Source organism: Corynebacterium sp. S7 (assembly GCF_054401105.1).
Map to the genome: position 1 here is coordinate 1 of NZ_CM136760.1, position 226,313 is coordinate 226,313.

Sequence of the window (226,313 nt, forward strand, 5' to 3'; positions counted from 1 at the left end):
CGATCGGCCAGAACACTGATCCACAGCCAGGATCGGTCGGAAAAGCCCGATCGGCATAAGTAGTAATTAATTTTTGTTTTAGACAGACTCGAGGTCTTAAGTGGCGGATCAGTATCAGCAAGTCGACGTGCTTTGGCGCTCAGTCGTCGACGAATTGTTGGAGTTATCAGAACGGCCAAATTCTGATGTTCCAACGTTCACTCATCAAGAACGGGCATATCTTCAACTTGTTCGTCCAGTGATGATTGTTGATGGTTACGCGATTTTGAGCGCACCGCACACCGCCGCAAAGGCAGTGATCGAAGAAACTTTAGGCGAACACATCACTGCTTCTTTGTCGCGGCATTTGGGGCATCCCACCACCATTGCGGTGTCGGTCCAGCAACATCAACCAGAGGTACCCCCTGTCCAAACTGCACCACAGGCACCACAGGCCCAACCTCCAGTCCAGTCTCAGGTACAACCTCAGGTACAACCTCAGGTTCCGCACACCCCGCAGCAATACCAGCAAGCACCACAGCAGGCGCCCCAACACGATGAGTGGACCGCAACCTACAGCGATACTCAGTATCCCGAGGTCGGCAATCAGTACTCCTTTGGCATCGAGCAGCTTTCACGCGCTCACACTGAACCTGCGAAGCAGCCCATCGCCGATCACCGCTCGCACCCGATCGTTGAGCAGCCGCAACGCCTGCCCCGCGAGAAGCCGGCCCACGACCCGGACCGGGAAACCAGCCTGAATCCGAAGTACACTTTCGAGAACTTCGTCATTGGTTCGTCAAACCGCTTCGCGAACGGCGCAGCGGTGGCGGTGGCGGAAAATCCCGCCCGCGCCTACAACCCACTTTTCATCTGGGGTGGTTCCGGTCTGGGCAAGACGCACCTTTTGCATGCGGCGGGCAATTACGCGCAGCTTTTGCAGCCTGGACTGCGCATTAAGTACGTCTCCAGTGAGGAATTCACCAACGACTACATCAACTCAGTGCGAGACGACCGCCAGGAATCCTTTAAGCGTCGCTACCGCAATCTGGATATTTTGATGGTCGACGATATCCAGTTCCTTGAGGGCAAGGAAGGTACTCAGGAAGAGTTCTTCCACACCTTCAATTCGCTGCATCAGTCGAATAAACAGATCATTTTGTCCTCAGACCGTCCTCCAAAACAGCTAACTACCTTGGAGGATCGTCTGCGCACACGTTTCGAGGGAGGTTTGATCACCGATGTTCAGCCACCAGATCTTGAAACTCGCATTGCGATTTTGATGAAGAAGGCCGCAGCCGACGGGACACACGTCGATCACGCTGTTTTGGAACTGATTGCTTCGAAGTTCGAATCGTCGATACGCGAGCTTGAAGGCGCCCTGATCAGGGTTTCGGCCTACTCTTCGCTGATCAACGAGCCGATCACGATGGACGTTGCTCAAATTGCGCTGCGCGACATTCTGCCCGAGGGCGGGACTGTGGAGATCAACGCCAGCACGATCAAAGAGGCGGCCGCGGAGTATTTCGATGTTTCGGTAAGTACGTTGACCGGTGCGGGCAAGACTCGTGCGGTGGCGCATGCGCGCCAGATTGCGATGTATTTGTGCCGTGAGCTCACTGAATTGTCCCTGCCGAAGATCGGCGACGAATTCGGCGGCAAGGATCATACGACCGTGATGTACGCCGATCGGAAAATCCGCAAGGAAATGACCGAAAAGCGCGACACTTATGACGAGATCCAGGAACTCACGCAGATCATTAAGAATCGCGGTCGCGTGTAGTTAGGATTTTTCGCTTCGCGACGATTTCTTCTCCCATAACCCCCAATTTCTCCTGTAATTAGTACCTTGAACAGGAGAGATGGGGGTTTTCCACACTTTCCACAGAGTTATCCACATCCGTGTAATTACAGACTTGTAATTTAATGACTTTGCACACAATGTAGTCTGAGTCACATCGCACTCTTGCCTGTGGATAACTCCGTTTTACCTGTTAAACAATGGTGGATGAATCCATTAATCCTGTGGAGAATCACTTTGACTCGAAATCTATCCACAGAGGGACCGATTTATCCACAAGTTATCCACAGGCAAAATCACACGCCGAAACGCCGAGATAAGCTTGCGAAACAGGGTCTCATCCACAGATCGCACAGGACTTACTGTAGTTACCAAATTTTCTACTAATAATTAACTTGTAGAAGAAGGGGATGGGGACAACTTCGCGGTGAGGCTTCGAATTACAAGAAATCGCCAGAGTGACAAACTTTCACCTTCCGACATAGAGTGGTGATCAATATTTGTTATTTCTGGGTGCTTGGCATGCCAAAAATCCCGCAGCATGAATCAGATTTCAAGGAGTTCGAAGCAAACTATGGACGGCAACAACGTGTCATTCCGTGTTCACAAAGATGATTTGTCGGATGCGGTGGCTTGGGTTGCCCGTGCGCTTCCAACGAAGAACACCCAGCCAGTTCTTCGCGCAGTTGTAATTACCGCAGACGATGCAGGTTTGGAATTCGCGGGATTCGACTATGAGGTTTCTTCCCGCGTTCGCATCGCGGCCGAGGTGGATCAACCAGGGCGTATCGCAGTGGCCGGCAAATTGATGGCAGACATCGTGGCAAACATGCCCGCAAAACCAGTCGAGGTGAAGGTTGTCGGTGGATCGAAGCTTTTGCTCCAGGGTGGATCGGCACGCTTCGAACTGCCTTTGATGCCATTGGATGATTACCCTCAGCTGCCAACTCTGCCGGAAACCACGGGCCGGATCAGCCCTTCGCTTTTCGTCAGCGCTGTCACTCAGGTGGCATCTGCAGCGGGTAAGGATGACACACTTCCCATGCTCACCGGCGTTCACATGGAAGTTAACGGCTCCCATGTTCAGCTGGCTGCAACTGACCGTTTCCGCCTGGCGCTGCGCACCCTCGAGTGGGAGCCAGTCTCACCGGATGTGAAGGCAGACCTGCTCATCCCTGCAAAAACTCTGCTGGATAATGCTCGTACTTTGGATACTCACCTTGATGAGCCAATTGAGATCGCTGTGGGCACCGGCGACAATATCGGCGCCGAGGGTCTGTTCGGCCTGCATTCTGCGAATCGCGAAACCACCACCCGTATGCTCGATGCGGACTTCCCGAATATTCAGCCACTTTTGCCAAAGACGCACACCTCGATGGCAAGTATCGAAATTACGCCGCTGCTCGAGGCCATCCGCCGCGTCAGTTTGGTGGCTGACCGCAACGCCCAGCTGCGCATGGAATTTCGCCCAGGCGAGCTGAGCCTCTTTGCCTCTGGGGCAGAATCTGGCGAGGCCAGCGAAACCATTCCTTGCGCTTTCACCGGTGCAGATGAGCTGGTCATCGCATTCAATTCCGGCTACCTGAAGGACGGGTTGAACGTCATTGACACCGACCGCGCGGTATTCGGCTTCACCGAGCCTTCGCGTCCAGCAATTATGATCCCGGAGCCAGAAAACATGCCCGAAGCCGAAGCTGATGGCACGTTCCTCACTCCGAAAACAGACTTCACCTACCTGCTTATGCCGGTACGCCTACCAGGCTAAAGCAGCGTAGATTCAGCGTGTATTTACGGCATCTTGACTTGCGCGATTTTCGCTCCTGGCAAGAACTTTCACTGGATCTGACCCCGGGAGTAACAGTTTTTTCGGGGCGCAATGGCTTCGGCAAAACAAATATCGTCGAGGCCATTGGCTACATGGCTCATTTGTCCAGCCACCGTGTGCCCTCCGATCAGCCGCTGATTCGCAGCGGCGCCGACAACGCCAGGATCTCCACTACCACGGTCAACGACGGCCGCGAGTTGACTTCCCATCTACTGATCAAGGCTCAGGGTGCCAACCAGGCGCAGATCAATCGCACGCGCCTGAAGTCACCGCGCGAGTTGCTTGGCGTTTTGCACACCGTGCTTTTTGCACCCGAGGATCTGGCGCTGGTCAAGGGCGAGCCCGCCGAGCGGCGCCGATTCATGGACGATCTCATTGCTATTCGCACGCCTCGCTTGGCCGGAGTGAAGGCCGATTATGACAAGATCATGCGCCAGCGCAATGCGCTTTTGAAGAATTCGGGCTTTGACCTGCGTCGCGGCTACGATCACCCCGACGGCGCGAGCGCGCTGACCACGTTGGATGTCTGGGACGCACAGTTGGCAAGTCACGGTTCGCAGGTCATCGCCGCACGACTTTCGCTTATCGACGAGCTTGCGCCACTCATCCACGATGCTTATTCAGCAATCGCTCCTGAATCCCGGCCGGCGTCGGTGTATTACTCCTCGACAGTTGACGATGCTGTGCGCCACATGGCCGGTGAATCCACGCGGGATCCGCAGGTCATCGAGGCCGCGATGCTCAGTGAGCTCGGCCGACGTCGCCGCAACGAGATCGACCGCGGCCTAACCCTTGTGGGGCCACACCGCGACGACCTGCATCTGATCTTGGGCGATCAACCCGCTAAGGGTTTCGCAAGCCACGGGGAATCCTGGTCATTCGCATTGTCGTTGCATCTTGCGGAGTTTCAGCTGTTGGCCTCGCATGGCTCAGACCCGGTGTTAATTCTCGACGACGTGTTCGCCGAACTCGACACTAAGCGCCGCCAACGCTTGGTGCACGTTGCTGAGCAGGCCGAACAAGTTTTAATCACGGCTGCGGTGGGCGATGATCTGCCGGAAAACTTGGCCGACGCAGTTTCCGCGCGATACAAGATCGACATGGTTGATCTGCCCGCGTCGCAGGACTCAGAAGGTTCAGTGCCACAGCGCATTTCTCGGATCGAGGAAGCCTAATGGCCGAAGAAAATGACCTAGTCTCCGAGACTTTTGAAAATCTGCGAAAAACTGCAAAGAAGCGAAACGGCAAGGTTCCTGATTTGCATCGGCAGGGCAGAAACGTCGTCCCCAAGCGCGCACTCGGCCGTCTCACCGAGGAATCTGCAGATGAAGGAATCCGGGTGCCGGGCATCGATCTGGAGAAACCCGGTGCGCAAAAGAAGAGCCGCTACTACGGGCCAGGGCGACCCAGTGGCCCGGATGGTCGAGCTCCGCGCCGCAGCTACCAGGTAAAAGGCTTCAGTGACGTGCTCAAACAAGAGGTGCGCAACCGAGATTGGGCAAAGCCACTCGCTCTTGGTTGGGTGATGGGTCGCTGGGACGAATTGGTGGGGGAGAAGATCGCACAGCACACCACCGTAGAGATGGTGAAAGAGTCGACCTTATTCATTTCTACTGATACGACCGCCTGGGCCTCACAGCTGAAAATGATGAAACCTCAGATCCTGCGCAACATTGCCGAGAAAATTGGTGCTGGTGTGATTACTGACCTGCATGTTTACCCGCCGAAGACGAAAAGTTGGCGTTATGGGCCACTACACGTCAAGGGTCGTGGTCCGCGCGATACTTATGGCTAAAATCTGACCTGGGAAAACGCCGAATCCGGCGCAGTAATGGCCCTGAAACGCACTAGACCCCTGCCACCATAGGTGCCCCTTAGAGTGTAAGATCGATAAGGTTAGAAGTCCATAGCGCGACAGGAGTACTAGGTTTCACGTGGCTAACAACGAATCACACTATGATGCCTCATCGATCACCATCCTTGAGGGTCTCGAAGCCGTGCGCAAGCGCCCAGGCATGTACATCGGTTCGACCGGACCACGAGGTCTGCACCACCTGATCTGGGAGGTCGTAGATAACTCCGTCGATGAAGCAATGGCTGGTTACGCGGATCGCGTAGATGTCACACTTCTCGCCGACGGTGGTGTCCAGGTCGTTGACAATGGTCGTGGCATTCCGGTGGAAATGCACCCTACAGGTGCCCCAACGGTTCAGGTTGTTATGACCCAGCTGCATGCTGGCGGTAAGTTCGACTCGGATTCCTACGCTGTCTCCGGCGGTCTGCACGGTGTGGGTATCTCCGTGGTAAATGCTCTTTCCACGCGCCTTGAGGCTGATATCAAGCGCGATGGAAAGCACTGGATCCAGAACATGAACAATTCGGTTCCAGATCCACTGATCGAGGGCGGCAACGCTCGCGGTACCGGCACCACTATCCGCTTCTGGCCGGACCCGGAGATTTTTGAGACAACTGAATTCGACTATGACACGATTTCGCGTCGCCTCCAGGAAATGGCGTTCCTGAACAAGGGCCTGACCATTACGCTCAAAGACGAGCGGGTTAGCGACGAAGAGCTGGAACTCGAAGCACTCGCGGAAGCAGGAGATACAGCCGAGGCCATCGACGGTGATTCTTTCGATGATGCCGCGGTAGAAGAAACTGTGGCTGATGAGGCAGGAGCAGAAATTGCTCCTAAGAAGCTGAAGAAGCGTGAGAAGAAGGTCACCTATCACTACCCAGACGGTCTGGTGGATTACGTAAAGTTCTTGAATAAGAACAAAACGGTTATTCACCCTTCCATCGTTGGTTTTGAGGCCAAGGGCGACGACCACGAGGTCGAAATCGCGATGCAGTGGAACACCGGGTTTTCGGAGTCCGTGCACACCTTCGCCAACACGATCAACACCCATGAGGGCGGTACCCACGAAGAGGGTTTCCGTTCCGCATTGACTTCGTTGATGAACAGGTACGCGCGCGAGCACAAGCTGATCAAGGACAAGGATCCCAACCTCACCGGTGAGGATTGCCGTGAGGGTCTAGCCGCTGTCGTGTCCGCACGTATTGGTGATCCGCAGTTTGAAGGTCAGACGAAGACGAAGCTGGGCAACACCGAGATCAAGAGCTTCGTGCAGAAGGCCGTCAATGAGCACCTGGCGTTCTGGTTCGATGCCAACCCTGCCGAGGCAAAGGCAATCGTCAATAAGGCGGTATCGTCCTCGCACGCTCGTCAGGCTGCGCGTAAGGCTCGTGACCTGGTTCGTCGTAAGTCCGCTACGGACATGGGCGGCCTGCCCGGCAAGCTCGCTGATTGCCGTTCCAAGGATCCGGTGAAGTCCGAGCTGTTCATCGTGGAGGGCGACTCCGCAGGTGGTTCCGCAAAGCAGGGCCGTGACTCGATGTACCAGGCAATCCTTCCGCTGCGTGGCAAGATCCTCAACGTGGAAAAGGCCCGCATGGACCGCATTTTGAAGAATGCCGAGGTCCAGGCGATCATTACCGCGTTGGGTACTGGTATTAATGAAGAGTTTGACATTAAGAAGCTGCGCTACCACAAGATTGTGCTGATGGCTGACGCTGACGTCGACGGCCAGCACATTGCAACGCTGCTTTTGACCTTGCTCTTCCGCTTCATGCCGGAGCTGATCGAGGAAGGCCACGTCTACCTGGCAAACCCACCTCTATACAAGCTGAAGTGGCAAAAGGGTGAACCTGGTTATGCCTACTCCGATGCCGAGCGCGATCAAGAGCTCGAGGAAGGCTTGGCTGCGGGTCGCAAGATCAACACCGACGATGGCATCCAACGCTACAAGGGTCTCGGCGAGATGAATCCGAACGAGCTGTGGGAGACTACGCTCGATCCCGAGCATCGCATTCTGCGCCGCGTGGACGTTGAGGACGCACAGCGTGCCGACGAGTTGTTCTCGGTTCTGATGGGCGATGATGTTGCGGCTCGCCGCTCCTTCATTACTCGTAAGGCGAAGGACGTCCGCTTCCTGGATGTATAGGGATGTCTAGGGACGTCTAAGCAGAGCGAAATTTCAAGGCGATGGCATACAAGCCATCGCCTTGTGGCATTTCTGAAGGTTTGATTCAGCGTGGCTCAATTCGTTGTCCGTGCGCACTAGTAGATCGTACGGTATTCCATTACCAGACTAAGTAGTCTAGAAATGGAGTATCAATGGCTAATAACCGCCACATTCTTTTCAATGCATTCGATATGAATTGCGTTGCCCATCAGTCGCCCGGCTTGTGGAAGCACCCACAAGACCACGCCCGCGACTACAACACGATCGACTACTGGGTCAATCTTGCGAAGACCTTGGAAAAGGGCCTTTTCGACGGGCTCTTCATCGCAGACGTGCTGGGAACCTACGACGTGTATGGCTCCAGTAACGAAGCGACCTTGCGTGCCGGCACCCAAGTCCCCGTCAATGACCCAATCCTGCTGGTCTCGGCGATGGCTCATGCCACCCAGAACCTAGGATTCGGCATCACAGCGGGTACTGCCTATGAACATCCCTACCCATTCGCGCGCAGGCTCGCTACCATCGACCACTTAAGTGAGGGGCGTGTGGGCTGGAATGTTGTCACCGGCTACCTTCCCTCAGCTGCGCAAAACATGGGAGAGACTGATCAGCTTCCCCACGACCAGCGCTACGACCGTGCCGACGAATACCTCGAGGTCATCTACAAGCTCCTCGAGGGATCATGGGAAGACGATGCCGTGCAGTACAACAAGGAAACCGGCGTCTTCACTGATCCGAAAAAGGTGCACGCTATCAACCATCATGGCGAGCATTTCGACGTGCCAGGAATTGCGATCACAGAGCCGAGCATTCAGCGCACCCCAGTGATTTATCAGGCGGGCGCATCGCCGCGTGGCCTTCGCTTCGCTGGTGAAAACGCGGAAGCAGTGTTCATTAATTCCAATACCGTTGAAACGATGAAGGAAACCGTAGCCAAGATTCGTGCTTCGGCAGTTGAGGCGGGACGCGACCCATATTCCATCCGAGTCTTTGCAATGGAAACCATTATTACGGGTGCGACGGAGCAGGACGCCTTGGACAAACTTGCTGAATACAAGCAGTACATCGACCCCGTTGGCGGTTTAACCCTCATGTCCGGATGGACCGGTGCTGATCTGTCGCTCTACGACCTGGACGAGCCAATCACCAACATCGAATCCAACGCAATCCAGTCCACAGCAGCAACCATCAGCAATGGCACAGGTGAAGGCGCATGGACCGTGCGCAAGCTGGGAGAATCAACCGGTATCGGCGGATTCGGACCGGTACTTGTTGGTTCGGGCGCCCAGGTTGCCTCTGAACTTGCCCGCATCCAGGACGAAACGGACCTGGATGGTTTCAACTTCGCCTACGCCATTACTCCAGGGTCTTTCGAAGACATCGTGGAATATGTAGTTCCTGAGCTGCAAAAACTTGGGCGTTATAAAACTAAGTACACGCCAGGCTCATTGCGCAACAAGCTCTTTGGTGCAGGTGATCGCCTTCCTGACAATCACCGCGGGGCAAGCTACCGCATCGGTCGAGAAAATTCGACGGCTGCAGCGAACCGAGAGGCAGTGGAGGTAAACGCATGAGTACCGTACAGAATGTAATTGAGCAGCTCACACCTGTTTTCGAAGAGATTGCGAGCAGTGCCGCCGAACGAGAGACAGAAAGGAACTTCAGTCGGGAGCTCGTCGTAAAGCTAAAAGCCGGAGGATTCACGCGCCTCCGTGTGCCCACTGAATATGGAGGTCTAGGGCTGTCTTTGCCCGAGGCTTTCGAAGTGCTCGTCGAGTTGGCCGCGGCTGATTCGAACCTAGCGCAAGGGCTGCGCCCGCATTTCTTGGCGGTGGAATCGCTCCTGGTTGCGCCCGAATCTGAGTACCGACGGAGGTGGTTAGCCAAAGTAGGATCCGGGGAGATCGCCATCGGCAACGCGTTAACCGAGGTGGGCAATACTGCCGGCGAGCTAAACACCACGATTCGTCGCGAAGGCGATGAGCTGCTTGTTTCCGGAACCAAGTTCTACAGCACGGGTAGTTTGTATGCCGATTGGATCCAGGTGCATGCCCTCGATGAGGAGGGGCGGGACGCGTTCGTGTTCATCAATCGTGATGCGCCAGGAGTTTCACTTTTCGACGATTGGGACGGCTTCGGACAGCAATTGTCGGCATCCGGAACCAGCATTTTTGAGAATGTGGTTGTCGATCCACGTGATGTTGGCTATCGCGAATACTCGGCACCTGGCTCCTTCCAAGCAACGGCGCAGGCACACCATTTGTCTACGCTGACGGGGATTTCACGCTCGGTGGTCCGCGACTTTGTGGAGTACGTGAGGGGACGCACGAGGATTTTTAGCCACGGTAGTGGCGACCTGCCGAGACATGATCCTCAGGTGCAACAAGTAGTTGGCGAGGTGAAGGCTGCATCCTACGGGGTGGACAAGGTTTTCGAAGGTTTTGTGCGCGAGCTCGACGAGGTATCTGAAAAGGCGCAGGCGGGAACCGCAACCGATGCTGACTATTCGGCCATTGACCTTGCTGCCTACCAGGCCCAACTCACCATCGCTCCCGCCGTTCTTACTCAGTCGACGAAAGCCTTCGAGGTCGGGGGTGCTTCCGCAACGTCGAAGAAACTTGGCCTTGATCGGCATTGGCGCAACGCGCGCGTGCTGGCGAATCACAACCCCATCATTTACCGGGCCCGCCTGATCGGAGCCGATGCCCTAAACGGCGGCCATGTAGCCGCGCAATACACGATTGGATCTCACGCATGACAACAACATTTGAGCAGCTCATCGACCGTTTTGGTCCTACCTTGGACAAGATCCGCGCAGGTGCAGCAGAGCGCGAATTGAACCGAAGGCTGCCGGAGGACGAAGTCAAGCAGCTCCGTTTGCTGGGCATCACGGGATTGCGGGTTCCGCAAGAATATGGCGGAGAAGGCGCACCACTTGAAGCAGTGGTTGAGCTCTACATCGAGATCGCCTCGGCCGATTCCAATATTGCTCAGGCGTTGCGCGGCCACTTTGCTTTCACTGAGCAGCTTCTTGAATCACCCGAGAGCGAATTCAAGCATCACTGGCTCACCGAAATCGCGAGCGGAAAGCTCTTCGGAAATGCAGAAAGTGAGCGTCGCGGAGTTTACGGTGATCCACACACATTCATCGACGAAATTCCAACCGACGATGGCGCCAAACACGTTCTTCATGGAACGAAGTTCTACACCACGGGGACGTATTTCGCTGACTACACCTGGACAACAGCTTTGTGGCGCAGGGCAAATGGCGACGAACACCTGGTCAGCCTGCCTGTCAATGTTCGCGCACCTGGCGTTGAGATTATCGACGATTGGGCAGGCTTCGGCCAGCGCCTGACAGCTTCGGGAACCACCACTTTCAACGATGTCGAGGTGGATCCTCGCTGGATAGTCATCCGCGAAACGCACTCCTCGTTGGTATGGTCCTACCTGCAGATCAACCTCCTCACAGTGCTTGTAGGTAGTGCCGACGCTGTAGTTCGAGAGGTCGCGGAGCAGGCGCGATCGTCGTCACGCAATGCCTGGAATCCAGGTGTTGAGCACCGCAGTGACCCCGCAGCGACGGCGGCGCTGGGAGACGCGCGCAGCCGTGTCACGCTAATCCGCGGGGCACTGATAGACGCTTCACGACGAGTCGCCCGGGCAGCTGCAATTGCTACGCCTGAGGCGTTCAACGAGGCAGATGCAGTCATCGCAGCACTATGGTCCGTAGTCTCTGAACAGGCACTTTATGTCACATCGCATGCTTTTGACGCAGTGGGAGCATCGGCGACTCTGAAGGACCGCGCCATCGATCGGCACTGGCGTAATGTGCGCACGGTGTCCTCGAACAATCCAGTCTCGTTGGCGCAAAATGCGGTGGGTGAATACGAACTCAACGGCACACCGGTAGGCACCAATATCGGTAAGGCACTGGAGCGTCCAGCTGCAGTTTCTGTTTAAACAAAATCCAGGGGCTCCTGCCACAGCGGCTGGAGCGCAACCTGGCGGGCGGCATCGATCAACACGTTGCCGCCCGCTTTGCGCAGCCGCATGCTGCTTGGGGCGCCGCCAAGCTCACGCAGATCCTGGACTACTACTTTGAGTCCCTGTGGGTCGGCGGTAAAGGCTTCACCGGCAAGTACTAGTTTTTCCGGGTCCACGATATCTACTGCGACGGTAACGGCGCGGGCAATGCGGTGGGCGCGGGCATCCAAGACTTCACGGGCGCGAGGATCGTTGGAGGCAATGAGCTCGGCAAGGGTGCTTTGATTAAGGCCGCGGGAGCGTGCGTCGTCAAGCGTAAATCTTGTGCTCAGTGGGTGAGCTCCGTGTGTGGAGACGCTGCCATCGGCGAGCGTGCGCAAGGCGACGGTGGGTGTGCCGGAGTGCGCGCGGTGCACGGCGCCGTTGAAGATCCAGGCGTGTCCGACCATTTCGCGGACATAGAAGTAAAGTGTGGAATCCATGCCAACGGTGCTGAGATCGTTGGAGGCCAGTTCGTAGCCGGCCATCGCGGTCACACCGGTGGAGTAATAGACGTGTGCACCGAAGCGCCTGGACATTTCGTCTCCGATGGCTACGTTTTCCCAGCCGAATTCGGCGCTGGTCACGGTGCCAGCGTGGTCGATGTGGGCACTTGTGGCAATACCGATTGTGCTGGGCCCCGGGTGGGTGGCGCCGAGTGCTTTGAGGCGATGCGCGATGAGATCGAGGGAATCTTCCACGGGATTGTCCGGGATGGATAAGGCGAGCGTGGCGTGCTCGAGGAGCCTGCCAGCACCGTCTGCAATGATGATTTCGGTGGAGCGCAAACCCACGTGGATGCCCCAGACGCGCAGGTGAGAGGCATCGATGCGCAAGCCCAGGGAGGGGCGACCTGCGCGGCCGTCAATTTGGGTGGCGGCTACCTCGGTGACGAAGGATTCGCAGATCAGCGAGGACACTGTTCGCGCGACGGTGGGCTGCGACATCTCTAACTGGTCGCGCAATTCCGAGCGCGTGACGCCTGGTTGATTGCGGATCTGGTGGAGAATCCGTGCGCTTCCGGAAGTGGGCACGGCGAATTGCACGGGCGTGCTCAGTTGCGTGGCGATGCTCATAGAAGGAAATAATAGACCAATTTGTCTATGAATCTTCTGAAGGTTAGTTAAATGCGAATTAATATGTTGTGAACTGCATATTTAGCATGAAATTAAAGAGTACGATGCGGGGGATTAATTCACGGCGAATCAAACTCTCGCGAAAAATATGGACAGCATGGTCTACTACTCGTCATGACTAACACGATCTCATTGCATTGGTTCCTACCCACCTACGGTGACTCCCGCGGCATCACAGCTGGCGGGCACGGCGCTGGATTTCATACGGGTTCGCGAACTGCAGATTTGGACTATCTCACACAAATTTCGCTCGCTGCCGAGAAGGGTGGCTTCCAGTCGGTCCTAGTTCCCACTGGCCTGTGGTGCGAGGACGCCTGGATCACCACCGCGGCATTGATCGCGCGCACCAGCAAATTGAAGTTCCTCGTGGCGGTGCGCCCGGGGTTGGTAAGTCCGTTGATCATCGCTCAACAAGCGTTGGCGTTCCAAAAACTTTCGGGCAACCGGCTCAACATCAACGTTGTGGTCGGTGGGGAAGACCACGAGCAGCGCGCATACGGTGATTACTCCACGAAGGAGGACCGCTACCGCAATGCCGACGAAACTCTTGAAATCCTTGACCACCTCTTCCACAACCCAGAGCCATTGGATTACCAGGGCGACTACCAAAAAACTGAAGGCGCGGTCCTGCGGGATCGACCGGAAGTGGCACCTCAAGTCTTCTTCGGTGGCTCCTCCCAGCTGGGCATCGAGGTGGCAGGTCGGCGCTCCGATGTCTACCTCACCTGGGGTGAACCGACTGAGGCAGTAGTGAAAAAGATTGAGCGGGTCCGCGAGCAGGGTGCCAAGAATGGTCGCGAACTTGAGTACGGTATTCGCCTGCATGTGATTGCCCGCGAAACCGAAGAAGAGGCTTGGGATCAGGCACAAGAGTTGCTCGATCAGGTTGACCCGGAGGAGGTAGCGCGAATCCAACAAGGCCTGGCCAAGTCCCAGTCGGAGGGCCAACGTCGCATGAGCGAACTCCACAATAAGGGAGGTGGTTTTAAGGCTGGCACCGATGCGCGCGAGCTCGAGATCTCGCCAAACCTGTGGGCCGGCATTGGCCTGGTCCGCGGCGGAGCCGGCACCGCGCTGGTGGGCTCCTACGAGCAGGTGGCCCAGCGCATTGCAGAGTACCAGCAGATCGGTCTGACCCACTTCGTGCTGTCTGGGTACCCGCACCTCGAAGAGAGCTACCACGTCTCCGAAGGTGTCGTTCCAGAGCTGATTCAGCTGGGCGTGGATGTTGCAGGCCATGAAGCTGGCGCTGCTGAAGCATCTGTCACTACAACCCCATTCGCAGCACGATGACCGCAATAACAGAGACGACAGCAGCTGCAGCACCGGCGAAAGAGCCGGACAACAATTCCGCTGTACAAAAGAAGATTCCGCAGAAGAAACAACGCTGGGTTGCCCACGTTGGCCTCTTCGTTGCCATCATCGCCGTGTGGTGGGCAGCAACGAAGATTTTCTCCATCAACCCCGTGGTTCTTCCTGGACCACAGCTAGTACTCAAAGAAATCATCGATGCCTCTCGCTGCGTCCCCGTTGGCGAGGGCAGTGCCCGACTCACCTGTGGCGAGCAAGGATATTTTCTCTGGCAACATCTCGCGGCCACCTTACAGCGCATCGCCGTAGGCCTCGGAGCAGGCATTATCGTCGGAGTGTTGCTGGGCTGGGCACTCAGTTCCGCACCTCGGGTGCGCTCCCTTGTCGAGCCGTACATCACGTTCATCCGCGCCCTGCCACCTATGGGCTACATCGGCCTGCTCATCGTCTGGTTCGGCATCGGCGACGGTTCCAAGATTATTCTCCTGTTCCTTGCCACATTCCCAATTGTCACAGTGGGCACTCTCGGCGGCTTTCTCGGAGTGCGCGAGGATTGGGTCCGGGCAGCGCGCACTCTCGGCGCGAAACCCATAGACGTGTTCCGCACAGTGAAAATCCCTGGTGCAGCTCCCGAGATTCTTTCGTCGATACGCCTTGCCTCCTCGGCCGCGTGGGCGTCGATCGTTGCCGCAGAAATCAACGACGGAATTCCCGGCATTGGTGGCCTAGCCTACGTATCGGGCACTTCGCTGAACACCGCGATGTCCATCGGCGCGATTCTGATTATTGGTGTGATCGCGCTGCTTATGGACCAGTTCATCGTGTGGATCGACCGCCGCGTGAATCCGTGGCGCGGAAAGTAACAAGAATGAAAAGATACTTATCGACGACAGCCCTCGTGGCACTTGCCGGACTCGCATTAGCGGGGTGCGTAGGCGCCCCGGCAAGCTCATACGAAATTTCGCAAGACGTGACATGCCCAGTGGCACCTGCAGAAACAACAGGTAAACTGCGCATTGGCTACCAGGTAATTGCGGGATCGACGCTGTACCTGCGAGACCAAGGCCTAGTCGAGGCCTGCTATCCCAATGCCGAAGTGAAGTGGGTGCGTTTCCCCACGGGCCAAGATGTCGTGCAGGGTTTTGCATCTGAGTCCATCGACTTTGGTGTGCTGGGATCGCCACCGGCGGCCAACGGACTGAGCCAGCCCATTGATGTACAGGGCAAAATCATCCGCACGAATAATGTCACCGGCTCTGGCGAGGCACTCGTCGCCCGCAACGACACCGGGATTACCTCCATCCAGGAGCTGCGGGGCAAGCGCATCGCCACAGGTGCGAATTCCACGGTGCATTACTCGCTGCTCAAGGCATTGGAGGCCGAGGGAATTGACCCGGCATCCGAGGTAGAGATCGTTCCGATGTCGCCCGACGTACTACCGGGCGCATGGAGTTCGGGAGACGTCGACGCGGCGTATATTTGGGGCCCGGCACTTGTGGAAATCCAAAAGACTGGCACCACGTTGATCGATTCTGGACAGGTGGCTCAGGAGGGTGCACCGACATTCCAGTTCACCATGGGCACCGACAAAATCATCGAGTCCAACCCCGACTACATAGATGTTTGGAGCAAGCTCGAAGACTATGCCGTGGGCATCTACCGCACCGACCCCGAGCCGTTCATCCTGGCCAACTCTGTGCAGACCGGTTTGTCTACCGAGGACACCGACCGGCAACTAAAAGGTGCCGAGCAACTCATTGCGCCGGAAGCAGCTGCGATCCATAACGAGATCACCGATGCCCTATTTAATACTGCGGAGTTCTTGGATCAACAAGGTATTGCCACTGCAGTCGAACGCAGCCATTACGAAGATGCCGTGTTGGTACCCGACACCTCGAGCTAATCCCAGCAGAGCCATTTAACTTCTAAGCTCAACTACCAAGAAAGCCCCCTCATGCTCACCATCTCGCAACTTCAACACACCTATTTCACCGAAGCGGGCGATACTGTTAACGCGCTCGACGGGGTAAACCTCACGGTTGGCAACGGCGAATTCGTTTGCCTGGTCGGGCCCTCGGGCTGTGGAAAATCAACGCTTCTGCGCCTCATTGCAGGATTTGAGAAACCCACCTCGGGCTACATCGCCACAGCAAGTTCTGAAGGATTAACCGAGGTCACAGGACCTGGAACCGATCGGGGAGTGGTGTTTCAACAACCCAACCTCTTTCCCTGGTTAAGTGTCCGCGACAACATTCACCTTGCCGCCAAGTACCAATCCGACCCGGAGATTGCCGACCAGGCCGACGCGCTCATTGACATCGTGGGCCTCGCTGACGCCGCCGAGCGTCTGCCCCACGAACTCTCCGGTGGCATGCAGCAGCGCGCCCAAATTGCACGCGTTCTTGCAGCGCAGCCCGAAACCGTACTGATGGATGAGCCTTTCGGCGCGCTAGACCCCTTTACCCGTGAGGTGTTGCAGGCGGAATTATTAGGGATCTGGAGGCGTTACAGCCCAACAGTAGTCTTTGTTACGCACTCGGTAGAGGAGGCGATTTTGCTTGGGCAGAGGGTCGTGGTCATGGGTGCTCATCCAGGGCACATTATCGACGAGATTGCGGTGCCGAAGCAGCTGCACCCACACTCAGTCGACGAATTTGCCGAGGTAAAAGCCTCACCCGAGTTTGTTCAGTTACGCCACAACGTGACTATGGCAGTGCACGCAGCGCACCGTTAGTTTTTAGTTTTTCTCACCACGATTCGAACTATTGTTTAGGAAACAGACCGCATGGTCTACTGATGCACATGAGCAACCAGACACAAATTTTGAACTCCACCGCGATTCGTTCCGTATTTACCCACATTCCTACTCCGCTTGTCGTTGTCGCAGCTGACATCAATGGTGAGGCGACCGGCCTGACCGTCGGTTCCTTCGTTGGCCAGTCCCTCGAGCCAGCCCTGGTCAGCGTGAGCATCCAGGACACCTCTACTACCTGGCCTCGCCTGCGCTGCGCCGACCATATCGGCATCTCGGTGCTTAGCGAGGATCACGCACACCTCGTGCGTCAGTTCGCCGGGCCTTCCTCCGAACGCTTTAAGGACGTCAACCTGGAAGAAGACGGCTCCGCGCTCCTGCTCGCCGAAGCAGGCGCCCAGCTGACCTGCCGGCTCGTCGACGAGATCCGCATCGGCGACCACATTCAGGCCATCCTCGAGGTCATTCGCGTAGTAGAGCGCCCTGGCGCAGGCCCCTTGGTGTACCAGGGCCGCAAAATCAGCAACGCCCGCGCCATCGACCTCTAGAATAAACTCCATGCAATTGAGCCGACCATCCACCGACTTCCACCGCAGCTTCCTGGAAGTCTGGCAGGGCGAAGATGTCGGCGAGGGCCACGGCATGAGCCTCGAGCTCGCAGAGGGCCTAAATCTCAATCAGGCGAGAGATTTCGCCACGTGGGTGCACAAGCTTATCGACGAAGAGCGCTCACCCCAGCCCGGCCGAGTTCCTTCCACAAACCTCTGGATGACAGAAGGCTCCACCTATCTCGGCAGTATTCAGCTGCGCCACGAACTGGGAACAGAGTACCTGCGCGCGCGGGGCGGTCACGTGGGATACACGGTGCGATCGTCGTCACGCGGAAAAGGCCTAGCCACTGCCGCCTTGCTGCAACTGCTGCCTGTGGCCCGCGAACGTGGGCTGGAAAAACTCCTAGTGACCTGCCTCGATGCCAACCCGGCCTCCGCGCGCGTGATTGAGAAAGCGGGAGGCGTCTACGAAATGACTACCGATCGGCTGCGCCGTTATTGGGTGGAACTCTAACTATCGAAATGCTGATTCGCCGGTGAGCTTCTGACCGATAATCAAGGTGTGAACCTCGTCGGTTCCCTCGTAAGTGCGCACAGATTCCAGGTTGTTTGCGTGCCGTAGTGGCGAATAGTCAAGAGTGATGCCATTGCCTCCCAAGATGGTGCGCGCTTGACGGCAAATCTCAATTGCGGAGCGACAATTGGTCAACTTTGCTACCGAGATCTGGTGATTCTCCAGCGTGCCATTGTCGTGAGCGCGCCCGATGTGAAGTGCTAGAAGCTGGCCACGGTTGAGCTCCACAGTCATGTTGGTGAGCTTTTCTTGGGTGAGTTGGTACGCGCTGAGGGGCTTATCAAATTGGATGCGGTTGTTGGCATAATCCAAAGCAACTTCGATGGAATCACGGGCTGCGCCCATGGCACCCCAGGCAATACCGAAACGAGCCTCGTTCAGGCAGAGGAAAGGTCCCTTGAGACCCGGGTTCTTTGGCAAGATGGCATCGGTGGGGAGATGGACCTGCTCGAGTGAAATGTCGCACTGGATTGATGCGCGCATCGACAATTTCTGCTTAATCGGTTCGGCCTTGAATCCTGCAGTCTCAGTAGGAACGATGAATCCGCGGATAGTTTCACCTTGTTTGTTACCGTCCCCCTCGAGCACACCGGCGGCCCGGGCATCGTCATCACTGACCTTTGCCCAGATAATGGCAACCTGTGCGTTGTTGGCCAACCCGATCCACCTTTTTGCGCCATTGAGCACCCATTCGCCTCCTTCGAATGAAGCGCGCGTAGCCATCGATGAGGGGTCAGATCCAGCGGTTGGTTCCGTCAATCCAAAGCAGCCAATGACTTCACCTGTAGCCATCTTCGGCAACCATTCTTGTTTTTGTTCCTCGGAGCCATTTTTGTAGATCGCCGTCATTGCCAATGAACCCTGAACTGAAACCACGGTGCGAATTCCCGAGTCGCCGGCTTCAAGCTCTTGCATGGCAATGCCATATTCCGTTGCGCTTCGCCCGCCGCAGCCATAACCCTCAATGTGCATTCCGAAAAGGCCTTCAGCAGCCATATCTGGAATGAGATCTAGCGGTAGAGTTGCCTGATCAAACCACTCGGCAATATTTGGGCGGATTCGACGATCCACGAAGTCAGCGATCCTATCGCGGGTGGCCAACTCCTCCTGAGACAGGAGAGCTTCCAGATTGATCAGGTCAGTTGCGTGCTTGGGCATGAAAGGCTCCTTGATTATGAGAGTGAAACCAAAACTAGCGGGAGTACTGAGAGACCCGGTGAGGAATAGCTCAAAGATTCAAACTAGGTTTAGTGGTTTGCGACACAATAACACCGTGAAAGTGTGCTGAATCCCAAATTATGCAGTGGATGAACTGCCATTCATGCCTTGACCTGGATTATTGCTTATCTGGCCATAAAGTAGACATAGATGGTCAATTTTCGCTGTTCTACCTCCCGTGATCAACGGTCTGAAGGCTTGGAACCTGCATCTTCTCTCAGCGTATTCAGTGACTCGATAACTTTGGCGACCGATGGGTTTGGGTTCCTTTTTGCCCAGGCCAATCCAATCCGCATTGGCGCGGTTTCGAGGTTGGTTATTGGGCGGTACACCACATCGCGCATTGACATCATCATCGTCGATTCGACTACCAAGGCAACCCCGACACCCGCACCGACCATGGCCAAGAGGCTGTACGGGTCAGTCGCTTCGTAAATTCTGGACGGGCTTGCTGAAGCCTCGGCAAGTAACGACATGCCCTGGGCGCGAACAGAGGAACCATGACCAGCGGGGTAGCTGACCAGCGGTTCGCCATCTAGATCGGGAAGTTCAATTGATGGGGATGATGCCAAGGGATGGCTGGCGGGCAGCGCTACAACAATGTTTTCATCTCGCACCGAAATTGCTTGAATCGAACGACCGACGGGAAGTGCGACAACTCCGAAGTCTATTTCACCGGTTTCGATCAGTTCTCGAGCATGTTCAGAATAAACCTGTGGCCTGGGTTCCAGTCGAATCCCCGGGAATGCCGTACCCACAGTGCGGACCAAATGCGACAGGGCTCGATAACCAGAAGCACCCCCGAATCCAATGCTTACCACCCCCGTTTCACCTCCGGCTGCGGACCGGGCAACCTCTTTGCATTTTTGCACTTCCGCTAGCACTATCCGGGCGTGTGGAACCATCGCTTCTCCTGCTATGGAAAGCGTAACTTGCCTGGTAGTGCGGTCAAACAGCTGGACGCCAAGCTCGCTTTCGAGTGCACGAATAGAGCGGCTGAGTGGAGATTGTGCGACGTGTAAACGCTCGGCTGCTCGCCCGAAATGCAGTTCCTCCGCTACGACGAGAAAGGCTTCCAGCTGTCGAAATTCCACTTTTACTCCTAAAAGTACTTCACGACCTCGATTCATTCCTCTGAGGTCTTAATTGATTCCTTTTTGGTAATTGCACGGCAAGGTTTTGGGGTTGATAGTAGGTTACACCGCAATGAGACCTAGGTAACACTTCAAATAAATGGAGACTTACATGACATACACACAGAATCCCGTAGCACCGGCCTCCGAGCCGGAGAGCTCTGAGGACAACAACAGCACACCTTTTTACAACTCAAAGCAAGCACGGAAAGCTGGAATCAGTGCGTTCGTTGGCACCACCATCGAGTGGTACGACTTTTATATTTACGGTACCGCCTCGGCACTTGTCCTGGGCAAATTGTTCTTCCCTGACGTTTCGCCAGCAATGGGCACACTAGCGGCATTCGCTACATTCGCCGTCGGATTTATTGCCCGGCCGCTGGGCGGAATTGTCTTCGGCCATTTCGGGGATCTGTTCGGTCGCAAGAATGCCGTTGTTATTACGCTGATCCTGATGGGCGTAGGTACCGTCGGCGTCGGTCTCCTGCCCACCTACGACATGATTGGCATTTGGGCCCCTATTCTGTTGGTCCTTTTGAGGCTGATCCAAGGCATTGCCATGGGTGGTGAATGGGGTGGTGCGGTTCTTATTGCCACGGAATCTGCGCCAAAGGACAAGAAGATTCTCTACGGTGCCTTCGCTCAACAAGGCTCCCCGGTTGGAAACTTGTTGGCTACCGCAACGTTCCTGCTTTTGACCTTTATGTCTGATCAAGTCTTCGAATCATGGGGTTGGCGTATTCCGTTCGTTGCCTCCATCGTCCTAGTGGCTGTGTCCCTTTACATCCGTCTCAAAGTCACCGAGACACCTGAAATGCAGCAGTTGGCCAAGAACAACGAGAAGCAAAAAACACCGATCGTTGAAGTCTTCCGTAACCACTGGGGAGTTGTTCTCCTCGGTATCGGATCAGTCGTTGCTGGTGTTGCTCTGACATACATCAAGACAACATTTGCGCTGTCGTGGGCTACAGCTGATCTGAACTATGACCGCTCAACCTTCCTCACTGTCATCACTTTCGCGCTGATTGTGCAGTGTCTTGTCCAGCCGTTCGGCGCAATCCTTGCCAGCAAGATTGATATTCGCAAAGCAATGGTCTGGATGCTGCTTCCAGAAGTAATCTTCCTGCCTCTGATGTTCTTGTTGATCAACACAGGTCAGCCAATACTCGCTGCTTTGGGCATGGCACTGGCTACTGTTCCACACTCCATGTACTACGCAGCCCTTGCTGGCACCCTTGCACAAGTTTTCCCAACAGCGATCCGATACACAGGAATCTCCGTTGCTTACCAGGGCGCAACTGCGATCTTTGCAGGCACAGCACCATATCTCTCGCAGTACCTACTCATGCGATTTGATTCGATCATGCCAGTCGTTGTCCTCGGTGTTTTCTACTCAGTTCTCTCGCTCGTTTGCATGCAGATCCTGCTTTCCCGATCGAGCGCTTTCCAATCCACCACTCAGAAAGAAGCAGCCTAATGACCACCTCCGTTTCTCCTCTCTCCAACGCGATCACCGCAGATACCGCAGGCCTTAGCGAACTGTCTTCTACTAACTGGGCACAGCGCGATCCCGCATTAGCAGCCGTGGTGAATCGCTGGATCGGACCAGAAATTCGTTCAACCACCGAGGATTACCTGACGCACTTGGGCGAAGACGCAGTACGACGATTAGCACCGCTTGCAACAACGGCCGACAAAAACCCTCCGGTTCTTCGACAATTTGATCGTGAAGGGGAGCGTATCGACGAAGTCATCTGTCACCCTTCCTATCTCGAGCTCAACACAGCTGCTTACGAAGAATACGGACTTGCTGGTTTGTCGCATCGTCCTGTGGCGGGCTTTGAATCTGCACCTCCCCACATCGTGAAGTACCTCGCCTCCTATCTCTTTGTGCAGGCTGAATTCGGCCTAGCCTGTCCGGTCTCGATGACCGATGCCGCGGCCAGGACACTGCGAATGTTCGGTGATCCGGAGGTCTTTGGCCCGTATATCGACGGACTGACCTCGACGGAAACCGGCAGGCTTACCGGTGCGATGTTTATGACCGAGCCTCAAGCGGGAACAGACATCGCCCAGACCGACACTCGAGCGCAGCTCTGCGAAGACGATGTGTCATTCGGCTACGAAGGAGCCGGCCAGGGTTGGCTGCTGACTGGCCGCAAATGGTTCGCCTCAAATCCTGATGCCGACGTCATCATCACGCTGGCTAAGTACCCAGGTGGCCCGGAGAACTCCACCCGCGGCGTGGGCATGTTTATGATTCCGAAGACTTTGCCGAACGGGAAGCGGAACAACCACCGCATCAACAAGCTGAAGGACAAGTTGGGCACCCGTTCCATGCCGTCGGGTGACGTGACGCTGGAAGGAACGTGGGCCATCCAGGTTGGCGAGCTCGATCGAGGCTTCCGACAGATGGCTGAAATGCTGAATACTTCCCGCCTTTCTAATGCGATGCGTGCTTCTGCATTGATGCGTCGTTCGATTCGCGACGCAGCGGATCACACCCGCAATCGCGTGGTATTCGGTAAAGCTCTCTTCGATCAGCCTTTGATGCGCGCCACACTGTTGCCACTCTTCCTCGAGGCGGAAGGATCTCTAGCACTCATCGGATATGCAGCAGATACACTGCGGCGCTCCGACGAAGGCGACGAGGCCGCAACTCCAATCATTCGCCTTCTTACCCCAATGGCTAAGCATTACGTGTGCAAGCGCGCACGCTCGGTCACGGGCGAGGCGATGGAGATTCGTGGAGGTAACGGCTACATCGAAGACTGGGACTTTGCACGCCTGCTGCGCGATTCCCACCTCGGTTCCATCTGGGAGGGTTCCTCCAATGTCATCGCCCTTGACGTGTTGCGCTGCATGAACAAGATGGATTCACACAGGCACTTAGCGGCAGCCATGCACGCGACATTGAGCTCGCTTAGCGACGAATGCGCGCCAACAGCCCAGGCGTTGATCTCACGGTGGGAGAACTTGGAAGCACGGGGAGTCGAGCTTCTGGCCATGGACAACGATGTTGCCCAGATGCTTATCGGACGCTACACCGACGAACTCGCTCGAGCCGTTATCGCAGTCCAGCTCCTTGATTTGGCCGACAACGAGATCCGCACCAACGGAAACTACCGATCACTCCTTGTTGCCCAGGCGTACCTGGATGACATCGAAGGCGAGTTCCACGCTGGGGCACTTGAGAATCTGGATTCCATCGTTGAAGGAACCCCACTTTCGGCAGATGAGATCAACACTAAATCGCGCTAGAGGAAGTAGAAAGAACATGTTTAATCCGAATGCTCAAGGTCCCAAGCCACTGGCTGGAATCAAGGTACTCGATTTGTCGAAGATCCTGGCGGGGCCATATCTCACAATGATGTTGGCCGACCTCGGAGCTGAGGTAATCAAGGTAGAGCACCCCGACGCAGGCGACCCAACGCGGATGTGGGGCCCACCGTTTATTGGAGACGACGCTACTTATTACCTCGCGATCAATCGCGGCAAAAAGTCCGTCACCATTGACTTGAAGTCTGACGAGGGCCAGGACGCAATTCATAGCATGCTGGAAGAATGCGACGTCGTCGTGGAAAACTTCCGCCCAGGAAGCGGTCTGCAGAAAACTTTCGATTATAAGTTGCTCTCTGAGCAATACCCGCACCTGGTGGTTTTGCACATCTCGGCCTTCGGCGAGGAAGGACCGCTTCGCGACGAGCCCGGCTACGACATTGTCGCTCAAGCCGCAGGGGGCTTGATGTCATTGACGGGCGAGCCAGACGGCGCTCCCATGAAGGCCGGCTGGGCAATGGGCGACCTAGGCGCTGGAATGTTCGGGGCGATCTCCTTGCTTGCAGCGCTGTACGAACGTACTCAAACTGGGCGCGGCCAATACGTCACCACCTCTTTGTATGAGGGCCAACTGGCCATGCACGTCAATTGGGCCACGAACTATTTTGCCAACGGACAGCGCCCGCATGCCCTGGGTTCGGCCCACGCGAACTTGGCTCCTTATCAAGCCTTTCCTTCCTCTGATGATTACTTCGTCGTGGCAGTAGGCAACGATGCTCAATGGGTGAAGCTGTGCCACAGTATTAATCGATCGGACCTAGCCGAGCGAAAAGAATTCGCTTACAACCGAGGCCGTCTGACCAATCTTGGAAGTTTGCAGGAGGAGCTTTCCCGGACCGTCAAAACTAATACTGCGCAGCATTGGATTGAAACATTAAAAGCAGCGGGCGTACCAGTTACTCCGATTAAGCATCTCGACGAGGTGTATGCCGATCCGCAGACCGAAGCTATTGGCATGATCCAAACGGTTGACCACCACATGGGGCCGTTGAAGCAGGTGGCATTCCCGGCCTCTTTCAACGGGAAGCGTCCGCAGATGACTACGCCACCGCCTATGCATGGTGAACACACCGATGAGGTGCTCAACCGGTTTCGACGACCCATCCGACTAGCTCGATAAAGGAGATTCCATGACCGTTACCCAACCACGCGTGGCCATTGTCACTGGTGGAGCCCAAGGAATTGGCGCAGCAATCGCATCCAAATTAGCTAAAGCGGGTCACACCATTGCCATCGTTGATCTCAATGAAGAAGCCTGCGCAGAAATGGCAGAAAAAATCAGCAACGAGGGCGGTACAGCAGCGGCATTTCCGGCGGACATCACTGATGAGGATTCGGTGACCAATGTTGTACAGGAAATCGTCGTAAAGCTTGGTGCACCAACAATCCTGATCAATAATGCTGGCATCACTCGTGACAACCTCATCTTTAAAATGCCCGCTTCGGACTGGGATTCCGTGATGAATGTGCACCTGCGTGGAGCTTTTTTGATGACTCGTGCCGTGCAGTCTCACATGGTCAGTGAAGGATGGGGTCGCATCGTCAACATGTCAAGCACGGGTGCGCTGGGCAAACGTGGGCAAACGAACTATTCCACGGCGAAAGCTGGAATCCAGGGTTTTACTAAGGCACTCGCCTTTGAGCTTGGGAAGTTTGGCATTACAGCAAATGCCATTGCACCTGGATTCATTGAGACGGCCATGACGGCGAAAACTGCAGATCGCCTTGGTGTGAGCTTTGAAGAACACAAGGCGAATGCAGCAGCGAACATCCCAGTTGGCAGGGTAGGCACTCCGGAGGATATCGCTGCGGCGGCAGCTTTCTTCACCAGTGAAGATGCAGGATTCGTTTCCGGTCAGGTGCTTTACGTTGCTGGTGGGCCGAAGGGGTAGGGCATGAGTCAGCCAGTGATTTTTTCGACGATGAATGAAATTGAATCTGCTCTTGGAACCACGATCGGACCGGGAGAATGGGTCACTATTGATCAAGAGCGCATTGATGCGTTTGCCGATTGCACTGAAGATCACCAGTGGATCCATGTGGATCAAAAGCGTGCTGGGACCGGCCCTTATGGTGCACCGATAGCGCACGGATACCTGACGATGTCGCTTATTCCTAAGCTGGTGGGTGAACTCTATCGCATCGACGTTGGTTCGGCTCGCATTAATTATGGGAATGATCGGGTGCGTTTTCCGGCTCCAGTGCGCGCAGGGTCTCGGGTCCGTGCTCGCGTGATACCCGAAGCTCTGGATCAAAACGGCGCTCATACAAAGCTGTGCGCAACGGTGACTATCGAAGCCGAAGGGGAAGAACGTCCTGCTCTGACGGCCGAAGTGCTCACACTTATTGTTGAATAACTGCCGGGTGCCACCTCGTCCTAGAATAGCTCCATGGTTCATATCGCAGCATTCGCAGATCTTCACCTTGGCGCCGCCTATAGTCCGGGTAGCCAGTGGGTGAAGGACGAGTTGCAGGCGCGTCAGGCCGAGGTTGTCGTGTTTGCCGGCGATCTTTTTGACCGTCACACCGCCACCGAAACCAACGAGCACGAAGGTGCCGAGCTCATGCGGTGGATTACGCAAACTTTGCAAACCCCGGTGGTGATGATCTGGGGTAATCACGACGTGGCCAAGGGATTCGAATTCCACACGCGCTTCCCGCGCATCGACGGCGTCTACCGCCCCGCAAGCTTCGACGTCGAAGAGCTTCGCGTCCCAGGCATTCCGCTGGCTTTTCATGCGGTCAATGTGAAGAAGAAGCGCGATGAGCGATTGCTTATCGACGATTTCCCCACCGCCACAGGCCCCGGCCATGTTGGAGTGTTCCACACCGGGCTCGACGGCAGCTATACAAACAACAACTGCCTGCCGGCCACTGAATCAGAACTGCGCGAGAAAAACTACGCCACCTGGATCATGGGACACGTGCACAAACCCACGACATTGTCCCGGGAGCCCTATATTGGCTGGCCAGGTGTGGGCGTCATGGAAGATCTTCACATCGCCCCACTGGCCTAATTAGCGTATGTGACCAGCTACTTCATGTTCTTTTCAATGGCATCCCCAAATTCAGGGAGTGCCGGTGCCACGATCTTGGAGGCCTTGCCCCGCAGCGTGTTGTAAACCTTACCCAGCACGTTAGGGGCCTTTTCTGCGTTGCGGTCGGCGACGCTGAGGAAGGAATCTACGACCTTTTCGTCGTTCTGTGCGAGGTAGGCGCCGAAGCTGCTTGCCCCTGAATCGGCCCCTGAATTGGCCTCGTAGGCGGTCCAATATGGCTGAAGCTCGCCGAGAAGGTCGGGCAGCACGCGGTTGACGATCTTTTCCATCAAGTCGGAATCAATCTTCTTGGCGGCACTCACGCCACCCTTCAAGGTGACGCCGATGACGCCGGACTGAGCAGCAATTGCGTTTTCAGCGACCTGAGCTAGATCGGTGACAACGTGTGGGCGCTTTTCTTCGTTGAGAAGCGCGGACAATTCGGGCATGAGGTTATACCTTCCATAGTTGAAATTCAGCCTTTACTGTAGCGCGAAAAAGCGATTGCTACGGGGTATCGCACCCGTAGCAATCGCTTTTGTTGTTGCAGTTCTTCCGCCACAGCATTTCTTCTAGTCACCTTGGCATCTAGAATCCCTCAAACCCCTCAAGTCACTGCAACCACAACGATCACAAATTTAACAGATTGGGTCCGGTTCTGGCCACTTAACGAGCAAGAAATTTTTCTGTGCCGAGTTCTTGCAGGTAACTATCGTTTGCCCACCTGCGATAGATCTCCCCGGTCGCGGTGGCGAACTCGTCATTGCGCGAGGTCAACGGGTGCAGCTTTCGGATTGCGGCCTCTAGGCTGCGCGCCGCTGCCTCAACGCTTGCATGTACGGCGATCCCGTGGAAGCTGGCTCCAGGTATGGCAGCGATGGCTGCCAGGGCGGAGAAATCACGCACAGCCACGCGCGCGTGGGCGCAAAACTCGTCGGCCACGATCAAGAGTTGTTCGGAGCTTAAGGCTTTCATGATCAATCCTCGAAGGAAATTGAGGTCCGGGCCTGGTTGACGCGGGCTTCTAAGGCTGCGTGACCTGGGATGATGTCGCGGGCAAGGGTGGCGAGTTGTTCGTCGTCAAGCAAACGCGTTGCGGTGGTGACCACCGCACGCCTGGCCGCCTCCTGCTTGCTGCAGCCCCACGCGGTGGCGAGCAGGACGAGCGCGCGATCTTCCTCTGTGCTTAATCTGAGCGTCATAGCCATGGAAATACGGTATCACTTTGATACCAGTTTGAAAGGGTGAAATTGGCAGGTAAGGGGTAAAATGGGCGTGTCTTAGAACTCGAAGAAAGGTCCTAAATGAGCGACGACACCACCAATGGTGGCGACAGCGGCGACAGCGGATACGACCGGATTCACCCCATTGACATCAATGAGGAGATGCAAACTTCCTACATTGACTACGCAATGAGCGTGATCGTGGGCCGTGCTCTTCCTGAGGTCCGCGATGGTATGAAGCCGGTGCACCGCCGCATCATCTACGCAATGTATGACTCGGGCTACCGCCCAGAGCGTGGCTACGTGAAGTCTGCCCGTCCGGTTTCGGACACGATGGGCCAGTTCCACCCTCACGGTGACTCGGCGATTTATGACACCTTGGTGCGCCTCGCGCAGCCATGGGTAATGCGCTACCCGCTGATCGATGGGCAGGGTAACTTCGGCTCCCGTGGCTACGACGGCCCGGCTGCCATGCGTTATACCGAGTGTCGCCTGACGCCGCTGGCCATGGAAATGGTCCGTGACATCCGCGAAAACGCCGTGGATTTCTCCCCGAACTACGACGGCAAGACCCAGGAACCGGACGTCCTGCCATCGCGCGTGCCGAACCTGTTGATGAATGGTTCTTCCGGCATCGCCGTGGGTATGGCCACCAACATTCCTCCGCACAACTTGAATGAGTTGGCTGAGGCAATTTTCTGGATTCTGGACAACCACGAGGCCGACGACAAGACCACGCTCGACGCCGTGATGGAGCGCGTGAAGGGCCCAGACTTCCCAACGGCTGCGATGATTGTCGGCGACCAGGGCATCAAGGATGCGTACACCACCGGTCGCGGTTCAATCCGTATGCGTGGTGTGACCGAGATCGAAGAGATCGGCAATCGCCAGGTCATCACCATTACCGAGCTGCCGTACAGCGTGAACCCGGATGCGTTTATCGCGAACATCGCGGACCAGGTCACCAATGGCAAGCTGGCTGGTATTTCCAAGATCGAGGATGAGACCTCGGACCGTGTGGGTATGCGCATCGTCGTCACGCTCAAGCGCGACGCCGTGCCACGTGTGGTGCTGAACAACCTGTACAAGCACTCCCAGTTGGAGTCGAACTTCTCGGCGAACATGCTCTCCATCGTCGACGGTGTGCCACGCACCCTGCGCCTGGATCAGATGCTGCGCTACTACGTGAAGCACCAGATCGAAGTCATTGTGCGCCGCACCCAGTACCGCCTCGACGAGGCCGAGAAACGCGCCCACATTCTGCGCGGCCTGGTCAAGGCCCTGGACATGCTCGACGAGGTTATCGCCCTGATCCGTCGCAGCCCAACTGTCGACGAGGCCCGCACCGGCCTGATGGACCTGCTCACCGTAGATCAGGTGCAGGCAGATGCCATCTTGGCTATGCAGCTGCGTCGCCTGGCAGCCCTTGAGCGCCAAAAGATTATCGACGAGTTGGCGTCCATCGAAGAAGAGATCGAGGAATACAAGGACATCCTGGCTCGTCCTGAGCGTCAGCGTCAGATCGTGCACGACGAACTCGAAGAGATCGTGGAAAAGTACGGCGACGAGCGCCTCACCCGCATCGTGGCAGCAACCGGCGATGTGTCCGAGGAAGACCTCATCGCGCGCGAGAACGTGGTAGTGACCATCACTGCCACGGGATACGCGAAGCGCACCAAGGTCGATGCCTACAAGTCGCAGAAGCGCGGCGGCAAGGGCGTGCGTGGCGCCGAGTTGAAGCAAGACGACGTTGTGAAGAACTTCTTCATCTGCTCCACCCACGACTGGATTTTGTTCTTCACCAACTTCGGCCGCGTTTACCGCCTCAAGGCCTTCGAGTTGCCGGAAGCAGGCCGTACCGCACGCGGCCAGCATGTAGCTAACCTGCTGGAATTCCAGCCGGAAGAGCGCATCGCGCAGGTCATCCAGATCCAGTCCTACGAAGATGCCCCTTACCTCGTCCTGGCTACCCAGCAGGGCCGCGTGAAGAAGTCGCGCTTGACCGATTACGAGTCCGCCCGCTCCGCAGGTTTGATTGCCATCAACCTGTCTGAGGGCGACTCTCTGATCGGCGCCTCCCTGGTTAACCAAGACGACGACATCCTGCTTGTCTCCGAGCAGGGCCAGGCCATCCGCTTTACGGCCGATGACGATCAGCTGCGCCCCATGGGCCGCGCCACCGCCGGCGTGAAGGGCATGCGCTTTAAGGGCGATGACCAGCTGCTTTCAATGACTGTGGTGCACGATGGCGAGTACCTGCTGGTGGCCACCTCGGGTGGTTATGGCAAGCGCACCGCAATCGAGGAGTACAACCCACAGGGTCGCGGTGGCATGGGCGTAATGACGTTCAAGTACACCCCGAAGCGTGGAAAGCTCATCGGTGCCCTCGCCGTGGAAGAGGAAGACCAGATCTTCGCCATCACCTCAGCTGGCGGGGTTATCCGCACTGAGGTAAACCAGATTCGTCCGTCCTCTCGTGCCACTATGGGGGTACGCTTGGTAGACCTCGACGACGATGTCGAGCTTCTGGCAATTGATAAGAACGTCGAAGACGAAGGCGAAGAGGTTGCAACGGCTGTAGCGAAGGGTGAAAAGACCCCGGAGGAAGCAATGGATTCCACCGGAGCCCCAACCGCTAAGTCTGATTCTTCGGTGGACTCTTCCACAGATTCTGACAAGGAGTAGACATGGCAGCTCGAGAAGTTGAGCTTCGACGGATCGCGCCAGCCTCCGCCTTCAAGGTGGGGTTGATCCTCGGTCTCATCGGGATGGTGATCTGGCTGATCGCCGTCACCATCTTGTACGTAGGCATGGACGCAGCCGGCATCATCGGACAGGTGAACTCCCTGATCGGTGGAGTTGGCGGCGGGCAAGGTGTTACTTTCGGCCTCGCCTTCATGTCCTCGTTGCTGGCGGGTGCCATCGGTACCGTGCTCCTGGCCGTGCTCGCGCCACTGACAGCCGTGATCTACAACCTTGTCGCCGACTTGCTGGGTGGCCTTCGCGTGACCCTTAGCGACAAGTAAGGCTGCTTTAGCTCCCTTGCTTTCGGCACTGCGCCCGTACCCCCGAATGTGGTTCATTCGGGTGGTGCGGGCGAAACTTTTTTCAAGCTATGTTGGTGCATTATGCGTTGCTAAATACATGCCTTGACCAGGCGATTTGTTTTGTTTTCAAATCGTGGGTAATGTTCTATTTCGTTCCCAGCGCCCGTAGCTCAGTCGGTTAGAGCGCATCGCTGATAACGATGAGGTCGCAAGTTCGATTCTTGCCGGGCGCACCACGGAACAATGGGGCATTAGCTCAGTTGGTAGAGCACCTGCTTTGCAAGCAGGATGTCAGGAGTTCGATTCTCCTATGCTCCACAGAATATACCGCCTCCCACATTGTGTGGGAGGCGGTTTTTTGTTGCTACTTAGCCCGCATTATCGACCAACCGAGAATTTTTGCTGATATGGCCACAAATGACCTGGGGAAACACCGCCCAGAAAATTGCGGAATTTCGGTTGGTCGATAATGACGAGCGCAGACCCCAAATCACCCCAGGCTATAAGGCAAAATTTGTGTACTTTAGGAACCAAAGGAACCAAGTCCCAGAACTGGGGCGGTTTTCAAGTAGCAACGCAGAAAGTGGTGTGAAATGGGCATCTTTGACAAGGCAAAAGACCTCCTCGGCGACGAGGGCCAGACCGATGCTGTACTAGATAAGGCTCAACAGCTCGCTACTGAGAAGCTCGGCGCTGACAAGGCTGAGCAGGTCAGGCAGGTGCGTGAGGAAATTGATAAGCGCGTCGGTAACGGAGAAACCCCAGCACAGGACACCCCACAGCCCTAAGCCAGCTTGTGCGCCCCGGGGCCCGTCAGCAGGTCCGGACGGATTACCCGGCCAGAAACCGCCAGCAAGAGGTCAATGGCGCGTCCGCTGACATCTTCACCTTGGCCCCAGGAGGTGCCGTTCTCGGAATCTATGAGGTGTAGCCCCTCGGCGCGCTCGCGGCCTCCGTCGAAAGATGTGGAGGTGCGTAGCTGATACACCAGCGCCTCGTGGATTGGCTGGTCGGGGTATTCAGCGTGGATAGATAAGGGTCTGCGGATGTCTTCGGCGTGGACGATCATCTCCACGAGGCGTGTCGAGGGGTGCGCGGGCGGGAGCTTCGTCGTAAAGCGAGCCTCTAGAAAGTCGTGCAGCGTTTCGCGCGGGTCTTCGTGTTTCCAGCGCTTAATGCCATTTTCGTTGGCGAGGTGAAAATTTCCCCGGGCCCGCCACATTTTGCCCGCGAATTCAAGCTTGCCGGTGTGGGCTGTATCTACGAGGTGGGCAAGTACGTCGTGCACGCTCCAACCTGGGCAAAGAGAGGGCGTTTCCCACTGTTTCCCTCGTAGGTTGCACAGGTCTCCGGCAAGGTCGATTCGTTCTGCGTGGATATAGTCCCACATCTCGGGCATGGTCATCTTCAAAGGTGGTCGCCGCCTTGGTCGGATGAAGCTACAAAAAAGTACTCATCAAGCCTGAGAGTACGCAAGAGCTGCGACTAATATCACTGAATCTACAAAGTATTCTTATGCGTGGTCAGCGGCCGCAGCACAAGCGCCACCAGCACGCCGGCCACAGCAGCACCAATGGCCACACGCGCTGCGGTGAATGGCATCGCTACCAGCCCAATCAGGGAGGCAGCCGGGGTCATACACAGCACCACGGCGGTCAAGATCGCAGCAATCGCCCATGCCGGGAACCATGGGTTCGCCTTCCACGACAGGCCAGGTTCCGCGCGCAAGGTCCAGGCAATCAGCGCGTGCGAGGCCAGCCAGGCAAAGAGGGCGGCACTGCGCGCGATCAACTCGTCGCTAGAGTGCGTATGCACAATCAAATACGCTGGCAGCGCCGCAACCAGAAGCGCCAGGCCACTGCCCACAAGGGCAGTTACAAGAGGCTTATCGACGAAATGCGCCGCCGGATCCCTCGGTGGTTGGTGCATGGAACGCTCGGAGGCAGGCTCGTAGACAAAGGCAATGGAGGCGCCGATATCCATGAACAGTTCAATCAGCACGATCTGTGCCGGGCTGAATGGCGCCGGGTATCCCATCAGCAGCGCAATCAGAGTGATCAGTACCAGAGCCACCTTGGCGCCTAAGTAAAACGCGATTGCTCGGCGCAGCTGCGTGCCCACGTTGCGACCGGACTTGATAGCTTCCACGATCGTGGCAAAGGAGTCGTTGGTCAGCACCACATCAGCGGTCTGGCGCGCCAGGTCGGTGCCTTTCTCGCCCATCGCGATGCCAACGTCGGCGGCAGCCAGCGCGGGAGCATCGTTGACACCGTCGCCGGTTACGGCCACGCGGTAGCCCTGTGCTTGGAGCCTGCGCACGATGGTGAGCTTGTCGGCAGGGGTGGAGCGACCAACCACGGTGCCGTTGACAAGCTGGTTATCGCCCACCTCAGCAAGGTGGCCGCCAGTCAGTGTGGGGCCTTCAGGGATGCTTGCCGACGACGCAATGGCCCGGCCCGTGACGGGGTTGTCGCCTGTGACCACAAGGGTGGAGATCCCCGCCGAACGCAGACTTGCCACGGCATCGGGGACCTCTTCGCGCAGCGGATCCTCGAACCCGACGAGACCGAAGACGGTGGCACCGGTCTCGAGATCTTCAACGACCAGCTCTCCTGAAAGCTCTTCTTTGCTCAATGGACGAGAGGCGACTGCCAGAACTCGGTAGCCCTTAGCGCCCAGATCGGCTGCCTCCGATTGCCAGTGGCCGCCCTCGCTATCAAGCGCGATAACTGCTTCCGGCGCTCCCATAATGGTGATGTTTGCGGCCCCTGAGGAGTCGGTGAAAACGCGGGCGACACGGCGACGCTCTGAGGTAAAAGGCCATTCGGCAACCGTGTGACCTGCTGCGATATTCTCCAAAACGGTCTCGGGGACCACCTTGCGGGCATGTTCGGCGACAGCGTGGTCCATCGGCTCTGACGAGGTGGGATCCTCGCCTCCTTGGGCGATGAGGGCGGTGGCCAGGACGGTGGCTTCGTCGCCACGCACTTCGCGAACGTCCATCTTGTTGTGAGTGAGTGTGCCGGTCTTGTCGGTGACAAGGTGGGTAATGGAGCCGAGCGTTTCGCCGGCACCCAGGCGACGCAGCAGCGCGCCCTTGCGCGAGAGCATCATGCCGCCGATGGCCAGCAGCACGGTGACCAGGATGGGCAGTTCTTCGGGGATGGTGGCAAATGCCAGCGTCAGGCCTGTCAGGACCATTTGCTGCCACGGTTGACCCATGAGTAGGCCGATAATCGGTACCGCCACGGAGACAATGATTGCCAGGATCAGAACGTATTTTGCCAGGTCACGAGTAGTTTTTTGCAGGGGAGTGGCGGGTGGCTTCTCGTTGGAGACCATCGTGCCCAGCTGGCCGACCTCGGTGTTTTTGCCGGTGGCTACAACCACTGCGCGCCCGGTGCCCGAGGCGACCGAGGTGCCGGAGTAGACCATGCTGGAGCGCTCCGCTAGGGCGGTGTCCCCGGCCACTGATTCGGCGCCCTTGACGCTGGTGGCGGGCTCGCCGGTCAGCGTCGATTCGTTGATGCGTAGGCCGGTCGCCTCGAGCACACGCGCATCGGCGGCGATAATGTCGCCGGCCTCAAGCACAAGAATGTCGCCGGGAACGACTTCGGTGGCGGGAATTTCCACGGGGGAATCGTCGCGAAGCACATGCGCTCGCGCCGCCGTGAGGGTGGCGAGCGCATTGATGGCTTTGTGCGAGCGCATTTCGGAGAGCGTTTCGACGAGCACGCTTAGGATGATCACCACCAAAATCGCAATGCCGTCGATCATTTCGCCGAAAATGAACGACAAAATGGCCACCACAATGAGCAGCAATTGGAGCGGTTCGGTGAATTCTTCTAGAAGTTCGTGCCAGAAGGACTTCTTTTTCGGTGGTTTGAGTTGGTTCGGTCCCGCCTTCTCGAGGGCGGCGGTGGCCTCTTGGGTGGTTAGGCCTGTGGCGCGGGAGCCCAGTCCGGCGAGCGCTTCGTCGGCGTCGACTCCGTGCCACGTGCTGATGGTTTCGGCCATCTCAATCTCCCTAGTTACGTGGTTTTGTTACAAGCGTAACATTGGGGTGCAACGTTGGCGAGGCTCAGTGACGAAGTAGGCTCAAGGCATGAGTGAACCACGGGAATGGCTATTGATTGCGATCTCCACGGCAGGCGCGCCAGCCTCCCTGCGCGTGACGGTGTGGCGCAAACTCAAAGCGCTCGGCGCCCTATATATCCAGCAATCCACCTGCCTGATCCCGGCGACGCAGAAAACCACTCGCGGGATCCGCACGCTCGCGGCCAAGGTCCAAGACGAAGGCGGCAGCGCCCGGGTGCTGTCCTTCCGCTTCACCGAGCCCGGCGAGGAGGCCGAGGTTGTGGCCGAGCTACAAGCAGCGCGTGCCGACGAATACCAGGAACTACTTACTCGCATTCAAGGCTTCTTCGCCGAACTCGACGAGGAGCTGGAACAGGGCAGAGCCACCTATGAAGAGGTAGAGGAGTCGGAGGCTGACCTGGCGCGCTACCAGTCCTGGTTTGAGAAGATTGCGGCCCGCGACTACGACCCGCCTGCCGAGCAAGAAACCGCGCGCGCCGAACTCGAGCGAGCCGAGCAGGCCCTCGACGACTTCACGAAGGTGGCCATGAAGGGCCTGCACGAGGAGTAGTTCGTGCTGGTTGTGGGGCGATTTTTCTCTTGGCAGGGTGTGGGAGTAATGTGAATTCCTGCACGGGGCATTAGCTCAGTTGGTAGAGCACCTGCTTTGCAAGCAGGATGTCAGGAGTTCGATTCTCCTATGCTCCACAGTATGAACCGCCTTCCACATTGCGTGGGAGGCGGTTTCTTTGTTCTTTCTCTGGATTACACTGGCCGCCATGAAAACCGTCCCCCTTGGAACCACCGGCACCCAGGTGCCCAACATCGTCGCAGGAATGATGCGCATCGCAGATAAGACCGACGACGAAATCCGCGAGCTCTACCAAGTAGCCCGGGAGTCCGGCATCACCTTCTTCGACCACGCCGACCTGTACGGGTTCAATCATCCAGGTGGAAGGCACTGGTGTGAGCGCAGATTCGCCGAAGCCCTGCACTTGAGCTCCAGCGAACGCGAGCAGATCACTCTACAGACCAAGACCGGCATCGTGCTAGATCCCTGGAGTTACGACCACTCATATGAGCACATCATCGCTTCCGTCGACGTGTCCCTGCAGGCCTTGAACACCGATTACATCGACGTGTTGTTGCTGCACCGCCCCGATGCCCTCGTTGAACCCGAAGAGGTCGCCCGCGCCTTCGACGAGCTAGAGTCCGCCGGCAAGGTCCGCGCATTCGGCGTGTCCAATCACACCCCGCGCCAAATCGACCTGCTGAAAACAGCAGTCACACAGCCGATCGTGGCCAACCAAGTGCAGCTATCCATCACGCACTCCACGTTGATTGCGCAGGGTCTCGCCTCGAATATTGCGGGTGTCGACGATTCCATCACCCGCGACGGTGGCGGACTCATCGACTACTGCCGGATCAACAAGATTACCGTGCAGGCCTGGTCGCCGTTCCAGGCGGGCGACCACACAGGCGTGTTTTTCGATTCTCCCGAATATCCCGAGCTCAACGCCGAGCTGAACCGCCTGGCAGAAAAGTACGATGTCACTCCGATGGCGATTGCCGTTGCCTGGATTACGCGGCACCCAGCAGGAATTCAGGTTGTTTTGGGAACTACAACCCCACACCGCGTCGTTGATTCAGTGGCAGGCTCGGACATCCCGCTGACCCGTGGCGAGTGGTACGGGTTGGTGAAGGCCGCAGGTCACCACCTGCCTTGAAGCCGCGAAAGGAAAGCTCATTTCAGCCAAACGCACAACATTAGCCGCGATACTTACAACCAGCCTCGTGCTTGCTAGTTGCTCCTCCAAGGAGCCTGACTACGTCAAGCAGGGCTACCCAACAGCACCTGAGCAAAGCCAGGCAGAACCGGCCGCCGACACCAATGCACAAACGCCGATTGCGCAGCTCGCTGATCCTGAGTGGTTGGCCGAGACCTCGTCGACAAGCGGAATCCCCGAGCGCGCCCTTGCAGCGTACGCGGGCGCGGCCTTGCGCATCGCCGATGAGCAGCCGAAATGCGGGATCGGCTGGAATACGCTCGCCGGTATCGGCCAGGTGGAATCGATTCATGGTTCTTTCGGCGGAGCAAGTATCGACGAGCGCGGGCAGGTCAGCCCCGCGATTATTGGTGTGCCCCTCGACGGGAGTGAGGGCGTTGCGGAAATTGCCGATACCGACGGTGGCGTGCTCGACGGCGATAAGGAATACGACCGCGCTGTGGGCCCCATGCAATTCATCCCGAGTACGTGGCAGCTCGAGGGGCGCGACGGCAACCTCGACGGGGTGACGGACCCGCAAAATATCGACGACGCGGTACTCACCGCGGCTTCCTACCTCTGCGGCGAGGAGCGCGATGTAACTTCCGACAATGGGTGGAATGCCGCTGTGACCACCTATAACCAGTCGCGAACTTACGCGATCAATGTCGCTGAGTACGCCGGCCAGGTGCTCGTGGTTTAGCGATCTCACTGTGCCGATACGCGAGTATCCTGGTTGAATCCGGCGAGCACAGTAGTGCCTGCGGGAACGAACTTGAAAGGAAGCTCACTCATGCCAGAACTTGATTCGAACCGTTTGCTTGTCATCGGTGCCGGCCCCGGTCTCGGAGCGTCTATAGCCAAGCGCTTCGCTCGAGAGGGTTTCGCCGTCACTCTCGCGGCACGCACACCGAAGAACCTGGATCCTATTGTTGCCGAGCTCACCGATATGGGCGCAGACGGTGACACTCTGCAAGTTGATGCCGCCAACATCTCGGGCTTCGAGGCCGAGCTGCAACGCTATGCGCAACACCGCGCACCAGGAGTGGTGGTGTACAACGTAGCAAAATTCGTGCCCAACCGGATCCTAGAAACTCCGCTGGCAGAGCAGGCAGCTGCTTACAACACGGACGTCCTCGGTGCCATCGCCGCAGCTCAAGTGCTCTCGCCGGCAATGGTTGAGGCGGGGCGCGGCACCTTCATCATCACCGGTGGCGGTTTCGGGCACCATCCGAGCCCCGAGTATGCAACCCTGTCCATTGGTAAGGCTGGCGTGCTTGCGACGTCGGCCATTTTGCACGCCGAGCTTGCTCCGCACAACGTGCACGCCACGAGTGTGACCGTGCACGGTGCGATTGCGCCAGGCACCGCGTTCGACCCAGACACCATCGCCGAGACCTACTGGCAGTTGCACACCCAGCCAGCAGAAGAATGGACTGCGGAGACTCTCTTTTCTGGGGAGTAGTGGTTTAGTGGCGCTACCTCGGCGGATCGCTCGATTACTTCCCCATTGCTCGACGCAATCCAGCCTCGTTGGTATTCACCAAGCAGCCCGGATTGCCCCACTCGAAGATCCGACCCGATTCAAGATCACCCGTGGTTACAGGTGCGCAGCCAGCGTCGCGCACTAGCTTTTCGACGAGTGCTACCGCCTCTTTATCGTCACCAGCGACGGGGACACCAAGCGGCTGGGCATCATTGCGACTCGACACCACGTTCCACGCGTTAATTGAACTAAAAGCGCGCACCACACGAGCCTCTGGCAGGTAGCGCTGGGTGGTCACTCCCATACCGTCGCGCCGAGAAGTTTCTGAGAGATCGTCGTAGTCGGAAGGGTTGGGGTTTGTTGCATCGATGATCACCTTGCCAGTGATGTACGGATTGAGTGTGCGTGCCACGCTTGGCAGCGCGCGGTACGGGGTGGACAACAAAAGCACATCGGCCTGCTCAGCTGCTTCCTCGACGGTGGCCACGCGGATTCCCGCGAGTGGGCGCAGACGGGCAGGGTGTCTGGAGGAGAAGATCACCTCGTGGCCGCCCTCCGAAAGAGCGCGTCCGACCGAACTGCCTAGGGAACCTGCACCGATGACTCCGATAATCATAAGTGTGTCTCCTTCAAGGGTGGATTACATGAAGGCGCCATTATCGACGGTGAGCACGCGGCCAGTTATACCGCGGCTCATGTCGCTGGCTAGGAAGAGAATGGCATTCGCTTGGTCCTCAGGCTGGGTCGATGCCACCTCAGTATTTGTATAGATGTCAGAGTACTTCAGCATCTTGTCACCACCGGCGAGTTCGCCAGCGGCCCAAGCCTGGGACATTGGAGTATCGGTGATACCAGGTGCAACTGCATTACAGCGGATGTCGGTGCCAGAGAAACGGATGGCGATATTTTTCGTCATCGTGTTCACTGCACCTTTAGTTGAGGTGTAGGCAACACCGCAGATGGGTAGCTCGCCATTGACGGATGACACGTTTACAATAGTGCCTTTGCCACGCGGTATGAAGTGCTGGACTGCCTCGCGACAGTAGCGGAACACACCCGCAAAGTTGATCTGATTGACCATTTCAAAGTGGTCATCGGTGGTCTCCTCAATGGAAAACATGTCGCCGTAGCCTGCGTTGTTTACCATGATGTCCACCTGGCCGAATTTCTCGATCGCCTTGGCAAAGACCTCTTTCGGGGCCTTTGGATCGGCGGAGTCCGCGACCACACCAATAGCCTTACCGCCAGCAGCCGTGATGGCTTCAACGACGGCATCCAGGTCCTCTTGGTGGCGGGCGGTGAGGACGACGTTTGCACCCTCGCGGGCGAATAGTTCTGCCGTAGCCTTACCGATTCCTTTGCTTGCACCGGTGATGACTGCGGTTTGGCCTTCAACTAGTTTTTCCATCTTCTTGCTCCTGCTGATTGTTTTGTGCTGATTGTTTTGTCTTATGCGAAAGTGATAACGATTTTGCCCACGGCCTCATTGGATCGCAGACGCTCGGTAGCCTGGTCGAGGTCGTTGATAGCGAATGTCGAATCGATGATGGGAGCTATTTTCCCTTCAGCTACGGCTGGCATTACCTCTCCATTTAGCGCTTCGAGGATGGGGACGGTTTCCCAATCGCGGGAGAAACCGAAGGACACGCCGTGAATTGTGAGGTGGCGGAAAGATAGTGCGTCCAGATCGATGGTCGAAGCGGGACCTGCCACGCGCCCGATGTTGACTACATGTCCGTCGATGGCCGTTGCCGGGAGACAAGCAGCGAAGGTGTTGCCAGCGACGTGGTCGAGGACGAGCTCGACGCCTTTATCATCGGTGATATCAAGTACGGCCTGGGTGAGGTCATTGTTTTCGTCGGTGACAATGACCGTGTCAGCGCCGAGCTTGGTCAGCAGCTCTTTCTTCTCTACGCTGCGGGTTGTTGCGATGATCTGCGAAGCACCGAGAGTCTTCAGGATCTGCAAGCCAATCATGCCGATACTCGTCGACCCACCAGTGGACAATACGGTTTGACCTTTCTTGAACCCGCCAATACGCAGAGCGCCGAACTCAGTGAGCAGCGCAGTTGGCAGCGCACAGGCAACCTCGGGCGCGAGGTTTTCCGGACGCATGAGTACGAAACGGTGATCCGCCACTAGGTATTCAGCCCATGCAGATGGGAAGGTGCCCATCACTGGGTCGCCAACTTTCCAATTGCCAGCGTTCTCGCCGACGGCTGCGATTTCGCCCGCGTACTCGTAACCTGCGATGTATTCTTGGCCGCTACCACCGTTGGTGGGGTCAGCGCTTTCCAGCGAAGGGAGATCGGCATTGTTGGTTGCCGAGGCGAAGTTCTTGATCAAGACCTCACCTGGGCCCGGCTGAGGCACTTCTACCTCCGCGATTTCAAAGTCAGGGCCACGTCCGCCGATGATGGCGCGCATTGTGTCAGTCGTGTTAGTCATGGCATTCTCCTATCCACTCCAATTGGCTCCGATACGTCTACGTCGGATGCCCTTTATGATCCCGATCGTAGGATTCGATCACCATGACATGCAGCGGAAGAAATTATCCTAGGATATTTCTATCCCTCCCAAGGAATGTGTTACTGAACAGGGAAATTGGACTTTGAAACAAATCGGAGTAAACCAGAACTGGTCAGGGGCATTAGCTCAGTTGGTGGCTTGCTTCCATCCCGGTTGCTCGAAAATGGATGCGATGGGTTTTCCAGCAACCGGCACACCGCCGTCACTGGGGTCTCAGGCAGGCCAGATTCCCGAGGATCCGCGCCGGTGTGAGTCAATCAAGTGGGTATCCACGAGGCCGATGGCCTCCATCAGCGCATACATTGTTGTCGGCCCGACGAATGAAAAGCCTTCCTTCCGCAGTGCTTTAGACAATGCGAGGGATTCAGGCGACTTCGTGGGAATCTCTGCGATTGTCCGCGGAACTGGAGTTTCGTCAGGTTGAAAGGACCAAACGAATTCGGCCAAGCCGCCATGATCGCGCAAGCGAAGAGTGGCGTTGGCATTGTTAATCGTCGCTAAGATCTTGGCTCGATTGCGCACAATGCCTGCATTGTCCATGAGGCTGGCGAACTCGACATCGCCGTAGCGGGCGACTTTTTCAGGGTCGAAATCATCGAAGGCGCTACGGAATGCGGGGCGCTTGCGCAGAATCGTCGCCCAGGACAGACCTGCCTGGAATGCCTCGAGGCTGATCCTTTCGAACACACCTTGCTCGTCGCGGACAGGCATGCCCCATTCTTCGTCGTAGTATTCGCGCATCATGGGATCCGTGCTGGCCCACTGTGGGCGGGCTAAACCGTCCTCGCCGACGACGATTCCGTTGTCTGGTTGGTTGTCCTGGCTCGGTGTACTTTCCACTACTTACCCCTCCAGTCCTGTGACGCGCATGGTGATGTTGTGATCCGTCCGGAATCTAGCCCGCAGCCCTCGGGAGAAGTTCCTGGGTAGATCTTTGGAACGCCATGGTACGCCAGACGGGAAGGTCCGCCGAAGACGAACAAATCGCCCGATGCGAGATCAATATCTTGGTACGGCTTGGTGCGGGTCTCCGTATTGCCGAATCTGAACTTGCAGGTGTCTCCGATGGAAAGCGACACTACTGGTGCGAGCGACCGTTCGTCTTTGTCCTGGTGCATCCCCATGCGGGCTGCGTCATCGTAGTAATTCACTAGGGCGGTGTCCGGTGTGTAATCGTCGCCGGAGTGCGGGTCGCCGGTGGCAGCGACGAGCGCTTTGCGTCCGAGGCGCACCATCCAATCCGGGAAATCCAGCACTCGGTTGCCGTTGACGTCCACGGCTTCGCGTGTGTACTCGTAGGGGCGCCAATGCCAACCGAGGCAGACGGTGCGCACGCTCATTTCGTGCCCCCGGACTTTTGCCGAGCGAATCGGGACTGGGCCAGCAGTCCATTCATGGAAACGTCGGACGATCCAGATTTGTTGTTCGAGCGTGAGCCACCGGGGTACGTAACTCGCTCCCTCTGGGAGTTCGGGTACTGGGGGATCCGTTAGATCGTCGAATAGTGTGTCCAAAGATTGCTCCTGTCTGCTCATGCTGCATTCTCTAGGTTCAACAGAGTGGTTTTCGCCTCCAACCCGCCGATATAGCCACCAAGACTGCCGTCGCTGCGCAGCACGCGGTGGCAAGGAACTACAACGGGAAGTGGGTTCGTGGCACAGGCGGTACCCACGGCACGAGACGCTTTCGGGTTGCCGACGTGCTCGGCGACTTCTTTGTACGATTCCGTGTGGCCGTATTCGATGTGAGGCAGGTAGCGTTGCACGCTTTGACGAAATCCGCTGGACATCGAAAAATCTAGGGGGACGTCGAAGGTGAGCCGTGTGCCTGAGAAGTATTCATCGATCTCTTTGGCGACTGTATCTAAACGACTTGGTGCTTTAAGAATGCGGGGACTGATCTTTGATGCCAATGAGTCAAGCACCGCACTGAAATCTTCTTTCTCATACGCGACTCGAACAAGGCCTGCGTCGGTAGCTGCTAGTAGTAGCGGCCCGACCGGGGTATCAATTGTTCGGTATGCCACGTCGACGAGCCCACGCTCCTGCGCCTCCACGGCGAGCCGAGCTTTCAATTCGGTCAACGTGGCAGAGTCAATGGGGAACTGGGTGCTATCCATCGTAGGACTTCCTTAATTTCTTCATGCCGTCGGCTGTAGCGCGGCGCACGGCATCTGCGCTGCCTCCGATGAGTTCTGCTGTTTCTGCGTGGGGCAGTCCGCCGAGGTAGTGGTATGCGATGGCCAGCCGCTGCCGCTCGGGCAGCGCTGCTACTTCTGACCACACATCGTTGTCTCCCGGAGCTCGATCCGTGGAAGCCTGCTCCGGAAGCTTGTCGGTGGGGACCGCGTGGCGAGCGCGCGCTCGCGTGATATCGATTGCTTTACGACGAGCAACACGTACCAACCATGCCTCCGTATTCGTTTCCTCTGGCAATTCCGGCCACGCTTTTAGAGCTGAGAGAAAGGTCTCCGACCAGGCGTCATCAGCATCCGCGCCGGGGCCTAAAACGGCACGGCAAACGCGCAGCACGGTTGCCCCGTGTTGTTCCACAGCGTGATCGAATGGCAGTTTCATAAGCCCTAGAAAAGTCTCCCACTGTCTGCCGCAGTTGGTTCCTCTAATTCCAAAAGGTATCTTTTCCGTTCCAATCCTCCCGCGTAACCGGTCAACGATCCATCGACACCGAGCACTCGATGACAGGGGATGACGATGCTGACGGGATTGTGGCCGACGGCCTGGCCCACACGCTGAGCAAGCCTTTTATTGCCTAAGCGCTCGGCGAGCTGGCCATAAGAAGTAGTTTCACCGTATGGGATCTCACGCAGGAGTGTCCAGACTTTTTGCGAGAATTCATCGCCGCGGGTCTGTACAGGAACATGAAACTTTTGGCGTTCTCGGTCAAGGAACTCTTGTAGTTGATTCTCAACAGTGGACAAAGTCTCATCTGATCCAACGTCTACTCGCTGGCCAACATCAGAATCCTTCGGGGGGTACCGATGTTCGGGGAAGTAAAGCCCGACAAGGTTTTCGTCCTCCGCGACCACAGTCAGCCGGCCAAGCGGGGACTCCACCTGTGTATGTCTTACAAATGTCATGTTTCTCACCTCTCGTCCTTCATTATGCAGACGTTTGGGCGAGGCGAAACGTGAGATGAGACCGGAAACTATTTCGGCACGTAGCGCAACCACACCACGCCGTGGCCTAAGTTCTCCACGGAAGTTAGCTCAAAGGCCCTATCTTCGACCTGCGAGTAGGGCTCCCGTGCAGTGAAGAACCTGGCCGCGTTCGGGTCACCGTTGGCGATGGGCGAAAGGACCACGCTGACTTCGTCGACAAGCCTTTGCTGCATAAACGACCAATTGATCGTGCCACCGCCGCCGACCATGAGCCTTTTAATGCCCATGGCACTCAGCTTTTCCAGCATGAGCTGGTAATCAATCTCGCTCTCACCTGCGATGATGTAGGAAATACCGAGACGGCGCAGGAAGTCCTTATAGGCGTTGCTGGCGGTATTGGTAAGGACTTCGAGCACGTGGGAATCCACGCCGCCGTAGCCGAAGGAATTGAACTCCCAGGCCAGCTCGCCACGCGGATCGACCGAGACGTAATACATGGGCGCGTCGGGGTGCGCGAGGAAATCACCGGTGGGGACCGCGGGGGCGTCGGAGCGCAGCGAAGGAGTGCCGTAATGGGTGATGTTGTCCTCGGTGGAAATCTTGCCGTTGAGGTAGGCATCTATATTGAATTGCTGCGTTGCCGGGCGCAGCGCAATGTCCTGGTAGAGTTCGCTGCCGGCTTCGAATTCGGGCAGGTCCATGGACAAAATGTTGCCGTCAATGGAAGTGTGGGTGTGGATAATTGTGTATGGGCGTGTCATTTACATAGCTCCTTAGGCGACTTAAGCCACGTATCCGCCATCGACTGGCAGCGCCACACCGGTGACATAACTTGCGGCATCGCTGCACAGCCACAGCACGGCCTCCGCAATTTCCTCAGATTTGCCGTAGCGCCCCATCGGGGTAATGGCCAGCGTCGCATCGGTGTCCAACTCGCCAGACGAGGTCATTCGATCAACCATCGGAGTCTCAATCGTGCCTGGGCACACGACATTGACGCGGATTCCGCGCGCGGCATACTCCACGGCCACGCTCTTGGAGTAACCAATCACGCCGTGCTTAGAGGCGTGATATGCAGCACGCCCAGGCCCACCACGCAGACCACCCAGCGAGGAGCAATTCACAATCGTGCCCGCGCCTTGTTCACGCATGAAGCGCAGCTCGTGCTTCGTCGATGCCCAGACACCCCGCAAATTGATGTCCACCACTTGGTCGTAAGCTTCGCCGGTTTCCTCGGCCGCATCGACCGGGGTATTCATGATTCCGGCATTGTTGAACGCCATGTCGATGCGCCCAAATTCGCGCACGGTAGCCTCGACGGCCGCAGCAACCTGCGCCTCGTCCGTCACATCGGCCTCAAGAGCAACGGCGCTGTAGCCCTGCGCGCGCAGCTCGTCGGCGACAGCTTGCACAGCGCTTTTTTGCTTATCGACGAGCGCCACCGCCGCACCCGCCCCCGCGAAAGCGCGGGCCGTGGCCAGACCCATTCCGGATCCGGCACCCGTTACCAACGCGACTTTGCCCGAAAAGTTGTAGGTGACTTGCTTGTTTACCGAAGTATTTGCCATGGTGAACTCCCTGTTCTAGTTCTTGGTTCTTCATTCCAAGTCAACTAGGTTGCCTAACAAAGAGGGAGCCCTCAGTAGGGCCACTTAGGCGGGGAGATACACCTCGAGCTCGTTACCGTTGTCCCGCATCAGTGCGCTTTTCGGTTGCTTCAACGCGGTGGAAGCCTCGATGTAGTCGCCGGAAGAACCCGCGAAATTCAGGGCTAGCAGAATATAGAAGGTCATCCGGAAGTCCTCTGGCACGAAAAGGAGTGCCATGAGAAGAACAATGCCCCAGAGTACTACGGGAGCAAGCGCAACCACGGCGAGATCTTTTCGGGATAAGAAACCTGCGTTGGAGGTACGGAGGAATGGGAAGGAAAAGCTATAGCTGGAGGGAGTTTTGGTGAGCCACTTCGCGACGATTCCGTGTGTCGCTTCGTGGAGCGCGAGGTAGATAAGGACCGCAATAATGGTCACGACAACAACTAAGGCGGTGTTCCAGCCCGAGTTGATCGGTAAGTCGAAGAGCAAGGCAATAGCGAAAGCCACTAGTGCGATGGCAATGAAACCGCCTTGAATTTTAGTCTTATCGTCTTTTTGAATATTGATGGAGCTATCGAGCACGTAGTTGGCGGGAAGTTGGCGAATTGCGGAGCTGCTCATGATGCATCCTTTCCAGCTCCAACTTTACGCACGTCAAAGCCACTTTCAGGGGCAAGGTGACGCAATACTCTGCGGTTGAGCGGGGAGCGGTCCGAAAAAGTGCAGCTCGCAAGAAAAACCTCTTATTTTGCCTCGTCTGTTTGAATTCGTAGGGCCGCTTAGGCCCCGATCCGGCGCTCCAACAGAACCACACCATCGCCCTCAAGCTGGTCGAGATACTGCGGGCGACCCGCCATTGTCATCACCAGTGGCAGAAGTTCGCCCTGCACGGTGGGCCCGGTGCCGGCGCGGAAATCGTCGTCAAGCGCTTTAATGCTTAAGTCTTTGACCAGGCTATAGCTGTTCACGGCGAAATCCTTGACCGTGAAATAGCGTGCGACCTCGCGCAATGCAACCTTGTTCGGCACCAGATTGACGCCCAGTGGCTGGGCAATGTCCTGGCCGTGCACGACGACCTCGCCGAGCCAGGCCCCGTAGTCCTTCGTGGGGGCAATGGTATTGGGCACTAAACGACGAAAGGTGTGCACGGTTTCTGCAGGTGTGTCACCGAGGTAGCGCGCGAGCTGGCGATTGTTGTGCTTGGCTGGGTCGAATCTCGAACGGACCATGCTGGTCATCCACCTGATGGTTCCCGTGTTTGCTGCAGCAGAGAGGTGGGCTACGACTTCTTCGGTAGTCCAGTCCTGGCAGAGAGACTGCGCGCGCAGTTGTTCGTCCGAGAGATCCTCGGCCATCCCGGCCACGCGGGAGCGCTCGGTGTGGATCAGCGACCAATATTGTGCGGCGCTTCGGCCCACGCGGCGCGGATTTGGTGTCGTTTTAGGCATGATGCCTCACTTCAAATTGACAGTTTCTGCAAAACTCACCTTGGATAGATCGCGAGTTTGCCCCAATCGTACGGCAACAATGGAAAAGGCACCGTCGAGAGAGACGGTGCCCTAATCGGTGCCATAATAGGTGCGGTTTTAAGCAGCCAGCGGAATCACGCCGACGAAGATGCCCACGGCAAGCATGACCAAGGACACGATGGTTGCGCGCCACAGAACCTTCTTGTGGTGATCACCCAGGCTGACCTTGGCCAGGGAAACCAGCAGCAAAATCGCTGGGACCAGCGGGGACTGCAGGTGCACCGGCTGACCAATGATGGAAGCGCGGGCCATTTCTACCGGCTCGATGCCGAAGTGGGAGGCGCTTTCTGCTAGCACGGGGAGGATGCCGAAGTAGAAGGCATCGTTGGACATAAAGAAGGTCATGGGGATGGAAAGCAGACCGGTAATAGGGGCAAGGTAGGCGCCCAAGGAATCCGGAATTACCGTGGTGATCCAGGCGGCCATTGCGTCAACCATGCCGGTGCCGGAGAAGACACCAACCAGCACGCCTGCCGCCAGCACCATGGACACCACGCCCACGATGGACGAGGAGTGAGCCAACATTTCCGAGGCCTGATCCTTGACCTTCGGGAAGTTCACTGCCAATGCAACGGCGGTGCCCACCATGAATACGAAGGCCAGCGGGAAGATGTCGGCGATCAAGAGCACCATCACAACGATGGTCAGAATCAGGTTGAACCAGGTCAGCTTGGGGCGCAGGGTTGCTCGGTGTGGGTCGAGCATGCTGTCGGTCAGCCCGTCGTGGGCGTTTTCGTCTTCGTGAATGGTGCCCACGGAAACGTGCTGTTCAACCTTGGTTTCGCGCTCGTCGATAAGCACTCCGCCACCGCCGGACGGTGTCGTGCCTGTATCCGTGCCCGAAGGCCGCGGCGAACCCGTGCCACCGGTGCCGCCGATGCGGGAATCGTCGATCGCGCCGCCGAGGCGCTTGCGCTCGGAGAGGCCGAGGAACCAGGCGAAGATGAAGACAACAGCAATGCCAACGGCCAGCGAAGGCAGCATCGGAACGAAGATTTCCGAAGGTTCGACGCCAAGAGCTGCGGCCGCGCGCACTGTTGGTCCGCCCCACGGGACGATGTTCATGGTGCCGTTAATCAGGCCGGCGACCACGGTGAGTACGACTGGGCTCATGCCAAGGCGTAGGTAGATCGGCAGCATGGCCGAGGTGGTGATGATAAATGTGGTGGACCCGTCACCGTCGAGGGAGACAACACCGGCAAGAATTGCGGTGGCAATGACCACCTTTGCGGGATCGTTGCCGAGCGTGCGGGTGATCAGGCGAATCAGCGGATCGAAGAGTCCGACGTCGATCATTATGCCGAAGAACATGATCGCGAACATTAAGAGGGCAGCAGTAGGTGCCATCGATTTGATGGCATCGATGACCATGTCACCGATACCGAGGCCGGCGCCCGCGATGAGTCCGAATACCGTTGGGACGAGGATCAATGCGACCATTGGGGTGGCGCGCCCCAGCATGATTAACGCCATAAAGGTCAATACCATGACGAAGCCCAGCACGACGAGGATCCCGTCGGACAGGGTATGGCTGGGCGCATATTCAGCGGCCAGCATAAAAGCGGATTCGGATAACATCCGGACTCCTTCTCTGAAACGAACGTGAGCGGTTTAGTGCAATCTGTTGTGCGATAAATCTCAGTGCCCTAGAAGACAGCGCTCAGTCTAAAGTGGTACCGGTCACGTTCAAAGGGTTCAGTGCGTTAGATCGTGAAGTGTGCATTTTCATCGTTTAGCGCGTTTAGCTCACGCGGTTTTGTCAGGCGATTTATACGTGCTGAAATGGAGTTTTCCATTCGCCCATCAGAGATATTTCAGAGGTTCGATGCAAATGCGCTTTACCACTCGGGTCTTAGTGTTGCAGCTGCTTACGGTGGTCGCCGTCGTTGCCACAAGTACGGCAGTGTTCATCCTGTTGAGTATTTCGCAGCTTCGCGACGAGGCCGAGAACACAGCACTGATGATCGCACGCACAGTTGCCGCAGAACCCGAGGTGCGCACTTCGGTGGCCGAAGATTCCCACACAAACGCGCATCCAACCAAGGAGGAACTTGCCCAGTCGCCGCTCCAGCACTTCGCCACCGCGACCACCGAATCCACCGGCGCGCTTTTCGTGGTGATCACCGATGACACCGGAATTCGCCTCACCCACCCCGATCCGGAGCGACTCGATCAGCAGGTTTCCACAAGTTTCACCGCGGCTATGGAGGGCAGGGAAGTCATCGTCTGGGAACGCGGCACGCTAGGGGAGTCCGCGCGAGCCAAGGTGCCCATCTTCGCCCCAGATTCCCAGGAGCCGGTGGGCCAAGTCGCCGTTGGTTTCGAGCGTGCCGGGGTACTCAAGGAACTGCCCAGCATTCTCATCTACATTGGTGCGGCCGCGTTGTTGGCCCTGGCCATTGGGTTTGCCGCCGCGCTGCTATTGCGCAAGCGCTGGGAGCAACTGACCTTGGGTCTGCAGCCAGAAGAGCTGGTCGTACTGGTACAAAACCAAGCTGCTGTGCTGGATGGGGTTGGCGACGGCGTGGTTGCCTTGGACACCGACGGTGTGATTCGGTTGAGCAATGGTGTGGCGAACCAGATATTTGAAATGCGCAACGCTGTGGGGAAAACGCTTGCCGATCTGCAGCTTTCCCCAGATGTTGTAGAAGATCTCGAGGCCGGCGGTGCCCGCGACGGGGTCGTTTCTCACGGCCGAGTCCTGTATTTGGAGTCGCGCTCCGTCGATCGCGGTGGTCAGTCGTTGGGCTCGGTCATCGTGATCCGTGATCGCACCGACATGGTCGCACTGAGCGAACGCCTCGATTCGGTCCGCGCGATGACCTCGGCTCTGCGCGTGCAGCGCCACGAGTTCGCAAACCGCATGCACGTTGCCGCGGGCCTCCTTGAGGCGGGCCGTACCGAGGAAGCCAATGATTTCGTCCGCACCATGCGCGACCGGGGGCCCGTGGAGTATCCGCTGGTAGGTGCCGATTTCATCACCGAAGCTTTCCTGCAGTCCTACCTCGGCGCGAAGTCGCTGGAGGCCGCCGAGCGCGGGGTCTCCCTGCAGATCCGCGAGACCACCCTCGTGTTGGGCACAGTCGTCGAGGTCGAGGACGTGGCCACGGTGCTAGGAAATATCGTCGACAACGCGATCACGGCGGCATCGCGTGGCGATGAGCCGCGGTTAGTCGAGGTCACGCTTCTCGACGACGCCCGCGACCTGGTCATCATCGTGGCCGATTCGGGGCCGGGTATCGAATCTGGGGTAGACGTATTTGCTCATGGCACTTTTGCTCACAGTCCTGAAGTATCGCCTGACCAAATACACGGCCGTGGCATTGGCCTGACCATTTCTCGCGACCTAGCCAAGCGACGTGGCGGAGACGTCTGGGTAATTGAATCCGGTGGCGCCGATTCAGGGCGAGGCGCAGTTTTCGGCGCGAGGTTGCCAGGAGTCGTGGAGCCGGGGGAGTATGTGAACTACCGAGAAGTGGACGAGAAGTAGAGGAGTGACATGGCAGATCGCAGCTGGTCAGTGTTGATCGTCGATGATGATTTTCGTGTCGCCGGAATCCACGCCGATATCGTCGAGGCCGCTCCGGGCTTCAGCGTGAACGATTCCGTGCGCACGATCGCAGAGGCGCGCGAGGCGATCCGATCGAATCGCCCTGAGCTCATGCTTGTCGACGTTTATTTGCCCGACGGAGATGGAATCGAGCTAGTCCACAGCTCGGGCATCGATGCCTTCGTTCTCAGTGCTGCCGACGAGGCCACCACCGTGCGCCATGCCTTCCGCGCCGGTGCCCTGGGTTATTTGGTCAAGCCCTTCCCGCGCCAACAGCTGCTTGATCGCCTTGACCGTTACGCCCGTTATCGCCACGTTCTTCAAGGCAAGCGTGGCCTGCGCCAGGAAAAGATTGACCAGGCTCTTTCGATCTTGCATGGTGTCGCGCCAACTGCCCCGGTATCTAGTTCCTCCACGGAGCAATTGCTTCTCGAGGCCTTGGGAACTGATGAACTTTCCGCCGCTGCAGTCGCCGAAGTTGCTGGAGTCTCGCGCGCTACCGCGCAGCGCCGACTTGCTGCAATGGCAAGCCAGGGCGTGGTGCGAGTTCGCTTGCGCTACGGAGCAACGGGCAGGCCTGAGCACCTATATTCCAAGTTGGCTTAGGACTCTGCGCCTGTCTTATTAAGATAGTTAGCCACCGGTTCGCTCGGGTTGATTTCTTTGATGATGCGTCGCCCAATTTCACTCAACGTGCGTATCTGAGTCTTCGTTAGAGGATCGATGACTATGCGACGCACCTCTTCGGCGTGCCCGGGGGCAGTAGCTACTACTTTGTCCCAGCCCGCTTCTGTGAGTGTTGCGATGGTGTAGCGTCCGTCTTCTGGATCGGGGACGCGATCAATCCAGCCTCGTTTTTCCAACCGGGCTACTACCTGGGACAGGCGTGGAAGCGCGGAATCGACGAGGGTGGCTAATTCACTCATCCGCAGCTGGCGCTGGGGGCTTTCGGACAAAGTAGACATCACTCGGTAATCGAAATGGGTGATGTCGGCGTCGCGTTTTAACTGCGTGTCTAATGCGCTGGGTACTAGCAGCATCATGCTGGCTAATGCATTCCACGCTTCACGCTCTTCCGCGTTGAGCCAGCGGGGCTCTTTCTGGGGCTCTTTTTTGGGTTCCTTTTCCGATTCCATAGCCCCTATTCTAACCTATTTGACTTCACGGTTGAATTAAAACTTGCAGAAAATACTTGCATCTTGAAGTCAAGGGGGATATATTTAACTTCAAGCTTGAAGTGAAAACAAGTGGGAAGAACAACTTAGGAAAAAGGAAAGACACAATGCCTGCAGTACAATTCACCGAATATGGTTCCACCGACAACCTTGTTATCAATGACACCCCTGAGCTGGGCGAACCAGGCGAGGGTCAAGTCCTTGTCCAGGTTGCAGCCACCAGCATTAACCCAATCGATAACGCGATCATCGCGGGCTACCTCGCCGAGATGCTGCCTCTCGAGTTGCCTGCCACCGTTGGTGGCGATTTCTCGGGAACCGTAGTGAAGGTAGGGGCCGGTGTTGATCACCTCTCCGAGGGTGACAAAGTTATCGGCCAGGCAGGCCTCCTCCTTGGAGGCGCAGGATCCTTCGCCGATCAGATTCTCGCGCCGGCTGCTTTGACCGCACTCGCACCAACCGAGCTGAACATTAATGAAGCAGCGGCACTGCCCCTCGTCGGCGCCAGCGCAATTCAGGGCCTGCGTACCCTGAATATTGGCGAGGGCTCGACAGTAGTGGTGCTCGGCGCAGGTGGCGGAATTGGTAGCGTCGCTGTTCAGGTGGCCAAGGCAAAGGGTGCACGCGTAATCGCTAGCGCAGGAGCTGACGATGTCGACTACGTGAAGAGCCTCGGTGCTGATGAGGTGCACATTTACCAAGAGACTTCTTGGGCTGACTCGTTGCCAGAGGTTGATGGAGTCTTTGACACCGCTTCGGCCGGTGTCGATCCGGCACCGTTCTACAAGGCACTAAAGAAGGGCGGTCGCATGGTGTCTATGGGTGGCACCCAGCACGACGAGGAAGCTGCCGCAACTGTAGGCGTTGAGGTTTCCGCTCAGATGACCCAGCCTTCCACTGACATCGTGAACGAGCTGGTGGACCTGGTAAATGCAGGCAGAATTACTCAGCGCATTACCAACACGTTCCCGCTTTCCCAGACGAAAGAAGCATTTGCTGCGAATGCAGCGTCAAAGGGCAAGACCTTGGTAGTTGTAGGCGCATAAAGCGCGATTAAGTAATCAGGCCACGGAGTCATCCTCCGTGGCCTGTTTTGCATTTTCACCTGGCACGCGGACCTAGACCTCACGCGGACCTCATGCAGACCTCAGGCGGACCTAACGCCTGGCGAAATATAAAACCGCAGGTCAGTGAAAAGTAATATCTTGCAAAGTGCACCTTTCTGGTCGACCATTTTTCACCCAGGGCTAGACAGATCACACAATTCTGTTTACTATGAGGCCCATCACAAATTAGTACGTATACGGACTAATAATCGTGTGGTAATTCCGAAACTCCAGAAAGGCCTCGCAATGCCTGAAGCGAACACCGCCAATAACGCAAGCAACGCAAGCAACCTAGACACCACCCAACTCATTAACGCTGGCATCACCGTCCGCACCGAAGGACAGCCAGAATACGACGATGCTCGTCACCTCTGGAACGGCATGATCGATCGCCATCCGGCGTTGATTATTCAACCGAAGAACACCCAAGAAGTCTCCGAGGCTGTGAAGTGGGCGCGCGCGAATAACCAACCCCTCGCGGTAAAGGGCGGCGGGCACAGCGCTCCGGGCCACTCTATGTGCGACGACGGCGTCGTGATCGACCTGGTTAACATGCAAGAAGTCACCGTCGATCCAGACAAGAAGGAAGCCTGGGGCCAGGGCGGCGCGCTGCTCGGCGACCTAGACAAGGCCACCGCACCGCACAGCCTCGTCGTTCCCGCTGGTGCGATTTCCCACACCGGCATGGGCGGGCTCGTGCTCGGTGGCGGTTTCGGCCACATTATGCGCAAGTTCGGCCTGTCCATCGACAGCCTCCTGTCCTGCGAGATCGTGCTGGCAGACGGCACCATCAAGACCGTCGACGAAAACAATGACCCCGACCTGTTCTGGGCGCTGCGTGGCGGCAGTGGCAACTTCGGTATCGTGACCGAATTCCACTTCAAGTGTCATGATTTCCACCCCGATGTCTACCTGGCAGCGCTGGTCTTCGATCTCGATGACGCACGCGAGGTAGCCAAGCTGTGGCGCGAAGAGATGGCCCAGGCTCCAGAAGACTTCGCTTGGCTGACTTTCTTCCGCGGCTGCCCCGACCCAAGCCAGCCAGGCTTCGAATGGATCCCTGAAGACCTGCGCGGCAAGCCTATTTTGCTCACCCCGATGATCTGGGCTGGCGAACACGAAGAAGGCCGCGCCTATATCGAGGCCTTGCGCAAGCGCATTCCAGAGCCAGTCGCCGCCACCGACGGAGTTCTTCCTTACGTAGTGGTCCAGCAGCAGTTCGACGAAGTCTTCGAGCACGGCCCGCGCCACTACGCCAAGGCCGGCTTCCTGGAGGAATTCCCTGACGAAGCCATCGACGATGTCATCGAGGCGACCCGCAACATCCCTCACGTACGCTGCCAGATCGAGATCCTCACCCTCGGAGGAGCGGTCGCGCGTGTTGACAATGACGCCACCGCCTTCAACCACCGCCACGCAAAGCACCCGGTGAATATTCTTGGTCTGTGGGACGATAAGGAAGACGATGAAAAGAACATCGCCTGGGTCCGCGATATCTACGCCAAGCTCGAGCCACACATGAGCGGCGGCGCCTACATTAACTACTTCGGCGGCGACGAAGAGGGTGGCACCGAGGCAGCGTACGGCGGTACCTGGGACCGCCTCGTCGAGCTCAAAGAGCGCTACGATCCAGAAAACGTCTTCCGTTACAACGCCAACATCAAGCGCAAGTAAGCAAGTAAGAGAGAAATCAGCATGACTATCTTTCAAGTCCACATGGTTCCCGCAGGTGTCGACGAGCAGTTGGCTACCGTGGAGAACCCCCAGCACCGCCACATCTTGAAGAACTACCGCCGCCACGGCCTCCTCGAGGTCGCCGGTCGCTGGGAGGAAATCCTCATCCCGGAGATGACCATCGAGTCTCCCCAGTACCGCCTCCAAGATCACGGCCAGACCCTCGTGCTTGACGGCATGGCTGACGTGGCAAAGTTCTACGGCACCACCGCGGCCAACGGCGACAACGTGTTCGGCCCAATCGAGGAGCACGTGGCCGTCTCTGACCACGGAATCTTCTCCGAGGGCGTGTTCGCGTGGGTCGTTCCAGGCACCCATGACCTGCTTGCCGAGGACAACGTGGATCCCTCCAAGACCTACCAAATCACCCAGAACATGGCCATGGTGTGGCCTTACCAGGGCGGTCGCCTCTACGGCGAGCACGTCTACGAGGACCTCACCAGCCGCAAGGTTGAGGAGGTCCCGGCCTCCGCGATCACTACGCCGGAGCAGTCCCGCGCGCAGACCGCGCCGTTGATCGATCAGACTCCTCTCGAGGAGATCATCGCCGGCCTCAAGCTCTTTGAAAGCTAGGGTGACAGCAATGGCAATCGAGTCATTTCAGGGCAAGGTAGCAGTGGTCACTGGTGGCACGTCGGGTATTGGTAAGGCGCTTGCAGCCTCGCTTATCGACGAGGGCGCTACCGTCGTGATCACCGGCAGGAATCCCGAGACGCTCAATTCTGTGGCAACCGAAATCGGCGCGCACGGCATCCAAACCGATGTCACCGATGCGCAAAGCGTGCAATCGTTGGCTGACCAGGTAATTGCCGAGCACGGCCGGGTGGATATTCTGGTCAACAATGCAGGCGTTGGTCCGCTCGCACCGTTCAAAGAGCTCACGCTGGAGGATTTCAAGTGGGTCATGGATACCAACTTCTGGGGAGTCGTCCACGGCTTGAAGTCCTTCCTGCCTCACCTCGAATCCAACGCTGAGGGCGGGCACGTGGTCAACACCTTGTCGGTGGCCGCGCTGATGCACGCGCCGGGAACCAGTGCTTATGGCGCGTCGAAGGCGGCATCGCTCGCACTCGGCGAGGTTGTTGCGAAGGAATACGCTGACAAAAATATAAAAGTGTTGAACGTGGTCCCGGCCCTCGTCGATACGCAAATCAACGAAAACGCTACCTCACGGCCGAGTCACGGCCCGGAATCGTCGAAAATGGAGGATTTCTTGCCACCGCTTCCGGTGAAGAATCCCCGCGACGTCGCGGCTCTGGTGATCACGGGGCTGCGCGAGGGCGCCGAGTACGTGTTCACGCACCCGCAGACCCGCGGGCCGATTGAGGCGCGGGCGAAGAAAATCAGTGAGGCCTTCGACCGCATCCCTGAGTAGGGTCTACTCAAGTCCGACCGATTGACGCAGCAACGCGACTAGTTCGCGTTGCTGCTTCGCGTCGAGGTGAGTGGCTAACTGCTCGTTGACCGCCGTGACCTTGGGCAGGGCTTCGCTGAGCTTCTGCTTTCCCTCCGCGGTCAAAGTCAAGATGTAGCGGCGCCTATCGGCATCGCTGCGGTTGCGCTCCAGGATGTTCTGCTGCACCAGCCGGCGACATACGTCAGCAACTGTCGAGGAGTCGATCCAGATGTTCTCGCTGAGAGTGTGCTGGTCAAGGCCGGGATTGCGGTCAAGTTCAATCATGATGGTGAACTGCGCCATGGTCAGCTCGGGGCCGACGCTTGCCCAGGCCGTACTGAGTCGGTTGATGCTGCGCCGAAGCAGATAGCCCAACGAATGCTCGAGGGGCCACTGATTTGTCACCGGTTCTTGGTGGCTCAGTTCGCCTCGCTCGGACCCTGCTTCAGACACTATCGACTCCTATTCCACGGGCTGTTCCACGCTCTCAAAGATATCGTCGCCACGGCGTAGAGCATCGTAGCCACCATCGACGAAGAATACCTGGCCGGTCATTCGCGCATTCCGTGGATCCTGCAAAAAGGCGTGCACGATGCCGATATGCTCGGGATCCGAGATGCCGTTGTATGGCGTTGGCATCGCGTCGGCTGCCTGCTTGCGCCCTTCCTCGGAGGCGAAAAGCTCCTTGGTCATTCCGGTGCGGACCTGGCCGGGTCCTACTGCATTGATACCAATGCCCTGACCTGCATATTTTTCGGTCGGTGCGACGCGGCGGACCCAGCGCGAGATAGCGCGTTTCGACGAGGAGTAGTTCGCGTAACCGGCCTGGGGGCCCTGCTTGCCCAGGTAATCGCCGCGATCAATGGCACCTTCAACATCGTTGTTCAGCAGTAACTCCACCAATCCAGGATCATTGCCTTGCAGCGTGGCCGCTGACGTGGTGACCGAGACACGTGGGTTGTCCGACTTGGCTAGGGCTGGAACGAGTTCCTCGATGAGCTGGACCGTACCGAAATAGTTAATCCGAAGTGAGAGAGAATTTCCTGCGGTCACACCGGCGTTGGCGACAAGCCCGTCGAGGGTGCCTCCAGCCTTTTCGACGATTTCATGTGCCACCCGCGAGACCTCGTATGGGTTAGCGAGATCTCCAGTGACGTCTCCTTCTGTCAAGTCAACGCGGATGACGGTGTCTCCGCGTTCTTCGAGAATCTCTGCGGTTGCTTTGCCGATACCCGAAGCTGAGCCGGTGACAGCGATGGTCCGTGCCATTTTTCTTCCTTTGGAATAAGTAAGACCTATGTGGTTGTTATAACCAGTGTGGGGTATTTACCCACTACCTTTTAAAGTCTACCGAAATTTCGCCCTAAGCGAACAACGATCATATGATTTGACTAAGAGCAAATCGGGGGTACTATAAGGGGTAGAGCGAAGAACACTCAAGTATCACCTAAGTTCAAGTAGCTCGCAGATAATAAATTTTTAAATTAAAGGAGAACACAACATGGCCGACATTTCCCGCTGGGACCCATTCGCAGAACTTAACTCTCTCCAGAGGACCCTTTTTGGAGATTCTTTTACCTCGGGTCTACGCCACAGCACTAGCCCAACCACAGACGTTTACTCGCGTGACGGCGCGATCGTAGTAGAAACGCATCTGCCAAACTTCAAGTCCGATGAAGTTGATGTAGACATTGATGGTCGTACCCTGACTATCACTGCTTCCCGCAAGAAGAGGGACGAGGATTCAGACCGTAAGTACGTAGTACGTGAATCTTCCGCAAGCTTCCAGCGTCGCGTGACACTGCCGGAGAAGACTGACACCGACAAGATTGAAGCAGATCTGAACGATGGTGTTTTGACAATCACCATTCCAACCCCAGATGCAAAGAGCTCCAAGAAGAAGATCGATATTAAGACTCCAAACGAGATTTCTTCCGAAGAAGAGATTGATCGCTCCGAGTAATCGAGTAACACAGTAGCTAAATAGTTTTGCCCCGCCCGACATCCTGGCCCACAAGGCCAGGGGTCGGGTTTAGTCTTGCTTGCGGTCGTTCTTTGGCTTCGGCGCCTTCTTTGGTGGTGGTGTTTGTTTCACAATCCCAATGCCAGCACCCACGATCAACCCCAGGATCGCACCATAAATTAAGCCCATAGCAACGCTGCCGATGAGCAAACCCACAACCACGCCGAGACCAATGCCGATAAGTAGACCATTGCGCACGGCCACGGATACGAGCTGCTGGTTCTTCCGGTGTACTTCGGGGTCGATTTCAGGCTGCATAAGTGCGAACCTACCAAAACCTAGTAGCTCTAGTAGCTGTGGCCTGCGCCGATTTCGTGCAGCAACCGGTGGACGCGATCGTCGGAAATGCCATAGCGCATCGAGCGACCGTCGCGCGCGCAACTGACAATGCCTGCGGATTCCATCGAGCGCAGCGCGGCCGAGGTAGTGGCCACGCGCAGATCAGTTGCAGAAGCGAGTTCGCTCACAGTCAGCTTGTGCTGTCCAGCAAAGTGGATGGCGCTGAGTAACTTGAGCCGAGTGGGATCGCCCATGATTTTGAAAGTGGGAGACCACGTCTCGGCAATAGCGAGGTTGCGGTCCAAATGGGTCATACGCACCATTATTCCAGAGCCACATTGGTATTGGTATTACTCTGATATTCAATTGACCGTTTGATAGTATTACCCCGTGAACAACACCCAGGACCAGCTCGGCTTCGCCGCCCAGCAGCGCCGCACGCTTATGTGGACAGTTGTCCTGGTGGGGGCCCTCTTTGTCACGTGTCTTGCGGGGCTGATGCTGGGTCCGACACAGATTCCCATCAGAGATACGCTTGTGGTTCTCGGCCGTAACATTTCCAACCGGCCGATTCCTCCGGAGCTAGCCACCGCCAACGCGATTGTTTGGGAAATCCGCGTGCCCCGGACCATCCTTGGTATCGCGGTTGGTGCGGGCCTTGCTGTTGCTGGTGCCGTGCTCCAAGCGGTGGTGCGCAACATGCTGGCCGACCCTTATATTTTGGGCATCAATTCCGGAGCCAGCACTGGCGCGGCTCTGGCAATTCTCTTCGGAGTCGGAGCGGGATTCGGTGAATTCGCGCTGCAGGGATCGGCGTTCATTGGCGCAGCATTGGCCTCGGCACTCATGTTTGCCGTGGCCCGATCCGCGGGTCGTCTCACCTCGATTCGCCTGCTCATGGCCGGTGTTGCCGTGGGTTACGCGCTCTCTGCGCTCACTTCCTTTTTGATCTTTGCCTCCGATTCCGCGGAAGGCTCGCGCTCGGTGATGTTTTGGCTGCTGGGCTCTCTAGGTCTAGCGAAGTGGAACGCGGTGCTCGTCGTAACGCTCGTAATCGTCGTGCTTGTCACCGTCATCCTCACCGCGCTCGGTCGCAACATTGATGCCCTGACCATCGGCGACGATATGGCGCTGACCCTCGGCATTAATCCGGATCGTCTGCGCGCCGTGCTGGTCATTTTGGTCAGTCTCATCGTCGGCGCGGTGGTGGCCATGGCCGGGTCGATCGGATTCATTGGCCTGGTCGTCCCGCACGCCGCGCGCCGCCTGGTTGGGGGAGCGCATCGCCATCTCCTGCCTGTGTCCGCGCTGCTCGGCGCCACGCTGCTCATCATCGCCGATATCGCCGCGCGCACGCTGCTTGCCCCCCAGGAAATTCCGATCGGTATCTTGACTTCGCTGGTCGGAGCGCCATTCCTGCTCCTGCTCGTCCGTCGAATGGGAGCACAAAAATGATTAGTGCCCGCAACCTTTCCTACCAACCGATCCTGCACAACATCGACCTTGACATCCCCGACCGGGGCATCACAGGCCTCGTGGGCCCCAATGGCTCCGGAAAAACCACCTTGCTGCGCTGTCTCTTCGGCGCGCTGAAGCCCACTTCCGGCGAAATACTTATCGACGACGTGCCCCTGCAAAAACTTCCCCCCCGTGAACTGGCGAAACGCCTCTCCGTGGTCAGCCAAGATAGCGGCGAGCCTCCCCAGATGACCGTCGCTGATGTGGTCCGCCTGGGCCGCCTCCCGCACAAGGACAACGACGAGACCACGGTCCTCAACGCCCTCGAACAAGTCGGGCTCACTGGCCTGGCCACCCGCTCGTTGCCCACGCTTTCCGGCGGCGAGCGCCAGCGCGCGATGATCGCTCGAGCGTTCGCCCAAGAGACCCCGCACATGCTTCTCGACGAGCCCACCAACCACCTCGACATCCGCTACACCCTGGACGTTTTTCACAACATTGCAGGCCATCCGGGCAGCGTGACCGTGGTTTTACACGATCTCAACGCCGCCCTTGAGTACTGCGATTACGTCTATCTGCTCAACGAAGGACGCATCGTCGCATCCGGTCCTCCCGACGAAGTACTAGTACCCGAAATCCTTGAACCCGTCTACAACGTGCGTGTCCATCGCACTGAACACCACCTGCATTTTGAAAGGCTCACTCCATGAAAAAGCTCGCACCCGTAATCGTTCTCGCACTCGGTTTGGTCGGCTGCTCTGCTACTTCCGAGGCTGCAGATTCGGCCATTTCGGTGGAGAACTGCGGGAACACGATCAGCCTTGACGCCGTACCCCAGCGCGTGGTGCTTCAGGATGCCTCCTCGGTAGAAACCCTCTCCGAGCTGGGAGTTTTAGATACCGTAGTGGCTAAGGCGGGCTTCTTCCCCGAGGTGTACTTCGACGATGCGACGAACGCTAAGCTTGCCGAAATCCCCACTCTTTCCGACCGCCTGAACACCACCGGCCACCTCGAAATTTCCAAAGAAGCCGTCATGGCGAACAATCCCGACCTGATCATCGGCTACAGCAGTTCCGTCAGCGCCGACACGGTCAGCGACGTGCCCGTAGTCAACGAGCCCGGCTTCTGCGGCGAGGTCCACGACGCATCTTGGGAGGACGTCAACGACCAGATTGACTTATACGCCACGCTTTTCGACGAGAGCTCCCGCGCCGAAACTCTCAAGCAATCCGTTGCCGAGCGGGTAGCCGCCCTGGATAAAACCGTGGGGGAGGGCAAGACTGTTGCCGTGGTCTACCCGGGCATCGAAGGGGCCACCATGTATGGCTACGGCAAGGACTCCATGTCGAACCCGATCGTAGAATCAGTTGGCCTGACCAATGTGTTCGGTGACCAGCAGGATCGCGTCTTCGAGATCAGCGCCGAGCAGCTCGTGGCCGCCAATCCTGACGTCATCCTGCTGCTGCACTCGGGTGAATCCGGTGCAGTGGACGCGGTAACTTCCTTGCCGGGCGCCGATGCAATTACGGCTGTGCGAGACAACAAGATCCTGCCTCTGGAACTGGCCTTCGCCGAGCCACCAACACCGCTGGCTGTTCAGGGTGCTAAAAAGCTGGAGGAGTTTTTGCAAACCGAAATTTCTTAGACACCCCAGAGCGTGTCGCCCTCGAGACGTTCAGCCACGATGTCGGCTAGCTCCCACGGCTTCGTGGCCTGAAAGAATGCAACTTCTTCGACCTGCCATTCTTCCCAGAATCGGATGGCTTCTGCGCGGCTACCGTTGACGCCGGTGGCTACGTCGCGCTCGATGGCGCGGTCGCGTTGTTCTTCGTAATCGCCCTGGATCCACACAGAGAGATCCGAGAACTTAAGCAGGGATTCGCGCACCGAGCCGGAGCCTTCCACGATCAAACAAGTTGTGTGAGCGGGTATGTGTACGCTGCCTTCGCGCCCTTTGGCCACCCAGCCAGGCGGGCGATAGTTGACTTCTTGGCCAGCAAGAAAAGGTTCCAGGACGTGCTGGATGAGCACATCATCCCAGTCGAACAACGAATAGTGCCAGGCGATATCGTCGGTGTGGAGGACAGTGGAATCGTCGATAAGCGATGCGATCTTGCGTGCCACCGTGGTCTTGCCCGCGCCCCCGCGACCGTCGATGAGGATGACGCGCGGGTTGCCTTCGAGCAGGTCAGGTAAAGAAATAGCCCCGAACGGACCGAGATACGGTTCGCCGGGGCCGGGGTTGAGCGACATGGGGCTACTTGGTGCCTTCCTGGCCCAAATCGGTGAAGTCGTCGCGGTAGAAAGCAGTCGGATCGGAGGCTGCGTCCTTGCCCTCTTCCTTCAGATCGTCGGCTGCGCCGCCATCGTCGGCGAGGGTTTCCAGCTGTTCCTCGAGGGAATTCAAAAGCTCATCGTCGCGCTCGGCAGGCTCTTCGCCCAGTGGGCCCGCAGACTTTTCCGCAGACTTGTCGGTGGTGGTGGAGTAGACCAACTTGGAATCCTTCTCGGTGGAGTGCTCCTCCACACGAGGAGGGGTCGTGCGCTCTTCCTTCTTCTTGTCCTCGGAGGCGCAGAAGAAGTAGTACACAGCAGCAGCGATTGCGGACAGTAGTGCCACAATGCCCAGGGTGGAAAGTGCGCGGCGGGTGTTCTTACGACGCTTCGCGCGCTTAGCTTCCTTGCCGGTGACCTTGTCGGCCACCAGAGTTGCACGTGCTTCTACCTGCTTGGATGCGTCCTGGGCACGGTCGGCGAGCAAAGCTCGGGTCTGATCGAGGCGGCGATGTGCTGCCTGGGTGAGCTTGCCGGCTTCGCGGCGGGACTCGTCGTAAAGATCTTGTCCGCGCTCGCGCAGCTCGTCCGCGTCGAAGCTATCGGCGGCTTCCTGCAACGCGTCGAAGGCCTCGCGCTGCTTCTGCTGACGGTAGTCGTTCACGGTATCCAAAACATCGCGGGCGACGGAGTAGCCCTGCCTAATGAGTGCCAGGTTCATCATGGACCTACTTTCTTTAGCTTTCTTTAGCTCAATTACTGTACGCAAATCCAAGAATACCGGTGTTTGGGAGTGCGCGAGAGGTGTTGAATCCGGCAGTGTGACATTAATTATATTCATGATGAAATGGCTAGTCAGCGACATAATTGCTGGTCACACCAATTGTTTTCGATTGAACTTGTCAAACGAACTGGGATAGATTCTCTCCAACGCAAGTGCCGAGCCCGGCCGCGACAACTACACGACGAACATCCTGACTTGAAAGGACACTTCAAGTGTCTGCCCCATTTTCGTCGTCGCGGCTGTCAGCTCGGCTTTCCGCATCGGCCCCGCTTGACTCCCTCGACGAACCCGCACCGGAGGCGCCGAAGCGCCGCCGCCTCGCCTTGAGTTTCGAGGTAATCCCGCCACGCCACGACGCGGACGAGGAGAAAATAGAGAACCTGCTTGCCACGCTCAATGCCTACAAGCTGGACTACATCTCCGTGACCAGCTCGGCACGTTCGCACTGGTTGGAAGGCACCACCAACTTCATCTCGCGCATTAGCCGTGAGACTTCGGCGCGCACCATCGCCCACTTGGCTTGCACGGCCGGTACCCGTGAGGAGCTCACCGAATGGATTCACACACTTCTCGACGCAGGCGTGCGCGGCTTCATCGCCCTGCGCGGTGACCTGCCCGAGGGCGAGACCTCCTTGCCCGCCGACCACCTCCAGCACGCGACCGACCTAGTCAAGCTCATCCGCGAGATCGAGCACGAGGAGGAGTGGCGCCTGGCAGCGGGCAACCTGGCCATCTCGGTGGCGTGTTACCCCTCGGGCCACGCCGAGTCTTCCGGTCTCGACGAAGATCTGGATGTGCTTTTGGCAAAGCAGCGCCTGGGTGCTGATTTCGCGATCACCCAGCTCTTCTTCGAGGCCGAGGACTACCTGCGCTTCGTCGAAAAGGCGCGTCTTGCTGGCGTGAGAATTCCGTTGATTCCTGGCATCATGCCTATGACCAGCCTGAAGAGGGTTGAGCGCATGGGCGTGCTGTCGGGAATCAGCGTCCCCGACCGGGTGGTCAAGCGAATGCAGGCCGCCACGGACGAGTACGAAGAGGGCATGCAGATGACCGTCGAACTGGCCCGCACCATTTTGGATGCCGGAGCTGGCGGACTACACATCTACACCCACAACAACGTCGAGGTGACTCAGGATTTTCTGAATCGCATCGGCATCCCGAACCCACTTGCTAGCTAAATAGCTGGTAAGACCTGCACGAACCGGAAGCCTCCGCAGGAATGCAGAACAAGACACTTGTTAATCGACTCCTTCACAAGGACTTCCTTCCATGACTTTTCCTCATGCAACCATCGAGGGCTACCCTCGCATCGGCCGTAACCGCGAACTCAAGCGCGCGCTCGAATCCTACTGGGCTGGCCGCATCGACCAGGAGACCTTCCTCTCCACCACCCACGCACTGCGCATTGACACCTACAACCGCCTGCGTGATCTCGGCCTGACCGAGGACTACGCCATCCCGGCCGACGTCGCCTACTACGACCAGGTCCTCGAGACCGCTCTGACCGTCGGCGTGCTTTCCGCCGCTGACCTCGACGAAGAGTTCGCACTTTGTCGCGGTACCGACGAGCGCAACCCGCTCGAGATGACCAAGTGGTTCGACACCAACTACCACTACCTCGTGCCAGAGCTCTCCGGCGACGCCTTCCACCCAGACGCATCCCGCATCGTGCGCATCGTCGAGGAAGCCAAGGCCGCTGGCCACATCGTGCGCCCATATCTGGTTGGCCCAATCACCCTACTTGCGCTGTCCAAGCCAATCGATTTTTCGCGTCTCGACGAGCTCACCGCCGCCTACGCCACCGTGTTGGCGGAACTTCACGCCGCTGGCGTCGAGTGGGTCCAGATCGCAGAGCCAATCCTCACCGCTGACATTGAGGTCGAAGACGCCGAGCTGGCGAAGTATGCTCGTGAGGCTTGGACCGAGCTGCTTTCTGCTACCGATCGTCCAAAGGTCTACCTGACCACCCCTTATGGTTCCCTGCGCGAGGGCCTTTCCGCTGTTGTTGAGGCGGGCCCTGAGGCTTTGCAGGTTGACCTGGCTCCAGCCACCCTGGCCGCAGATCCTGAGTACCCAGCACGCATCGCCGCTGCTGTTCCTGATTCCATCACCCTGGTTGCAGGCCTGATCGACGGCCGCAACATCTGGGCTGGCAACCTGCGCCAGAAGGAAGAAATCCTGGAGCAGCTGGGCACCAAGCACGTGACCACCTCCGTTTCTCTGCAGCACGTTCCACACACGCTTGACGACGAGAAGTCCCTGCCCGTCGACGTCGCCGGCTGGCTTTCCTTCGCCGACGAGAAGATCGGCGAAGTTCAGGCACTCGTCGCTGGTCGCTTCGACGCAGCAGAGGCTTTTGCTCGCTCCGACCGCGCCGTGCGCACCCGTGCCGAGTCCACCAAGCTGCACAACCCAGCAGTTGCTTCGCGTGTAGCTGCTCTGCCAGAAGGCCAGGTCAAGCGCCAGCCAGAGTTCGCAGAGCGATTTGAAGCACAGAAGGTCCTTGGCCTGCCACTGCTGCCAACCACCACGATCGGTTCCTTCCCACAGACCGCCGAGCTTCGTCGCGCCCGCACCCAGCACCGCAACGGCGAGCTTTCCGACGCTGACTACAACCAGCGTCTTCGCGAAGAGGTCAAGTCCGTCATCGAGTTGCAGGAGCGCCTCGGCCTAGACGTTCTGGTTCACGGCGAGCCAGAGCGCAACGACATGGTGCAGTACTTCGCGGAGCTCCTCGACGGCTTTGTTACCACCGACAACGGCTGGGTCCAGTCGTACGGCTCCCGTTGCACCCGTCCACCAATCGTTGTTGGCGACGTCTCCCGTCCAGCACCAATGACCGTCGAGTGGGCAAAGTACGCTCAGTCCCTGTCTGATAAGCCAGTTAAGGGTATGCTCACCGGCCCAGTCACCATCCTGGCCTGGTCGTTTACCCGCGACGATGTCACCCTGGCAGAGTCCGCAGACCAGATCGGTGTTGCACTTGCCGACGAGGTCACCGACCTAGAAGCAGCCGGCATCAAGGTCATCCAGATCGACGAGCCAGCGCTTCGCGAACTTCTCCCACTGCGTGCAGACGCTCGTCCTGAGTACCTGGATTGGGCAGTGCGCTCTTTCCGCCTCGTTTCCTTGAACGCGGCACCAGAGACCCAGATCCACACCCACCTCTGCTACTCCGAGTTCGGCCAGATCATCGACGCCGTCGCCGGCCTGGACGCAGACGTGACCTCCATCGAGGCTGCTCGTTCCCGCATGGAGCTGCTGGAAGACATCGACGACCGCTTCCATTCCGCGATCGGCCCTGGCATCTGGGACATCCACGCCCCACGCGTGCCTTCCGTTGCTGAAATGGCAGAGCTGATCCGTGCAGCTCTGAAGCACGTTCCGGTTGAGCGCCTCTGGGTCAACCCAGACTGTGGCCTGAAGACCCGTGGCTACGCAGAGGTCGAGCCGGCCCTGCGCAACATGGTTCTGGCGCGTGACGAGGTTGCGTCCGAGGTTTCGGTTAAGGCGTAGTTTCACTTTCACGCCATCGTGAACGCAAACTAACGGTTGAGGATTGCCGGAAACGGCGGTCAGAGCTTTGGGATTACCAAAAGGTTAAACCCTCTGACCGCGGGAACCGGCAATCCTCAACCGTTAATTTGTGCTAGCAGGGCGTGTGATGAAACCAAACCGGTGTTTCGCCAGTCTAAGTGAGTATGGCTGATACTAAAAGCATCGATGAGCTCGCCGCAGAGATGATCAACCTGCGCACCGTCCAAACCAGCAACGATTCAGTGTGGGATGCGATCGCGCGCGGAGATCTCGTACCTATTTCATCCCAGTGGTACCTGCCGTCCTCTTTATATAAGGACCTGGAGTGGTTCCGGATCAAACTTCTCCGCGCCATAGCGGTGGGACTTACTGCGCGTAAGGCAGTCATCGCCGGACGGTCGGCTGCGCGCCTCCAAGGGATTTGGGTTGTTTCACTTACGGAAGAAACCGTCGAACTCATCGTCCCTTCAGGTGCAGTCCCGGCCAAAAGGGACCGGGGGAATGGGATCACCTATCACTACGCCGTTTTGAAACCACACGATTTCGGTGAAGTTAAGGGGGTTCGGTACACCGTGGCCCTCCGAACGGTGATCGATATCTGCCGGTTTCACGGTGTGGTCGAGGGGATCATCGCCTGCGATTGGGCCTTGTCCAGAGGATATGAGAAGCAACAGCTTACGTACGAACTCACCCTGATGGGACGCAGGAAAGGCGTGGCGGCCGCGCGAACCAGTATTGCGGCAGCGATTTCGACGTCGGAATCTCCCTTCGAATCTCTTGCCCGCGCACTCCTCATTGAAGCAGGAGTCACTGGAATCATTCCTCAGGCGCAGGTGGACAATTTTCGCGTCGACCTATTAGTCCAGGGTTTCCTCATCATTGAAATCGACGGCGACACGAAGTACGAAGGCGATCAACGAGAAGAGGCCATTTTCCAGGAACGTAACCGTGAGAAGAATTTGCTCAACAAAGGATTCCGCGTCCTTCGGTACCGCCCGCGGGACATGCTTAAGGATCCGCAGAGACTCGTAGCCGATGTCCAAGCTGCCCTCGCTGCAGAGGCTCGGCGCCGCGGCCAAACTAACGGTTGAAGATTAACGGGAACCGATGTCAAAGCGTTTTGGTTGTGGTGCTACCAAAGCCCTGACCGCCGCAACCGGCAATCGTCAACCGTCAATTAGCGAATAGGACTGATCCACATGCCCCACCCAACCTCCATTACGCCCATAGCGAACAACCCCACGCGCAGCCGCACCCCGCGGAAAACTTCTCTAGAATATCTAGCATGACTCAGAAGACCGCTACTGCAACTTTGCACACCAACCTCGGTGACATTGTCATCGACCTGTTCGGTAACCACGCACCTCAGACTGTGGAGAACTTCGTTGGCCTGTCCAAGGGCTCCAAGGATTACTCCACCAAGAACGCTTCCGGCTCCAACGAGGGCCCTTTCTACAACGGTGCAATTTTCCACCGCATCATTCCTGGTTTCATGATCCAGGGCGGCGACCCAACCGGCACCGGCACCGGCGGCCCGGGCTACGAATTCGCTGACGAGTTCCACCCAGAGCTGTCCTTCGACCGCCCTTACCTGTTGGCAATGGCTAACGCTGGCCCAGGCACCAACGGTTCCCAGTTCTTCATCACCGTGGATGCAACCCCATGGCTGACCAACAAGCACACCATCTTTGGTGAGGTCACTGATGCAGATTCCAAGGCTGTCGTCGATAAGCTTGCTAATGTGCAGACTGGTCGCATGGACCGTCCTGTCGAGGACGTTGTCATCGAGTCCGTAGAAATCTCCGAGTAATTCGCTCACCCTAGCCCCCGCCACGCGCGGGGGCTTTTGTGTGCAATAAAGATATGAATACTGCAATTCGCAATTTCACGCGGCAAGCCCCGGCCACCACGGTGATCGCGCTGATCTGCGTGGGCGTTTTCCTGGTCACGGCGGTGCAGTCGCGCTCGCTCGGCGATTTGGTGTGGGGCTCGCAGCTGGGCATCCACATGGTGTTGTGGGGTCCGTTCGTATCGTCCGAGCCGCTGGGTGCGCTGCGTGCGATCACGTCGATGTTTTTACACCTCGATATTGGGCATCTCACCCTGAACATGCTCTTTTTGCTGCTCATCGGTCGCGAGATTGAGCGGTATTTGGGCACGGCGCTAGGTTGCGTCCGTTAGCGTGGTGTATCTGTAACTGCCGGTGACAACCCTCATGAATGCACGAGGCGACCACCGCAGTACCTTTCGAATCAACTCCTACATCTCCTCGAAAGGGACACCACGATGGCCGCTGGCCCCCATTCTATCGACCCCACCACCTATCTCGACGACCTGCTGTCTCAAGCCTCCCCGGACCTGATGAGACAGATGCTCCAGGGCTTCATCAACCAGATCCTGTCCACCCAGGCCGACCAGATCTGCGGCGCCGAATACGCCACCACATCCGAGTCCCGCACCAACGTCCGCAACGGCTACCGCCACCGCGACCTCGACACCCGGGTTGGCACCATCGACGTCGCCGTGCCCAAGCTGCGTACCGGTTCGTTCTTCCCCGACTGGCTGCTGGAACGACGCACCCGGGCCGAACGGGCCCTGACCACCGTGATCGCCACCTGCTACCTCAAAGGTGTCTCCACCCGCAGGATGAACGACCTGGTCGCCAGCTTGGGGATCAACAACCTGTCGAAATCACAGGTGTCAGAGATGGCCAAAGACCTCGACGTCATGGTCGAGGACTTCCGGACCCGGCCCCTGGATACCGGACCCTACCTGTATGTTTCATGCGACGCGCTGACGATGAAGGTCCGTGAAGGCGGCCGCGTGGTCAAAACCTCCGTCCTGCTGGCCACCGGCGTCAATGCCGAAGGCTACCGCGAGTTACTCGGTATGCAGGTCGCCACATCCGAGTCTGTGGCCTCCTGGACCGGGTTCTTCCGCGACCTCAAGGCCCGGGGCCTGGATCAGGTGTACCTGGTCACCAGCGACGCGCACCTGGGCATCCAGCACGCCATCAGCGACGTCCTGCCCAACGCGTCCTGGCAGCGGTGCCGGACGCATTTTTCGAAGAACCTCTCCGGCCTTGTGCCCAAGACGCAGTGGCCGACATTGTCGGCGATGTTCCAGACGATCTTTCAGCAACCCGACGCCCAGGCTGTGTGGGATCAGGCACGGGAGGTGGTGGGCTTCTGTGAGCAGAAGTTCCCCCATGTCGCGGACTACCTCGAGGAGTCCCTCGATGAGCTGCTGGCGTTCACGAACGCGCCGAAGGCCGTGTGGACGAAGGTGTGGTCGAACAACCCGACCGAGCGGTTGAACCGGGAGATCCGCCGGCGCACCGATGTCGTCGGGATCTTCCCCAACCGCGACGCCGTCGTCCGCCTCGTCGGTGCCGTGTTGGCGGAGCAGCACGATGATTGGATCCAGCAGAAGCGCTACATGTCGTTGACGAGCCTGGAGCAGACGAAGGCGATGATGGCCAGCTCTGTGATCGACGCCAGGGAATCCACTCAGGAGGTTGCATGAGCCCGCGCCAGCATCGAGCTCGTGCCGGTCCCTGAGGTCGTCACGCTGCTTGTTTTATCGAAAGGCAGAAACACCACTCCCGCGGACTTGACCCGGCGCTATTTACCGCCACGTATCTGGTCGGCGGTTTAGGCGGTTCGGCCGCGATCTTGTTGATGACACCGGACACGCCCACGGCCGGGGCATCGGGCGCGCTGTACGCACTGATGGCGGTGCTCATTGCAGTCGCTTCACGACGATCCGCTGACCTGCGTGCGCCCCTCGTCCTGTTGGTAATGAACGTGTTGTACACCCTGATCAGCCCTGGCGTGAGTCTGTGGGGTCACCTCGGTGGCCTGATTGCAGGTGCGCTGATGGCCTGGCCGGTGACCTCTCGCTCGAAGCTTATGCGCTGGCTATCCGTGCTGCTTGTCGGAGGTGTGAGCCTAGTGATCATCCTGCTGTACTAGCTCGCTCGCACCCCCTGATCCCACATGCGGACACTGTCTGTGTGTGGGATTTCTGCTTTCTACATGCACCCCAAGAAACATCCAAGAGCAGACTGTGAAAACTCGGGGAGTTATCCACGTGTTATCCACCGGTTTTCCCCAACTGTGAGTTATTCACAAGAGTTGTCCACATTGTGGATAAACACATTCTTGTAATTTACCGAATATTCTAGCGAACCCACATGCGCTAGCCTGCCTAAACAGTGCACTATCAGCACTTTTAGTCACCCGGTGGAAGTAGTGCACAGAGTTATCCACAGGCTGTGGAATTGGGGGATTTCGGGTCTGTCCACAATTTCTTCCACACCCTGTGGATAACTTAGCTCATTGGGTGGACAAACAGTGGGATAACACGCGGTGAACAAAGTACACAAAAGGGGCAGAAAAGGCAGACAAAAGACCCCACGCTACTCGCTAAGGAGTGGCGCGGGGCCGGGGGTCTAGCTGGGGAAACTAGGAAAACAGGAAACGGCGTTGAAGGAGTTAACGCCAACCCATCGTCATTAACAAACCGATAATCAGGCCACCGAAGCCGATCAGGTAGTTCCATGGGCCAAGATCCATCATGAATGGAATCTGGGTACCAGCGAGGTAGTTGATCAACAGCCAGGCGAGGCCGAAGATCATGAAGCCGAACATGATCACCTTGTACCACATTGGGGTACCACCGGTGTTGATCTTAACCGGGGTGCGGTTCGTGGTTGAGCTCGACTGAGTTCCAACCGTTGTCTTAGTTACTTTTGCCTTTGGCATAGTGTTTCCTCGATTCCTTCGTTTCCTTAAGCGTTTACCGCGTTCTAGTTTCCAATGTTAGCAGCCACGATCTAGAGGCCCGAGGGGAGCAGCGCCGCGGCATCGAAATGCCAGAGGCGAATGGTGATCGTGGAGCTTCGACGAATATCGGAACCAGCCTGTGGGGTGAACGAGCCGATGAGGCCCTCGTCGACAAGTGCTCCCGTGGCAATCGTTTCGCCCGTCTGAAGCTGGCCGGTCCAGCCTGCCTGCGAAAGTGCGGTGCGTGCTTGCTCTGGGGTCATGCGCCCGATATCCGGCATGGTCATGATCTGGCCGTTGGAGATCTGAATGTTCACGGTGGAACCCTCTTCGACCTCGGTGCCTTCGCCGGAAACAGAGAGGACTTCGCCTTCGGGGCGCCTGGAATCGACTGGTTCGAAGCGTGCCGATAGCCCAAGTGACTTCAGCGTGGCCTCGGCCGACGATGAGGACATGCCCACCAGCGATGGGATGCGCACCTTCGGCGTTTCAGTTGGGGAAGTGGTTGTTGGCACCGGACCCAAGGACACAACAACAGAAACGGAGGCGCCAACTGGAAGTTCCGTCCTCGCGGTCGGCGTTTGGCGCATGATCTGGCCGCGCGCCACCGAGGTGCTATTTTCCTCTTCAACGTTTTGGTCGAGTGTGAGGCCTGCATCCGAAAGCACCTGGGAGGCCTGCTGCGCCGACATGCCGGTGAGATCGGGAACCGAGACAACCTCGGTGCCTGACGACACCGTCATCGTGATCTTTGTGCCTGATTGCAGCTGCGAACCGGCGGACGGGTTCGTGCGGATAACGTGGTTTTCCTGCACATCCGAGTTGGCTTCGTGCGTGACATCTACTTCGAAACCAAGATCAATCAGCATGGTCTGGGCTTCGCTGCGCGTCATGCCCGTGACATCGGGGACAGAAATCATCGTCTCGGCGATCGGCTGTTGATCGCTGCTGCGGAAGTAATCCACGGCGAAAAAGATGCCGAAACCAAGCGCAATCAGAGCCAACAGAGCGGCGATCCACTTGAGCCAACGGTTCGTCGACCGCGAATTCTCCGCGCGATGTTGGCCATAGCGGGTCTCGCCGTTAGCAGCACCTGCATCACCAGAAACAGCAGTGACCGGAACCGCCCCTGCGATCTCGGTCGGAGCATCACTTGGGTCGGTGACATGGCTGCGCGCGGCGTTCGTCACAGCACCCCGCTCGAGGCGCAACAAATCCTCGCCCATCTCGGTGGCGGTCTGGTATCGATCCGCCGGATGCTTCGCCATCGCCGTCAAAATCACAGAATCAACGTTGACCGCTTGCTGGGGAGTCAGATCCGAAATGAAACTGCTCGGCTCCTCCGGATCGTCCTGAACATGCTGGTAAGCCACCGCAAATGGAGTCTCACCCTGGAAGGGAGGACGCCCCGTGATCGTCTCATACATCACACAGCCCAGCGCATAAATATCGCTGCGCGCATCGGCCGGCTTGCCCCGCGCCTGCTCCGGCGAGAGGTACTGCGCGGTACCAATCACCGCGGACGTTTGCGTCATCTGCGCGGTGGAATCGTCCAGCGCACGCGCGATACCGAAGTCCATGACCTTCACGTCACCGGTATTGGTAATCATAATGTTGGCCGGCTTCACATCGCGGTGAATAATCCCCGCATCATGGCTGGCTTGCAGCGCCTGGGTCACCGGGTAGAGGAACCTCGCCGCTGTTTCCGGGGTAAGCACCCCGTCCTCGCGGACGATGTCGCGCAAATTCCTGCCGTTGACACGCTCCATCACAATGAAAGGCACGTCAATTCCGTCGACGTTATAGCTGCCCGTGTCGTAGACAGCCACGATATTCGGGTGGTTCAGGCGCGCAGAGTTTTGCGCTTCACGACGAAAGCGTTCCCGGAAATTTTCGTCCCGCGCCATGTCGACTTTGAGCATTTTCACGGCGACTTCACGGCCGAGCAGAGTGTCGGTGGCTGCGTACACATCACTCATGCCACCGGTACCGATACTCTCTTTGAGCTCGTAACGGTCTCCAACCAATGTCATTTACGCACCCCCTGGAGTGTCTAGAAAGGAAGCCGCGCCACCTGCACCGCCCGTAGTGCCAGCGCCACCAGCGGTGCCAGCACCATTGCCATTAGGTGTGGCCTGTGGTGGCTGCGTTCCGGCGCCAGTTCCGTTGCCATTCGTAGTACCACTATTACCCGTGGGCGGCTGCTGCGTTTGCTGGGTTGGCTCTGGGGCCTGAGTAGGAACCTGCGTTGGAACCTGCGTCGCCGAAGTTGGCTGCGGCTGACTCGTTGGCTCCTGAGTGGGAACATAAGTCTGCTGCGTAGTCGGCTGGCGCGTCTGGGTCTGGGTAGGCACACGAGTAGTTGGCGGAGCATAGGTTGGCTGCTCAACCGACGAGGAGGTTTCGCTCGTTGGAGTTACTGTCTCCGTGACAATGACTTGAGTTGGCAACTGCTGATTATTGCGTGAAGAAAACGCATCCGAGACAAACGCCCAGACCAAACCACCGACTACTGCAATGAGCAACAGGATCAACACAACCCAAGGCCATGCCGAATTCTTCTTCTTTTGCTTGGTCGAGGCCGCTTGAGTCGCAGCCGTCTGTGTCGAGGCCACCTGCGTTGCATCAGTAGCTGCACCCGCACCGGTGACCAGTCCTTCCGGTTCCTTGCGTGCGGCCGGGTGCAACGTGGTCGGCTGAGCCACCGCAGCCAACTGACGAGTCGACGCCGTCGGCGAAGGTTCCTCAGCTTCCTGGTTCATCGCAGCGCTCGCCGGCTGTGGCGGGCGCTTGCCCTCGCGCACGGCAGCAATCGCAATGGCAAACTCGTTGCCATCGGCAAAGCGCGTTTCTGGATTCTTCCGCAGCGCAATCTCAATGAGTTCGCGCGCAGGCGCCGACACGCTCGTGGGCAGCGCAGGCGGCACGTTGTTGACGTGAGCCAGAGCCACGCTTACCGACGAATCACCCGTAAACGGACGCTCACCCGCCAACAATTCGTAGCCGACGACTCCCAAGGAGTACACATCGGAGGCAGCAGTGACTTCCTTGCCCTGCGCCTGCTCCGGCGAAACGTACTGGGCGGTGCCCACGACCATGCCCGTGCGGGTCAAAGGGACGGCTGCGGCCGCCTTCGCAATGCCGAAGTCCGTGATCTTGACCTGCCCGTTTTGGGTGATCATGATGTTGCCGGGCTTGATATCGCGGTGCACCAAGCCCATGTCGTGGATCACCTTGAGACCATGCGCGGCTTGCTCCAGCACGTCCAAAGCCAGAGGCTCGTCCATCTTGCCTTCGCGGGCAAGCAGATCAGCCAGTGATTCGCCGCGGACGTATTCCATGACAATGAAGCACACCGTGAAACCACCATCGGATTCCACTTCGCGGTAGTCGTAGGTAGCCACGACATTGTCGGATTCGATGCCCTCAGCGGCGGTCGCCTCGTTGCGAAACCTCGTCAGGAACTCTTCGTGGGAGGAAAACTCCGGTTTCAACACCTTGATCGCAACTTCGCGTTCGTGGATGTTGTCGTCGGCAAGCCACACCGTGGACATCCCGCCGTGGCCGATGATCCACTGCAACGTGTAGTCGTCGCCAATGAGCTCTTGCAGGCCCTCGAGGTTATCGGGGTGCATTACTTAAGCACCTCCAGCAGGAGCGGCGCGCAGCACAGCGCGACCGATCGGCGATGCGACCTGACCGCCGGTTGCACTCGAGCCGAGGCCACCGCCATCCTTCACAACTACTGCTACTGCAACGTCTTTGGCGGGGTCGAAGGCGACGTACCACACGTGGGGTGGAACGTTGTCGCCGTGCTCAGCGGTACCGGTCTTCGAGGCGAAGCTGTTGCCGTCGAAGCCGGAGGTGTTGCGCTCAGAGGCATACATCAGATCGGTGATTGTGCCGGCTTCTTCAGGGGTAATCGCCTGAGTGATCTCAGTCGGGCTGGTTTCGCTGCGTACCTGAAGCTGCGGGCCAAGGACACGATCGACGAGATAAGGCTCCATGCGGAGACCACCGTTGGCAACGGTCGAGGCCATCACAGCAGCCTGCAGCGCGGTCATGGTGACATCACGCTGACCAATCGAGGATTGCGCGGTAGCGGCCAAATCTGGCAGCTCGCCAAGCGAACCCGAGGCGGTAGGCACGCCAAGATCGTAGGACTCACCCACGCCGAAGGCGGTGGCCGTTTCGCGCAGCTTATCGGTGCCGATCTGGGTGGACATTTCCACGAACGCGGTGTTGCAAGAATAAGCGAAGGCCGTTTCCAGGGTCACCGAACCGCCACCACTGTTGGCACAGGTTTGACCACCATAGTTGGTCAGCTGAGTAACCGTGTCCGGCAAGGTAATTGACGAAGCACCAGTGAGCTGGGAATCCGGCGTGTAGCCACTTTCTAGGCCTGCAGCTGTGGTGATGATCTTGAAAATCGAACCCGGAGGCAACTGCTCCTGGGCCGCATGGTTCAGCAGTGGCTGGCCCGGGTCACTATTGACCTCGCTCCACGCCGCCTCCGAGGTATCAGGATTAACAATCGCATTCGGGTCGAAGGAAGGCGTCGAGGCCATGGCCAAGATCGCACCAGTCGACGGACGCATAGCGACGACGGCGCCATCGTAGCCATTATTCGAAAGCATGTCATACGCCGTGGCCTGGGTATTTGGGTCCAAGGTCAGATCGATCGAGTCGCCTTGGCGGTGCTGCCCGGTATCGAATGCACGATTATTCAGGAAGGACGTGGAATCACCGTTGAGCACATCGTTGTATCCCTGCTCGAGGCCAGCGGTGCCATAGGTCGTCGATGCATAGCCAATTACCGACGAGAAAGACACCGGCATGGTTGGGTAAGTGCGCGAGTAGAAACCACTGTCATTAGCGACGGACTGGGCAATAATCTGTCCACCAGCGTTAATCTGGCCGCGCTCGGTCTCGCGCATCATGTAGTAAGCACGATTGTTCAATGGGTTCTGAGCGTACTGCTCTTCCTTGAATCCACCCTGAATCACCGTCTGGTTGATCAAAAGGGCAAGGATCAGGATCAGTGAGAAGATCGCTCCGTTGCGGATGCTGCGATTCATCGTGCCACCTCCGCATTAGAATCTTGCGCTGCTGGGAAATAGGTAGTGCCGGGGGCCTTCTCCTGCGCTGCGTCGAGCTCTACAGGTTTGCGTGCGCTATTGGAGATGCGCAACAAGAGGGCCACCAAGATGTAGTTCGCCATTAGCGACGAGCCACCCGCGGACATAAACGGTGTGGTCAAACCAGGCATTGGGAGCAACCCGGAGACACCGCCCATGACCACGAAGATCTGGATGGCAATGGTCAGCGCCAGGCCAGCAGCCAGCAGTTTTCCGTAAGAGTCGCGCACGTTCATTGCTGCGCCGAAGCCACGCGTGATCAAGATACCGTAGAGAATCAGCACGGCACCGAGACCAAACAGGCCCAGTTCCTCACCGATAGCTGCGAGGATGAAGTCCGAGTGCGCAACAGGGACATCGCTAGGGTAACCCATGCCTAGGCCGGTGCCGGTGATCCCGCCCCATGCCTGGCCAAATAGGGACTGCGCGAGCTGATGTCCACCGCCCACATCGTGGTAGGTAGCAATCGGGTCCAAGAAGTTAGCCACACGCGACTGGATCTTGCTGGAGACCGAGTACACCGCGGTGGCGCCGATGGCGACGAGACCGAAGCCGATCACCAACCACGCCGCTCGTCCAGTAGCGAAATACACCATGCCCAGCACCGTGGCGAAGAGCAACAGCGCTGGACCGAAGTCGTTGGAGATCGCCATGATCAAAATCGCGATTGCCCACACCACAAGGATGGGGGCCAAGTCGCGCAAACGAGGAAACTCAAGGCCTAAGAACCGGTAGCCCGCCACGGTAAACAGCGCGCGCTTTTGAGCGAGCAGTTGAGCGAAGAACATGAGCAGCAAGATCTTCGAGAACTCCGAAGGCTGCACAGAAAATGAGCCAATGGTGATCCAGATTCGTGCGTCAGCGAATTCATCGCCGCCGGGCTGCGGCCACACCAGAGGAAGTGCGAGCAGCACAAGGCCTACTAATCCCAGGATGTAGGAAAAACGACTGAGCAGTTTGTGATCAGTCACGATAATCAATGTGGCAATCAGCAGGACGATGCCGACCATCGTCCACATGACTTGGCGAGATGCCAGGTTAGTTTCATTGGCAATATCGAGGCGATAGATCATCACCAGGCCCAACCCGTTGAGCGCTGCAACAACGGGCAGGATGATCTGGTCCGAGTACGGTGCCGCGAATTTAATCACGATGTGCGCCACCGCAAAGAGACCAATAAAGCCGGCGATGATCCACCCCGTCTGGCTGGTGATCGCATTGCCCTGGGAAAGCTCCAGGCTGACCAAGGCTAATGAAATCACCGCGGTGACGAGGAGCAATAATCCAATCTCAAGCTTGCGTCCAAAAATGCGTGACATCACTTCACCTCCCGGCATTCGATTTGTCGCGGTACATTGTTATTCGCTTCCTGTGGGTTATCGACCTGTGGAGTATCGACGCACACTGGTAGTGCCTCTTTCGCCAGCCTATTCAGTTGCTGGGTGACATCGTCGTAGGAACCGCTAGGAAGGTTCTGCACCGCAGTCTTTGCAGATTCTGGCAGATCGTCCGTGGAGAAAGTCTGGCAATCATTAGGTACTGCATCAATATCAACGAATTTCAGCTCTTTATTATTGTCGATGCACGTCAGCTGGATAGGATCATTCAACCGGTTACCGAAAATTGAGAAATCCACGCCGTGTTCAACGACAAATTGGTTTTCAGCATTAACGCTAACAAAGAACCGGTTTTGGATAGCTCGGTTTGCGGTTATCCCGCCACCGAGAAGCACGATCAGAACCACCAACAGCGAGATGATTACGCCCCAGCGTCCGCGACCGTTCTTCTTGCGCCTAGTGCGTGGGTTCGCTTCGTGCTTAGGTGCGCCCGCGGGGTGAACCTCCTCATCGTCGTCGCCGGCTTCGGCAGCAGCTAGCCGCGAATGACCCTCTGCGTTTTGGTTCGGAGGAATCACCTGCGGTTTGCGTTTCAAGGCGGCAGCGCGGCCTGCGGCGGTGTCTGGGTGCGTGTCGTTCTGCTCGAGTGCAAGCGTGCCTGCGAGAACAGGCTTCGTCGGCACCGGCGTATCAGAATCACCCTCGATCACGTCTGCGATCACGATGGTCACGTTGTCCGGCCCGCCGGAACGCAGCGCAAGTTCAATGAGCACCTGCACCGCTTCCTCAGGGGTGCCCTGATTCAGCGCGGCCTCAATGGTGGAGCTAGTTACGGGATCTGACAGTCCGTCAGAACACAACAGCAGGCGGTCGCCTGGCTGCGCGTCCAGGATCTGCAGGTATGGCCTGACCGGGCGACCGGTATAAGCCTTCAAAATCAGCGACTTCTGCGGGTGCGAAGACACATCATCTTGGTTCAGCTTTCCCTGCTGCACCAGCGATTGAACAAACGTGTCGTCGACAGTAATCTGTTCAATCTTTTTGTCCCGCAAACGGTAACCACGGGAGTCACCAGCGTGGATGAGCCCGAATTCGCGCCCATTAAAAAGCAGGGAAGTCAGGGTCGTGCCCATGCCGTCTTGCTCTGGGTGCTCGCGAATCGAGTCAGCAATCGCCGCATTGCCATCATCAGCAGCGGCGCCGAGCAGCGCGAGCATGTCGTTGTCACCTGGATCGCGATCAAGGTGTTCCATGTGCTCGACCATGAGCTGGGAGGCAACCTCGCCAGCTGCGTGACCACCCATTCCGTCGGCGAGCAAAAGCAAATGCGGGCCTGCGTAGGCCGAGTCTTCGTTGTTTTCGCGGACAAGCCCACGGTCGGAGCCAGCTGCGTAATTAAGCTTCAAGGGTTTTACGGTCATGGCACCAACCTCACGATCGTGCGTCCCATCTTGATATCAGTTCCCACCGACACGCGCTCGGGTTGTTCGATGCGCGAACCGGCCACAAAAGTGCCATTGCGAGAGTCCAGGTCCTCAACGAACCAGTCACTGCCGCGCCGGAAGAGGCGCGCATGGCGTGACGACGCGAAATCGTCGCCAAGCACAAAGTCATTGTCCTCGGCGCGACCGAGCGTGAATTCCTCCACGCCGGAGATATCCATATGACTGCCCTTCAGTGGGCCTTCAACGACCTCGATCGAACTGGCCTTTTCGCGCCGGATTGGATTCGATTGGGTTTTCGAGCGACGCACGCCGCTGGATTTGATGACGTCCTTGCCAAGCGCCCACACCACAACGATGATGAGTGCCCACAAGAGTGCGAGCAGGCCAAACCGAACAATAAGAAGAAGCACTGTTTCCACGATTGATAGGCCCTTTCGTTAGCGTGACTGTGGTTCAACGATGCGAACCTCAATGTTGGAGTGGCCGATCGTGATCACATCACCATCCTGCAACAGCCAGTTATCAATATGTTCTTCATTGACGGTAGTGCCATTGGTCGACTCAAGGTCGGTGAGCACCGCATCGCGGCCATCCCACGTGATCTCCGCGTGCTGGCGCGAAACGCCCGTGTCGGGGAGGCGGAAGTCCGAATCATTCGAGCGACCAAGGATGTTGGATCCCTCGTGCACCAGGTAGGTGCGGGACGATCCATCCTGAAGCAGCAAGCTCACCGTAGCCTCAGTGTCATTGACTGGGGTGATGGAATTGGGTTCGGACACTTCTTCCTCCTTGTTGTGCGGGGCCGCAGCCGCGACGGCCGAAGGAGCTGGTTGAGGCTTCTTCGGTTTCTTCGCCGCGTCGGAAACAATGGCATCGAACCCGCTAGCTACATCCGGATTCTCGTCAATATACGAAGACACCCGGAGCTGGCCAGTACGTAGCCCCGATTCTTCAGCAATTCGCACAACGGCCGGACCCACAAGAATCCAACCCTGGTTACGAATGAAACGCATCAATTGTTCAGCGAGGAACTGCGGAGTTTCGCTTTGCTTGGACAAGTTCTCCAAGTCCTTCGAGGAGACACCCACCGCATATACGTTGGGAGCCACTTCGCGATCGTTCTCGTCGACGGTGACATTGTCCTGCGCTTCCTGCTTCAGCAGTTCTTCAATCTCAGCAGGGACAACGCGCCCCCCAAAAACTGCAGCGAAGCCATTGTCTAGGCCCCGCTGTAAAGATGAATCTAACTTTGAAAGACGATCAAAAAACGCCATTTACCGCACCTCCTTCCAAGCAATGATGTTGCTATATAGTTTTGGGCAAAAGTTTTCTGGTTCAGTATAGTGCCCAAACCCGTGTGATTCCTATATTCACGCCGTGGGAGAGGCTTAGAAAAGCCTGTGCTTGGGAGGTAGAAACACGGTTTACCATGTGATTTGTTGTTTTATTCGCTAGTGCACTAAAGTTAAGCGCGTTGCCCGCCCGGGTGGCGGAATTGGCAGACGCGCTGGCTTCAGGTGCCAGTGTACGCAAGTACGTGGGGGTTCAAGTCCCCCCTCGGGCACAGTGAGCGGTTCTCGAACTGAACCGGCCGGAGGTCACAAACTCGAAAGGGTTTGTGACCTCCGGTTTTTCTTGTTTTTGAGGTCGGGGTGTTGCCTGGGTGGGTGAGCTGGGATTTGCGCGTGCAAGTTCTTGTTTTGGGTTGTTTGATTGTCCCGCGCTGCGGGCTTCCGTTGCATGAAACTTCGAGCGCGAAGGAACAGAATCGTCACTTGGCATTCAATTGGACAAGTGTGCTTGTACTCAAGTTGATTGGTCTTTTTGTGCTGGTAGGTTCCGCGAACGGTTTATCTGCTCGGTGACTGCAGCGGATAAAAATCCAACTCGTTACACGCAAGGAGTGCGTTGCGCTCGTCGAGGGAGTTTGTGCATACGACCAATCGGGTCAGGTCATCGACGAATATCAGCCACCGATCGTTGGCCCAACAGCAGCTAGAGCCATTACTGGATCCAAACTTGCCATCAGTTGTTTCGCCAATGCATTTGCCGACAAAATATCGGTAGCCTTGGTGTGTGCGTCGGATTACGACATCGTGGTTGGGAATCGGGCTGACATACTCATTTGTTTTGGCGTCAAAATGGAATTAGGTGTTATAGCGTCTTCGGGGGCGGAATGATCTACTGGACACCCTCGGCGGGAGCGCATGCGGTTAGTGGTGGGATACTGGCTTCGTGGTCCGCCCAGGGCTACGAAGCCAGCGGTTACGGGTATCCCGTCGGTGATATGTTTATCAACGATCAGGGAGCTCAGCAGCAACAATTCGAGGGCGGGGTCCTCTATGCGGACCCCAATGTCTTTTGGCAACCTTTCTCATGCTTCAATGCCGTTACTCGAATTGCAGCAGAATACGGAATTCTGGGTGGAGTGCAGTATATGTGCTCAAATCGCGGGATTTCATTTAGTGTTAATGGCATTGACTACTTTGGAATGCCTACGGTAGAAGACGTAGCTAAAAGCTTGCCGGTCGCCAATTTGCAAGCTGCGGGAGGGGCTGCGGATCCCACAGGAGTCGAATGCGATGTGTATGAAGCTGGTCAGATTTGGGGGCCATACCGCTACTCGGATTACAGAGTCGGTAAAGAGATCGAATTTTGTATTGGGGAAACAAAATCAGTATCACCGGTCGCTCCTGTAGAACCCAAATAGTCGCGAGAATTTGCGTGGACCGTTACTAATACGTTGACTCAACGAAGGCATGGAGAAGTGATAACGAGTGTCAGTACCTTGGCTTTACCTAGCTTCACTTTCCAGGTTGATACCCGCCTCAGGGAAGATCTTCGTGCTCGTCCCGATCAGACGGAAGATGATATAACCAGCACGGTTACCCGGCCCGGCCCGAACAATGCAAGCTACTTTCCGTACGATATTCCTGAAGAACCTGGTACATATTTTACGGAGGTAGATGACATTAGCCTTGAGATCCCCGAATGGGGTTACCAAGCTAATTATGGCGGGAATAGGTTTACGATTAGCTGATTTGAATGCCCCCAGTACTCTTATTACGGAAAACTTTGTATTTTCACCAATCCTGTTGACGATTACACATAGGCGTGATTAGTAGAGAGACTGAATATGTATAGTGCATTGTGGGATGACTTCTGCGAAAACCAGGAGCTAACTGAGTTCGAAGAGATTACGGATCTGTGCTCTTCTGGAGTGCTGAAGAGCCTCATGACGCACAACACGTCGACAGAGGTCACTTTCGATTGCATGAAATATCGTGGCGGCACTACTGACGAACATGGACCGTTTACTAACTACACGGCCTACCGTGTGCATTCCTATCCCGCCCAGTCCGAGCACATCTACTTCCGCGACGGTGAAGAAATCGATCACACCGGCCCAGAAGTTCGCAACAATCAACTTATCTACCGTGCCCAATACACGTCCGGCAGTGGGTGGCCAACTGTGCTGCTGTACTACCAGGGATACCCCGAGTTTTGGGGCAGTGGCCTTCAGATGCCACCATGGGCACACTACCCACGTTCGTTTACCCGAGCAGGAAAACCACTGGAGCGCAGCCGTTACATCAGAGTTGTTAGTTACTCTGACGAGGAGATGCTGGAGCATCAAATGTGGAAAGAAGCTGTTATCGATACGGAATTTTCGATGGCAGTCCTCCTAGCCCGCCACTTCGGATCTGACATAGATGGCGTGTGGACCATGCTTCACGTCGACGAGCGTAGTGACCGTCGGAAGCCAGAACACAAGATAATGGACTATCACTGGTCCTTCTAGCATCGATGAATATGACGGAGTCCTAGGGAGGTCGGTGCCTTCTCGTTGTTGCTCGGAAGCTTGGTTTAAGGCTCTGCCAAAGACGTAGTTGGTTGTCACCACTGTCGACTAGAGCATGTGCGGCCATGAGTCGCTTGGTGTCCCAGCCGTCTTTGACGGCGGCGCGGACGAGTTGGGAGCGGTAGACGCGGTGCTCGCTGCCTGCCTCGCGTTGGTTGCCGTGGTGGCGACTGCGAAAGACAGCCCAGTCGATGTTTTCTGAATGCATCTTCATGGGAGGCCTTTCGGTCGATAGTGGAGGTACCTGAGTGAAACAGCGGATTGCTGGACGACACTAATTATGGGTTGCGTCTGAACAAGTCGCTTAGCTTTCAAGGAGAAAATTTAATCAATCCCAATAGACGACGAAATTCATTCACTATAATTTATGTATTTAAGTGATTTTATTGGCAAAAGTAATTTGTGTAATCATATTTTGAAAGTAACAAAGAATTAACCTAATTTGGGGGCAATATATAGGGTGATATTCTTATTATTTAACATTAAGCAGACGTGACCCCCTGTTTGTGCTGATTCAAATATTCATTAATTGTTTCTAGGCTTGAAAAAGTTCAATATTCCGGAATAATAAAACCATGGATGAAAGTATTGAAGGTGAAGCAAAGGGTGTCGAGGGGCCAGATTTTGGGGACACTCCCTTAGAGCAACGAGTGGCAAAATTAGAGCGGACTGTCGCCGAACACTCTGCGCTCTTATCTTCTCGGCAGGTCTATGTAGATGATCTCCATTCCTCAGTGGCGGGGGAAGATGGGGCAGTAAGTTTTACTGGGTTCTGGAATCGGAATGATGACTCTCTTTCTTATTCATGGGTCAGAGATCCTGATGCACTTATCGAGGTGTCTTGGGACGACTCATTTCGGCGACTATCTGCATTAGCCCATCCGCAGCGAGCGGCCTTCTTGAAACAATTGATTAAGGCGCCAGCCACGGTATCGGACCTAAGCGAACTGGGACTGACGTCGTCTACGGGCGCTGCGTATCACCACTTAAATGACCTTGAAGCTGCTGGTTGGATCCGCAAACTTCCGAAAGGGCACTATGAAGTTCCACCTGAGCGAATCATTCCACTGCTGGTTATTGTGGCAGCATCGGAGGGACATTAAATGAAAAATCGGCGGTATGCGGTTTTTGGAATTATCGGAGTTTTACTGTTCGGTTCCGTCTTTGTTACTGCAGTAGTAAGAAAGGATGATACTTGCCGTGAATTACCGTCATCAGGAAATTCACGGATTACTGGGGTATTAGAAAAATACGGGAAAGATGGGCGGTGCCATCGACTATCTGCTTTTAAGGTAGAAGGTGAAATCACTGAGTTCGGCGGAGTTGGTGCTAGCGCCTCTGACGAGTTTGAGGTTGCCTCCCTAACGAAGGTCTTTACTGCTCAATTGCTGGAACTTCAGCTAGACGATGGAAGGATTTCAGCGAATACTACTGTCGGTAGTGTGCTAGGGCCTTCAGTTGCAGGGAATCCAATTGAAGACGTGACCGTTCAGGAATTAGCAGATCATACGAGCGGACTATCTCGAATCGGCAAAATAGGTATGAAACGTAAGCTTGCCGTCTTTTTTGATAAGAATCCGTATGGTGATATCTCAGCTAGCGATGTTATTGATTTGGCAGGGAAAGAAAACCTGAAAAGAAGAGGAGAGACTTCCTACTCTAACTTGGGATATGCCTTGTTAGGCCAGGTCTTAGCACAGAATGCTGGCACAAATTATAGCGATCTTTTGGAGAATGAAATCCTGAAGCCGCTAGATCTCGATGAGACTTACCTTATGAAGGTGGGGTCAGTTTCAGGTGATGCACCGAGGGGGTTTACTGCGGAAGGCCGGGCAGCAGAAGCATGGGAGATGGACGGATTCTTGCCTGCGGCAGGTCTCAGATCAACTGCACATGATATGGCACTTTTTGCACGATTTTTATTAGATCGGGGTGTGCCGGACTTTACATGGCAGAAAGTAGAAAATGAGAACAATGTCTACTGGCATAACGGCGAGTCATTCGGTTTTAGTTCCGTAATGTTCATTGACCAATCCCAAAAAACGGCAGATTTCGTTGCATCGGATACCGCACGATCAGTGACTACTGCAGGGTCTGATTTATTGAAAGTTAGAGTAAGAGACTAAGTATGACGAACGATATGAATTTTGTCGAACAAGACGATTCGACAGAGTATCGCTATGAATTCCCATCGGTGTCCCGTCGCATTTGCGCATCGATAATTGATGTATCTTCTTTCCTTTTTATCGGGCAATTAGTCTCATTTCTATGGGGAGCAAATGTTCTCGAACCCGTTCCGTCATTGGCGGTAACTGTATCCATGTGGGTGCTCAAATCAATTATGGAAACAAGAAGCGGAAAGACCCTGGGGAAGTACATCTGCAAGATTCAACTACTGACCCGTAGACCAAGCAGTCGGAGCAGGTTCCCGGGACTGTCAGATTCACTACTGCGGAATTCATGGCTCTTAATTGAACTTATTCCCATTATTGGCACTGTCCTTTCGCTACTTGTTTCTATTGTTTTGATCATGAGTATGGTTAAAGGCGAAACAACTATCGGGCTGCATGACCGTTTAGCAGAGACAACTATTCGGTTCAATAGCCATGAAAGAAGCAGTAATTAGTGTGATGGTGGGAAATTACTATCTATTTGCTATATGGCTTACATGGAGTTCGGTGACATCATTCTCGGAGAATACACAATTGGATTAAGATTAATTTTCCGCTGTGCAACCTCTACTGAACCGGGCATCGATACGAAACGCACGCTAGCTTAATTTTGATTCAATCGGCGAGTCCGTTAATGAAACACTGCAAAAAGTATTTCCTTTCGCCTCCGGAGAACCTAGGCGATTAGGCGTGAGTAGTTGGCGAATAAGACTTCTTGGCGTTGTCGCTCAGTGGTGAGTTTGCGTGGTGCGCCCATTCCTTTATCGACTTCGCGATCGAGTGTGAACTAGCCCCCGAAAGTTGGACTGGTTTAATTCTAGGTGGTTTGGTGTTCAAGGGTCTGATTCCGATATTGCATCGGGGTCAGGCCCTTAAATCGTGCTTGTAAACGTTCGTTGTTATACCAGGCGATGTAGTCATCGACCGCGCGGTAGAACTGCTCACCATCGGTAAAGAATTCACCGTGATACATCTCAGACTTCAGATGACCAAAGAAGTTCTCGACGATCGCATTGTCATAACAGTTGCCCTTACGCGACATAGATTGCACACCTCCTATTGACACGACGAGACCACGCCAGCTCGAATGCTGATACTGGAAACCCTGATCAGTATGAATAACCACACCCAGAGGTGGGGCATGGCTTTCCACTGCATCGTGTAAAGATTTCGAGGTAAACGCAGTATGCGGTGAACTCGACAATTCGTAAGACAAGATAGAGCGGTCGTACAAGTCCATAATCGGCGATAAATACACTCTGCGGCCAGCTACCCGAAACTCGGTGACATCGCTGACCCACGCCATATTTGGTGCCTCAGGGGTGAAGTTGCGATCAAGAATGTTCTTAAGCGATATGGCTCAGCGTTCCTTTATAGGAGTTGTACTTCTTTTTGCGCCTGACCTTGGACGCAAGCCCCAGCTGGCGCATGAGTTTGTAAACAAGCTTGTGATTGACAATCCAGCCGTTATGGCGCAACGCCAGGAGTACTCGGCGGTAGCCGTAGCGCTTTTTCGATCGGTGAAAGATCTCGGTGATTGCTTCTTTCAACCGTGAGTGTTTATCCGGGTCCCGACGTCGTTTTTGATGATAGAAAAAGGTTGAGCGGGCAAGACCCGCGGCTTTCAAAAGATCATCGAGTCGATGGTCTGACTTGAGAATGACGATTACTTCGGCTCGTAGCCTCGCCTCTGGTTCCTCAAGTCCCGCAATTTTTTTAGATACGCGTTTTCCGCACGCAACCGTTCGAGCTCTCGGCGTAGTCTGTCTTCCTCCGTCGCAGGCGTGGCTGGACTAGTACCTTTCGGCCGGCTGTTGGCCTTTGGTTCAAGCCCTGCAAGTCCGTCTTTGCGCCACGCACGAACCCACCCTGAAACGAGTTGGTCAGAGGATAAGCCGAATTCGGCGGTCAGTTCCATCTTGGATTCACCAGCGTTGAAACGCTCGACGACTTCCTTTTTCACCTCGAAGGGGTACTGCTGTTTAGTTGGTTTCTCCACAAGGCACAGCCTGCCATGAAGTTTGAATCGACGCTCCAGTCTTCGAGCAGCATCACGACCGAGACCGCATTGCTTTGCTGCTGCCCGGCTTCCGACTCCTTGTTCAAACAACAAAACAAGTTGCTCACGTTGATACTCACTTAAAGAACTACGTGCTCTCATAAAACTACTCCCCACTAGTTGATGTCTGATTTCTCAGTCCAACTAATGGGGAGCAGTTCAATATTGGGGCCACTCTTTTTTGATTCTGGCGTTTTGGGCCGGTGATATCACACTATATCGTTCCTATTCCCGGTTGTGCGGAACGATGTCGTGCAACCTTTCACACCCTCGGGCTACTTTTTGGTCAAAGTTTTGCCAGCCTCTGATCTCTAAGATGCTGGCCTAGTCATTCTTCCGCGACACTTGAGCCAAAAGCTGTGAGCGCAGGGGCTGGGTGGCAAATACCGCGGCTGCAGCAGCGATCCACCCGCAGGCGAGCATTCCGAAGGCCGCGATTATGCGGCCGGCAAGATTAACTTCGGCAACCATGCCCAGGATGGCCAGCCCCAGTAGGCCTCCGAGAGCGAATCCGGCAAGCGAGATGATGATCATCGGTGCCAACACTTCCAGCACCGCCACACGAACGTGGAAGTGTTTATTCACGCCCACATGGTGGAGTGCACGTGTAAGCTCGGCGTCTTCATACACTGAACTGGTCTGTCCGAGAAAGACTGACATAGCAGTCAAAGTAAAGCCGAAGACCAGGGCAATGATGGAGCCGGTGGAGATGTCTTGCCAGAGAATGCTTGCTTGCCTATCCGTTGACAACTCCAGGCTGAAGCCATCATTGAGCAGCGGTGAGGTGACTAAGAACCCTGCGATGATTCCGAAAAATGCCATGACGCCGCTGCGTCGCCACGCTAGACGCCCATTTGCCACCACACGCTGAGTGGCTACGTAGTGGCTTGAGCCGGGTAGTAAGGAGGCAATGCGTGACAACGTTTGGAGCAGGAACGGCATGATCAGATTCAGCATAGCGATAGCAAGTAGCAGAGGGACCAGGACAGCAAGTGCTGCTTGGGTGGAGGAAAACAGGTTGATCTGAACCATGACCAGCATTGCCCCGGCCATGATCAGTAGACCGGCGACAAAGCGTCCCGCCTTCAAGGTTGCTGGTACATCCTTTTTCGCCACACCGAGGGGAGAGACACGTACACGCTGCATACTCCATGCAGAGGAAACCACTACCAGGATTATGAGGATGAGTGCGACAAGCAGATATGCCCACCACGGCAGTAGCATTTCACGGGGACGGATGTATTCGCCTTGGAAGGTAAAAGCAGGTGCGAAGGGCAGGCAGGCCAAACTCAAGACGAAGCCGAACACGATACCAATCATCGCTTGAATACCGGATTCATACACGGTCATGCGCGTGATCTGGCGGGCAGAAAGCCCAAGAAGGCGCAGCGCGGCTAACCGGTTTTCCCTGCCGGACACACCTAAAACGGCAGCTTGGGAGGCCAAACTGATAACACCCGGGATAAGCAGGGCACCGGCAAGCACCGCCAGGATTAACCAATTATCCAGGAAGTTGAAGCTATCCGAGACCGAAGACAGCTCTACCAATAAGCCGAACGGTTCTTGGGAGCGCTGATAGAACATCCACGTTCCACCGGCAAGCAGGAAAGCTGCAAATGACGTCACAGTCATGGCGATAACGGCCACAATACTGACTACTGCGCTGCCAGTACGTGCTTGCCTGCTTCCGCGAGAGAGCGTCGAAACCAATACGGCAGTATTCATCGGACACCTCGCAGCAGGCGATCATCGTGCACAATTCCATCACGGATTTCCACGCGGCGGTCCAACCAATTAGCCACGTTAGAGTCGTGTGTGACTACGACCAAGGTGGAGTCAGCTTGTTTGACCAAGGTAGTTAGCATTTGCATAACCTCTTGGCCGGTAGTTTGGTCGAGCGCGCCGGTGGGTTCGTCGGCGAAGATGATGCCAGGTTCAGTAACCAGGGCACGCGCAATAGCTACGCGCTGTGCTTGACCACCGGAAAGTTTGCCTGGGCGGCGTTTGGTGAAATCTTCCAATCCCAATTGTCGCAGTAGGTTGAATGCGCGCTGGTGAGCCTCGTAGCGTGGCACACCAGTGAGCATGGCGGGAAGAGCCACATTATCCAGGGCAGTCAGCTCCGGCAACAACTGCCCATCTTGGAAGACAAATCCGAAGTGGTTGAGGCGAAGTGAGGAGCGGGAATCGTCGTTAAGCGAGCTCAAGCACGTCTCACCATAGTGAACCTCTCCATGTGTGGGCACCAATACCCCTGACATACAGTGCAAAAGCGTCGACTTACCGGAACCAGATGGTCCCATGACAGCAACAGTTTCGCCTGGATTAATGGACAGTGTGATACCGGATAGGACAGTGTTGTCACCAAAATTCTTGGTGACATCCTCTAGTTGAAGTGAATTACTCATGCTTCCTATTTCACTGTCGATGGTGCGAAAACAACATGGTCCCAGCACTGAACTTGAAGGTAGTGCTGGCGCTACCCCTGACTAATGCCGATATGTTTATTATGGAGCCATGTTTCGTCGCGCCACCCGCCCGGCGCGCCGGGCCACGCAAAAAAGCCACGAGCAGCTGCAAGCGGAAGAGATTGCTGAGCTGACTAAATCACGCCGTGCCGTGGCGGATGCCTACGAGATTGAAAGGCAACGCATCGAGCGGGACCTTCACGACGGTACGCAACAATATCTCGTGGCGGCGGCGATGAAGATCGGTGAAGCACAGTTAGAAGCCACAGGTCAGGTGCAAGCACTCTTGCAAGAAGCTATGCAGGACCTTCACCATGGTCTTGATGCTTTGCGCGCCACTGTGCACGGCATTAGCCCTCAGGTGCTGTACGAACGCGGGCTCATCGCTGCCATCGATGATATTGCTGCGATCTATGGTCCGCACGTAGAGGTACGCTGCCCACATCCTTTGCCCACCCTCTCGCCATCGGTGCTGGCTGCAGCATATTTCTTCGTTACCGAAGCGCTGACCAATGCCGCCAAGTACGCGCCGAATGCACCCGTCAGCGTTCTGGTGATGGCGGACGCGCACTTAAGTATTTCCGTTGTCGATGCGGGGCCGGGTGGTGCAGTGCTTATCGACGAGCGCGGCCTGGCAGGGATGCAGGATCGCCTGGCGGCTTTCGGCGGTCGGTTGACCTTGTCAAGTCCTCCTGGAGGGCCAACCAGGGTAAATGCGAGTATTCCTTTGTTGTTGGACCGGGGTAACACCGGATTAGGAGAGCATGTATGAAAATTGTGGTGGCAGATGATTCCGCATTGTTGCGGGAGGGTTTAGCAGGATTGTTGGAGCGCCAAGGCCATGAGGTCAGTGCACAGGTTGGCACCGCTACGGAGTTAGTCGAGCTGATTCAAGCCGAAGAGCTGCCCGACGTGTTGATTACCGACGTGCGCATGCCCCCAAACATGTCCGACGATGGGCTCAAAGCAGCACTAGTTATCCGGGAGGAGTTCCCGGAACTTCCCGTCCTCGTTTTAAGCCAGTATGTGGCACCGGTGTATGCAGTGGAACTTTTTCATTCGGCTTCTGCCGGCACGGGGTACTTACTGAAAGATCGTGTATCCCAGGTGGCAGACTTCCTGCAAAGCTTAGAGCTGGTAGCCAGCGGCGGCACTGTGATCGACCCTTCAGTGGCCAATGCGCTGATGCGGGCGGGACGCGGTGGTATCTCGCAGCTCACCCCGCGAGAAACAGAAGTTCTTGAGCTGATGTCCCGTGGAAAGTCCAACCGGGAAATATCTGATGAGCTCGTGGTTTCATCGGCGGCCGTGGCTAAACACGTCTCAAATATCTTCCTCAAGCTTGGTTTGGATCCTGCCGAAGAAAACCGGCGAGTAAAAGCAATCTTGGAGTATCTTTCTTCTGGGTATCCCGCGGGTGATGATTAATGACCGCTAGTTTTATTTGAACCTTCAAATAGGTGCACTTCGCAAGATATTACCATTATTTGACCTGGGCTTTTGGTTTTCGCAGTGCGTTAGGTCCGCGGAAGGTGTCGTCGTGAAGCGAAAAACCGGACCTAACGCACTGCGAAATATAAAACCGCAGGTCGCTGTGAGGGAAGTCGTGCGAAGTGCACCTCGTGGGGCGGGACCAAGGAAATTAGGGGTCGTAAAGTCTAGTCTTCCAAGACGTTGAATTCGGGGGCCAGGGTCGATCGTCCCGTCGTAGCCAGAAGCAGATGTAACGTTGATCCGGCGAGGCAATGCGAGTGTCCATGTCTCGAGGTATACGCGTGGACCATTAAGCCCCGCATCCGTACTCAGCTTGCAGCCACTCCCGCGCTGCAGCTTCCGGGTCCTCGGTGACCTCGTCCGGCGCGACAGGATCGTCCCCGTGGGTTTGCCCGGTGCGGTCACGATCGTAGGAAGTTGTGAGCAGCACCTGGGCGCCATCGGGCATCTCGAACGCAATATTCGCGGAGGCATAACCAGCAGTGGGTTGCCCGAAGCTGCGGGAATACTCTAGGCCGCGGAAGGCAAGCATGGTGGCTTCGCCTGAGCTTGCAGTTCGCTTATCGACGAGCACCGCCACGGGCAGGTTGTACTTTCCGTAATTATTTACGGTCACTGGGCTGCCACCGCCTTTGACGGAATTGCCTTCGATGGTTACAGGCGTGGAGTAATTTGGAGTGGCGAACTCGAGGGCGGTTCCGTCTGGGAGCAGGCTAGTGAGGCCTCCGACCATGGGGCCCATATCTCCGCCGGTGTTTCCTCGCAGGTCAACAACTACGCCGCAGATCCCGGAGTCGACGGCATCGTTGAGCCCGGCTGCGAGTGTGTCGGCGTAGGCCTGTTGTTGCCCACTGAATCCGTCGAAGGCGGGAACTGTAGCTGTGGCAATAGTGCCGTTGTGAAGCACTTCTGGGCTCTGAGCAGGATTTTCCTTGTTGTACTCCTCGACTTCTGTAGGCGTGATCAAGTTGGAGTGTTTTCCGCCGGCGGCTTTCAGGGCCTCTTTGAGCGGGGTGTAGATCTCGTCGAGAGTGTTCGCGGTGCGGGCGGCTTCCACGGCCCGGTCGCGAGCTTGGGAGTATTCGGCGGAATTGGCGTAATAACCCTGGTTGTCGGCCACGGTGAGAATGGAGCTTGCGTATCGCTCGGGCGTGACGTGCCCCATGAAGAATGGTCGGCCAAACATGGCGCCCACCGTGGGCCCAAGGAAATAGGCTGCCACCGCAACAATTACTGCCAGGACGGCGAGGCTGGTTGTGCAGCCGATGCCGATCTTCCTCTTCGTATTCATAATTGCTTACGATAGCGAAGGGACTTCGCGAAGTCTGGGTATAAAACCGGACCTAACGCACTGCGAAATTTAAAACCGCAGGTCGCTGTAGAAGAAGTCTTGCGAAGTGCACCTATTTGAAGATTCAAGCACTACTTCTTTGCCGAAACCCACACATCGATCTCTGCGACCACGGGTTTCTCGCCGGCATCGTCGATGCAGTCGATATAGACGGTGACGAGTTGGCCGCCGGTCTCGCGGGTAATCGTCGAAAAGTCCGGGAAGTCTGCCGTTGCTTTGACGGTCAAGCTGCCTGTGGACTTGGCGGGGTAATCGGCGCGCATGCCACGCGGAATCCAGCGGTGGGTATCGGGCACCGAGCACTCGCAGAGCAAGCCCATTGCGGATTCCGCGCCGTTGAGTGCGGCGATGACGTGGAAGGTGCCGATGTGGTTTTGTACTCCCCACCATTTGCCCAGGCGCACGGTGGCGAAACCTCGGCCGGCATCTTGGACTCGGGGCAATACAGTGCGGAAATATGGTGCCTTGAGGGCGTAGAGCGTGGAGAAGATGCCGCGCTTTAGGGCGGTATCGCTGTACTTTTTCCAGAGCCTAGCCGTTGGGCCCGGGCGGAAAGTGGAGGTGGTTTCTGTGATGCTCGTCATAGAAACTCAGTGTAGGGGTACGATTGGCCATTCGTAAAGGGGTATGGAAGCGAAAGATATCGCGACCATACCCATAATTTTCGAGGATCTACTTTTCGTAGATTGTCTTATTTGAAACCGAGCCTAATCCCTCGATGGTGACGGTGACTGTCTCGCCATCCTGGACGAAGATGCCTGGTTTATGGGCGTTGCCTACACCGCCCGGAGTTCCGGTAGCAATGACATCGCCGGGATCCAATGGGTAAATGTGGGAAATGAATTCAATCAAGTCTTCTGGCCCGAATACTAAATCGTCTGTTGGGCTCGACTGCATCTTTTTATCTTCGAGGTAGGTAGATAGTTCGCTGCCTAGCTCATAGGAATCGGAAGTTGTCATCCACGGGCCAAAACCTGAAGATTTTTCAAGTGATTTACCTTGATGCCATTGAAGGGTGCGGTGCTGGAAGTCCCTCAGGGTGTAATCATTCATCACCGCATAGCCGGCGATATAGTCGCCTGCATCGTCGGCTTTCACTCGACGCGCGCGCTTTCCAATAATGACACACAATTCACCTTCCCAGTCGATTTTCGAAGTTGCCCATTCGGGAACAACGACATCGTCGTACGGTCCGACGAGAGCGTCTGGAAACTTAACGAAAAGGGTGGGAACTACGGGTTGATCGCGACCCATCTCCTTGATGTGGGTCGCATAGTTCAGGCCCACGCAGACAATCTTTTTTGGAGCAGGGATGACAGCATCTAGGTCTTCCTTCTTGAAGGAAACAGGTGTTCCCGATGCAGCTTCAGCGATCTCGCGCCAGTTGTCGTTTTGCAGTAGGTCCCCGACGTTGTCATACCCGTCGATTTTGGTCGCGGTCGTTTCGTCGTCTTCTACTCGGGCGGCGAAAGTGCCCTGGTTCGAGCGAATAGTTGCAAGGCGCATGGTTATTAGATTCCTTCTGGGGTGTAGGTGCGGTTCAGGTTGAGAGCTTCGAAAATTGGGTGATCGGAGAAGCAGAACAGGTCCACACCTTCGTCACCTGCGCCGATGGACCACTTCTTCCATGATGGGATATTGACGATGTCGCCGTGTTGCACGTCGAAGACCTTATCGCCGACGTTAATCGTCGCGGAGCCCTCAAACACTTGAAATACGCGGTTGCCAACCTCGTGGATCGGTGTAGTTTCTGCTCCCGGGCGGAGACGATGGAATTCTGCACGGAAGGTGGACATGACATCCCCACCGGTAGTTGGATTGCTGAAGCGGATCGCCGCATGTCCCGGTGAGACAACGCCGGGGAACCCAGCGTCTTCCAGGGCGAGCTGATCTGCCAGCGCTGCGTCGGTGTGCTCCCACGCATAGCGGCCAATTGGAGAGTTCGTTCTCTCGCCTGGGTAGGCCACTGGGCGAATGCCCGGATGCGCCCACAGCTTCTCCGACCTAGAGCGGTCGGGTGTGGAGTCGTCGGTAAGTGTCTCCGATCCGTACTCGAAGAAGCCGGTGTCCATCTGGTAAGCGAAAGGAATGTCCAAGCCATCGAGCCATGCCATGGGCTCCGTGGCGATATTGTGGTGGCCATGGAAAGCCCAACCCGGAGTCAGAAGGAAGTCTCCGCGACGCATTGGAACGGCGTCGCCGTTAACCACAGTCCACACACCTTCGCCCTCAATGACGAAACGAAAAGCATTCTGAGAGTGCCTGTGCTCTGGAGCATTTTCGCCGGGAGCTAGGTACTGAATCGCGGCCCAGAATGTAGGCGTAATAAAAGTATTTCCACCCAAACCCGGATTGGCCAGACCAATAGCGCGACGTTCTCCACCGCGACCTACGGGGACCAACTCTCCTGATCGCGCAGCGAGCTTGTACAGCTTTTCCCATTCCCATTTGTGGGCCACTGCCTGTGGATCCGGGTAATCCGGCATAATGCCACCGAACTGGTTCCACAGTGGCTTCATGTACATGTCTTCCATGTCCTTGTACATGGCTTGAAGTTCTTTTTCCTCCTCTGGGGTAGGAGGTGGAACTTCGGCATTTTCTTGAGTGGTCTGAGTTTCTTGGTCAACTGAACTTGTCACTGGAAAGCTCCTTTCTGAGTGCTGCGGGGGATCACAGCGCTTGACAATGTGACATTGACCATAGAAGTCCCAGAAGGTGCGCTCAACGAGATTCTTGTATATGGAATTTCGAGTTTTGGGGCACGCGGAGGGTTTTAGCGGTCAGATACGGGTGGTCTGAAAGATTGCAGCCGTCGGTTGAGATCGCGTGAGTGCTTCATAAGAGATTCTGTACATTCCAGTCGAACTGAGCGGAACCGCGAGGTCGGAATGGCCACCGTCAGCGCTCCTAAAGTGTCACCCAGATCGTTGCTCAAACACGCCCCAATCGCAGAAACATCATGTTCGAAAAGGCCATTATTGATGGCGTATCCGCGTGCCCTTACGCGGCGAAGAGTTCGTCGCAGTTCGGTGAATACGTCTTCTTCCAGGGAGGGGTAAAGTGCACGTAGATCACCCTGAGAGAGCTCGGAGAGCATTGCCAGACCACCCGAATTTTGCTCGGCCGGCATCGAATGCCCTTGTCGGTACCCAACCCGCAATGGTTTTCTACCTTCAACTGTGTACAGAAAGTGGATCTTGTTGCCCATAGAGACCAGTAAATTGACGGACTCCGACGTTTCTGCCGAGATGGCTTCCATGTGGCTTCGGCATGCGGCAATCAACTCAGCGCCGGCGCCTGGTTCAAGGTTCGAGTTCGACAGCGAGGGGCCTGGCAGGTAGGCGCGGGATTCGTTTCGGGTGGCAAACCCCCTGTAGGCCAGCATTGCAAGTGAGCGATGTGCGGTTGATTCGGCGATTCCGAGCTGTCTAGAAACCCCAGAAACAGTCAAGGAACCTCTCTCTCGCAGCATCAGAATCAAGAGCAAAGCTAGATCTACGGATTGCAGGTAGTGATTCGGCAACGGTCCGTGGGTTGGGCCATGGAGCATTTCAACATCTCTTTCTTCTATGTGGAAAGTTATTGATTGTAATCTACATCACTATGAAGCTGTGCCTATGACCCACACATCAGAAACTGGAATCAAGCGCGATTCCGTCTCAGAAATCAAACCTGACAGATTCGATAGCGGCACATCAAGAATTCGAATTCTCGGAATCGGTGGCCGACGCCTAGCAGCAGTACTACTTGGTTGGTTCTTCGTAGTCTTCGATGGCTACGACCTCATCGTCTATGGCACCGTCCAAGGCAAAATAATGGAGGAATGGAACCTATCCGCCGGAATTGCCGGAACGATCGGTTCAACAGCCTTCCTTGGGATGGTGGTCGGAGCAGTTTCAATCGGACGCATCTCCGATCGAGTTGGCCGCAAAGCGGCGATCATTAGCTCAGTGCTAGTGCTATCGGTGTTCACTCTCTTGTGTGCCTTCGCCCCAAATCCTTGGGTATTCGGCTTTATGCGTTTCTTCGCCGGAATCGGGCTTGGCGGTCTGGTCCCTGCCGTCAACGCAATGGTGTCGGACCTCGTTCCGCGAAAATCTATGTCGAAGTGGTCCACCGTCATGATGTCGGGTGTGCCCATCGGTGGTTCCATCGCCGCTGTCCTAGCTCAGTTTGTTGTCCCATCTCATGATGAGTGGGGCTGGCGCATGATGTTCTTGTTTGCATTGATACCCATTGTTTTTGGTCTCCCACTTGCAATGAAGGTGATCCCCTCAGACAGTGAGCTCGCTGCGGATCGAGCCGATCGATTCGAGATCGTTGACGAAGCCACGATGCCATCGAAGAAGGGATTCAAGGATCTGCTGGGCTCGCGCTACCGCACCGTGAGCATCTGGTTTGCGGTTGCTACTTTCTTTACCCTTCTTGCCTGGTACGGCCTTGCGACCTGGTTGCCGAAGCTGATGCAGGAAGACGGCTACGACCTCGGAGCAGCCCTGAACCTTACTCTCGCTCTGAACCTTGGCGCGGTTATTGGCTCAATCATTACCGCCTGGGCTGGAGATCGCTTCGGCCCATTCAGGTCGGGTGCCGTGGCTGCAGGTGTTGCAGGTCTTGCACTCCTCGTCCTCGTGGGCAATCCAGAGGTGACAGTAGTTTATGTCGTACTCATCCTTGCAGGTATCGGTACTCACGGCACGCAGAATTTGATCATCGCCGCGATTGCAACCTATTACCCTCATGATCTTCGAGGGACCGCGCTCGGCTGGGCTCTCGGTGTGGGGCGCTTCGGAGCGGTCTTGGCCCCACAATTGGCCGGCCTGCTTCTTGGTTGGGGCTTCGGCGTTGATTCCAACTACATCTTGTTTGCCTGTTCAGCTCTGCTCTCTGCCACGTCGTTGGTGATTCTCCAGGGGCTAAGCAGCCGAAACACGGCCCCCGGCGTGACTACAAAATCCGCAGCCTAATCAGTGAACTTCAATACTCAGTAAAGGTACTTTCATGTCTGAAAACAACTCTATTAAGCCAGATGCACTCGCAGGCCAGAAAATCATCATTTCGGGAGGTGGAATCGGCGGAGCAGCCGGAGCTCTAGCTCTAGCCCTCCGTGGTGCGGATGTCACTCTCTACGAACGCGCCCCTGAATTCAAGGAAGTCGGTGCCGGACTTCAGCTGGGACCCCATGGAATGAAAATGTTGGAGAAATGGGGCTTGCGTGAAACCGCAATCAATGCCGGGTATCTTCCCGAGCGGATCCAGTTCCGCGACGCGGTCACTCGGGAAACCATTCTCAAGCTAGAATTCGATGAGGACTTCAAAGCTCATTATGGTGCAGAGTACCTGGTAATTCACCGCTCGGATTTACTCTCGATTCTCCTGAATGCAGCGAAAGAAGCTGGCGCGAAGCTTCACAACGGCGTCCAGGTCGAGGGTGCAACGACCCGACCCGATGGGGTTTCAGTTCATCTGACGCACCGGAAGGACGGGCGCACGGAGGATGTCGATGCGGATCTCCTGGTTGCGTTTGATGGCATCCGCTCGGTGTTTAGAAAAGAACTTGTCGACGATGAACCTGTCGCATCCTCGTATGTCGCCTACCGGGGGACTTCTGAGCTAGCTTCCGATGAAGAAATGAAAGACCTGACCGATGTCATTGGCTACATTGGCCCACGGTGCCACTTCATTCAGTACCCTTTGCGCAGTGGCGAAATGCTTAACCAGGTAGCCGTATTTGAGTCACCGCGCTACCTTGATGCTCTGCGCCAGGGCGTAGAAGCCCCAGAGGACTGGGGAAACAATGATGAATTCCGCGACTCGTTCGGTCACACAAGTGAGTTCCTGCAAGGGCGCCTGGACCGGATGTGGCTTGATACTTGGTGGCAGATGTCTGATCGAGAACCACTTGACAACTGGGTAGTCAGCGACCGCATTATTGTCATGGGCGATGCGGCTCACCCACCACTGCAATACATCGCCTCCGGAGCGGTTATGGCACTTGAGGACGCAGAGTGTCTCGCACTTTATGCAGAGCAAGCGGCGCAGAAAGGCAACCTGAACTGGGCTTCTGTGTTGCGCGAGGTTTCGGCAGAACGTGCTCCGCGAACCGCGCGAATCCAAACCACCAGCCGGTTCTGGGGCGAATTGTGGCACGCTGATGGATTGTCCCGCCTCATCCGCAATGAAGTTTTCCGCCAGGCCGACCGGTCGGGTTGGTATCACTACGCTGATTGGCTGTGGAAGTACGATCCTGAGCGCCGTGAGTACTTGAAGGATCCTTCGAAGGGAGAAATGCCGAAGGAAATCAAGGAATGGGAGTACCACTTGAACACTCTGAAGCAGGAACCCGTTAATGCCTAGGCAGGCGGTTTAATGCGGCACGCACGATAAATAGCCTTGACATTGACACCAGTGTCAAGGTTTAAAGTGTGGGCATGTCGCAACTCGTAGAGTCCAGTTACCAGCAGATCGATCACGCCTTTTCGCAGCTTCACCAGCACATTCTCAGCGGAAACGCGCAGGCCCTCACAACACTATTCGCCCCGGATGCGCGCCTGTTTTCTAGCCATCTCGGTGAGGCGACGGGGGCGGAGGCAATCGTCGTAAAGCTGCTTGATGGCTATGGCCACCTGCAGCCGTGGCTCAACGTGACCAACTCGCACGTGCGCATTCGCGGGGACGACGCGGCGCAGTCGGCGTATCTTTCTGGCGGGATGCGCACGCCGGTGGCGCTGTTCGGCGGGCATTACACGGTGCGATGGTCGCTTGACGACGAGGCGTGGCAGATCAGCGAGCTGCGCTTCGTGCTCGACTATATCCAGGCGCAAGAATCGCCGCTTGAGATTCCGGGGTGGGATCTCGCGGTGCGCCCCGAATTGATTGTCAGCGATTTCGATGCGCCCTGGCACGTAATTCCGGACAGCGAGCCTGGTCGCAGCATCGAAGAGGAAATTATTGGTACGTATATCCGGTACGCGTGGGGGATTGATCAGCAAGATATTGCGCTGCTGGCCAGCGCTTTTACCCTGGATGCCACGGCTGACATGGTGCCTTTTGGGAAGATGGGATCGGGGCGAGAAATCGTCGGCAAGCTGAAATCCTTGCGCAACGGACAGCCGTGGATGCAGCATTCATTGGGGCGCGCGGAGGTGCAGCGTATCGACGACGGCGCAGGCACCGCGACTATGCACATGTATCGCGATGTGCCTGCGTGGGATCCGACTCCGTCGGCTGAGAAAGACAACTACGGTGCGTGGTATTCCGCGGAGCTGCGGCGCGAGGGGGAGGCGTGGAAATTTACCTCGCTGATTTATTACCCGCAGCAAGTCCAAGCACCTTCGAGCAAATAGGAGACAATACAGTGGCACACGTGACAACCCGCACCGATCGAGACATTATGTTCACGCCAACTACTTTTGGTGCGCTTGAACTGCCGAACCGCCTGGTTATGGCCCCGTTGACGCGCTTGCGTGCCGGAGATGATGGGGTTCCCGGTGAGTTGATGGCGCAGTATTATGCGCAGCGCGCGTCGATGGGCCTGATTATCACCGAGGGCACCTGGCCCGTGATCGAGGGGCGCACCTGGACGGGGCAGCCGGGGATTGAGACTGCGCAGCAGGTAGCTGGCTGGCGTGTGGTTGCCGATGCGGTGCACGCGGCTGGCGGGCGCATTGCCATGCAGATCATGCATGGTGGTCGCGTCTCACATCCATTGCTTACGGGAACGGGTCGGATTGTGGCACCCAGCGCCAAGGCTGGCCCGAACCCGATTCGAGTACCAAGTGGCAAGGCGCAACCACCGGTTCCACACGCTTTGGGCGAGGAAGAGATTCCGCTGGTAGTGGAGCAGTTTGTGACGGCAGCGCGCAATGCCATCGATGCCGGCATGGACGCGGTGGAGCTTCACGGCGCTAACGGGTACCTCTTGCATCAGTTCTTCTCGCCTGCAGTGAATGTGCGCGAGGATGCCTACGGTGGAACGCCTGCAAATCGGGCGAGTTTTGCGGTGGAGGTGACCCGCGCCGTCGTCGCAGAAATCGGGGCGGAGCGCACCGGCGTGCGGATCTCGCCCGCGCATCCGATCCAGGGCATGGACGAACACGATCCTCTTGATGTGCAGGAGACGTACTGTGCCTACGCGCGCGAGGTGTCTTCTCTCGGGCTCGCGTTTTTGGATGTCCTGCATGAGAATCCGTCGGGCGACTTGGTGCAGAATATTCGCAGCAGTGCGGGAGCGCCTTTGATTACCAATACTGGGTTTTCCTCGCCAACTTCTCGAGAGGAAGCGATTGCGCAGGTAGTCAATGGGTGCGCCGATGCGGCTGCGGTGGGTCGGCCTGTGATTGCGAATCCCGATCTCGCCGAGCGTTGGCGCGCCGGGTTGCCGGAAAATGAAATCGATCCGGCTACTTTTTACACCGGCGGGGCGCGGGGCTACACGGATTATCCGCGGTACGAAGAGTGAGGCTGGCGGAAGGCGGACCTAACGCACTGCGAAAAACAAACGCCCAGGTCAGATAATGGTGATATCTTGCGAAGTGCACCTATTTAAAGTTTCAACTTAAAGTGCCCATGATAATGAGCAGTACCACGGGTATAAGGATCATACCCATCAGGAGCCACGAACCCGGGCGTGCCCAATTCAGAGTGGTGCCCAGACCATGCTCGACCATCGTGCGTTCATCATCGGGGTTGTAATAGAACATGCCCCAGCGCATGTGGCTGGTGATCTCATCCGGCCCAACCAGCTCCACCACCCTGCGCTGGGCAGCCATCAGGCCACGAACAAACCACACCAGGACCAGCACGATTCCCGCGATGACCAGCACCGTAAGCAATGGTCCACTAAAGAATCCAAGCAGCCCAAAAGTAACCGCACCAATCACAAGCGCCGTGATTACCAGCATGAACTTTGCCAGTAGCGGAACCATCTCGTTGGCCGTGGCGCGGGCGCGGTTGACCTCGTCGACCGTCTTGCGCGGTAGTCCCTCGTGGGCATGTTTTGCCTGGTAATGCGTCGCATACACCACCATAGGCGCAATCACCCCGAGAGGAATTCCGCCGGCCGCGACCATCCAAAATACCGTGCTGGGAGTCTTCGCCTCGAAATTATCCGGCTGACCACTGAATCCCCAGTGAGTGGGCATCGGATCCGGAATACGATCCCAAAATACATACAGCAGCACGGCGGCAAGCACGAAAATCCCGGCCAGCAGATACAGCCACCTGGTGGGTACAGGTTTGAGTTCGATGTATTCGGAGTCCACATTCACCTTTTTGCTTTACGACGATTGCCAACCCTCAACATAGCAACCTGCGCGTATCCTGGGGCGCATCGAAAACCAACCAAGAACCAAAGGAGCAAAAAGATGAGTGAAGAAACTGGATTTAGCCAAGCCGAGCGCGACGCGATGAAGGCGCGTGCCGAAGAACTGCGTGCCCAAAAGGGCGGGAATAAGAAAGCGAAGAATCTAGAAGCTCTCGAGGCTGCGATTGAAGAACTGCCCGCAGGTGACAAAGAAATCGCGGTGGCATTGCACCAGATCATGACGGAAGTTGCCCCCGACCTAGCACCGCGCACCCGGTACGGTATGCCAGCTTACGAGGATGAGGAAGGAGTGGTGGTATTCCTGCAGGGAAGCAGCAAATTTGGCTACCGCTATTCCACCCTAGGATTCAACGAAGGCGCACAACTGGACGAGGGCGATATGTGGCCCACAAACTACGCCATCACCGAGATCAACGATCAGGTGAAGGCGAAAATGACCGAGCTTGTGACTAAGGCCGTGGGCAAGTAGTCAGAAATCTTTACATTTGGACTGAACCCACGGGAGTAGCATTAGAGAGGTAAAACAGGTACTCACGAAAGGCCCGCCATGGCCACCGTAATTAGTGCAACTGACCTGCAGAAACGCTTTGGAAATCACGTTGCTGTCAACGGGATTAACTTGGCGGTGGAGCAAGGCTCTATCTATGGCCTCGTTGGGCCAAATGGTGCAGGAAAAACTACAATTCTGCGGATCCTCCTGGATATTCTGCGCCCCTCAGGAGGAACGCTGAGCGTCCTTGGTACCGCGCCGAAAGATGCAGGTCCGGAACTGCGGCGTCGCATTGGTTACCTGCCGGGCGAGCTGAAGCTCGATGAGCGAGTGACCGGTAAAAAGCTGCTGCGCCAACTGGAAAGAATTAGTGGACCGGTGGACCAGGCATTCGTCGAAAAGCTTGCGAAGCGTCTTGACGTCGACCTTGCGCGACCCGTTCGGGCGCTGTCGAAGGGAAATAAACAGAAGATCGGGCTGATTCAGGCATTTATGCATCGCCCTGAGCTGCTAATTCTCGACGAGCCCACCAGCGGCCTTGACCCACTGATGCAGCGGGAGTTTCTCGCCCTTGTGCGCGAGGCGCAAAATAACGGGCAGACGGTGCTTCTGAGTTCGCACATTTTGAGCGAGATTCAACACGCGGCGGATGAAGTCGCGGTGCTTGCGCACGGCAAGATTGTTGCGCATAACGATGTGACCTCGTTGCGTTTGGCCAGCGTGTCGCATGTTCGTGCGATCCTAGGTGGTGCCAGCGTTGCTGAAACGAAGGCTCGTTTGGAGGCGCTGCCGGAACTGTCGAAGGTGAATGTGGCTCGCACAACCGGGGACTTGGTCAGCATGAGCGCGGCGCTCAAAGGCGAGGTAGACCCCGTGATTAAGGCGTTGGCGGGATTCCATGTGGTGAATTTGTCCATTGAGGAACCGGATCTAGAGGAATCGATTCTGAATCTCTACGAGAACAAGGAGACCGGGCGATGAAAACGCTACCGATTTTCACCGGTGATATTGCGGCTGGTTGGCGCGCGCTTCTGGCGTGGAGCATTGGCATTATCGCTGTGTTGTTTTTATATTTGCCGATTTATCCTTCGATGAATACGCCTCAGCTGACGCAATTGGTTCAGTCTTTGCCAAATGAACTTGTGCAGGTGCTGGGGTACAACCAGATCGCAACCGGGCAAGGCTACACGCAGGCAACATTCTTTGGACTTGTGGGTTTCGTGTTTGTTTCGATAGCTGCGATTTCCTGGGGAGCGTCCATGATCGCGGGCAAGGAGGAATCCGGGCAACTTGAGCTCACCCTGGCTCACGCGGTGGGAAGGGTGCAGTACGCGTTGGAGATCGCGGGAGCACTCGTCGTAAAGCTAGCAATTCTTGGCGTGGTTGCTTTCGTCGGGATTTCCGTGCTGAATTCGCCATCTGAGCTGGGGATTGTTACTTCCCACTTGCTCGCCGAAGTCTTAGCCTGGGTAGGCCTTGGCCTCTTGATCGGGTCCGCGGCGCTGGCCGCTGGCGCGGTGACTGGCAGGCGCACGTGGGCGATCGGCGCGGGCGCGGCGGTGGCCGTTTTGGGCTATGTGTTTAATGCGCTGGGCAATATGAGCACGAATTTCGAGTGGCTGAAGTACCTGTCCGCCTACGACTGGGCGTACAGAAATACGCCGCTGATCAACGGATTCGATTGGGGTGGCCTGGCGCTACTGTGGGGGCTGTCCCTGGTGCTGATCGCGGTGTCGGCTGTGGTTCTGTCGCGGAGAGATATTAGGGGGTAGGCAGCGGTGGAGTCTGACGCTGAGTTGAAGTGTCGGTATTAAGAGGCACCCGGCAAAACTAAGAATCCTGGAAGTTGAGCCAGAATTGCGCAGAGGTTCCAAGGGCAGCCCCGATCCGAGCTGCCGATTCTTCCGTAATCTCCCTTTGTCCAGAGATTATTTCTGAGACAAATTGGACGGGGCTTTCTAGGACATCGGTAAAATCAGCTTGCGACCAACCGCGGGCATCAAGCTCATCTGCGAGAATTTCTGCAGCAGGAAATCGCTCTTCAGAAATTGGCGAAGTCATGAGTTCACCTCATCCAGTCTCGAAATACCTTGCTCGGCTCAGTGAACGGAACTCGCGTTAGTAAACTGATGCTCATCACTCTTCATGTGAAGAACCATATTTAAGTATTGAGCTTTTGCAAGAGTTAAATCTTGAAGTAGCCCTTAGATGTTGAGCTCAGGGGGCTGAGCCAAGAACTAATCGTCCTGCTTCTTCGTGCGCAGCATGTCCAGACTCATCGTGGCACCGAGGAGAGCTGCGTGCTGACGCGGGTCAAGGCCGGGGCGAATGGAGAGCAAGTAAGTGTTTTTGCCGAACATGTAATTGCTCAGTCCGGTCCAACCAGTGGTCACCCGAGCGAGGGGTTGGCCTTCGGAGGTGATGGAAAAGTCGAGGTCCCAGAAGTTTCCGTTGATTTCAACGTCGGGAAATCCAGACATGGTCAGCGACAAACGAGTTTTCAGGAAGGAAAACTTCTGGGTAATCACTGCCAAGGGCTCTTCTTCATGGGGGAGGTAGACCTCATAGGTATCGAAGACGAAATTTGGCGGATCTTGGATGATCAAAACGGGCTCAGTAGAGTTGCCATCGATATCTGTGGCCGCCACGGTGAGTCCGCGGGAGCCCATGAAAAAGTCTTTGAGCTCGGTGGATTGTACGACGGTGCCTACTGGTGAGCCGTTTTCGTCGGAGATGGAAAACTCGTCGACGAAAAACGACTTGGTCTGGGAGATAACCAAGCGATCTAGCGTGAGCAGGGCGGGGTTCATGACTGATCTCCTCGAATTTCAATCGTCGATCCGGGTGGCAACGCTTCCAGCATCCGGATCTTGGCCAAGACAGGATTCTGCTCGAGAACCTTCGCGCTTGCCAGGCGAGCGCGCGTAGTTTTCACCTCATTGCGGGCGCGTTCCAGGTCTGTCTCGGAATTCACCTTGGCAACTACAGCATCCTGTAGCGCCGCGGAATAGCTTGCAGGCAGACTGACATCCTTCAGAAAGGCGGCATTGACCTCCGCACCAACCAGCGCGGCCGCCGACTGCGCGGCAGCAAGTACGGAGTCAAGATCAAGACGCGTGCCGACGAACGAATCCAACGTTTGCTCCATGACAAGTTCACGAAGGGCAATCTGCGCAGCAAGATAGATTTCTTCGTCGGGGCCCTGTGCTTTGGTGGTGAACTTCATGGGATCGACCGTGCGCGCTGCAAAGGCCAAGGTAAGGGTCACCGTCATGCCTTCGGCGGTCGGGATTGTTTGCGGGTGCATCTGGATTAGGCGACGCCGAAGATCAACTTGCAGGAAGCGGTCACCAGGACGTGCGATCTCGCGCTTGCTCAGGCGGGTGATTTTTCCATCGCGTTGACGCAATACGGCATGGCCCGCCTGTTCAACTGGTGAGCGCAGTGACGCAGGTTGCCATGACTCGCCGTCCGCCAAAGGGGCGTACTTCGCCCACCCGGGAGTATTTGCTCGAGAACGAAACAAAGCCATGTGATTACCTCTAGATGTATTGGAGGGAAGCCACTGACCGGGCCGGAATTAGCGGAGCATCGGTGCGTCCCCCGTACCTACGGGCATGGGTTCGGGCCGAGCCACTGGCTGCAACCGGATGATTCCGGACAGCGACAACCCTATTTAGTGGAGAGGGGACTTGAACCCCGTTGGCTCCGTGGAGCCGTGCCACAGCGATCCGCATTTGTTCAATCGGGAACACCCCGGAAAACCGGAAGCGCCCAGCAACCGGGATGCGGTGCTGCCACGAGGATAGCGGAAATTGCCTTTCGCTAACGTCGAAATCCGCCTTCGGTGTTCAAAACTTGGCCGACGACCCAGCGGCCTTCATCGCTGACAAGCCAGGCGATGAGTCGTGCGGGGTCATCAGGGCTGCCGAATTGGTTACCGGGAAACTGGGCAGTCGATTCGGCGATTCTCTGCTCACCGAACAGGACGCCCGGATCCAGATAGCCGGTGTTCACGGGCCCAGGATTGACCGCGTTGAGCACGATGCCTTTGTTGATGAGCTCGTCGGCGACAGTCTTAATTAAGCCCGCCAGAGCAGCTTTCGAAGCAGCGTATGCAACTTCACCGGGCATCGGCCCTAATTCTTGGCCTGAAGTCATCCAGATCACCCGGCCACCGGCGCGTGTATCGTCGTGAAGCTGCGAAAATGCTTGAGTAAGCAAGATCGTTGCGCGCGCATTAATTGACCAATGTAAATCGAGTTGAGCAGCAGTAATCTCGGACAGAGTTCCGTCGCTGCCGGACAGAGCTTGATTGCAGACAAGGATGTCGAGCGGGCCAGCGAGTTCCGTTGCAACCCGAATGAGTTGCCTCGGAACATTTGGGTCGGTGAAATCTCCCGGGAGGTCGTGCAAGGTAGCACCGTCGACTAGGAAATCGTGAAGTTCGTTCTTGAGGGATCGAATATCGTCAGCGCCCCATGGTTGAGCTTGGTCGTGAGCGCGGTGGTGGTGGATGACTACGGACGCACCCATCGACGCAAGTCGGCGTGCTACTGCAAATCCAATGCCACGGCGCCGACTTACCCCGGTAACTAGGGCAGTGCGCCCAGCGAGGGGGAGATTGTTCATCATGCGCTCAGAGTATAGGAATGAAGAAGTCCCTAGGACCTTGTCAGGGTAGTGACTTCACGGCCCCCACACTCTATTGTGGTGAGCACCATGAACGAGCAAGCACCCCAGCAACAGCCGACGTTCCTGCGGTTCAGCACGCACGGAATCGTCCCGGACAACCGCGTGCAAATGTGGGAAGGACACAACGCGAAAGCGCTGATCCCGCTCGATATTCGCACTATCGACGAGCGACCGCTGCAGGCGTCCGAGACGAACCTGTACCTTCCCTCGGTGCGGATGGCCAGCGTGTTTGGCACCTCGCAGATTGTCGAGCGTTCCGAGAGCTTCATCGCCGACAATCCCACTGGTGTCGTCGCGATCTTCTTCGCCACCGAGGGCGATGCGTTTTTCTTCCATCGCGCCGGGCATATTTCACTACGTCCTGGTCAGGCCATTGTTTATGATGCCGACCGACCCTTCCTCAGGGGTTTTAATAACCGCTTTCGGGAGCTCGTTCTTACCATTCCGAAGCAGCGCTACCGTGAGATTGTTGGGCCGAAGGGCCCTGAACTTCCTGCAGTTTTCGAGTTTGGCGCCACCGGAAATCCCGGAGAACAGGCGCTCGCCCGCTTGGTCAAAGAGTCCCTGGCCCGCATCGAGGGCGGCCAGATGCAGCACGTCGATTATTCAGAGCCACGGCCGTGGGGAGGCCTCGAGGACGAGGCGATCGGGCTGATTCGCAATGTGCTTGGCGACGATTTGAGCAGCGAGGAAGGCTTGATCTCCGCTGCGAAGAACCACATTGAGCTCAATATCGGCGACCGCGGACTCTCGCCGGGTCAGGTAGCCGCCGCCGTGGGGATCAGTGAGCGCCAACTTAGCCGAATCTTCTCCGAGGCGGGTACCACTGTGGGCCGCTACGTGCTGAACAGGCGGTTGGGTTTTGCGAAGAATGCGCTGTCCACACCGGAACAGGACCTGCTCTCGGTGGGGGATATCGGCAAACGTTTTGGTTTTGCTTCTCCCAGCCATTTCAGTCGCACCTTCCGGGAGAGGCACGGTGTGACCCCGCTGCAGTGGCGCAAGGAAGCACAAAAACAACGCCTGCAGGGTTAAAACGTACAGTTTTATCCCCAAACAGACATGAAATTGTCCGAGGCGGACGATTTAGCCGGTCACACTATCGCTAATTATGTGATCTGAACTACATTTCGGGGTACTCCAAGGAACCACACCTGAAAGGACTCGAACAATGCAGTTTCACTACGACGGATACGCAACCGGCGACCCAATGGAAATGCGCGCGGAGGGCGCCGGAATCAATCGCCCCGACGATCTCCCAGAGGTCATGGACGTAATGGTTGTCGGCGCAGGCCCGGCCGGCACCATCGCGGCTGCACAGCTGTCTCGCTTCCCGAATGTAGTCACCCGCCTTGTGGAGCGCAGCGATCGTCGTCTAGAGCTCGCGAACGCCGATGGCGTGCACTCCCGCACCATCGAAACCTTCCAGGCATTCGGCTTCGCACACGAGATCCTCGCCGAGGCCCACGAAATCACCGACATGGCTTTTTGGAAGCCGGACCCAAGCAACCCGAGCCAGATCATTCGCGACAGCAGCACTCCTGAGCTGCCCAAGCACATCAGTGAATTCCCGATGGCGCTTCTGACCCAGACCCGCATCATCGACCACTTCAACCGCTTCATGAAGAACGCACCGACGCGCATGGAGCCGGATTACGGCTACGAGTTCGTCGACTTCGAGGTGGCAGACGATGCGGATAATATCGAGTATCCAGTCACCGTCACCTTGCGACGAACCACTGGCCCCAAGGAAGGCAAAGAAGTTACGGTACGCACCAAGTACTTGGTTGGTGCCGACGGTGCACGCAGCCAGGTGCGCAAGTCGCTGGGCTACCGCCTCCAGGGCAAGCAGGCGAACCATGCCTGGGGCGTGATGGACATCCACGCGAACACCGACTTCCCGGATGTGCGCAAGAAGTGCACCATCAAGTCTGACTCCGGCCGCACCATTTTGCTTATCCCACGCGAGGGAGGCTACCTCTTCCGTCTCTACGTTGACCTGGGCGAAGTTCCCGACGACGGCAGCAGGGCAGTGCGCTCGACTCCGCTGCAGGACGTCATTGATACCGCTAACGAGATCTTGGCGCCGTACACCGTGGACGTGAAGAACGTGGTGTGGAACTCCATCTACGAGGTGGGCCACCGCGTTGCCGATCATTTCGACGACCGCGTCTCCGATACGACCACCGGCGAGCACCCACGCATCTTCATCGCTGGCGACGCCTGCCACACGCACTCCGCGAAGGCTGGCCAGGGCATGAACGTGTCTATGCAAGATGGCTTCAACCTGGGCTGGAAGCTAGGTCACGTGGCCAGCGGAAACAGCCCGCGCGAGCTGCTGCAGACCTACGCCGAGGAGCGCGAAGACATTGCCTACAAGCTCATTGAGTACGACAAGAACTGGTCCTCGCTGATGGCTAAGCCGTCCAGCGAAATGGGCAGCGCGCAGGACTTGGAGGACTTCTACCGCGCGAACTCCGAGTTCAACGCGGGCTACATGACCCACTACGAGCCTTCCTCGATCACCGCGGATGGTACACATCAGGACCTTGCGAAGGGTTACCCAATTGGCCGTCGCTTCAAGTCCGCCATGGTGGGCCGGGTTTGTGACCTCGTCGAAACGCATCTTGGACATCAGGCAACTGCCGACGGCCGCGTGCGCGCCTACGTCTTCGCGGGCGCCGACGCGTTGCAGGACGGCACCTCTGACCTGGATCGTTGGGCTTCGTGGGCCGAGGAGAAGCTCGACCCGACGCTGGTGGACGCGAAGGTGATCTACCAAGCGCCGTTTACCTCCTTTGACATCTCGCAGGTGCCAGCCGCGTTCAAGCCAGCCGTGGGTATTTTCGGCCTGACCAACGTGGAGAACTCCTTCGGAGTGACCGCGACTTCCGATATTTTCGAAAGCCGCGAGATCTCCCGCGAGGGCGTCGTGGTGGTTGTGCGCCCTGACCAGTACGTATCTGGGATTTTCCCGCTGACCGACACTGCAGGCCTTGAGGAGTTCCTCCTCAGCTACTTCCCGCAGATGCAGGGCGTGGGCCACGAGGAGATCACGGAGCTACTCGAAGCTAAATAAGCAAAACTTCTAACTGATGGCGACCAACCCAATAGGGGCTGGTCGCCCTTCTTTTTGTTCCCCTGAGCAGTAAAGTTGACCTTATGGTCCCCGAGATCCTCGCCCTGGATGAACTGGAAATCAACAAGACTAAGGCTTCAATCACGACTGAGTACTCCATCGCCGATTTTCAAGGCACGCCCGTTGGGTTTGTGGAGGAGTTGTCCAAGCTCAAAGATGCTTTACGACGAGCGCGCACCTTCATGGTGATGGGCGTTGATAGCGCGGGGAACCACACGGAACCGGTTTTCGGCATGAAAGCCTTTCCGCGGCTCATCAAGGAACACTATGAGGTGTACTTGCCTGGGCAGGAAGAATCCCATGTGACAATCGAGCAATCGCGGGCGATGACGAAAGCTACGTTCCTGCTCATAATGGATGGCTATCCCGATATTGTGCTCAGCGGCAAATTCTGGGAGCGAGAATTCGTTGCCGAGTCGGGTTCGCAGAAGCTGGCCACTGTGGATATGAGCTGGGACGGATTCAAGCGCTACCTCGGCGGGAAGATCACTTATCGCCTGAAGTTTTCTCGTGGCCTTGACGCCAACCAACATTTGGCGATTTTGGCTGGGGTTATTGGACTGGATATTTTGCATACAAAATGGGTGGAGTCCACGAGCAGCTAATATAGGTGCATAAGGCTCAGTGACAGCGATGCCAATGAGGAGGCACCCATGCTTGTCTGCGAAGAACTTTTCCTGCTGCAGGTCAACGACGAAGGTCGTTCCGAATCGGGTGTCGACTTTCAAAATGAATCATTATCGGCAGCGATCCTTTTCGACCTCATGTCTGCTTCGCTCATTTCTGTCGGTCTGGGAAAGCGCGACAAGGTCCAGATTGTTAATTCCCAGGCAGACCACCCTGTTTTACAGTGGGCGTTGGACACTCTCGGGGAAAAGAAGAGGCCTCCCACCGTGAATGCCGTGGTTGATTCTGAGTGGTTTAAACCCAAGGAAGTCATAGGCAAAAACTTCGCCCGCGAAGGGTTCGTCGAATTCACCGAGAAGAAGTGGCTTGGCATGGTTCCCGCAGTATTCCGAGTGGTGGATCCTGAGCCGGAAAAGGCGCTGCGCTGGCGGTTGGCCGATGTGCTCAATGGCCACATTGCACCGACTTTCCGCGATGCCGTCATGCTCAACATCCTCGAGGCCGCCGAAAGCGACTACCGGGTATTAAAAAATGACGTGCCGAACCTCAAACGCCGTCAGTTGACCAAGCGCATCAAAGAACTTGGCGATCAATTCCCCGACGACATTTACAGCCCGGCGGTGCGTCGGGCTGTGTGGGAGTTCTACTCGGTCGTGACTTAGGGTGCATTTGCTTTACGACGAGTCCTTGGTCGCTGCACACGTCTGAATCAAAAGTGTTTTTCAAAGGGAGATGAGAAAGAAAGGCCCAATATGCAGGATCAATCGGTTCGGCTCCCACGTTGCTTGGACGGCACAAGAGAGCAACTTCTAGACGAAAAATCGCAGGCGATAAAATATCTACGGTCTTATTATCGGGCCCGACTGGAACCAGAAGCTCATTCTGAAACCTCAAATTGGTACGCCGGAGCATTCTATGACCCGTGGAACTTCGATTCTGTAGAAATTGAGAACCCGACACGATTTACAGCAGACGATATCGCCGCAGTTCAGTGCTTGAGTATCAAGTTTGAAGCGAAATCCGTTGCTGAAATCTTGTACCTTCGCAATGACGACTTAAACGGTTGGCTCAAGAAAGCCGTCGAAGCGTGCGCTCCTTACTCCAAGCTAAGTGACATTCCCCCGAGCGTGACGGACTATCAGGGTAAGACCAAAGACCTTTCAGACGATGCTTGGGCACCATTTGTGCTTGATAAGAAGCTGCGGGAGATCGACGATGTCGAAGTAGTTACTGCTTCTAAGCTCATCGCTCGGAAACTCCCGCATATCTACACAATTTGGGATAAGAAAGTCACGAAGCTTGCAGATGTGAAAGATCGCTACATGAGGCCCCTTCAGCTCACACTGCAAAATGATCCTTCAATTGAAGAGAAATTGGAGGGTTTGAGGTCAGCTGCAGGTCTGCCAATTAGCGTGTCATTGATTCGGATTTACGACGTACTTGCTTGGATGGAGCAGACACATGATCCTAGAGCTGTTTAACCACACTTCGATATCAGAGCTTTGGCACATGGTTTGTGTAAGGAATCCCAAGTTCTTCGAGTAAGTCAAGTACTTGCTGGGAGGCCCCCACCTGGCTAGTGGTTTCGCTTGGTAGGAAGTGCCAGTGGGCCTGATCGATATGCCCATTCTTAATCAGAAAGGCATCTGATCTGATCTGCCTTTCAATCCCCGGAGTTAAAGTCACGTAACCGACCTTCGACTCGTGTGCGACCCCATCTGCTAACACATCGATGACTCGGTTATTGGAATTACAGTGGAGCTCGCACACGTCGGTTTTAAAGACTATTTGAGTTTCTACCGACTTATTCCTCTTGCGCAAACTTTCTTCTATGAATTTCTCGCCATCTTTCCAAGACGCAAGGAATTGAAAGAAGCACTGACCCAGTCACGACGAATGGCGTTGAATACGAAGTCTCGAAGATCGGCAACGGTACCGAATGCACAACCGACCGCAGGGACAATTCCGAGGGCGGTGGCGGCGAGAGAACCAGAAAGCCACGCCAAGCTATCGTTTGGGCCGCTTCACCGAGAATTGCGCCCTTGCCAGCGGGAGGTGGCTCCGTCGTCGGACGTAGGGCGGAAGCCAACTACAAGCGTTGTAGCAATTGCAAGCACAAGAAGCAACGCAATGCCCGCAATCCAAGCGCCCCGATGCGAAGTAAAACTGGCTCGGAAGCTGTCCCAAGGACTTTGATGAGGAGTGCCCTGGGCACCCGTTTGTTCAGTTTCCATCGCAAATAATCAAGCCATAGAAACTCGATGTGCGCAAAAGCTAATGGGTCATTACCCAAATAAGGGGCCTACCCCAGCACGACCTGCACCAAATCTTCAACATGCGGATCCATCGTGTCCAACGTCGGGATCGGGGACGTGGAATCGTCGAGAAGCAAAGGCAGTTCCGTGCAACCGAGTATGACCAGCTCGGCGCCCTCCTCGGCAACAAGGCGCGCAATGATGTCCACGAAGCCCTGGCGGGTGTCGTCTTTGACTATGCCGAGTTCGAGTTCCGAGGCAATCTTGTCCTGGATGTATGTGATTTCGGAATCGTTCGGGAGGATGACGTTGAGGCCGTCTTCGCGAAGCGGTCCTGAAAGAAAGTCCTCCCGCATGGTGAACTCGGTGCCGAGCAGTACAACATTGTGCACACCACGCGCGCGGATTTCGCGCCGCGTGGACGTGATTGAGCTAATCAGCGGCAGGGGAGAGGTGGCTTCGAGCCGGTCGAAGACGACGTGAGGCGTGTTTGCAGTCAGGCTTGCGACCTCGGCACCCGCGGCCTGCAGGTTTTTAATGCCCGCGAGCAAGTATTCGGTCAGGCCGTCCCAATCCCTCTGACCTGCGTATTTAAATACTTCGAACGCGCTAAGCGATTCGATGTTCAGGGGCGCGAGGTTGTCAGGGCCCGTGGCAGCCTGGACACCTTCGATGATGCGTTTGTAATAAATCACCGTTGATTCGGGTCCGGTGCCGCCGATGAGTCCTAACTTTTTCAATCTCTGAGCTCCTTAATTAACCGCCTGGTTTGATCTGTTCAGCGAGATCCTCCACGGAGAGCTCGCCGGAGTGGTTCTTGCGCGCCGCCTCGCGAGCGGCAGGAACCGAATCCCAGGTATTCCACAAAAGTACGCCTTGGACCTTGTCCCCGTCGAGGTACCACACCACGGCGGCAGTGTGATCGTCGTTCCAGAACTCCTTCATTTCCAACCGTGTAGACAACAAACCAATGGCCTCGTAGCCGTCGGAGAACAGGTCCGAGAAAAACAGCGGGGTGTAGTCGTAGTCTTCGCCCGCCCCGGCCATGTTCTTGCCTGCAGTGGTGCCTGATGCCCACGCGTTATCCACGTGCTCGATGTGGCGCGAGCCAAAGAGAGGGTCGTCGAAGTGCGCGATGTCGCCGGCAGCCCAGATGTCCTCGGCGCTTGTGCGCAGTTGCTTATCGACGAGCACCGCACCCTTTTCCATGGCCAGACCTGCAGCTTCGGCGAGGTCCGTATTCAAAATGGCGCCTAGGCCGAGTACTACAACGTCGGCGGTAACGGAATCACCATCGGCTGAGGTCAGCGTAATTTCTTCACCCGCGTCGATGGATTTTAAGTTGAAGCCCGGGACAAGTTCGATGCCGTGATCCTTGTACACCTTTTCTAGGTGGTCGACGATGCTTTCGGGGAACATGTGCTCGAGGAGGCGCTCACCTAGGAAGTAGTTGGTGATTTTCGCGCCGGTATGGGTCAGGCCCGCAGCAATTTCGGAGCCGATATAGCCGCCACCGATAATGGCTACGCGTGTTCCTTCGGTGACTAATTCGCGCAGCTTGCGGTAATCGGCGACGGTGCGCAGATAGACCAGGCGATCGTCGTCAAGCGTGCCAAACTTGCGTGGCGTGGAACCTGTAGCCAAAAGGAGCTTGCCGTACTCGACGGTGGTGCCGTCGGCGGTGGTCACAGCGTGATCTGCGGGGCTAATGCTGGCGACCGTGGTGGAGGTGAAAAGCTCCGCACCGGTGTCTGACGCCGTGGCCAAATCCTGAGATGCGGGATCGGGATTGTCGCCGTTCCACAAATCCTTGGTCAGCGCTGGGCGGTAAACGGGGCCGTCGGCGTCGGTGGAAATAATTGCGATGGTGGCATCCGGTTGGGCCTCGTGGATCGCGCGCGCGGCCTTGTCGGCTGCGACTCCACCTCCAACAATAACGTGGTCGTACCTGCCTTGAAGCTGTGCCATGATAAACTCCTTTAATTTTAAACTATTGACAGTCTCCATTGTAGACGCGGGCGTGAGGCCCTGCAATGGTGTGCTGGTGGGGGGTTAATTATGGCCTCCTACGTGTGCTTCTACGCGCATACGTTCCACCATGTGCGGGTAGTGCAGCTCGAAGGCTGGGCGCTCCGAGCGGATCCTCGGCAGCGAGGTGAAATTGTGGCGTGGAGGTGGGCACGACGTTGCCCACTCCAGTGAATTGCCGTAACCCCACGGATCATCCACGGTGACAACTTCGCCGTAGCGCCAGGACTTGAACATATTCCAAATGAACGGAATCACCGAGAGGCCGACCACTAGGGAGAAGACCGTTGAGATCTGGTTGAAGAGGGTGAACCCATCCGAGTCGAGGTAATCCGCATACCTACGAGGCATGCCCATATTGCCTAGCCAGTGCTGGATCAGGAACGTGCCGTGGAAGCCGATAAAGGTCATCCAGAAGTGCATCTTCGCCAGGCCTTCGTCGGCCATGCGCCCAGTCATCTTTGGGAACCAGAAGTAGAGGCCCGCAAAAGATGCGAACACCACAGTGCCAAAGACGGTGTAGTGGAAGTGAGCGATCAGGAAGTAGGAATCCGCCAACTGGAAATCAAGTGGTGGCGAGGCGAGCATGATGCCGGTTAGGCCACCGAAGAGGAAGGTGCCCATGAAGCCCAATGCCCAAATCATTGGCGATTGCCAGGTGATATGCCCGTTCCACATCGTGCCCACCCAGTTGAAAAACTTCACGCCGGTGGGCACGGCAATTAGGAAGGTCATGAAGGAGAAGAAGGGCAGCAGTACCGCACCCGTGACGAACATGTGGTGGGCCCAGACCGACATGGACAAAGCAGCAATGGCGAGTGTGGCGAAAACCAGGCCAACGTAGCCAAAGACTGGCTTGCGGGAGAAGACTGGGATCACCTCGGAAATGATGCCGAAGAAAGGAAGTGCGATGACGTAGACCTCGGGGTGGCCGAAGAACCAGAATAGGTGCTGCCACAAGATGGCACCGCCGTTGGCGGAATCGAAGATGTGCCCGCCGAGCAGCCTGTCGTAGAGCACACCAAGCGCGGCTGCGGTGAGCAGCGGGAAGATCATCAGTGCCATGATGCCGGTGATGAAAATGGTCCAGCAGAAGACGGGCATCCGGAACATGGTCATGCCGGGGGCACGCATGGTCAGCATTGTGGTCATCATGTTGATGGCAGAGGCGATGGTGCCAATGCCCAGCATGCCCACGCCGAGAATCCACAGGTTTGCGCCGACGCCGGGTGTGCCCTCTGACGACGAGAGCGGGGCGTACATGGTCCAGCCGAAGTCAGCCGCGCCACCTGGAGTCAGGAACCCGGAAAGAATAAGTATGCCACCAGCTGTTGTGATCCACAGGCCGAAGGCGTTCAGCCTTGGGAAGGCAACGTCAGGCGCGCCGATTTGCAGCGGGACCACAAAGTTCGCGAAACCCCAGACGATTGGGGTGGCAAATCCCAGCAGCATCATGGTGCCGTGGATTGTAAAGAGCTGGTTGTATTGCTCGTTCGACAGAAACTGCAGGCCAGGGCTGAAAAGTTCGGCGCGCATGAGCAGCGCCATAAGGCCGCCTGCGAAGAAGAACATAAACGACATAATTAAGTAGTAAATGCCCAGCTTCTTGTGGTCGGTAGTGGTGAGTGCATCCCAGAAAACGGTGCCTTTGAGTCCTTTTCCGCTAGGTTCTGGCCTGCTAGGCAGGGTTCTTTCTATTTCTCTTGGAGCTATGGCAGTCATCCGATCCTCCTTTGGTACGGGCAGTCCCGGGGAGTCGGGGCCGTCTCAAAAACCGATTGACCTTATCTGTGACCATAGACCCCTTGTGTGTCGCAGGCCACAGTATTTTGCACGGAAACAATATTGTTAATCAATCGTGATGTGAGAGGGCGTAGAATTGGGAATATTATTCTGTCTTTTAGGCCATTTAGGCTGGGAAGGGTGCTCTATGTCAGGCAATTCCAAAGTGCTGGTCACAGGTTCAACAGGTGTAATCGGGCGCAATGTTGTTGAATACTTCGTTTCTAAAGGTTTGACCGTGCGCGGTATTACGCGCTCCGTTCCTGATGAAACCGAAGGCTACGAGCACATCGCAGGTGACCTGCTGGACTTAGAATCGGCTACCAATGCCATGCAGAAAGCTGCGGACACGACCCACCTTGTGTTCGGCGCTTACATTGAAAAGCAGGATCCGCAGGAGCTGATCCAGGTCAACGTTGACCTGCTACGCAACACCCTTGATGCGCTAGACAAGGTGGGTGCACCACTAGAACACGTCACCTTGTACCAAGGCATGAAGTATTACGGTGCGAATCTGGGCAGGTTTAAGACGCCGGCGTTAGAAGACGACAAGCGCCTCATCAGCCCGAACTTTTACTACGACCAGCAAGAACTCTTAGAAAAACTGGCCACCGAACGTGGTTTCAAGTGGACCATCTTCCGGCCCGAAGGCGTGCAAGGCTATGCCCAAGGCACCCCAATGAACCTGCTCATGGCATTGGCAGCCTACGTTTCCATCACCAGCGAACTGGGAATCCCACTGCGTTTCCCAGGGTCGCGCACTACTTATGACCAGGTTTTCTACCAGGTCACCGATGCCGAGTTGCTGGCCCAGGCCACCGAGTGGGCGGGACAGACGCCGGAGGCTTATGGCGAGGCATTCAATCTCACCAACGGCGATGTGATCCGCTGGAGCCACGTCTTCGCCGCCGTCGCCGAGCACTACGGCCTTGAGCTCGACGAGCCACAAACCATGACACTGTCCGACCAGATGCCAAGCTACGCTGGCCTGTGGGACGAGATTGTAAAGCGTCATGGCCTGCGCGAAGTTCCTTGGAACCGCGTCGTGGACTGGAACTTCGCCGACATGATCTGGAACTCAGAGTGGGACAACATCAGCTCCACCATCAAGTTGCGCAAGGCAGGCTTTGACGGCTGCCACGACACTATTTCGCGCACGCTAGAGCTTCTCGACGATCTCATCGCGCGCAAGATCATCCCGCCGTTGGGGAAGAAGTAGGTTCCCAGGGAAGATTTACTTGGTGGTATCGCGCCTGTTAGCCTAGGCGCATGGGCGTAATTATTTGCCGCATCGCGCGGATTTGGTTGATCCGCTAAGGCGGTTCACCTCAAAGATTTTTAAGAGGATGTACCGCACCGGTCATATGAGCCGGGCGGTCAATTTTTCATGCCCGGCTCCAAATCTCTTGATTTTTGGAGCTCACTTGTCTGCTTATCACTCAGGCCGTCACGAATTCGGCCAAAATTTTCTTACCGACAACCAGGTGTTGTCGCAAATTTCCTCCCTCGTCGCCGTAACCAAGGGGCCAATCGTCGAAATTGGTCCGGGAGAAGGTGCAATTACCAGGTACTTAGTTAAAACGGGGCGCGATCTCACTGCTGTCGAGATTGACCCGCGGCTGGTTGGCAAACTGCGCAAGAAGTTCCCTGACCCGCAGGTAACCATCATTCAGGGTGATTTCTTAAAGTTTCATCTCCCGCATTCCCCGCACGTTATCGTCGGGAATATTCCTTTCGATATCACGACAGCAATCCTGCGCCACCTACTCCGCGCTCCCGGGTGGACCGACGCCATCCTTGTCATGCAATGGGAGGTCGCCCGCCGGAGAGCCGGTGTTGGATCCTCAACGATGATGACAGCCCAATGGGCTCCGTGGTTCGAGTTTTCTCTCGAAGGTCGAGTCCCGGCACGCGCATTTACCCCGCGACCCAATGTCGATGGTGGGATTTTGACCATGCGCCGCAGGTCCAAACCGCTTCTCGAGGCTAGGGAGCGGAAGCGATTTCAGCACGTAGTGCATGGAATCTACACGGGGAAAGGGAGAGGCATCGCGGAGATTCTTTTCAAGCAAAAGATTTTCGCTTCGCGACGAGAGGCTCAAACCTGGCTGAACGAAATCGGAGTTCGGGCCTCTGCACTGCCTTCGGGTCTCACAGTTGAGCACTGGGTAGCCCTTTACTCTCTCACTCGGTCTAGCAGAGGGAGCTGAGGCAAGGGACGACTTTCCTACTTTTCGCAATCAAGGAGGATCTTCCCGATGTGCTTGTTGGAGTCAAAGTATTCGTGAGCTTCGACTGCCTTGCTCAGCGGGAAGATTCGGTCGATCACGGGTTGAATTTGGCCAGATTCGAGCAGTGGCCAAACGATCTTGTGCGTCTCACGCATAATTTCGGCTTTCTCGTGCAATGGACGATCTCGCAGCAAGGTTCCCGTTACCGACGCCTTCTTTTTCATTAGAGTGCGGAAGTCCAGTGGGGCAGCACCGTCATCTTGCCTACCAATCGTGACAATTCGCCCATTCGTGTTCAGAGCTTGGAGATTTCTGTCTAAGTAGGGCCCAGCCACGGTATCGAGAATGATGTCAGCCCCTCCGAGAGAAGCAAGGATCTGAGAGAAATCTTGGTCTCGGTAGTTGATCAGGATGTCAGCTCCGAGGTTTGCGGCGAACTGCAATTTTTCGTCTGAAGACGCAGTTACTGCAACTTTTCCTCCTAAGGCTTTAATCAGTTGGATTGCGAAAGTTCCAACACCTCCGGTCGCACCGTGAATGAGCACGGTTTCTCCTGGTTGGAAATGGCCGATCATGAAGATATTTGAAACGACCGTGGCTGCGACTTCAGGAAGCGCGGCCGCTTCCAACACCGTGCTCGACTGCGGCTTAGGAAGTACCAGCTCCTTGGGCGCGGAAACGTACTCCGCATATCCGCCAGAAGAAAGTAGGGCGACGACTTCTTCACCGGTGTCGACGATTGTGCCCGAAACTTCCATTCCCAAAATATCGGTGGCTCCCGCTGGTAGGTTGCCTCCGCCTTCTCGTTGGAGGGTGTCGGCCCTGTTCAGCCCGGCACCGGACACTTTGATCAGGACCTCGTCGCCGCTAGGGCGAGGAATTGGGACATCTTCAATCCGGAGTGTCTCGGGGCCGCCGGGGTGGGAAACTCTTATTGCGCGCATGTTAAGCACTGTAAACTAACGTGAACTTGTGGAAATTCGAGAACCGCGTGGATTCTTCGCTGTTTCGATTCCGAAGGAACGGAAGTCATCGGTGCGACGGTTTGCCCACATATTCCACCAGTTCTCCTCGGCACCCCAGATAACTGGGTCGCGGTCGTCGTCGTAAATTTGCTCAAGGTCTGTATACAGTTCAACGACAGCACCGGATGTTTCCACGTAGTAGGCAGCAATGTTGTGGCCAGCTCCGTGACGGACTGGTCCCCAAATCAGTTCGCGGCCTGCTCGACCGAGCCTATCTCCAAGCTTTGCAAGGTCATTGACCGATTGGGTCTGCCATGCGTGATGGTGCAAGGTGCCGCGCCCTTGAATCAAGGCGATACCGTGGTGATCTGAATTGCAACGCATGAAATAGGCGAAATCATCACCAATGATGTCTGAAAGTCGGAAGTCAAGAACTCGACGCAAGAACTCCATCATGGCCTTAGCGTTCTTCGGGTGAAAGTTGAAATGCCCGTACCGATCTGGCCCGAAGCCCTGGAGCCCGGGATCGGTTTTTTCCATCCCAATGTAGATCTCGAATACCCAGTTTTCGGGCCCCACAAACGAGAATCCGTCTTGCACTCCCGCTGAAGTCGGAGTCTCGCTAATAACTTTGAGGCCTTCAGCTTCAACTCGCTGACGAATTGTTTTCAAGGCTTGAGCGTCGCGAGCGACGAGGCCTAGAGAATCAATACCATTGACAGTCGAATCCACGTAGACCAATTCGTGGTGCCGATCATTTGACGAGAGATAGACTTCGTTTTCATTCTGCTCGGTTACGTGCAACCCTAGAAGCTGCGTTGCGTCGAAAATTGAGCCATCGACGTCGGTGGTTTGAATGGAAATGTGTCCCATTTCAGAGATTAGTCCCCAAGACATTGACTGACCTTTCTGTTTGGAAGTTAGAAGAATTTCACCTTTTAGAAGGCAAGCGATTGGTTTCTAGAATTCAGCGATGGAACTTGTTTAGCTAGCTCGTTCAAAGCAACGGTTTCTTGGGATCGTGGAACTGCAGCCGCCACGTACCTATCTGGACGAATGATCAAGGTTGTGTTGTGTGGAATTTCTGCGAATTGACCGTCGGAATCAATTGCGGAAACCTTTTTGCCTGGTTCTTGCAGGGAGGCGATCTCAATGTTTCCTGCACCTTGAATACGAACGAGTGACCAGCCGTTTCCGAGGAGTCGGTCCATCGGAGTCTTTTCGCCGTCCGCCGTGGTCAAAGAAGGCTGGGGAACTGCAGAACCCACAAACTTTTGAAGGGTTTTGTCACTAGATGGAACCACGCACCCGGAGGTGTAGTGGGGCTGCTTCAAGAAACGCATCCCAGTAATCCACTTTTTCAATGGGGGAATTAGTCCCGACGCATTGACCGCGACATCGCGAGCCAAGACGAGGTAGCGGTTGGTGGCCATGACTACTTTGCCGATCAGGTGCGACAAGCGCACCATGTCAGCCGCGTGGGGTCGGCGTTCCTCCTCATAGGTATCGATTAAGGATTCAGGAGCTCCATGTTGAACAATTTCTGAGATTTTCCATGCGACGTTAGCCGCGTCGCGAGCTCCAGCATTGAGCGCTTGACCAGCGAAAGGAGGCATGAGGTGTGCTGCATCACCGATGAGAATCGTGTGCCCACGTCGGAATGTAGCAGCGATGCGTTGGTGAGCAACATAGACTGCCGCCCGGCGAATATTGGAGGCGGAGATCTTTTCGAAAGGAGAGACGAGATCGATGATGAAATCATCCGTGGTAACCACCTCCTCTGAATCTGAAGGAAGAAGCATGAATTCGTATCGGCGCCGGCCATTAACCCCTGGAACCACCACGACAGGACGTGAACCGTTGCAATGGAATTCAGAAAACGCTTCGGACTTGATTTCCGAATCGACAATGTCGAGGACGATCCATTTCTGAGTCTGCGTGGATCCTTCCAGGGTGATTCCGAGTTGAGCTCTCATTGGGCTTCGCCCACCGTCGGCTGCCACGATCCATTTCGCATTGACAGTTGTTTTGCCAGTGCCGTCGATGAGATCTGCTTCAACCCCGCTCCCGGTTTCCCTGACGCCGAAGACTTCGGTATCGAAGCGCAGATCAATCTTATTGCGTTTTTCAGCTGCTTCGAGAAGCAAGGCTTCCATTACGGGCTGATCAAATTGGCTTTTTCCGGGTTGCCCCAAGACCATTCGTGCAGGATGTACTTCGGCGAGTAGTTGGTCATTTCGACCGAAATAGCGGGCTCCGGTATTCAGCAGCATTTCAGGAGCGAGCTTGTCTAGGATCCCAATTTCTTCCATGATCCTGAGGGTTTCGTCGGTGGCACTAATCGCGCGGGGCAGATCCGAAGTCGTATGGTTCTTTTCTGCGAGGATAACGTTTAGTCCCTGGTCTGCCATGAGGTTGGCAGCGATCAGGCCGATGGGTCCCGCTCCGACAACTAAGACATCGGTCTTGTCAACGTTAGACATTTAATCCACCGCCTTGACAGTGTTCTTGAGGATACCCAGTCCGGTGATCTCTACTTCCACTTTGTCGCCTTCGCTAAGAAGTGCCGGAGGATCCATAAACAGGCCCACGCCGCCTGGGGTGCCAGTGATGATTACGTCGCCTGGGTTCAGCTTTGTGAATCCGGTGATGTGTGCGATCAGTTCAGGAATAGAGAAGTAAAGATCGCTCATCGACGCATGCTGGCGGACTTCGCCGTTGACGCGGGTTTCGAGGGTCTTCGAATCGAAATCCTCAATATCGCTCAACGGAATCAGATATGGGCCGAATGCACCAGTTCCGGGGAAGTTCTTTCCGGGGATCCACTGCGTGGTTTCGCGCTGCCAATCTCGGCAGGTGAAATCGTTGTAGATGCCATAACCAGCAACATAGTCCATGGCCTCCTCGGTGGAAACACGATGAGCCGGCTTGGAGATGACTACAGCAAGTTCGCCTTCGTAGTCGAATTGAGTTGTGTTGGAGGGCATCTCTGCTGGTTGCAGGTGGCCGATCTGGCTGTCAGTGAAGCGGGTAAATACTGTTGGAACCTTCATATCTAGGCCCTTGCCCGTTTCCTTCTGATGGGTTCGGTAGTTAACGCCAATACAGAGAATCTTGACAGGATCTGGGACTGCGGGGAGGAAAGTGACCTCAGACTCGGAGATTTGTGGGGCTTGAGAAAGTTGCTCCTGAGTCACGGTTCCGAAGACACCAGCTTGGATTGCGCCTTTCACAGATTCTGCGAGGTTGAGCCCGGATGGGCCTAGGTCGTAGACGGTTCCCTCATGGGAGATTCCCCAGGTATCGGTTCCGGCAGGGGTGCGGTAGGAAATGTAGTTCATGATAGAGACCTTTCGATTGGTAGAAATGCGATTGAGCTGGGAATTAAGCGTTCAAGTTGAGGCGAGAAGATTCCCGGCTCAACAAGACAGCAATTGCACTGATAGCGGCAATGATTGCGACATAGATTGCAATAGGAACGGCTGTGTGCGTACCGGCCTGGTTCAGAAGAGCAGTAGCGATCATTGGGGAGAAGCCTGCGCCAAGGGTGGCACCCAGCTGGTATCCGAGCGATGCGCCGGTGTAGCGCGATCCCGTACTGAACTGTTCGGAAATGAATGCACTCAGCGTGCCAAGCATCATGCCTACGAGCAGGCCGTAGCCGATGAAGTAGCCGACGTAGATCAATGTGGTTTGGCCAGAGCCGATGAAACTGAATACTGGAAGTGCGAGTAGAGCAGCAAGAATGAGGCCGGTTAACAGCACCGGTCGGCGTCCGACGCGGTCGGAGAGTGCGGAAAAGAGTGGCAGGGTGAAGATGTTGACCACGGAAGCGGCTGCCATCGCGAAGAGTGCCGTTGTGCGGTCCGCACCTCCGCCAACTGCAAAGGTGAGGGCAAATGTTGCGAGTAGGGATTGAACGCCGAGCGGTGCGATACCGGAACACATCGATAGCAGCAGTGGCTTCGGGTGACGCAATACCTCCACGATAGGCGGGCGTCGTTTCTTGAACTTTGCCTCTGCCTCTTCAACCTTTGCCTGGGCTTCCTTGAAAACTGGAGATTCTTCTACTCCAAGACGGATCCACAGTGCGACAGCAACGAGGGCGACGCTGATCAGAAATGGAATGCGCCAGCCCCAAGACAAGAACTGTTCGTCGGGAAGGAAGGAGAAGATACCCATCACGACCGAAGCTAAGAGAGCTCCGGTAGGTGCGCCGGCATTCACAATGCCGACGGAGAAACCACGTTTATTGGAATTAGAGTGCTCGAGAGCCATGAGAGTAGCTCCGCCCCACTCGCCTCCAACTGCAATACCTTGAATCAGGCGAAGAAAGACCAGCAGTAATGGTGCGGCCATACCGATTTGGGACTGGGTAGGAATCAAGCCGATACAGGTACTCGCAACGCCCATGAGGACCATGGTTAGAACGAGCATTTTCTTTCGGCCGAGAATGTCTCCGTAGTGTCCGAAGATTGCGCCGCCAAGGGGTCGAGCTACATAGCCAACCGCCAATGTCGCGAACGACATGATCGTGCCCACGAGTGGGGTGAGGTTACTGAAGAACAATTGGCCGAAGACGAGACTGGCTGCGGTGCCATAGACCAGGAAGTCGTAGTACTCAACCGAGCTACCAAGGTAACTAGACAGCAGAACTTTTCTGACTTGCGCCTGCTTTTCTTTGGAGTCTGATTCTTGCGCCTCGAGCTGAGAGTCATTTGCTTCAAGAGTTTCTTTCATGATTCCTCCTTTAAATGTATTCCGAACGACAAAGTACAAAGTCTGTGATCTGCGATACGTTGTATCGCTTGCACGAAGATTATATGTAAATAAAACACTAGTCAAGAGAAAATATATTATTTACCGCAAGTGCATTGTTGGGTTAATATTTAAGTATTTAGTAACGAAGCGGGTGAACGGAGGAGAAATGGCTAATGCCCGGAGCGCAACACTCGATTCCATTAGACGTCTAATTCTCAGTGGAGAATGGGCACCAGGCACTCGTCTGCAGCCCTCTGTACTGGCAAAACAACTTGATACAAGCACTACTGTTGTGCGGGAAGCATTGGTTCACCTGACCGGAACGGGCCTCGTGGTTTCTCGTCCGAATCGAGGCTTCTTTGTGCGAGATTTAGAGCTCCAAGAACTCGAGGATCTCACTGAACTGCGTATCCAAACCGAGGCGTTGGCTCTTAAACTGGCTATTGAACGGGGCTCGTTAGATTGGGAATCCGAGATCATTGCCGCCAATTATCAGTTGGATAGGACCCCTCGCCGCGATCCGGAATCTCCAGATCGAGTGAGCTTTGATTGGCAATCGCTGCACAAGGTCTTTCATTTGAAATTGATTGAAGCATGCAACTGCGAGCCAATGATCCGCATTTCCTCAGACTTGTTTGATTCGACGGAGCTCTACCGATCGTGGGCCGCAAAGCATGTCGCGCCGGATAGTCGAGATGTCGAGGGTGAGCATAAAGAAATTCTTGATGCAGTAATCGACAAGGACGTTGAGCGCGCGACACGCGCATTGAGGTTGCACTACGAAGCAACAGTTGAGGTCGTATTGGACTCGGGATTAATCGCGACCCCAAGTTTGAATAAGTAATAACGGGCAATCCCATAAACCGCCCTTTACTCGTCAACGCACTCTGTGTAGTCTCATAACCGTCCTGTTGTCGAAGAAAGGAAAGGCATAGTGCTCATTCGTCTCGCATTCGCTTAAAGAATCCGAACTGCAGAAAAGACGATCACGCATGCCTATAAATTTTCAGAACCTTTCTTTGACGTGGCCTAACGGCACCCCTTGTTTCACTGATCTCAGTGGTACCTTCGGCAGCCATTTGACGGGCCTGGTTGGTGATAACGGCACCGGAAAATCCTCGCTGCTCAAGGTGCTGGTGGGCCGCCTCGAACCAACGCTCGGAACCGTGCAGGCACCCGACAACATCGCGTACTTGCCACAAGACCTAGGCTTGGATACTGCGAGTACCATCGCGGATATCTTCGGCATTACCCAGATCCTGAATGCGATAGCCAAAGTCGAAGCCGGCGAATATGAACCCGAGCTCCTCGACATCATCGGCGATCAATGGGACGTGGAAGAAACCGTCACCGCCAAGCTCACCGAAGTTGGCCTCGACCTGCCCCTGACCCGCACGGTGGGCACACTTTCCGGTGGGGAAGCGGTGTCGATCGCGCTCACCGCCGCCCTTTTTCACAACCCCGACTTCTTGGTCCTCGACGAGCCCACCAACAACCTCGATTCGCAGGCAAAAGAGACCCTGATCAAGCGGGTCACGCACTCGTCGATACCTGTGCTCGTTGTTAGCCACGACCGTGACCTGCTCGCGCACGCCACCCAGATCGCGGAGCTGTACAACGGCCAACTGCGCTTTTTCGACGGCAATTATGTGGCTTATCGCGAAGCGATCGAGCAGGAGCAGGCTAGCGCGGTGCAAGAGGTGCGCGAGGCGAAAGCCGACGAGCGCAAGCAAGTCCGCGAGCGGGAGGCGATGCAGACCCGCCTGGCTAGAGACGCGCGCCGGGGCAAGAAGTTCGCCGCGGAGAAGAGAAAACCTCCCATCGCCATGGGGATGGATAAAAACAAGTCGGAGAGGTCCTCGTCGAAACGCGAAAATGCGCACGCAGAAGCTGTGGCGAAGGCCCGCGACAACTTCGATGCGGCGCAGCGCAAAGTGCGTGATAGCGACCACGTGTTCATCGAGCTGCCCGAGAGTCATTTGGCGAACGGCACGCGCGCCGTGGCCGCTGGCGAGCTGACCATTGTGGGCCCGGAGCGCGTGCGCATTGCCGGGCCGAACGGCAGCGGAAAAACGACGCTGCTGAATCAGATCGACCGCGGCGAGGTGGACTATGTGATCGGGGCGCATGGCTATCTGCGCCAACGCATTGAGCTGGATCCTTCAAAGACGGTGCTGGAGCTGGTTCTCGATGCGAACCCCGACACAGACCCGCAATACGTGCGCAATCAGCTGGCGCAACTGCTCTTCCGCAACGACGAGGTGCACGCGCAGGTGGGCACGCTCTCGGGTGGCGAGCGCTTCCGTGTTGAGTTTGCCCGCGTGCTGCTGAGCACCCCCGCACCGCAGCTTTTGCTTATCGACGAGCCCACTAACAACCTTGATATCTCGACCGTAGATTGGCTGGTCTCGGCGCTAGAGGGCTATGAAGGTGCGCTTGTAGTAGTGAGTCACGATGAGGATTTTTGCGCCCGGATCGGTATTGAGCGCGTAATCGAGCTTGAGTAGCTACCCCCGCTTCCTGGCAATGCAATTGAGGGGAGTTTTTGGGGCGCTAGCCTGCGCCTTATGTGTGATCTCGGTGGGTTTATAAAGGTCACACTTATTTATTTGAAGCGTTTTACTTCATATGGAAACCCATGTGGCCTATCTCACATTTGCAAGTAGGGCGAGGGGCTACCCCCGTGGAGAAAGTGACTCAGGCCATAAGGTTCGGAATAGATAACACGTATCACCATTTGTGTGATTGAATGCTTTTCAATCTGTTTGACTACAAATCTTTCGAATGGGAGACCCCCGTGAGTACGACCCAAGCAACTCCAGCGCCCACAACGGTTGAGCGCAATGTCCGTCCGTTTGGTATCCGCGACAAAGTCGGCTACATGTTCGGTGACTTCGGTAATGACTTCACCTTCATTCTGCAGTCGACCTTCTTCATGATCTTCTACACCAACGTTGTGGGCATCACCGCTGCTCACGTTGGTGTTCTGCTGCTTGTCGCGCGCATCTTCGACGCCTTCACCGACGTGGTCATGGGCATCATCGTTGACCGCCTGCCTAACAAGCACGCCGGCTACAAGTTCAAGCGATGGATCAAGTGGATCGCAATCCCAGTGGCCATCGCTTCGGCGCTGATGTACATGGCCTTCGTTGCGGACTTTGATTCCTACACGGCCAAGGTCGTGTGGATGACAGCCACCTACTTCCTCTGGGGCTCCTTCTGTTACAGCGCCATCAACATTCCTTACGGCTCCATGGCATCGGTCATCTCTCCTAATCCTGATGATCGTTCGCACCTCTCCGTATGGCGTTCCACTGGTGGAACCCTGGCGAACATCGCGATCTCTTCTGTGCTCCCTCTGGTTGTTTACGTCACCAACGAAGCTGGCGTTTCCATCCTCTCCGGTGAGCGTATGCAGTGGGCGGCAATCGTCTGCTCGATCCTCGCAGTTGTCTGCTACGCGATCTGCTACAAACTGGTTGAAGAGCGCGTTGTTGAAGATCCAAACGCGAAGAAGGAAAGCATTGGCATTGGCAAGATGCTTGCTTCGGTTGTGAGCAACCGTGCGCTGCTGGGTCTGATTGTGGCGGCGCTGTGCCTGCTCCTGTCCATGATGTTCCTCGGCGGCATGCTTGGTTACCTGTTCCTTGAGTACTACGGCAACGGCAAGCTGCAGTCCCCAGCGAACTTCTTCGGCCTCGTGCCATCCCTGGTCCTGATCGTGCTCTCTCCTTGGTTGGCGAAGAAGTTCGGTAAGGCAGAAACCGGCATCGTTGCAATGTTCATCGGTGGTGTTGTCTTGATCGCGGCGTACTTCCTGAAGGTCTCCAACCCAGTTGTCTGGATCGTCTTCTACTCCGTAGCTATGTTCTGCATCGCCATCTTCAACTACTTGATCTGGGCATTGATTACCGACGTCATTGACCACCAGGAAGTGACCACTGGTTCCCGCGACGACGGTACCGTTTACGCTGTCTACTCGTGGGCTCGCAAGCTCGGCCAGGCTCTCGCCGGCTTCCTCATCGGTGCGTCCCTCACCTGGGTTGGCTTCGACTCTGCACTTGCATCTAGCGGTGGAGCGCAGTCGCAGGCAGCTCTCGACGGCGTGTATGCACTTGCCAACCTGGTTCCAGGCATCGGCTGCGTCATCGTTGCCTTGGCCCTGATCTTCCTCTACCCACTGAAGAAGAAGAAGGTTGAGGAGAACGTTGCAATCCTCGCCGCACGTCGCTCTGAGTAATTAAATCCCTCCCCTTAAGCCCTGCCAGTTGCTGCTGGCAGGGCTTCAGCATGCTCGGGCAACATCGACGGATATGCCTTTTTAACCCCTCAGAAGGGCCAAAACCCTAAATCGGTAGATAGTAGAACGCGAAAAGCCCGGCTCCCACGAAGGGAGCCGGGCTAAAAGCAGTACTACCAGCCGATTGAGTTCAGGTACTCGCGTGAGTCCTTGATGCAATCGAATGGGTCACGGCCATAGGTCAGGTCCTGCTCGATGAAGAAGTACTCCGCACCTGCGTCCTTAGCCGCAGGCAGCAGCTCAGGCCAGTTCATGTTGCCCTGGCCAACCTCAGCGAACTGCACAATGTTGACGAACTTGTCGTAGCCTTCCTCAACCTTGCCCGCCTCCATCAGCTCCATGGCTTCTGCAGGCAGCTCGGTGACGCGGAAATCCTTCACGTGGATCAGCTTGCACACGCCCGAGTACGCCTTGAGCATGTCCAGTGGCGCCATGCCACCGCGCTGGACCCAGTGCAGGTCCACTTCGAAGTAGAGCGAAGGAGCTACACGACGAACGATGTCGAAGATTCGCTCCTCGCCGAACTTGTGCAGGTCAACGTGGTGATTGTGGTAGCAAAGGGTGAGGCCCTCGTCGTTAAGCTTTGCTGCATACGGCTCAACCTGTGCCGCCCATGCCTCCGTGGCCTCCTTGGACACCATGGCAGAAAATGGCATCATGCCGATGCGGAGGAACTTCACGTTCAGGCGCTTGGAGTCGGCGACAATCTTGTCGAAGTTCTCATCCAAGTTGTCCAATGTAGGGTTCCCGGGGCCGAGTGCGACGGAAAGCGCGCCGACCTCGATGCCGAGTTCGTTGATGCCGCGCTCGAGACCCGCGGTGTTTTCTTCATTCATGGGGATCTGGGAAACCTCAACGCTTGCGATGTTGAGTTCCTTCAGGCGCTCCAAGACTGGGTACATGCCTTGTTCGGCGACCTGGTCCTTGAGCATCATCATTTGTACGCCAATATCAGCCATTAGTTACGCTCCTCAAACTTTCCTTCTGCGCGGATGCGCTTGTTCAGTTCTTCCAGGTAGGTTGCCTCGTCGAAGTTGACCAGGTCTACTTCCTTGCCCAGCCAGGAAGACAGGTGGATGCCGTTGGCCAGGCGCACGCCGTTGATGCCGTCGCTGCCCGGTGCGAGGAGTTCTTCCTCACCGTTGACGGCCGCTGCGAAGTTGCGCAGAACCTCAACGTGCTGCTGGCCCCAGACGGAGTCGTACTCCTTGACCTCGGTGGTTATGTACTTGTCCATGTCCATTTTGCCAGTGAAAAGAAGCTTCACGTCTTCCATGCTCATGTCCTTGGACAGGATTTCCTCGTTTTCCACGAGGCGAGTGATGGTGACCTTCTTCGAATCCTCGACAACGATCTTGCCCTTGTCCAGCAGGATTTCCAGGCGGTCGGTGCCGACCATGTCGTGGGTCGCGGTGATGAAGGTGCCGGTCGCGCCATTCGGGAAGGACACCAGCGCGTTGACCTCGTCCTCGACGGCGATGTCGCGCTTGAAGCCATACTCGGCGCGGGCGAACACGCGCTCCGGGGTGCCGCACATCCACTGCCACAGATCCAGCTGGTGAGGTGCCTGGTTGACCAGGACGCCGCCGCCCTCGCCGCCCCAGGTCGCGCGCCAATCCGACTGGTTGTAGTAGCCCTGCGGACGCCACCAAGTTGTGATGATCCAGGAAGTGTGGCGCAGTGCGCCGAGCTCGCCGGAATCCATGATGGCCTTGATGTCCTTGTACAGCTGGTTCGTGCGCTGGTTGAAGAACACGCCGAACTTCAGCTCTGGCTTGGTCGCAGCGTAATCGATGAGCTCGTTCGCTTGCTTGGTGTAGACGCCAACAGGCTTTTCGACGAGTGCGTGGATCCCTTGCTCCAGCGCATAGATGCCCATTTCTGGGTGCAGGTAGTGAGGCACGGTGGTGACTACTGCATCAACATCACCCGAGGTGATCATTTCCTTGTAGTCAGCGTAGAAAGGCACGCCGTACTCGTCGGCCTTTTCCTTCTTCTCTGGCAAGATGTCACAGATCGCACCGATTTCCATGTTTGGAACGCGGCCCTCGTTGAGGAAATCTGCGTACATGCCACCTTCGGCGCCGAGGCCGATGATGCCGAGACGTACTTTGTTGCTCATGGTTCTCCTTATATATAGGTATAGGTGTGTTTAGTTGTCGGAAGCTGCGTAGATGCCTTTGGCAATTCGCAGCGAGTTCATTGCTTCGGCTGGGCCGATCCAGAATGGCTCCGGGTCGCCCAGGTGCTCGTAGAAGTCTCGGATGAGCAGCTCGTGGCTGACACCCCAGTAGCTCCTGCCCTCGGTTTCCTGGGTGCGTTCCTCGTAGCGGTCGACACGGCCGTCCACCCAGGTCACGGTGAGCCCGTCTCGTAACTCGACGAGCGCGGCCTCACAATCAAGCTCGATTTCTACGTCGCGATGGCGCGAGTTGGTCAGCGTGCCGTAGAAGCTTGAGTGAACGTCGCCGGGGTGGGCGATATAGGCGTGGGCAGTGTCCTCGACGTCGATGACATCGCCGTACTTGCAGGTGGACACAGCTCCGTCGATTGAGCGGGCCGGGCCCAAGAACCACTGCAGGAGATCCAGGGTGTGGATCGCCTGGTTCATCAACAGACCACCGCCGGAGCGCACCTTTTGTCCGCGCCACGGCTTTGTTTGGTAGTAACCAGGGGTCCTGGTCCACACCACTGAGGCGTACGCGCCCTTGACCTGGCCGAGCTTGCCTGAATCAAGCAGGCGGCGCAGCTGCTGGGAGGACACGTTGTAGCGGTTCTGGAAACACACGGCGATCTTCGGTGCATCCGGGTGCGCGTCCAAGTAGTCCACCAAGCGATGCGCCTGATCGAGTTCGTTGGCCAGCGGCTTTTCCAAGATGACGTTGACGCCGGCCTGCAGCGCCTCGAGTGCCAGATCGATGTGCTGGTCGTGCGGGGTGGTGATGTGCACGACGTCGATTTCTTCGTTGGCCAGCAGATCCGTGAGGCTTGCGTAGGCTTTCGTGGAATTCTTTTGGGCGAAGGTTTCTGCAGCCACTTCGTCCGTGTCGGCGACGGCAACGAAATCGATGCGGAGCTCGTCGTGAAGCGATTCAAGCGCCTCGGCGTGGACGGTGGCGACGTCGCCGCAGCCTACAAGGGCTGCCTTAATAGTTGATGTCATGATTGTTTAATTACTTGTATGAGGCACCGATATTGTTCAAGATGCCGGTCAGGCCCTCGTAGGCGGTGGTCCACAGGTCGGGGCCGCACAGGCCGCCGAACTCGTCGAAGTCGCCTAAGTGGGGTTCGATGGAAAGGAAGCCGTTGAATTCAGACTCGTTGAGCTCGGCGAGCAACTCTGGGTACTGGCCGTCGCCCTGGCCTGCTGGGGTGATGATGCCAAGCGGCTCATCGGCGGTAGGGATCGTCGCATCCTTGATGTGGATGTAATCGACGTGATCGCTCACGATTGGCCAGGCCTCGTTGAACGGCTCGAAGCCGGTTTGAACGTAGTTGGCTGCGTCGTAGATCGCGCGGTAATTCTTCGAATCGACGGTAGTAATGAGGTCGTTGACCCGCTCGGGCGCATCGCCGTAGATGCCCTTCTCGTTTTCGTGCAGCAAGGTGATGCCGCCATCCTCGGCGAGCTTCACCATGGCATTGGTGCGGGCCATGACTTCGTCGCGGTAATCGGCAGGATCTGCGTCTTCGGGCATGAAGAAGGAGAACATGCGGATGTAATCGGTGTCGAAGTACTGTGCCACCTCAACTGCATGCTTAGCGCGTTCGAGATGGTCCTCGAAGGGGTCGGTGATCTGGATCTTGCCCAGGTCAGAGCCGATGGAGGAAACTGAAATGCCCGCCGCTGCGAGCTTTTCTTTCGCGGTGGCGAGCTGTTCCTCGGTCAGGTCCAGGATCTTTGTGCCCCAGGCACTCCTGAATTCAACGTGGGAGATGTTGAGCGTATTTAGCAGTTCGATTTGCTCGTCGAGATCATGCGCGATCTCGTCGGCGAACCCTGTGATGGTGAACATATTGACCCCGTTCCAGTGAGATTTTCGCTATTTAGGTCAGTCTACAGAACACAAAAGCAGTTAGGTGTGATCTTTGACGTATTTTCGGCTTTGGGGCTACATTTTTGTTTCGTTGCACGCGAAAGTGGGCAGGGGGATTTAGGGGAAGGCCCAGTTAGGTCGCTAAATTGAACACTGTTTTGAACACTGTTCAAGTTTGGTTTAGGGTATCTAACAATCACCCATTTCCGACCCAAAAGAGGCACAATTCATGTCCATTCTCGAAACCGCCCGCGTCCAAGTGCTAGAACAAGGCGAAGCGCTGACCCAAGACCAAATTCTTGAAGTGCTGCATCTGCCTGAGGACGAAATTTCCCAACTGATGGAATTGGCCCACGAAGTGCGCCTGAAATACTGCGGCGAGGAAGTTGAAGTCGAGGGCATTATCTCGCTGAAAACAGGTGGCTGCCCCGAGGATTGCCACTTCTGCTCGCAGTCGGGCCTGTTCGAATCCCCGGTGCGGTCGGTGTGGCTAGATATTGCGCAGCTCGTCGAGGCGGCGAAGCAGACGGCGAAGACCGGAGCTACCGAATTTTGTATCGTCGCCGCAGTCAAGGGCCCCGACGACAAATTGATGGCGCAGATGGAAGAAGCCGTTGCCGCAATTCACGCGGAGGTAGATATAGAGGTAGCGGCCTCGATTGGTACGCTCACTCCGGCGCAAGTCGAGAGACTCAAAGCCGCCGGCGTGCACCGCTATAACCACAATCTGGAAACGGCCAGGTCTTTCTTCCCGCAGGTAGTTACAACTCATACGTGGGAGGAGCGCCGCGAGACCCTGCGGTTGGTGGCCGACGCCGGCCTCGAGGTCTGCTCCGGTGGCATCTTGGGCATGGGTGAAAGCTTGGAACAGCGCGCCGAATTTGCAGCCCAGCTCGCAGAATTGAACCCGCACGAGGTGCCCATGAACTTCTTGGATCCGCGCCCGGGCACGCCTTTCGGCGACCGCGAGGTGATGGGTAGCCGTGACGCATTGCGTGCGATCGGCGCATTTCGCCTGGCCATGCCGCGGACAATGTTGCGCTTTGCCGGTGGTCGCGAGCTCACGCTTGGCGACGAAGGCGCCGAAACCGGGCTGCTCGGTGGCATGAACGCGCTGATTGCCGGAAATTACCTGACCACTCTGGGCCGGCCAATGGAGCAGGACTTGGACATGATGGACCGGCTGAATCTGCCCATCAAAGTGCTGAACAAGTTCATCTAATGCGCTTTACGACGAACGATTCCCTGGCAATCGCGCTCCTGACCGGCGAGGAGCCCGTTTTCCATCCCATCACCGGCCAGCCGTGTGGAGCCGAGCAAGTGCTTTCGCCGTCCGCGCGCGTCGGGCTTGAGGTACCGCGGTACTGCCAGATCTGCGGGCGGCGGATGAAAGTCCAGATCCGCCCCGATGGGTGGTCCGCGGAGTGTTCGCGGCACGGGGCGGTGGACTCTTCTGATTTGGGTCCGACCTAAGTCCGACCTAGTCTTCTAAATCCGACTCCAAACGTTCCACGTCTGACTTGTAGCGCTGCTTGAACGCGCGGGGAATCACGAGAATGGCTAGGCCCGCGCCGAGGATTGCCCCGATGACCATACCGCCGGGGCCTGCCCAGGAGTGATCGGCGGCGAAGAAGGAGTTATAGGCCATGCCAGCAAACATGACTATGCCCGGGATTAAAGCGAGCAGCCAGTACTTCCGGGGCGAGGTGTGCTTCGGCCGCGGTGCGTAATTGCTCATCCAACCCTGCGAGGCAAGCTGCACAATCAAGACTGCGAAAAGGGGCAGCAGGCTCCACAGGGAATAGGTTGAGGGCAGGACCCAGGCCAGGATCGCACCGCAAACAATCGCAGCAAGGGGCATCATCCACATGCCCACGGTGTCTGCTTTGTGCGTCATGGACGCTTGGTATTCGTCTTCCGAGGTGCGCTGGGTCCAGTCAATTGCCCAGTCTCCAAATTGCTTGATCATTGTTCTTGTTCCTCTTGTTGGGTGCCGAAGACTTCTTCGACGGTCTTTCCGAGTTCATGACAAATGTTGAGGGCTAAGTGGACAGAGGGGGAATAGTTGCCTTTCTCAATGTTGGCGACGGTCTGCCGCGAGACACCTACGCGATCCGCGAGTTCCTGCTGCGACAGCTCGTTCCAGCGACGCCACTTCCGCACCATGTTTGTAAATGTTGGATCACTCATGCGGGAGTCCTTTCAGTCAACTTCCTTAGCCTTAGTGTAAATCTAACTTTAAAAAATGTAAAGAATACTTTACAAAATGGGGCGAAGAAAAAGCCACTGAGAACAAGCCCAGCGGCTCTCTTCCTTGAAACCTTAAGCAGGCCTCAGCTCAATATTGTCAATCAAGCGCACCGGCCCCACATAAATCGCACCTACCACTAGCGCCGGTCGATCCAGTACACCATCAACCTCAAGTGGCTCCAGGGTGGAAGCGTCCACGATCTCCAAGTGATCCAGGCGCACCCCCTCACTTGCGCCTAGTTGCGCGCGCACTCCCGCCAGGTCCAACGGCTCGCCTGCCTGCGCCCGCTTTTCCAAGGTAAAAAGCGCACGCGAGAGTGCCAACGCCTGGTTGCGCTCCGAGGCTGAAAGGCGCTGGTTTCTGCTGGATTCCGCAAGTCCATCAGCCCCACGAATGATGGGTACGGGTCGAATCTCCACAGGAAAGTCCAGGTCAGCCACCATACGGCGAATCACGGCAAGTTGCTGCGCGTCCTTTTGCCCGAAATACGCGCGATCCGGTTGCACAAGATGAAAAAGCTTTGCGACGACCGTTGCCACACCATCAAAATGGCCAGGACGGCTCGCACCTTCCAGCCGCTCACCCATCTCACTCGTGCGCACCCACACCAGAGGCAGGTGATCCGCGCCGGGGTACATCTCTTCCACAGAAGGCGCGAAGACCACATCCACGCCAGCCTTCTCCAACAGTGCACAATCCGCGTCGAGCTGGCGTGGGTAATTACGGTAGTCGTCGCAATCGCCCAGCGCCTCAAACTGTAAAGGATTAACGAAGTTGCTGGCCACCACGGTGTCGTTTTCTGCCCGCGCCGCGGTAACCAGGGAGGCATGCCCGCTGTGCAGTGCACCCATCGTGGGTACGAGGCCTATCGACGATCGCCCCTCAAGAACTTGAGCCAACTCCGCCTTCGTAGAAACAACGTGCATTAGAAAGACTCAGCCTCACCAGGGAAAGCGCCGTTGGACACCTCATCAGCATAGGACTTCGCCGATTGCAGAAGTGTCTCGCCGATGGAGGCGTACTCGCGCACGAAACGCGGCTTTCGCCCCCGGTTGAGGCCCATGGCATCCTGCCACACCAGCACCTGGCCATCGGTGCCGTTGCCAGCGCCGATGCCGATGGTGACAATGCCGAGCTTCTCGGTGACCTCAGTGGCAACGTCGGCGGGGACCATCTCAAGTACTACTGCGAAGGCGCCGGCCTCCTGGACGGCGAGGGCGTCGTCGATAAGCTTCCTTGCACTATCCCCGCGACCTTGCACCACCGCACCGCCGAGCTGATGCTCCGCCTGCGGGGTGAAGCCAATGTGTGCGCAGACTGGGATGCCGGCACTCACTATGCGACGAATGGTCGGCGCTATCTCAACGCCACCCTCGATTTTGACTGCGGACGCGTCGGTTTCCTTCATGACTCGCGCGGCTGACTCGACGGCCTGCTGCTCCGAGGCTTCGTAGGAACCGAAGGGAAGATCGACGACGACGAGTGCGCGCTTTGTAGCGACGGTGACTGCTTTTGCGAGCGTGATCATCTCGTCGAGAGTGATAGAAAGGGTACTCTTTTGTCCAAGGACGACGTTGGCGGCGGAGTCACCGACGAGCAGCATATCGATTCCAGCTTCGTCGAAAATACCGGCCGTGAGTGCGTCGTAGCTGGTCAGGGCTGAAATTTTAGTGCCGTTAGCTTTGGCTTCGTAGAAATGGCGAGTACGAACTCTTTTTGCATCTATTCCGGACATGCGGATTATTATAGGTGTTTCGCACTGCTCATATGAATAATATTCATATGATCTGCCTGTTTCGAGACTAGCGTTAGCATAATTCTGTTGAATGTGTGTCCGCAAAGGAGTCCTGCACACTAAGCTGAGGTGCAGTTGGCATCATATTGTATTTTCAATTCAGTCTCAGCAAGTGAAAGGCCGTTGATCCTGTGACCAACAATCAAGGTCCGCTTCAAGCCTCCATAATAATGGCAGAGTACAACACAGAGCCATCCAAGCTTGTTGCTTCAATTCAGAGCATGCTCGATCAAACTGTCCGTGATTTCGAGCTGATAATTATTGATGATGGTGGTTCAAACGACGTAGAGGAAATCGTTTCGCAGTTTAATGATTCCCGGATTCGTGTAATCAAGAATGATCGCAATCGGGGGCTTCCGTACTCGCTTAACAGGGCAATCGACGAATCATCGACGGAAATACTCGTTCGGATGGACACTGACGATGTCTCAGTGCCAACCCGTCTTGAAAAGCAGCTTGCCTTCCTGGAAGGCCACCCTGAGTATGCCGTCGTTGGGTCTCGAGTAAACCAGATCGCCGACGGGGAGATCGCGGGTTCTACTAAAGCTGCTGGAGAGAAGTTACCTCGCGATGTTATGCGAGGTAATAGCCTGTTTCACCCCAGCACTGTCATGAGAAAATCAGCGGTGCTGGAGGTAGGAGGTTATCCCGATAGGAAACGAGCCGAAGACCTCGCACTGTGGTGCGAATTATTACTGGCTGGTTTTCGGCTTTATGAGATGGACGATATCTTGCTGAACTATCGGGTAGATTTTTCGGATTATAAAAAGCGCTCATTGAAACACCGCAAAGGTGAGATTCAGACGAGACTTTATTACTACCCAAAACTGAAAGCTGGGCCAAGGGAGTACTTAAAAATAGTCCAAAGCATTGTTGCGGGCTTGGCCCCGCCTCGCTTGGCGCAGGCCTACCGTCACCGCTTTGGCCTCAAAAAATAGCTGCAACTTCAGTGGTTGAGCTCGGCTGCGGCCTCCCATGCGCTGCCGCAATAAGACCTAACGGATAATTGAAGGGAGGCCAGGTGGCAACAACACAGGTGGCTTCATCACAGTCAGACAAGGGCGCAAGAGTCCTAGTGACTCTAAGCATGCTGAGCAATGCCTTTTCTAAGTGGTTCTTAGTCTGGCTTTTCGCCCGAACCGCAGGCGGAGCAGAGGCAGTGGGCACGTACAGCCTGGTTCTCGCGGTCGGCACACCAATTTTTGTGGTGGCCCAAATGGGCTTGAGAATGATCATTGTCTCGCTCGAGAGAACCCGGCCATGGTCCTATTACATCTACCTCAGGTGGATTGGAGTCATCCTGGGGGCAGTTGTCCTCTTGGGATACGGCGTGGTTTCGGACAGCGTGCCGTTTTCTTTGGTTGCTGCAGTAACACTTTTGAAAGTGTGTGACTCCTTCGACGACATAACGTATGCGAAGCTGCAATATTTTAATCAAATGCGCACTATCGGCAGCTTGGGCATCCTTTTCTCCTGGATAACGGTTGTTGTCAGCGCGATACTTGTATATTTCTTCGGATCAGTAGAAATCGCAGTCGTGGGCGCAGCAATAATTGCCGCAGTGTCAGCTCTGGTCGGGTGGAAATTATCCACCAAGTTCGAATTTGAACGCGAAGACAAAGACGGGGCTTTCAAAGACATTCTCCGGGCTGCCGTACCGATCACCGGGGCAGACCTGTTAGGGAGTCTCCTCTTCCAGATCCCAGTTCTCATTGTTGGTGCCTTGGGCGATCCGGAGTCAGTAGGTGTGTTCGCAACAGCGGCATATTTGCTCACGTTGGCAAGCCTGTTAGGTGCGGCAGTACAAAATGTTGTGATTACCCCCTTCCGGATTCTGCGAAAAGAAGCCGGAGCCGGGGAGATTCAACGCCGAATCGGAAAGATGGGGCGACAACTTATGGTGCTTTCGGCAATCGCAATTGTGGTGGTCATCGCCTTTGGCTCGGATGTGCTCGTGCTTATTTATGGTGACCAGTTTGCCATTGATACTTTGCCACTGACCTTTATGGCCTTTGCCGCCGCCGCGACAATTATCGCATACATTTACAGCGTGACCCTGAACGTATTTAATCGCTATGGGGCGGTTACTTGGTCGTTCTTACTCGCTTGCATTCTCACGGTTGTCGCATCCTTGATTGCTCATCTCGCTGGCGCTGATGCGATCTTGGCGGGTTCTGTCGGCATTGCAGGAGGGGCGTTTACCCGACTGATTGTTTTGTGGGCATCTACCCGAATTGAGGTGCGCAAACTGGAAGCAGCAGCATAGCTCTGCAACTCTACTGCAACTGATCTGCAACAGCACGGAAGCGCGAATTAATATTCCTGCAAGTAATTTCAAGTTCCAGACCTTCAGAATTGATACTCTAGACCTCATATGGTTGGAAACTATTTTTGATCAGAAAGGCTGAGAGCCAATGGAGCTACGCGAGTATGCCGGCATGCTGCGCAAAAGTTGGATACTTGTTGTAGTTTTTACCGTTCTTGGTATTGCGCTAGGAGCTGCAGCATCATTACTTGCCACACCGAAATATCAATCCACCACACAGGTATACGTATCAACGCGTGCTGGGCAAGGATCAACTAACGAGCTCGTGCAGGGCGCGGATTATTCACGCCAAATGATCAATAGCTACGTCACCGTGATTACCACTGGCGTTGTCCTCGACCGAGTGGTTGAAGAGCTTAATCTTGATATGACAGGGGAGGAACTATCTGCGCAGGTCAGGGCTAGCTCTCCGACAGATTCAGCGCTGATCAACATTGAAGTTATGGACCCGTCCGCCGAGCAGGCAGCTTTGATTGCCGATACGGTGCGACAAAAATTCGAAGAAGTGGTTGTCACTCAGCTCGAGTCGGCAGGACCCGGAATTCCAAGCCCGGTCACTATGACGACAACGCAGGCGCCGCTGGTGCCGGACTCTCCGATTAGTCCGAATTACACCCTCAACCTTCTGCTTGGGCTCTTGGGAGGTCTGGCGGCTGGCGTGGCAGTGGCCGTTATCCGAGGGGTGATGGACAACCGAGTACACGGTGTCCGTGAAGTCCAAGAGGTGACAGACAGCCCGGTGATCGGCTCCATCTTTAATGGTCTCAATGCAGAAGAAAATCGGCTGGTTGTACAGTCCTTGCCTAATTCTGTCCAAGCTGAATCGTATCGAACACTGAGGACAAACCTACAGTTCCTGAACGTTGATTCTAAACGACGAGTGTTCGTGGTTTCTTCCGCGAACGAGAATGAAGGTAAGTCAACAACTTCGTTGAACTTAGCCTTGTCGCTGGCCCAGGCTGGCGAGCGGGTCGCCGTTGTCGAAGGCGACCTTCGTAAACCCGTATTTGCTGATTATCTTGGCATCGAGGGAGGAGCTGGCTTAACCGATGTGCTGATCGGGAAAGCTGAGATCAACGACGTCCTGCAGCGATGGGGCTCGGATGAGTTCTACGTTCTTCCTGCAGGCAGGATTCCACCAAACCCCAGTGAACTTTTGGGCTCTGAATGGATGGCTGAGACAGTTCGTGCACTCGAAGAGAGCTTTGACTATGTCATCATCGACGCACCTCCAGTACTTGCTGTATCGGACGCTGCTGTTCTAGGAAAACTGGCAGTCGGCATTCTTATGGTGGTTGCCTCCGGGGCGACAACGAAGCGAAATCTCGAAGTGGCTTTGGAAACCTTGGGCACTTCAGGCAATCGCGTCCTCGGCATCGTGCTGACGATGCTTCCTACTACGGGAGTGGAAAGCAAGTACTACTACACCGCTAGTTATGGGCGTGGAGAGGAAGAATCCAATGAATCCCATGAACGCCATGAACGCGGTGCACGCGGAATCAAAAAGAGGACGCCGTCGCACCAATTGAGGAAGGATCATGATGGCGCTCGATCAAGCTAAACTTCCCGAAACTTTTTCGATTTTGTTCGTGTGTACAGGAAACATCTGTCGCTCACCTCTTGCGGAATACTTGCTGAAACGAAAAATTGTCGATCTTCATGAAGTGACTGTGAGCTCTGCTGGCACACACGCCCTAGTGGGCGCACCGATGGATGAACAAACCAGTGGCATAGCTTCCGTATTAGGCGTGAATGATACGGCGAATCATCGAGCAAGGCAGCTCAACGAGAAGTTATTGGAGTCGTCGGAACTAGTTCTGACGATGACCCGGGATCATCGTCGAGAAGCTGTTGGACTGAGCCCGCGGGTCACTAAAAAAACCTTCACCCTGCGAGAATTTGCCAGGCTCGCCGACACAGAAGAAAAGGAATCCAAGGCGAGGGGACGCACCTTAGGAGCTGGTACGGGACGCGATAAGCTTCGCGAAGCCGTGAAAATTATTCCAGAATACCGAGGCGTTCTTGCTGCCTTAGAGAACCCTACTGACTATGACGTGATCGATCCCTACCGGAAAAACGAAGGAGTGCATATCGAATCCACGAATCAAATAACACCTGCAGTGGACTCGGTGGAACGGTGGATTCGTCGTCAATTGGGAAACGGTTTGTAAATACGAAACAGCGACAATAGCTGAAGCGCAATCGAACGGCCTGGCGTTTCAGAGGATTCCTGAAAGGAACCCACACATGAACATCGGAATTCTTACTAGCATCGGCAGTACCGTTAACGCCTTCTTCCCACCGTTGATTCAGCGGTGGCAGGAACTTGGCCATGAGGTATTTACGGCGGCCTCTACTCCTTCGGAGCATGAGGAGCACACAATCGTTGGCTCCGTGAGCCGGAAGCCTTCGCCAAGAAACTTGCGTGCGCCTGAAGAGATTAAGGCGTGGGCCGAAAAAGAGAAGCTAGATGTCATTATTACCAATACCGCGACCGCCTCGTTCTTGGCACGGTTGCGGCCACTACCTGTACCAGTAGTTTATTTCTGCCACGGGCTTCACTGGAATGTGGGCAAGGACCTGAAGAGCCGTTTCTGGCAAACTCTGGAGCGCTCGGCATTGAGAAATACCGCAGGTGTCATCGTGATCAACCACGATGATGAGCAGTGGTTTCGCTCAAAGTTGCCTGCAGAGATGATTCTGCGCCTACCGCAGGGCGTCGGCGTTCCACTTGATGATTTCCCCCGAAGCCCAATCCCTGCGGTCAACGGCAAAATTGAGCTGGTCTGGGCCGGAGAATTCTCTGACCGCAAGCGCCCCTGGCTTGCTGTCGAAGTAATTCATTCACTGGTTTCCAAGGGAATCAGCGTGCATTTGACCATGTGCGGCGAGGGCGAACACATGGAAAGAACAGCATCGCTTATCGACGAACGCGGCGTGGCAGATTCGGTGACGATGGTTGGTCGCAGCTCGCAGGTGGCGAAGTATTTGGCCGAATCTCAAGGAATGCTACTGACCTCGACATGGGAGGGCCTGCCTCGGATTGGCCTGGAAGCCCTTGCCATTGGAAGGCCCGTTTTCGCCTTTGATGTGAAGGGTACTCGGAGCTTGCCAAGCGTCTATTCAGCTCCTGACGGTGACGTTGAGCAGCTGGCGCAGTTGATTGCGGACCACTCTTCGACAGGATTTTCCGACATCAACTTGGTTGATCCCGCCGAGCTGAGCCCCGATCGGGCGGCAGAAGAAATTGCAAGTTTCGTCGACGCTACAGCTTCGGATCGAAGGAGGTAGCAGACATGTCGGCTACGCAAGCGCAGCGGTCCACACTGAAACCGGAAGTTGATCGCAAGAAACAGCTGACTGATATGAGCATCATCGCACTGCTTGTCGGGATGATGGCAATGTTGCTCAACCACACGGACCAAATTGCCGGCCTGAATATGTCTCTCGCTGATCCCTTCTTGGTCCTTGTGTTGTTCGGATTCGTCGTTACCAAGCGCTTTTTTGCTTTCCGCTACAGTGTGATCTTTTTCTGTGTGCTTATTGCCGTTAGCGTCGTGACCACACTATTTATCACACCCTTGAGGTTTGAGGTGCTGCTGGGCATTAGAGGTGTGATGGGAGACTTTATTAAGCTCATCATCTCATTTATGTACTTCATTGTTGGAACCAACATTGCGCGCTCAGGATTAACAAATGTGGCCTTGAAGTGGTTTGCTGTCGGCGCCGCGCTGGTTGCTTCCATCGGTGTGTTGTTGGAAGCAGCAGGAATCCGCGCATTCTGGAGCCTGCTATATTTCAGTGATTTCCGTTATACGGGATTCATGTCTGACCCAAACTTCTACGCCGTCCTTGCCTGCGCAGGTATTGCCTATTTCGCATATACAACGCAGTTTCATCCGTTCCTCCGCGGGCTTGCAATTTTCGTCCTTGCAGTCTCGGTAATTCTGTCTGGCTCTAAAACAGGAATGGTCTCACTGGTCATTTTGACCACCTTGATATTGGTCACGCGCACTACCCGATCGGGCAAGATCGGTCCTGCGGTTGTATTGGTCGGTCTCGCAGTGGGTTTGGTTGTGTTTTTCAACCCCATCTTGGAAACTTTGATTGCATTTTCGAACCGCTATAGTACAGAATTTCCGCAGCTTGAGCGCTTGTCGTCTCTGCTTGGCGACGACCCAACTGAAAGCATCTCAGGCAGCGGATCCCAGCGCGCAAGTATGTGGAGTGCAGGGCTTGGAATTATCGGTTTGTCACCCATCTTTGGAGTCGGAATTGGCACCTACACGCAGGTCAGTCGAGTTTATTTCGGAGTGTATAACTACGCCCATAACACCTTTATTCAAATTGGCGCAGAATGGGGCCTAGTACTCGCGTTTATACTTTTCGGTTGGATTCTCTACTTGCTGTTCCGCGCTTCCCAGCGCTCTTCCGACAAAGCGTTAGACGTGAATACGCTGATTCTGCGCGAGACAATTGTGGTTTTCTTGATCGGATCGATGTCGCTGTCACTTAACAATGCCCGGATGTTTTGGATGTTCTTAGGCATCCTGGCTTACCTCTGCTTCGTCAAAGGCCAAATGAGGAAGGCCTCACCATGACTCCGAGTGGACGGCGCGTGCCTCGGTGGATAAGCCGCTTTTTCTTTTGGATATTACTGCCAGCTCTTGTCATTATTGTCGCGGTTGTGGCGCTTCTCGCTTGGATTCTTTTTCCTCCGCAGCGAGAAGCACAATCGACCGATGTGGTGATGGTCCTCGCCGGAGCCAACGATGGCAGACACAAATATGGTGCCGAGCTTGTTAACCAAGGTCTGGCACCAAATTTTGTTGTTTCTAATCCCAGCGGAACGCGCGACATTGTCGGCACTTCCTACTGCCAAGGGGCAAACCAACCAGAATCAGCTGAGCAAACCTGGTGCCTCAAACCGAACCCCATATCAACGACCGGGGAGGCGCAAACCCTTGAAGTGCTAGCCCAGGAGCAAAACTGGGAGACTGCGACAATCGTGACAAACCGGACACACGCACGTCGCGTCCAGCAGAATTTCAATCACTGCACTGATCTGGACGCGACGGTGGTGTGGGTTGACGTCGTGAACGAGGACATAATTGAATATGTCCTCGCTCACGAAGCCGGGGGATTAATGCAGCTGTGGTTCACTGACCATTGCTAATGATTAATTGTCTTGGGCAAGGAACCAGCGGGTCAGCGAGGCAAAGCGCTGCGGTTGTTCGATCTGAGTCCAGTGACCTGCATGCGGCATGACATGCAATTCCGCATTCGGCAGGTGAGTAGACATGTAGTAGCTCGCCTCCACCGGAATGATCTCGTCCTCCCGACCATGAACAACCAGCGTGTCGTGAGTGATCTCGCCAAGTTCCTCAGGCGAGTAGTTCACAGGAGAGTAGTCCGGATTGAACGTTGCCAAGTGGGAGCGCCGGATGTCGTCGCGAAGCGCAAACTGCGTGCGATCGGTAGCGATCTCGTCGAGACGATCCGCGAAGTGATCTTTATTTGCAACGAAGCTTGGCAACATTTCCTTCATGTTTTCTACCGTTGGGTTCTGGTAGAAGGTGATCAGCCGCTTCAGACCATCGGTGGCGGGAATCGGTGCGCCACCGGTGCCCATGAGCAGGATGCGGTCGATCCGCTCTGGTGCGATCTGAGCTAACCGAAGGGTGATCATGCCGCCCATGGAATTGCCAACGAAGTGTGCCTTCTCGAGGCCGAGCGTGTTCATCATTTCCACGATGGTGCGGGCTCGGAGGTCGGTAAAGGCGGACATTCCGGCCGGAGCTGGGTCTGGGTGATCGGAATTTGCGAAGCCGAGCACATCCGGGGCGACGCAGTAATAGTCGCTGCTGAGCAGTGGCATCAGTTCGGACCAATTGGATGTAGCACTGACACCAGGGCCGGAACCGTGGAGGAAGATGATCGCTGGTGCTGTAGGGTCGCCAGCTGTGTACACGCGCAACCTGTAATCGCCGGATTGGACGTCTTGGCTGTCTAGGGCGGTAGACGTAGTCATAGAAGAGCTCCTTTCTAAAGGAGAGCAGGTAGAGGTTTTAGTCATAACTAGGCTTAGTCATGGCTAGGCGCCGGGCATTACCGGAGCAAGAGGTGTCAGCGCGCGGCCGAGTGCGCCTGCGTCCTGGTGGCCCCACTCGCTGAGTTGGTCGTAGTGGGTAACTTCCCAGTTCTCTTCGTCCTCGATGATCAGCCCGCCCCAGCCGTACTCGATGGAAAAACCGGATGGGCTGACTGCGTAGAAGGAGACCATCTTGTCGTTCGGGTGCATGCCAAGGGTCATGGACAGTGGGACACCGGCCTCGATGATGCGGTCGTAGTTGCGGCCAACTACGGAAAGATCATTGACCTCGACCAGCAGGTGGTGGAGTGCGACTGGGGCATCAAGTTCAGCGAAGGCCAGGGTGTGGTGGCGCCCGTTGCAGTGAGTGAATGCGCCGTCGATCTCGAGACCTGGTGCGATCTTCTCCTTGATGTAGTCGGACAGGGTGAACCCGAGGAGCGCGTAGTAGTCCAGCATCTGCTCGCGGGTGGACTTGCGAGACAGGAGGAACATGTGGCCAGCACCGATGCCCTCAGTCTTGAAACCCGATGGGTTAACTTCGCTGGAAAATGGGGTGTCAGCATCGGCGAAGCCGAGAACGAGCTCGACCTGGTTGCCCTCTGGGTCATGAGAAATCACGATGCGCTCGACACCACGAGCTGCAGCAAGTTCAGCAGATCCCTCTTCGGTCTTGTGGCCGTTGGCGTGCAGCTTTTCAATGATGTCTTCGAGCTCTTCGGTGGAAGCTACCTCGTAGCCAGCGAATGCAAGGTCATCGTGGTCAGAAGCTTCGACCAGGATGCGGTGGATCTTGTTGTCGAGACGGTAGGTCTCACCGTTCTCGGATGTAGCGCCAGGCATCATGCCGAGCAGGTTAACTGCGAAGTTGTGCCACGCAGGAATGTCCTGGGTTGCGATGCCGATGTAAGAGAGTTCTTGGACGCTGGAGTTCATGATTTTTCCTTCTTGAGTATTTTTTGAGATGTGAAGTGGGGGTTTGAAACGATTAGACGGAGACTAGACGGAGACGGGCTCGGATTCCTGTTTGGAGAAAGACGGCACCGGAAGTCGTGTGGTGCCAGCCGCTGCCACGAATTTGTCTGGGCGGACGGCGACAACCTTGACTCCAAGATCTTCCATCCAGGAGATCAGGCTGCCGTCGATATCGATGAGGTCATCCGCGCTCTCGCTGGATTGATCTACTCGACGAACGGCGTGGACTCGAGCACCGAGCTTGCGCCACTGTTCCAGATCGTCCGCATCGACGAATTCATTTGGATCTGCGCCGGCGCCGAGGACGACGAAGTCCTGGCCGAGGTAATCGTCGAGTAGACCGATCTCGCCACGTGAGTTGGCAGCCCGGGGCTGTGGGATGAGCTTGCCTACTGGACTGTCATCTCCGATTTCACCGGAGAACCACCCTGCTGGGTAGGTCGGTGGCCACAGAAGTGGATGTGGTTCTTTCGGAGCATCCGATTCCAACTCTTCTTTCATGGCAAGCTTTTCTTCGTCAGAAAGCTGCTGGGTAATGACTCGACCCAGTTCTGCCGACACCTGGGTTAGGAATGCAACATTCGGCTCCCGCTCGGCTTGGTAGGTGTCCAGGACCTCGTCGTCAAGCTTTCCGTTGATTACGGCGGCGAGTTTCCATGCGATGTTGAAGGCGTCGCGAATGCCGGACTGCATTCCTGAGCCAGCCCACGGTGGCATCATGTGCGCGGCATCGCCGAGGAGGAATACGCGGCCGTCGCGCCAGCGCTCTGCTGAACGAAGGTGATGGTTGTAGAAAGCGTGTCCAAAGATTTCCACGTCATCGTGGGAAACGCCCATACTTTCTAGGAGAGGCCAGACCTTCTCGGAAGTATCGAAATCGGAATCCTTTTCGCCTTCCTTCAGCGGGATTTCCCAACGGTGGTTGTCGCGTGCCAAAGCCATGTCGACAACCGGACGGTCTTCATCGGACCAGAAGGTGAGCAGGTGGCGGTTCGGCCACCAGCGCTTGACCTTCGCATCAATGACGACCCAGCGAACGCTTAAGGTATCGCCTTCGAGTCCAATGCCGAGGTCTTCTCGGGTGGCGCTCGAGCCGCCGTCGCAGGCGAGTGCGTAGCGAGTGCGGACGGTGCGCTCGGAGCCATTTGTTAGATCTCGAACGGTGACGGAGACACCGTCGGAGTCTTGCTTAAGCCCGATGACCTCGGTATTGACATGCAGCGAAGACTTGTCGTGGTAACGCTTGGCGCCTTCGCGGAGGGTGTTTTCAAGGTAGGGCTGGTAGATCCCGTAATGAGTGTCGTGGCCAAACTGACCTTCCTCGAAAGGGATTGACATGAGCTTCTCGCCCTTGTAATTCAGCCACTGCAGGCCCAGGACCGAATCCATGTCTGCCTTGGCTGCATCGTCGAGGCCTACGGACTGAAAAGTCCTCATTGTCCAGTCGTTGACGGTAACTGCGCGTGCTCGCTGATAGATGGACTCGTCCCGCTCAAATGCGATTGTGCTGATTCCCAAACTTCCGAGGGCATTCGCCGCCGCTACTCCGGAAGGTCCGTAACCGATGATCGCTACATCGGCATCAAATGTGTCAGACATGTTTGTACTTCCTTGTGTGTGATCAAGTACTACTGCGGTTGAACTGCTGATTGTTCTGTAACGAACGTTCCAGTCAATCCGGTGTGATGAGTACAACATGGCCTACATCACATTGTCAATAGGAAAGTGATTTATGGAGTGAATGTGCAGGAGAGAGGCCTAATTCTCTTGGCTGGAGTGGAACCCTAACCGGGGGTAAACACCGGGTAGAATCCGAAGGAATCACCAATGAGAGGCAGGGACATGAACAAACGTGAATTGCAAGGCGAGCAATCGCGAGTGGAGATTCTGGACGCAGCGTTGAAACTCATGTCCCAAAAGGGATTTGACGGCACCAGCATTTCCGACATCGCGCGTGAGTCAGGCTTGCCAAATAGCTCAATTTACTGGCATTTCGGATCCAAGCTAGGGGTTGGAGCAGCCGCCACGAAGGTCGGTGCGGATCGCTTTCTCTCAGCTATGACAGCACCAGAATCGGCGCCGGATGAAACGCCGGGAGCGTACCTGCAACGTGCCCTCGGCGAAGCAGGCGAACTATTTATCACCCAGCCAGAGTTTCTTCGCCTGTTCATTCTTTTCGCGCTCGAGCGAAAGGAGGAGGAATTCCGCACGACAATCAACGAGATCAGGGGACGGGCACGCGAAAATCTCAAAGAATTCATCCGGCAAGCCTGGTTGCATAGCGCTCCTGAGCACTGCGATTTGCTTGCCGACGAGCTCGTGGAATTCATCCTGGCCGGCTTCGACGGAGCATTCCTGTCGTTAGAGCTCAACGGTGAGGAAATGCACCGGAAGCTGATGAGACAGCTGGCTGCGTCGGTTGCTGTGTTGGGCGAAGAGGAGCTGCAGGGGTTGCGTGGATAGGAGAAATTGCCTGTTGATAATTCCGATTGATTTTGGGAAATCACCCTCCTTGCTATCGATAACAAGTGCTGTGAATTGACAAAATGAGGAAGTGTTCAGCTGATCCAGAACATGATTAAGCACCTCCCAAACTTTTCTCGGGGAGAATCATGGCTGGTGTCGCTCGCACAATAGTGCCTTGTTTACTGACAATTGGCAGCCTGATTTCGTGTCGACAGGTACCGCTTTCGCTAGCTTGTTCACCCCTCAAGTTGGGATCGAGTCCCTCTTGGGGTGTGAAGATCCGCGTAGATAAGGCAGACTCAGTGGCTACCCACTAGCGCTCGAGCATGGTTGCCGATTGGTCGTCGCGCGGGGAGCTATCGCAACGAGCCAACTTGAAAGGTTGTTGTGTGTCATGAGGCTGCCATTGAATCCTTACGGGCGACCGTATACCAAGTAATGGATCTGGGATACGAATCCTAATTGCGGACAGATTTGACATCAGCTGACGGTGAAAGCGCTCGCGATGCGGCCTTGACATCACTTGCTTCTTCGTGAAGTACACAAAGGTGGAGGAACAGGGGTGGCGATATTGGTTGCAAAGCGCAAAAAGAACTAGGCATTAACTGGTGGTGCCAGTTTCGTTCCGCCCTTTGGAACACGGAAAGCTTTCCCCCTCGATAGTTGATTTAATCTAGATCACATTCTCATTCTGTTTGGTTTAGAGCCACAGCATGGGAGAAGTGAACGCAAGAACCTCAACGACGGAGAAAAATGTGACTACCGAAAGCCCCCAGCTTCCAACCGGCGGCCTCGACCGCCCAGAAGGACTGGATACGATTCTTGATGTCAGCGGCATGATTGACGCTGACGGTGGCCGAGTAGATCGTCGCGTTTTTGCAGACGAGAAGATCTATAAGCAAGAAATGCGTCGCATTTTTGCCCGCAGCTGGCTGTTTATCGCACACGAATCTCAGTTTGAAAAGCCAGGCGACTTCTTCCAAACCTACATGGGGGAGGACCCAGTTATTGCGACCTTGAACAAGCAGAAGGAGATCCGCGTTCTCCTCAATAACTGTCGCCACCGCGGTGCGCGCGTGTGCCGCGCAGATCTTGGTCGTACCAAAAACTTTACCTGCACCTATCATGGTTGGTCTTATGACCTAGATGGCAATCTGGTCAACCTGCCTGGCAAAGAGCAATACAATGAGGACTTCAAGCGCGAAGAGTGGGGCTTGATTTCTGTTCCACGCGTTGAATCCTACAAAGGTCTCATTTTCGCTAACTGGGATGAAAATGCCGAGCCACTTGAGGACAATCTCGGCGACATGAAATGGTACATTGATGCCTTCCTCGATCGCGATGAAGCAGGCAGCTACGCCGTCGGAAGCGTTACCAAGTGGGTTCTCGAAGGCAACTGGAAGCTCGCAGCTGAGCAGTTCGCTACCGATTGGTATCACGTGAATATGTCGCATGCTTCCGCGCTTATGGTGATGTCTCCAACTGGTAAAGGCCCGAAAAAGGAAATCGCAGAGCGCACCGGCAGGCAGTTCTCCTCCGAGAAGGGCCACGGCGCTGGTTTCCCGGTCCACCAAAAGAACCGCTTCGACGCGCAGCCGGTCCACGAGTACTACGATTACGACTTCCTGCGTGAGCGCCTCTCTGAAGAACAAGTCACAGGTCCACTGACCAACGGCCACGCAACCGTTTTCCCCAACTTTTCGTACCTGCCGGTGAATGGTTCTGTCCGTATCTGGCATCCAAAGGGCCCAAACAAGATGGAAGTTTGGGCGTGGACCATCCTCGATCGCTCGATGCCCGAAGACGTTGCTCGCGCGCAACGACTCTACAACCTCCGCACCTTCGGTCCTTCCGGCATCTTCGAGCAGGATGACGGTGAAAACTGGTCCGAGGTCCAGGCGAACGCAGGCGCGTTCATGGTGTCGAACACTCCGCTGAACTACCAGATGGGTCTTGACACAGAAGGGGAAACCGAAGGGTACCCGGGTATGACCTCAGAGCTGTATTCCGACGCAGCTGGACGCAACTTCTACCGCCGCTGGGCAGAGCTGATGTCTACCCCGGCGTGGCACGAGAAGTAGTGACCGGATTTTCACTTAAAGCAGAAAGGTTACTCCTATGACTAGTTCCACCGAAGCTTCCCAGCCGATCCATGTTGCTGATCTTGATGACATTGAGCAGGAAGAGGCAATTGTCGTTGATACTGACGTAACCGGATACCGCGAGCCAATCGCTATTTTCCGCACCGACGACGACGAAGTCTACGCCCTTAACGATACGTGTACCCACGAGACTGCTTCGCTCGCTGATGGCTGGATCGAAGGCACAATGGTTGAGTGCCCAATCCACTCATCAAGTTTCTGCCTGAAAACTGGTGCGGTCCAATGTATGCCAGCTACCGAGAATGCTCCGACACATAAGGTTGAGCTGCGCGACGACGAAGTGTGGCTATACCCGGGCATCCCAGCTGAAGGAGCAGCTCAATGAGTTCGTCCACCACAATCATTGGCGGTGGAATTGGTGGGTTCACGCTTGCCCAAGAGCTGCGCAAGGCAGGCTACGCCGACCCAATTGCCATTATCGACGAGTACGGCTTCCCCTATGACCGACCCCCACTGTCGAAGGAAGTGCTCAACGGTACCAAGACTGCCGAAGAGATCCGCTTTGTTCCTGACTCTTGGTACGAGGACAACAAAGTCGAGATCGTCCAAGCAAAGGTTGAGCGCGTTAACGTTGACACCAACATGTTGGTACTGAAGGACGGTACTCAACGTCCTTACGACAAACTTGTGTTGGCCACCGGTGGCCATGCGCGCCGCATCAATGGACCTGGCTTCTACCATGAATCCGTTATAGTTCTCCGCACTCTAGAAGACGCGAAAAAGCTTTCTGAAGCTCTGATTCCCGGGGCACGGGTTGGCATCGTTGGCGCGGGTCTCATAGGTGCCGAGGTTGCCTCCGCAGCTCGCGATCGTGGGTCCGAGGTTGTTCTCGTCGATCCAGCTCCAGTGTCGCTGGTCCCAGCGGTTGGCCCTGAGATCGCTGAGCGACTCCACGCGCTGCATGCCAAAAACGGCGTTGAATTTATTAACGGCATGATCACTGCGATCCAACACGGTGACGATGGACGCCACACTCTTGAAGTTGACGGTAAGGGCTCCATCGAAGTCGACCATGTTCTTCTATGTATCGGCTTGGTTCCCGACGAGTCACTGGCGGACTCCGCGGAACTTGACGTCGATGGGGGAGTACTCGTCGATCACGAGCAGCGCACGAGCGCTCAAAATATTTGGGCTATCGGGGATTGTTCCCGAACGCGTAATGAAGATGGCACCCTTGAGCGTCGCCATGAACACTGGGATGCAGCGGTGCAGGATGCAGCTCGCGCTGCAGCGTCGATTGCTGGCACTCCGATTCCTGCGGAAAGTGCCTCATGGTTTTGGTCCGACCGCTACGGCATCCACGTCGAAGGAACTGGATCGATGGTCGCTGAAGGCACCACCATCATTCGTCCTGACACCGACGGCGCAGCAGACGTTGCATTTCGTGTGACTCCTGATGGCAAGCTTGCCGGAGCGGCTGCATACGACGACTCGAAGGCGATTCGTGCAGCTCGACGCATTATCGACCGCAATATCAGCGTCGACCCAGCCCAACTTGCAGACCCCGCAGTTTCTCTCAAGAAACTGACCCGCTGATCTACATTTGAAACGAGTAATCCATGACTGACTACTTGCGAAACGAAGACATCACGCTCGGTGACCGCGTTGACGCAGATCTGTACTACAAACTGCAGAACTTCTACTACGACGAGGCGTACCTCCTGGACGAAAGCCGCTATGTCGACTGGCTTGAATGTTTCGACGAGGACCTTTCCTACTGGGCTCCAACGCGCACTAACCGTTTGAGAAGGCAACAGGCGCTTTCAATCTCTGAACGTGACGGCTTAGCGTTCTACGACGAAACCTACGACTCACTTGCATGGCGTATTCGACGCTTCGATTCTGGCATGGCATGGGCAGAAGATCCACCATCGCGTACCCGCCACCTGATCACAAACATTGTGGCTTTTCACGGTGAGGATCCAGAGGGTAACAAAATCGTCGAAGTTCGATCGAACTTTCTTGTGTGGCGGACCCGTCTCGAGCGTGAGCAAGACACGTTCGTCGGTACCCGTACCGACCTAGTGCGAGTCAACGATTGGGACATCAAGGTATACGACCGCCGTATTCTGCTTGACTTTAACGTTTTGCCATCCAAGAACATTTCCACCTTTTTCTAGGAGTAACCATGCTCAATGGGCACACCACCTTTATTACCGGTGCTGGTTCGGGCCTCGGAGCAGCACTTACACAAAGATTTGTTGACGAAGGCTCAAATGTAGCGATCGTTGATGTTGACCTTGACCGTGCTAGGGAGACCGCGCGCTCTCTGGATTCGGACAAGGTACTCCCCCTTGCCGCCGATGTCCGTAAGCCACAGGATCTGCACAACGCAGTAGATCAAACAATTGAAAAGTTCGGCACCTTGAATACGGTCATTCCAAACGCTGGGATTTGGGACTACAACCGTTCGGTCACTCGTATGAGTGGGGAAGAGCTATCGGAGATTTTCGACGAAGTAATGGCCGTCAACGCGAAAGGTTACCTTTTGACGGTAGAAGCGACTTGGCGGCATCTTGTCGAAAAACATGGTTCGATCATCATGACCTTATCGAACTCCGCGTTCTATTCCGCTGGTGGTGGCCCTGTCTACACCGCGAGTAAATTCGCCGGCCGAGGTCTAATGCTCCAATTCGCGTACGAACTCGCGCCGAAAGTTCGAGTTAATGCTGTTGCGGTTGGAGGCATGAGTACCAACTTGAGCGGTCCCAGCGCAGCTGGATTAGACGAGAGAAGAATAGCCGACACTTTTGCGAAGAGAGGAGATGGCGGGAATCCCTATATACCACTACACGATATCTCGCTTGACCCAGCAACATTTACTGGTCCTTACGTAATGCTCGCATCGCCTAAGGAAGCAGGAAACATTACAGGCACCATTATCAATGCTGATGGCGGGATCTCTGCTCGAGGGTTCGCTAAAACTGCAGGAGGTGACGACTTATGATCGTCAATGGAGTAGAGCACAATGCAAGCCAATTCAATATCAGCCCATGTACACAGCTAAATAAGTACGCCGAATACCAGCCAGAGCTGACGGCGCTGATCTATGAAGAACGCGCATATAACTACGAAGAGTTCACGAACCGTGTTCGCCGATGGGCAGCGCACCTTGACAAGGCGGGAGTGCAACCAGGTGATCGTGTCGCTTATGTCGGCATGAATTCAGAGTCGTTTATGTTTGCAATGTTTGCGACATGGTGGATTGGTGGCACGTTTATGCCTTTCAATTTCCGCTTGTCGGCACCAGAAGTAGCTCAACTGTTAATGCAGGGCACCCCACATACGGTCGTTGTTGAAGGCTCCCACTTGGAGATGGCACAGAGTATTTTTGGTATCGAGCGTCACCATGTGTTGGTTGTTGATGATGAGCCATCTGCGATGCCCACAGTGGACGTACCCATCTACTGGTCGAAGACTTCATCTCTTGATGAAATCGACACTGCAGGGGTAAACAAGCCGATGGCCCGCGTGATGAGCGATCTGGCATTGCTTTTGTTCACGTCAGGAACGACTGGATTACCGAAAGGTGTTCAGCTTACCTTTGGCAACTTGTGGTGGAATTCTACAAATGTGGACACAATGGTGGACACGAGGCCGGGAGATGTTACCCTCGCGGCTGCTCCGCTGTTTCATGTCGGAGCATTGAACTCTTTTGCAATTCGTTCCTTTTACCGAGGAAATACTCTTGTTGTTCATCGGAGCTTTGATCCTAACAAGGTGATCGAAGATGTTGAAAAGTATCAGATTGGTTCTGCGTTCTTAGTGCCAGCGCAATTGCAGGCGATGTATCACGCAGAGAGTTTCGAGAGTGGCGATTTGTCGTCGTTACGTGCGATTATTTGTGCTGGTGCTCCCGTTCCTCCTTCATTAATTAGAAGGTACATGGAAAAGGGACTGGTGGTTCAGCAGGCATGGGGGTTAACCGAGACCTCACCGTTTGCTACGTACTTGCCGCCAAGGATGACCGAGGAGAAGTTAGGTTCCTGCGGAATCCCGATGCCCTACACCCAAGTTAAGCTGGTTAATCCAGATACGGGCGAAGATATTACTGAGATTGGTAAGACCGGCGAAATGTGGGTTAAGGGGCCAAATGTTGCCACTGGCTATTGGAATAACCCAGAAGCTACACAGAAGGCTTACACAGCAGGATGGTTCCACTCAGGTGATCTTGGTTATGTCGATGAAGATGGGTACTACTTTATCGTTGATCGTCTGAAAGACATGATTATCTCTGGTGGCGAAAATGTCTACCCAGCTGAGGTAGAGCGTGTTCTCGCTGAACACGATGATGTGATCGGAAGTGCGGTAGTCGGTTCTCCAGATGAAAAATGGGGGGAAATCGTTGTTGCAGTTATTCAACCAGTAGCTGGAGTCGACGTTACACTTGAAAGCATTCGGGACCACTGCGGTAAGCACCTTGCGCGTTATAAACTTCCACGCAAGGTAATGCTTGTTGACGAAATTCCACGTAACTCTGCAGGTAAACTCGACAAACTAAAAATCCGCGAAATGGTACGTCAAATGGTTTCTAACGAGTCCATAGAACAAAACCAAGTATCGAAGGTGTAGGAGAAATGTCTAATTTTACCTTGATCCAAAATTCAGAACTACGCCATACGTACCCGTACGGGAAGACGGACATTGAGGTACCTTTCGGTACCGTCGACGAGCTCCGAGAATCAATAGATAAGGTGTACCAGGAGTTTCCGGAGTGCCGTCGGATTGTTGTCGCCGTTGAACAGGACAATTTAACAGAAATCGGTATTTGTGAGGACGCTGGGCTGCGTTACGCGATTGACGTGCAAACCCGCGATGGCCGAGAGTCATCTCTCATGGTCCATGAACCAACGTGGGTTAAAGAAGAACCGAGTGAAATCGAAGATTTGGAGCTTTCATGACTTTTCAAGAAGACTGGGACAAGTTTTACGCAACGGTTACAGATGTAGCCCAGACACTAAAGCTCTACCCAATTAGTCGCACTCCAGAAGAACTTCGCTTAGGGATGCCGCTGCATACTGAGATTATGCAACCCGCAGGGATGTTTTCAGCGCCATCGTTATTCGGGCTAGCCGATCTTTCAGGAACTTGGCTTGCGATGCAGCATGTCCCTGAAGGATCGTTTCCCTTGGCCATCTCTTCATCCATCAACTTGCTAACAAATCGAAAAGAAGGGGACGCAGTTTCGGTTTCCCGCCTAGTCAGAGCAGGTCGTACGATTATTGTCACGGACACGGAGATTATCTCTTCGGTCGATGAGGCATTGCTAGCAAAAGTAATTTGCACCTATTCGGTGCCAGCGCCGCGTACGTAATAGTTGAAATTGATAGATCGCCACAAAAGAGACTCGGACTCCAAATTTGGAGTCCGAGTCTCTTTTCGTTTCTCTGAGACGAAGCGCTCGGGGCCCTATCGCAAGCTTTCTAGATTTGGTTTGCGCTTTGGAGGAATCCGAAGCGCGCTAGGCCCAGGTCTGATTAGTGCAATTGAGAACTGACTGTGACCGTTGATCTCTTCTTTTTGCGGCAGGTTTCTTTCTCGATAAGGTAAGCGATGCATACATACAACTGGACCAACGCCAAAACTCAACAAGCGTGCTAGGACTCTGTGATCATGCTTTCAAAATTGTTTTTCTCGGGAAAAATCTAACGAATCAAGAGTCGTTTGTACCGAAGAGGCGCATACGAAATCGCATTAAGGGCATAACCCCGATAGAGTATCGGGGTTATGCCCTTCAAGAACCCAAACTAGCGTGGAACGACTAGTCGCTATACTTTTGCATCAGCTCCAACGGGTTCAGAAGTTATGATTTTATTCGTGTAGGAGTTGTACTTTGGCTTTTCTACCGCAGCGATAGCAACTGCTGCGATGATCAAGAGGGCGATGAAGTACATGGCGATGTTATAGGCGCCCCAACCGTTATCAAGAGAAACGAGCCAGGTGGCCATCATTGGTGCAATGCCGGCACCCAAGATAGATCCTGTCTGGTACGAGATGGACACGCCAGTGTAGCGGTCTTCAGGTGCGTACTTGTCAGCCAGGAAGGATCCGACAGGACCATACGTAGAGGCCTGAATAATTGGGTTACCAACGATGAATCCCAGTCCGATCAGCCAGATATTTCCTGAGTTGAACAGCATGAACATTGGGAAGATCAGCGCCAGCGAAATTATGATGCCGATCAGCATGACTCGTCGACGGCCGAAGCGATCGGAAAGCGATGCGAAGAACGGGATTGCGAAGATATGCAGGAAGGACGACAAGGTTAATAGCATTAACGCTGTCTGACGATCAACAGCACCGGTTTGGACAACATATGGAACTACAAATACACCCAATAGTGCTTGCATAAACAGTGGTGCCGCAATAGTCAGTGCTGAGAGAATTGTTTGCTTAGGGTAGACAGTGAAGATTCGCTTAATAGGGACTCCTGTTTGGGTGTCACCGGCTTCACGTGCTGCTTCAAATTCAGGAGACTCGGTAAGGCTATAACGCATGTAGAGCCCAATAATTACCAAAACTGCGGAAAGAAGGAATGGTATACGCCAGCCCCAGGTCAGGAATTGATCCTCAGGAAGGCCTGCGAAGAGTGCAAGTACGAGTGTGGACAAAACTGAACCTGCTGGACCACCTGCAACCGCGATGGAAGCAGCGAAGCCACGAGAGCCCGTCTTCGAATGCTCTGCTGCCATGAGCGTCGCACCAGCCCATTCGCCACCAACGGCAATACCTTGAACGATACGAAGCGTCACGAGAATGATTGGTGCAGCAAGGCCGATGGAAGCGTAGCCGGGAAGCAAGCCGATCGCGATCGAGACGAAGCCCATGACCATCAGCGTGACGAATAGAACATTCTTGCGACCATACCTGTCGCCAAGATGGCCGAAGAGTATGCCACCTATAGGCCGTGAGAGGTAGCCAGCAAACAGGATGACATACGACAATAGCGTGCCGATGAACGGGTCAATTGAGTCGTCGAAGAATACATATGGGAAGACAAGGCCGGCGGCAGCGCCATACAGCAGGAAATCGTAGTACTCAACTGTCGAGCCGAGAAAGCTAGAAATCAAAACCTTTCGGCGTTCACGGGGTGTTGTTTCTTTCGCTGCTTCGCCACCTTGGGGGGCGTTCTTAGAACTAGTTATTGACATTTGTCACTCCAGGGACATAGACGTTACTTGGATCACAGTGAACTGGACGCCTTTGATTTCAGCGGAAAAAGTATCTGCCGACAACTTGCGTTCCGGTATATGGCACAGAAGGAATTACTTGCAAGTGCAGGCATGATTGCTTTTTGGTCTAGATTTATTCGAGAGCAAGTTAATTTGAATATGTGCAAGAGTCTTGTGTGCCAATGGGTGGAACGGTGTGTGCATGAGCTCTTTACCCCAGTGATAATGATTCAAGTCACAAGCATTTAGTAACAAGGAAGTAGTTCTATGTCTCACTCAAAAAAGACCGATGTTCTTATCGCAGGAGCCGGTCCCACCGGTCTCGTCCTGGCAAATCTTCTTGGTGCCCGTGGGGTCAACGTGTTGCTTGTCGATAAGCGGGCTGATCTCATTGACTATCCACGCGGAGTGGGACTTGACGACGAGTCCTACCGCACAATTCAGGCTATGGGACTTCTCGATGAGGTCGAGCCGTACACACTGCCACACCACGTAATGCGCATTGTAAATGGCAACGGTGAAGTGATTATGACGAATGATCCGCAGGGGGAGCCTTTTGGATTCCCAAGGAAGTTTGGATTTCTACAGCCTCTGGTGGACCGGGCTATTTTTGAGGGTTTGGAGCGATACCCCAATGTAACCGTAGCCTTCAGCCGCGAGCTGTCCGAAATTGAAGATCATGGAACCGGAATTACGGCGACGTTGAAACATGTCTCGGGAGAAGAAGGAGAAATAAGCTTAGATGAGACTTCCACGGTGAATGCTCGGTTCCTTGTAGGCAGTGAGGGAGGTCGTTCCCTGACACGAAAGTGGATGGGTGTTAACTTTGAAGGCGTATCGCCATCGACTCGTTGGGTCGTGGTGGATGTACGTAACGACCCACTTGGTTTTCCCAATGTCTACCTTGGCGCAGACCCTGCGCGTCCTTATGTATCGATTGGTTTACCTCACGGGGTTCGACGCTTTGAATTCATGCTTTTTGATGACGAGCCAAATGAACGAGTAGAAGACAACTCCTTCGTGACGCAGTTGCTTCACCAGCATCTACCTGAAGGTATTGAGCTCGATATTATTCGCCGCCGTGTCTTTACCCACCATGGTCGCGTGGCATCTGACTTCCGAAAGGGAAATGTCATGATTGCTGGGGATGCTGCGCATTTGATGCCGGTGTGGATGGGGCAGGGCTTTAATTCTGGCGTTCGAGATGCAACGAACCTGGCTTGGAAGATCGATGCTGTCCTCAAAGGGCAAGCAACAGATAAATTGTTGGATACATATAGCCAAGAGCGGCTTGAACATTCGAAGGCCATGGTTGATCTTTCCTTGACCATGGGCAACGTCATCAAACCGACGGACAAGAAGGTTGCATTTGCTCGTGACATGGGTGCCCGTGCGATGAACCTTTCTCCACGGGTCCGAGACTACTTTTCGGATATGAAATTCAAGCCGATGCCACGTTATAGTCGCGGAGTAGTGGTGGATCAAGAATCCCTCACAGCGGGCACAGCCGAGCGTCAGATTAGCAAGTCGAAGACTCCCACCCTGATTCCGTTACGTAACGCGTTACGGAAAGAATCCACCGTTGGCACCCAGTTCATCCAACCTTGGGTAACTTATTCGGGAGAGAAAGTTCGCTTGGATGATGCACTTGGAACGGGTTTTTGCATCTTGAGTTGGGGGTTGGACCCCGCAAATCTCCTGAGTGAAGATAACCGATCCAAAGCAGCAGCGCAAGGATTCGAGCTTATCTGCGCTGTATCACCCAACCAAGTCTCTTGGGCTGAAGAAGAGTGCGAGAGCACTGGCACCCGCGTAGTTTCCGATGATTCGGGTGCGATAAAGAAATGGTTTGACCAAACCTCAGTCGGTTCTGTAATTCTTCGCCCTGACCGCTTTATCGCATCAGCGTGTTTGAATGGCAATCTTGAGAAAGCCATCCAGGCTGTAAACAAGGCTGGTCACCTGTCAGCCCATTAGTGTTTGAATACCGGCAAAGTTGCAAAATTCCGAGTGCCTCGATCGCCAGATTATTTCTGGTGATCGAGGCACTCGCTCATTTGGCGCAAACTCGGAGCATGAAGCTTAATTTGCTGCGATGAGAATAGACTGGTTTGCCGTCCCGATTGCTCCAGTCTGATCATAGATTCGACTAATAGTTACTCCGATACCGTCTGGGCCGTAGTTGGCGTCCGGCAAAATCCCAATCCATTCTCCCTGCGGCAAGCGATTGAGGTAAATGGAGGTGTCCACGTTCATGAAGCTCCAATTCTCAGGAGAAAGACCTGTTCCAAGCCCATTTGCGGAATCGACAATCTTTGCCACAGTGAGCCAAGGCGTATCTGCATGACCTGAAATGGCTGATGGGTTTGCCTTAACCCAGTAAAAGTCCCCAGCTTCCCAGACTTCGGTGAGAGCACCGTCGAAACTGGGTACCGGAGTCCGGCTTGAAATATCGTTTCGAGCCACGCGCGCACGTCTCACTTCGATTGAATCGATGTAAGCTCCACCCCAACGTGCGTAAAACGAGTCATCGCGCTCGGTATCCGCTGGCGCAGGGATTTCTGGGGCAAGTTCCCTCCGTAATTCTGGCAGCTCTTGTGTGTGAAGCCACCAGGCGCTTCCTTTGATTACATCTCGTCCAGAGGCTGGGTCGTGGACTACTGCTTCTAACAAGCTAATACGTTTGCCCGGGCGGACAACCCGAGCTGATGCAGTCAATGGTGTGAGTGGGACGGCAGCAAGGAGCTCTGTGGTAACTCTGCTAAATCGACCATGTGAAAGCCCAGTCTTCGTTGCCTCGAGTTCGAGTACGTGGGTGAGCAGGGCAGCAGGAGGAGCGCCATGTTGCAGCGTTGGGCCCCAAGGGCTGGCGGTGTGTTCAGTAGGGGCGAACTTATAATGAGTGAGCCCATTTTGCTCCGAACTTCCTTCTGGAACAAAGTATGCGATATTTGTGCTGTTCATTCCTATACTTTCCATGCGCTAGATTAAGGACTTTTTGGGCTGCTAGATTCAGGTTTCTTAAAAAATAGTGGGCCCACCTCAGTCGGTAGACCCACATGTATTAGACCGGGTTAGACTTATCGAACCACTAGACTCGGGAGGACAGCCAAAGCTTCACAACATCATTGAATTCCGAGGACTTCTCCACCTGCGACCAGTGGCCGCACTGGTTGAAAATGTGAGCGTCAGAGGTCGGAATGGTGTTGAGCAGATCCCATGAACGCTGGACTGGAATCACAACATCTTGCACACCGTGGATCAGTAGCACTGGAACTTCCAACTTTGCCAGCACATCAAAGTCGAGTGGGAGAGCGTCGCGGTCGCGGTCGCGCGCTGCAACAACGTCCTTGAGACGGTCAGAAGCGGTGTCATTGAGCGCCGACTGGTAGCGCAGGGTAACCAGCTCATCGGTAATGAGGGATTTGTCTACGACGAACTTCTCAAGAGTTTCGCGGATGCCCTCTTCAGTCAGCTGTGGGTTGGAGTGGCTCTTCAACGCGCCGGTGAGCTTTGCTCCGCCGGTACCCATGGAAATGATGCCCAGAAGACGCTCCGGGTAGTCAATGGCGAATTGGAAAGCCAGCCAGCCACCGAGGGAGTTTCCAACAATCCAGGTCTTTTCAATTCCAAGTGCATCAAGCACACGGACTGCATGGTTAACCCATTCGCGGATGCCGTACTCGGTGCCTTCTGCCACGACTGTCTGGCCGTAGCCGATCGAGTCGATGGCAATGCAACGACCGACCTCAGAGATTTCAGGTAGGTTGAGCCACCAGTTGGCGGCTGCAGTGACACCGGTGCCAGACCCGTGAAGGAAAAGGATTGGGGCACCTTCGCCCAGCTCATGATAGTGAGTGATCTCGCCAGGTGCAGTTTCGAGCCACTTATCTTCAAGGCCGAAAAATTCGTCAGTTTTGTAATCAGGGATAGATGCGTTGGTCATGACACCACGGTACTCAAGGTCACATTTAAGGTGGACTTGTGTTCCACACAATGGCACGGGAATACTAATAGGAACGCCAGGCGGAGTAGATTCGCTGAGAATACGAGAGGTAAATAGGTGCAATCGTGGTCGAATCAGATACACGGAGTTCCGTAGATAAGGCATTTAGCTTGTTGCGCGCGTTTGAACCCGGTGATGCCGCAGGAGTGGGCGTGAGCGAGCTAGCTCGTCGTGCAGATCTATCAAAATCTACAGCTCATAGGTTGCTCAACACACTAGTGAAAAACGGTGCTGTCCAGCGAGCCGGAGAAGTGTATCGGTTGGGCACGTTATTTACTGAACTTAACCGGGAAGAAACTACAAAGCAGGGTGAACTGGTCTCCGAGATTTTGACGCCCTTCCTCGCGGCGCTATTTGAACGCACCCGCAATACAGTGCATTTGGGCTATTTAATTGGCACCGATGTGTCCTATGCAAACAAATTGTTTTCTGTCTCAGGTGTGTCCACACCCTCGCGCATTGGTGGGCGCGTGCCGGGCTATGCCACCGGCGTTGGGAAAGCGATTATGGCTTGGGATAAGGATCTGATCGAGGCCACGATCCACAAGGGCATGTCCAGTTGGACCCCAAGCACAATCACCGACCCGGATGAATTCCGCGCGGTGCTGGCGAAAGCGCGGGAAGAGGGCATTGCCTACGACCGCGAAGAGATTTCAACTGGGCTTAGTTGCGTGGCAGCCCCGATATTTGGTCGAGGCCCAATTCCCGTCGCAGCAATGTCAGTGTCGGGTCCGACCGATACTTTTAAGCCGGAAGAACACATCGCAGTATTGAAGAAGATCTGTGCAACAGCTACGAAGGCTTACCGTGCTGCTACCAGAGAGAAAGAAGCAGATGGTCTTGCTTAAGTTATTTACGTTCTAAGGGAAGCGAGCAAACAGAAGTCCCGCACCTAATAATTAGGTGCGGGACTTCTATATGCCTATATATAAAGCCTTAGCTGACTGTGGCGCCCTGGCGCTGCAGGTCAACCGCAACGTCGATGATCATGTCTTCTTGTCCGCCGACGTAGCCACGCTTACCTACCTCACGCAGGATGTCCTGGGTAGGGATTCCGTAGCGCTCGGAGGCGCGCTCTGCGTGGAAAAGGAAGGAGTTGTACACGCCCATTTGTCCTTGGACGATGGAGCCACGGTCCATCATTGGAAGGCGATCAACCATCGGGCGGAGTACATCTTCCGCAGCGTTCTGCAAACCGGTGACGTCAACATCGCCGATATCAATGCCGAGGCGCTGGAATGCAGTAGCAAGGACCTCGATCGGAGCGTTACCTGCACCAGCACCTAGTCCGTAGAGAGTGCCGTCGATCTGGGTGGCACCGGCGCGGACTGCTAGGAGGGAGTTTGCAACGCCGAAGCTGAGGTTCTGGTGGCCGTGGAAGCCGACCTCGGCTTCGTCGCCAATTTCGTCCTTGACGGCCTTCACGCGGTCGGAGGCTTCTTCCATGATGAGGTGGCCGGAGGAATCAACGACGAAGACACACTGGCAACCAGCATCAACCATGATGCGAGCCTGCTTTGCCAACTCAGCTGGTTCGAGGCGATGCGAGAGCATGAGGAAGCCACCGGTCTCCAGACCCATCTCGCGTGCTGCCTGGAAGTGCTGGATGGAGACATCTGCTTCAGAGCAGTGCGTGGCAATACGCACGATGGAGATGCCACGATCCTTGGCTTCCTTGAGGTCCTCGACAGTGCCAACACCTGGCAGGAGCAGAGCTGCGATCTTGGCGTTCTTAGCTTCGTCGACGGCTGCCTCGATGAGGTCGAGCTCATTAGTCTTGGAGAAGCCGTAGTTGAAGGTGGAGCCACCGAGTCCGTCACCGTGGGTGACTTCGATCATTTCCACGTTTGCGTCGTCGAGAGCGCGGACGACCTTGCGGACCTGGTCGGTGGTGTACTGGTGGCGCACGGCGTGTGAGCCGTCGCGCAGGGTGGAGTCGTTGAGGCGAATCTTAGTCATGATATTTCCTTTTAAGCGTTAACTGCGAGGAGCTCGGCGTAGCGGTCGGCGGTTGCTACAGCGGCGGAGGTGATGATGTCGAGGTTGCCGGCGTAATCAGGCAGGTAGTCGGCGGCGCCACGGACCTGGATCAAGACAGTCACGCGTGCCCAGCCGTTCCAGTCGTCGCGTGCCTCGTCGAATTGTGGCTCAGCGGTGAGATGGTAACCAGGAACATAAGCCTGTACCTCTTCGACGCGCTTGGCAATGGCATCCTTGATGGCATCCTGGAGTTCGCCTGGCTGGCCTGCTTCTGCGGGCAGGGAGCAGTAGACGGTGTTGCGCATCAACATTGGTGGCTCAACAGGGTTGAGCACCAGGACGACCTTGCTGTCTTTTGCACCGCCAAGTTGCTTGAGGGCGTTCTGGGTGGTTTCGATGAACTCGTCGATATTTGCGCGGGTACCAGGGCCTGCAGACTTCGATGCGATCGAGGAAACTACCTCGGCGTAATCAACATCGACGACGCTGGAAACGGCATTGACAATCGGCGTGGTGGCCTGGCCACCACAGGTGATCATGTTGACGTTATCAACGGTGGCCAGCGAGTCAAGATTGACTGATGGGCAGAGGTAAGGGCCGACTGCGGCGGGGGTCAGGTCGATGGCCCGGATACCTGCTTCGCGGTACTTCGGAGCGTTTGCCGTGTGGGCGCCTGCGGAAGTTGCCTCAAAGACGAGGTCTGGCTTTGGATCCTGCTTGACCAGCCAGTCGACGCCTTCCGCGGAGACGGTCAGACCGAGGTCTTTAGCGCGCTTGAGGCCATCGGAGGAGGGATCGACGCCGACCATGTAGATGGGTTCGATGTGCTTCGAGTTGTTGAGCAGCTTAATCAGCAGATCGGTACCGATGTTGCCTGGGCCGACAATCGCTGCCTTGAGCTTTGTTGCCATGAGAGTTGTCCTGTTCTTGAAAAGTTCTGGGTGATATGAGTGAAAAGTATTTAGATAAAGTCCAGCGTGAGAGTGCCGTACTCGCCGAAGTCGACGGAGACGTTCTGGCCTGCCACTACGGGTGCCGCCGCACAGAAGCTACCGGTGAGAATGATGTCGCCAGCCTTCAACGGGACTCCCTGTTCGCCGAGGACCCCGGCAAGCCACTGCAATGGGGCAAGCGGATGACCCATCACATCGGCACCGGTGCCTTCGCCGGAAGGTTCGCCTGCAATACTCATGCGAGCTGTGACCTGGGGGAGATCATCGGAGGCGATAGCCAGGTTCTCCTCACCGATGACGATGGCGCCGCACGAGGCATTGTCGGCAACGGTGTCGACGAGTTTGATGTCCCAGTTGGCAACACGGGAGTCGATGATCTCTACTGCGAGGCGAACCTCACCGACAGCAGCGACGGTCTGCTCGAACGTGGCATCCGCAGCGAGATCGTCCTTGAGAATGAACGCAAGCTCTGGTTCGACCTTCGGGGCGATAAACTGATCGACCTTGACTGAGTCGCCGGACTTGAACACGAGATCTTCGGTAAAGAAGCCGAAGTCGGGGCTGTCCACGCCGAGTTGCTGCTGCATGGCAAGTGAAGTCAGTCCGATCTTGCGGCCTACGACCTTTCGGCCCTGTGCCACGAATGCTTCTTCCTGGATTTGCTGGATGCGGTAGGCGCCAGCAAGGTCGAGATCGGAGATGACAGTGCGCGGTGGTGCGATTGGATTTCCAGACTCGTAGGCATCGAGGAAGTCCTGTGCAACCTGCTCAAGGGTTTGCGTTGAAGTAGCGGAAGCGTTTTCTGACATGGGTTTTCCTTAATTCAATTACTGCAATTCAATTACTGCGCGGACATCATGCCGAAACCTGCAACGAACTCAGGAATCGGGCGGTAGAACTCGTAGTTCACGGTGAACTCGCCGTTTGCAGCGGACAACGCGGAGAATGCTGCCATCCAGGTACGGACCTCGTGCGAGGAGTGGCCTGCATCGCGGTCCATGTCGTCGGCGTTGTAGGAATCAAATACCTTAGGGTCTTGGGCTGCAGCCGCGCAGTCAGCCATGAACTGCTTGTCCCACTCAGGGTTGATATCAATGATGCCGGTGTCCGCGGTGCACTTCTGACCAGCAGCAATGACACGAGCTTCACGTGCATCACGGTCTGCCTGATCTGGGTGACCGTGCAACATGAAATCCTTCTGCGGATCGGTCGCGGTGGCCCACTGTGGCAGTGGTGGGTCGTGGGACAGACCGCCGGAGGCAATCATCAAGATGCGTTCGTCGCGGCCCTTGGCCCATTCACCAATTGCTTCGCCGAGCAAGCGAACGCGCTCGGTCTGAACGAATGGTCGTGCAACACCGTTGACGAAGACAGGAATAACAGGCTTTGCGTCCAAGCTGCCAAGCAGGATCTCCAGCGGCTGCGCGCCACCGTGGTCGAGCACCATTTCGCGGGAGATAGCAACGTCGACACCACGGTCGATAATGAACTGGGCGAGTTCGCCGGACAGTTCTTCGGGAACATTTAGTGGGCCGGCGGTGGACTTGTAATCGCCCATCGACTCTGCGGAGTAACCCACACAGAATGGTGGCATCAGGTCGTAAAAGAATCCGTTGAAGTGGTCAGGTGTAAAAACAATGACCAATTCGGGATCGAATTCGGCGACCTTCTTCTTCGCGGTCTCGAATGCCTCGTTGAGAGCATCGTTGATCTCTGGTTGTGGATCGTTGATACCCAGAAGTGGGCTGTGTGACATGGCCAGTAGTGAAACGCTCATCGCGATGGCTCCTCAATCATTTAGATTTGTTTATTACACGGTGTCACAGAAAATTATTTGTGTGATCGTGTGCACAAATTTGATTGTAGGAAAAGCGCTTCAACTTGCCGAGCCTCGTTCCAGCCACCGGAACGAGGCCCGAAACCAACCACGCGGGAAATCGTCGTTAAGCTTCCTTGCGAAACGTGCTTTCGGACAACGCCGCAAGCTGCGTCAATACCTGTCGCCATCCCTGGGTGTTCTCCTCGATGGCCTTAATTCGTGCGTCCTCGTCGAGGCGGTCAAAGCCGGATTCGCTGACTGAAATCTCGGTGGCTCCAGAGACATCACGCAGGGAAAACTGCACCAGCGAGGCGTTTTCGCCGGGGGTCGAGTCGTGCAATTCGCCCCAGAGAAAATCAAAATGAGTCGGCTCGTCGTGGCGCATGATGCGGATGGGGAAGAGACCGTGGCCCACCCATTCAAAGGTCCCTTCCGACCCGACCGACATGCCGTTGGGGAAGTTCGCGGGATGCTCCCACCACTTGCCAATCGCGCTCGGCGAGGTCAGCGTCTCCCAGACAACCTGCTGGGGAGCGTGCGCCAGACCGGTTAATGTGAGCTTTCCGTTGTTGTAGTTTTGAGAAGTTTCCATGCGCGGGCTCCTTCAACTTTGGGTGCAAGTGCTCCCACTGTAGACCCGCCGAGCCCGTTAGCGCATCAACAAGTGCAATCCCTCTGCTGCGGATTCGACGACATGATCAGTCTCAGATTTCACCCGATCCGGTGACCAGGGAAAAGCGAAGGATTGATTGGCGATTTCGTGCATAGACATGTCGTTCCATGAATCACCGAAAGTAAATACCTCCACGTGCTCGCGCGAGACGCCGAGGTGATTTCCCAGCCATTCCAAGCCGGCTCCCTTTGTTGAGCCTTGTGGGATGACGTCCACAAATGTCTGATTGAGCACACACTCAACCGGGAAAGTCGAGGCAATCCAGTCACGAATCTCAGTTTGCAGCCCAGGATTATCGGGCACCCAAATTGGCACACCAATGAACTCTTGACCAGAAATATCTGCAATCGACATGTCATCGAAGCCCCGCAAAATGTTCGTTTCCAAGCCACCCTTAATTGTGGTGCTGAAACGCGAATCGCGTTCATCGAGGCGCGTGCCGTAGACAGCAATTCCCTCAACGCCAGATAGCTTTTCGACGATTTCCTGTACCACCGCAGCATCTATAGAAGAGGTACGCAGTGCCTTTCCCTGCGCATCCGTCACCACCGCGCCGGTAAATAACACGGAGTAGTCGAAGGTGAGGTCAATGCCAGCAAGTGCATCCCGAGCTGCAGATTTTGACTTTCCGGTAGCTGCAACGGCGAGGTGGCCGGCTTCTTGCCACGCGTGGATCGCCTCGAGGTCCGGGACTGAAATTCCGTCCTTGAATAAGATCGTTCCGTCGAAGTCAAAAGCTGCGAGCTTCATGCCTTCAGACTAGTTGTCGTGGTTGGCAGGCGCGACCTGCTGCGATAACACTTCTCGCTACCGTTTTTCTGGGGTAATTACAGATTTGCCCCATAAAATATCCTTCGAATTCAAGATTCTGTTGCTTTGAATCTGTGTGAAATCTGTCTGCGTCGCAGATCAGCGCATTAAAATCGATGGACCGGCTACTCGCTGAGCCCTGCCAATTTTGATTAGGTTATTTCATTTACACAGCTATGTTTTTGCAATAGATTGAATGGAATTCTATTTTCTAACTTCAGCTGGCAAATAGGTCTTGAAAAATTGATTCGAGACAAAGTAACGCAGGACGCCTCGGAGGATTGGCCAAAAGTATGATTGCTAGTGTTCAACGAGCCGATCAGATTCTAGATCTGTTTTCTTCTGAGATTCCATCGTGGACCGTCACAGAGGTCGCTCAAGAGTTAGGACTGTCAAAGTCTATCGTTTGGGAATACTTAAAAACTCTAGAGCACCTAGGCATTCTTCGTCGTGACGGTTACGGACGGTACAGACTCGGCTGGCGAACTTTTGAGCTGGGCAGAAACGCGCGAGTTACTTCTGAAATTGCAACGTCAGCTCGGCAAGAGATTTCTAGACTTGCAAGTAGGTTTGGCGAATCATTTTTCCTTACGACTCGGCATCATACGTCTGCGGTCGTTTTAGAATCTGCCGTACCGGCAGGCGGACTACGTCCCAAATTTGCCCAAATCGGGGATAGGATGCCGGCCCACGCGACTGCTTGTGGCAAAGTCTTGCTCTCACAACTTACGGAAAGTGATATTTCAAACCTTTACCCGAACTCTGACCTGGAACGGGTTACAGACCATACATTGGAAAATCGAGAATCACTGATCAAAGAACTCGAAATAGTTGACAGCAATGGTTTTGCGGTGGATCGCGAAGAGTTTGCGAAGGGAATACAGGGAATTGCAGCCCCTATAACTAATCATTTGGGGCGGGTTTCATGGTCATTGAGTGTAACTTTCTACAGCTATAAGTCAGGCTCGTTGTCTGAGGCCTACCGTGAAGCTTTGATCTCTTCTGCGAACTATTTGTCTGATGTTGCTTGGGAAAACTCGAAATCGTTGGATTTCGGTGATTGATGCCGAGAACCAATGAACAATTAAAGAATCGAAGCTGGACCAGAAAGCAATAGATTTACCTGCGGGTTCGGGATATCCGAACCAAATCTTGCCCACAATGTTTTGTGAGATTATCGTCCCATTCACATCAAATGAGATGTAGGGCACAGTAATTTGACTTGTCCTCCAGGATTCTCCGACTGGATGAATCACACTTGCAAAAGAGGATGGGATATGTCGACGGTAACTGAAGCGGATTTGTCAACGAGGTCCAAGGTTGGCAGGAGAGTTGGAATCGACATTGGAGGAACATTTACAGATATGTTCCTCGTCGAGCCAAATGGCGAGAGTCGAATTTTCAAATCTCCCACTACTCCGCATGACCCTTCGGAAGGATTGATCAATGTCCTGCGTAAGGCTGCGGTGGAAGTAGGCGAGGAATTTACGGAATTTCTCGCAACGGTTGAAACCATTGTTCATGGAACCACAATTGCTACAAATGCAGTCCTAACAAGGCAAGGTGCTCGCACTGGCTTCGTGACCACCGAGGGGTTCAGGGATTTACTGAACATGCGCCGTGGAATTCGAAGTCGCCAGAATGACTCGAAGTATTCTCCGCCACAACCATTAGTTCCACGCCACCAGATTGCTACGGTAAACCAGCGTCACGACGTGAATGGTATGGAGATTACGCCATTAGACGAGCAAAAGGTGCGCGAAATAGCGAAGGATTTCAAGGATAAGGGGATCGAGGCGATTGCGGTATCGTACTTGTGGTCCTTTAAGGATCCTTCGCACGAACTGCGCACTGCTGAAATCTTGGCAGATGAGCTTCCGGGAGTATTCGTTACTACTTCAAGCGAGGTACTGCCACAAATTAGAGCGTATGAGCGGCACAGTACAACGGTGCTCAACGCATTTACAGGACCTAAGCTGCAAAACTATCTTGCCAATATCGAGAATCAGTTAAATCAGTTTGGCTTTTCGGGAACGTTGCTGATCGTCCAGTCAAACGGGGGAGTTATGTCACCCGAAGTAGCGAGTCGATCGGCCGCCAGCGCGCTTATGTCCGGCCCTGCGGCAGGACCAGAAGCAGCATTGCGATTTGCACGCAGGCATGGTTCTGAAGATGTCATCACAATAGACATGGGAGGAACGAGCTTTGAAGTCTCTTTGGTTCACAATGGTCAACCACTTCTGACAGAGGATAGCGAAATTGGTGGTTATCGCGTCGCGCTGCCGATGCTTGATATTCACACTGTTGGCGCTGGTGGCGGGTCATTAGTATGGATCGATAATGGAGGTCTACTTCGTGTCGGACCCCAAAGTGCTGCTGCAGATCCAGGCCCAGTCTGCTATGGGCGTGGCGGCACTATACCGACTACGACTGATGCCGATCTGCTGATGGGATACTTAAATCCTGACTTCTTTGGGGACGGCGCTTTTCCTCTCGATATCGATGCGGCCCGCCTTGCTGTGGAAGAGAAAATCGCGAAACCGTTAGGGTTAAGCCTAAATGAAGCAGTGAGTGGAATCTATCGAGTCGTTAATACAACGATGGCGGAAGCTGTAAATGAAGTTTCTGTAAAGCGTGGGTTTGATCCCCGAGAATTCACGCTTGTCGTCGCAGGTGGTGCTGGACCAATCCACGCAGTGCCAATTGCTCAAGAGCTTGGTATCGAGAAAATTATCGTGCCACGTGAGTCCTCGGTGCTGTGTGCAGTTGGAACGCTTGTAAGCGATCTTAAACACATGTTTGCCCGAACTCTGGCAGAAGAAACTTCAAAGCTCGATCACGTTCGGGCTTCAATGATCCTAGGAGAAATGCGCACAGAGGCCGAAGAGATTCTTAGGAGCGAAAGTGTGCCTGAAGATCAAATTGAACTTCGCTTTAGCGCGGACATTAGATATGTGGGCCAGTTCGATGAAGTGGAGGTTCCACTGGAGCTTTCCGGAGAATTGAATGCCAAAAGTCTTCGCGTGGCCGTAGCCGAATTCGAACGTATTCACGAGCAACTTAATGGTTACTCCATGCCTGGTGAACCCACCGAATTGATCACCCTGAGACTGACGGCGTTGGGGCATACTCCAAAACCAACAATTTTCGAGGCAGCCTATGGCGGCGAAAGTCCAGATCAAGCCTTGAAAGGCACGCGGCTCGCACTCTTTAACGGATTTGAGAACAAAGTTGATGTCTTCGACGGCCTTCGCCTGAAGCGTGGCAATCGGATTTTGGGCCCAGCGATCGTTGAACAACCCACTACAACCGTTGTGTTAATCGATGGGTATGAACTAACGGTTGACCCGCAAGGCAATTACATTATTGAGCCAGTTAAGCGCTGACATTCGCTTTCACCCACCGTTTCATCACTACTGACGGAGAAAATTCAGATGACAAATTCAGTTGACACTGTTGACCCAATTTTGGTCGCAGTAATCGGAAATGCCCTGGACGGGATTACTAGGGAAATCGGCGAAACGATGTTGAGGACGTCACGGTCCCCAATCTTTGTTGAAGCAAGAGACTTTGCGACTTCGATTTTCGACCCACGTGGAAAGCTCCTGGCACAAACTCATTACATACCGGTCATTGGAGGAGCGACCCCGTTTGCGCAGAAAGCAATCATCGACTTTTTCGGCGATGAGATTGAAGACGGTGATGTCTTTATCCACAACGATGCATATAGTGGTGGAACCCACCTGCCCGATATTACTATTACCAGGCCGGTCTTCTGGGATGGAGAAATCGCCTTTTGGGCGATGACAAAGGGACATAATGCAGATGTTGGCGGTGCGGGTGTCGTCGGCTTTAACCCCCAAGCCCGAGATATTAATGACGAAGGTGTTCGCATTCCACCGTCGAAGATTATCGAGCGTGGACAATTACGCCGCGATCTTTGGGAAACAATTCTAAGCAACGTGCGGATGCGCGCGCTCGTCGAAAGTGTCTTGAACTGTCAAATCGGTGCCACAGCGATTGGGGAACGACGTCTTCATGCATTGATTGAAAAGTATGGATTGCGAGATATTTATGCTGCGACCGATCGACTAATGCAAGCAAGCGAACGCCAAGTCCGCCAGCAAATTCAGGAACTTCCCAATGGTGAATATCAGTCGGAAGCATGGCTGGATAACGACGGGATTGACCGAGATGAAAGCCATTGCATCAAGCTAAATTTGATTGTTAATGATGAAAACGTCATCTTTGATTTTGGCGAAAGCGATGCGCAGGTCAAAGGGTTTATAAACAGCCCTCTAGCAAATACAGTAGCGTCGGCTCACCTGGCCTTCTTCGGAGCGATTGATCCTGACATTCGATATAACGAAGGCGCGACCAAGCCTATTACCGTGATTGCGCCCGAGGGATCCATAGTAAATCCGCTAGAACCGGCACCTGTAGCGGCATGTACGGTTCCAACATGCGAGACTATTGCAGAGTCTGTCTGGACAGCTCTGTCCAAAGTGCAGCCCAATATTGCTAATGCTGGCTGGGCACGTTGGTGTACCCCTGCCACGGCGGGCGTGAATCCGCGCACTTCTAGGCCGTTCGGCGACCTCCACTTTCTAGGAAAGGGAGGAAGTGGGGCGACCCAGGGATTTGATGGATGGGATCACCTATCACCAGCAAACACGCTTGGGGGGTTGAGAACGCCCGATCCTGAATTGCATGAGATGGACACGCCATACTTGCTTGAAGAGCTTGAGTATCTGGAAGACAGCGCGGGCCCAGGCAAATGGAGAGGCGGCCTCGGAGTCCGGTATAGGTGGCGAGTTCTTGCGGACAATATTGCCTGCGCCACATATGGAAGTGGCTTCATCGAAGAGACCAGGCCGAAAGGACTTCTTGGCGGAAAGGCTGGAATTCGTCAAGAAATTACCCTGACGCGGGCAGACGGCAGCATTGAAATACTCGAGACAAACCAGTTCTACACGCTCAATGCCGGCGATACATTCGAGGTCTTGGCAAGCGGTGGTGGTGGTTTCGGAGCTCCCGATCAACGCGCACCGGATTTGGTGGCGCAAGACGTCATCAATGGCGTTGTTTCCGCCACGGTAGCGAGGGAAGTTTACAAAGTTGCGGTTGATCCTGCTTCTGGCGAGATAGACGACGAAGCGACCCGCCAACTTCGATCCACAAAATAGTTCGAAATCCACGTAAGGAACAGAAAAATGGGAAAGATTACCTTAGCAGTCGCGGCGAGCCATGCTCCTGGACTGATTGGAATGCTCGACGATGCACCCGCAGAATCTCGTCAAATGGTGCTTGATTCGTACGGAAAACTGGCCGAAGAACTTCGTGAAAAGAAGCCGGATGTTCTTATCATGATCGCCAATGACCATTTGGCGAACAATCGAATCAGTGATTATCCAGACTTTCTAGTCGGGTTGGCGGATACACATAAGGGGCCGTCGGAATTTTTTAAAGGCTGGTTGGCGTGTGACGAATACGAGGTACCGGGGCGACCTGATCTGGCTTCGATCCTATTTAATGGCTTGAATCAGCGGGGCGTGCGTGCATCGGGTCGACGGGAAAACCTGCATTTCGACGACAATATTTCAGTTCCACTCGTTCGGACTGAAATTGAAGAAAGCGGAATACCAATAATTCCTGTGCTTCAGAATGTGACGGTACCGCCGGTGCCGGATCAATTTGCTTGCTACGAAGTGGGCAAAGTGATTGCAAAGATTGTCGAAGAAGACTTTCCAGATGACATATCTGTGGGACTATTCGCGACTGGTGGATTGAGCCATGAACCGGGAGGATTGCGAGATTTTTGGATTGACGAGGAATTTGATCGCTGGTTCCTGCAACTTCTAGCTGACGGCGACCATAGGAAAGTGCTTGAGGAAGTAACGCTTGAAAAGCTGAACGAAGCTGGAGAAAGCGGCACAGGCGAACTTCTTAGTTGGATTGTTGCGATGGGGGCAATCGGAGAAGTCGAGTGCAATGTGCTCGGGTATACGGCCTGGGACCAATGGCGATGTGGCATTGGGGCAGTCAGCTGGAATGTCAACCGACAACTGACCTTGAAAAAGTAGGGAATTCAAAATGTTCTTGGAAAATATCAATCGTGCATTAGTAACTAATGATCTCGTTCAAGATCTTAAATGGGATGCTAAGTTGCGGGAACAGTTTGCAGATGAGCAGGACAAAGTACTTGATAAATACGAACTTTCTCCTGAGGAGCGAAAAGCTATCAAGGAGAAGGATTTTCATACGCTTTATCAACTCGGTTTACACCCGTACTTAGGAGCACAGTTCGCCAGAATTCTTTTTAGTAACAATGAATCCGGAGCAGTGCCCGCTGTGCACCACCTTCTTGCATCCATTCGAAAAGAACCATTAAAGGAGGAATAGAGATAATGGCCACGCATGTACTTCCAGCGACACCCGAAAACGTCAGCGTTGGTTACATTGATCCGCTCGCGGCCTCGGTTCTAGAGATCGAATCTGGCGACGAAATTATTCTTTCCACCCTTGGGAACTGGGGAGGAAAGGTAACGAGTGATTTGCAGTATGAAGATTTTGGGGCTGTAAAAGACAGTTTCCCGAAGGCCTTAGGCCCTCATTCATTGACGGGTCCCGTGAATGTTAGGGGAGCCGAGCCGGGTGATTCTATTGTTGTAGAGTTTCTCGAGATATATCCAGAGCCACATGGCTACAACATGGTTGTCCCCAGTCCGAGAGGGCGGGGCATTCTGAAGGAACGGTTTTCAGATGGAAGGCTGACGCACTTTGATCTTGACCGTTCAACGATGACCACGAGTTTAGGAGACACGACAGTTCGATTACGCCCATTCATGGGATGTGTTGGAGTTGCGCCACCAGGGAGCAACGTAATTAGCACGGTTGAACCGGGGCCGTTCGGTGGAAACATTGACCTAAATGAGCTAGTCGTCGGAACGCAATTGGAGCTTCCAGTTTTTCACCAAGGTGCGGGTTTCTTCTGCGGAGACGGGCACGCTGCACAAGGTGATGGCGAGATCAATCAGATGGCTATTGAAGTCGGAATGGAAAGGGTAAAAATCAGAATTACTTTGAAAAAGAATACCGGCCTTCGCATGCCACGAGCGGAGACGGACCGTGCGCTAATCACCTTGGGATTCGGAACTACGCTTGAAGAGGCAGGAGGAGTGGCGGTGGATAGCATGGTCGATGAGCTGGTAGATCGATATGGCAAGAACCCCGATGATGCCTATACTCTTTGCTCAATTTCCGGGGATTTGCGGGTTACCCAAGTGGTCAATGGCGTAGTAGGAATGCATATGAAGTTTCGAAAGCCCGAGTCTTCGCAGCACTAAATGAAGATGAATAGTTGGTCACAGCTGATCCATCTTTGAGATGCAAATGATAGCCACCTCGCAGCTTTAGCAAAGCAGGACAAAAGCTGCGAGCTTCATGCCTTCAGACTAGCCAACTCCGAGTACCCCCACGTGGCTGGCGCCAAGGCACAGCTGCGACTCAGTACCAGAGACTGGGACAACGTGCAGTGTCGATCCGCCACCAGCGACACGGACATAGACCTGGTTCAAACCGTGTTGCAACGGAACGCGTACCTGCTGCCCGTCGAGAGAAACATCGGCAGTCATGTCGGCCTCTGCCATGTAGTTGAGTAAGACTGTCCACTCGACGTCGAAGAGGGGGCCGTCCAACGCGAAGGATTCCGTGCCACAGGTGGTTTCTTCGGAGGAACTGCGCTGGGTGAACAACACAGCATCGTGAATATGGCCCTGATCGTCAACAAGCGTGGGTGCCCGCGTGGAGGAAGCCACGGCCTCGGGCAGCTGGTGCGATAAAAGATTGTGCGGGTACGTCACGGGAAGCAGCACATCAAGGGGAACTTGCTGGTCAAGCAGGGGTTCGCTGCGTGCCTCGAGATCGGCCTGCAAGTTGTGGAAGTACGTCCGGGAGGGTTGCTCGGACCATACCTGGGCGTAGGTCACGCTGCTGACCAGCGAGGATGCAACGAAAAGTGCCACAGGGATCCGCGGAATCTGTAGGTGGCGGCTGAGATAGGCGAAGGTCAGGCTGACAACAACGGCGAGTTCGGAGAAATGGCGCAGCGACTGCACGATTTCAAGGGCAGTGTCTGAGCCTGAGCGAGCGACCATGATGGCCACGATCGGCAGCAGGGGATAGACGAGCGCGGGCAACCACGCAACGAGGTAGCGCCTGCTCCACCACGCAACCAGCGCAATGACAACCAATCCGGCGACTACCGCGTACCACTGCGGTGCGGCCCAGGGAGGGGAAGGCTGCCAGCGCTCCCAGTGCCAGGGACCACCGGCGGCCGTAGGTACGAGTGCGTCAAGATATGTGTGACGGGCCAGTGCCCAGAAGGACAAAGGTTCGCCAGCGGCAGGGCGTTCGACAACCCAGAAATACAGAGCGGACCAGGCCACGGCGGGGATCGCCAGCGCGACCGTCAAGCGACCGATGCCAGGGAGGGAGGCAGGCAATCGTCGTGAAGCGAGTGCGAAGCACAGCAACATCCCCACAACAAGGGGCACCGCGAAAAGCGTGCGCTCGTTGAACAAGAGACCGATGACCAGCCACAACGCGGCCATCGCGGGCCGCGAGCGCCAGGCATAACTCAACATCATTGCGATTGCGGCGTGCATCGGCAACGCGTTGACGGCGGCGGCGAGCCAGGTCGTCGACGGCAAGGTCAGGGGAGTGACCACGTAGATCAGCACGGGCAGCAGCGCGCGTTTGCCCGCGATCACCTGGTTCGCCCACGCCACTGAGCCCACGGCCCACAGCTGCAAAATCGTCAGCACAGCGACTGCCACCGGCCAATTCAGGGGAGCAAAATTGCCCAGAAACCACTCGATGATCCACGCCGCGGGCATGAAATGGCCGTCGTGGGTCTGTAGAAGCAGCTCCCCGAGAGGGGCGCGCGCCTTCGATTGGAGAATCAGATCGTCCCAATAAAACCAACCCTGAGCTGCAACGATGGTCCGGAAAATGGCACCGACGACCACCACGGCACCGAGCAGTACCGCAGGGCTTTTAAGTGCACGTAAGAATTCGATGGCACCGAGTGTAGTTCCTACTAGGCTTGGGTTCATGATTTGGATTGATGCCACAGCCGGAGTTGCCGGCGATATGCTCCTCGGTGCGCTGGTTGACGCCGGAATCGAAATGTCCGCGCTGCAAGCAGCCATCGATGCGGTTGTGGCGGATTCCGTTCGCCTCACCGCCAGGGAAGTCACACGCGGCGGGCAGCGTGCCATGAAGGTCGACGTTGAGATGCTTAACGACGATCCCCCGCACCGCTCATGGACCACCATCAGGGAGATGCTCAATGTATCTTCGCTTCACGACGACACCCGCGCCTCCGCCCTGGCAGTTTTCGAACTCATCGCAATTGTTGAGGGTAAGGCCCACGGCGTCGATCCTGAAACGATTCACTTCCATGAGGTCGGTGCCCTAGATTCCATCGCCGACATCGTGGGCGTGTGTGAGGGGATCCGCCTGCTCGGGGCTGGTGAGGTGAGCGCTTCTCCGATCGCACTTGGATTCGGGCGCATCACCGCAGCTCACGGAGATATCCCAGTTCCAGTCCCTGCGGTGGCGGAGCTGGTGAAGGGGTGGCCGACGATGTCTGGGGAGATTATGCAGGGTGGCGGGCACGGGCATCATCACCATGGTCACTCTCATGACCACTCGCACCATCACGAACCTCAGGCTCCCGGTGAGCTCGCCACTCCGACCGGCGTGGCACTGATCCGCCATTTTGCGAAACACGCTGGCCCATTGCCCACCGGCATTGTGCGAAACATTGGGCTCGGCGCGGGCACGAAAGAGACTCCCGGCCGCCCCAACGTCGTGCGCCTCTTTGTTGTGGAGGCCTCTGCGCAGGCAGAAACGAATCCTTATACGGGCCAGCTTGTCCAATTGGAAGCCAATATCGACGACTTCGACCCACGCAACTGGCCGGAGGTGATCGCCGCCCTTATTGCTGCCGGCGCCAAGGACGCCTGGCTCAGTGACATCCAGATGAAGAAGGGCAGGCCCGCCCACACTGTGCACGTGCTCGCTGCGCCCGCTGATGTCGAGGCGATGAAACAGGTTTTGTTCAGTTCGACTTCTACTTTTGGGGTGCGCTCCTGGAGCGTTGACCGCGAAGGTCTGGATCGTCACCACGAGACTGTGGACATTGACGGTCACCAGATCCGCATCAAAGTAGGCACACGCGCCGGTGCTGAACTGACGCGCCAACCGGAGTTCGAAGATGTGCGTGCAGCAGCTCAGGCGCTGGGCACGAGCACCAAAGATGTCCTTGCGCGAGTATTGCGCAAGGATAATTAAGCTCACGTTTTTTCTATGAAGGGGTAGCATGACCGGTGGCCCGCTGAGCCGTCCGAGCATGAACAGAATAGAAGTAGGCCCCGATGAGTTATGTCGCCGCATTTGGCACAAAGGTGCAGAACAATATGTTCTACCGCCTTTTTGTGCGCGTAGGCCTCATCGTCTTCGGCCTGGTCTACGGCTTGCTCGGCGTTCTAGTTCTCCAGGTCGCATGGAATTTCAACGACAGTTACCATGACGCATCCTTCGTGAGCGTTCTCGCAGGTATCGACGAGTTGCCACTCGGAAACCTGCTCCTCATCATCGCAGCTGTCGGCCTGTTTGTGATTGCCTTATGGCAACTAATCGAATGTTTATTGGGATACACGCACCTGGGGCGGATCCGAATGTTCAATCGTCGTATAGCGTCTGCTGGCAGGGCGATCATCTACTCCAGCGTGGGTTTTCTGGCGTTGTTTACCGGGCTGCATATCCGCGGTCCATTCGGTGAAACAACTATGGCCGGGATCGTGGCGCACCTGTTGGAATCGACAACTGGGCGCTGGATTGTTTTCGGGGTGGGGTGCGTTGCGGTCTCGATTGGCATCGGCCAGATCGGCCGAGGGTTGGGGCGGATTTTCGTTGACGAGATGGTAGGAAAGGTGCCGCGCTGGGTGGTTGTGCTGGGGATGATCGGCTACGGAATGTTGGGGCTCTCGCTGGTACTCATCGGCGCCCTGGTGGCGTGGTCGGCGATTAGCGCTGTGCCGAGCTACGCGGGAACGATGGACACGGCGATTCACTTCCTAGTTGGCCTTCCGCTCGGCTCGATTATGGGCACCATTGTTGCCGCAGGGTTTATCTGCTTCGCGGTGTTTTGCATGGCGTGGTCGACGCGGCCGCTGCACGCCACGGCACGGTATTAGTAGACGAGACTACCGCTATCTGTGCTGTTCGCGCTAGAATTCTTCCAACTCTTGTTCAGCCAGATCGGGAAGGACCCCACACGTTATGGGAACTGGCTCCTCTATTACTCGCACTATGTTTAAGTCTAAGATCCACCGCGCGACTGTTACACACGCTGACCTGCACTACGTCGGCTCTGTGACGGTCGACCTAGACCTGCTTGATGCAGCGGATATCCTGCCTGGCGAGCTCGTTGCCATTGTGGATGTGACCAATGGCGCCCGCCTGGAAACCTACACCATTGCAGGTGAGCGTGGATCTGGGGTGCTCGGCATCAATGGCGCTGCGGCGCATCTCATTGATATTGGGGATACCGTCATTTTGATCACCTACGCCCAGATGACCACGGAACAGGCCAAGGCTTTCGAGCCAAGCATTGTGCACGTGGACGCGGACAACCGCATCGTCCAGATTGGCAACGATCCCGCGGAGGCTATCAGCGACGACACGCTGACTCCTCCTCACGCAGTACCCACGCGCAGCTAATTAGCGTGCGGCGATTTGCGCTGCCAGGTGGCCGGCGCCGTAACCATTATCAATGTTGACTACCCCGACACCCGGGGCACACGAATTCAACATGGTCAGCAGAGGCGCGATGCCACCCGCGCCCGCACCGTAGCCAACCGAGGTAGGCACGGCGACTACAGGTGCAGCGACCAACCCGCCGACCACGCTTGGCAAAGCGCCGTCCATACCGGCCACCACAATAATGACTCCAGCCTCGTGCAGGGTGTCCTCGTGCTCGAGCAGACGGTGAATGCCTGCCACGCCAACGTCGGCAAGCAAATCCACCTCGCGCCCAAGGTAGCGTGCCGTGTGCATGGCCTCTCGTGCAACCGGCAAATCAGAAGTGCCAGCGCAGACCACTAAAACAGAGACACCGGTGGGTTCCGGTGCCTCTGCGGGATAAGCAATCAGGCGAGCGAGTGGATCATAGAACGCGTCGGGCAGAACCTGGAGGACTGCAGCTGCCTGCTCACTGTTAATCCTGGTAAACAGCGTGGTGTGGGTATCGTCGATCGCGCCCGCGATGCCCTCGATCTGCTCGAGTGTCTTGCCCTCGCAGTAGATAGCCTCGGGGTAGCCACGGCGCTGCACTCGATCGACGTCGAGCCGAGCGAAGTCACCGACCTTGCGTGTCTGCTCCGACATAATTGAGCTTCCCCTTCTTATTTAATGCAGCCAAAGTCATTGCGCCCGATTGGATCCCCTTCAGGTCCACCACAGCAAATGTAAATCCCGCGGCAAGGGCAGATTCTCTAATCTTATCGGCGATTTCCGGCTCCATCGCGCGAGCCATCTCATCCCGAGGAAGTTCAATGCGCGCGATCGAATCATGGTGGCGCACACGCGAATCCGAGAAACCTAGCTCATACAGCGTGAGCTCGAGCGCCTCGATCTGCGCCAGTTTTTCAGGATGGACTTGCAATCCATGCGGCACCCGCGAAGCCAAACATGGAGACGCTGGCTTTTGGGCCACCTTCAGCCCGAACGCCGCCGCGATCTGGCGGACCTCGGCCTTGGTAAGGCCTGCGGCTGCCAACGGCCGCAACACATTATGCTCAGTAGCAGCACGCGCGCCGGGCCGATCCACGCGCACGGCATCGTCGGCATTCTCACCGTAGGCAACAGCGACAAGATCATGCTTATCGACGACCGACTGGTCGATAACCTCGAACATCTCGTCCTTGCAGAAGTAACACCGATCGACATCGTTGGCAATATATCCCGCGATCTCATCCTCGTGCGTTTCCACTTCGATGACCTTCGCCCCGATTTGGGCCGCGGTGTCCCGCGCCATCGCGCGTTCGCGCGCCGCAAAGGAATGGGAAATCGCAGTAATGCCAAGCGTTCGCTCGGCTCCTAGTGCATATTGCGCGATGGCGAGCAACGTCGCAGAATCAACGCCACCCGAGTAGGCAATGCCCACGCGACCGTGCTGCGGAAAGTGGGGAACCACTTTGTTTATCAGTGCCTGCGCCACTGGATCAGGCTGGGTTAAAGACATACTTATTACCATAGGCCTGTATTCACTAATAGGAAATAGGGTCTAAAGCTGTGATGTAAGCCTTCGATGCTGCAGCGCAAATGCGTCGAAGGTCACTGACATAAGTTTCTTGATTATCAGGAGTGAGTATCTCAGTGGGAACAGATACCGACATTGCAGCGACAGGGAGATTGTTCCTTCCGAAAATGGGTGCGGCCACACAGCTAAGTTGAGCGGTGTTTTCCTCATGATCGTAAGAGATCCCAGTGGCCCGGATCTGTGCCAGCTCCTGTCGGAGCACCTCTGGATCAGTGATCGTATTCGGAGTGACGGGGTGAAGTCCTCGTCGAATAGTTTCCTCTACAAGAGCCTCGTCATAGGCGAGCAACGCCTTACCCACGCCCGTACAGTAAGCCGGCACCCCACCACCGATCCAGGAGGGGGCGGTGACTCGGTTAACCGAGAACAGTTTGTTGACGTAGTTGACATCGGGGCCTTCCAAGCAGGCTAGATGCACAGTGTGACGGGTGCGTTCAAACAAAGCCGCGAGGAAGGGGGTCAGAATCTCAGCGATGGCTCGTGACTGTTGCGTCGCTCGCCCGAAGGCCTTTGAGGCTAATTGTTGGAAGACCGGTCCGAGACGGTAACGATGGTCGATCCGGATAACTGCACCATTGTTCACCAGTTCCCCGAGAATGCGGTGTGTAGTGGATTTGGTGAGGCCCGTTTGCTGGGCAATCTCCGAGACTCCAATGTCTACCGATTCGGTAGAGCCGAATACTCGGAGGACGAGAAATACCTTGTCCACTGCTCCTGGAGGCGGAGTTGGGGTGTTGTTCATTGCCATTCCTCTCTATCGGTGTCTCCGGAGAATTCTGCTAGGAAATCCATGCTGGAGGGGTTGGCGTCCTGCCTCACGGGAAAAGACTTCATTAGTGTTGCGCATCACCTTAACCTCATCTCATGTCCTAGCCCTCATTCGGTGGGCTGAGTAAAAGTAAAGTACTTGAGATGAAGGAAGTGCAATGGGAATCAACTTCGATGAAGTGAAAGAGCCCGTTTTCGATGTTGCGGGTCTCGCGGCAATCGAGCTCAATAGCCCCGACCCGGAGGCAACGGTGTGGTTTTTCAAAGAATTGCTCGGGATGATCGAGACAGGGCGCAGCGAGGACTCCGTGTACCTACGCGGATGGGATGATCCCTACCGGCACTCGCTCAAGGTCACTCGCCACGAACACCCCGGGCTTGGCAGCGCTACATGGCGGACAACCTCCTCGAAAGCTATGGAGCGACGCATCGAGGCTCTTCGCGGACTCGGGTACGACGGAAACTGGGTGCCTGCGGACTGCGGAATGGGGCCAGCGTGGCAGTACACCACAGCTGACGGAGCTATTCAACAGCTAGTGTGGGAAGTCGAGTACTACCAAGCCCCCGAGGACGAGCGCAGCATCGTACTCAACCGTCCGCAGCGTCGACCGCTGCGTGGTGTCCCAGTCAAAGGCCTCGACCACATCAATATTCTCTCCCGAGATGTCGCGGCAAATAGGAAGCAGTTCGAAGAAGGTCTGGGTTTTCGGCTCAGCGAACAAATCATTGACCATGACGGCACCGAATCCGGAGCTTGGTTGCGCGCTCAGACACGCAGCCACGACATTGCGTTAGTCAAAGACGCGGCCGGAGACGGTGGACGTCTCCACCATGCGGCTTTCCTCTTCGGCAATCTCCAGCATCTCGATGACGCATGTGATGTGCTCACCGACCACGGTATTGAATTCGAAGCTGGACCGGCCCGCCACGCTGTGAGCCAAGCTCAATTCATCTACGTCCTCGAGCCCGGTGGCAACCGCATTGAACTAGTCGGGGTCCCTGGATACCAAGTTTTCGATCCAACGTTTGAAACCGTGGTTTGGCAACAAGACACCCTGGATAACGCGATCATCTGGTTCGGGTCTCCGTTGCCCGAGGAATTCGATACCTACGGAACGCCGATTGCAGCGCCCACGAAGTATCGAACTCCCAATCGATACGTTTTGGCCGAGGCGGAAGCCATAATGGAATCAACTCGCTGATCACAAAGATCCGAAAATATATGAAAAAGGACGGAAATGAATAGCATCAGGCAAGACATTATTGAAAACCACGCGGGGACACTGGCTCGGGCGGTTGATACCGCTACCGATATTCATGGGCTTGGTGAATTAAGTATCGACGAGGCCTATGCCGTGCAGTGGCTGGTAGTTCAGCACCGGTTATCCAAGGGTGAGAAGCTGTCTGGGCTCAAACTTGGGTTCACCTCTCGGTCGAAGATGGAGCAGATGGGAGTGGATTCGATCATCGTCGGTCAGCTCACTGATGGAATGCAGCTGGATCCGGCTGACCCGATTGCTTTGGATGGATACATCCACCCCAAACTCGAGCCGGAGCTAGTTTTACATCTGGCCCGCCGAGTCGATTATGGCCCAGAGACGACCGTGGCTGAACTAGCGGAGGATATCCGATCATCCGTAGATAAAGTCGCAGTGGGGATGGAACTGATTGACTCTCGTTATATCGATTTCAAGTTCACCCTCACCGATGTCATTGCCGACAATACTTCGGCAGCCGGCTTCCTGATCGGGGAGTGGCTTGACTATCCCATGGAGCTCGCGGGGCGCTCGGCTGAGTTTCTTGTCAAAGGTGAGCTGATCCACGAAGCGTCTACCGACGCGATCCTTGGCAACCCTGAGAATGCGTTCCCCGAGCTGGCCAAGATGGTCCTCAGCCAAGGATTTCTCTTGGAGGCGGACAGCGTCATCCTCGCTGGGGCGATGACGCCTGCGGTTTTGGTGGAGCCAGGCCAGACATTCACTGCTCGGGTGGCCGGTTTCCCCGAGCTGAGCGCGCGTATTGCTGACTGACCAGACAGCTTAAAAACATAGAAAATTAGAAACATTAAGGAGATCTGCGATGCCAATTATTCAAGTAACCCTCGTTGAAGGTCGAGAAGATGAGGTAGTGGAGAACTTTATCCGGGCGGTGGCTAGGACGGCTTCCGAGACGCTGGATACACCGTTATCCACCATTCGCGTGATGGTTAATCAAGTGCCGCCCAACCGGTTTGCTGTCGGCGACAAACTAAAAAGTGACTAGCTACGTCGGTGAACTGGGATAAAGCCGGGAGTGGACGGAGCGTTCTTGGTCAAATAAGTCTTGACTGTGAAGAAGGAAGATAAATACCCCCAGGGGTATAAGAGTTTCGGGGGAGCGTCCAGGCTGCTACCTTAATTCGGGATACCCTACGGGGTATAGGAACTTTCCTCTTTAAGCGCAAGGAGCGCAACAGTGATTAAGAATCTCGGCGAAAAATATTCGCCACTCTACTTCCTCGCCTCGTTAGGTTTCGGTGGAATGTCGGTCTTCTTCTTCATGATCTTCATGCACATCACTCCCCACCCTGACACACCGATGCCCAACTTCGAGACCATTTCGGCGGCTTATTCCTCTGGCGATGCGTTCATGAAGTCCGCGATCATCGTGGGTTACATCGGATTGATTATCTTCGTGACCATTCACTTCTTGCTTCTCGCCTGGAACCTGAGGGAGTATGCAGCCTTCCGGAAGACGGACGCTTACCGAAAGCTGCGCACCACCAACGCGGAAGTCACCCTTATGGCGGTGCCACTGACTCTTGGTATGAGCATCAATGGCATCTTCGTCGCCGCGCTTGCACTCATCCCTGGTCTCTGGGATGTTCTTCAGATACTCATGCCATTTGCGCTTTTGGCCTATGCTGCCGTGGGCTTGCTTGCGCTGAAGACGATGCTGGATTACCTCCTGCGCCTGGTCAAGGGTGAATTTAGCTTCGAGGCTAACGGTGGCCTCAACCAGCTGCTCGCACCATTCGCATTCATCATGGTCGCGGTCGGATTCGCGGCTCCTGCTGCGATGGGTGAAGCGACTTGGGTTGTAGCAGCGGGTCTCAGTGGCGCGATTTTCTTCGGTGTCATCGCCTGGACGCTGGCCCTGGTCTTTCTGATCATTGGCGTTCAGAGCATCTTGCGCTATGGCCTGGCAACCGTGAACTCTGCAACGCTATGGTTGCTGGTTCCGACAATAACGCTTACTTCGATTACAGTGTTGCGTTCCCGCCACGGGCTGCAGACTCTTTCCGATCTTGGGCCGGCTGGCCCGCAGGAGCACCCCGCTAGTTCTCCGATTCTGATGATCTTCCTAGCAACGATGATCCTCGCCCAATTAGGGATCCTCGGTATCGGGCATGAGATTATGCGTCGCAACGGTTTCTACCGCGATTACGTGCTCGGCCGAGAGATTAAGTCCCCAGCGGCCTTCACCCTTGTTTGTCCCGGAGTCGGATTGAGCGTGCTGTCGATGTTCTTCATCAATGTCGGCCTGATCCAGAATGGCATTGTGGAGAAGTTCTCTGTTGGTCACTACACACTTCTCGGCTTAAATGCAGTTGTTGCTGGTGTAACCATTTGGCTGATGATTACGCTGGTGCGCAACCAGCTGATGACACGTCCTGCAGATAAGGCTGCAACGGCGTCAGCGAAGGCAGAACAGAAGGTGTCCGTCTAGGAGTCACTGACAGTTCCAAGCCCTGCTTTTGCATTCAACTCTCACAATGGTGCCCGTCCCCGGGCACCATTTTTTGTTGCTCATATTCAGGGCGCGCAGGCGCCAGTGAATCTATGCGCGGGCTCAAGCATTTAGCGACGCAAACTTTCAAACTTTGATAGGACTGGAGGTAGCTCGAAAATTCAAGTAACCAACTCCACTTGTCTCAATCGCAAAGGACACCTTGGCTATGACCACGGCAGAACGTCCATGGATGGACGAATCACTCTCAAACAAAGAACGGGCTGAAAAGCTCGTCGAATCTATGACCCTGGAGCAGAAGATCGCGCAGCTCCATGGTGGCATGGAGACCATTAACATCTACGGCATTTCCAACTCCATGGGCGATTCCGATAATGATGAAGAGATGGAGCAGCTCATGGCGCAGGTGCAGATTGAGCGCCACGTCCCAGAGCTGGAAGAACTCGGCATCCCACGCTTCCGTATCACCAACGGTCCAGTCGGTGTTGGTATGGGCGATGGACACCCATCCCCACCTGCAACCGCTCTTCCGATGACCATCGGCGTGGCGGCTTCTTTTGATCCAGAGCTGGCATACGAATACGGAAATATCATCGGTCAGGAAACCTCCGACTTGGGCCAGCACGTACTCGAAGGTCCAGGTGTGTGTCTGCACCGCACTGTGACCGCTGGTCGCAACTTTGAGTACTTCTCTGAGGACCCGTACCTTTCGGGTGTGATGGGCGTGGAAGTTACCAAGGCTATCCAGAACCACAATGTCATCGCCATGGGCAAGCACTTCGTGGTCAACGACCAGGAATATGAGCGCTTCCGTACCAACGTTGAAGTTGACGAAGATGTCCTGCGTGAACTCTATCTTCTGCCATTTGAGATGTTGGTCAAGGATGGCAAGGTTGCCGCCATCATGAGTGCATACAACCGTGTTCGTGGCACTTACGCCACGGAGAATCGCTACCTGCTCAACGATGTTCTGCGCAAGGATTGGGGCTTTGAGGGCTACGTCCAGTCCGACTTCTGGTCCACTCGCTCCGCGGCACCATCGATCAACGCTGGCCTCGACCACGAGATGCCTGATGCCAAGTGGCTCAATGAGGACAACATTAAGGCTGCTCTTGAGGACACCTCGCTCGAGATCGAGGTCGTGGACCGTGCTCTCGTGCGTCGCTACACCCAGATGTTCCGCTTCGGCCACTTCGATTCGGTTTACGATCCCAAGGAGATCGACGCGAAGGCCCACGGTGCCACCTCCCGTAAGATCGGCGCAGAGATGGCTGTGCTGCTCAAGAACGACGACAACCTGCTCCCACTGAGCAAGGACGCAGGCAAGATTCTCATTGTCGGCCAATCCAAGTTTGCCGAGTTCGCCTGCCAGGGCGGTGGCGGTTCCTCCAAGGTCGATCCGCTCTACACAGTCGATCCAGAGCCGGGCTTAAAGAATGTCATCGAGGAACTCGGCGGAAATTCCGAGGTGAGCTCGTTTATCGTCGATAAGGATCTGTCCAACCTCGACGACGCTGTCGCTGCTGCGAAGGATGCCGATGTCGTGCTCGTCATGGCGGGCCTCATTGCTACCGAAGGCGCAGACTCCGAAACTATGCTCATGCCAAACGGTCAAAATGACATGGTAGCCAAGCTGCTTGGTGCAAACGACAAGACCGTTGTGGTACTCAAGTCTTCGGCGCCGATGGTGATGCCGTGGCTCAAGGATGCCTCCACAGTGCTTGAGGTCTGGAACCAGGGCGCAGAAGACGGCCATGTCGTCGGTGACCTTGTCTTCGGTACCGTCAATCCGTCCGGCAAGGTTCCAACTACCTACCCGGCCACCGAGCAGGACTGGATCGGTGAGGGCCACGAGGAGCGTTACCCGGGCGTCAACCTGGGCGAAGGCTACGAGACTATTACCTATTCCGAGGGCCGCGAGATGGGCTACCGCTGGTTCAACGCGAACAACGTCACCCCAGCCTTCGCCTTCGGTTATGGCCTGTCCTACACCTCCTTCGAGCTCTCAGATGTCACCGTCGACGGCTCCGCAGAAGGAGTAAAGGTCACGGCCACGCTGTCCAACACCGGCGATGTTGCAGGCTCAGAAGTTGTCCAGGTCTACCTGGGCGTTCCTTCCGAGGGACAGCCTCCGAAGCGCCTGGTGGGCTTTGCCAAAGTCGCGGTGGAACCAGGTCAGTCCACCACAGTGGAGCTGGACATCGACGCGGCTGCAACCCACCACCCACTTGGCGTGTGGGATGTGAAGGCGCACGATTTCGTTGTCCCGTCCGGTGAGTTCACCGTTTATGTGGGCACCTCGTCTGACGACGACACCAACGTTTCCACGTTCTCCGTCTAAGGTCAGCGAGCACGACCTGCCACCGCTCCCAGCCGGGGCGGTGGCAGTCGTCGTAAAGCGAAAAAGCGTTAGTTGGCTGGGATGGTGAGCTCGGCGAGATCGTTGCGATCTGCGTCGTCGAGCTCGATCTCCCAGTTCAACTGGCCGTCGTCCTGGTCAAGCTCGGCTTCGTCGAGGATGCCTTCTGGATGGCTGGCAAGTGCTTCGCGGATGGCATCGGCTGCCGTGACGGTCGCGGCCGCGACTTTCTAGATGTCATCGTCGTCGCCTTCGCGCTCATCCTCGCGAATGTCGCCGGTGGTTGCGTCGACTTCGAGTTCGATGACTTCATTGCCGACGACAACATCGATGTCGAAGAGCTGGGTGGAATCCTCGCGGTCGACGTCGACAATGACGCCGTCTGCGTGCTGGGCGAGGACGGCATCAATCGCGCTGAAGACTGGATCGTCGCCCAATTCGGCGATAGTTTCTTGTTCGGATTCCTGCGGAGTCGGGGCGGCGGCCTCCGCGGTCGTGGTGACGGTTGCCGCATCGGTAGGCGAATCAGTCGTTGCGGAATCATCAGAGCACGCAACCAGCGCGAAGGCCGTAGTTGAGGACAGGGCAAAGGCAGAGAATCGTGACTTTGTCATATCAAACTGTTTCCCGTGCTCGAATTACTTCTGCTGAGACTTCAGGCGGTGCAAGATTTCGCCCGCGTGCTCAACAACCAAGGTATCTGGGTCCTTTTCGAACTCGTCCCAGTCCAAGGTGTCCGGGTCCGCGTAGTTGAGGTTGTAGGCCTCGCACACCTCGCGTGGCACACGCGATGCCAAGGTGATCGTGGTGCGCAGCGTCTCTTCGCCGGTCTCTTCGTTGTATTCGCCCAGGCCACGGACGTGCGTGGAGTGTGCAATCTCGCCCCACGGATGATCCTTGAACTTGTCCCACTGCTTAATGAAGTAGTCGATGCAGTGGTAGCCGATGTCGGCTAGGCCCGGGTGCATCTCGGAAATCTGGGTGATGTGCGGGGCGTAGACGATGATCTCGCCGCCGTCGGCGCACACGGGCTCCATCTTGTACACGCCCTTTGCACCGGTCCAGAGATCCTCGTACATGGTGGGAACCTTGGACACGATGCGCTTGACCGGTTTGTCCAGGAACTTGATGTGGGTTTGGTGTGCAATCTCAGCGTTCGCAGCCCACGCAGCCTCGGTGGTACCCACAGCGATGGAATTCAGCGTCACAGTATCGTCCGGTGCGGTGGTGGCCACATAAGTTACGGCTAGGCGCTCGCCCGGGATCATCTCCGAGGCGGTGTTGACCAGCTGACGCACAGGAGTAATGCCGAGCGTGCCAATGATCTCCGAAGCCGTAATCAGCGCGCCGACCCAGTGGGAAATATCAATCACGTCGTGCACCGAACAACCGGGGAAGAAGTACTTATTGCCACCGGACATGCCCACAACCTCGTGCGGGAAGATCGGGCCAACCACAAGGTTGACATCAGCTTCAGCCACGAGCTTATTAATCTGCACGTCCATCGCGCGATCGGTAAGCAGCCCCTGGGTCAATCGGGCAATTTCCTCAGCCGGCACGGTACCCAGCGAGACGATTGCCTCTGGATTCTGCCAATCGTGGTTGAGCACCTCCGCCTTGGGGAAGCGGGTTTTAATCTCGCCCGGACCCACCCCCAGCAGCTTCTCAATAGAGGGTTCATCCATGGCTGCGTGCGTACCCAGCGCAATAAGAATCTTGATGGATGCCGCACGATCCGCAATTGCGTCATATGCCGACTGAATCATCAGCCCGTGCGGACCGGAGCGGGTGCCATCAGGAATGACCACCACAACGTTCTTGCCATCGAAGTCAAGCTTATCCAGCTCAACTCGTACGAATTCGCGCGCCTCTTCATCAGAAAGCGAGCTGGTAGGGGAGCCAAGTAGTGCCGCCTGCTCGGCAAGGCCCTCGGGGACAGGGATGGTCAGATTCTCCTTAGTCATACCCTTAGTTTCCCCCGTTGAGCGGTGGGTTTCAAGGCTTTGACAAAACCCGCTTTACGACGAGCGGCTGCGCGCGCAAGGTGCAACTTAGACGTTTGGCCATCCCTCTGGTCGAATCATCTGAATCGCATCGACAATGACGGTGCGCCCGCCGAGCACTCCGGCGACCTTTTCTGCCTCATCGCGGCCACGGGTGAACACGGAAATCAGCTCATTGGATCCGCTTTCGACGGGCACCGTGTCAGATAACGTGATGCGGTGGGTGGCCCCGATGCGCGGGTAGACCGGCAAATTCTCCACGCTGCCTCCGAGGGAGAGGACACGTGTGCGGGTGACCTCACCTGCACGAAGCTCTTCAACGTTTTCCACGATGGCAGAGAAGCCGTTCTCGACATCGAACATGTACTCCTCATCCGGTGCCAGTTTCGCCTTCCAAGCTTGATGCGCCCATGCGGCTTCTTCGCCCTCGGGGGAGCTAAAGAATAACTCGGCAATGCCGTGGAACTGGTCCCAGTGCCACTGATTGTCCACGGGGCGGTTTTGCACGTAGCCGACCACGTCGGTGACCGGCATGACGAACTCGCCGTGCGCGTTATTCCAGTGCTCGTGGAACTTGTCCATGGCCTCAGGACTGTCAGTGGGGAAGGTGTCTTCTCGAGGGATCAGAAATGCAATGCGGTGGTGTAAGTTCATGATTTCTCCTTCAGTTAAAAGCGATAGTTTTTAAGCGATATAGGGCGCAATCGGTGGAGTCACAATCGGGGTTGGGGTGACTACCAGAGATTCGATGTTGTCTGATTCGCCACCGAGCGCATCCTTGACCTTGAATGCATCGGGCTCAGAAGCCGTCCAAACTGACAAGATGCTCTTTGCTCTAGTGTGGGTCTCTGCGTCATCGAGGTGGAGGCGGCTGACTCGCACAGCCAGACCTTCGGGGATGCGCTTTTCGTCGCCGTCGAAGATGAAGACCCGGTTCGCAGTCTGGCGACCCTCAAGTTCCACCTGCTCGTCGACAAGCGCTGAAAACGTCTCTTCCTCCACCATGAAAGAGTGCTCGTGTTCGCGAATGATCTTCGACTGGTGCGAGTCGAAGGCCTCTTGCTCGAGCTCAGCGGAGTCGTAGTACAACTCGGCGATGCCGTCGTAGAGCCCGCGACCCCACTGTGCTGCTACCGGGCGATTCTGCACGTACCCCTTCAGGTTGACGGTGCCCATGAGCAAGGGAGCGTGGACCATTTGCCAGTCGAGATGGAACTTTTCGTAGCTGGTAGCAGCGATTTTCTTGACAAAGACAATGCGGTGGTGCATGGAAATTCTCCTTAAAATTTAGTGCGATTTAGTTTGTCTGTTAGTTTGTCTGCGCTATGGTCTGGCCAGCAGGGAAGTGCGGCAGGATGTACTCGGCCATCTCGTCGAGGACCTCTCCGACAGGGCGTGTCGACGATTTGAAGTTGATCATCAGCTGATCGATGCCGATGGACTCCCAGTACTTCAAGAACTCAAGCAGTGCTTCACGGCCGAGGCGTAGGCCCTGGTGGATCTGGGTTGGTGTGGCCTTAGGGTCCTCGACGATGTCGAAGTAGGTGGCCTGGTTGAATGGTTTCCAGCCTGGTTCACCCTTCGGAGCAGTCATTTGGCGCCATGCCTCAATGTTCTGTGCCTGCTGCTGCGGAGGCAGGGTGTAGTAGAGCCAGCCGTCGGCATTCTTGGCGATCCACTCCGGGGTCTGGCGTGAGGTGCCGGTGACAAAGATTGGAAGTCGCTGGTGGGTTGGCTTGGGCAGGAGGTCAGCGCCGCGCATGGTGCCAAGAGGAGAGTTGATTTCGGGGAAAGACTCATTCTGCGCGCGCTGGATGAATTTCAGGGATTCGCGGAACAACTCTCCGCGGTCGGCGTGATTCTTTCCGTAGGCAGGGAATTCCACGGCGCGGTCGCCACTAGCAACGCCGAGGGTGAAGCGGCCGCCCGAGAGCTGATCCACGCTGGCAGAGGCTTTCGCAATGTCGAGGGGGTGGCGAAGTGGCAGGACTGAACTTGCTGTTCCGAGTGCGATCTTCTCGGTGATCGCAGCGAGGTAGCCCAGGTAGGTGTAGGTGTCAAATACTTGGCCGGTATCTCCGAAGCGGGGATCCAGCAGCGGAACGTCGCGCACCCAGAACTGGGCGATGCCACCTTCTTCGGCCTTGCGGACTAATTCTGCATGGTCCTTCATGGTGGGCACGGGGCCCTGGAATCCTTCGAAGGGGGCAATCACACCGATAGTCATGCCGTTGGGGTTGTATGCGTAGCGCATCCCGGGGTGCTCGGAGAGGGGTTTTTGGTTTGCACCGGTGAGGTTGAAATCCTGGTTCGTTGTCATGATGCACAGGTTAAAGCTTGACACCGGTGTTAAGGTCAAGTCGAGTGATGGGATTCACTGCGAGAAGGTTCCGGAGAGGGTAGAGATGAAGATCGGCGAATTGGCAGAACGGACTGACACCACGCCGCGTCAGCTGCGCTATTACGAGCAGAAGGGCCTGATCAGCTCGGAGCGCTCAAGCAACGGCTACCGCACCTACGCCGACGACACCATCGAGCAGGTCCGCCAGATCCGTTGTCTGCTTGACAGCGGATTTAATACCGAGTTGATCGCGCGACTTTTGCCCTGTGTGCAGGGCCCAAAGGCAGAACTACCGCCTGCCCCGGATCCGGAGATGGAGCGGGAGCTGCGCGTGCAGATGCGCAAGATGGAAGAGCAGATCCAAATGCTGACCCACTCGCATCATCAGTTCGAGTGCTATCTCAAGCGGGTTGAGGCAGTGGCGGGAGCCGATACTGAGAAGTCCGCCTAGCGGTTACAGCTCCAGACTGCCGCCTGTGCCACCATCACGGGTGGTCCACACGTTTCCTTGGAGAAAGTCCTGCGTGACCCACTTGCGGCGGACCTGCGTGAGAGAGTCAGCATCGCGGGCGTAGACGGCGGGGAGGAACTCGATGAACATGGTTTGGTAGTTCATTGTGTAGCCGCCCACGCGGTAGAACACTAAGCGGTCACCTACCTGGAGCTCTACTTCGTTGTAAAGAGTGGTGATGCGATCGTCTTCCATGGCGGTGAAACCACCGATGACCTGTTTGTCTAGCCTGTTCGTCGCTTTCGCATCGGTGGACATCAAGAAGGGACGGACGCGACGGAAAAGTGGGTCGATGTCCGTACGGCTGGCATCAACGGTAATGAATGTGTTGTCCCCGACCTTCTTTACGTCGAGGACGCTGGAATGCATCTCCAGCGGGATGGCCACAAGCGACGCGCCGGGTTCGACGATAAGCCGGGTGCGATTGATATCCAGCACTGGTGATAGGCCCTCGGCGATGACCGTGACGTATTCGTCGAAAGTGGGAGAGCCCTCGAGGTTGCCGAAGTAGCCACCTCCCATATCGATCCAGTCAAGCTGCATGTTGCGCGAGGTAATTAGCTCGGAGGCGACAGATGCCGAAGCCCTGAAAACGTCAAGGCTCTGTACGAAAGAATTGCGATGCATGTGCAGGCCGACCACGCGGACTCCGGCGTCCTCGAGGTCCTTAATGGCTTGGTCGAACTCACCGCTTTCTGGGTTGAAACCGAAGCGGCTGGCGTCTTTTCCTGCGGTACTTTCTCCGGGCACACGTGACTCGAGGTCCCAATTCACACGGAGGCCCACCGCGAATTCCCGCTCCGGCATCTCGCGGGCGAGCTCAGCTGTCCAGGCTACTTCGCGCTTGGAGTCGAGGTTGATGATCGAGCCTTCAAGCAGCGCGGAGCGCAGGCGATCGCGGCCTTTGATCGCACCGTTGAAGACGATCTCGTCAGGGCCGAAATCCAGGGCGAGTGCGAGGTTGTACTCGGTGTCAGACACCACTTCTGCCCACAAGCCTTTGTCTCGCATGAAGGAAATCAGCCACGGTAGAGAGTTGGTCTTGCAGGAGTATGCCAGGATCGAATTTGGCCAGTGGTCGTTCAGTGCTTTTTGGAACCGGCCAACAAGTTCTTCCAAAAGGAGAACATCGAATATAAACGCAGGGGTGGAGGGGAGCATGCTTGGGGGTTGTTTGAGCTGGTCCATGGGTGGTTCCTGTCGCTTAGGAGCACTAAATTGCTATTGAGCTAGTATCGCATATGAATACATTGGCTTGGGTGATGTTGAGGAAACCGACCGCAAGGTTTCTCGCGCCTTTAGGGCGCCCAGGTAGTTTTGTGGGCAGTACTTTATGTCCAATATACGTCCCAGCAGCTCAGTGTTTCCGATAGTCTGAGCATCAGCTTTAAAAAAATCCTCAGTAGATATGCCGGATTCGAACTACCAGCGAGAGCCATAAGGAGCTCCACGTGACTACTAAGAGTCTAAAAATTGTTATTGCGTCCTCTGGGCGCCGTGCCCATTACATTGATTGGTTTAAGGAGGCGCTGCAGAAACAGGGCATTCCTGGAGAAGTCATTGCAATGGAGTACCGGGCAACGGCCGTGAGCCTGCGCCTAGCCGATCGAGGTGTCACCACTCCAGCCTACAACGGGCCGGAGTACCCTACCTTCATCCGGAACTGGGTGGAGAAGGAGCGCCCTGACCTTTTCTTTTCCATGAACGATTACGAACTCGGCATCCACTCTGATGGCCTCGCCAACGAGCTGCGCGAACTCGGCTGTATTGTCGGCGGCATCGACGACAAAGCCCAGGAGCTGGTGCTGGATAAATACCGTATGGCGCAGGCTCTTCAAGAGATAGGTGTCGGAGCTGCGGAGACTTTCCTTGGCACGCAGGTCGATGAAATCGTTGCATCTGCTGAAGAGGGGGCCAAGTTTGTGGTTAAGCACCGCTTCGGCAGTGGCTCGAGTGGTCTCTTCATTGTTACCGCGGATCGCCTCGCGGCTTCGGTTGCTCAGTCTGCGGTGACCGCATTGAACGAATACGGTAGAAAGTCGCCGGAGGCCGACTACGTCATCGTGCAGGAATTCCTGCCAGGTCCGGAGTACGGCGTAGACGGCATCTTTTCGCTGGATGGCAAGCATGAATTGCTCGGCGTGCTCGCCCGCCGGACCGAAGTCATGTTCGGTGGGGACCCCGATCTTGCTGTGTCGGCCGACGGTGGCCAGTTCCGGAAAGAGATGGAAAAGCTCGGTGAGCTGCTGCGCCCAATCGGCCCGGTAAACGCCGACTTCAGGATGAACGAGGCTGGCGAACCGCACATCATCGACATCAACCCACGCTTCGGAGGTGGCTACCCCTACTGCCACGCCGCGGGTGCGGACATGCCCTCCTTCCTGGTTCGACTGGCCGCTGGCCTAGATGCAGACCCAGAGTTGCTGGATTATGAACTTGGTGTCACCGTTGCTCGCCGTGAGGCTTTCCAGGCCGTTGGCGAGGTCACCTGGGGCTAAGCCCCGCAAATCAGGTGGGGTCGGGAGCTACTTATCCTGACCACCACCAGCACAATACGTACACTGAGCTCCATGCATACCCCGATTCCTGATTTCTTGAATGACATCCTTGAAGAAGTCCGCGATCAAGATGGCGGCGAAGTGCTCGATGGCGTCCCCCAAATCAAGTACGCTAACCCCGACTCATTGTCTTTGGCACTGTGCACCACCAGCGGGCACGTGTATTCGGTCGGCGACGATGACGTAGAATTTTCCATCCAATCCATTTCTAAGCCGTTTACTTACGCGCTCGCGCTCGAGGAATTGGGCCCTGACGAGGTAGCAAAAGTCGTGGGTGTCGAGCCCTCCGGCGAGGCATTCAACGAGCTCAGTTTGGAGGAGTCGTCGAAACGCCCTGACAACCCGATGATCAACGCGGGCGCGATCGCTGTAAACCAGCTGATCAACGGGCCCGACTCGACGGTGGAAGCGCGCATCGAGCGCATCGAACAGCTTTTCACCGATCTTGCCGGGCGCGAGATGAAGATCAATCAAGAGCTGACTGACGACGAGATGAAAATCGCCGATCGTAATCTCTCTATCGCGCATATGTTGCGTAGCTACGACATTATCGGCAACGAGGCGCACGACGCGGTGTACAGCTACATCGCTCAGTGCTCGTTCATGCTGACCACGCGTGACCTCGCGGTCATGGCGGCGACGCTAGCAAACGGCGGGATCCAGCCAGTGACAGGCAAGCGGGTGTTCGGCGAAAATGCTTCACGACGAACGCTTGCCGTGATGAGTTCCGCCGGTATGTATAACGCTGCTGGCCGCTGGATGGCTAACGTGGGAATTCCCGCGAAATCCGGTGTTGGCGGCGGACTGATTGGCACCATGCCTGGGCAGTTAGGTATTGCCACTTTGTCGCCTCGCCTTGATGAACAGGGCAATTCGACGCGCGGTGTGAAAACCTTTGAGCGTCTCTCTGAGGAAATGGGACTGCACCTAATGAGCCCGTCGTATTACACGGTGCCGGGTATCCGCTCGATCGAGCGCGAGGGAGATGCCACGGTCGTCGCACTTCAGGGAATGATTAACTTCCCGGCCGCCGAAAATGTCCTGTATGAACTTGGCGAACATCACTTGACCAGCGACAAGATTGTACTGGATACCTCACGCGTGACCGGGTTTAACCGGATGGGGCGCAGGATAATCAAAGAGGGGCTGCGCTTGCTGCGTGAAGATGGCTACAGTTGTGCCATTTATGATCCAGACAGCATGATGCAGGATCTGGAGTACTCCGACGGAACTCAGGCCGAAGAGGTGGAAGACTTCCACATCACCGTCTCCATCGATGCCCCTGTGGAAAAGGTGTACGAGGCCATCGCGGATCCTTCGAAGTGGTGGATCAGCGCGATTAAGGGAAAGGCAGAACATGAAGGCGAAGTCTTCGAGGTCAACGAGAAAGATCAGTTCTCCCAGTTCCGTGTCGTAGAGGCGGTTCCTTATGAAAAACTCGTGTGGCACGTTGAGGAGACGGGGCACAATTCACCGGTAGATGAATTTAATGACACAGACCTCGTGTTCGAGTTTGAAGTAAAGGGCGATGCCACCGAGTTGACCTTTACGCACCGCGGCCTGCAGGAGCATATGGATAATTACACCGAGGGCACCAATGAGTGGATGCAATTTATCCGCGAAAGCCTCGTTTCTCTGGTGACGGAGGGCGTGGGCAAGCCGGTGGCTGCCGTCTAGGGTTTTAACCGCCCCAATCGCCTAGGGCGCCCTCGAGTGAGCCGAGGGTAGCATCGATCAACGGGCCACGGTCCTGCTGAGGGCAGCCCGCATCCGACCAGTCGTGGCAGGCTGCATTGAGGAAGCCGATGAATCCGGCTATTGCATACCTGCCGCGCTCGCTGCCGGGATTGAGCAGGGCCACGAGCTCGTCGTGAAGCTCGTCGCGGATTTCTAGCCTGAGATTGGTAGCTTCGCTTGGTTCATCACCGCCGCGGTGCGCAATGGACCAGGTCAACGGGTTGGCTTCGATGAAATCCAGGTAGGTTTCCAAGCTGATGCGGATCTGGTCGCGCCGGGAGGTGTTGGGGGCTACGGTGGTGATGGAGGAACGCAGACTATCAAGCAGTGCGCGCAGAACCTCGGAGACCCAGGTGGCGTAGAGGTCGGCTTTGGAACCAAAGTAATGAAAGATGAGCGCCTGTGATGTGCCTGAGGCAGACGCGATGGCCTGGGTGGAAACCTCGGAGTAGGTAGAGGTGCTAAAAAGGGTGCCAGCAGCAGAAATGATACTTTCCTTTCGCTGTTCAACGGTTAAGCGTCGCCGTGGGGCTGGGTCCGGTGTTGAGGCCATGGTGACAATTGTACATCTACTGAGTTAAACTCAATAGCAATTACTGAGCAAGACTCAACAAGTTCCTTCTGGAAGGGGAAGATCATGCTCGAAAGTACTATCTGGTGGCACGTCTATCCGTTGGGTTCAAGCGGTGCGCCGATTAGGGATCGCACCGGCGATGATGCAGGCCACCGCCTCACCAGCCTTGAGCCGTGGCTGGATTATCTGGTCGGTCTTGGCTGCAACGGGCTGCTGCTTGGGCCGATCTTTGAATCGGTTAGCCATGGCTATGACACCCTGGATCATTTCTCCATTGATTCCCGCCTTGGCAACGAGGCTGATTTTGATTCGTTGATGGAAGCCTGCAACGCCCGCGGCATCAGAGTGATGCTTGACGGCGTGTTCAACCATGTCGCGGCCACCCACCCGGCGGTGGCGGAGGGGCTTGCCGGTGAGACGAGTTGGGAGGGCCACGAAGAGCTGGCTACTCTCAACCACGCTGACCCGCGGGTCCAGGACATGGTTGTAGAGATCATGGAATACTGGCTGGCTAAAGGAATTTCCGGGTGGCGCCTCGATGTGGCTTATTCCGTTCCTTCGGAGTTTTGGCGCTCTGTGCTCGGGAGGGTGCGTGAGCACTATCCGGAGGCGATCTTCCTGGGGGAGGTGATCCACGGAGACTACGTAGCAATCGCGAAGGATGGCACCTTAGACTCGGTGACCCAATACGAGCTGTGGAAGGCAATCTGGAGCTCCCTCAAGGACGAAAACTTCTTCGAACTGGTCCACGCGCTGGGTCGACACAATACATTCTCGGAAGCGATGATCACGAATACCTTCGTGGGAAACCATGACGTCGACCGGATTGCTTCAACTGTTGGCCAGGACAAGGCGGTACTTGCCGCGGCGATCCTTTTTACCGTGCCCGGAATGCCCAGCATCTACTACGGAGATGAGCAGGGCTTTACGGGTGTGAGGGGCGAAGGCTTTGCTGCCGATGACCCAGTCCGGCCACCGCTGCCCGAGACCCCGGAGGACCTTGCCCCGGCGGGGCAGTGGCTGTATGAAATTTACCAGCAATTGATTGGCATTCGTCGTCGTCACGCGTGGCTTGCCACCACGCCGGTCGAGGTGCTAGAAAACACCAATGAAACGCTGAGTTATAAAACCGGCGAGGTGCAGGTCGACCTGTGGGTCAGCCCGAAGCCAGGGGTGAAAATCACCGATTCGAGTGGCACGCTCTTTTCTTGGGGCTAGTCCCACGGCCTCAAGCTGCCTCAAGGCTCCTACCTACCGCCGATGCCTCCGTCGGCGGTTGTCCACTGGTTCCCCTGCAAATAGTCGTTGACACCTAATTTCCGACGGACCTGAGTGAGGGACTCCGCGTCCCTGGCATAGACCGCGGGGAGGAAATTGATGAAATTTGATTGGAAACACATCGTGTAACTGCCGACGCGATAAAACACGATGCGATCTCCAACTTGGAATTCGACCTCGTCTTCAACTGTCGTGATTCGATCGTCCTCCATGCAGGTAAAACCGCCGATGAGCTGCTTTCCAATACGGTTCGGAGATGTTGCGTCAGTGCTCATCATGTACGGGCGTTTCCGACGATAGAGGGGATCGATGTTGGTTCTGCTCGCGTCGGTAACGATGAGGGTGTCATCGTCGACCTTCCTGACATCTAGGACAGTGGAATGAAATTCCAACGGAACGGAGACGAGGGAGGCCCCTGGTTCGATGATCAGGCAGGTTTTGTTGATATCAACTACCGAAGAAAGACCTTCGGAGATGACAGAGACGTAGTCATCGAAGGAAGGTGAACCTTCGAGGTTGCCGAAGAAACCGCCGCCCATATCTATCCAGTCGAGCTGTAGGTTGCGCGAGCTGATGAGTTTAGTGGCAACGGCGGAGGAAGCCTTAAACACATCAAGACTTTGGGTGTAAGAATTGCGATGCATGTGAATTCCGGCGATGCGGACACCAGCATCCTCGAGCTCAGAAATGGCTTGGTCAAACTCACCGTTTTCCGGGCTGAAACCGAAGCGGCTGTTGTCTTTGCCCGCGGTGCTTTCACCGGGCACAAATGACTCTAGATCCCAATTGACGCGCACCCCCACCGCGAATTCCTTCTCGGGCATTTCACGGGCAAGCTCAGCGGTCCATGCGATTTCGCGCTTGGAATCAAGGTTGATCACAGAGCCTTCCAGCAGAGCCGAGCGCAAACGCTCACGACCCTTGACAGGACCATTGAATACAATCTTGTCTGGCCGGTAATCAAGGGCGAGGGCAAGCTCGTATTCATCATCAGACACGACCTCAGCCCAAATTCCTTTGTCTCGCATGTACGAGATTAACCAAGGCAAAGAATTCGTCTTGCACGAATAGGAGAAGATCGAATTTGGCCAATGGTCGTCGAGCGCTTTTTGGAACCTTCCGACGAGCTCATCCAGAAGGAGGGTATCGAACACAAAAGCTGGGGTGGTAGGGAGTAACTCGGAAGAAAGCTGCAAATGATCCATAATGTGTTCCTGCCAAACAGGTTTCGGCTATTCAGAGTAAGTTTTATTAGTATGGCAGATAAAAATATTTGCCGTGGCGATGCTCTGAAAGTTTGTCGGATCACTTTGAAGGCTTTATGAATTTCGACAGAGATTGATGGGGCTAGTCTTTGCCCTCAATGCGTGGCATTCCGGTGACGTACATTGCCTGAGCTAAGTGCTCGATTGCATCGATGAGTAGGGAGACCGTGCGGACAAAGCGGGTAATTTCTTCGCCGTTGTACTCGCCGATGACAACGTTCCAGTCCTCGTCGGACCACTGATTCGCTTGCTGGGTAATGCCGTCAAGCACGGCAATAATATAGGCGTTCAGCAGGGGCTGATCTGTGGTGGTGATCTTGGCTGCTTCCTCGCGGGAGTGGCCATAACCGATGGAATCGCCGGTGGGGCCGAGATCGAACCGGGAATTGAAGCCCTGCGAAGACCAGATCTCGGCGGAACCAGTAAGGTGAGCGAACTGGGCGTCCATTTCGCGGCCAGCATGCCAGAGCAACCAAGACACGGAATTGGGATGGCCTGCAGGGTGGGCAGTGAGCTCGATGGGGGTGAGCTCGCGGATCCCCTCGAGGGAGCCACGAGTGCGCTGAACAAGGTCAAGAATGAATTCACTGATGTTCATGGGCCTCACGGTACGCCTGTTAGCGCAAGTAGTCGCGCGCAACCTTTAGAGCCACTGTGAGCAGGCCATTCCACCTTTTTGCCCCAATGCTTTCGGGTCCAGCAATCGGGGTGAGGCGTTGGTCGGCCACGGTGCGTGCCTCCGTGTACTTCAGTAAACCACCATCGCCGTGCCTGCGGCCAGCACCTGATTGCTTCCACCCGCCCATCGGCGCATCCAGGCTGGCCCAGCCAGCGGCGTAGCCTTCGTTGATATTGACGGTTCCCGCCTCAAGCTGCGAAGCGATGGCGCGCGCCGTTCTCGAAGGGCCGAAGATGGACGCATTGAGGCCGTATTCGGTGTCGTTGGCCTTCTCAATTGCCTCCTCGTGGGAGCGCACAACTTCAATGCGGACAACTGGCCCGAAGACTTCCTCGCTGAAAAGGCGTGCGGATTCCGGGACATCAATCAATACTGTCGGTGCGTAGAAAGCCTCACCGAGTTCGGGCAGGCGCTTGCCACCAGCCAGAACCGTCGCCCCCTTGGATACTGCGTCCTCGACGAATTCGGCCACATTGTTGGTGTGCTCGGGGCTAATCAACGAACCCATGTCCGTATCCCAGGAGTCGTCGGCGGCAATTACCATCGAGTTCACTGCCTGGGAGAATTCCGCGATGAACTCTTCGGCCACGTTCTCGTGGACGTAGATCCGCTCGATGGAAATGCACAGCTGGCCGGAGTTGGAGAAGCAGGCATCGCGAACACCGCGGACGATGGCTTTGGGGTCGGCGTCGGCGGTGACGATCAAGGGGTTCTTGCCGCCGAGCTCGCCAGAAAATCCGATGAGGCGCTCGCCGGCCTGGGCTGCCAATCGACGTCCCGTCGCCGTGGAGCCAGTGAACATTAAGTAGTCGCACTCAGCGACGATTGTCTGACCCACCTTGCTGCCCGAGCCAGGAACAACATTGAATACGCCCCCAGGAAGACCCGCTTCAGCCAGCAGTTCCGCACCCAACAAGGCAGTCATCGGAGTGTTGGAATCGGGTTTCAGAACGACGGAATTGCCCGCCAAAATGGCAGGGATTGCATCAGACATGGACAGGGTAAGGGGGTAATTCCAAGGGGCAATAATTCCTACGACTCCGACGGGAGAATGCTCAATTTCGGTCTTCGTCAGGATCGGGAGGGCGCCTTTTGCACGCTTAGTTTTCAGCAATCGCCCAGTCGCGTAGGCGTAGTGGCGGGCGGTGATAGCGTTCTCCAGGACCTCTTCAAAGGCCGAACGGCGATTCTTCCCGTTTTCTGCTTGGATCAAGTCCATCAGCTGGTCCTGGCGTTCCAAAACTAGGTCGTGATAGCGTAAAAATATCTTTTTACGCTCACTGATGGGCACCTGAGCCCAGCTTTTTTGGGCCAGCCGAGCCTTGTGGAAAACCTCGCGAGTCGTGGTTTCGTCGTAGAGCGGTACGTCTCCGATGGACGCTCCCGTAGTTGGGTTTGTCACAGAAAGTGTCGCGGAAAATGTGGCCTGTGTCATAGGCTCAAGCGTATGCGATCAATATTTATTTCGGGTGGTGCCCAAGGCATCGGACGTGAAGTGGCGAAAAAATTCGCCGATGCCGGCTGGCTTGTCGGCATTGGTGACCTCCAAGAAGCGGACTGGGCCCAGGGCGATGATCGGTTCATCGCAACGCACCTCGATGTCACAGACGCAGAGTCCTGGGACAAGGCACTAGCCGAGTTCACCTCGCACACCGGCGGCACCCTCGACGTGTTCGACAATAACGCCGGCATCATCATCGATGGGCCCGTTGCCGACGCGGATCCGGAAAAAGTACAAAAGATCGTGGACGTCAATGTCACCGGAGTTACGTTGGGCGCGCGGGCAGCGCACCCGTATCTCAAGGCCGCCGAGGCAGGCCAGATGGTCAGCATGAGCAGTGCCTCCGCCATTTTCGGCCAGCCCGACATCGCTGTGTACTCGGCAACGAAGTTCTACGTCTACGGCATGACCGAGGCGCTGTCTTTGGAATGGGAGAAAGACGGCATTCGCTGCGTTGACGTCATGCCTTTGTGGGCGAAGACGAAGCTATCCCACGTGAGTGCATCGTCGATAAGCAAACTCGGTGTAAACCTGACCCCTGAGCAGGTCGCCGACGCTGTCTGGCGCGCGGTGCACCCGAAGAATCGCTATGACAAGGCCCGGATGCACTACGGCGTGAATGCGGTGGATTCGGGCTTTTATGTTCTCAGGCAGTGGGTGCCGGATCGGGTGGCAAGGTCGTTGATTAAACTAGTGGCAGGTTAACGGCGGCGGAGGAAGGTGGCGGTGCATGAACGAGGCGCCCGACTTCCTCGCACGCTATGACAACATGAGCTGCGCCGCTGCTCATCAGGTGATCAACGCGTATTCCACAAGCTTTTCCCTTGCAACAAAACTCCTCTCCTCCACAGTGCGCACCGATGTTCGTAACTTATACGCTATGGTGCGCATCGCCGACGAGATCGTCGACGGCACGGCACGCGCCGCGGGGGTCACCGACGTTGCATCGCTTCTCGACGATTACGAGGCGCAAATCTTAGCCGCTCCTCAGGAGCGATTTCACGTAGATCCCGTTGTGCACGCTTATGCGCTGACGGCGCGTCGTTGTGAGTTTTCCAACGACCATATTCGGGCGTTTTTCGCCTCCATGCGCAGGGATCTCAACCAAACCAGGCTGAGCGCAAGCGAACTTGATGCCTATATATACGGTTCCGCTGAGGTAATTGGCCTGCTGTGCTTGAGCATTTTCTTGGTCGGGCGTGAGGTGAGCGCCGATGATCGTGCCCGGATGGAACAGGGCGCGCGAGCACTGGGCGCGGCATTTCAAAAGATCAACTTCCTGCGTGATATCCACGAAGACTCCGAAGTGTTGGGCAGGGAGTATTTTCCTGGTGTCGATCTTGAACACTTCACAGATGCCCAGAAGTCCGCCTTGGTTGCAGAAATCCGGGCTGACCTAACTAAGGCCCGCGAAGTCATGGGCATGTTGCCGATGGAGGCGCGCGTAGGAGTTGTCGCCGCGACCGACCTATTTACCCAGCTCACTGACCAGATCGATGCAGTGCCAGCAAGCGAGTTAGCCCAGCGCAGGATCAGCGTTCCAACCCATAAGAAGCTTGCCATTGCTGCGCGTGCGTTGCCGGCGGCGAAAAAGATGTCGCGCTAGAAGCGCCCTGAGAAAGTAACCCTGAGAAAGTAGATGAGCATGAAGAAAGCCACCGTCATCGGTGCTGGTGTTGCAGGCCTTGCCACCGCGGCCCTGTTGGCCCGCGAGGGCTATGACACCACCGTGGTGGAGAAGAACGACACTGTGGGCGGCAGGGCAGGCGAGCTCACCGTTGATGGATTCCGCTTTGATACCGGGCCTTCGTGGTACCTCATGCCCGAGGTATTCGAGCACTTCTTCAACCTGTTCGGCACCTCCACGCAGCGCGAACTTGAAATGGTTGACCTGACCCCGGCCTACCGGCTTTTCTCTGAGGGGGAAGCCCCAATCGATGTGTATTCGGGGAAGGAAGAAGCGGCCGAGCTTTTCGAATCCATCGAACCCGGCGCAGGCGATCAACTGCGCGAGTATCTGGATAGTGCAAGCGACATTTATCGCATCGCCGAGGAACGCTTCTTGTACACCACCTTTACTTCGCTGTGGCCTCTGCTGCACAAGGATGTACGCGACCGCCTTGGACTCCTCGTTGCGTTGCTGACCAGGCCACTAGATAAATATGTGGCGGCGCGTTTCAAAGATCACCGACTGCGCCAAATGCTTACCTATCCTGCAGTGTTCTTGTCCTCGCACCCACAGCGGACCCCGGCGCTGTATCACCTGATGAGCGAGACCGACCTAGTCCAAGGGGTGCAATACCCCCAGGGCGGATTCACCGCGGTGATCAAGGCGATTGAGAAAATCGCGCTCGAGCAAGGCGTGAAGATCCAGCTGAACACAGAGGCCACAGCGATCACTTCAACTGGCAAGCGTGCAACCGGTGTGCGCGTGCGCCGCGAAGACGGAACTGTGGAGACGCTGTGCTCAGACATCGTGGTCTCAGGAGCGGATCTTCACTTCACCGAAACCAAGCTGCTGCCACCAAAACAGCGCACCTATCCGGAGAAGTTCTTCGCCACCCGCGAACCGGGGTTGAGTGCTGTGCTGGTCATGCTGGGGGTGAAGGGCAAACTGCCACAGCTCACCCACCACAATCTGCTGTTTAGCGAAGATTGGGACAAGGATTTCTCGGTGGTTTTCGACGGGCCAAATGATGCGCGCCCGTTGAATTCCTCGCAGTCCATCTATATTTCGATGCCGTCTGCGACCGACCCATCCACGGCACCGGACGGCGACGAAAACCTGTTTATTCTCGTGCCCACTCCGGCGATGGAGGAGCTCGGACGGGGCGACGCCTACGCGGAGAAGGCAGCACCGGCAGTCGAAGCAATTACCGAAGATGTCATCGACCAAGTGGCTGCGTGGTGTGGTGTGGATGACTTGCGGGAGCGTATCGTCGTGAAGCGAACTCTTGGACCTCTTGACTTCGCCGAGCGCTATCATGCCTGGCAGGGCGGGGCGATTGGGCCTTCGCATACGTTGCGGCAGTCGGCGTTTTTCCGGGGGAGCAATGCCTCGAAGAAGCTGCGTGGGCTGTACTACGCCGGGGCGACGACTGTGCCTGGAGTGGGAGTGCCGATGTGTTTAATCTCCGCGGAAAACGTGGTGAAACGTCTTCGCGGAGATTCCTCGCCAGGCCCGCTGGAGAACTGAGCTGGAGAACTGATCTGGTACTAAAGCGATGATCCCGTCAGCGCAACTGCCGGCAGGGTGATGTTGAAGGTTGCCAGCAGCTCCTGGAACAGCTTTGCCACATCAGGAAGCGTGATGGTGGCAACGTTGGCTACCGGAATGTTGATGGAAGGAACGCCCTGTGGCGCGAGGCTGATGACCTGGCCTTGAGGTGCAGACGGAGCAGGCTGGGAAGGGGCAGGCTGGGATGGCGCCGCGTTGCCACCGGTGCTGCCACCCTTGAGGCCGCAACGATTCGCAGCCTCGTCAACGCGGGAGAGAGCTGCGCGGATCTCATTGCCACGGGAATCGAACATGGCAAGTGCGTTGGCCTGGGCGACCTTGTTGTTGTAATCGGCGTCGTTGGTCCAGTAACGCTCAGCTTGTGCACAGGTAATTTGACCAGAAGGCAGGGCGTTGAGGACATCATCGACGGCATCGGCGTTTGCTACGGCAGGGGACAGGGCGACGGCGGTAGCAGCAGCTACTCCAGCGATTACAGTACGCAGTTTCATGCCTCGAAGTATTCCACAAAAGTAATATCTGTGAAAGTGATAGGAAAAATTACATAAGCGGGCGTGGTGATTATTGAACTTTGAGGTGTTTGATCTGGGTCAAGGAAGTCCGCGCCGGTGAGCCATAACGTTGAAGTTGTTCAAGAAAAGTACCTACATCACCTTGTAGAAGGTGGGAGCTGAGAGCAATGACAACGAATTTTTGGAAGACATGGGGTGCGTCCATCGTCTCGGGCGCGCTGATCCTTATCGCCTTTATGACCGGGGAAGTCGACATCACCGGCTCCCACCACGGCGGTGAATTTAATCTTGCCGCCGGCCTCCTCATCGCGGCCACGGTGGTGGCCGGATACCCGATTCTAAAATCGGCGATTCAGGCACTGCGGGTGAAAAACATCTCGATTGACCTGCTCGTCTCTATCGCCGCCATCGGCGCGCTGCTGTTAGGCAACTGGTGGGAGGCCGCCGCGGTCACATTCCTCTTCGCCATCGGCGGCGCCTTAGAAAAAGCAACACTCAACCGCACTCGCAAGGCACTGTCCGACCTGGTCGATGCCGCGCCCGAGACCGCAACGAAGCTTCACGACGATGGCTCGACCGAAACCCTCGAGCTCTGGGAACTCGAAGTCGGCGACATCGTATTAGTACGCAACGGCGAGCAGGTTCCCGTTGACGGGACCGTGATTTCCGGCCATGGCGGTGTCGACGAAGCCCAGATCACCGGCGAATCCGTACCAGCAGAAAAGGTTGAGAATTCCGAGGTCTTCGCAGGTACCTGGTTGCGCTCCGGCGTACTTCAGGTCCGCGCCGAGGGAATCGGATCTGACTCGACGCTGGCGAAAATCATCCACCGTGTCGAAGATGCCCAGGACGATAAGGCTAAGTCGCAGACCTTCATGGAGAAGTTCTCCAAGTGGTACACCCCGGCCGTGATTGTGGCTGCCGCTGTCTTCGGCCTGATTACCCAAGACATCGAGCTCGCGCTGACCCTGCTGGTCATCGCCTGCCCTGGTGCGCTGGTCATCTCGATTCCAGTCTCCATCGTGGCTGGTATCGGACGCGCAGCCCGCGACGGTGTACTAATCAAGGGCGGCGAGTACCTTGAGACCGCAGCCAAGGTCGACGTTGTCGTGGTGGACAAGACCGGCACCATGACCAAGGGTCGCCCATCGCTGACTGACGTAGCCGTACTCGATCCTGCATACACCGAAGACGAAGTGCTGACACTGGCTGCACGCGCGGAAACCGCCTCCGAGCACCCACTCGCCGAGGCCATCATCCAAGGTGCCAAGGCTCGTAACCTCAACGTTGAGCTGGTCGAATCCGCCGAACCCGTCGCCGGCAAGGGCATTCGAGCAAACGTCGACGGTCATACCGTTGCCGTAGGTTCCGCAGACCTCCTTGGTAGTTCCGAGGATAGTTCCGTGGATGATGAGCCGATCCTTGAACTCAACGAGCAAGGCAAGACCGCAATGTTCGTTGGCATCGATGGGCACGCAATCGGAGTGGTCGCCGTAGCCGACACAATCCGCGACGACGCCAAGGAAGCCGTTGACGCACTACACGATCGCGGGATCAAGGTCGTCATGGCCACCGGTGATGCCGAAGCCGTCGCCCGCAACGTCGGTGCCGAGCTTGGTATCGACGAAGTCCGCTCCGAGCTCATGCCCGAAGACAAACTCACCATCGTGAAGGAACTGCAAGATCAGGGCCACACCGTGGCCATGGTCGGTGACGGAGTCAACGACACCCCAGCCCTTGCCACCGCAGATATCGGCGTGGCCATGGGAGCCGCCGGTTCCCCAGCCGCCATCGAAACCGCCGACATTGCGCTGATGGCCGACCGCCTCCCGCGTCTGCCTTACGCCTTCGGCCTCGCGCGCCGCACAGTGCGCACCATGCGCGTCAATATCGCGATCGCCCTGTTCACCGTTGCCGTGCTCTTCATTGGCGTCTTCGCCGGCGACGTGACCATGTCGATTGGCATGCTTGTCCACCAGGCATCCGTCCTGCTTGTCATCGGCATCGCAATGCTCCTGCTGCGCCCAACGCTGAAGGAAGACAGCGCCACCGACGACAAGATCGAGCGCGTGGGCCACAAGGTCTCAGCATAAGAGCTCTTCAGAGCATCGCTTTACGACGAGAAAACCGCCGGCCTCCTTTCTGAGGTCGGTGCTTTTTGGTTGAGTGAGCCTATTTGTCTCTGGGGTTTGCTACCCTCGCCACTATGACTTCGGACACACAAAACGTCTATTTCTTAGCACTTGGCAACGACCGCTATATGCCCACCGCACACGCGAGTGGGGCCTGGCGTGAAGATGAACTCCACCTAGCACCCGTTGCCGGTTTAGTAATCCACCACATGGAGCAGTGGCGTAAAGCGAATGCTGATCCTTCGCTGACTTTTAGTCGTTTTAGTATGGATATCCTTGGCCAGATTGGTCGCGAGGAAATCCACTTGAGCACCGAATTGCTTCGACCAGGTCGCACGATCGAGCTCATTGAAACAACACTTGTTATCGCAGGCAGATCCGTCATTCGGGCGCGCGCTTGGCTGCTTCAAAATGGTGATACGGCTTCAGTTGAAGGCGAAGAATTCGATGCTCTTCCGCCCTTGGAAGAATGCGAAGATATGACCGGCAAGCTGGGCTGGCCAGGCGGCTTTATTGCAAGCCTGAGTGCTGCGCAGGCTCCCGGGCGGCGTCCGGGGCGAAACAAGATTTGGATCACCTCCGAGCTCCCGTTGGTGGAAGGGGAAGAAGCGCAGCCCCTAGCGGAATTCTGCAAGTACTTGGATACGGCAAATGGGATTGCGGTGCGCCAAGAGCCGGGCGAGTGGATGTTCCCCAACGTCGACCTGACATTCCACAAGTTCCGCGAACCGGTGGGCATTCAGATCGGTTTTGATACCCGCGTAGCTTTCGGGGCCAACGGCATTGGACTAACTAGCTCTGTTGTCCATGATGCCGATGGCCCTGTGGGCACGCTCAACCAATCGCTGACGCTTAGGCAGTCCCTGTAGCGAAACTACTTCTCGCCGTGAGGCACGATCACTGCTCGTCCGGCGATTTTTCCTTCGACGAGTGCCTGGTACGCCTCAAGCGCATTGTCTAGGGAATACGTCGTGACCTGCGGAGAGATCTGGCCTAGCTTGTACATGTCCACGACCTCGTGGAGCTCCTCGACGGTGCCCCAGTATGTGTTGACAAGCTCTGCCTCGTATGGGGTGGACAAGAAAGCCCACTCGTAGGTGGAGAGGTCGCCGATACCAACGATGGTGACGCGGCCTTGGCGGGCAACAGTCTCCATTGCCGTCTTGACAGTCGCGCCGATTCCGACGAAATCGAATACCGTGTCCACGCCCTTCCCGCCGGTGATTTCGCGGATCTTTTCTACCTGGTCGGGGCCTCCAGGAACGGTCACCGCTCCATTCTTTTCGGCCTCTGCCATAGCTTCCGGCTTCATGTCGGTGGCAATAACCGTGGCACCGGTCAGTGCCTTGAGGATCTGCACCGCGATCTGGCCCAAACCGCCGAGACCGATGACAAGCGCTGTCTTACCGCCACCGTTGAGGTGGGGAAGTGCCAGCTTAATGGCGTGGTAAGGGGTCAGGCCTGCGTCGGAAAGCGGTGCAGCATTGATCGGGTCAGCGTCGCCGAGAGGAACCAAGTTTCGCGCCGGGGCAATGACGTACTCCGCCATGCCTCCGTCGAGCCCGAGACCCACGCCTGCGTATTCCATCTGTGCTGCATTGTCACAGTAGGTGTCTTGGCCGCGGGTGCAGGCTCGGCAGACTCCACAACCCACTGGGCCGTAGACCAAGTAGGCAGCGCCGAGTTCGATGCCCTTGACGCCTTCGCCGAGCTCCTCAGCCCAGCCAGAGTTCTCGTGGCCTAGCGTGAATTCTGGGTCCATCTGCGGATTCATGCCTTCTTCGAATTCATTAAAGACGGCTACGTCGGAGTGGCAGGCACCGGCGCCTGCCACTTTTAGGAGGACCTCACCTGGTCCTGGGGTTGGTTTTTCAATGTCCTTGAGCTCGGGGAAAGTTTTGTAGGCAACGTGGCGGACGGCTTTCATGGGGATCTTCCTCTCAAAAAACTCGGGAGAATTACACCTTCAACGCTACTTACCTTAATGAAAAACCGCAGGTAGATGGCTTTTTGGAAACTATTTTCAGAATTCACTTTACAGGTGTACACTGAGTATGAAAGTATGTTCCACATCACAAACTGATACCTGATGTGGCTGCACCTACCGTGTGGCTCTTCTCAAGACTCAAGGAAAATCATGAGTAGCCCCACCGTTTCCAAATGTCCTTTCGCCCACGGCTTTGACGCAATGGGCGACGCCTACTACCGCGACCCCGCCTCTCACTTCGCGGAGTTTCGCGACGAAACCCCAACTTTCTTTTACCCCTACCTCAACGCGTGGATCGTCAATAAGCACGAGGACGCTATGACTGTTCTCGGTGACTGGAAGAAATTCTCGTCCGCAGCAAACTCTTCTACCATCGAGGTCCCCGAGAAGTATCAAGAATTCATCTCGGGCGAGCTCATTTCCCGAGTTCTTGTCGGCTCCGACCCGCAAGGCCACACCACTGCTCGAGGTGTTGCACAACTCGGCTTCCTGCAGGAAGACATGGATGCACTGCAGCCCGAAATTGAGGCTCGTGCCCATCGCATCATCGATCGTTTTGAAAACAACGGCTCCGGCAACCTGCTCGAGGATTACTGCCTCGAGCTGACCACGCAGACACTGCTCGCGCACATGGGTTTGGACTACTCCTGGGACTCAACTATTCGCCAGCTTCGCGACGACTTCTTCGCGGTCCTGGCTTCCGCTCAGGAACCACTTCCTGAGCCACACCGCTCCGAAGTCTGGGAGCGATACGTAGACGGCAATCTCAAACTGCGAAAAGTTGTCGAAGAGCGCCGAGAGTCCATTGAGCGTGACCTGATCTCGATTATGGCTTCCCAAAAAGACGAAGACGGAAACTACATCCTCGATGCAGATCAGATCGCCATTCACCTCACCGAGTTCTGTGCAGCCGGTACCGACACCACCGCCCAAGCCATGGCCAACGCGGTGCTTTTCTTGAACAAGAACCCTGAGGCACTTCAGGATGCCTTACTCGAGCCAGAGCTGTGGCCACGCGTGTTCGAAGAAACTGTTCGCCGCCGCCCCTCGTCTACTTTCGCGTCTCGACAAGCAATGATCGACACCGAGCTTTCCGATGCCAAGATCGAAAAGGGTGACATGGTCTGGATCGCCCTCTCTTCGGTCAACACCGATCCCGAGTATAAAGATCGCCCCTTCGAATTCGACATCCACCGCCCTGACCCGCAGGATCACATGGCGTTTTCCACCGGCCGTCACAAGTGCCTGGGCAACCCGCTAGCTCGCGTCCAGGGTTCTACCGGCCTCAAGGTGCTCTTTAACCGTCTCCCATCAGTCACTGTCGACGACGCGGATTCCCTCGATTTTGTGCGCATGGCATTACTGCCCGCACGTCGTTCCCTAAACGTCCATTGGGACCTCGAGGACATCGAGCGCTCTAAGCAAACCACCGTGCGTACCCTCGATCTGCGGATCGCAGAGCGTATCGACGAGTCCGAGGGCGTCATATCCCTGCGCCTCGAGCACCCAGATGGTGGAGAGCTGCCACAGTGGAAGCCAGGCGCACACATTGACCTACACCTGCCAGGGGACCTGGTTCGCCAGTACTCGCTGTCTGGTGACTGTGACGATCGCACGTCCTACCGCGTCGGCGTTCTACGCGAACCAGCTGGCCGTGGCGGATCTGCTGCCGTGCACGACGAGCTCCTCGCGGACGGCAATGTGACGGTTTCTTGGCCACGCAACAACTTCCGTTTTACGGATTCCCCTAGCTACCTCTTCATCGCCGGAGGCATTGGCATCACCCCGATCTTGGCCATGATCAAAGAAGCCGAGCGCAATGGAAAACAGTGGCACCTGCTCTACGGCGGTCGGACCCGTAACTCCATGGCTTTCCTCAATGAACTAGCTCCTTATGGCGATCGCGTTACCTTGGTTCCGCAAGACGAATTGGGTCACCTGGACTTGCCATCGGTACTCGATGAAGTCGCATCGGACACTCTGATTTACACCTGTGGACCGGAGGGCTTGTTGCAAGCTGTAGAGAATACATCCGCGCACTGGCCAAAGGGCAGTCTTCGCCTCGAGCGATTCGCCCCGAAGAAAATTGAGCGAGAGGGCGACGATACTTCCTTCGAAGTCGAGTTCTCTTCAACCGGGGTGACTTTGATGGTGGATGCGAAGGAATCGATTCTGGAAGCTGCCAGCCGCGCGGGGGTCAAGGTTATCTCTTCTTGCGAGGAAGGTACCTGCGGCACCTGCGAGACCCGCATCATCTCGGGTGAAGCGGACCATCGCGATTCCATCCTCACTGAGGATGAACAATCCGGAAACGACACGATGATGATCTGTGTCTCTCGTGCAGCAAAGGGCTGCAACAAGCTGGTTCTCGAGCGCTAGTTCCTCACATATTTGAATTTCAAAAAATTAGGAAGAAGAAATATTTATGAGTGATCAAAAGCTGACAGGTAAGGTAGCGGTCGTTTCTGGTGCAGGTTCAGGGATGGGCTTGGCCACCGTTCGAGCGATGATCGAACAGGGCGCAATTGTCTACGCACTGGATGTTTCGAAGGAAAAGCTTGACCAGGAATTCAGTGATGGTTCCGCGACACCGATCGTGGTGGACATCTCTGACTCCGCATCGGTTAAAGCCGTCTTCCAACGCGTGGAGGACGACAACGGCAAGTTGGACATCTTGGTCAACGCGGCAGGTGTGGCCATGCCCACCCGCGAGGCTAACGAGCGCGTCGATGCCATCAACCACGCGATGATCGAAGCTGCGAAGAAAGGCGAGTCCTACAACCCAGAGTTCTTCGAAGGCATTAGCGACGAGGAATTCGACCGTGCGATCCGGATCAACCTGCACGGTACCTTTTACATGATCCGCTCTGCCGTCCCCCTCCTGAAGAGGGCTGGCGGCGGCGCGATCACCAATTTTGCCTCCGTGGCAGGCCTTGTCGCCCTGCCCATGCCGGCGTACTACCCAGCATCGAAGGCAGCAATCGTTGGAATGACGCGCTCGTCGGCAGGCGAACTTGCGCCCTTCAATATTCGTGTCAATGCACTCGCTCCAGCTGGCATCAATACGGCATTGCTCAAGCAATCAGGAGACGAGCACGTGCAGGCACTCCTTGCGATGCAGCCACTGAAGCGTGTTGCTGATCCTGAAGAAATTGCCCAGACCCTCGTGTTCCTATCCTCAGATGACGGAGCGCACTACACAGGCCAAATCCTGTCGCCTTCTGGTGGCGCATTCCTCGCCTAAAAGCTAGAACCTAAAACCTAGAACTTATATCAAGGAGAAACCATGGTATTTGATAAGAAACAACTACAGCGGGTTGAAGACCAAATCCAGCGTGACATCGATACTGAGCTGTGCGATGGAGTCAACGTCATCATCGCACAAGGCGGAGAAATCGCGCTGCAGGGCACCTACGGATTCGCGGAGCGCGCAATCGGTCGTGAATCAAAGCGCGACGATATCTACCGCATCCTTTCTCTGTCAAAGGGATTTACCAACGGCCTCGTCTACCGCGCGTTATCCGAGGGCAAGCTAGCCCTGTCCACTCGTGTCATCGACGTGATCCCAGAGTTCCTCGGTACCGACCCGTTCCATATGTTGCGCAAGGACCAGATCAATGTGTGGCACCTGCTCACTCACACTGCGGGTATGCCATCGACACCGAATCCAGGCCTCGGCCCAGACCGTTTCGGCGTACTCGCTGATGTTATCGAGGCACTTTCCACTGTGGATGCCGTCTTCGATGCAGGTACTAAGGTGAACTATTCGCCATCGATCAACCATGCTCTGCTGGGTGAGATGGTTCGTCGCGTCTATGGCTACGACCATTTCCGCGACGCCGCACGCGAGCTTCTCTTCGAGCCACTAGGCATGAATGAGACCGCCTTCGGGCTGCCAGCTGAGCGCGCGGATCGTGTCGTCCCGTTGAAGGTCTACGTTCATCCAGAGGGCTTCCTGTCCGCGAATGACATCGAGATCCTCAACGATGTCATCGTTGGAGACAACGAGATGCCATGGGTCGGCGCTACCACGACTATCGACGATGCGTTCAAATATGTCGAGCTGCTGCGCAACAAGGGCAGCCACAACGGTGAGCAGCTCATCGGTCGGCAGATCATTGAGGAAGCGACCCGCATCCAGACTGGCGACATGATCAATGAACTCTACGCAGGTGTCAACGCAGGACGCGGTTGGCTTCCACCTAAGGGCAACTTCGGGCTCGGTGTTGTCATGTCTGGCACCGGCCACGCTCCGAATTTCTTCGGTCCGTTTACCTCGCCAGATGCCTTCGGCAACAACGGTGCAGGTTCCACCCTTTATTGGGTCGACCCCACGAATGACGTGTCCTTCGTGTTCTTGTCATCGGGAGTCTTGGACGAGGCAGACAACGTCGAGCGCTTCCAGCGCTTGTCGACGATGGTGTCTGCCGCGATTAAATAAACCGCGCGAAGATCACTCTTTTCGAGCACTGGGCTCAGACAAAGCTACGACCCACTGCTCGATCAGGTTTTCCCTGACAAGTTTCTCATTGTCGAGGAATTTCCGACCGTAAAGGAAATAGAAACTGCGATCGGTACCGAGGAAGAGGTTGACGAATTTTAGGCGAAAGCCTTCATCTTCGCCTCCCGGAAATTTCTCCGCAATGGCGTTAATCATCGTCAGCCATTCTCGAGCGACATGTTTATCCTCGGATACCGCTTGTTCGATGGCTAAAAATATCTCGGAGCTGTGAACCCAGGTCTGAGCTAGGCTTTCGAGCCACGGCGCCACATACTCGGCTGAGTATTCCGGCGCGTTGCCTAATTCCAGGACAGTGTTTCTCAGATCAACACGAACCGTGCTCAGATACTCCAACACAATCGATGGTTTATTAGGAAAATGCTGATATAAAGCGGTACGGCTAAAACCCGCGCGAGTGGCAATCTGATTCATACTCGTCGCGTTGTAGCCTTGTTCCTGAAATAGGTCGAAGGCCGTGGTGAGGAACAGCTGATGAGTTTCAGCCTGTTGTTTTTCCCGAAGATTCATTGCTCATCAGAGTACTAGAACGAGCAGGCTTTATTTCCCAGCTCCAAGGTCAAAACGCATCTCAGTGAAATGACCAACCTGGCGGATCTGCGGGGCACCCAATTGGTCTGCCTCAATTCGGCGGGGCAGGGTGGGCTTGCCTGCAGGCAGAAAGACCGGTGCCACGGTCAGGATGATTTCGTCGAGCGCTCCGATATCGAAGAACTGCCCGGCTAAATCACCGCCGCCCACGACCCACACGTTTGTGCTCGCAGGAGCAGAATCTGTGATCTCGCTAAGTGCGTCGGCCACCGACGAGTTGATCACGCGAATATTCGTCCCCTCCGGAACCGGTAGATTGCGGCTGGAAAACACCCAGGTCGGGCGAGTGTCGTAGGCCTTAGTCCAGGCGGAGGAATCGTCGAGAAGCTTCATCTCGTCCAACAGCCATTCGTAGGTGGTCGATCCCATGACAATCGCGCCAACGCCGGCCATAAACGTCGCGTTGTCCGCTTCGGCTTCGGGGGCGCCGGGCACGTCGAAGAGCCATTGTAGTGAGTTTTCTTCATCGGCGATAAAGCCGTTGATGCAGGTTGCGGTGTTGTAAATTATTGCCATTTCTTTACGGTACCGGGTCGGCGAAAAATCTACCATGGGGCCATGGGAATCAAAAGGCTAGATAACGTGGCCATTGTTGTGGAAGATTTGGACGAAGCGGTGGAGTTTTTCGAAGCGCTGGGTATGCGCCTCGATGGCCGTGCCGATATCGAAGGAACATTTGCCGACGAGGCAGTGGGCTTGGAGGGTATTCGCAGCCGAATTGCGGTGTTGGAAACCCCTGATGGGCATAGTCGAGTAGAGCTGACCACTTACCTAAATCCGCCACCTGTTCCGGCGCAGCCCCCTGCCCAAAATGCTATGGGTATGCACCGGATTATGTTCGCCGTGGACTCCATTGAAGAGTCTTTGGCGGCAGTCGGCGGGGAGCCGTTGGGCAGTATTGCTAACTACGAAGACACGTACTTGCTGTGCTACCTGCGGGGCCCATCCGGGATCATCGTCGCGCTTGCGGAGGAGCTTTTTTAGGCACCTAGTTCCGCACCAACAAACCGAGTGACCAGGCTGTAATAGGCCTTTGCCGTCAGCTCAACGTCTTCAACCTCCACGTATTCGTCGTGGGAGTGCAGTTGTTCCAGTACTTCGTCGAACTGGCGCTCTTTCGCATGCATCGCAAAGCCGTAGCCAACGCCGCCGAGACGACGCGCAAAGCGCAGGTCAGAGCCGCCCGCCGAGATGGTGGGAACCACTGCCGCCTCCGGGAAGAACTCGTGGAAGGTCTCGGTGATGGCCTCGAACAAAGGGCCCTCGGTGGGAGAGAGCGTGGCATCTTCCGTGATCAGGTGCTCAATTTCTACCTCGTCGGCAAGCTCGCCCAAGGCGTCGCGGAGCAGATCGTCGATCTCTTCTTGAGTCTGGCCCGGCAGCGGGCGAATATCAAGCTCGATCCACGCATGAGACGGCAGCACGTTGATCGCCTCGCCCGCACGCAGCACCGTCGGCGCAACCGTAAGGTGGCTCATCGCGTGCGAGTAGCGCGCAAGATCGCCCAAGGCTTCGTAGTTCTCGCCCGCAAGCAGCTGCTTTTCGGTCTCGGGGTCGAACTTGAAGGCGCGGACGTAACCTTCCCAGAGCGAGTCGGACTTCACGTCAGGTTCAAACGCCGCTAATCGACGAGCCACCTCGGCAATCTTGGCCACCGTAAAATCACGGTGATACGGCGTAGATCCATGCCCCGGCTCGCCATGGACATGAATCCGGCGCTGTGCTGCGCCTTTTTCACCAACCACCACAACTACGGCATCGGAGCCATCGCGCACGGGCAGGTGGGAACCACCGGTTTCCGAGAGGCAGTTCTTCCACGAAATGGCCTCCGGCTGGTTCTTCGATAACCACCCGGCTCCCAAACCTCCGCGCGCTTCTTCGTCGGCAAGCCCGACGAACGTCAACGTGCCCTTCGGCTTCATTCCTGCGACCTCGCGGGTCACTGCGGCCATCGCTGCCGTAATGAATAACATATCGGTGGCGCCGCGACCATAGATCTTGCCGTCGACGATGTCGGCGCGGAAGGGATCCTGGGTCCACTTCGGCTCGTCGACCGGCACAACGTCGGTGTGCCCTAGCAAGGTGAGCGGTTCGGCGTCGGGGTCGCTGCCTTCAACAGTGAATGCTATAGAGACGCGACCTGGTTTGGGCTCGAAGCGCTGAATTGAGACATCAGTATCGGCGAAGAATTTCTCCAAAGTGTCCGCATTGCGGTACTCGGCACCGGAATTGCCGGTGAGATCGTTCACGCAGGCATTGCGGATGAGTTCTTGCAGAAGTTCGATAGTCGCATCAGTCAAAGACATGCTCACTAGAGTACTCGTTGCGCTAAATATCTAGCAGGCCTATGAGCTCCGTTAGTGCGGACTGGGTATCCTCTTGAGATCCCGACAATGAATCGGCAGCGATGGCGATACCGTATTGTTCGCCACCGACCTCGATGAAACCGAACTGGCGAGTTTGGAAAGTGCCTTCTTCAGTATCTGACCATCCGCCTTTGAACACCGCGCCGTCGATCTCCCCGATGCCGAAGCTTTGCTCGTCGATAACATTGCTCATTCCCTGGATAACGGGATTGTCCGAGTCGAGTTCTGTTAAGGAGTACCCATAGCGGGCTTGGGCGGCAACCGACCACTCGGTCATCCCGTAGGCCGGGGCAATATTAATAGAAGTTCCGCTTTCGGCGACGACGTCTTCTACCAAATCCTTTGCTTCGTCATCGGTGCCAAGGCATGTCCACAGAGAATAGGCGGAATCGTTGTCGGACCACTCGAGAGAGTCGGCGATGAGTTCGTCGCGAAGCTCGTCATCGTATGAGCACTGCTCAAGGGAGGCCAAGGCGATGGGCACTTTGATGGTGGACCACGCGGGCATGGTTGCTATCGATCCGAGGGAGACATTGCCATTCGGCGAGTACACAGAAATGGCGACAAGCGAGTCGAATTCTTCTTCAATCTGCGTGATTTGCTCTTTGAAGGCGGAAGAATTGATGGAATCGATAAAAGCGGTGGTGGATTCTTGGGACACCAAACTCTCAGCCCGGAAACCATCGATTGTCCGCGGGCTTGAAGCACAGGAAGTCAGGAGCAACGCGGAGGCCAATACGGTCGCCGTTGCAACCTTGCGAAGAGACACAAAAAGAGATTATGCCACTATTCTTTAAACCCGCACATATTAGTGACACGTCACACAAGTTTGTGACGTGCAATTATTAATGCCTTATACATCGGAAGCGTCGGACTCCGCCTTTTCGGACTCCGACTCGAGGGCGCGCCACTGCCGGAGCAACTCATATCCATCGCGGCCACTGATTGTGGGAGTATTCGGGTAATGCTCGGGTTGTGCCAAGGCGGAAGTTGTACCGTGCGAGAGAACATGTTCTTGCATGCTGAGTTGGCGCATCGCGACGAGCTTGATGCGGTCCGGATGCTCAAAAATAGCCTCGCCGTAAATCAACGGATCGTGCTGCCCGTCATCGCCGACCAAAATCCAATCGATTTCCGGGAACTCAATGAACAAGTTCCTCATCTGTACCTTTTTGTGCTCCTGACCAGACCGAAATAATCCCGTGGGGGTCGGGCCCCAGTCGGTGAGCAGCAGCGGACCGCGTGGCAGATTGTGCTTGGCAATGAAGTCAACGAGCGTGTCGTAGGTATTCCACGCGCCGGTGGAGAGATAAAACACCGGGGCATCAGGATCTTTTTCAAGCAATGCGGCATAGAACTCGTCCATCCCCGGCACAGGCTGACGAGTGTTGGTTTTCTTTACCCACGAGTTCCATGCGGCCAGCACGGCGCGGGGCAGCATCGTGACAATGATCGTGTCATCGACATCGGAAATCACGCCTACCTTGGTGTGATCCGAAATGATCTGTACCGGCGCTTTGGCAGCATCGGCGGCACCGTCAATGACCGAAATTTCCGCCTCGTGCCACCCAGGCTCCAAGTTATGCCCGGTCAGTAGCACATCAATATAGCCATTGGAATTGGTTTTCGAGCGCACTTCCGCATCCCCGAGACGCACCAATACATCAACTCCGGGGACCTGAGTGGTGAAGAATTGCCGGTAGCCGCGCATGACCAGTGTCCGTGGCTGGGATTCCTGCTCCATGAGTACGCGGCCAAGGACATGAGCGCGTTGCGACGAGCCGTAACCCGTGTATCCAGACGGCGTCGGGACCCACCCTTGCTCAGACTTTTTGCGCACACCACGGCGATTGGTTCGAGTTTCAATTCCTCGAACGATGTCGGCAATTCCCATGCCTTGGAATTCTACTTAATGCCTCGAAGGGTTGCGCGGACGAGACGGATTGCGTGCTCGCTTTCCGGCATCTCGTCGTGAAGCACTTGTGCCTTTGGTTCTAAGTCCTGGATCCAGATGTTGCGAACCTGGCCCTCGACATTTGAGTTGAGGAAACACGACTCCGGTGGCTGCACGATGGCATCCGAGCGCGTAGCAATACAGGTGTAGGAGACACCTTGTTCTACGTCACCGCCCTCGTTGGTCTTGCGCAAGAAGTCGGAACCGGCGATCTGCTGGAAGGCCGCCGCGCCGAGTGCACGCTCGATGAGTGCGTGCATCGTTTTCTCCGCGGTTTTCGTAGTGACGAGGGGACTAGCGATGCCACCAAAGGTGGTGCCATGGTTTGGCGACGCAAGGCAGATGAGGTGGCGTGTTTTTGGAGCTCCGCCCAGGTGGCGCATCCAATAACGCAGCAGGAGCCCACCTTGAGAATGGCCGACCAAGACGGCCTTTTCAGCTTTCGTATGTGCAAGCACACCGGAGATATAAGCATCGACTTCGGTGGCGGAATCCTCAATTAAGCGGGTTCCGTGATTGCCGAAGTTGAGGGCATAGACTTCCCAGCCGTCCTCGCGAAGATTTTCCGCCAGCGACTGCCAGACGTCGCGGTCCGAGCCGGTGCCGTGCACCAAGATCACTGGGTAGTCCCGCTCACCTCGGCGGTAATCGTCCTCGAAGTAGCGGCGCCCGCGAACCTTGGGCACTAGCGGGAGGTCTTTATCCGATTTCAGGTGAATATTCAGTGAGGACATCGCCTCGGCGACATCGTCGGGGATTTTATCCACGGTGACATTTTTGGCATGCTCGACCAGATTCTCGGGTAGATCTTGGGCATCCACCCGCCAGAACTTGGCTAATTGATCGCGAAATGATGAGGCATCCATTGGGCACGATATTACTGAAAAAGGGTTCGCTCGTGCTCAGCGCTTGTGCTGAATACAGCTCGGCATGCAGCCCGGCACGATCCGGAGAAAATAGCTAGGGTGTGCACTATGGAGCAAGTGGAATCAGTTGACGCAGCAGTTGATGCACTCATTGAGATGTATCAACGTTCGTGTGCGCTGGCCAAAGAAGTCCTCAACAGTCAAGACTACGCTGGATATGCCCAGGTTCTGTACCCGAAAGTCCGCGTTGAGATTAATGAGTGGAAACCCATCGATCGCACCGAGCCCTTCGGCTACGTGGACGAAGCTGGCACCTATTCCGCAGTAGTCTCTCGCCCGGATCTGATGTCGGCGTATCTGCGCAATCAGCTCCACCGCTTAACCAAAAACTATCCTTCGACTATCTACGTTGGCTACTCCGAGACGTCGATCCCGCCGGAGTACATCCGCGGTCTCGGTGATGTTACCGAGGCACGTCGTGCAGGCGTTGGCTCGTCGTCGATACCTCGCCCTACGCTCGACGATGTCCATGACGCGATCATTGACGGTGAGTGGGATGCCTTCCACGGTGAGGAGAAGCCGCTATTTCATTTCGGCCCACAGCGCTTTGATATTGCGTGTGCGCGCATTGAGCATTACACCGGCATCGAAGTAGATACTGTGCAGCGCTACATATTGTTCACGAACTACGCCATGCACACCACTGAGTTTGTCCGCTTCGGGCTCAACGAGATTGCCAATCCAGAATCGCGCTATAGCTCTTTGTTGCTGCCGAACGGGCAGAAAATCACCCGAGCGCAGGCCGAGATTATCGATCTTGACCAGCTTGATCTGGGCTCGCGCAACCAGATGCCCCGCTACGACCTGGTTGCGGAGGATCGCACCGGAATCACCATGATCAATATTGGTGTGGGCCCCTCGAACGCGAAGACCATCACGGATTGTTTGGCGGTGCTGCGACCTGAGGCGTGGATCATGATCGGGCACTGCGCAGGCCTCGATGCCCGCATGCGCATCGGAGACCTGATTCTAGGCAACGCCTACGAGCGCAAGGACCACATCCTCGAGCACCACATCAAGTCGGACCTCCCGGTTCCAGCGGTGCCTGAGATCCAGCGCGCGCTGGAGAAATCGGTGAAAACGATCTACGGAGATGCCTCGTCGCTCATGCGTACCGGCACCGTCTTATCCACCGATGACCGCAACTGGGAGTGGCAGACCCCGCAGGACCTGTGGGAATGGCTGCGCGGTTCCACGGCTGTGGCGGTGGATATGGAATCGTGCACGCTGGCCGCCAACGGGTATCGCTACCGCGTTCCCTACGGCACCCTGCTTGCAGTCAGTGATTTGCCGCTGCACGCGGTGCCGAAGCTGCCAGCAGCAGCACAGGCCTTTTACTCCAACTCGAAGGAAGCCCACGTGATGTGTGCGGTGCGCGCCGTGGAATCGCTGACGGAGAACCCGGAGCGCTTGCGCACTCGTAAGTTGCGTCGCTCGCTGGGTGAAGTACCGTTTCGTTAAATGCAGGAGCAATTTCAAGACCCGCAGATCCAGCGCATTCACAACAGTGCGCTGCGCTCGATTGCGCGGGTCGTCGATGAATCCACTACGCCCACTGACCCTGACCAGGCGAAAGAGCAGATCGCGGAGCAGCTGTCTCACGGCCCGGCCCTCGTGCTCACGGGCGCGGGAATGTCCACCGATTCCGGCGTGCCCGACTATCGCTCGCCCGGCGGTAGGTTGTCCACTGGCCGTCCCATGACCTATCAGGAATTCGCCCACGATCCCGTCGCCTCGCATCGCTATTGGGCGCGCGCATACGTGGGCGTGAAATACATGCGCGAGGTCGATCCGAACCGCTCGCATTATGCGCTCGTCGAGCTGGAGCGCGCCGGGCTGATCAATGGCATCGTTACCCAAAACGTCGATGGCCTGCACAAACGCGCAGGCACCGAGAGCCTAGTCGCGTTGCACGGTGACATGGAGACAGTCACCTGCCTCGATTGCGGTTACATCGAGCAGAGATCGCTTTTCGACGAGCGCCTGGCAGCCGCGAACCCCGGGTACCTAGACGGCCTTGGCGAATATCAGATCAATCCTGATGGTGATGTTGAGCTGCCCGAGGAGAAGGTCGCTCAATTCAATATGGTCAGGTGCATCAATTGTGGTGGGAGCAGATTGAAGCCCGACGTGGTGTACTTCGGTGAGTCGGTGCCACGGCCTCGTCGTCAAGCAACTGCGCAGCTGCTCGAAAGCGCAACCTCACTGCTTGTCGTGGGCTCCTCGCTGGCTGTGATGAGTGGATACCGGATTGCCATCGAGGCAAAGAAACAGGGCAAACCCGTCGGCGTGATCAATGGTGGGCCGGGGCGCTTCGACCCAAAGGCGACTACGGTGTGGCGGACCCGGATCGGGCCTGCTTTTGACGAGCTATTAGACGAGCTGGATCTGTAAGCTTGCCCCCATGACGGCTTTCGAAGACCTCAAAGGCGTGGGCAAGCCCGCATCCCGTGCGCTGACGCAGGCTGGGTACCCGGATTTGGAATCGCTCGATGGTGCGGATTGGTCGGCGGTGCTGGGCCTTCATGGCGTGGGCCAACGCGGACTTGAGCGCGTCCAAGCGGCTTTAGTGGAGCGTGGCATGGGGATGAAGGGCGCACCGGAGCCGAAGGTGCGCAATGATGAATTCACCCGGGGTGCGACGGGCACGAGCGATTCACAGACTGCAATCACGAATGTAGATCCGCGCGACTACATCGACTCCATCGAGGGGCGCCGGAAGGAACACGGCCATATTCTGCTGGATGTTTATGGGCGCGCGACTGGTGCGCAACCTGCGATGTGGGGCCCGACCATGATTGGTTACGGCGAGATGCACTACAAGTATGAGACCGGGCGCGAGGGCGACACGTTCATCGTTGGATTTAGCCCGAGGAAGGCGAAGATTTCGCTTTATGGGATTGATCCCGTTCCTGAGCTGGGGAAATACACCACAGGGGTGTCGTGTACCTATGTGAATAAACCTGAAGACATCGACCTGGAAGTCCTTGAGCACCTCGTTCGCCAGGCGTGGGAGAAGGGGCCAGACGCATGTTAAGCAGCGAGCTAGTAGGAAAGCAGATCCGAGGGTTTGGCACGGAGATTGAAATCGACGATTACACCGGCGCCTTTTCTGGGTACCTGGCACTGACAGGTGCAGATGAAGGTCAGTTTATTTCGGTGGAGTTTCTTGAAACGGAAACCGATTTCGGCCCGGATGGGACCAGCTTTGAACCGGAAATGACGCTAAGTTACGTCGATGACCCGGGAGGGGAGTTCTGGGAGTTAGACGGCGTGATCACTTCCGTGCAGGACGTTGTGGAAACCATTACGGCTTTCGACAATGGTAACGAGGTGTGGCGCTGGGAGCGCACCGCCGGGCTGATTCTTGGACTCGGCGAGAATACCGACAAGGACACCACCTTGAGCTTCCACTGCGCATCTCCGCGTGCCCCCGAAGTGGTAATGCGTCTAAATAAACCTCTCCCACCTGTGGATACGCACGTTTATCAGCAGCATCAGACAAGGAAATATTCTTACGAGAGAACTGTGGCAACGCAGCAGTAGATTTTTTCCTAAGATCGAAATTATGACTGCTCTGTTGTTTGACCTCGATGGCGTGGTGATGCGCCAGCGCACCGAGTCGGATCGGTTGCGCATCGAACGTGCAGCCGGCACCACTGATCCGGAAGCGTTCTGGGATGTCTACGAGGAACTGCGCCCAGCGTATGAAGCGGGTGATGTTTCCGATTATCGGTGGTGGCAGCAAGTTGGCCTGCGCGCCGGGCTGGATGATTTAGATATTGCCGAGGCGATCGTGGCTGATTGGGAATCAGCGACGGTGGCGAACCAGGAGCTGGTCGATGTCCTTGGCAAACTCCGCGAGGCCGACTACACCTGCGGGATCGTGGCCAATGTGACCGAGACAATCGGGGACAAGCTGCGCTCTAAGTACTCCTGGATCGATGAGCTCGATGCAGTGATTTTCTCCTGCGATATCGGCATTACCCAACCCGATCCGCGGGCCTACGAGGTGGCAGTTGATGCCCTTGGCGCGAATATGAAAGACACCATCTTTTTCACCGCCACCCCCGATCATCTCGCCGCGGCGCGCGAAGCAGGTCTGCAGGCACGGCCATATACCTCGATTAAGGACATTCATGATCTACAGCTTTGAGGGCAAAAAACCCACGATCGATCCGACGGCTTATATCGCCCCAGAGGCCACAATCATCGGCGATGTCACCATCGGCCCCGATGCCTCGGTATTTCCTGGTGCCGTCATTCGCGGAGATGTCGGCCCGATCAAAATCGGTGCCAGGACCAATATCCAGGACGGTGCCGTCTTGCACGTAGACACCGGGGGAAAGACAGTGCTTGACGACGATGTCACCGTCGGGCACCTTGCGTTAGTGCATTCCTGCCACGTCGGCGCAGGAACGCTCGTGGGCATGCACTCGTCGATACTCTCGCGTGCCACCGTCGGGGCTGGCTGCATTATCGGTGGCGGGGCCGTGGTGCTTGAAGGCGCCGACATCCCCGCCGGCCACCTGGCTGCGGGAGTCCCCGCGAAGGTGCGCCGCGAAGTTACCAGCGAGGACCAGGCGGGCCTTGTCGAGCACGCCGGACGATATGTGGAGCTAAGTCGCCAGCACCGAGAGGGGCTCGTGGAGGACGTAATCTAGGGCAACAGCTCGGGCAATATCGCGCACCACCTCGCGGTGGGTGGGAATCATCCGCAAGTTTAGTTTCGTGTTCTCCGGCAGGCTCGCACGGACTTGGCGGGCAAATAAACCGGG

General features: G+C 56.0%; 220 protein-coding genes, 4 tRNA genes and 4 pseudogenes (1 of these 228 running past the window's edge). 127 read left to right on the forward strand and 101 right to left on the reverse strand.

All coding sequences use genetic code 11. The features are described 5' to 3' along the window. Positions 1–100 precede the first annotated feature (100 nt). The 8 genes from dnaA (at position 101) to ACXZ66_RS00040 (ending at position 11,593) form a co-directional block, all read left to right on the forward strand. Positions 101–1,762 carry a chromosomal replication initiator protein DnaA gene (gene dnaA / locus ACXZ66_RS00005; RefSeq protein ID WP_458749579.1) on the forward strand — a complete coding sequence of 554 codons (1,662 nt, stop codon included), beginning with the start codon at positions 101–103 and terminating at the stop codon, positions 1,760–1,762. Positions 1,763–2,354: 592 nt separating this feature from the next. Next, a complete protein-coding gene (dnaN, locus tag ACXZ66_RS00010; protein WP_458749581.1) occupies positions 2,355–3,545 on the forward strand; it encodes a DNA polymerase III subunit beta in 1,191 nt (396 codons plus the stop codon). Positions 3,546–3,562: 17 nt separating this feature from the next. After that, a complete protein-coding gene (recF, locus tag ACXZ66_RS00015) occupies positions 3,563–4,780 on the forward strand; it encodes a DNA replication/repair protein RecF (RefSeq protein ID WP_458749582.1) in 1,218 nt (405 codons plus the stop codon). Next, positions 4,780–5,400, forward strand: coding sequence for a DciA family protein (locus tag ACXZ66_RS00020; RefSeq protein ID WP_458749584.1), 621 nt, complete (start codon positions 4,780–4,782; stop codon positions 5,398–5,400). Before recF ends, ACXZ66_RS00020 begins: the two co-directional genes overlap by 1 nt. Positions 5,401–5,539: 139 nt before the next feature. Beyond that, the gene (gene gyrB, locus ACXZ66_RS00025; protein WP_458749586.1) at positions 5,540–7,609 is read left to right on the forward strand and encodes a DNA topoisomerase (ATP-hydrolyzing) subunit B; all 2,070 of its coding nucleotides are present in this window, start codon (positions 5,540–5,542) and stop codon (positions 7,607–7,609) included. A 173-nt stretch (positions 7,610–7,782) separates the two neighbouring features. Then, positions 7,783–9,204 carry an LLM class flavin-dependent oxidoreductase gene (locus ACXZ66_RS00030; RefSeq protein ID WP_458749587.1) on the forward strand — a complete coding sequence of 474 codons (1,422 nt, stop codon included), beginning with the start codon at positions 7,783–7,785 and terminating at the stop codon, positions 9,202–9,204. After that, the gene (locus ACXZ66_RS00035) at positions 9,201–10,388 is read left to right on the forward strand and encodes an acyl-CoA dehydrogenase family protein (RefSeq protein ID WP_458749589.1); all 1,188 of its coding nucleotides are present in this window, start codon (positions 9,201–9,203) and stop codon (positions 10,386–10,388) included. The genes ACXZ66_RS00030 and ACXZ66_RS00035 overlap by 4 nt, the downstream gene beginning before the upstream one ends. After that, the gene (locus ACXZ66_RS00040) at positions 10,385–11,593 is read left to right on the forward strand and encodes an acyl-CoA dehydrogenase family protein (RefSeq protein WP_458749591.1); all 1,209 of its coding nucleotides are present in this window, start codon (positions 10,385–10,387) and stop codon (positions 11,591–11,593) included. The genes ACXZ66_RS00035 and ACXZ66_RS00040 overlap by 4 nt, the downstream gene beginning before the upstream one ends. Here the strand turns inward: ACXZ66_RS00040 and ACXZ66_RS00045 are convergent. Beyond that, positions 11,590–12,732, reverse strand: coding sequence for an ROK family transcriptional regulator (locus tag ACXZ66_RS00045; protein WP_458749593.1), 1,143 nt, complete (start codon positions 12,730–12,732; stop codon positions 11,590–11,592). The two genes, ACXZ66_RS00040 and ACXZ66_RS00045, sit on opposite strands and share 4 nt — an antisense overlap. 174 nt (positions 12,733–12,906) lie before the next feature. Between ACXZ66_RS00045 and ACXZ66_RS00050 the strand changes: the two genes are divergently transcribed. The 6 genes from ACXZ66_RS00050 to ACXZ66_RS00075 all read left to right on the forward strand — a co-directional run bounded on the left by ACXZ66_RS00050 (position 12,907) and on the right by ACXZ66_RS00075 (position 17,920). Then, a complete protein-coding gene (locus ACXZ66_RS00050) occupies positions 12,907–14,085 on the forward strand; it encodes an LLM class flavin-dependent oxidoreductase (protein WP_458749595.1) in 1,179 nt (392 codons plus the stop codon). After that, positions 14,082–14,966 (forward strand): ABC transporter permease, encoded by an 885-nt coding sequence (locus ACXZ66_RS00055; RefSeq protein ID WP_458749596.1) that lies wholly within the window; start codon positions 14,082–14,084, stop codon positions 14,964–14,966. Before ACXZ66_RS00050 ends, ACXZ66_RS00055 begins: the two co-directional genes overlap by 4 nt. A gap of 5 nt (positions 14,967–14,971) precedes the next feature. Further along, on the forward strand, positions 14,972–16,006 hold the full coding sequence (locus tag ACXZ66_RS00060) for a taurine ABC transporter substrate-binding protein (RefSeq protein ID WP_458749597.1): 1,035 nt from the start codon (positions 14,972–14,974) through the stop codon (positions 16,004–16,006). Between the two features lie 51 nt (positions 16,007–16,057). Next, a complete protein-coding gene (locus tag ACXZ66_RS00065; RefSeq protein WP_458749598.1) occupies positions 16,058–16,837 on the forward strand; it encodes an ABC transporter ATP-binding protein in 780 nt (259 codons plus the stop codon). Between the two features lie 68 nt (positions 16,838–16,905). Next, the gene (locus ACXZ66_RS00070) at positions 16,906–17,403 is read left to right on the forward strand and encodes a flavin reductase family protein (RefSeq protein WP_458749600.1); all 498 of its coding nucleotides are present in this window, start codon (positions 16,906–16,908) and stop codon (positions 17,401–17,403) included. 10 nt (positions 17,404–17,413) lie between these two features. Further along, a complete protein-coding gene (locus tag ACXZ66_RS00075) occupies positions 17,414–17,920 on the forward strand; it encodes a GNAT family N-acetyltransferase (RefSeq protein WP_458749601.1) in 507 nt (168 codons plus the stop codon). On the opposite strand, the gene ACXZ66_RS00080 is transcribed toward ACXZ66_RS00075, so the two are convergent. Both ACXZ66_RS00080 and ACXZ66_RS00085 read right to left on the reverse strand, forming a co-directional pair. Further along, positions 17,921–19,138: an acyl-CoA dehydrogenase family protein gene (locus tag ACXZ66_RS00080; RefSeq protein ID WP_458749602.1), complete on the reverse strand. Its 1,218-nt coding sequence runs from the start codon at positions 19,136–19,138 to the stop codon at positions 17,921–17,923. A gap of 242 nt (positions 19,139–19,380) precedes the next feature. After that, positions 19,381–20,292: a LysR family transcriptional regulator gene (locus ACXZ66_RS00085; RefSeq protein WP_458749604.1), complete on the reverse strand. Its 912-nt coding sequence runs from the start codon at positions 20,290–20,292 to the stop codon at positions 19,381–19,383. A 151-nt stretch (positions 20,293–20,443) separates the two neighbouring features. On the opposite strand from ACXZ66_RS00085, the gene ACXZ66_RS00090 reads away from it, so the two are divergent. Genes ACXZ66_RS00090 through ACXZ66_RS00115 form a run of 6 tightly spaced genes read left to right on the forward strand, consistent with a single transcriptional unit; the run spans position 20,444 to position 26,687 of the window. After that, positions 20,444–21,808 (forward strand): MFS transporter, encoded by a 1,365-nt coding sequence (locus ACXZ66_RS00090; RefSeq protein WP_458749606.1) that lies wholly within the window; start codon positions 20,444–20,446, stop codon positions 21,806–21,808. Next, the gene (locus ACXZ66_RS00095) at positions 21,808–23,592 is read left to right on the forward strand and encodes an acyl-CoA dehydrogenase family protein (protein ID WP_458749608.1); all 1,785 of its coding nucleotides are present in this window, start codon (positions 21,808–21,810) and stop codon (positions 23,590–23,592) included. The genes ACXZ66_RS00090 and ACXZ66_RS00095 overlap by 1 nt, the downstream gene beginning before the upstream one ends. 16 nt (positions 23,593–23,608) lie before the next feature. Beyond that, on the forward strand, positions 23,609–24,790 hold the full coding sequence (locus ACXZ66_RS00100; RefSeq protein ID WP_458749610.1) for a CaiB/BaiF CoA transferase family protein: 1,182 nt from the start codon (positions 23,609–23,611) through the stop codon (positions 24,788–24,790). A gap of 10 nt (positions 24,791–24,800) precedes the next feature. Further along, the gene (gene fabG / locus ACXZ66_RS00105) at positions 24,801–25,562 is read left to right on the forward strand and encodes a 3-oxoacyl-ACP reductase FabG (protein WP_458749612.1); all 762 of its coding nucleotides are present in this window, start codon (positions 24,801–24,803) and stop codon (positions 25,560–25,562) included. 3 nt (positions 25,563–25,565) lie between these two features. Then, positions 25,566–26,027, forward strand: a complete 462-nt coding sequence (locus tag ACXZ66_RS00110) for a MaoC family dehydratase (RefSeq protein WP_458749614.1) — start codon at positions 25,566–25,568, stop codon at positions 26,025–26,027. A 33-nt stretch (positions 26,028–26,060) separates the two neighbouring features. Then, positions 26,061–26,687, forward strand: a complete 627-nt coding sequence (locus tag ACXZ66_RS00115; RefSeq protein ID WP_458749615.1) for a metallophosphoesterase family protein — start codon at positions 26,061–26,063, stop codon at positions 26,685–26,687. Between the two features lie 17 nt (positions 26,688–26,704). Here the strand turns inward: ACXZ66_RS00115 and ACXZ66_RS00120 are convergent, their stop codons facing one another. The 3 genes from ACXZ66_RS00120 to ACXZ66_RS00130 all read right to left on the reverse strand — a co-directional run bounded on the left by ACXZ66_RS00120 (position 26,705) and on the right by ACXZ66_RS00130 (position 27,916). Beyond that, positions 26,705–27,157, reverse strand: coding sequence for a DUF6918 family protein (locus ACXZ66_RS00120; RefSeq protein ID WP_458749616.1), 453 nt, complete (start codon positions 27,155–27,157; stop codon positions 26,705–26,707). A gap of 217 nt (positions 27,158–27,374) precedes the next feature. Further along, a complete protein-coding gene (locus ACXZ66_RS00125; RefSeq protein WP_458749617.1) occupies positions 27,375–27,683 on the reverse strand; it encodes a TetR family transcriptional regulator in 309 nt (102 codons plus the stop codon). A 2-nt stretch (positions 27,684–27,685) separates the two neighbouring features. Next, entirely contained in the window at positions 27,686–27,916 is a 231-nt protein-coding gene (locus tag ACXZ66_RS00130; RefSeq protein ID WP_458749619.1) for a CopG family transcriptional regulator, read from the reverse strand. Between the two features lie 96 nt (positions 27,917–28,012). Here ACXZ66_RS00130 and gyrA point away from each other — a divergent pair, with 96 nt between their 5' ends. The 5 genes from gyrA to ACXZ66_RS00155 all read left to right on the forward strand — a co-directional run bounded on the left by gyrA (position 28,013) and on the right by ACXZ66_RS00155 (position 31,766). Then, a complete protein-coding gene (gene gyrA / locus ACXZ66_RS00135) occupies positions 28,013–30,616 on the forward strand; it encodes a DNA gyrase subunit A (protein WP_458749620.1) in 2,604 nt (867 codons plus the stop codon). A 2-nt stretch (positions 30,617–30,618) separates the two neighbouring features. Next, a complete protein-coding gene (locus ACXZ66_RS00140) occupies positions 30,619–30,957 on the forward strand; it encodes a DUF3566 domain-containing protein (protein WP_458749621.1) in 339 nt (112 codons plus the stop codon). 180 nt (positions 30,958–31,137) lie between these two features. Next, positions 31,138–31,214, forward strand: a tRNA-Ile gene (locus ACXZ66_RS00145). Between the two features lie 9 nt (positions 31,215–31,223). Next, a tRNA-Ala gene (locus ACXZ66_RS00150) sits at positions 31,224–31,296 on the forward strand. Between the two features lie 275 nt (positions 31,297–31,571). Continuing rightward, positions 31,572–31,766, forward strand: coding sequence for an antitoxin (locus tag ACXZ66_RS00155; RefSeq protein ID WP_458749623.1), 195 nt, complete (start codon positions 31,572–31,574; stop codon positions 31,764–31,766). On the opposite strand, the gene ACXZ66_RS00160 is transcribed toward ACXZ66_RS00155, so the two are convergent. Continuing rightward, positions 31,763–32,383, reverse strand: a complete 621-nt coding sequence (locus ACXZ66_RS00160) for a maleylpyruvate isomerase family mycothiol-dependent enzyme (RefSeq protein WP_458751405.1) — start codon at positions 32,381–32,383, stop codon at positions 31,763–31,765. The two genes, ACXZ66_RS00155 and ACXZ66_RS00160, sit on opposite strands and share 4 nt — an antisense overlap. 95 nt (positions 32,384–32,478) lie before the next feature. Further along, complete coding sequence (locus ACXZ66_RS00165) at positions 32,479–34,995, reverse strand: cation-translocating P-type ATPase (RefSeq protein ID WP_458749625.1); 2,517 nt, start codon at positions 34,993–34,995, stop codon at positions 32,479–32,481. Positions 34,996–35,083: 88 nt separating this feature from the next. On the opposite strand from ACXZ66_RS00165, the gene ACXZ66_RS00170 reads away from it, so the two are divergent. The 5 genes from ACXZ66_RS00170 to ACXZ66_RS00190 all read left to right on the forward strand — a co-directional run bounded on the left by ACXZ66_RS00170 (position 35,084) and on the right by ACXZ66_RS00190 (position 38,286). Beyond that, complete coding sequence (locus ACXZ66_RS00170) at positions 35,084–35,626, forward strand: Chromate resistance protein ChrB (RefSeq protein ID WP_458749627.1); 543 nt, start codon at positions 35,084–35,086, stop codon at positions 35,624–35,626. Between the two features lie 64 nt (positions 35,627–35,690). Next, positions 35,691–35,763 (forward strand) — tRNA-Ala (locus ACXZ66_RS00175). Positions 35,764–35,834: 71 nt separating this feature from the next. Then, positions 35,835–36,782: an aldo/keto reductase gene (locus ACXZ66_RS00180; RefSeq protein WP_458749629.1), complete on the forward strand. Its 948-nt coding sequence runs from the start codon at positions 35,835–35,837 to the stop codon at positions 36,780–36,782. Between the two features lie 67 nt (positions 36,783–36,849). Then, a complete protein-coding gene (locus ACXZ66_RS00185) occupies positions 36,850–37,524 on the forward strand; it encodes a lytic transglycosylase domain-containing protein (protein WP_458749630.1) in 675 nt (224 codons plus the stop codon). Between the two features lie 90 nt (positions 37,525–37,614). Continuing rightward, a complete protein-coding gene (locus ACXZ66_RS00190; RefSeq protein WP_458749632.1) occupies positions 37,615–38,286 on the forward strand; it encodes an SDR family NAD(P)-dependent oxidoreductase in 672 nt (223 codons plus the stop codon). A gap of 34 nt (positions 38,287–38,320) precedes the next feature. Here ACXZ66_RS00190 and ACXZ66_RS00195 read toward each other — a convergent pair whose 3' ends face one another. The 13 genes and pseudogenes from ACXZ66_RS00195 to ACXZ66_RS00255 all read right to left on the reverse strand — a co-directional run bounded on the left by ACXZ66_RS00195 (position 38,321) and on the right by ACXZ66_RS00255 (position 48,653). Further along, on the reverse strand, positions 38,321–38,923 hold the full coding sequence (locus ACXZ66_RS00195) for an NADPH-dependent F420 reductase (protein ID WP_458749633.1): 603 nt from the start codon (positions 38,921–38,923) through the stop codon (positions 38,321–38,323). Between the two features lie 24 nt (positions 38,924–38,947). Continuing rightward, positions 38,948–39,715 (reverse strand): SDR family NAD(P)-dependent oxidoreductase, encoded by a 768-nt coding sequence (locus ACXZ66_RS00200; protein WP_458749635.1) that lies wholly within the window; start codon positions 39,713–39,715, stop codon positions 38,948–38,950. Between the two features lie 41 nt (positions 39,716–39,756). Continuing rightward, complete coding sequence (locus ACXZ66_RS00205; protein ID WP_458749636.1) at positions 39,757–40,755, reverse strand: quinone oxidoreductase family protein; 999 nt, start codon at positions 40,753–40,755, stop codon at positions 39,757–39,759. Between the two features lie 294 nt (positions 40,756–41,049). Further along, positions 41,050–41,676, reverse strand: a complete 627-nt coding sequence (locus tag ACXZ66_RS00210) for a DNA-3-methyladenine glycosylase I (protein ID WP_458749637.1) — start codon at positions 41,674–41,676, stop codon at positions 41,050–41,052. Between the two features lie 3 nt (positions 41,677–41,679). Continuing rightward, positions 41,680–42,371, reverse strand: a pseudogene (locus ACXZ66_RS00215) (alpha-ketoglutarate-dependent dioxygenase AlkB family protein). Beyond that, positions 42,368–42,955: a methylated-DNA--[protein]-cysteine S-methyltransferase gene (locus ACXZ66_RS00220; RefSeq protein ID WP_458749638.1), complete on the reverse strand. Its 588-nt coding sequence runs from the start codon at positions 42,953–42,955 to the stop codon at positions 42,368–42,370. Before ACXZ66_RS00220 ends, ACXZ66_RS00215 begins: the two are co-directional and overlap by 4 nt. Beyond that, on the reverse strand, positions 42,948–43,412 hold the full coding sequence (locus ACXZ66_RS00225) for an RNA polymerase sigma factor (protein ID WP_458749639.1): 465 nt from the start codon (positions 43,410–43,412) through the stop codon (positions 42,948–42,950). The genes ACXZ66_RS00220 and ACXZ66_RS00225 overlap by 8 nt, the downstream gene beginning before the upstream one ends. A 5-nt stretch (positions 43,413–43,417) precedes the next feature. Next, positions 43,418–43,933 (reverse strand): methylated-DNA--[protein]-cysteine S-methyltransferase, encoded by a 516-nt coding sequence (locus ACXZ66_RS00230; protein WP_458749640.1) that lies wholly within the window; start codon positions 43,931–43,933, stop codon positions 43,418–43,420. Between the two features lie 68 nt (positions 43,934–44,001). Further along, entirely contained in the window at positions 44,002–44,715 is a 714-nt protein-coding gene (locus ACXZ66_RS00235; RefSeq protein WP_458749641.1) for a dihydrofolate reductase family protein, read from the reverse strand. 21 nt (positions 44,716–44,736) lie between these two features. Next, on the reverse strand, positions 44,737–45,522 hold the full coding sequence (locus ACXZ66_RS00240; RefSeq protein ID WP_458749643.1) for an SDR family NAD(P)-dependent oxidoreductase: 786 nt from the start codon (positions 45,520–45,522) through the stop codon (positions 44,737–44,739). Between the two features lie 84 nt (positions 45,523–45,606). Next, on the reverse strand, positions 45,607–46,167 hold the full coding sequence (locus tag ACXZ66_RS00245; RefSeq protein ID WP_458749644.1) for a DUF3267 domain-containing protein: 561 nt from the start codon (positions 46,165–46,167) through the stop codon (positions 45,607–45,609). Positions 46,168–46,325: 158 nt separating this feature from the next. Further along, positions 46,326–46,994, reverse strand: coding sequence for a maleylpyruvate isomerase family mycothiol-dependent enzyme (locus tag ACXZ66_RS00250; RefSeq protein WP_458749645.1), 669 nt, complete (start codon positions 46,992–46,994; stop codon positions 46,326–46,328). A 138-nt stretch (positions 46,995–47,132) separates the two neighbouring features. Next, entirely contained in the window at positions 47,133–48,653 is a 1,521-nt protein-coding gene (locus ACXZ66_RS00255) for a CitMHS family transporter (protein WP_458749647.1), read from the reverse strand. A 253-nt stretch (positions 48,654–48,906) separates the two neighbouring features. Between ACXZ66_RS00255 and ACXZ66_RS00260 the strand changes: the two genes are divergently transcribed. Both ACXZ66_RS00260 and ACXZ66_RS00265 read left to right on the forward strand, forming a co-directional pair. Further along, positions 48,907–50,565 (forward strand): sensor histidine kinase, encoded by a 1,659-nt coding sequence (locus tag ACXZ66_RS00260; protein WP_458749649.1) that lies wholly within the window; start codon positions 48,907–48,909, stop codon positions 50,563–50,565. A gap of 9 nt (positions 50,566–50,574) precedes the next feature. Further along, the gene (locus tag ACXZ66_RS00265) at positions 50,575–51,231 is read left to right on the forward strand and encodes a response regulator (protein WP_458749650.1); all 657 of its coding nucleotides are present in this window, start codon (positions 50,575–50,577) and stop codon (positions 51,229–51,231) included. On the opposite strand, the gene ACXZ66_RS00270 is transcribed toward ACXZ66_RS00265, so the two are convergent. Continuing rightward, positions 51,228–51,761 carry a MarR family winged helix-turn-helix transcriptional regulator gene (locus ACXZ66_RS00270; RefSeq protein WP_458749651.1) on the reverse strand — a complete coding sequence of 178 codons (534 nt, stop codon included), beginning with the start codon at positions 51,759–51,761 and terminating at the stop codon, positions 51,228–51,230. The two genes, ACXZ66_RS00265 and ACXZ66_RS00270, sit on opposite strands and share 4 nt — an antisense overlap. Positions 51,762–51,907: 146 nt before the next feature. On the opposite strand from ACXZ66_RS00270, the gene ACXZ66_RS00275 reads away from it, so the two are divergent. The 4 genes from ACXZ66_RS00275 (at position 51,908) to ACXZ66_RS00290 (ending at position 56,015) form a co-directional block, all read left to right on the forward strand. Then, a complete protein-coding gene (locus ACXZ66_RS00275) occupies positions 51,908–52,846 on the forward strand; it encodes an NADP-dependent oxidoreductase (RefSeq protein WP_458749652.1) in 939 nt (312 codons plus the stop codon). Between the two features lie 306 nt (positions 52,847–53,152). Then, the gene (locus tag ACXZ66_RS00280; protein WP_458749653.1) at positions 53,153–54,580 is read left to right on the forward strand and encodes an FAD-binding oxidoreductase; all 1,428 of its coding nucleotides are present in this window, start codon (positions 53,153–53,155) and stop codon (positions 54,578–54,580) included. Between the two features lie 21 nt (positions 54,581–54,601). After that, a complete protein-coding gene (locus tag ACXZ66_RS00285) occupies positions 54,602–55,213 on the forward strand; it encodes a hypothetical protein (protein ID WP_458749654.1) in 612 nt (203 codons plus the stop codon). Positions 55,214–55,223: 10 nt separating this feature from the next. Beyond that, positions 55,224–56,015 carry an SDR family oxidoreductase gene (locus ACXZ66_RS00290; RefSeq protein ID WP_458749656.1) on the forward strand — a complete coding sequence of 264 codons (792 nt, stop codon included), beginning with the start codon at positions 55,224–55,226 and terminating at the stop codon, positions 56,013–56,015. 3 nt (positions 56,016–56,018) lie between these two features. Here the strand turns inward: ACXZ66_RS00290 and ACXZ66_RS00295 are convergent, their stop codons facing one another. Continuing rightward, complete coding sequence (locus tag ACXZ66_RS00295) at positions 56,019–56,489, reverse strand: MarR family winged helix-turn-helix transcriptional regulator (RefSeq protein ID WP_458749657.1); 471 nt, start codon at positions 56,487–56,489, stop codon at positions 56,019–56,021. A 9-nt stretch (positions 56,490–56,498) separates the two neighbouring features. After that, on the reverse strand, positions 56,499–57,305 hold the full coding sequence (locus ACXZ66_RS00300; protein ID WP_458749658.1) for an SDR family oxidoreductase: 807 nt from the start codon (positions 57,303–57,305) through the stop codon (positions 56,499–56,501). 232 nt (positions 57,306–57,537) lie between these two features. Here ACXZ66_RS00300 and ACXZ66_RS00305 point away from each other — a divergent pair, with 232 nt between their 5' ends. Beyond that, complete coding sequence (locus tag ACXZ66_RS00305) at positions 57,538–57,999, forward strand: Hsp20/alpha crystallin family protein (protein ID WP_458749660.1); 462 nt, start codon at positions 57,538–57,540, stop codon at positions 57,997–57,999. A gap of 69 nt (positions 58,000–58,068) precedes the next feature. On the opposite strand, the gene ACXZ66_RS00310 is transcribed toward ACXZ66_RS00305, so the two are convergent. Beyond that, positions 58,069–58,317 (reverse strand): hypothetical protein, encoded by a 249-nt coding sequence (locus ACXZ66_RS00310; RefSeq protein ID WP_458749661.1) that lies wholly within the window; start codon positions 58,315–58,317, stop codon positions 58,069–58,071. Between the two features lie 29 nt (positions 58,318–58,346). Then, on the reverse strand, positions 58,347–58,652 hold the full coding sequence (locus ACXZ66_RS00315; RefSeq protein ID WP_458749662.1) for an ArsR/SmtB family transcription factor: 306 nt from the start codon (positions 58,650–58,652) through the stop codon (positions 58,347–58,349). A 130-nt stretch (positions 58,653–58,782) separates the two neighbouring features. Between ACXZ66_RS00315 and ACXZ66_RS00320 the strand changes: the two genes are divergently transcribed. Genes ACXZ66_RS00320 through ACXZ66_RS00330 form a run of 3 tightly spaced genes read left to right on the forward strand, consistent with a single transcriptional unit; the run spans position 58,783 to position 61,441 of the window. After that, positions 58,783–59,793: a FecCD family ABC transporter permease gene (locus tag ACXZ66_RS00320; protein ID WP_458751407.1), complete on the forward strand. Its 1,011-nt coding sequence runs from the start codon at positions 58,783–58,785 to the stop codon at positions 59,791–59,793. Then, positions 59,790–60,506 carry an ABC transporter ATP-binding protein gene (locus ACXZ66_RS00325; protein WP_458749663.1) on the forward strand — a complete coding sequence of 239 codons (717 nt, stop codon included), beginning with the start codon at positions 59,790–59,792 and terminating at the stop codon, positions 60,504–60,506. The genes ACXZ66_RS00320 and ACXZ66_RS00325 overlap by 4 nt, the downstream gene beginning before the upstream one ends. Beyond that, complete coding sequence (locus ACXZ66_RS00330; protein ID WP_458749665.1) at positions 60,503–61,441, forward strand: ABC transporter substrate-binding protein; 939 nt, start codon at positions 60,503–60,505, stop codon at positions 61,439–61,441. The genes ACXZ66_RS00325 and ACXZ66_RS00330 overlap by 4 nt, the downstream gene beginning before the upstream one ends. Here the strand turns inward: ACXZ66_RS00330 and ACXZ66_RS00335 are convergent. Both ACXZ66_RS00335 and ACXZ66_RS00340 read right to left on the reverse strand, forming a co-directional pair. After that, positions 61,438–62,049, reverse strand: coding sequence for a uridine kinase family protein (locus tag ACXZ66_RS00335; RefSeq protein WP_458749666.1), 612 nt, complete (start codon positions 62,047–62,049; stop codon positions 61,438–61,440). The genes ACXZ66_RS00330 and ACXZ66_RS00335 overlap by 4 nt on opposite strands. A 4-nt stretch (positions 62,050–62,053) precedes the next feature. Then, complete coding sequence (locus tag ACXZ66_RS00340; RefSeq protein ID WP_458749667.1) at positions 62,054–62,911, reverse strand: hypothetical protein; 858 nt, start codon at positions 62,909–62,911, stop codon at positions 62,054–62,056. Positions 62,912–63,066: 155 nt separating this feature from the next. On the opposite strand from ACXZ66_RS00340, the gene ACXZ66_RS00345 reads away from it, so the two are divergent. The 7 genes from ACXZ66_RS00345 (at position 63,067) to ACXZ66_RS00375 (ending at position 70,365) form a co-directional block, all read left to right on the forward strand. Further along, entirely contained in the window at positions 63,067–64,032 is a 966-nt protein-coding gene (locus ACXZ66_RS00345) for a methylenetetrahydrofolate reductase (RefSeq protein WP_458749668.1), read from the forward strand. A gap of 91 nt (positions 64,033–64,123) precedes the next feature. Beyond that, positions 64,124–66,370: a 5-methyltetrahydropteroyltriglutamate--homocysteine S-methyltransferase gene (gene metE, locus ACXZ66_RS00350; RefSeq protein ID WP_458749669.1), complete on the forward strand. Its 2,247-nt coding sequence runs from the start codon at positions 64,124–64,126 to the stop codon at positions 66,368–66,370. 185 nt (positions 66,371–66,555) lie between these two features. Beyond that, positions 66,556–67,482: an endonuclease domain-containing protein gene (locus tag ACXZ66_RS00355; RefSeq protein WP_458749670.1), complete on the forward strand. Its 927-nt coding sequence runs from the start codon at positions 66,556–66,558 to the stop codon at positions 67,480–67,482. A 194-nt stretch (positions 67,483–67,676) separates the two neighbouring features. Next, the gene (locus ACXZ66_RS00360) at positions 67,677–68,201 is read left to right on the forward strand and encodes a peptidylprolyl isomerase (protein WP_458749671.1); all 525 of its coding nucleotides are present in this window, start codon (positions 67,677–67,679) and stop codon (positions 68,199–68,201) included. A 53-nt stretch (positions 68,202–68,254) separates the two neighbouring features. Then, positions 68,255–68,572, forward strand: a complete 318-nt coding sequence (locus ACXZ66_RS00365; protein WP_458749672.1) for a rhomboid family intramembrane serine protease — start codon at positions 68,255–68,257, stop codon at positions 68,570–68,572. 105 nt (positions 68,573–68,677) lie between these two features. Further along, positions 68,678–69,916, forward strand: a complete 1,239-nt coding sequence (locus tag ACXZ66_RS00370) for an IS256 family transposase (protein WP_458749673.1) — start codon at positions 68,678–68,680, stop codon at positions 69,914–69,916. A 155-nt stretch (positions 69,917–70,071) separates the two neighbouring features. Further along, complete coding sequence (locus tag ACXZ66_RS00375) at positions 70,072–70,365, forward strand: rhomboid family intramembrane serine protease (RefSeq protein ID WP_458749674.1); 294 nt, start codon at positions 70,072–70,074, stop codon at positions 70,363–70,365. 522 nt (positions 70,366–70,887) lie between these two features. On the opposite strand, the gene crgA is transcribed toward ACXZ66_RS00375, so the two are convergent. The 8 genes from crgA to ACXZ66_RS00415 form a co-directional block, all read right to left on the reverse strand. Continuing rightward, positions 70,888–71,157, reverse strand: a complete 270-nt coding sequence (gene crgA / locus ACXZ66_RS00380; protein WP_458749675.1) for a cell division protein CrgA — start codon at positions 71,155–71,157, stop codon at positions 70,888–70,890. A gap of 71 nt (positions 71,158–71,228) precedes the next feature. Next, positions 71,229–73,211 (reverse strand): Stk1 family PASTA domain-containing Ser/Thr kinase, encoded by a 1,983-nt coding sequence (pknB, locus tag ACXZ66_RS00385; RefSeq protein WP_458749676.1) that lies wholly within the window; start codon positions 73,209–73,211, stop codon positions 71,229–71,231. Further along, positions 73,212–74,813 carry a serine/threonine-protein kinase gene (locus tag ACXZ66_RS00390; RefSeq protein WP_458749677.1) on the reverse strand — a complete coding sequence of 534 codons (1,602 nt, stop codon included), beginning with the start codon at positions 74,811–74,813 and terminating at the stop codon, positions 73,212–73,214. A gap of 3 nt (positions 74,814–74,816) precedes the next feature. Then, positions 74,817–76,256, reverse strand: a complete 1,440-nt coding sequence (locus ACXZ66_RS00395) for a penicillin-binding transpeptidase domain-containing protein (protein ID WP_458749678.1) — start codon at positions 76,254–76,256, stop codon at positions 74,817–74,819. Then, entirely contained in the window at positions 76,253–77,635 is a 1,383-nt protein-coding gene (locus ACXZ66_RS00400; RefSeq protein WP_458749679.1) for an FtsW/RodA/SpoVE family cell cycle protein, read from the reverse strand. Before ACXZ66_RS00400 ends, ACXZ66_RS00395 begins: the two co-directional genes overlap by 4 nt. Next, positions 77,635–79,074, reverse strand: coding sequence for a PP2C family protein-serine/threonine phosphatase (locus tag ACXZ66_RS00405; RefSeq protein WP_458749680.1), 1,440 nt, complete (start codon positions 79,072–79,074; stop codon positions 77,635–77,637). The genes ACXZ66_RS00400 and ACXZ66_RS00405 overlap by 1 nt, the downstream gene beginning before the upstream one ends. Beyond that, positions 79,071–79,517, reverse strand: coding sequence for an FHA domain-containing protein FhaB/FipA (locus ACXZ66_RS00410; protein ID WP_458749682.1), 447 nt, complete (start codon positions 79,515–79,517; stop codon positions 79,071–79,073). Before ACXZ66_RS00410 ends, ACXZ66_RS00405 begins: the two co-directional genes overlap by 4 nt. Positions 79,518–79,535: 18 nt before the next feature. Next, positions 79,536–80,372, reverse strand: coding sequence for a DUF3662 and FHA domain-containing protein (locus ACXZ66_RS00415; protein ID WP_458749683.1), 837 nt, complete (start codon positions 80,370–80,372; stop codon positions 79,536–79,538). Positions 80,373–80,578: 206 nt separating this feature from the next. Here ACXZ66_RS00415 and ACXZ66_RS00420 point away from each other — a divergent pair. From ACXZ66_RS00420 to ACXZ66_RS00450, 7 genes are all read left to right on the forward strand, one after another. Next, a tRNA-Leu gene (locus tag ACXZ66_RS00420) sits at positions 80,579–80,662 on the forward strand. A gap of 561 nt (positions 80,663–81,223) precedes the next feature. Then, the gene (locus ACXZ66_RS00425; protein ID WP_458749684.1) at positions 81,224–81,808 is read left to right on the forward strand and encodes an LGFP repeat-containing protein; all 585 of its coding nucleotides are present in this window, start codon (positions 81,224–81,226) and stop codon (positions 81,806–81,808) included. Between the two features lie 426 nt (positions 81,809–82,234). Then, the gene (locus tag ACXZ66_RS00430; RefSeq protein WP_458749685.1) at positions 82,235–82,900 is read left to right on the forward strand and encodes a hypothetical protein; all 666 of its coding nucleotides are present in this window, start codon (positions 82,235–82,237) and stop codon (positions 82,898–82,900) included. 115 nt (positions 82,901–83,015) lie between these two features. Next, entirely contained in the window at positions 83,016–83,162 is a 147-nt protein-coding gene (locus ACXZ66_RS00435; protein WP_458749687.1) for a hypothetical protein, read from the forward strand. A gap of 373 nt (positions 83,163–83,535) precedes the next feature. Continuing rightward, complete coding sequence (locus tag ACXZ66_RS00440) at positions 83,536–84,063, forward strand: winged helix-turn-helix domain-containing protein (protein ID WP_458749688.1); 528 nt, start codon at positions 83,536–83,538, stop codon at positions 84,061–84,063. Beyond that, complete coding sequence (locus ACXZ66_RS00445) at positions 84,064–85,086, forward strand: serine hydrolase domain-containing protein (protein ID WP_458749690.1); 1,023 nt, start codon at positions 84,064–84,066, stop codon at positions 85,084–85,086. 2 nt (positions 85,087–85,088) lie between these two features. Continuing rightward, entirely contained in the window at positions 85,089–85,586 is a 498-nt protein-coding gene (locus ACXZ66_RS00450) for an RDD family protein (protein WP_458749692.1), read from the forward strand. A gap of 362 nt (positions 85,587–85,948) precedes the next feature. Here the strand turns inward: ACXZ66_RS00450 and ACXZ66_RS00455 are convergent. From ACXZ66_RS00455 to ACXZ66_RS00465, 3 genes and pseudogenes are all read right to left on the reverse strand, one after another. Further along, positions 85,949–87,168 (reverse strand): annotated as a pseudogene (locus ACXZ66_RS00455) (IS3 family transposase); the annotation flags it as partial. Between the two features lie 346 nt (positions 87,169–87,514). Further along, complete coding sequence (locus ACXZ66_RS00460; protein ID WP_458749694.1) at positions 87,515–88,915, reverse strand: FtsX-like permease family protein; 1,401 nt, start codon at positions 88,913–88,915, stop codon at positions 87,515–87,517. Then, positions 88,912–89,598, reverse strand: coding sequence for an ABC transporter ATP-binding protein (locus ACXZ66_RS00465; RefSeq protein ID WP_458749696.1), 687 nt, complete (start codon positions 89,596–89,598; stop codon positions 88,912–88,914). Before ACXZ66_RS00465 ends, ACXZ66_RS00460 begins: the two co-directional genes overlap by 4 nt. Before the next feature lie 109 nt (positions 89,599–89,707). On the opposite strand from ACXZ66_RS00465, the gene ACXZ66_RS00470 reads away from it, so the two are divergent. After that, positions 89,708–90,430 (forward strand): sensor histidine kinase, encoded by a 723-nt coding sequence (locus tag ACXZ66_RS00470; protein ID WP_458749697.1) that lies wholly within the window; start codon positions 89,708–89,710, stop codon positions 90,428–90,430. Then, positions 90,427–91,086, forward strand: a complete 660-nt coding sequence (locus tag ACXZ66_RS00475) for a response regulator transcription factor (protein WP_458749698.1) — start codon at positions 90,427–90,429, stop codon at positions 91,084–91,086. Before ACXZ66_RS00470 ends, ACXZ66_RS00475 begins: the two co-directional genes overlap by 4 nt. Before the next feature lie 355 nt (positions 91,087–91,441). On the opposite strand, the gene ACXZ66_RS00480 is transcribed toward ACXZ66_RS00475, so the two are convergent. The 5 genes from ACXZ66_RS00480 to ACXZ66_RS00500 all read right to left on the reverse strand — a co-directional run bounded on the left by ACXZ66_RS00480 (position 91,442) and on the right by ACXZ66_RS00500 (position 96,053). Next, positions 91,442–92,443, reverse strand: a complete 1,002-nt coding sequence (locus ACXZ66_RS00480; RefSeq protein ID WP_458749699.1) for a S41 family peptidase — start codon at positions 92,441–92,443, stop codon at positions 91,442–91,444. 131 nt (positions 92,444–92,574) lie between these two features. Next, positions 92,575–93,087: a hotdog fold domain-containing protein gene (locus tag ACXZ66_RS00485; protein WP_458749701.1), complete on the reverse strand. Its 513-nt coding sequence runs from the start codon at positions 93,085–93,087 to the stop codon at positions 92,575–92,577. An 88-nt stretch (positions 93,088–93,175) separates the two neighbouring features. Beyond that, positions 93,176–94,009, reverse strand: coding sequence for a fumarylacetoacetate hydrolase family protein (locus ACXZ66_RS00490; RefSeq protein ID WP_458749702.1), 834 nt, complete (start codon positions 94,007–94,009; stop codon positions 93,176–93,178). A 5-nt stretch (positions 94,010–94,014) separates the two neighbouring features. After that, positions 94,015–95,049 (reverse strand): cupin domain-containing protein, encoded by a 1,035-nt coding sequence (locus ACXZ66_RS00495; RefSeq protein WP_458751408.1) that lies wholly within the window; start codon positions 95,047–95,049, stop codon positions 94,015–94,017. A 227-nt stretch (positions 95,050–95,276) separates the two neighbouring features. Beyond that, positions 95,277–96,053 (reverse strand): IclR family transcriptional regulator, encoded by a 777-nt coding sequence (locus tag ACXZ66_RS00500; RefSeq protein ID WP_458749704.1) that lies wholly within the window; start codon positions 96,051–96,053, stop codon positions 95,277–95,279. A gap of 67 nt (positions 96,054–96,120) precedes the next feature. On the opposite strand from ACXZ66_RS00500, the gene ACXZ66_RS00505 reads away from it, so the two are divergent. The 4 genes from ACXZ66_RS00505 (at position 96,121) to ACXZ66_RS00520 (ending at position 100,964) form a co-directional block, all read left to right on the forward strand. Further along, positions 96,121–97,470, forward strand: a complete 1,350-nt coding sequence (locus ACXZ66_RS00505; RefSeq protein WP_458749706.1) for an MFS transporter — start codon at positions 96,121–96,123, stop codon at positions 97,468–97,470. A 34-nt stretch (positions 97,471–97,504) separates the two neighbouring features. Beyond that, positions 97,505–98,860: an FAD-dependent monooxygenase gene (locus tag ACXZ66_RS00510; RefSeq protein WP_458749707.1), complete on the forward strand. Its 1,356-nt coding sequence runs from the start codon at positions 97,505–97,507 to the stop codon at positions 98,858–98,860. 74 nt (positions 98,861–98,934) lie between these two features. Next, complete coding sequence (locus ACXZ66_RS00515) at positions 98,935–99,849, forward strand: nuclear transport factor 2 family protein (protein ID WP_458749708.1); 915 nt, start codon at positions 98,935–98,937, stop codon at positions 99,847–99,849. A gap of 47 nt (positions 99,850–99,896) precedes the next feature. Further along, positions 99,897–100,964: an alkene reductase gene (locus ACXZ66_RS00520; protein WP_458751410.1), complete on the forward strand. Its 1,068-nt coding sequence runs from the start codon at positions 99,897–99,899 to the stop codon at positions 100,962–100,964. A 91-nt stretch (positions 100,965–101,055) separates the two neighbouring features. On the opposite strand, the gene ACXZ66_RS00525 is transcribed toward ACXZ66_RS00520, so the two are convergent. Continuing rightward, positions 101,056–101,766 carry a DUF1648 domain-containing protein gene (locus ACXZ66_RS00525; protein ID WP_458749710.1) on the reverse strand — a complete coding sequence of 237 codons (711 nt, stop codon included), beginning with the start codon at positions 101,764–101,766 and terminating at the stop codon, positions 101,056–101,058. A gap of 102 nt (positions 101,767–101,868) precedes the next feature. On the opposite strand from ACXZ66_RS00525, the gene ACXZ66_RS00530 reads away from it, so the two are divergent. From ACXZ66_RS00530 to ACXZ66_RS00540, 3 genes are all read left to right on the forward strand, one after another. Further along, entirely contained in the window at positions 101,869–102,297 is a 429-nt protein-coding gene (locus ACXZ66_RS00530) for a hypothetical protein (RefSeq protein WP_458749712.1), read from the forward strand. Positions 102,298–102,375: 78 nt separating this feature from the next. Next, positions 102,376–103,299, forward strand: a complete 924-nt coding sequence (locus ACXZ66_RS00535) for an ABC transporter ATP-binding protein (RefSeq protein WP_458749713.1) — start codon at positions 102,376–102,378, stop codon at positions 103,297–103,299. Next, the gene (locus tag ACXZ66_RS00540; RefSeq protein ID WP_458749715.1) at positions 103,296–104,090 is read left to right on the forward strand and encodes an ABC transporter permease subunit; all 795 of its coding nucleotides are present in this window, start codon (positions 103,296–103,298) and stop codon (positions 104,088–104,090) included. Before ACXZ66_RS00535 ends, ACXZ66_RS00540 begins: the two co-directional genes overlap by 4 nt. A 58-nt stretch (positions 104,091–104,148) precedes the next feature. Here ACXZ66_RS00540 and ACXZ66_RS00545 read toward each other — a convergent pair whose 3' ends face one another. The 4 genes from ACXZ66_RS00545 to ACXZ66_RS00560 form a co-directional block, all read right to left on the reverse strand. Next, positions 104,149–104,379, reverse strand: a complete 231-nt coding sequence (locus tag ACXZ66_RS00545; protein ID WP_458749717.1) for a helix-turn-helix transcriptional regulator — start codon at positions 104,377–104,379, stop codon at positions 104,149–104,151. 176 nt (positions 104,380–104,555) lie between these two features. Beyond that, positions 104,556–105,128 (reverse strand): LURP-one-related/scramblase family protein, encoded by a 573-nt coding sequence (locus tag ACXZ66_RS00550; protein WP_458749719.1) that lies wholly within the window; start codon positions 105,126–105,128, stop codon positions 104,556–104,558. Further along, complete coding sequence (locus ACXZ66_RS00555; protein WP_458749720.1) at positions 105,125–105,850, reverse strand: SPFH domain-containing protein; 726 nt, start codon at positions 105,848–105,850, stop codon at positions 105,125–105,127. The genes ACXZ66_RS00550 and ACXZ66_RS00555 overlap by 4 nt, the downstream gene beginning before the upstream one ends. Before the next feature lie 293 nt (positions 105,851–106,143). After that, a complete protein-coding gene (locus ACXZ66_RS00560) occupies positions 106,144–106,953 on the reverse strand; it encodes an SDR family oxidoreductase (RefSeq protein ID WP_458749721.1) in 810 nt (269 codons plus the stop codon). An 87-nt stretch (positions 106,954–107,040) separates the two neighbouring features. On the opposite strand from ACXZ66_RS00560, the gene ACXZ66_RS00565 reads away from it, so the two are divergent. The 5 genes from ACXZ66_RS00565 to ACXZ66_RS00585 all read left to right on the forward strand — a co-directional run bounded on the left by ACXZ66_RS00565 (position 107,041) and on the right by ACXZ66_RS00585 (position 112,260). Further along, complete coding sequence (locus ACXZ66_RS00565) at positions 107,041–108,048, forward strand: helix-turn-helix domain-containing protein (protein WP_458751412.1); 1,008 nt, start codon at positions 107,041–107,043, stop codon at positions 108,046–108,048. Between the two features lie 136 nt (positions 108,049–108,184). Further along, positions 108,185–110,092: an FAD-dependent monooxygenase gene (locus tag ACXZ66_RS00570; RefSeq protein WP_458749723.1), complete on the forward strand. Its 1,908-nt coding sequence runs from the start codon at positions 108,185–108,187 to the stop codon at positions 110,090–110,092. 83 nt (positions 110,093–110,175) lie between these two features. Continuing rightward, positions 110,176–110,757 (forward strand): LURP-one-related/scramblase family protein, encoded by a 582-nt coding sequence (locus ACXZ66_RS00575; protein WP_458749724.1) that lies wholly within the window; start codon positions 110,176–110,178, stop codon positions 110,755–110,757. A gap of 48 nt (positions 110,758–110,805) precedes the next feature. Further along, positions 110,806–111,441 (forward strand): GOLPH3/VPS74 family protein, encoded by a 636-nt coding sequence (locus ACXZ66_RS00580; protein WP_458749725.1) that lies wholly within the window; start codon positions 110,806–110,808, stop codon positions 111,439–111,441. Positions 111,442–111,564: 123 nt separating this feature from the next. Further along, a complete protein-coding gene (locus ACXZ66_RS00585; RefSeq protein ID WP_458749726.1) occupies positions 111,565–112,260 on the forward strand; it encodes a DUF6308 family protein in 696 nt (231 codons plus the stop codon). 821 nt (positions 112,261–113,081) lie between these two features. On the opposite strand, the gene ACXZ66_RS00590 is transcribed toward ACXZ66_RS00585, so the two are convergent. The 3 genes from ACXZ66_RS00590 to ctaD all read right to left on the reverse strand — a co-directional run bounded on the left by ACXZ66_RS00590 (position 113,082) and on the right by ctaD (position 116,784). Further along, on the reverse strand, positions 113,082–113,774 hold the full coding sequence (locus tag ACXZ66_RS00590) for an aspartate/glutamate racemase family protein (RefSeq protein WP_458749728.1): 693 nt from the start codon (positions 113,772–113,774) through the stop codon (positions 113,082–113,084). A 16-nt stretch (positions 113,775–113,790) separates the two neighbouring features. Beyond that, a complete protein-coding gene (locus tag ACXZ66_RS00595; protein ID WP_458749730.1) occupies positions 113,791–115,002 on the reverse strand; it encodes an NAD(P)/FAD-dependent oxidoreductase in 1,212 nt (403 codons plus the stop codon). An 84-nt stretch (positions 115,003–115,086) separates the two neighbouring features. Continuing rightward, positions 115,087–116,784: an aa3-type cytochrome oxidase subunit I gene (gene ctaD / locus ACXZ66_RS00600; protein ID WP_458749731.1), complete on the reverse strand. Its 1,698-nt coding sequence runs from the start codon at positions 116,782–116,784 to the stop codon at positions 115,087–115,089. A 208-nt stretch (positions 116,785–116,992) separates the two neighbouring features. Here ctaD and ACXZ66_RS00605 point away from each other — a divergent pair, with 208 nt between their 5' ends. Then, positions 116,993–118,063, forward strand: a complete 1,071-nt coding sequence (locus ACXZ66_RS00605; RefSeq protein ID WP_458749733.1) for an SDR family oxidoreductase — start codon at positions 116,993–116,995, stop codon at positions 118,061–118,063. 205 nt (positions 118,064–118,268) lie between these two features. Further along, a complete protein-coding gene (gene erm / locus ACXZ66_RS00610) occupies positions 118,269–119,054 on the forward strand; it encodes a 23S ribosomal RNA methyltransferase Erm (protein WP_458749735.1) in 786 nt (261 codons plus the stop codon). 17 nt (positions 119,055–119,071) lie between these two features. Here the strand turns inward: erm and ACXZ66_RS00615 are convergent, their stop codons facing one another. Genes ACXZ66_RS00615 through ACXZ66_RS00635 form a run of 5 tightly spaced genes read right to left on the reverse strand, consistent with a single transcriptional unit; the run spans position 119,072 to position 124,780 of the window. Beyond that, positions 119,072–120,019: an NAD(P)H-quinone oxidoreductase gene (locus ACXZ66_RS00615; RefSeq protein WP_458749737.1), complete on the reverse strand. Its 948-nt coding sequence runs from the start codon at positions 120,017–120,019 to the stop codon at positions 119,072–119,074. A gap of 15 nt (positions 120,020–120,034) precedes the next feature. Continuing rightward, the gene (locus tag ACXZ66_RS00620) at positions 120,035–120,937 is read right to left on the reverse strand and encodes a VOC family protein (RefSeq protein WP_458749738.1); all 903 of its coding nucleotides are present in this window, start codon (positions 120,935–120,937) and stop codon (positions 120,035–120,037) included. A gap of 41 nt (positions 120,938–120,978) precedes the next feature. Then, the gene (locus tag ACXZ66_RS00625) at positions 120,979–122,523 is read right to left on the reverse strand and encodes an FAD-dependent monooxygenase (RefSeq protein WP_458749740.1); all 1,545 of its coding nucleotides are present in this window, start codon (positions 122,521–122,523) and stop codon (positions 120,979–120,981) included. Then, entirely contained in the window at positions 122,524–123,381 is an 858-nt protein-coding gene (locus ACXZ66_RS00630) for a fumarylacetoacetate hydrolase family protein (protein WP_458749742.1), read from the reverse strand. A gap of 43 nt (positions 123,382–123,424) precedes the next feature. Next, positions 123,425–124,780 (reverse strand): MFS transporter, encoded by a 1,356-nt coding sequence (locus ACXZ66_RS00635; protein ID WP_458749743.1) that lies wholly within the window; start codon positions 124,778–124,780, stop codon positions 123,425–123,427. Between the two features lie 187 nt (positions 124,781–124,967). Here ACXZ66_RS00635 and ACXZ66_RS00640 point away from each other — a divergent pair, with 187 nt between their 5' ends. From ACXZ66_RS00640 to ACXZ66_RS00650, 3 genes are all read left to right on the forward strand, one after another. Next, complete coding sequence (locus ACXZ66_RS00640) at positions 124,968–125,645, forward strand: GntR family transcriptional regulator (protein ID WP_458749744.1); 678 nt, start codon at positions 124,968–124,970, stop codon at positions 125,643–125,645. 148 nt (positions 125,646–125,793) lie between these two features. Further along, positions 125,794–127,308 (forward strand): ABC-F family ATP-binding cassette domain-containing protein, encoded by a 1,515-nt coding sequence (locus ACXZ66_RS00645; RefSeq protein ID WP_458749745.1) that lies wholly within the window; start codon positions 125,794–125,796, stop codon positions 127,306–127,308. A 290-nt stretch (positions 127,309–127,598) separates the two neighbouring features. Next, on the forward strand, positions 127,599–129,041 hold the full coding sequence (locus tag ACXZ66_RS00650) for an MFS transporter (RefSeq protein WP_458749746.1): 1,443 nt from the start codon (positions 127,599–127,601) through the stop codon (positions 129,039–129,041). Positions 129,042–129,214: 173 nt separating this feature from the next. Here ACXZ66_RS00650 and ACXZ66_RS00655 read toward each other — a convergent pair whose 3' ends face one another. Genes ACXZ66_RS00655 through ACXZ66_RS00670 form a run of 4 tightly spaced genes read right to left on the reverse strand, consistent with a single transcriptional unit; the run spans position 129,215 to position 133,117 of the window. After that, positions 129,215–130,060, reverse strand: coding sequence for a sugar phosphate isomerase/epimerase family protein (locus tag ACXZ66_RS00655; protein ID WP_458749747.1), 846 nt, complete (start codon positions 130,058–130,060; stop codon positions 129,215–129,217). Next, complete coding sequence (locus ACXZ66_RS00660) at positions 130,060–131,223, reverse strand: Gfo/Idh/MocA family protein (RefSeq protein WP_458749749.1); 1,164 nt, start codon at positions 131,221–131,223, stop codon at positions 130,060–130,062. Before ACXZ66_RS00660 ends, ACXZ66_RS00655 begins: the two co-directional genes overlap by 1 nt. A 30-nt stretch (positions 131,224–131,253) precedes the next feature. Beyond that, complete coding sequence (locus tag ACXZ66_RS00665; RefSeq protein ID WP_458749750.1) at positions 131,254–132,264, reverse strand: Gfo/Idh/MocA family protein; 1,011 nt, start codon at positions 132,262–132,264, stop codon at positions 131,254–131,256. 10 nt (positions 132,265–132,274) lie between these two features. Next, a complete protein-coding gene (locus ACXZ66_RS00670) occupies positions 132,275–133,117 on the reverse strand; it encodes a sugar phosphate isomerase/epimerase family protein (RefSeq protein ID WP_458749751.1) in 843 nt (280 codons plus the stop codon). A 250-nt stretch (positions 133,118–133,367) separates the two neighbouring features. On the opposite strand from ACXZ66_RS00670, the gene bioB reads away from it, so the two are divergent. Beyond that, on the forward strand, positions 133,368–134,360 hold the full coding sequence (gene bioB, locus ACXZ66_RS00675) for a biotin synthase BioB (RefSeq protein ID WP_458749752.1): 993 nt from the start codon (positions 133,368–133,370) through the stop codon (positions 134,358–134,360). Continuing rightward, the gene (gene bsaP, locus ACXZ66_RS00680) at positions 134,360–134,611 is read left to right on the forward strand and encodes a biotin synthase auxiliary protein BsaP (protein ID WP_458749753.1); all 252 of its coding nucleotides are present in this window, start codon (positions 134,360–134,362) and stop codon (positions 134,609–134,611) included. Before bioB ends, bsaP begins: the two co-directional genes overlap by 1 nt. Before the next feature lie 7 nt (positions 134,612–134,618). On the opposite strand, the gene ACXZ66_RS00685 is transcribed toward bsaP, so the two are convergent. The 4 genes from ACXZ66_RS00685 to panB all read right to left on the reverse strand — a co-directional run bounded on the left by ACXZ66_RS00685 (position 134,619) and on the right by panB (position 137,124). Further along, on the reverse strand, positions 134,619–135,107 hold the full coding sequence (locus tag ACXZ66_RS00685) for a hypothetical protein (protein WP_458749755.1): 489 nt from the start codon (positions 135,105–135,107) through the stop codon (positions 134,619–134,621). Continuing rightward, a complete protein-coding gene (locus tag ACXZ66_RS00690; RefSeq protein ID WP_458749757.1) occupies positions 135,104–135,328 on the reverse strand; it encodes a helix-turn-helix transcriptional regulator in 225 nt (74 codons plus the stop codon). Before ACXZ66_RS00690 ends, ACXZ66_RS00685 begins: the two co-directional genes overlap by 4 nt. Positions 135,329–135,460: 132 nt before the next feature. Further along, the gene (panC, locus tag ACXZ66_RS00695) at positions 135,461–136,315 is read right to left on the reverse strand and encodes a pantoate--beta-alanine ligase (protein ID WP_458749759.1); all 855 of its coding nucleotides are present in this window, start codon (positions 136,313–136,315) and stop codon (positions 135,461–135,463) included. Continuing rightward, a complete protein-coding gene (gene panB, locus ACXZ66_RS00700; protein WP_458749761.1) occupies positions 136,315–137,124 on the reverse strand; it encodes a 3-methyl-2-oxobutanoate hydroxymethyltransferase in 810 nt (269 codons plus the stop codon). The genes panC and panB overlap by 1 nt, the downstream gene beginning before the upstream one ends. Positions 137,125–137,354: 230 nt before the next feature. On the opposite strand from panB, the gene ACXZ66_RS00705 reads away from it, so the two are divergent. The 7 genes from ACXZ66_RS00705 to ACXZ66_RS00735 all read left to right on the forward strand — a co-directional run bounded on the left by ACXZ66_RS00705 (position 137,355) and on the right by ACXZ66_RS00735 (position 144,686). Further along, positions 137,355–138,122 (forward strand): glycosyltransferase, encoded by a 768-nt coding sequence (locus ACXZ66_RS00705; RefSeq protein WP_458749763.1) that lies wholly within the window; start codon positions 137,355–137,357, stop codon positions 138,120–138,122. Positions 138,123–138,205: 83 nt separating this feature from the next. Beyond that, positions 138,206–139,450, forward strand: a complete 1,245-nt coding sequence (locus ACXZ66_RS00710) for an oligosaccharide flippase family protein (RefSeq protein ID WP_458749765.1) — start codon at positions 138,206–138,208, stop codon at positions 139,448–139,450. Positions 139,451–139,598: 148 nt separating this feature from the next. Then, complete coding sequence (locus tag ACXZ66_RS00715; RefSeq protein WP_458749766.1) at positions 139,599–141,071, forward strand: tyrosine-protein kinase domain-containing protein; 1,473 nt, start codon at positions 139,599–139,601, stop codon at positions 141,069–141,071. Continuing rightward, positions 141,049–141,681 (forward strand): arsenate reductase/protein-tyrosine-phosphatase family protein, encoded by a 633-nt coding sequence (locus ACXZ66_RS00720; protein ID WP_458749768.1) that lies wholly within the window; start codon positions 141,049–141,051, stop codon positions 141,679–141,681. The genes ACXZ66_RS00715 and ACXZ66_RS00720 overlap by 23 nt, the downstream gene beginning before the upstream one ends. A gap of 76 nt (positions 141,682–141,757) precedes the next feature. Further along, on the forward strand, positions 141,758–142,801 hold the full coding sequence (locus ACXZ66_RS00725; protein ID WP_458749770.1) for a glycosyltransferase: 1,044 nt from the start codon (positions 141,758–141,760) through the stop codon (positions 142,799–142,801). Positions 142,802–142,806: 5 nt separating this feature from the next. Further along, positions 142,807–144,111, forward strand: a complete 1,305-nt coding sequence (locus ACXZ66_RS00730; protein ID WP_458749772.1) for an O-antigen ligase family protein — start codon at positions 142,807–142,809, stop codon at positions 144,109–144,111. An 86-nt stretch (positions 144,112–144,197) separates the two neighbouring features. Further along, positions 144,198–144,686: a YdcF family protein gene (locus tag ACXZ66_RS00735; protein ID WP_458749774.1), complete on the forward strand. Its 489-nt coding sequence runs from the start codon at positions 144,198–144,200 to the stop codon at positions 144,684–144,686. Positions 144,687–144,689: 3 nt separating this feature from the next. Here ACXZ66_RS00735 and ACXZ66_RS00740 read toward each other — a convergent pair whose 3' ends face one another. From ACXZ66_RS00740 to ACXZ66_RS00750, 3 genes are all read right to left on the reverse strand, one after another. Continuing rightward, on the reverse strand, positions 144,690–145,541 hold the full coding sequence (locus tag ACXZ66_RS00740; protein WP_458749776.1) for an alpha/beta fold hydrolase: 852 nt from the start codon (positions 145,539–145,541) through the stop codon (positions 144,690–144,692). Between the two features lie 63 nt (positions 145,542–145,604). Beyond that, on the reverse strand, positions 145,605–146,537 hold the full coding sequence (locus ACXZ66_RS00745) for a VOC family protein (RefSeq protein WP_458749778.1): 933 nt from the start codon (positions 146,535–146,537) through the stop codon (positions 145,605–145,607). Positions 146,538–146,600: 63 nt separating this feature from the next. Next, positions 146,601–148,175, reverse strand: coding sequence for a bifunctional 3-(3-hydroxy-phenyl)propionate/3-hydroxycinnamic acid hydroxylase (locus ACXZ66_RS00750; RefSeq protein WP_458749779.1), 1,575 nt, complete (start codon positions 148,173–148,175; stop codon positions 146,601–146,603). Positions 148,176–148,418: 243 nt separating this feature from the next. Between ACXZ66_RS00750 and ACXZ66_RS00755 the strand changes: the two genes are divergently transcribed. The 9 genes from ACXZ66_RS00755 to ACXZ66_RS00795 all read left to right on the forward strand — a co-directional run bounded on the left by ACXZ66_RS00755 (position 148,419) and on the right by ACXZ66_RS00795 (position 156,518). Next, entirely contained in the window at positions 148,419–149,039 is a 621-nt protein-coding gene (locus tag ACXZ66_RS00755) for a TetR/AcrR family transcriptional regulator (RefSeq protein ID WP_458749781.1), read from the forward strand. An 839-nt stretch (positions 149,040–149,878) separates the two neighbouring features. After that, complete coding sequence (locus ACXZ66_RS00760) at positions 149,879–151,123, forward strand: aromatic ring-hydroxylating oxygenase subunit alpha (RefSeq protein WP_458751414.1); 1,245 nt, start codon at positions 149,879–149,881, stop codon at positions 151,121–151,123. A gap of 37 nt (positions 151,124–151,160) precedes the next feature. Then, positions 151,161–151,529, forward strand: a complete 369-nt coding sequence (locus ACXZ66_RS00765) for a non-heme iron oxygenase ferredoxin subunit (RefSeq protein WP_458749783.1) — start codon at positions 151,161–151,163, stop codon at positions 151,527–151,529. After that, complete coding sequence (locus ACXZ66_RS00770) at positions 151,526–152,740, forward strand: NAD(P)/FAD-dependent oxidoreductase (protein ID WP_458749785.1); 1,215 nt, start codon at positions 151,526–151,528, stop codon at positions 152,738–152,740. The genes ACXZ66_RS00765 and ACXZ66_RS00770 overlap by 4 nt, the downstream gene beginning before the upstream one ends. A 23-nt stretch (positions 152,741–152,763) precedes the next feature. Further along, the gene (locus tag ACXZ66_RS00775) at positions 152,764–153,324 is read left to right on the forward strand and encodes an aromatic-ring-hydroxylating dioxygenase subunit beta (protein WP_458749787.1); all 561 of its coding nucleotides are present in this window, start codon (positions 152,764–152,766) and stop codon (positions 153,322–153,324) included. Between the two features lie 8 nt (positions 153,325–153,332). Next, positions 153,333–154,151 carry an SDR family NAD(P)-dependent oxidoreductase gene (locus tag ACXZ66_RS00780; protein ID WP_458749789.1) on the forward strand — a complete coding sequence of 273 codons (819 nt, stop codon included), beginning with the start codon at positions 153,333–153,335 and terminating at the stop codon, positions 154,149–154,151. Further along, entirely contained in the window at positions 154,148–155,776 is a 1,629-nt protein-coding gene (locus ACXZ66_RS00785) for an acyl-CoA synthetase (RefSeq protein ID WP_458749791.1), read from the forward strand. The genes ACXZ66_RS00780 and ACXZ66_RS00785 overlap by 4 nt, the downstream gene beginning before the upstream one ends. 5 nt (positions 155,777–155,781) lie before the next feature. Then, positions 155,782–156,105 (forward strand): hypothetical protein, encoded by a 324-nt coding sequence (locus ACXZ66_RS00790; RefSeq protein ID WP_458749793.1) that lies wholly within the window; start codon positions 155,782–155,784, stop codon positions 156,103–156,105. Beyond that, entirely contained in the window at positions 156,102–156,518 is a 417-nt protein-coding gene (locus ACXZ66_RS00795; RefSeq protein WP_458749795.1) for a PaaI family thioesterase, read from the forward strand. Before ACXZ66_RS00790 ends, ACXZ66_RS00795 begins: the two co-directional genes overlap by 4 nt. Before the next feature lie 454 nt (positions 156,519–156,972). Here ACXZ66_RS00795 and ACXZ66_RS00800 read toward each other — a convergent pair whose 3' ends face one another. After that, a complete protein-coding gene (locus ACXZ66_RS00800; protein WP_458749796.1) occupies positions 156,973–158,355 on the reverse strand; it encodes an MFS transporter in 1,383 nt (460 codons plus the stop codon). Between the two features lie 288 nt (positions 158,356–158,643). Between ACXZ66_RS00800 and mhpA the strand changes: the two genes are divergently transcribed. Continuing rightward, a complete protein-coding gene (gene mhpA / locus ACXZ66_RS00805) occupies positions 158,644–160,353 on the forward strand; it encodes a bifunctional 3-(3-hydroxy-phenyl)propionate/3-hydroxycinnamic acid hydroxylase MhpA (RefSeq protein WP_458749797.1) in 1,710 nt (569 codons plus the stop codon). 105 nt (positions 160,354–160,458) lie between these two features. Here the strand turns inward: mhpA and ACXZ66_RS00810 are convergent, their stop codons facing one another. Together ACXZ66_RS00810 and ACXZ66_RS00815 are read right to left on the reverse strand one after the other, a co-directional pair. Then, on the reverse strand, positions 160,459–161,340 hold the full coding sequence (locus tag ACXZ66_RS00810) for a thioesterase family protein (RefSeq protein WP_458749798.1): 882 nt from the start codon (positions 161,338–161,340) through the stop codon (positions 160,459–160,461). A gap of 127 nt (positions 161,341–161,467) precedes the next feature. Beyond that, on the reverse strand, positions 161,468–162,322 hold the full coding sequence (locus ACXZ66_RS00815; RefSeq protein WP_458749799.1) for an alpha/beta fold hydrolase: 855 nt from the start codon (positions 162,320–162,322) through the stop codon (positions 161,468–161,470). 125 nt (positions 162,323–162,447) lie between these two features. On the opposite strand from ACXZ66_RS00815, the gene ACXZ66_RS00820 reads away from it, so the two are divergent. Continuing rightward, positions 162,448–163,230: an IclR family transcriptional regulator gene (locus ACXZ66_RS00820; RefSeq protein WP_458749801.1), complete on the forward strand. Its 783-nt coding sequence runs from the start codon at positions 162,448–162,450 to the stop codon at positions 163,228–163,230. Between the two features lie 88 nt (positions 163,231–163,318). Here ACXZ66_RS00820 and dmpG read toward each other — a convergent pair whose 3' ends face one another. The 6 genes from dmpG to ACXZ66_RS00850 all read right to left on the reverse strand — a co-directional run bounded on the left by dmpG (position 163,319) and on the right by ACXZ66_RS00850 (position 168,557). Then, on the reverse strand, positions 163,319–164,341 hold the full coding sequence (gene dmpG, locus ACXZ66_RS00825; RefSeq protein ID WP_458749803.1) for a 4-hydroxy-2-oxovalerate aldolase: 1,023 nt from the start codon (positions 164,339–164,341) through the stop codon (positions 163,319–163,321). Positions 164,342–164,352: 11 nt separating this feature from the next. Continuing rightward, positions 164,353–165,273, reverse strand: coding sequence for an acetaldehyde dehydrogenase (acetylating) (locus ACXZ66_RS00830; protein ID WP_458749804.1), 921 nt, complete (start codon positions 165,271–165,273; stop codon positions 164,353–164,355). A gap of 50 nt (positions 165,274–165,323) precedes the next feature. Further along, complete coding sequence (locus ACXZ66_RS00835; RefSeq protein WP_458749805.1) at positions 165,324–166,124, reverse strand: 2-keto-4-pentenoate hydratase; 801 nt, start codon at positions 166,122–166,124, stop codon at positions 165,324–165,326. A gap of 32 nt (positions 166,125–166,156) precedes the next feature. Continuing rightward, positions 166,157–167,092 (reverse strand): 3-carboxyethylcatechol 2,3-dioxygenase, encoded by a 936-nt coding sequence (locus tag ACXZ66_RS00840; protein WP_458749807.1) that lies wholly within the window; start codon positions 167,090–167,092, stop codon positions 166,157–166,159. A gap of 166 nt (positions 167,093–167,258) precedes the next feature. Continuing rightward, the gene (locus tag ACXZ66_RS00845) at positions 167,259–167,726 is read right to left on the reverse strand and encodes an SRPBCC domain-containing protein (RefSeq protein ID WP_458749808.1); all 468 of its coding nucleotides are present in this window, start codon (positions 167,724–167,726) and stop codon (positions 167,259–167,261) included. A gap of 57 nt (positions 167,727–167,783) precedes the next feature. Next, entirely contained in the window at positions 167,784–168,557 is a 774-nt protein-coding gene (locus ACXZ66_RS00850; protein WP_458749810.1) for an HAD hydrolase family protein, read from the reverse strand. A gap of 353 nt (positions 168,558–168,910) precedes the next feature. Between ACXZ66_RS00850 and ACXZ66_RS00855 the strand changes: the two genes are divergently transcribed. The 6 genes from ACXZ66_RS00855 (at position 168,911) to ACXZ66_RS00880 (ending at position 175,963) form a co-directional block, all read left to right on the forward strand. Then, complete coding sequence (locus ACXZ66_RS00855) at positions 168,911–169,681, forward strand: IclR family transcriptional regulator (RefSeq protein WP_458749811.1); 771 nt, start codon at positions 168,911–168,913, stop codon at positions 169,679–169,681. 213 nt (positions 169,682–169,894) lie between these two features. Then, positions 169,895–172,003: a hydantoinase/oxoprolinase family protein gene (locus ACXZ66_RS00860; RefSeq protein WP_458749813.1), complete on the forward strand. Its 2,109-nt coding sequence runs from the start codon at positions 169,895–169,897 to the stop codon at positions 172,001–172,003. A gap of 48 nt (positions 172,004–172,051) precedes the next feature. Next, positions 172,052–173,803 (forward strand): hydantoinase B/oxoprolinase family protein, encoded by a 1,752-nt coding sequence (locus ACXZ66_RS00865; RefSeq protein WP_458749815.1) that lies wholly within the window; start codon positions 172,052–172,054, stop codon positions 173,801–173,803. Positions 173,804–173,830: 27 nt separating this feature from the next. Further along, positions 173,831–174,700, forward strand: a complete 870-nt coding sequence (locus ACXZ66_RS00870; RefSeq protein ID WP_458749817.1) for a DODA-type extradiol aromatic ring-opening family dioxygenase — start codon at positions 173,831–173,833, stop codon at positions 174,698–174,700. A 16-nt stretch (positions 174,701–174,716) separates the two neighbouring features. After that, the gene (locus ACXZ66_RS00875) at positions 174,717–175,019 is read left to right on the forward strand and encodes a hypothetical protein (RefSeq protein WP_458749819.1); all 303 of its coding nucleotides are present in this window, start codon (positions 174,717–174,719) and stop codon (positions 175,017–175,019) included. A gap of 5 nt (positions 175,020–175,024) precedes the next feature. Further along, entirely contained in the window at positions 175,025–175,963 is a 939-nt protein-coding gene (locus ACXZ66_RS00880; RefSeq protein WP_458749821.1) for an acetamidase/formamidase family protein, read from the forward strand. Between the two features lie 108 nt (positions 175,964–176,071). On the opposite strand, the gene ACXZ66_RS00885 is transcribed toward ACXZ66_RS00880, so the two are convergent. Further along, positions 176,072–177,733, reverse strand: coding sequence for a hypothetical protein (locus ACXZ66_RS00885; protein WP_458749823.1), 1,662 nt, complete (start codon positions 177,731–177,733; stop codon positions 176,072–176,074). Between ACXZ66_RS00885 and larC the strand changes: the two genes are divergently transcribed. The 3 genes from larC to panD all read left to right on the forward strand — a co-directional run bounded on the left by larC (position 177,732) and on the right by panD (position 180,407). Continuing rightward, entirely contained in the window at positions 177,732–178,976 is a 1,245-nt protein-coding gene (gene larC, locus ACXZ66_RS00890; protein ID WP_458749825.1) for a nickel pincer cofactor biosynthesis protein LarC, read from the forward strand. The genes ACXZ66_RS00885 and larC overlap by 2 nt on opposite strands. 83 nt (positions 178,977–179,059) lie before the next feature. Further along, entirely contained in the window at positions 179,060–179,881 is an 822-nt protein-coding gene (locus ACXZ66_RS00895) for a DUF1206 domain-containing protein (RefSeq protein WP_458749827.1), read from the forward strand. A gap of 103 nt (positions 179,882–179,984) precedes the next feature. Continuing rightward, positions 179,985–180,407, forward strand: coding sequence for an aspartate 1-decarboxylase (gene panD / locus ACXZ66_RS00900; RefSeq protein WP_458751416.1), 423 nt, complete (start codon positions 179,985–179,987; stop codon positions 180,405–180,407). On the opposite strand, the gene larB is transcribed toward panD, so the two are convergent. Genes larB through ACXZ66_RS00915 form a run of 3 tightly spaced genes read right to left on the reverse strand, consistent with a single transcriptional unit; the run spans position 180,408 to position 182,749 of the window. Continuing rightward, complete coding sequence (gene larB / locus ACXZ66_RS00905) at positions 180,408–181,073, reverse strand: nickel pincer cofactor biosynthesis protein LarB (RefSeq protein WP_458749829.1); 666 nt, start codon at positions 181,071–181,073, stop codon at positions 180,408–180,410. Further along, a complete protein-coding gene (larE, locus tag ACXZ66_RS00910) occupies positions 181,045–181,929 on the reverse strand; it encodes an ATP-dependent sacrificial sulfur transferase LarE (protein ID WP_458749831.1) in 885 nt (294 codons plus the stop codon). The genes larB and larE overlap by 29 nt, the downstream gene beginning before the upstream one ends. A gap of 25 nt (positions 181,930–181,954) precedes the next feature. Beyond that, positions 181,955–182,749, reverse strand: coding sequence for an IclR family transcriptional regulator (locus ACXZ66_RS00915; RefSeq protein ID WP_458749833.1), 795 nt, complete (start codon positions 182,747–182,749; stop codon positions 181,955–181,957). Between the two features lie 184 nt (positions 182,750–182,933). Here ACXZ66_RS00915 and ACXZ66_RS00920 point away from each other — a divergent pair, with 184 nt between their 5' ends. The 5 genes from ACXZ66_RS00920 to ACXZ66_RS00940 all read left to right on the forward strand — a co-directional run bounded on the left by ACXZ66_RS00920 (position 182,934) and on the right by ACXZ66_RS00940 (position 188,845). After that, complete coding sequence (locus tag ACXZ66_RS00920) at positions 182,934–183,977, forward strand: VOC family protein (protein WP_458749835.1); 1,044 nt, start codon at positions 182,934–182,936, stop codon at positions 183,975–183,977. Positions 183,978–184,013: 36 nt separating this feature from the next. Beyond that, positions 184,014–184,805: a 2-keto-4-pentenoate hydratase gene (locus tag ACXZ66_RS00925; RefSeq protein WP_458749837.1), complete on the forward strand. Its 792-nt coding sequence runs from the start codon at positions 184,014–184,016 to the stop codon at positions 184,803–184,805. Positions 184,806–184,854: 49 nt separating this feature from the next. Then, positions 184,855–185,037: a tautomerase family protein gene (locus ACXZ66_RS00930; RefSeq protein WP_458749838.1), complete on the forward strand. Its 183-nt coding sequence runs from the start codon at positions 184,855–184,857 to the stop codon at positions 185,035–185,037. A gap of 192 nt (positions 185,038–185,229) precedes the next feature. Next, entirely contained in the window at positions 185,230–186,483 is a 1,254-nt protein-coding gene (locus ACXZ66_RS00935; protein WP_458749840.1) for a TsoY family (seleno)protein, read from the forward strand. Between the two features lie 229 nt (positions 186,484–186,712). Continuing rightward, positions 186,713–188,845, forward strand: coding sequence for a beta-glucosidase (locus tag ACXZ66_RS00940; protein WP_458749842.1), 2,133 nt, complete (start codon positions 186,713–186,715; stop codon positions 188,843–188,845). Positions 188,846–188,913: 68 nt separating this feature from the next. Here the strand turns inward: ACXZ66_RS00940 and ACXZ66_RS00945 are convergent. From ACXZ66_RS00945 to ACXZ66_RS00970, 6 genes and pseudogenes are all read right to left on the reverse strand, one after another. After that, positions 188,914–189,063: pseudogene (locus ACXZ66_RS00945) on the reverse strand (PepSY domain-containing protein); the annotation flags it as partial. A 30-nt stretch (positions 189,064–189,093) separates the two neighbouring features. Further along, complete coding sequence (locus ACXZ66_RS00950; RefSeq protein WP_458749844.1) at positions 189,094–189,477, reverse strand: PepSY domain-containing protein; 384 nt, start codon at positions 189,475–189,477, stop codon at positions 189,094–189,096. A 24-nt stretch (positions 189,478–189,501) separates the two neighbouring features. Continuing rightward, complete coding sequence (locus tag ACXZ66_RS00955; protein ID WP_458749846.1) at positions 189,502–190,827, reverse strand: lactate racemase domain-containing protein; 1,326 nt, start codon at positions 190,825–190,827, stop codon at positions 189,502–189,504. An 87-nt stretch (positions 190,828–190,914) separates the two neighbouring features. After that, the gene (locus ACXZ66_RS00960) at positions 190,915–191,520 is read right to left on the reverse strand and encodes an EthD domain-containing protein (protein WP_458749848.1); all 606 of its coding nucleotides are present in this window, start codon (positions 191,518–191,520) and stop codon (positions 190,915–190,917) included. Between the two features lie 30 nt (positions 191,521–191,550). Further along, a complete protein-coding gene (locus tag ACXZ66_RS00965) occupies positions 191,551–192,135 on the reverse strand; it encodes an EthD family reductase (RefSeq protein WP_458749850.1) in 585 nt (194 codons plus the stop codon). Between the two features lie 40 nt (positions 192,136–192,175). Beyond that, complete coding sequence (locus tag ACXZ66_RS00970) at positions 192,176–193,186, reverse strand: LLM class oxidoreductase (RefSeq protein WP_458749851.1); 1,011 nt, start codon at positions 193,184–193,186, stop codon at positions 192,176–192,178. On the opposite strand from ACXZ66_RS00970, the gene ACXZ66_RS00975 reads away from it, so the two are divergent. Then, entirely contained in the window at positions 193,185–193,658 is a 474-nt protein-coding gene (locus ACXZ66_RS00975) for a MerR family transcriptional regulator (protein WP_458749853.1), read from the forward strand. The two genes, ACXZ66_RS00970 and ACXZ66_RS00975, sit on opposite strands and share 2 nt — an antisense overlap. A gap of 3 nt (positions 193,659–193,661) precedes the next feature. Here ACXZ66_RS00975 and ACXZ66_RS00980 read toward each other — a convergent pair whose 3' ends face one another. Then, positions 193,662–194,906: a type III PLP-dependent enzyme domain-containing protein gene (locus tag ACXZ66_RS00980; RefSeq protein ID WP_458749855.1), complete on the reverse strand. Its 1,245-nt coding sequence runs from the start codon at positions 194,904–194,906 to the stop codon at positions 193,662–193,664. A gap of 263 nt (positions 194,907–195,169) precedes the next feature. Between ACXZ66_RS00980 and ACXZ66_RS00985 the strand changes: the two genes are divergently transcribed. The 3 genes and pseudogenes from ACXZ66_RS00985 (at position 195,170) to ACXZ66_RS00995 (ending at position 197,953) form a co-directional block, all read left to right on the forward strand. After that, the gene (locus tag ACXZ66_RS00985; RefSeq protein ID WP_458749856.1) at positions 195,170–196,216 is read left to right on the forward strand and encodes an ATP-grasp domain-containing protein; all 1,047 of its coding nucleotides are present in this window, start codon (positions 195,170–195,172) and stop codon (positions 196,214–196,216) included. A 72-nt stretch (positions 196,217–196,288) separates the two neighbouring features. Continuing rightward, positions 196,289–197,530: pseudogene (locus ACXZ66_RS00990) on the forward strand (glutaminase); the annotation flags it as partial. 30 nt (positions 197,531–197,560) lie between these two features. Further along, the gene (locus tag ACXZ66_RS00995) at positions 197,561–197,953 is read left to right on the forward strand and encodes an SRPBCC domain-containing protein (protein WP_458751418.1); all 393 of its coding nucleotides are present in this window, start codon (positions 197,561–197,563) and stop codon (positions 197,951–197,953) included. Between the two features lie 4 nt (positions 197,954–197,957). Here ACXZ66_RS00995 and ACXZ66_RS01000 read toward each other — a convergent pair whose 3' ends face one another. Continuing rightward, complete coding sequence (locus ACXZ66_RS01000; RefSeq protein WP_458749858.1) at positions 197,958–198,566, reverse strand: TetR/AcrR family transcriptional regulator; 609 nt, start codon at positions 198,564–198,566, stop codon at positions 197,958–197,960. An 84-nt stretch (positions 198,567–198,650) separates the two neighbouring features. Between ACXZ66_RS01000 and ACXZ66_RS01005 the strand changes: the two genes are divergently transcribed. Then, positions 198,651–199,805 carry an alpha-amylase family protein gene (locus ACXZ66_RS01005; RefSeq protein WP_458749860.1) on the forward strand — a complete coding sequence of 385 codons (1,155 nt, stop codon included), beginning with the start codon at positions 198,651–198,653 and terminating at the stop codon, positions 199,803–199,805. A 29-nt stretch (positions 199,806–199,834) separates the two neighbouring features. On the opposite strand, the gene ACXZ66_RS01010 is transcribed toward ACXZ66_RS01005, so the two are convergent. The 3 genes from ACXZ66_RS01010 to ACXZ66_RS01020 form a co-directional block, all read right to left on the reverse strand. Further along, complete coding sequence (locus tag ACXZ66_RS01010; protein ID WP_458749862.1) at positions 199,835–201,070, reverse strand: type III PLP-dependent enzyme domain-containing protein; 1,236 nt, start codon at positions 201,068–201,070, stop codon at positions 199,835–199,837. Between the two features lie 142 nt (positions 201,071–201,212). Continuing rightward, on the reverse strand, positions 201,213–201,728 hold the full coding sequence (locus ACXZ66_RS01015) for a hypothetical protein (protein ID WP_458749864.1): 516 nt from the start codon (positions 201,726–201,728) through the stop codon (positions 201,213–201,215). 19 nt (positions 201,729–201,747) lie between these two features. Beyond that, on the reverse strand, positions 201,748–203,244 hold the full coding sequence (locus ACXZ66_RS01020; RefSeq protein ID WP_458749866.1) for a succinic semialdehyde dehydrogenase: 1,497 nt from the start codon (positions 203,242–203,244) through the stop codon (positions 201,748–201,750). Between the two features lie 12 nt (positions 203,245–203,256). On the opposite strand from ACXZ66_RS01020, the gene ACXZ66_RS01025 reads away from it, so the two are divergent. Genes ACXZ66_RS01025 through crtI form a run of 3 tightly spaced genes read left to right on the forward strand, consistent with a single transcriptional unit; the run spans position 203,257 to position 206,506 of the window. Next, entirely contained in the window at positions 203,257–204,015 is a 759-nt protein-coding gene (locus ACXZ66_RS01025) for an SDR family oxidoreductase (RefSeq protein WP_458749868.1), read from the forward strand. A gap of 25 nt (positions 204,016–204,040) precedes the next feature. Beyond that, a complete protein-coding gene (locus ACXZ66_RS01030; protein ID WP_458749870.1) occupies positions 204,041–204,916 on the forward strand; it encodes a phytoene/squalene synthase family protein in 876 nt (291 codons plus the stop codon). Between the two features lie 39 nt (positions 204,917–204,955). Beyond that, positions 204,956–206,506: a phytoene desaturase family protein gene (gene crtI / locus ACXZ66_RS01035; RefSeq protein ID WP_458749872.1), complete on the forward strand. Its 1,551-nt coding sequence runs from the start codon at positions 204,956–204,958 to the stop codon at positions 206,504–206,506. Positions 206,507–206,526: 20 nt separating this feature from the next. Here the strand turns inward: crtI and ACXZ66_RS01040 are convergent, their stop codons facing one another. Beyond that, positions 206,527–207,039, reverse strand: a complete 513-nt coding sequence (locus ACXZ66_RS01040) for a hypothetical protein (protein ID WP_458749874.1) — start codon at positions 207,037–207,039, stop codon at positions 206,527–206,529. A 257-nt stretch (positions 207,040–207,296) separates the two neighbouring features. Between ACXZ66_RS01040 and ACXZ66_RS01045 the strand changes: the two genes are divergently transcribed. Continuing rightward, entirely contained in the window at positions 207,297–209,153 is a 1,857-nt protein-coding gene (locus tag ACXZ66_RS01045) for a heavy metal translocating P-type ATPase (protein WP_458751420.1), read from the forward strand. Between the two features lie 113 nt (positions 209,154–209,266). Then, a complete protein-coding gene (locus ACXZ66_RS01050; protein WP_458749875.1) occupies positions 209,267–210,061 on the forward strand; it encodes a thioesterase family protein in 795 nt (264 codons plus the stop codon). 5 nt (positions 210,062–210,066) lie between these two features. Here ACXZ66_RS01050 and ACXZ66_RS01055 read toward each other — a convergent pair whose 3' ends face one another. Next, the gene (locus ACXZ66_RS01055) at positions 210,067–211,119 is read right to left on the reverse strand and encodes an NAD(P)-dependent alcohol dehydrogenase (RefSeq protein ID WP_458749877.1); all 1,053 of its coding nucleotides are present in this window, start codon (positions 211,117–211,119) and stop codon (positions 210,067–210,069) included. A gap of 210 nt (positions 211,120–211,329) precedes the next feature. Here ACXZ66_RS01055 and ACXZ66_RS01060 point away from each other — a divergent pair, with 210 nt between their 5' ends. The 3 genes from ACXZ66_RS01060 to ACXZ66_RS01070 are packed head-to-tail and all read left to right on the forward strand — an operon-like array spanning position 211,330 to position 215,620. Continuing rightward, positions 211,330–213,558, forward strand: coding sequence for a cytochrome P450 (locus ACXZ66_RS01060; protein ID WP_458749879.1), 2,229 nt, complete (start codon positions 211,330–211,332; stop codon positions 213,556–213,558). 46 nt (positions 213,559–213,604) lie between these two features. After that, positions 213,605–214,423 (forward strand): SDR family NAD(P)-dependent oxidoreductase, encoded by an 819-nt coding sequence (locus ACXZ66_RS01065; RefSeq protein WP_458749880.1) that lies wholly within the window; start codon positions 213,605–213,607, stop codon positions 214,421–214,423. Positions 214,424–214,465: 42 nt separating this feature from the next. Continuing rightward, positions 214,466–215,620 (forward strand): serine hydrolase domain-containing protein, encoded by a 1,155-nt coding sequence (locus ACXZ66_RS01070; protein WP_458749881.1) that lies wholly within the window; start codon positions 214,466–214,468, stop codon positions 215,618–215,620. A 12-nt stretch (positions 215,621–215,632) separates the two neighbouring features. Here ACXZ66_RS01070 and ACXZ66_RS01075 read toward each other — a convergent pair whose 3' ends face one another. Further along, entirely contained in the window at positions 215,633–216,208 is a 576-nt protein-coding gene (locus ACXZ66_RS01075; protein WP_458749882.1) for a TetR/AcrR family transcriptional regulator, read from the reverse strand. A 30-nt stretch (positions 216,209–216,238) separates the two neighbouring features. After that, positions 216,239–216,805, reverse strand: a complete 567-nt coding sequence (locus ACXZ66_RS01080; RefSeq protein WP_458749883.1) for a dihydrofolate reductase family protein — start codon at positions 216,803–216,805, stop codon at positions 216,239–216,241. Positions 216,806–216,847: 42 nt separating this feature from the next. Here ACXZ66_RS01080 and ACXZ66_RS01085 point away from each other — a divergent pair, with 42 nt between their 5' ends. Further along, a complete protein-coding gene (locus ACXZ66_RS01085) occupies positions 216,848–217,273 on the forward strand; it encodes a VOC family protein (protein WP_458749885.1) in 426 nt (141 codons plus the stop codon). Here ACXZ66_RS01085 and ACXZ66_RS01090 read toward each other — a convergent pair. The 4 genes from ACXZ66_RS01090 to ACXZ66_RS01105 form a co-directional block, all read right to left on the reverse strand. Beyond that, positions 217,270–218,595: a M20/M25/M40 family metallo-hydrolase gene (locus tag ACXZ66_RS01090; RefSeq protein ID WP_458749886.1), complete on the reverse strand. Its 1,326-nt coding sequence runs from the start codon at positions 218,593–218,595 to the stop codon at positions 217,270–217,272. The genes ACXZ66_RS01085 and ACXZ66_RS01090 overlap by 4 nt on opposite strands. Before the next feature lie 22 nt (positions 218,596–218,617). Further along, positions 218,618–219,424 carry a hypothetical protein gene (locus ACXZ66_RS01095; protein ID WP_458749888.1) on the reverse strand — a complete coding sequence of 269 codons (807 nt, stop codon included), beginning with the start codon at positions 219,422–219,424 and terminating at the stop codon, positions 218,618–218,620. Positions 219,425–219,508: 84 nt separating this feature from the next. Next, complete coding sequence (locus ACXZ66_RS01100; RefSeq protein ID WP_458749889.1) at positions 219,509–220,549, reverse strand: App1 family protein; 1,041 nt, start codon at positions 220,547–220,549, stop codon at positions 219,509–219,511. Positions 220,550–220,560: 11 nt separating this feature from the next. Further along, complete coding sequence (locus tag ACXZ66_RS01105) at positions 220,561–221,475, reverse strand: esterase/lipase family protein (protein ID WP_458749891.1); 915 nt, start codon at positions 221,473–221,475, stop codon at positions 220,561–220,563. Between the two features lie 108 nt (positions 221,476–221,583). On the opposite strand from ACXZ66_RS01105, the gene amn reads away from it, so the two are divergent. Genes amn through ACXZ66_RS01135 form a run of 6 tightly spaced genes read left to right on the forward strand, consistent with a single transcriptional unit; the run spans position 221,584 to position 226,199 of the window. Beyond that, a complete protein-coding gene (amn, locus tag ACXZ66_RS01110; protein ID WP_458749892.1) occupies positions 221,584–222,996 on the forward strand; it encodes an AMP nucleosidase in 1,413 nt (470 codons plus the stop codon). Beyond that, the gene (locus ACXZ66_RS01115; protein WP_458749893.1) at positions 222,997–223,929 is read left to right on the forward strand and encodes a Sir2 family NAD-dependent protein deacetylase; all 933 of its coding nucleotides are present in this window, start codon (positions 222,997–222,999) and stop codon (positions 223,927–223,929) included. 10 nt (positions 223,930–223,939) lie between these two features. Beyond that, on the forward strand, positions 223,940–224,572 hold the full coding sequence (locus ACXZ66_RS01120) for a DUF1801 domain-containing protein (RefSeq protein WP_458749895.1): 633 nt from the start codon (positions 223,940–223,942) through the stop codon (positions 224,570–224,572). Further along, the gene (locus tag ACXZ66_RS01125; RefSeq protein WP_458749896.1) at positions 224,566–225,081 is read left to right on the forward strand and encodes a hypothetical protein; all 516 of its coding nucleotides are present in this window, start codon (positions 224,566–224,568) and stop codon (positions 225,079–225,081) included. The genes ACXZ66_RS01120 and ACXZ66_RS01125 overlap by 7 nt, the downstream gene beginning before the upstream one ends. 22 nt (positions 225,082–225,103) lie before the next feature. Continuing rightward, positions 225,104–225,691 carry an HAD family hydrolase gene (locus tag ACXZ66_RS01130; protein ID WP_458749897.1) on the forward strand — a complete coding sequence of 196 codons (588 nt, stop codon included), beginning with the start codon at positions 225,104–225,106 and terminating at the stop codon, positions 225,689–225,691. Further along, positions 225,675–226,199, forward strand: coding sequence for a gamma carbonic anhydrase family protein (locus ACXZ66_RS01135; protein ID WP_458749899.1), 525 nt, complete (start codon positions 225,675–225,677; stop codon positions 226,197–226,199). Before ACXZ66_RS01130 ends, ACXZ66_RS01135 begins: the two co-directional genes overlap by 17 nt. Here ACXZ66_RS01135 and ACXZ66_RS01140 read toward each other — a convergent pair. Further along, positions 226,155–226,313 carry the 3' portion of an ROK family protein gene (locus tag ACXZ66_RS01140; RefSeq protein ID WP_458749900.1) on the reverse strand. The gene runs 924 nt beyond the window's last position, so the window shows 159 of its 1,083 coding nt (coding positions 925–1,083); its start codon lies beyond the right edge, outside the window; its stop codon occupies positions 226,155–226,157. The two genes, ACXZ66_RS01135 and ACXZ66_RS01140, sit on opposite strands and share 45 nt — an antisense overlap.

Excerpts from the sequence above, each read along its gene's own strand:
- dnaN (WP_458749581.1), top strand. The coding sequence starts at position 2,355 with ATGGACGGCAACAACGTGTCATTCCGTGTTCACAAAGATGATTTGTCG.
- ACXZ66_RS00020 (WP_458749584.1), top strand. The coding sequence starts at position 4,780 with ATGGCCGAAGAAAATGACCTAGTCTCCGAGACTTTTGAAAATCTGCGA.
- ACXZ66_RS00030 (WP_458749587.1), top strand. The coding sequence starts at position 7,783 with ATGGCTAATAACCGCCACATTCTTTTCAATGCATTCGATATGAATTGC.
- ACXZ66_RS00035 (WP_458749589.1), top strand. The coding sequence starts at position 9,201 with ATGAGTACCGTACAGAATGTAATTGAGCAGCTCACACCTGTTTTCGAA.
- ACXZ66_RS00040 (WP_458749591.1), top strand. The coding sequence starts at position 10,385 with ATGACAACAACATTTGAGCAGCTCATCGACCGTTTTGGTCCTACCTTG.
- ACXZ66_RS00045 (WP_458749593.1), bottom strand. The coding sequence starts at position 12,732 with ATGAGCATCGCCACGCAACTGAGCACGCCCGTGCAATTCGCCGTGCCC.
- ACXZ66_RS00050 (WP_458749595.1), top strand. The coding sequence starts at position 12,907 with ATGACTAACACGATCTCATTGCATTGGTTCCTACCCACCTACGGTGAC.
- ACXZ66_RS00055 (WP_458749596.1), top strand. The coding sequence starts at position 14,082 with ATGACCGCAATAACAGAGACGACAGCAGCTGCAGCACCGGCGAAAGAG.
- ACXZ66_RS00060 (WP_458749597.1), top strand. The coding sequence starts at position 14,972 with ATGAAAAGATACTTATCGACGACAGCCCTCGTGGCACTTGCCGGACTC.
- ACXZ66_RS00065 (WP_458749598.1), top strand. The coding sequence starts at position 16,058 with ATGCTCACCATCTCGCAACTTCAACACACCTATTTCACCGAAGCGGGC.
- ACXZ66_RS00070 (WP_458749600.1), top strand. The coding sequence starts at position 16,906 with ATGAGCAACCAGACACAAATTTTGAACTCCACCGCGATTCGTTCCGTA.
- ACXZ66_RS00075 (WP_458749601.1), top strand. The coding sequence starts at position 17,414 with ATGCAATTGAGCCGACCATCCACCGACTTCCACCGCAGCTTCCTGGAA.
- ACXZ66_RS00080 (WP_458749602.1), bottom strand. The coding sequence starts at position 19,138 with ATGCCCAAGCACGCAACTGACCTGATCAATCTGGAAGCTCTCCTGTCT.
- ACXZ66_RS00090 (WP_458749606.1), top strand. The coding sequence starts at position 20,444 with ATGACATACACACAGAATCCCGTAGCACCGGCCTCCGAGCCGGAGAGC.
- ACXZ66_RS00095 (WP_458749608.1), top strand. The coding sequence starts at position 21,808 with ATGACCACCTCCGTTTCTCCTCTCTCCAACGCGATCACCGCAGATACC.
- ACXZ66_RS00100 (WP_458749610.1), top strand. The coding sequence starts at position 23,609 with ATGTTTAATCCGAATGCTCAAGGTCCCAAGCCACTGGCTGGAATCAAG.
- fabG (WP_458749612.1), top strand. The coding sequence starts at position 24,801 with ATGACCGTTACCCAACCACGCGTGGCCATTGTCACTGGTGGAGCCCAA.
- ACXZ66_RS00110 (WP_458749614.1), top strand. The coding sequence starts at position 25,566 with ATGAGTCAGCCAGTGATTTTTTCGACGATGAATGAAATTGAATCTGCT.
- ACXZ66_RS00115 (WP_458749615.1), top strand. The coding sequence starts at position 26,061 with ATGGTTCATATCGCAGCATTCGCAGATCTTCACCTTGGCGCCGCCTAT.
- ACXZ66_RS00120 (WP_458749616.1), bottom strand. The coding sequence starts at position 27,157 with ATGCCCGAATTGTCCGCGCTTCTCAACGAAGAAAAGCGCCCACACGTT.
- ACXZ66_RS00125 (WP_458749617.1), bottom strand. The coding sequence starts at position 27,683 with ATGAAAGCCTTAAGCTCCGAACAACTCTTGATCGTGGCCGACGAGTTT.
- ACXZ66_RS00130 (WP_458749619.1), bottom strand. The coding sequence starts at position 27,916 with ATGGCTATGACGCTCAGATTAAGCACAGAGGAAGATCGCGCGCTCGTC.
- gyrA (WP_458749620.1), top strand. The coding sequence starts at position 28,013 with ATGAGCGACGACACCACCAATGGTGGCGACAGCGGCGACAGCGGATAC.
- ACXZ66_RS00140 (WP_458749621.1), top strand. The coding sequence starts at position 30,619 with ATGGCAGCTCGAGAAGTTGAGCTTCGACGGATCGCGCCAGCCTCCGCC.
- ACXZ66_RS00155 (WP_458749623.1), top strand. The coding sequence starts at position 31,572 with ATGGGCATCTTTGACAAGGCAAAAGACCTCCTCGGCGACGAGGGCCAG.
- ACXZ66_RS00160 (WP_458751405.1), bottom strand. The coding sequence starts at position 32,383 with ATGACCATGCCCGAGATGTGGGACTATATCCACGCAGAACGAATCGAC.
- ACXZ66_RS00165 (WP_458749625.1), bottom strand. The coding sequence starts at position 34,995 with ATGGCCGAAACCATCAGCACGTGGCACGGAGTCGACGCCGACGAAGCG.
- ACXZ66_RS00170 (WP_458749627.1), top strand. The coding sequence starts at position 35,084 with ATGAGTGAACCACGGGAATGGCTATTGATTGCGATCTCCACGGCAGGC.
- ACXZ66_RS00180 (WP_458749629.1), top strand. The coding sequence starts at position 35,835 with ATGAAAACCGTCCCCCTTGGAACCACCGGCACCCAGGTGCCCAACATC.
- ACXZ66_RS00190 (WP_458749632.1), top strand. The coding sequence starts at position 37,615 with ATGCCAGAACTTGATTCGAACCGTTTGCTTGTCATCGGTGCCGGCCCC.
- ACXZ66_RS00195 (WP_458749633.1), bottom strand. The coding sequence starts at position 38,923 with ATGATTATCGGAGTCATCGGTGCAGGTTCCCTAGGCAGTTCGGTCGGA.
- ACXZ66_RS00200 (WP_458749635.1), bottom strand. The coding sequence starts at position 39,715 with ATGGAAAAACTAGTTGAAGGCCAAACCGCAGTCATCACCGGTGCAAGC.
- ACXZ66_RS00205 (WP_458749636.1), bottom strand. The coding sequence starts at position 40,755 with ATGACTAACACGACTGACACAATGCGCGCCATCATCGGCGGACGTGGC.
- ACXZ66_RS00220 (WP_458749638.1), bottom strand. The coding sequence starts at position 42,955 with ATGGATAGCACCCAGTTCCCCATTGACTCTGCCACGTTGACCGAATTG.
- ACXZ66_RS00225 (WP_458749639.1), bottom strand. The coding sequence starts at position 43,412 with ATGAAACTGCCATTCGATCACGCTGTGGAACAACACGGGGCAACCGTG.
- ACXZ66_RS00230 (WP_458749640.1), bottom strand. The coding sequence starts at position 43,933 with ATGACATTTGTAAGACATACACAGGTGGAGTCCCCGCTTGGCCGGCTG.
- ACXZ66_RS00235 (WP_458749641.1), bottom strand. The coding sequence starts at position 44,715 with ATGACACGCCCATACACAATTATCCACACCCACACTTCCATTGACGGC.
- ACXZ66_RS00240 (WP_458749643.1), bottom strand. The coding sequence starts at position 45,522 with ATGGCAAATACTTCGGTAAACAAGCAAGTCACCTACAACTTTTCGGGC.
- ACXZ66_RS00245 (WP_458749644.1), bottom strand. The coding sequence starts at position 46,167 with ATGAGCAGCTCCGCAATTCGCCAACTTCCCGCCAACTACGTGCTCGAT.
- ACXZ66_RS00250 (WP_458749645.1), bottom strand. The coding sequence starts at position 46,994 with ATGCCTAAAACGACACCAAATCCGCGCCGCGTGGGCCGAAGCGCCGCA.
- ACXZ66_RS00255 (WP_458749647.1), bottom strand. The coding sequence starts at position 48,653 with ATGTTATCCGAATCCGCTTTTATGCTGGCCGCTGAATATGCGCCCAGC.
- ACXZ66_RS00260 (WP_458749649.1), top strand. The coding sequence starts at position 48,907 with ATGCGCTTTACCACTCGGGTCTTAGTGTTGCAGCTGCTTACGGTGGTC.
- ACXZ66_RS00265 (WP_458749650.1), top strand. The coding sequence starts at position 50,575 with ATGGCAGATCGCAGCTGGTCAGTGTTGATCGTCGATGATGATTTTCGT.
- ACXZ66_RS00270 (WP_458749651.1), bottom strand. The coding sequence starts at position 51,761 with ATGGAATCGGAAAAGGAACCCAAAAAAGAGCCCCAGAAAGAGCCCCGC.
- ACXZ66_RS00275 (WP_458749652.1), top strand. The coding sequence starts at position 51,908 with ATGCCTGCAGTACAATTCACCGAATATGGTTCCACCGACAACCTTGTT.
- ACXZ66_RS00280 (WP_458749653.1), top strand. The coding sequence starts at position 53,153 with ATGCCTGAAGCGAACACCGCCAATAACGCAAGCAACGCAAGCAACCTA.
- ACXZ66_RS00285 (WP_458749654.1), top strand. The coding sequence starts at position 54,602 with ATGACTATCTTTCAAGTCCACATGGTTCCCGCAGGTGTCGACGAGCAG.
- ACXZ66_RS00290 (WP_458749656.1), top strand. The coding sequence starts at position 55,224 with ATGGCAATCGAGTCATTTCAGGGCAAGGTAGCAGTGGTCACTGGTGGC.
- ACXZ66_RS00300 (WP_458749658.1), bottom strand. The coding sequence starts at position 57,305 with ATGGCACGGACCATCGCTGTCACCGGCTCAGCTTCGGGTATCGGCAAA.
- ACXZ66_RS00305 (WP_458749660.1), top strand. The coding sequence starts at position 57,538 with ATGGCCGACATTTCCCGCTGGGACCCATTCGCAGAACTTAACTCTCTC.
- ACXZ66_RS00310 (WP_458749661.1), bottom strand. The coding sequence starts at position 58,317 with ATGCAGCCTGAAATCGACCCCGAAGTACACCGGAAGAACCAGCAGCTC.
- ACXZ66_RS00315 (WP_458749662.1), bottom strand. The coding sequence starts at position 58,652 with ATGACCCATTTGGACCGCAACCTCGCTATTGCCGAGACGTGGTCTCCC.
- ACXZ66_RS00320 (WP_458751407.1), top strand. The coding sequence starts at position 58,783 with ATGTGGACAGTTGTCCTGGTGGGGGCCCTCTTTGTCACGTGTCTTGCG.
- ACXZ66_RS00325 (WP_458749663.1), top strand. The coding sequence starts at position 59,790 with ATGATTAGTGCCCGCAACCTTTCCTACCAACCGATCCTGCACAACATC.
- ACXZ66_RS00330 (WP_458749665.1), top strand. The coding sequence starts at position 60,503 with ATGAAAAAGCTCGCACCCGTAATCGTTCTCGCACTCGGTTTGGTCGGC.
- ACXZ66_RS00335 (WP_458749666.1), bottom strand. The coding sequence starts at position 62,049 with ATGTCGCTCAACCCCGGCCCCGGCGAACCGTATCTCGGTCCGTTCGGG.
- ACXZ66_RS00340 (WP_458749667.1), bottom strand. The coding sequence starts at position 62,911 with ATGAATATAATTAATGTCACACTGCCGGATTCAACACCTCTCGCGCAC.
- metE (WP_458749669.1), top strand. The coding sequence starts at position 64,124 with ATGACTTTTCCTCATGCAACCATCGAGGGCTACCCTCGCATCGGCCGT.
- ACXZ66_RS00355 (WP_458749670.1), top strand. The coding sequence starts at position 66,556 with ATGGCTGATACTAAAAGCATCGATGAGCTCGCCGCAGAGATGATCAAC.
- ACXZ66_RS00360 (WP_458749671.1), top strand. The coding sequence starts at position 67,677 with ATGACTCAGAAGACCGCTACTGCAACTTTGCACACCAACCTCGGTGAC.
- ACXZ66_RS00365 (WP_458749672.1), top strand. The coding sequence starts at position 68,255 with ATGAATACTGCAATTCGCAATTTCACGCGGCAAGCCCCGGCCACCACG.
- ACXZ66_RS00370 (WP_458749673.1), top strand. The coding sequence starts at position 68,678 with ATGGCCGCTGGCCCCCATTCTATCGACCCCACCACCTATCTCGACGAC.
- ACXZ66_RS00375 (WP_458749674.1), top strand. The coding sequence starts at position 70,072 with ATGACACCGGACACGCCCACGGCCGGGGCATCGGGCGCGCTGTACGCA.
- crgA (WP_458749675.1), bottom strand. The coding sequence starts at position 71,157 with ATGCCAAAGGCAAAAGTAACTAAGACAACGGTTGGAACTCAGTCGAGC.
- pknB (WP_458749676.1), bottom strand. The coding sequence starts at position 73,211 with ATGACATTGGTTGGAGACCGTTACGAGCTCAAAGAGAGTATCGGTACC.
- ACXZ66_RS00390 (WP_458749677.1), bottom strand. The coding sequence starts at position 74,813 with ATGCACCCCGATAACCTCGAGGGCCTGCAAGAGCTCATTGGCGACGAC.
- ACXZ66_RS00395 (WP_458749678.1), bottom strand. The coding sequence starts at position 76,256 with ATGAATCGCAGCATCCGCAACGGAGCGATCTTCTCACTGATCCTGATC.
- ACXZ66_RS00400 (WP_458749679.1), bottom strand. The coding sequence starts at position 77,635 with ATGTCACGCATTTTTGGACGCAAGCTTGAGATTGGATTATTGCTCCTC.
- ACXZ66_RS00405 (WP_458749680.1), bottom strand. The coding sequence starts at position 79,074 with ATGACCGTAAAACCCTTGAAGCTTAATTACGCAGCTGGCTCCGACCGT.
- ACXZ66_RS00415 (WP_458749683.1), bottom strand. The coding sequence starts at position 80,372 with ATGGCGTTTTTTGATCGTCTTTCAAAGTTAGATTCATCTTTACAGCGG.
- ACXZ66_RS00430 (WP_458749685.1), top strand. The coding sequence starts at position 82,235 with ATGTATAGTGCATTGTGGGATGACTTCTGCGAAAACCAGGAGCTAACT.
- ACXZ66_RS00435 (WP_458749687.1), top strand. The coding sequence starts at position 83,016 with ATGTGCGGCCATGAGTCGCTTGGTGTCCCAGCCGTCTTTGACGGCGGC.
- ACXZ66_RS00440 (WP_458749688.1), top strand. The coding sequence starts at position 83,536 with ATGGATGAAAGTATTGAAGGTGAAGCAAAGGGTGTCGAGGGGCCAGAT.
- ACXZ66_RS00445 (WP_458749690.1), top strand. The coding sequence starts at position 84,064 with ATGAAAAATCGGCGGTATGCGGTTTTTGGAATTATCGGAGTTTTACTG.
- ACXZ66_RS00450 (WP_458749692.1), top strand. The coding sequence starts at position 85,089 with ATGACGAACGATATGAATTTTGTCGAACAAGACGATTCGACAGAGTAT.
- ACXZ66_RS00460 (WP_458749694.1), bottom strand. The coding sequence starts at position 88,915 with ATGAATACTGCCGTATTGGTTTCGACGCTCTCTCGCGGAAGCAGGCAA.
- ACXZ66_RS00465 (WP_458749696.1), bottom strand. The coding sequence starts at position 89,598 with ATGAGTAATTCACTTCAACTAGAGGATGTCACCAAGAATTTTGGTGAC.
- ACXZ66_RS00470 (WP_458749697.1), top strand. The coding sequence starts at position 89,708 with ATGTTTCGTCGCGCCACCCGCCCGGCGCGCCGGGCCACGCAAAAAAGC.
- ACXZ66_RS00475 (WP_458749698.1), top strand. The coding sequence starts at position 90,427 with ATGAAAATTGTGGTGGCAGATGATTCCGCATTGTTGCGGGAGGGTTTA.
- ACXZ66_RS00480 (WP_458749699.1), bottom strand. The coding sequence starts at position 92,443 with ATGAATACGAAGAGGAAGATCGGCATCGGCTGCACAACCAGCCTCGCC.
- ACXZ66_RS00485 (WP_458749701.1), bottom strand. The coding sequence starts at position 93,087 with ATGACGAGCATCACAGAAACCACCTCCACTTTCCGCCCGGGCCCAACG.
- ACXZ66_RS00490 (WP_458749702.1), bottom strand. The coding sequence starts at position 94,009 with ATGCGCCTTGCAACTATTCGCTCGAACCAGGGCACTTTCGCCGCCCGA.
- ACXZ66_RS00495 (WP_458751408.1), bottom strand. The coding sequence starts at position 95,049 with ATGTACAAGGACATGGAAGACATGTACATGAAGCCACTGTGGAACCAG.
- ACXZ66_RS00500 (WP_458749704.1), bottom strand. The coding sequence starts at position 96,053 with ATGCTCCATGGCCCAACCCACGGACCGTTGCCGAATCACTACCTGCAA.
- ACXZ66_RS00505 (WP_458749706.1), top strand. The coding sequence starts at position 96,121 with ATGACCCACACATCAGAAACTGGAATCAAGCGCGATTCCGTCTCAGAA.
- ACXZ66_RS00510 (WP_458749707.1), top strand. The coding sequence starts at position 97,505 with ATGTCTGAAAACAACTCTATTAAGCCAGATGCACTCGCAGGCCAGAAA.
- ACXZ66_RS00515 (WP_458749708.1), top strand. The coding sequence starts at position 98,935 with ATGTCGCAACTCGTAGAGTCCAGTTACCAGCAGATCGATCACGCCTTT.
- ACXZ66_RS00520 (WP_458751410.1), top strand. The coding sequence starts at position 99,897 with ATGTTCACGCCAACTACTTTTGGTGCGCTTGAACTGCCGAACCGCCTG.
- ACXZ66_RS00530 (WP_458749712.1), top strand. The coding sequence starts at position 101,869 with ATGAGTGAAGAAACTGGATTTAGCCAAGCCGAGCGCGACGCGATGAAG.
- ACXZ66_RS00535 (WP_458749713.1), top strand. The coding sequence starts at position 102,376 with ATGGCCACCGTAATTAGTGCAACTGACCTGCAGAAACGCTTTGGAAAT.
- ACXZ66_RS00540 (WP_458749715.1), top strand. The coding sequence starts at position 103,296 with ATGAAAACGCTACCGATTTTCACCGGTGATATTGCGGCTGGTTGGCGC.
- ACXZ66_RS00545 (WP_458749717.1), bottom strand. The coding sequence starts at position 104,379 with ATGACTTCGCCAATTTCTGAAGAGCGATTTCCTGCTGCAGAAATTCTC.
- ACXZ66_RS00550 (WP_458749719.1), bottom strand. The coding sequence starts at position 105,128 with ATGAACCCCGCCCTGCTCACGCTAGATCGCTTGGTTATCTCCCAGACC.
- ACXZ66_RS00555 (WP_458749720.1), bottom strand. The coding sequence starts at position 105,850 with ATGGCTTTGTTTCGTTCTCGAGCAAATACTCCCGGGTGGGCGAAGTAC.
- ACXZ66_RS00560 (WP_458749721.1), bottom strand. The coding sequence starts at position 106,953 with ATGATGAACAATCTCCCCCTCGCTGGGCGCACTGCCCTAGTTACCGGG.
- ACXZ66_RS00565 (WP_458751412.1), top strand. The coding sequence starts at position 107,041 with ATGAACGAGCAAGCACCCCAGCAACAGCCGACGTTCCTGCGGTTCAGC.
- ACXZ66_RS00570 (WP_458749723.1), top strand. The coding sequence starts at position 108,185 with ATGCAGTTTCACTACGACGGATACGCAACCGGCGACCCAATGGAAATG.
- ACXZ66_RS00575 (WP_458749724.1), top strand. The coding sequence starts at position 110,176 with ATGGTCCCCGAGATCCTCGCCCTGGATGAACTGGAAATCAACAAGACT.
- ACXZ66_RS00580 (WP_458749725.1), top strand. The coding sequence starts at position 110,806 with ATGCTTGTCTGCGAAGAACTTTTCCTGCTGCAGGTCAACGACGAAGGT.
- ACXZ66_RS00595 (WP_458749730.1), bottom strand. The coding sequence starts at position 115,002 with ATGGCACAGCTTCAAGGCAGGTACGACCACGTTATTGTTGGAGGTGGA.
- ctaD (WP_458749731.1), bottom strand. The coding sequence starts at position 116,784 with ATGACTGCCATAGCTCCAAGAGAAATAGAAAGAACCCTGCCTAGCAGG.
- ACXZ66_RS00605 (WP_458749733.1), top strand. The coding sequence starts at position 116,993 with ATGTCAGGCAATTCCAAAGTGCTGGTCACAGGTTCAACAGGTGTAATC.
- ACXZ66_RS00615 (WP_458749737.1), bottom strand. The coding sequence starts at position 120,019 with ATGCGCGCAATAAGAGTTTCCCACCCCGGCGGCCCCGAGACACTCCGG.
- ACXZ66_RS00620 (WP_458749738.1), bottom strand. The coding sequence starts at position 120,937 with ATGTCTTGGGGACTAATCTCTGAAATGGGACACATTTCCATTCAAACC.
- ACXZ66_RS00625 (WP_458749740.1), bottom strand. The coding sequence starts at position 122,523 with ATGTCTAACGTTGACAAGACCGATGTCTTAGTTGTCGGAGCGGGACCC.
- ACXZ66_RS00630 (WP_458749742.1), bottom strand. The coding sequence starts at position 123,381 with ATGAACTACATTTCCTACCGCACCCCTGCCGGAACCGATACCTGGGGA.
- ACXZ66_RS00635 (WP_458749743.1), bottom strand. The coding sequence starts at position 124,780 with ATGAAAGAAACTCTTGAAGCAAATGACTCTCAGCTCGAGGCGCAAGAA.
- ACXZ66_RS00640 (WP_458749744.1), top strand. The coding sequence starts at position 124,968 with ATGGCTAATGCCCGGAGCGCAACACTCGATTCCATTAGACGTCTAATT.
- ACXZ66_RS00645 (WP_458749745.1), top strand. The coding sequence starts at position 125,794 with ATGCCTATAAATTTTCAGAACCTTTCTTTGACGTGGCCTAACGGCACC.
- ACXZ66_RS00655 (WP_458749747.1), bottom strand. The coding sequence starts at position 130,060 with ATGGCTGATATTGGCGTACAAATGATGATGCTCAAGGACCAGGTCGCC.
- ACXZ66_RS00660 (WP_458749749.1), bottom strand. The coding sequence starts at position 131,223 with ATGAGCAACAAAGTACGTCTCGGCATCATCGGCCTCGGCGCCGAAGGT.
- ACXZ66_RS00665 (WP_458749750.1), bottom strand. The coding sequence starts at position 132,264 with ATGACATCAACTATTAAGGCAGCCCTTGTAGGCTGCGGCGACGTCGCC.
- ACXZ66_RS00670 (WP_458749751.1), bottom strand. The coding sequence starts at position 133,117 with ATGTTCACCATCACAGGGTTCGCCGACGAGATCGCGCATGATCTCGAC.
- bioB (WP_458749752.1), top strand. The coding sequence starts at position 133,368 with ATGTCCATTCTCGAAACCGCCCGCGTCCAAGTGCTAGAACAAGGCGAA.
- bsaP (WP_458749753.1), top strand. The coding sequence starts at position 134,360 with ATGCGCTTTACGACGAACGATTCCCTGGCAATCGCGCTCCTGACCGGC.
- ACXZ66_RS00685 (WP_458749755.1), bottom strand. The coding sequence starts at position 135,107 with ATGATCAAGCAATTTGGAGACTGGGCAATTGACTGGACCCAGCGCACC.
- ACXZ66_RS00690 (WP_458749757.1), bottom strand. The coding sequence starts at position 135,328 with ATGAGTGATCCAACATTTACAAACATGGTGCGGAAGTGGCGTCGCTGG.
- panC (WP_458749759.1), bottom strand. The coding sequence starts at position 136,315 with ATGCACGTTGTTTCTACGAAGGCGGAGTTGGCTCAAGTTCTTGAGGGG.
- panB (WP_458749761.1), bottom strand. The coding sequence starts at position 137,124 with ATGTCCGGAATAGATGCAAAAAGAGTTCGTACTCGCCATTTCTACGAA.
- ACXZ66_RS00705 (WP_458749763.1), top strand. The coding sequence starts at position 137,355 with ATGGCAGAGTACAACACAGAGCCATCCAAGCTTGTTGCTTCAATTCAG.
- ACXZ66_RS00715 (WP_458749766.1), top strand. The coding sequence starts at position 139,599 with ATGGAGCTACGCGAGTATGCCGGCATGCTGCGCAAAAGTTGGATACTT.
- ACXZ66_RS00720 (WP_458749768.1), top strand. The coding sequence starts at position 141,049 with ATGATGGCGCTCGATCAAGCTAAACTTCCCGAAACTTTTTCGATTTTG.
- ACXZ66_RS00725 (WP_458749770.1), top strand. The coding sequence starts at position 141,758 with ATGAACATCGGAATTCTTACTAGCATCGGCAGTACCGTTAACGCCTTC.
- ACXZ66_RS00730 (WP_458749772.1), top strand. The coding sequence starts at position 142,807 with ATGTCGGCTACGCAAGCGCAGCGGTCCACACTGAAACCGGAAGTTGAT.
- ACXZ66_RS00740 (WP_458749776.1), bottom strand. The coding sequence starts at position 145,541 with ATGACTACGTCTACCGCCCTAGACAGCCAAGACGTCCAATCCGGCGAT.
- ACXZ66_RS00745 (WP_458749778.1), bottom strand. The coding sequence starts at position 146,537 with ATGAACTCCAGCGTCCAAGAACTCTCTTACATCGGCATCGCAACCCAG.
- ACXZ66_RS00750 (WP_458749779.1), bottom strand. The coding sequence starts at position 148,175 with ATGTCTGACACATTTGATGCCGATGTAGCGATCATCGGTTACGGACCT.
- ACXZ66_RS00755 (WP_458749781.1), top strand. The coding sequence starts at position 148,419 with ATGAACAAACGTGAATTGCAAGGCGAGCAATCGCGAGTGGAGATTCTG.
- ACXZ66_RS00760 (WP_458751414.1), top strand. The coding sequence starts at position 149,879 with ATGATTGACGCTGACGGTGGCCGAGTAGATCGTCGCGTTTTTGCAGAC.
- ACXZ66_RS00765 (WP_458749783.1), top strand. The coding sequence starts at position 151,161 with ATGACTAGTTCCACCGAAGCTTCCCAGCCGATCCATGTTGCTGATCTT.
- ACXZ66_RS00770 (WP_458749785.1), top strand. The coding sequence starts at position 151,526 with ATGAGTTCGTCCACCACAATCATTGGCGGTGGAATTGGTGGGTTCACG.
- ACXZ66_RS00775 (WP_458749787.1), top strand. The coding sequence starts at position 152,764 with ATGACTGACTACTTGCGAAACGAAGACATCACGCTCGGTGACCGCGTT.
- ACXZ66_RS00780 (WP_458749789.1), top strand. The coding sequence starts at position 153,333 with ATGCTCAATGGGCACACCACCTTTATTACCGGTGCTGGTTCGGGCCTC.
- ACXZ66_RS00785 (WP_458749791.1), top strand. The coding sequence starts at position 154,148 with ATGATCGTCAATGGAGTAGAGCACAATGCAAGCCAATTCAATATCAGC.
- ACXZ66_RS00790 (WP_458749793.1), top strand. The coding sequence starts at position 155,782 with ATGTCTAATTTTACCTTGATCCAAAATTCAGAACTACGCCATACGTAC.
- ACXZ66_RS00795 (WP_458749795.1), top strand. The coding sequence starts at position 156,102 with ATGACTTTTCAAGAAGACTGGGACAAGTTTTACGCAACGGTTACAGAT.
- ACXZ66_RS00800 (WP_458749796.1), bottom strand. The coding sequence starts at position 158,355 with ATGTCAATAACTAGTTCTAAGAACGCCCCCCAAGGTGGCGAAGCAGCG.
- mhpA (WP_458749797.1), top strand. The coding sequence starts at position 158,644 with ATGTCTCACTCAAAAAAGACCGATGTTCTTATCGCAGGAGCCGGTCCC.
- ACXZ66_RS00810 (WP_458749798.1), bottom strand. The coding sequence starts at position 161,340 with ATGAACAGCACAAATATCGCATACTTTGTTCCAGAAGGAAGTTCGGAG.
- ACXZ66_RS00815 (WP_458749799.1), bottom strand. The coding sequence starts at position 162,322 with ATGACCAACGCATCTATCCCTGATTACAAAACTGACGAATTTTTCGGC.
- dmpG (WP_458749803.1), bottom strand. The coding sequence starts at position 164,341 with ATGACTAAGATTCGCCTCAACGACTCCACCCTGCGCGACGGCTCACAC.
- ACXZ66_RS00830 (WP_458749804.1), bottom strand. The coding sequence starts at position 165,273 with ATGGCAACAAAGCTCAAGGCAGCGATTGTCGGCCCAGGCAACATCGGT.
- ACXZ66_RS00835 (WP_458749805.1), bottom strand. The coding sequence starts at position 166,124 with ATGTCAGAAAACGCTTCCGCTACTTCAACGCAAACCCTTGAGCAGGTT.
- ACXZ66_RS00840 (WP_458749807.1), bottom strand. The coding sequence starts at position 167,092 with ATGAGCGTTTCACTACTGGCCATGTCACACAGCCCACTTCTGGGTATC.
- ACXZ66_RS00845 (WP_458749808.1), bottom strand. The coding sequence starts at position 167,726 with ATGGAAACTTCTCAAAACTACAACAACGGAAAGCTCACATTAACCGGT.
- ACXZ66_RS00850 (WP_458749810.1), bottom strand. The coding sequence starts at position 168,557 with ATGAAGCTCGCAGCTTTTGACTTCGACGGAACGATCTTATTCAAGGAC.
- ACXZ66_RS00855 (WP_458749811.1), top strand. The coding sequence starts at position 168,911 with ATGATTGCTAGTGTTCAACGAGCCGATCAGATTCTAGATCTGTTTTCT.
- ACXZ66_RS00860 (WP_458749813.1), top strand. The coding sequence starts at position 169,895 with ATGTCGACGGTAACTGAAGCGGATTTGTCAACGAGGTCCAAGGTTGGC.
- ACXZ66_RS00865 (WP_458749815.1), top strand. The coding sequence starts at position 172,052 with ATGACAAATTCAGTTGACACTGTTGACCCAATTTTGGTCGCAGTAATC.
- ACXZ66_RS00870 (WP_458749817.1), top strand. The coding sequence starts at position 173,831 with ATGGGAAAGATTACCTTAGCAGTCGCGGCGAGCCATGCTCCTGGACTG.
- ACXZ66_RS00880 (WP_458749821.1), top strand. The coding sequence starts at position 175,025 with ATGGCCACGCATGTACTTCCAGCGACACCCGAAAACGTCAGCGTTGGT.
- larC (WP_458749825.1), top strand. The coding sequence starts at position 177,732 with ATGATTTGGATTGATGCCACAGCCGGAGTTGCCGGCGATATGCTCCTC.
- ACXZ66_RS00885 (WP_458749823.1), bottom strand. The coding sequence starts at position 177,733 with ATGAACCCAAGCCTAGTAGGAACTACACTCGGTGCCATCGAATTCTTA.
- ACXZ66_RS00895 (WP_458749827.1), top strand. The coding sequence starts at position 179,060 with ATGAGTTATGTCGCCGCATTTGGCACAAAGGTGCAGAACAATATGTTC.
- larB (WP_458749829.1), bottom strand. The coding sequence starts at position 181,073 with ATGTCGGAGCAGACACGCAAGGTCGGTGACTTCGCTCGGCTCGACGTC.
- larE (WP_458749831.1), bottom strand. The coding sequence starts at position 181,929 with ATGTCTTTAACCCAGCCTGATCCAGTGGCGCAGGCACTGATAAACAAA.
- ACXZ66_RS00915 (WP_458749833.1), bottom strand. The coding sequence starts at position 182,749 with ATGAACAACACCCCAACTCCGCCTCCAGGAGCAGTGGACAAGGTATTT.
- ACXZ66_RS00920 (WP_458749835.1), top strand. The coding sequence starts at position 182,934 with ATGGGAATCAACTTCGATGAAGTGAAAGAGCCCGTTTTCGATGTTGCG.
- ACXZ66_RS00925 (WP_458749837.1), top strand. The coding sequence starts at position 184,014 with ATGAATAGCATCAGGCAAGACATTATTGAAAACCACGCGGGGACACTG.
- ACXZ66_RS00930 (WP_458749838.1), top strand. The coding sequence starts at position 184,855 with ATGCCAATTATTCAAGTAACCCTCGTTGAAGGTCGAGAAGATGAGGTA.
- ACXZ66_RS00940 (WP_458749842.1), top strand. The coding sequence starts at position 186,713 with ATGACCACGGCAGAACGTCCATGGATGGACGAATCACTCTCAAACAAA.
- ACXZ66_RS00950 (WP_458749844.1), bottom strand. The coding sequence starts at position 189,477 with ATGACAAAGTCACGATTCTCTGCCTTTGCCCTGTCCTCAACTACGGCC.
- ACXZ66_RS00955 (WP_458749846.1), bottom strand. The coding sequence starts at position 190,827 with ATGACTAAGGAGAATCTGACCATCCCTGTCCCCGAGGGCCTTGCCGAG.
- ACXZ66_RS00960 (WP_458749848.1), bottom strand. The coding sequence starts at position 191,520 with ATGAACTTACACCACCGCATTGCATTTCTGATCCCTCGAGAAGACACC.
- ACXZ66_RS00965 (WP_458749850.1), bottom strand. The coding sequence starts at position 192,135 with ATGCACCACCGCATTGTCTTTGTCAAGAAAATCGCTGCTACCAGCTAC.
- ACXZ66_RS00975 (WP_458749853.1), top strand. The coding sequence starts at position 193,185 with ATGATGCACAGGTTAAAGCTTGACACCGGTGTTAAGGTCAAGTCGAGT.
- ACXZ66_RS00970 (WP_458749851.1), bottom strand. The coding sequence starts at position 193,186 with ATGACAACGAACCAGGATTTCAACCTCACCGGTGCAAACCAAAAACCC.
- ACXZ66_RS00980 (WP_458749855.1), bottom strand. The coding sequence starts at position 194,906 with ATGGACCAGCTCAAACAACCCCCAAGCATGCTCCCCTCCACCCCTGCG.
- ACXZ66_RS01000 (WP_458749858.1), bottom strand. The coding sequence starts at position 198,566 with ATGGCCTCAACACCGGACCCAGCCCCACGGCGACGCTTAACCGTTGAA.
- ACXZ66_RS01005 (WP_458749860.1), top strand. The coding sequence starts at position 198,651 with ATGCTCGAAAGTACTATCTGGTGGCACGTCTATCCGTTGGGTTCAAGC.
- ACXZ66_RS01010 (WP_458749862.1), bottom strand. The coding sequence starts at position 201,070 with ATGGATCATTTGCAGCTTTCTTCCGAGTTACTCCCTACCACCCCAGCT.
- ACXZ66_RS01015 (WP_458749864.1), bottom strand. The coding sequence starts at position 201,728 with ATGAACATCAGTGAATTCATTCTTGACCTTGTTCAGCGCACTCGTGGC.
- ACXZ66_RS01020 (WP_458749866.1), bottom strand. The coding sequence starts at position 203,244 with ATGACACAGGCCACATTTTCCGCGACACTTTCTGTGACAAACCCAACT.
- ACXZ66_RS01025 (WP_458749868.1), top strand. The coding sequence starts at position 203,257 with ATGCGATCAATATTTATTTCGGGTGGTGCCCAAGGCATCGGACGTGAA.
- ACXZ66_RS01030 (WP_458749870.1), top strand. The coding sequence starts at position 204,041 with ATGAACGAGGCGCCCGACTTCCTCGCACGCTATGACAACATGAGCTGC.
- crtI (WP_458749872.1), top strand. The coding sequence starts at position 204,956 with ATGAAGAAAGCCACCGTCATCGGTGCTGGTGTTGCAGGCCTTGCCACC.
- ACXZ66_RS01040 (WP_458749874.1), bottom strand. The coding sequence starts at position 207,039 with ATGAAACTGCGTACTGTAATCGCTGGAGTAGCTGCTGCTACCGCCGTC.
- ACXZ66_RS01045 (WP_458751420.1), top strand. The coding sequence starts at position 207,297 with ATGACCGGGGAAGTCGACATCACCGGCTCCCACCACGGCGGTGAATTT.
- ACXZ66_RS01050 (WP_458749875.1), top strand. The coding sequence starts at position 209,267 with ATGACTTCGGACACACAAAACGTCTATTTCTTAGCACTTGGCAACGAC.
- ACXZ66_RS01055 (WP_458749877.1), bottom strand. The coding sequence starts at position 211,119 with ATGAAAGCCGTCCGCCACGTTGCCTACAAAACTTTCCCCGAGCTCAAG.
- ACXZ66_RS01060 (WP_458749879.1), top strand. The coding sequence starts at position 211,330 with ATGAGTAGCCCCACCGTTTCCAAATGTCCTTTCGCCCACGGCTTTGAC.
- ACXZ66_RS01065 (WP_458749880.1), top strand. The coding sequence starts at position 213,605 with ATGAGTGATCAAAAGCTGACAGGTAAGGTAGCGGTCGTTTCTGGTGCA.
- ACXZ66_RS01070 (WP_458749881.1), top strand. The coding sequence starts at position 214,466 with ATGGTATTTGATAAGAAACAACTACAGCGGGTTGAAGACCAAATCCAG.
- ACXZ66_RS01075 (WP_458749882.1), bottom strand. The coding sequence starts at position 216,208 with ATGAATCTTCGGGAAAAACAACAGGCTGAAACTCATCAGCTGTTCCTC.
- ACXZ66_RS01080 (WP_458749883.1), bottom strand. The coding sequence starts at position 216,805 with ATGGCAATAATTTACAACACCGCAACCTGCATCAACGGCTTTATCGCC.
- ACXZ66_RS01085 (WP_458749885.1), top strand. The coding sequence starts at position 216,848 with ATGGGAATCAAAAGGCTAGATAACGTGGCCATTGTTGTGGAAGATTTG.
- ACXZ66_RS01090 (WP_458749886.1), bottom strand. The coding sequence starts at position 218,595 with ATGTCTTTGACTGATGCGACTATCGAACTTCTGCAAGAACTCATCCGC.
- ACXZ66_RS01100 (WP_458749889.1), bottom strand. The coding sequence starts at position 220,549 with ATGGGAATTGCCGACATCGTTCGAGGAATTGAAACTCGAACCAATCGC.
- ACXZ66_RS01105 (WP_458749891.1), bottom strand. The coding sequence starts at position 221,475 with ATGGATGCCTCATCATTTCGCGATCAATTAGCCAAGTTCTGGCGGGTG.
- amn (WP_458749892.1), top strand. The coding sequence starts at position 221,584 with ATGGAGCAAGTGGAATCAGTTGACGCAGCAGTTGATGCACTCATTGAG.
- ACXZ66_RS01115 (WP_458749893.1), top strand. The coding sequence starts at position 222,997 with ATGCAGGAGCAATTTCAAGACCCGCAGATCCAGCGCATTCACAACAGT.
- ACXZ66_RS01120 (WP_458749895.1), top strand. The coding sequence starts at position 223,940 with ATGACGGCTTTCGAAGACCTCAAAGGCGTGGGCAAGCCCGCATCCCGT.
- ACXZ66_RS01125 (WP_458749896.1), top strand. The coding sequence starts at position 224,566 with ATGTTAAGCAGCGAGCTAGTAGGAAAGCAGATCCGAGGGTTTGGCACG.
- ACXZ66_RS01130 (WP_458749897.1), top strand. The coding sequence starts at position 225,104 with ATGACTGCTCTGTTGTTTGACCTCGATGGCGTGGTGATGCGCCAGCGC.
- ACXZ66_RS01135 (WP_458749899.1), top strand. The coding sequence starts at position 225,675 with ATGATCTACAGCTTTGAGGGCAAAAAACCCACGATCGATCCGACGGCT.